Consider the following 225,528-nt stretch of genomic DNA (forward strand, 5'->3'; position numbering starts at 1 on the left):
TTCCAGTTTTTTGAACATATATCCTATAAGCTCAAGCCCATTTATAAGGGTTCTATAAACATCCTCAAACTCTTTGAGACTTTCCTCAAAGTTTTCCCTTATATATTTAGCTCTTTCAAGAATGGGCTTAAATATTTCCATGAGGTTTGGCAGAATTTCTTCTGATTCCTCCACCTTTTCTACTTTTCTAAATATGCTAACATTCTCAGAGATTTTTACTTCCTCACCCTCTGGTCTTCTTTCAAAAAGAACCTCCCCATCAAGCTCTATCCTTACACCTTCAGAGATATTGTTGAGTGCAAGCTCATAGAGGGCTTTTATTCTTTTGAGCCTCTCCAGTTCAGCCCTCAACTCTTCTTCTTCCTTTTCCTTTTTCCAAAACATCCTCTACCCTCCTTTGATAGCGGTCCAGGCTTTCTCTATTTTTTCCTTTAATGTTTCTGGAGTAAAAGGCTTTACCACATAATTATTAGCCCCGGCTTGAATTGCTGCAAGCACATTCTCCTTTTTTGCTTCTGCGGTAACCATTATTACGGGTATCCCCTTAAGCTTATCATCGGACCTTATTTGCTTTAGAGTTTCAAAGCCATCCATCTCCGGCATGTTCCAGTCTAAAAGCACAAAATCATAGTTGCCAGACCTTAGTTTTGAAAGGGCTTCTTTCCCATTTTCAGCTTCCTCTACATTGGTATAACCAAGCTGGTTCAGAATTGTTCTTATTATCTTCCTCATAGTGCTCATGTCATCAACAACGAGAAACTTAGCCTCCTTTGGTGGCATGCTTTACCTCCTAAAGTCCAAGTTCTTCAAGAAGTTTATCCACATCTTCTTGAAATATCCTATCGCCAGTAAGCATCTCTGTTGCTTTACCTACTATCTTCTCCTTTTGTTCGGAGGGCAAAGTTGCCGCCTCTATGGAGGACACGATAATACGAAGGATGGTCTTTTTAAGGTTTTCAAGCACCTCTATAACCCTCTTTATTTGCTGGCTTGCAAGGTCTTGGAAAGACATCAAGGTTATAATCTGAAGGAGTAGTTCAGAGAGCCTTCTTGACCTTTCCTTTATACTTTCAAGCCTTGACCTTATACTGCTTACTGGGTTCAAGCTCAAGAGAAAATCCACATCTTCTTGAACTTTTTCCAATTCTCCTATAAGCTCGTTTATTAAGCTTATTATCTGATGGACACTTTCTTCTGTAAACCTTATTACATCCTCCAAACTACCACTTGCCATAGGAATGGCACTTGAAGTTTCTTCAAGGGGTCTCACGACCTCGTCCAGCTTTGTCTCAAGGCTTTTTACCTCCTCCAACAACTCTCTGACAAGTTGTTTTACATCTTCCATAGCCATCTTTCTCTCCCGTATTATTATACAACTTTCTTTATTCTTTCTTCCCTCGCTATTATATCAATGATCCTAACCCCGAACCTGTCCTCTACGATTACTATTTCACCTTTTGCCACTAACTTTCCGTTTACTTTTATATCCACTGGAGTCTCCACACTTTGTTCAAGCTCTACCACAGAGCCGGGTCCAAGATGAAGCAATTCTCCAAGGGTCAGAGTTGCGGTCCCAACCACCACTTCAACCTCAAGAGGTATGTCCAAAAATCTTTTTAGCTTATCAGATATCTCACCTTCCTTTTCCTCCTTTAGTTCTTGTTGGTAGCCCTTTGACGCTTCTTCCTGCTCTTTTAAAGCCTCCGCCCACATGTCTGCAAGGTTTTCTTGTTTTTCATCCTCCATTTCAATCCTCCTTTTCTAAATGTTTGTATACTTTTATTGCCTTTTTGCTACCGACCTGCCCGAGAAAAGCAAGGGTTTTGGACTTGCCTTGCACTCTAACCTCAAGGGCTTCCCTGAGGAGTTTATTAAGGTTTATGAGGTCACCTTCTTTAAGTTCTAATATTTCCCTAAAGCTCATATTTGTACTTCCGAGGACTACTTCGATCTTTAACGGTATCTTTTGGAAACTTTTTAATATAATAACATCGAGTTCTTTACTTTTAGCATCCGTAGGTCCTTTTAACATATCCTTGTAGGGTGCTATGGAACTTTCTGGTATAGCTAAATATATGTGTCCTTCGTTACCTTCTATAACTAAAGCCAGTTTGAGAAGTATAAACTTTTCCTTAGCACGATACATCGTCAGAAGGGCTGGATTTGTTTCTATTCCAACAGGGTTTATCTTTACATCCATAAGAGTGCTCCACGCTATTTCCAGCTCCTGATAGCATATATTCAAGAATCTCTGGATGAGTTTCATTTCTATGCGAGTGAAATCCCTACCCTCTATCTTGTAAGGCTTGGCACTACCACCAAAAACACTGCTCACTACAATGTATATAAGCTTTGGGTCTATTGCTAAAAGACATGTCCCCCTAAGGGGCTCTATGTTAAAAAGACCTATGGCACATGGGACTGGTAACTTTGCGGTAAATTCTCCAAACCTACTTAGGCTAAGGCTGTCCTTAAATATACTCGGAATTGTAACCACAAGAGAAGTAAGACCCCTTCTCAAGCCATTAATCCATCTTTCAAATATTAGCTCAAGTCCCGGAATCCTACCTGCGGATATATGCTCAAACAGTGAAAGGTCAAGGGGTCTTACCCTTTCCTCTTCTAACTCAGCTTTTTTTTCCTCTTCTTTGCCGAGAGTCTTGAGAAGAAGGTTTATCTCTTCTTGACTTAGAAATTCATCCGCCATGTTTAACCTTTACTCCTTAACCATCCTTTAATTATCTTTGCAACCTTTTCTGGTTCTTCTTTTGCGGTCTTGACTATTGCTTCAACTGCTTCCACTTTTTCCGCCTTTATTCTTATTTCCTCTGCACCCTCTATTACCTCAAGAGGGGGTTGACCCTCCAAGACGGGAAGCGGAGGAACCTCTTTCCTCTTGAGTAGCTTTCTCAATATTAACAAGGATGCCAGAGTTATAGCAAGCACAAGAAGGGCAAGAAGTCCGAGCCTTATGTAATTTTCATAGTCCGGTGCTGGTTTTTCAAAGACTGGCTTTTGGAAGGGTATAGCTTCAACGGTTATCACATCACCCCTCTGTGTATCTATTCCTGCGGAGGCGGAAACAATTCTCCTAATCTTCTCTAAGTCAAGGTCTTTTATGTTAGAATCTACCAGAACTCCCACGCTTAACCTTCTAACCTTTATAAGAGGGTCAACACTGTAAACCTCCTTCTTGCTTACTTCATAGTTGGTTATAGTTTCACTTCTTTCGGTGAGCACCTGACCCGCACCTGCTACAGCACCAGCACCCGGTGGTATGTTTGCTTGAGCTCCGGGAATTCCTGCAATGCCCCCTGTGGTTGTTCTTTCTCTTTTCTTTTGCTGGCTTACTACTGCGGTCATATCTGGGTCGTATATCTCCTCCCTCTGTTCCCTCTTTGTAAAATCAAGGTCCGCAGATACTTTGACCTTAACTGTGCCAAAGCCCAAGGCTTCTTCAAGAGCTTTTTGCACTTCTCTTTCAAGCCTTCTTTCAAACTCTGCCTTGAGCCTTAGCTCCTTATCCTGGACAGTGCTTTCTGCTTCATCTAACATGGCGGTAAGATCACGACCCTTATCGTCCACAACCACCACATTTTTAGGCTTTAGCCTTGGAACACTTGCGGATACGAGGTTTCTTATAGCTTTTACTTGTTCTGGAGTAAGCTCATAGCCTGGTTTTAACTTTACAAAAACGCTTGCGGTAGGCTCTTCCTCTTCTCTTAGAAATATAGACCTTTGTGGCATACCTATGTTTACCCTTACATCCTCAATGCCAGACATTCTTAAGATTGTCCTGGCAAGCTCTCCTTCTACAGCCCTCTTGAAGTTTACCTGATTCTGAAAGTCTGAAACACCCATACCTGTTCTGTCAAAGACCTCATAACCTACTATCCCCTTACTGGGAATGCCCTTCGCTGCCAGTTTCAACCTTATATCCCTTGCTTGTTGTTCTGGAACAAGTATGCTCCTGCCATCCTGCCCCACCTTGTAGTTTATACCTTCCTTATCAAGCTCTACCATAACCGCAGACATATCTTCTTGAGAAAGACCAGAGTAAAGGACTGTATAGTTGGGCTTAGTGGCGAGTGTTATCAATGCTATAAGAGCAACCAATGTGAGAATAGGTATAGCTATGAGGGCTATTTTCTGAGGTGTGCTTAGTGCCAAAAACCTGTCTTTTAGGTTGTTTAAGGTTTCCCTCGCATCTACCATCTTTATACCTGCATTCTATTTAGCTCTTGGAAGGCTTCAAGTAACTTGTTTCTTAGTTGAATAAGGAGGTTAAGGGCTGTTTTAGCCTTCTCAAGCTCCACCACCATCTGATGGAGAGGTATGTCCGCACCCTTAAGGACAGCTTCCTTTATGCTTTCTGCTTTCTGTTGTTCCTTGTTGACCCACTGGACAAATCTGCCAAGCTCTTGCAGAAAATCTCCCTTATTGCTCTTTTGTTGGGTTAGCCTCTGCCCTAAAATACCTTCTATAGCCTTTATCTCCATAGCTCAAGGGTCCTTTGTGCCATTTCTCTTGTTGTTTTGAAGGCGTTTAGGTTTGCCTCATAGCTCCTCATAGCAGATATCATATCCGCCATCTCTTTGACCAGCTCTACGTTGGGCAATCTTATAAAGCCCTCTGCATCCGCCCTTGGGTTTGTAGGGTCAAAGACAAGTTTAAAAGGCTCGTTGGATTCCCTTATCTCCCTGACTCTTACAGGTATATAACCCTTCTGTAGACTTTCCTCTGTTTGCACCGCTTCAAAAACTGGCTCTAACTTTCTGAAGGGTTCACCGTTTGCCTTGTAGGATTCAAAGTTTGCCAAGTTACTGGCTATGGTGTTAAACCTTATTCTTTGAGCTTGCATTCCACTTGCAGACACATCAAAGGTTCTAAAAAGGTCCATCATTGCCTACCCTCCTTTATTATATTGTTTAGCTTCTCAAGACTTCCGGTGGCAAATTTCATATAGACCTCATAGGCTATCCTATTTTGGCTGAGCTTTGCCATTTCTTCCTCAAGACTCACATCGTTAAGGTCATTGCCTATGAGCCGTTTTCTGACTTCAAAAACTTTAAAATCTTCAGAGCCTGCTGGCTTTATGTGTTTTAGACGTGTAACCCTTAAGTTGCTGTCCTCTGCGAGATTAAAGGCAACCTCCTTGGTTCTGTAATTGGGTGTGTCCGCATTGGCAATGTTGCTAAGAATTATCTTATGCCTTTTCCATGCGTAGTTAAGATAAGGCATTATCTTGTCCGCCCCCTTGAAAATATCCATCTTCATCACCCCCATAGAATAATTATAACCCTGCTTATAATATTATCTTTCCCTTGAGCCATTTTTACGACCCATTGTATAGTCTCTTCGTCCCCGGTTAATTCACCAGACTTTGCCAGTTTATAGGCGGTAAGCCAGTAAAGGTCGCTTTCCTCTGCTATCTCCAAATATCTCCTGTAGTAAGACTTTGCCTTCTCATATTGCCCTCTACTATAATAGAAGTCCCCCAACTCTAAGAGAGAAGGCTCTAAGTAGGGTAGAACCCTTTGTGGAAGCTCTTGTTCAACAAGACCTTCAAGGAGTCTTATGTCTTTTCTGTATATACCCCTGATAAAAAGAGCTTCCAACCTATCTTCGCCAGTAAGTCCTTGCAAGTAGGATTCAATCATTCTCAAACCCTCCTCTGACCCTTCAAGGAGCAAGAGCTGACCTAAAAGAAAGCTCCTTAGTGGTTCTTCTAACCTCTCAGGAATGTTTTTAAGCGTAGTGTCTCCAAGATAAACCACAGCCCTTGCGAGCTTTTCATAGCCAAAGAGAAGAGTATAATTGTCTGGGTTTACCTTGTATAGACTTAGCAAAAAGCCCGCATCCTCAACGTAAGGGTTCAATCCGGACATGAGATTTCCCAGCGCGGACACCATAGGTCCAGTTTCTATTCTTATATCTTCAAAGATGATTTCTTTAGGCAAGCTGAGCCTTTTGAGCCTTAAAATGTCTGGGTCTTGTATCCTTTTTTCTTTAAGAGTGTAGTAATAAAGTCCAAGTATTGCAGGGTTGGAGTAAACACTGTTTAAATAGGTCCAAGAGATGTTTTGCAAAATCCTTTTATAATCTCCTAATTCCTTAGCATACTTTTCTAAAAATTCTGGATAAAGCCAGAGTTGCGAGAAAAGTAAGCTCGCCTTTAAGCCTCCAGAGCTTGATATATTCATGACCCTTCTTTTTGCATCCGCATAATTTCCGCTCATAAGATATATAAGAGCAAGATAGTAGTTGACAGAGTCCAAATATTTTCTGTATATATCCTTTCTATCAAGCTGTTCAAAGTAAAATGCCGCAGATCTCCAGTCCTTTTCCATATAGCTACTCACCGCATACCTGTATAGAAATTCAGGGTCATCCTCTAAATATCTATTAAGAGTGCGAGCTTCAGAGAGTTCTCTTAGAGCCTCAGGATACCTGCTTACATTGAAGGCGTAAAAGCCCTTAACAAGATGGTAAAGGTATTTCCCTTCTACAAGAGTTTCTGGGTCTATACTGTCAAGAAGCTGGCTATTTAACCCTTTTGAGAGTGAGTCCGCATAGAGGAACTTTAAAAGGTAATCCTCTCTATTCGTATCTCTGTAGAGGTTAAAAAACACATCCTTTGCCCTGTCGTAAAAGCCAAGAAGAAGGTATGCGTCACCTATGAACTCTCTTTGAAGGAAAAGGTAAGTAGGATTTTTGTAGTAGTAAGGATACATGTTAAGATAGGCTATTGCGGAAAGAACACCTCCCCTTTTACCCGTTCTATAGGACTGCTTTGCGTAGGATATACCTATGTAAAGATAAGAAAGTTCACCGTAGTATCCTGATCTATCCGCAAGAAAAGCTCTGCTAAACACGGCTATTGCATCAGGATAATTTCCCTGTTGATATTCTATATATCCTCTATGAAAGTAGGCTTGAGCGAGCCTTATGTTCTCCCTCTCCATCTCCGTAGAAAAAGAGAGCAAAAATACCATCATAAGCACAAGAATCTTCTTTGCAAGCAGGTCAAGCCTGTAGACTATAGGACCTGTGCCACGCACTTCGGAACTCTTCAAACCTGCCCTCCTCTATGGCTTTTCTTATGTTCTCCATTAGCCTATGGTAAAAGCGAAGGTTGTGAATGGTGTTGAGTATGTAAGCGGATATCTCTTCCACATTAAAGAGATGTCTAAGATAGGCTTTAGTGAAGTTCCTGCAAGTATAACAATCACACTCTGGGTCTGGTGAAGAAAAGTCCTTTTTATATTTTTCGTTGCGTATGTTTATCTTTCCCCTTGAGGTAAAGAGCGTTCCAGTCCTTGCCATGCGTGTGGGTGCCACGCAGTCAAACATGTCTACCCCTCTTGCCACCGCTTCAATTATATCCTCAGGCATACCTACCCCCATAAGATATCTGGGTTTTTCCCATGGAAGGTATTGGCACACAAGCTCGGTCATGTCATACATGATTTCCTTTGGCTCGCCCACAGAAAGCCCGCCGATAGCATAGCCAAAGAGGTCTCTTTCTACAGTTCTAAGAGCAGACTCTACCCTAAGCTCCTCAAAAAAAGCACCCTGCACTATTCCAAAAAGCACCTGGTCTTCCCTCCTCTTAGCCCTTATGCTCCTGTCAAGCCAGTCTATAGTTCTATCAACTGCAGTCTTTGCGTAGGCGTAAGTGGTAGGATACTCCACGCACTCATCAAGAGGCATAATGATGTCAGAGCCAAAGGCTTCTTGAATTTCTATAACCTTTTCTGGAGTAAAGAAGTGAAGGTCTCCCGCAAGGTGGTCTCTAAACTCCACCCCTTCGTCTCTGACCCTTACCCTTGACTTTCCATCTCCCCTTCCTCGTGAAAGAGAAAAGACCTGAAAACCTCCACTATCTGTCAAGATAGGCTTGTCCCAACCTATAAAGGCATGAAGCCCACCTGCTTCCTTTATTATCTCTACACCCGGTCTTAGGTATAGGTGATAAGTATTTCCCAATATAATCTGAGTGCCTATCTCTATAAGGTCTTTGTGGAGCATAGCCTTTACTGTTCCCTGAGTGCCAACAGGCATAAAGACTGGCGTGTGTATTTTACCGTGCGGTGTTATGAGTTCTCCAAGCCTTGCCTTTCCGTCAGATTTTATAACCCTAAAGGAAAACATATCTTTAAGGTTTGAAAAGTAATTTCACAAGCTCAAAAAACACTGGGCTGTATAAGGCTATGGCTATTAGAAATAGGGCTATGAGGACTTTTATATAGGTTTCAAGTTTTGAAAGCCTTGCGTTTACTTCTGCAATTTGACCTTTTACTCCTCCAATCTCACCTCTTAAATCTCCAATCTCACCTCTTAAATCCCCAATCTCACCTCTTAACTCTGCGATTTGACTATCCAATCTGGCAATTTCTTGTCTCAGCTTTGCACCCTCTTCTTTTAAGTCTGCTTTTGTAACCAGTTCCTTAGCAAGCTCTTCTTTTAGCTCTAACTTCCTTTGAAGGCTCAGCTCCTTTATAGCCTCATCCAAAGCCTTTATAAACTCAATGGCTTCTTCTTTTCCTAACTTTTCCTGTAGCTTTATAACAACTTCTGGTGGAAGTGTGCTAACCATAGGGTATATTATAAGCCTTTAGAGTTTAAGGAGTAGCTTAAGGAGCTCAAAAAACACAGGGCTGTATAAGGCTATGGCTATCAGAAATAGGGCTATGAGGACTTTTACATAGGTTTCAAGTTTTGAAAACCTCGCTTTAAGCTCAAGCACCTCTCCCCTTACCTTGACAATTTCTTCCATCAATTTAGCACTTTCTTCCTTCAAGTCAGCCTTTGTAACTAGCTCCTTAGCAAGCTCTTCTTTTAGCTCCAACTTCCTCTGGAGGCTCAGCTCCTTTATAGTCTCATCCAATGCCTTTATAAACTCAATAGCTTCTTCTTTTCCTAACTTTTCCTGTAACTTTATAACAACTTCTGGTGGAAGTGTGCTAACCATAGGGTATATTATAAGCCTTTAGAGTTTAAGGAGTAGCTTAAGGAGCTCAAAAAACACTGGACTGTATAAGGCTATGGCTATCAAAAATAAGGCTACGAGGACTTTTATGTAGGTTTCAAGTTTTGAAAGCCTTGCGTTTACTTCTGCAATTTGTTCTCTTAACTTTGCAGTTTCTTCTCTCAGGTCTGCTTTTGTAACCAGCTCCTTGGCAAGCTCTTCTCTTAGCTCCAACTTTCTTTGGAGGCTTAGCTCCTTTATAGCCTCATCCAATGCCTTTATAAACTCAATGGCTTCTTCTTTTCCTAACTTTTCCTGTAGCTTTATAACAACCTCTGGTGGAAGTGTGCTAACCATAGGGTATATTATATGCTCTTTGCAGACTTTTGCTAAGATTTTATCCTATGAAGCCCATATTAGAGCTATCAAAGACCCACGAGATTAAAAAACTGCTGAGAAGTTTAAGACTACACACAGTTTGCGAAGAGTCGCGATGTCCTAACATAGGAGAGTGTTTTGGCTCTGGCACTGCAACCTTTATGATAATGGGAGATACATGCACGAGAGCTTGTAGCTTCTGCAATCTACAAAGAGGAAAGCCCTTACCCCCTGACCCAGAAGAGCCCTATAAACTACTGCATGCGGTCAAAACCCTTAAGCTAAGCTACGTGGTGTTAACATCTCCCACAAGAGACGACCTATCAGACGGTGGTGCAAGTTATTTTGCAAAGTGCGTAAGAGTCCTGAAGGAAAACATAGTGGGTATAAAGGTAGAAGTGCTTGTGCCAGACTTTAAAGGCGATACTCAAGCCCTTTCAAAAGTGCTATCCTCCGAACCGGACGTGCTTGCACATAATGTGGAGACTGTGCCAAGGCTCTATGACCCTGTAAGGGCTGGGTCTAAGTATGAGAGAAGTCTTTCACTGCTGAGGTTTTCAAAAGAGCTCGCTCCTCATATACTTACGAAGTCCGCACTGGTGCTCGGCTTTGGAGAAAGTCTTGAAGAGATAATCCAAGTTATGAAAGACCTTAGGGCAGTGGGTTGCGACCTTTTAACCATAGGTCAATATTACCAGCCTTCAAAAGAACACCATCCAGTGGTTAAATACTACACAGAGGAGGAGTTCAAAACCCTTGAAGAGCTGGCATACAGTTTAGGTTTTAAAAAAGTGGCAAGCGGACCTAATGTGAGAAGCTCCTACAAAGCTATAGAACTATCTTTGTTCCTCTAAAATCTCCCTCTCTATCTCAAAGTAAAGATAGTAGGCGTTCACTGGATTAACCTCAAAGAATACTGAAAGCTGTGAGTATTCTGGGTTTATCTTAAGCATCTCCTCGTTAGCTTTGTCCCTTACTTCCTCCACACTGTAGCCTCCCTCATATAACTTTTTTACCACTGACCTTATGTCCTTTATATAATTCATCGTCCAGCCTACCTGTTTACTTATATCCTCTTTACCATAGAGCGGTTCACCATGTCCTGGAAGGAGTATTTCTGGAGAAAGCTCCTTTATCTTCTCAAGGCAAAGTAGCCATGTGCGGGAATTACCAGAGCCTAAGAAGGGGACACGTCCTCCAAAAACGAGGTCTCCTGCAAAGAGTATCTTTCTCTTTGGCATCCAAACTACAAGATCTCCATCCGTATGAGCCTTACACCAATGGTGTATTTCAAAGAGCTCATCACCTAATCTTATTACCATACTACTGGATGTAGTTATGTCCGGTCCTATAAGTTCTGTTCCTTTAAGAAGCTCTTCACCTAAGATTTCAAGCCTAGCATTGAACATCCTTTTAGAAGCATCATCCGCAAGATAGCTGTAAGACCATGGATGTGCTATTATTACAGCACCAGCTTCCTTTAGAGCCTTCACTCCGTAGAAGTGGTCTGTGTGATAATGGGTGATAAGAACATATTTTATGGGAAGTCTTGTTTTTGTTCTTATGGTCTCCACAAGCTCCCTTCCAAGTATGTAAGTGCTTAGGGCATCTATAACGAATACGCCATCCTTGGTTACTACGAAGTAGGCGTTAGATATAAAGCCTCTGTTTTGCTTGTTTACCTGCTCGTAAACTCCAAAAACTCCAAAAACATTGGGTGAAAGCTCTCGCAAAGTTTCCTTGACGTGCTTTGGATAGGTATAGGAAAGCAGTGGTAGGGAAAGGATGATTAAGGCGATTAGCTTACTCACCCTTTGCCTCCTTGAGAGCCTGCTTTATGTCTTGGTCTGCCCTGCGGAATATCTCTGCGTTTTCCTTGCTAAGGTGCCTTCCATAGCTTCTAAGCAGGAAGGGTATGTTTATGTAGCCAGTAATAACTTTTCCATCCTTTTCGTATAGATACACTCTACAGGGTGCGAGAGTCCCAAATTGAGGTATATCCTTGAGTATGGCTTCACCGTAGCTAAGATTACATGCAAGGAATATGGAAAACTTCGGACTATCCTCTCTTATATCCATTATGTCTAAGATGTTCATATTCACACCATCAAGGGCTGTTTTGTAGAGGGTCTTAAAGGTGTCAAAGTCAAGATCCTCTACTACATCCTCGTGGACGAGGTCTTCTTTCATGGCAGGGACTTGAGGGATTGCTGGCTTGTTGGTGCTTACAGAAGCAAGGGCTGAATGAAGCCTGCGATATACTTGACTTATCTCCCTTCTTTCAGATAGAGTTAGGTTGTTTCTGTATTGAGTTAAAAAGACCTGATGATTTACCACCGTTGCCCTTACCCTACCTCTTTCTTCGTAAACCGCCACACTACATGGGACTATATTGCTAAGGGCTGGTGCTTTGAGGAGAATGTCTCCCATACCATCAAACTCGCACCCGAAGACAACGTAGTAGTTTCTGAAAGTTTCGTTTCCTCTCGCTCTTATGGCGTCAGAAATGGTAAGAGTTCTCAATACCTTTAGACCTTGAGCCTCCATGCTTTTTCTTACAGACTCTACTCCTGCTTTGAAATCCCTCTCCTTAAGGTTATAGGTAATATACATCACTCTTATAGGGTCCATAGCAAAGGTAAAAAGAGGCAGGAGGAGGAAAAGGAGAAACTTCAGCATCTTCTTACCTCCAGTAGCAGTCTGTATTGTATGGATGGTCAAGCACCTTTACATTGGGTCTTCTGTCTACTTCAATGTTTTTCTTTTTCCTTATGTAGTCTACCACTATGTCCCTTATGTTCTTCTTTTCAGGCTCAACTCCCATTGGAGGTGGTCCTCCGTAGACCGCAACTACGTATTCCTTGTCCATATCTATAGGCTTACCCTTTATCTTTACGTTTCTTATCCTTTCACCTTGCCTTGCGTTTATTTTTAGCTCGTATTCCACACCGTATATCCTTGACATGTCTCCACCTTGCTGATAGAGGGGGTTAGGGTTAAAAACATTGTCCGCCACATCCTCCCACAACACGAGGAGGTCTCTTCCCTTTCTCTTCATAATAAAGACCTCAGGATAGGTCATGCCAAGCACATCGTAAACATGCTCCACAGTTATCTTCTGACCTGGGAGGACAGTAGTTCCCCATCTAAAGCCCGGGGATGTGCCCACATCCAAAGACATAACCGCGTCCACACCATGATAATAGTCCGCAAGAGCTTCGCCTATAAGCCTGTCCCACGTGCTAAAGACAGTATCTCTCTTGTAGAGTATCGTATTAGCTGTGCCTATTACCGTGTTGAACTCCTTTTCATAGGGCTCATACCACTTTTTCACTAAATCCTTTGCACCCCTATCCTCTGGAACCACATCAGAAAGCACTGGTATGAGCTTAAACCTGTATCCTTGAAGTTTTCCATTTCTTACATCTAAGTCCATCCTTCCCACAAACTTCCCATGCGAGCCGGGTGATATAATAAGCGTATCTCCCACTCTGACAGGAGTTGGAGTTATATCGTGAGTATGCCCAGATATGACTATGTCAATACCCTTGACCATCTTCATTAGGGCTATATCAAGAGGAAGACCATCGTGAGAAAGCAGTATAACAAGGTCTACTTTGTGGTTTTCCCTAAGCTCGTTGACATACTTTTGAAGCTCCTCAGGTCTTACGCCAAAGCTCCAACCCTCCGTGTATACTCTTGGGTTTGCAAGGGGAGTAAATGGAAAAGAGCTTCCTATTATACCTACCTTCACTCCATTTTTCTCTACCACATCGTAAGGTGGAAAAACGAGGTCTCCAAAGGGCTCTTCGGTTATGTTGTAGGAGATAAACTTTGCTTTTAGTTTATTTTTGACTATGTCTAAGAACTTTTCTTTGCCTACGGTTACATCCCAGTGAGCGACCATGTAATCAAAGCCCACATAGTTCATCCAATCCACTATTGCCATACCATCAGTTTTGACTGCAATGCCAGAAGTTGCCCAAGTGTCTCCACCGTCAAGCACAAGACATTTATCCTTCCCCCTTTCGTTGACTATGGTCTTTATTACAGTGGCAACCTGAGGTCCACCACCGGTCATACCATACCGTCTTGCCAACCTTATAAAGCTCACACAAGAACCCATGTAGGCTTCTACAGATCCCGGTTTTATGTTGTAAAACTTCAAAAAGTCCATGCCTGCAAGATATCCGGGAGTCCCCCTTAAAGGTTCCGGAGCCAATAGATTCATAGGTTCTGCAAAATACATAGGCTTGAGATGTCCGTGAAAGTCCGATATGAATACGAGGGTAAGGTTGCCATAGGGCTTGAATTCCATAAGTTTTTCAAAGCTCACAGGTTTTCTCGCAAAGGCTTCTGGAGCAAAGGCTAAAGCAGAGAGAGCTAATGCGGAGTATCCAAGAAATTCCCTCCTGTTAAAAGCCATTGCATAACCTCCTTTGGAAAATATTATAGGGGGCATAGCCCCCAAGAAAGTTATTTGTTTACAGGAGATTCTGGATGGAGAAGATAGGCAACTATATTTGCCACATCTTCGGGAGAGAGGCTTCCGTGATAGCCAAACCTCGGCATAGAGGAGCAAGGAAAAGCAGACCAAGAATTATATATTATGTTATAAACCGCCTTTATCTTTTCAACCGTTTCTGGGCTGTTTAGATTTTCCTTTGTTATACCCCACCTTTCACCATACCGGTAAAGATTGGGTCCCATTGTCCCACCAGGAACACCCTTTTCTATAAGGTGGCAAGCATAACAGTTTCCGCCCCTATCGGTGGGTCTGTCAGAGAATCCATAGCTTGCAAACCTTCCACCTCTTGGAGAGTCCACCAGTTTCTTACCTTCTTTCCAATCACCCATATATATTCCCCATTGAGGATACCTTATCTCCGCTTGGCTTAGCTGGATAACCCTTTGTATAGCCTGTGCTGGCATCTGTTCCCTGCTGGGATACTGAGAGCATATTCTCTGAGCTTCGTCTTGCTGTATTTTCCATGTAAACCTTGGGTCTGAAGAAAAACTGGATTTTAAGACCTGCATTACTTCTTCCTGTTTTATCGCTTGTTGTCTTTGTGGTTGACTTTTTCTTTGTTGGGCTTCAACCACAGCACCTGTTAAAAGGGCTGAAATACCTGCAAGGATTAGAACCTTTTTCATCTTTATCACCTCCCTATTCCTGGTGCTTTTATCTCTGTGCCGTTGGCAGAGCCATAGAGATATGTAGAAAGTGCTACTCCAAGGTCAGAGTGGGGTATAAACTCTGGCCATCTCATCTGACGCATACACTCCGAATATCTGTAATGCATAGTCATGGGAAGACCCCACCTAACCAGATATTTCGGAAAGATGGAAACCGCACTGCCTACTTCACCAGGTCTATCCATGCTCCAAAGTTTCGTTGCTCTTATTCTTACCTCTTGTTTACCCGCATGACAGGTCGCACAGTTAAAGTCCCAAGGTCCAAGCCTTGCGTAGTAAATTTGCTTACCTATATCATACATCCTTTTGACGTTTGGGTCTCTGAGGTTTACATTTATTTTCTGCCCATTGGATTCCATGGTGAGATACATAATTATTCCATCGTATTCGCTCACACAGTTACCTGTTTTACCCCAGCATTGACGCACAAAATTGAGAACCTGCTCCTGTGTCATTCCTGCGTGCTGTTGTAGACACCATCCTACTCTTGTTTCAAGGTCCATCACCTTTTTTGCGTCGGGGAAATATCTGGGAAGTTGTGCTGCAGCACCTTTGAAAACACCAGGACCAAGACCAAGGTCGCACTTGTCAAGGTTATACTTCTTTATGGCTTCTTTACCCACCTCATACCATATTTCACCGGGGTTTATACCTTCTGCGAGCATTCTATTGAACTCTTGGACGAGCCTGATTTCCTCTTCTGGAGAAAGTTCTCCTTCAACCTGAGCAAAAGCCTTTGTAGACAAAAGCCCACCGGCGATAGCACCGGCGGTAAACACTGCCAGAAGTGCTTTCTTTCTCATAACATAACCTCCCTTAAGAAACCTTTATCTCCGCAGTTCTCTCCCACTTACCACCCTTATTGTCCTCATAAACTATCTTCACAACACCACTGTCCTCCACCCTTAGAGTAAAAGCCATAAAGGGATTTGCACTCACACCAGCACCCATGTTCACAGTGCTTACAGGCTTATCGTTAAAGAAAAGCTCAAGTTTGGTCAAAGTATAAGCAGGCACTTCCTGTCCTGTCTGTGGGTCTTTCCTTGGTGGTGTCATGGGATGGGTTATAACCATCTGCACCCTTACAACTTCTCCCTTCTTTGCTTCTCTTGGCACACGAAGTATGCCAGTCCCTACTGCCATATTGCACCTCCTGTATAGAATTTTGAGATTAGAAATCTATTGAATTATCCGCATCCGCCAGCGGTAACTTTGACTTCCCTTGTTGCCATTACATAGGAGCCGTCCTTGAGCTTGAGGATAGCCCTCACATTGGAGGTTTCTCCCATCTTTATCCTTGTGGAGAAAAAGACCTGACCGTTCATAGGAGTAAAGGACACATCCGCTATCCAAGGCACAGGGTTTTTGTCAACGAATATCCAGAGCCTTTCTACTCTGTCCACGGGTATGGTGGACTCCACAGTGATTGGTACATTGGCACCAGATTCTGCTATGGTAGGAGCTGTGAGTTTGATGTCTTCCACCTCTTTGATTTGAGACAGCTGAACTCCAAGCCTCTTTTGCACCTCTTCTTCAAGTTTTGTGGCACCAAAGGCTGGCTGAAGTGCTGGGGCAAGGGTTAAACCTACGACTGCAAATGCGGACAGTGCAAAAAATCTTCTCCTGTCCATGGTTTATACCTCCTTAAAGGTTTTTAACATGACCTAATGTTTTGCATCTTACATATCCTCTGGATAGTGTTAAGGATTTCTCCCCTTGGTCTGCTTCCGAAGAGGACACCAAGCACCCTTTCCTGCTTTGGGTCATAAAAGACCAAGGTAGGAACACCAGGAACACCTAACCTTCTTGCCCATCTGCTTCCGTCGTCAGAGGATATGTTGAGGTTTATCACTACGAAATTCTCCAACTTTTTTTGAACATCTTCTTGATTAAGGACAAACTCCTCCATCTGGGCACAATAGGGACAGTAGTTTCCATAGAAGTAGAAGGCAACAGGCTTGTTTTCTCTCTGGGCGTATTCTAAACCTTCTGAGGCTTTGTTAAACCACTTTGCAAAACTTACCGAAAATATCAAAACTGTACCTATTAATACCTTCCACATGTCAAGATAGTAATGTATGAGAGTTAACAATTCTTGGCAATAAGAACTTCTACAGATGAATATAAACGAGGCTTATATTAGATAATGCTTATATAAGAAAAAGGATAAAAGCCTAAAGTAGGCATAAAATATAAATCTTATGGAACGAGTGAGAAACTTCTCCATAATAGCACATGTGGACCATGGCAAGTCCACTCTTGCGGACAGGCTTTTGGAATACACTGGTTCTGTCTCAAGAAGGGAGTTAAAGGAGCAGATGCTTGATACCCTTGAGATTGAGAGAGAAAGAGGCATAACCATAAAACTTCAAGCGGTAAGAATGTTTTATAAGGCAGGGGACGGAGAAACCTATACCTTACATCTTATAGATACCCCTGGGCATGTGGACTTTTCTTACGAGGTTTCAAGAGCTCTCGCTGCTTGTGAGGGAGCTTTGCTTCTTGTTGACGCAACTCAAGGCATAGAAGCCCAAACAGTTGCAAACTTTTGGAAGGCGGTAGAACAGGACCTAACTATAATTCCCGTTATAAACAAGATAGACCTGCCGGCCGCAGACCCAGAAAGGGTAAAAAGGCAGATAGAAGAAATACTTGGACTACCCTCAGAGGATGTTATATTAGCCTCCGCCAAAGAAGGTATCGGTATTGAGGAGATATTGGAGGCTATTGTAAAGAGAATCCCACCACCAAAGGGAAGCCCAAACAAACCTCTAAAGGCATTAATTTTTGACTCCTATTATGACCAGTATCGTGGTGCGGTTGCCTTTGTAAGGGTCTTTGATGGTGAGGTAAGACCAGGCACAAGGATAAGGCTTTTCTCCACTGGTAAAGAGTTTGAAGTCACAGAGGTAGGAGCACAAACTCCAAAGATGACCAAGTTTGAAAAACTCTCCGCTGGCGATGTGGGATATCTTGCTGCGTCTATAAAGGATGTGAGGGATATAAGGGTTGGTGATACTATAACCGATGCTAAAAACCCAACACCTGAACCTGTTCCCGGCTTTAGACCAGCCAAGCCCATGGTCTATGCAGGCATATACCCCTCCGAAGGCTATACTTACGAAGAGCTAAGGGATGCACTTGAGAAGTATGCCATAAACGACGCAGCCATACAGTTTGAGCCAGAGACCTCTCCGGCTCTTGGTTTAGGTTTTAGAGTAGGCTTTTTGGGATTGCTACATATGGAAATAGTGCAAGAACGACTTGAAAGAGAATATGGCGTAAGCATAGTAACCACTGCACCTAGTGTGGTCTATAGGGTAAGGTTTAAAAATGGTCAGGTAAAGGAAATAAGAAACCCCTCAGAGCTTCCAGAAAACTGGGGCATTATCCAAGCCATTGAAGAACCCTTTGTGCTTCTTACTGTAATAACACCCAAAGACTATGTGGGAAACATCATGAACCTCTGTCAAGAAAAGAGGGGCATTCAAAAGAAGTTTATCTACCTTGACCCAAACACTGTAATGCTTGAGTATGAGATGCCTTTGAGCGAAGTGATAATGGATTTTCATGACAAGATAAAGGGTGTTTCAAGGGGCTATGCCTCCTACGACTACGAGTTTCTTGGCTTTAGAGAGGAAGACCTTGTTAGGTTAAACATATTTATAAACAATGACCCAGTGGATGCCTTATCCTTCATAGTCCACAGGGACAAGGCTTATAGAAGAGCGCGTCAACTTGTGGAAAAACTAAAGGAAGTCATCCCCAGACAGCTCTTTGAGGTAAAGGTTCAAGCAGGCATAGGGACTAAGATAATAGCTTCGGAGAGAATACCGCCTCTAAGGGCAAACGTAACTGCAAAATGCTACGGTGGAGATATAACAAGAAAGAAAAAGCTCCTTGAAAAACAGAAGGAAGGCAAGAAGAGACTAAAGCAGTTTGGCAAGGTGGAGCTTCCTCAAGAAGCCTTTCTCACCGTCCTAAAGGTTGATTAAATAGCTCCTTTGCCTTTATGAGTTTTACCACCATCTCGTTAACGGGAAGGGTTATACCCTTTGACCTTCCAAGCTCAAGGAGAGCACCGTTTAGTGCGTCTATCTCCGTTTTTCCCCTTTTCACATCCGCAAGCATAGAAGGGTAATGCTCCGCAGTGGGTGGGATAAGCCTATGATAAAAGTGTATTTTGTATTCTTCCACCCCTTGCCAAAAGGTGGGAATGGCATTGACCCTTATGACCTCAAAGGCTTCTCCCAATATCTTGTCCATAAGCTCTTTTGTGTATATATTGCTTGCAAGATTACCATAGGTGGTTTCAAAAATAGCACCAAGAGGGTTCAAGGCACAGTTATAGAGAATTTTGTCCCATAGGTATTTATAAACTTCCTTTTCGTATCTGGTGGGTATGCCAGCACTGCTAAAGGTATTGGCTAACTCCTTTAAAAAAGCCTCCTCTATTATGCCCTCTGGGTCTCCAAGCACCACATCATCACCGCACACGGTTATTCTAACCCTTCCCCACTCCAAAAGCTCCGCACCAAATATGACCCTTGCAAGTATAACCCTACCCTTGCCAAAAACCTCTATAGCCTTTTCATAGTTGCCATAACCATTTTGTGCTATCATAAAAAGGCTCTTAGTGTCTTTAAGCCTTTCTATATCCTTGAGAGCTTGTATGGTATCGTAGCTTTTAACTGTTAGTATGGTGATATCTGGCTCAAAGTCAAGAGCATCAAGTGTGTCTATGGCTTTCACTTCCTGAGTGAACTCACCCCATATACCCTCTACCCTTATACTTTGGAGTTTCCTTCCCTTCTTTAAAAGCCCTACCGCCTTATAACCTGCCCTGCTTAGAAAGGCAAGGTAAGCACTTCCCAGAGCACCCACACCTACCACTAAGAACTTCATTCCTTTTCCTCTAACTTCACAAGAGGCAAAAGGTCTCTAAGGTCTATGTATCTATCACAGGCATTTACAAGCTCCACAGCGGTAGCCTCGCGCGTCGATACACATATTATTTCCTTTCCAAAGTTTCTTAGCGTCCAAACCAGCTTTTCAAAATCTCCATCTCCAGTGCAGAGTATGGCGGTCTGATAGTTGTCTTTGGTAAGCAAGGCATCTATGGTAAGGTTCACGTCTAAGTCTCCCTTATAAGTTCCATCCTTGAGCTGTTTTATGGGTTTTTTCACCACCGTTATACCGCTAAAGGCAAGCATCTTAACAAAACTTTCTTGCTTTTCGTCTCCTTCTCTGTAGGCAAGATAAAAAAAGGTGTTGTATATATCAAAATCCACCTTAAAGTAGTTTACAAGTTTTATAAGGTCAATGCGTTGATGCAGGATATCCTTCTGGACAAAGTAAAAGTTCGCTCCATCTATAAATATACAAGCCCTTCTTTTCAGTCCTGAATATACCATACCCTTATACCCGCAGAAACGTGAGAATTTCTCTCCCAGAGGGTTTCCACATTTATTATCTTTGGTTTGTTGAGTTTTATCCACTGGTTTACCTGTTCCTCAAGAAGTTGATCCATGCTTTCATCCTTAAAAGGCGTCATTTTACGATGAAAGTCTTTAAAACGAATTTCCATTAGGTAATCTCCTCTTCGTAATAGGATACCACCACCTTAGCAGGTCTTAGCACCCTATCGTGTAGCCAATAACCCTTTCTCTCTACACGCACTACCGTGTTGGGTGGTGCATCCTGAGCATATTCCCTGTCTATAGCCTCCGCAAGATATGGGTCAAACTCCTTGCCCAAAAGGTGCATCTCCTTTATACCATACTTTTCCAATATCTTCAGAAGTTCTTTGTATATAAGCTCAAGGCCCCTTCTTAGCCCTTCTAGGTCTTGTCCTTCATACTGAAAAGCTCTCTCAAAGTTGTCTACCACTTCCAAAAGCTCAAGAGCCAGCTTCTCATACCCGTATTTCTTTGCCTCCTCAAGGTCCCTTCTGTATCTTTCCTTTAAATACTCCATTTCTCTCTGAAGGTCTACATACCTTTGGTTTATAACCCTTGCGGTATTTTCAAGCTTTGAGAGCTTCTCCTCAAGCTCCCTTATCCTTTGGTCTCTTGGGTCTTCCACTGGTTGTGAAGGTTCTTGAGCCTCTTGAGGTTTTTGCCTGTCTTCCATAGAGATTAATTATAGCACACGCTTTGAAAATGAAGGCTAAAGGCTAATGAAGGTTATCTCCAAGTTCGGACTAACTATAACAAGGTTCTTCAGAGGTATTAAAGTCCACCTTTCTTTCGTTAGCTCCTCCGAAGAGACCAAAACAGCCTTTTCTCCTCTCAAGGATTTACTTCTTAATAGCTGTCTTGTCTCCTCTGATAGGTGTTCAAAAAGGTCATAATCAGGGCTATCCCTTTTAAGAAGATAGAGGGAGTAGTATTCTTCCTTGTCCCTATCAGACGCGTCTCTATATGCATACAGTCTATTCCCATCGGATAGTATAAAGTTCAATCCAGTGTAGTTTTCGCAGTTATAAACTATGCTTAAGGCACTCCTTATCCCTTCAAGCGTGTCTCCGTGCCTTTCAATTTCCTGCATTATCAAAAGGAAATACACTTCTGAGTCTGTATTCCCCTCAATTAGCCTAAGGTAGTCTTCACTTAAGTATCCTTTCAGACATTCCCTATTTACGCTTCCGTTGTGTGCAAATATCCAATCTTTGAAAACAAAGGGATGAGCGTTTACCTTGAAATAGTCGCCATAGGTAGCGTATCTAACATGTGAAAGAATAATCCTTGAACGCACCGTTTCTACCACGGAAAAGTCATAATTCCTTATACTTCCTACCTCCTTCAGCCCCTGCTTTATGACCCTTGCCTTACCTTTATTGTAATATCCTATACCCCAACCATGAGGGTTATCTTGTGAAAATTCCCTAAAGGGTTTGTCCGCTAAGTTAAAGGAAAAATCCATATCCACCTCTTTGTTGGCTATAACTCCAAACAGCCTGCACATTTTGTCCTCCAGACAAACAGTTATATAAGCTCAACCGCACCTTTTATCCTATTTATACCCTCCCGTATGGTATCCTCAGAAACGCAGTAGGAAAGCCTTAGATACCCTTCCGCACCAAAGGCAGAGCCTGGGACACCTGCAACGCGACCCTTTTCTATGAGATAATCCGCCAGTTTTAGGTCTGAACCCAGCCTTTGTGAGTAATGCCTAAAGTTTGGAAAAATGTAGAAGGCTCCCTTAGGTTTGACTACGCTTACCTTTGGTATCTCCCTCAATAGACTGTAAGCAAGGTCTCTTCTCTTTTCAAAGGTTTTTCTCATATTTTCCACAAAGGCTTTGGCTTCTGGATTTTTTAAAGCCTCTAAGGCTCCATACTGAGCAAAGGTGGTGGCGTTGGAAATGCTTTGACTGTTTAGGTCCGCTATTACCTTTGCATATTTTTCTGGACAGGCTACATAACCCACACGCCATCCTGTCATAGAATAGCTCTTTGAAAAGGCATTAACGGTAAAGGTTATTTCCCTTATCTCCTTTGAGAGGCTGGCAGGACTTACAAACCTTTCCCCGTCGTAAAGAAAGGCTTCGTAGCATTCATCCGAAACTATAAGTATGTTCTTTTCAAGGCATAGCTCCGCAATCTTTCTTAGTTCTTCTTCTGGAATTACCGCACCAGTAGGGTTAGAGGGTGAGTTAAGTATTAGCATTTTTGTCTTTGGTGTTATGTATTCTCTCAGAAGGTCAGCCTTGAGGACAAAGCCTTCTTCTTCTCTAAGTGGCACTTCTACAACTTTTGCATTACAGAGAAGTATCTGCTCTGGATAGGTTACCCAGTAAGGTGTAGGGAGTAGCACCTCATCACCCTCTTCCAAAAGAGCAAGCATAATAAGAAAAAGTGCCATCTTTGCTCCTGCGGTTATTACTATCTCAGAGGGTTTGTACTCTATACCGTTTTCCTTCAAGAGTTTCTCTGCAAGGGCTTCTCTTAGCTGTGGAATACCCGCAGAGGGTGCATACTTGGTTTTCCCATCCCTTATGGCTCTTATACAGGCTTCTTTTATAAAATCTGGCGTGTCAAAGTCTGGCTCTCCTGCACCAAAACCCACTATGTCTACACCTTGAGCCTTGAGCTGGTTCACCTTAGCTGTAAGGGCAAGCGTAGGTGCTGGCTTTATGTGAGATACTCTCTTTGCAAGCATAGAGTTATTATAACCCGAGTTAACAGCTATAATCCACAAGCCGTTATCTTGGTCAAAAATGAGTAGTAGGTTGTAGCTCTCTATGGATGATGGTATGGATGATTATATTATATATAATAGAATAGCCAGTGAAAGCTATGAAAAAGCTAAGTTCAGGCATAAGCTTTTCTGTATGCCCGCATGATACGGAGAAGGGTATTAAAAGGTGGCAGGAGTTTGCAAAAAGGTTGGAGCTTGCCATTGGTCAGAGGGTAAATTTTGAGGTTCTTAGCGGGCATGAGGAAGAATACAAAAGAATAGAGAAGGGTGAATTTTTTGACCTTTACTATGCGGGACCACTAATCTCTCCAAGGCTCTATGAGCTTGGTTATATTCCTGTGGCTAAGTTCAAGGGGCAAAAAGACAAAATGTTTCTGGTAGAGAGAAAAATCCCTGAGGAAGGGCATATACTGGTTGCTACACCCTTCCTAAGACCCTCTGCCTATTCCTTTTTGGACCTTGACATAGAGAGGGTTAAGGTTGTCCTTGTGAATAATTTCTACGAGGCCTTTAGGGCTCTTAAGGAAGGAAGGGTGCATGCCTGTATCATGTATAACGAGACTTGGGAGGAGATAGAGGAAGAGGAGAAAAAGCTCCTTGTGGTTGTGGAAGAACATGTTTTTGAGACCTCTCACCTGTTTATGGCAAAGCCCGAGGTCTACTCTAAGGTTAGAGATGCATTACTTTCCTTTGAAGAGATTGAACCTGCGGACGAATCGGATGTGTCAAAAGTTTTGAAGCTCTTTAAAGAGTTTGACAAGTTTATGAGGCTTTGGTCAAAGGCAAGCTTTTTCCACGCCATTGATAAGGCAAAGCATGTGGGTGTGCTTCTATACACCAAGAAGATAGAATATGTAAACGATTGTCTTGCGGAGCTTCTGGGCTACTCTAAAGAAGAGCTTGAAGGAATGGATTCTTATACAGCCTTGCAAAAGTTCTTCCCGATAGAATACAGAAAACCGGTAGAAGCGGTTGTTACAAGAAGACTTTCTGGTGAGGATTTCAGTCAGAGCTACGATGAGCTACCCTTACTTAGAAAAGATGGAAGCACTGTATGGACTATAGCTTTCTCTGAAACGGTGCTTTATGAGGGGTCTTATGCGGGTCTGGTCTTTTTTGTTGATATAACGGAGAAAAAGAAGGCAATTAGATTTTACCGTCTACTAATTGACCTTATTGAAAACATTCTGAAGGCACAAACAGAAGAAGAAGCCCTGAGAGAACTCTGTATTCAACTAACAAAGAATATGTCTCTAAAGCTCGTTTGGGTTGGTATTCCAGACTACGAAAAGGAATTGATAGTGCCCGTATATTCTTACGGTCAAGCGGAGGAATACCTGAAGGACCTTACCATATCCACAAGGGAAGACCTGCCTGAAGGTCAAGGGGTAACCGCAAGGGCATACAGGGAAAACAAGATATACATAAACGAAAACACCCTCAAAAACCCTACTATGACTCCTTGGAGAGAGAAACAGCTCAAGTTTGGTATCCTTTCTTCCTGTGCCATACCGATTGTGAAGGACGAAAAGGTGGAGTATGTAATTAACCTCTATGCAGGTGAACCCTATTTCTTCTCCGAAGAGAGTACTGAAGTGCTTTATGAAATAAAAAATGCTGTGGAGTTTATACTCAAAAAGGTCAAACGGGACAGAGAAAGCTATATGATATTTAATGCGGTTGAAAAGGCAAAATCGTGGACTTTGATAACAAATAAGTTAGGTGAAATAATTTATGTAAACGAGGCAGTATGTGAAATATCTGGCTATTCAAAAGAGGAGCTTATCGGGAAAAGTCCAGAATTGTTCAAATCTGGATATCACCCACCCGAATTCTATAGCCAACTTTGGAGCACCATAAGGGCAGGTCAGAACTTCCACTCTATATTCGTAAATAGAGGAAGGCACGGTCAGATTTTCTATCTTGAAAGCTCTATACATCCCATCAAGCTTCCCGATGGTTCTCTTGTGTATATGCAAGTAGGTAGGGATATAACGAGAGAAGTGCATTTATCCTCTGAGATAGAAAGACTAACCTTCTTTGACACACTTACAGGGTTACATAACCTTGATGGCTTAAGGACAAAGGCAGAGGAAGTCCTTAAGAGAAGCAATCTTGTTCTCTTGGCTCTTGTAGATCTTTGCAACTTTTCTATGGTTAACAGGCTTTATGGAGAAATGGTTGGAGACACAGTGCTTATAGAGATAGGCAAAAGACTCTCCAAATATTCAGAAAAGCAGGGGATAATTGCAAGACTTGCCAGTGATGAGTTTGCTGTTTTTTTACCTCTTAAAAGAGAGGAGGATGCCATAGAGATCTTAAAGGAAATGGAGGAAACTCTGGAAAAATCCTTTATCTTGAATGGCATTCCAATAAACCCCTCCTTTAACATAGGTGTCGCATTGTATCCTCACGACGGTTCAAGTTTTGGAGAGCTCCATGAAAAAGCAAGCATAGCACTTTCCAACGCCAAAAGAGCAGGTGAGGGTGAAATAAGGTTTTTTGAGGTGGGGTTTGAAGAGAGGATAAGGTCCAAGAACCTTGCTATAGAGCTTGTTCATAGAGCTGTTGAAGATGACCTATTTGTTTTCTATTATCAACCTTACTGGAATAGTAAGGATATGAAACTTGCAGGTTTTGAAGCCCTTGTAAGGATAAAGGACAAGCATGGAAATGTTTATAGCCCTGCCCTCTTTATTGATTATCTTGAAAACAGTAGGTATCTTAGGAGCTTTGAAGGTATTATGTTAAGGCATGCAAGAAGATTTTATGAAAAGTATAAATACCCACTTTCTATAAATGTATCCGCTCGCAGTTTCAGGGACAAGAGGTTTATAGAAAACCTTATAGATCAGGTAGCATATACGAGCATTACCGTTGAGATAACAGAAAGAATCTTTATGGAAGGTGAAAAGGAGGTTATTGAAAACATAGAAATTTTAAGAGAAGCAGGTATAAAGGTAGCTCTTGATGACTTTGGCACTGGCTACTCATCCCTTTCCTATATTTCTCGCATCCCCGTAAACGTTATCAAGATTGATATATCTTTTGTCAGAGGAATGTTAGAAGATAAAAGAATAAGAGTCGTAGTAGAGAACATCATAAGATTATCTCATGGTCTTGAAATTGAAACCATAGCAGAGGGCGTGGAAACTCAAGAGCAAGTGGATATCCTCCGGGATATGGGTTGCACCTACCTTCAGGGCTATTTCCTTGGAAAACCCATGCCCGAAGAAAACATAATAAAACTGATTTCCGTGGTATGATTTTTAGACCATGCGTATAGCCTTTTTAAGACAAGGAAAGGACCTCGGGATAAACAGACATATTTTGGCTTTTCTTGAGCTTTTTAGAGAAAAGGGTGCACAAGTGCAGGACTTTGACCTAACCGAGGGTAACCTTCAGGAAGTGGTAAACAGGCTATTGGACTTTTCTCCACTCTTCACCCTTGACCTTAACGGTAGCTGTGTGGTCTTTGGAGAAAGGGATGGTGAGAGACTTCCTATTTTTGATGCCTTTGGCTTTGTGCATGTAAGCCTCTTTACAGACGAGCCATTATTTCACTTTCCCACCCTCTTTGACCTAAGGCGAGCAAACAACTTCCTTCCTGTGGTTACAGACCTTAAGTATGCGGACAGCCTGAGGTTTCTCGGACATGAAAGAGGCACCTTCTATATAACTCCCTTCGTAGACCCAGGCCAAATGATAGAACCCTCAGAAGAGAGAGACATAGAAGCAGTCTTCCTTGGACCTGTGGTAGACCCCAACATAATTGCCCAGCAGGTAGCAAAGAACCTGAAAGAGGAATATGTCCCATACTTTTTTGAAGTAGGTGAGTTTCTCTTTAGAAACCCAGAGGCACATATCCTTTATGTTAGCGAATATATACTGTCCATGTTTAACCAGAGCTTTCAAGAGGAGTTTAACAAATGGCGTCAAGAAAACCCTCAGGACTATGTAAGGTTCCTAAACGATATAAGCTTCTACGCAACCGCCAGAAAAAGGTGGTATATCCTTAACTTCCTTGAGGGTATAAACCTCAAAATAGTGGGTCTTTTTGAAGGAGAGCTAAAGGAAGGACACGAGCACGTGCCAATAGAGAGCTGGGACCAGGCACTTGAGATAATTGGAAGGTCTTACACAACCATACTTAGCTACCCTCATGCGGTTCCCACCGGTGTGGGCTTTGCACCCTTAGAGGTCGCCTATATGGGTAGTGCACCCTTTATAGACTTCAGAGCAACCTTGCCAGGCTTTTTTACACCAGATCAGGAAATAATAACCTACCTTCCCCTTGACAGGGCGGATATAGAGGAAAAGGTGGTATATTACTTAGAAAACCCACAGGAAGCCATGGAGATAGGTCAGAGGGCAAGGGAAAGGGTGCTTCAAAACTATACACCACAAGATAGGGCAGAGTTTTTCTATAAGATGTTTGAAGATATACTCTCTCAAGCTCAATCAAGCCAAAACAGCGAAGGTTGATGTTTCCCACCTTTGGAACTTTGGTGAACGCAGGGCTTGTGCTGGTGGGTTCCTCTGTGGGTCTTCTCATTTCTAAAAACCTTCCAGAAAGGTTAAAGACCTCTGTTATGCAGGGCATAGGTCTTTTCACCTTGCTTTTGGGAATAAAGCTCATTTCAGAGAACAAGCCAGAGCTCTTGAAGGTCTTTTTTCTTTTAGTTATTGGCTCTCTAATTGGTAGTTTTCTTAAATTGGAAGAGAGAATTGAGGCTCTAACAAAAACACAGTCAGACCTTGCCAAGGGCTTTGTCTCTGCTTCCTTGCTCTTTACCGTTGGACCCATGACCCTTATGGGTTGTATTCTTGAGGGTGCAAAGGGAGATAGCTCTCTAATACTTTCAAAGGCTTTTATGGACGGATTTTCTTCCATCATTCTTGCCTCTTCTCTTGGCAAAGGAGTAGCCTTCTCTGCCTTGTATGTGCTTATTTTTCAGGGTTCTATAACCCTTCTTGCTTACCTTTACGGCGAGTTTTTAAAAGAGCAATCCATGTCAAATGCACTTTTTATAGGTGGTGGGCTTATGGTGCTTACCGCACTTAAAATCTTTGACCTTTTAAAAAATGTAAAAGTGCTTAATCTTATGCCTGCTCTGGTGCTTTCTTTATTTTTCTAAGTGCTTAGGTATATCACATCTGTCATCTGGTATATCTTCCCCACTATGGCTGGTGAAAGCCTTTCTTCCAGAGCCTTTGCCACTTCGTCCTCGCTTTGCTTAAGCAGAGGGTAGTTTGTGGTTATGAGAGTGCTTTTGAGGAAGTTGTATCTATGGCTTATTATGTGAGATAGGGTTTCTATTCTCCAATCTGAGAGTCTTTCACTTCCTAAGTCATCAAGGGCTAAAAGAGATGCGTTCAAAAGCAGGTTCATGAAACGATGATACTTTTCTGTGTTTGCGTAGTTTTGAAGCCTATAAAAAAGGTCTTTCGTATCAAAAAACACCCCTCTTATTCTCTTCTTTCTGTAAACGGTCTTTAGTATGGCAACTACAAGATGTGTTTTTCCCATCTGCGGAGGACCTATAAGTGTTAGACCCTTTCCCTCTTTTGGTTCAAAGCTATAGGCGTAGTGAATGCAGGTCTCAAGGGCTTGCTTTTGTGAGGCTGATATAGGCACGTAGTTTTCAAACTCTGCGGATACAAACCTTGGAGGTATGTTTAGGTATTTTTGGAGGTTAACCCCCTCATACCTGCAATCACAAAGCTCCAACACGCCTCCCTTATCTATAAAGCCTGTTCCACCACACTTGGGACAACCCATGAGATAAAATATAAGCGATGCCTGTCTTTCTGCTAACAAACGACGACGGCTATTTTTCAGAAGGCATAAAAGCCCTAAGGGAAGAGCTAAGAAGTCTTGGAAGGGTTATAACGGTAGCACCAGACAGAAACCTTAGCGGTGTGGGACACTCTCTCACCTTTACGCGACCTTTGAGGATAAGAAGGGTGGATGAGGATTTTTGGACTGTTATAGGTGGAACGCCTGCGGACTGTGTGCATTTTGGATATTATCTTTTCCTTGATGGCAGAAAGCCAGACCTTGTTTGCTCGGGTATAAACGAAGGTCCAAACCTTGGAGAGGACATAACCTACTCTGGCACTGTTTCTGGTGCTATGGAAGGGAGGATACTGGGAATACCTTCCGTTGCCTTTTCCGCCTTTGGAAGGGAAGAGGTGGACTTTTCCCAGATGGCAAGGATTGCAAAGGAGGTAGTCCTCAAGGTTCTTGAAGTGGGTATGCCAGAGGACACATACCTGAATGTGAACATACCAAACCTGCCTAGGGAAGAGATAAGGGGCTTTATGCTTACCCGTCAGGGCAAAAGGGCATACAAGGAAAGGGTGTTAAAACTTTCAGACCCTTCTGGAAGACCCCTTTACTGGATAACCGCAGAAGAGTTTGGCTGGCATTTGGAAGAGGGCACCGATTACTGGGCGGTTTACAATGGGTATGTTTCTATAACGCCTCTCCAGCTTGACCTTACAAACTATAGAGCTTTAAGACTTCTTGACGCTTTAACTCTATAAAAAATAAAGATAGTGGTAAGTGGAAATAGCCCTTTACTCTCATCTACAACCAAACTTTTCCCTTAACCTTTCTTCCACATAAGGATGCACCAAGCCCTTTAGGCATCCACAGTAGCTCGCTATGTCTCTTACTATGGTAGAGCTTATGTGTATGTAGTCCTGCGATGGCATCATAAAAACCGTTTCTACCTTCGCCAATTTGTAGTTATTCAGTGCAATCTGAAGTTCATACTCAAAATCTGTAAAGAGCCTCACACCACGCACTATAACCTCAAGGTTTTCTTTTTTCATAAAATCCACCAGTAGCCCATCAAAGTCCCGAACTTCCACAGCCTCTATATCCTCTACCATTTTTGAAAACATGTCCACTCTCTCTTCCACGCTAAAGAGGAGGTTCTTCCTCGGGTTTCTTGCAACCGCTACTACAAGACGGTCAAATATTCTCACCGCTCTTTTTACTATGTCTAAATGTCCTAAGTGTGGAGGGTCAAAGGTGCCAGGATAGACTGCTCTTTTCATTCTTCTTTCCTCCATATAGACAGGACAGTATCGCCGTATATTTTTTTCTTTTTTGCAGAAAAACTCAGCTTTTTAGAATGTTCAAGCATGAAAACACCTCCTTCATTTAGACTTTTCAAAGCCAGTTCAATTAGCTTATCGTAGAATTCATAAGCGTATGGTGGATCTGCGAATATTATGTCTGCTCTTATATCAGACCTTTCCAAAAACCTAAGTGCATCCTCAACAACCACCTTACCCTTGGTTTTCTGCCTTATCTTTTCTGCAAACTTTGGGTTCTTTTCCACAAAAATAACCTCCGCACCTCTCTCTTCTGCAAACATGCCCATCTGACCAGTTCCAGCGAAAAGGTCAAGAAACAGCATCCCTTCTATGTCTCCTAACATATTAAACACTGCCTGCTTGACAAGGTTAGAAGTTGGTCTAAGTTTTTGCTTTCCACTTGCTTTTTTCACAAAAAGTATTATAATTTAGCTTTCTGTTTTTAAGGAGGTTTTTGCCATGAGGCAGTTTAAACTGCTACAAAAACTTGATAAGGAGGAGTGCAAATGGTCAAAGCCCTCGGACTGCATATCCTAGCAGACCTGTATGGGGTCCACCCTGACCTTATTGACAGGGTGGAGGATGTGCGTCAGCTCCTTGAGAGCGCAGTTAAGGTAGCAGACCTCACCAAGATATCTTCCCACTACTACCAGTTCCAGCCTCACGGTGCCACTGGTGTGGTGCTTTTGGCGGAGTCTCACATCTCCATCCATACGTGGCCAGAACATGGTCTTGCTACCATTGACGTCTATACCTGCGGAGACCCCACAAAGGCTTACAAGGCAATGGACTACATCATTGCCACCCTTGAGCCTGCAAGGGTTGATAAGCAGGTGCATGAGCGAGGTTTGGTTGGTCAGTCCGAGGCGGACCAATTGCGAAGTATTTTGCTAAAGGTTTAAGAGTCTTTTTATAAGTTTTTGGAGAGAGTCCCTATGGCTCTCTCCCTCATAGGCTAAAAGTTGCGAGACTTGTATACCTTCTTGGCTTAACTCATCCTTGTAATCTTCAGCCCACTCCTTTACCATGTTTTTGTCCACCTCTATGTGGAACTGCAAGCCCACAGCCCTTTGAAAGACAAAGGCCTGATTTTCGTAGTTTTTAGAGGAGTAGAGCCTAAATGCTCCTTGAGGCAGGTCATAGGTATCACCATGCCACTGAAAGACCATAAGGCTTTGTGGAAAGTCCTTGAAATACTCGTGGTCTCCTACCTTATAAACTTCCATCCATCCTATCTCCTTGCCTCTTTCACCCTTATAAACCCTTGCACCAAGCACCTTCGCCAACATCTGAGCACCAAGGCATATGCCCAAGAGAGGTATACCTTCTTTTAGAGCCTTTTCCATGACTTTGTATTCGTAAGACAAAAAGGGATACTTTGACTCTTCGTAAGCACCCATATAACCACCCAGAACCACCACAAGGGAGTAATACTCAAGAGGTCTATTTAGGAGCATACCCTCTGCGGTATCCACATAATCCACATCAAAGCCAAGCCCTTTCAAAATAGGCTCAAGCAAACCAAGATGCTCTATCCTTACATGTCTTATGGCTAAGGCTTTCATACCTTATCCTCCATAGTTAGTTATTGACGAAGGACAGTGCTAAGCCCTTCATAACTTTCTTGTGCAATTAGAATGCCAAACGCTTAGGCTTAGTAAAAGGTATCTGAGCGAGTCTTCTTTGTGTTTACATATTTACAAAAATGTTAACAAATCTACATAATAGTGGAACATGCTATAAGTGTAAAAGTCAAATCCCACAGGGTTTTTAGATATGTCCACTGCTTGGTATTTTTCTTGCATGAGAATGTATTGAAGGAGGTCAAAGTTGAAGGAGCTGATAATCATAGTGAGGCGAGAAAAGGCTCAGGATGTGAAGGCACTTCTTCAGGATATAGGGATTGAGTATGTTTCAAAGCCTGTGCTTGGAAAGGGTAAGGAAGGTGGACTTGGTTATTCAACGAGGAAAGACATCTTCACATCCATGGTTCCAAAAGTTCTAATCATGAGCTGGGTGGAGGATGCCTTGTATAACGACGTAGTTAGCAGGGTCCTCAGGATTGCCCATACGGGTCATTACGGTGATGGAAAAATCTTTGTGATGGGAGGTCTGCCATGAGGCTAATAAAGGCGGTTATAAGACCAGAAAGGCTGTATGAGGTGATAACCGCTCTTGAGGAGAAGGGTTTTAGAGGGTTTACTGTAATGGATGTGGTCGGGAGGGGTAGGGAGGGAGGGTTGAAATTTGGAGAGGCAAGCTACATGGAGCTTGCTAAAACTCTTCTGATGGTGGTGGTTCGTGATGAGGATGTGGAAAGGGTGGTAGAGGTCATAAAAAGGCACGCAAGCCTCGGTATGTTCGGAGATGGAAAAGTATTTATTTGTCCTATTGAAGAGGTGTGGACTATAAGGACTGGTAAAAGGGAGTTGGAGGTGTAGGGATGAGGATAGCATTTTTGGGGCTAACTATTGGTTATGTAAAGTATCTTAAACACAGCCACAAGGCAAACAGTGTCCCCACAAGCACGGGGAAGGTTAGGACAAAGCCTACCTTAGTGTAATACCACCAGCCTATGCGTATACCTTTTTTATCCAAAACATGAAGCCACAGGAGGGTTGCCAAAGAGCCAATGGGTGTGAGCTTGGGTCCTATGTTTGTTCCCACAAGGTTTGCAAGGGCAAGAAACTCAGCCATTTTGGGATCAAGCCCAGCCTCGCCTATTGATATGTTTACTGTCATTACCGTTGGTAAGTTATTCATCAAAGCAGAAAGAAGTGCGGAGGTTATACCCACGCCCATTATGGCAGTCAGATCTCCGTAGCTTAGAAACTTATGGATAAGTCCTGTAAGGCTGTCTGTATATCCTGCTCTTTTTAGAGAATAAACCACCGCATACATACCGATAGAGAAAAAGACAATGTTCCATGGGGCAAAAAGGAAAACCTCTTTTAGGTTAACTACCCTATTTTTCAAAGTGGCAAGAGCCAGCAAAAAGGCACACAAGCCAAGCACGAAAGAGACAGGAATTTTAAGGCTCAAAAGCTCAAGTAATAGAAAAGTAGAACCAAGCAGGGCTATTAGCAGGAAACCAACCTTGAAAACAAGCCTATCCCTTATTGCGTAGTGGGCTGGAGAGCTCAAAAGCACCTCTGGGTCATAGCTCCTTATAAGGTCTTTGCGGTAAAAAACATATAGCACAAGCAAGCTCAAAAGCACAGACACAAGGTTGGGGAAGAACATATAAAGGGCGTATCTCCAAAAGTCTATGCCAAAGTATTGGGCGGTTATTATGTTTGTTAGGTTAGATATCACCAAGGGCAGGCTTGCAGTGTCTGATATAAAGCCAGCTCCCATAATGTAGGGTAGAATGTGCCTTTTGGGTAGGTTGAGGTATTTTATCTTAGAGTAGATTATGGGAGTTAACATAAGGGCAGAGCCGTCGTTGGCAAAAACTGCTGAAATAAATGCACCAAGAAGCATAAGAGAAACAAAGAGATAAATTCCTCTACCCTTGCCTAACTCTATAGCCTTTAGGGCAAACCACTCAAAAAAGCCAGCTTTATCAAGGATTATGGATATAACTATAAGAAACACGAAGGCAAGGGTGGCATCCCACACAAGACCAGCAATGTAGAGAACATCTCCTGGCTCTATTAAACCAAGAGCCAAAGAAAGACCAGCACCCAGCCAAGCGGACCAGCCTATACCAAGACCTTTGGGTCTAAAAAGGACGAGAAGAAGGGTTAAAAGGAAAACCGTTGGTGCAAGAAAGGTTTCCATTTAGTTTTTCTCTTCGTAGGGTCTACAGCCAAGGGTGTTTATAAAGAAAGTTTTTCCATCCCTTGTGGTGCATTTGTAGACCTGATAGGCTGGGCAGTCCTCCGCAGGAGTTATAAGAAGTTTTCCATCCTTTACCTCTATATGACACTTTCCACATACCGCTGGTCTAAGAGAGTCTTTCCCAAGCACTGGCTCGCAGGAAGTTATGTAGCTATTCGTGGAAAAGGCACAGCTTCCCAAGGCTAAAAGAAGGCTTAAAAACCACATAAGGCTATTTTATCAAAAAAAGCCCCCGGAAGGGGGTGAGGCACGAGCCTCAGAACAGGAAGCCTACCTCCAGTCCCAGCCTTGTTTGATTCTTTTTACCTTTGGTGGTGAAGGGATTGTCCGCTTTCACGTAAGAGAGCTCCGCTCTTACCATAAGAGGACCTGCCTTATAAGCAGGAGTAATCGTAAATGTCCAGCCCTTGTTTCCGTCTCCAAGACCTACAAGGTCTGTGTCTCCAGTATCTGAGTTGTCCTTGAAGTATTCTACTCTACCAGAAAGTTTTATAGCTTTTAGTTCATAGGAAAGATGCAAAGCTCCTCCACTTGCCTTTGCCTTTGTGGGCACTACTGCTTTTGAGCTTTTTGGAGCTTCCACATACATAAGGTCTGCACCGAAGGATAGATTTTCAAAGGTGTAGCTCGCCACTATGTTGTATTCCCTTTTATTTGTGGGAAAAGCGGTATCATTTGGTTTGGAGTCCTTGTCTGGAATTAGAAAGTTAAAAGATAGGGAAGCATCCTTTATAGGCGTTATGCCTATACTTCCTTCAAAGGCTACTTTTGGGTCAGTGGTGCTAAGGGTATAAAAGCCGTCGTTAATGCCAGCTTTCACCGTAAAGAGGTCTGTGCTGTAAGCTACCCTCACACCGTTGTTTATCACCGGTTGCATGTTCCATACCAGCCCTCTCTGAATATAGTTATTCAGATAGGTAAAAGCGGACTCATAACCTATTATGGTGGGCAGTTTTCCAGCTTGTAGGGAAAGCCCCTTTATGGGTGCATATTCCACATAGGCAACAGGAAGAGCACTAAAGAGGTCTGTAGTATCTGAGGTCTTTAAAAGCCCAACCCCTACCACAGGTATGGCATAGGCACCACCTATTAGGGTAAAACCGAAGGGTTCAGCAGGCTTTGAGAGGCTTATTATGGCTGAGCCTACATCGTAGCGAGTCTTCTTTGTGTCTGAAGTGTTGTTGCTGTGGAGCATGTAGCCTGTAAGGGCACCCTCTATCTTGAGGGTTCCAAGCAAGTCTGTTTTTAGCTCAAGGGCGTAGGCGGAGCCAAAGGCTCCAAGGACTGAACCTATGAGAGCTAACTTTCTCATGTCTATACCTCCTTATGAGATGTTGTATGCACTTTCTCCGTGCTGGGACCTGTCAAGTCCAGTTATTTCCTCTTCCTCTTTAACCCTTAGCCCAGTTAGAGCCTTTGCAACAAAGAGGATTATGGCGGTCATAACACCACTGTATACCACCGTCACTATCACAGACCATATTTGTGTAATAACCTGCCCGGGGTTTCCATAAAGAAGACCCTTGCCAGCTTCGTTTACGGATGGGTCTGCAAAGACGCCTGTGAGGATAGCTCCTATTATGCCTGCTACACCGTGTATGCCAAACACATCAAGAGCATCGTCATAACCCAGTTTCTCTTTTACCTTAGCCACCATGAAGTAGCATATGGGTCCTGCAGTCAAGCCTATTATGAAGGCACCAAACACATTTACAAAGCCCGCAGCAGGAGTAATAGACACAAGTCCCGCTATCACACCGGAGGCAAGTCCGAGAACTGTAGGTTTTTTCCTATGAAGCCATTCGGTAAACATCCATGCTAAAGCAGCGGTGGCTGTTGCTATGTTGGTGTTTAGCATGGCTACCGCAGCAAGCCCATTGGCACCTACCGCAGAACCCGCATTAAAGCCAAACCATCCGAACCACAAAAGCCCTGCACCAAGCACCACGAGAGGTAGGTTGTTAGGCAGTAAGACCGCATCCCTTCTCCTGCCAAGGATTATGGCTCCCACAAGACCTGCAATGCCAGCATTTATGTGGACTACCGTTCCCCCTGCAAAGTCAAGGGCACCATCCTCTGCCAAAAAGCCTCCGCCCCACACCCAGTGGGCTATTGGAACATAAACCAAGCTCACCCACAGAACCACAAATATCACCCAAGCGGAGAACTTAAGCCTTTCCACCAAAGAACCACTTACTAAGGCTACGGTAATTGCCGCAAAGGTAAGCTGAAACATAACAAAAAGGAGCTCAGGAATGGTGTCCTGAAGACTATCAACACCCACTCCGCTTAAGAATATTTTGCTTGCACTACCTATGATGCCTCCGATGTCTTCTCCAAAGGCGAGGCTATAGCCGTAGGCGAACCAGACCAAGGACGCAAGGCAGTATGCTACAAAGGACATGGCTATGGTGTTTAAGGTGTCTTTTCTCTTCGCCATGCCTCCATAGAAGAGAGCAAGACCCGGCAGGGTCATGAGCATAACAAGGGCAGAAGACACCAAAAGCCACGCGGTGTCTCCAGTGTCTAACTTTGGAGCGTCCTCCTCTGCAAAGGAAAGACTTACCAAAAGCAGTGGTATAATAGTTGTCAGGCGAAGCATTTTATCTCCTCCTTTGCCCCACCCAAAAGGGGCGGGGCGGTTTTTTACTTAGATATCAAAGTAAAGCTCAAACTCCTTAGGATGGGGTATGAACCTTAGCTCATCAATTTCCTTCTTCTTGGAGCTTATCCAGAGCTCTATAAGCTCCTCTGTAAACACCCCACCCTTTAAGAGAAACTCGTAGTCATTTTCAAGAGCCTTGAGGGACTCCTCCAATGAGCCTGGTAGCTGTGGTATGTCTTTTAGCTCCTCTGGTGGCAGGGAGTATATGTCCTTGTCAAAGGGCTCTCCAGGGTGTATGCGGTTTTCTATACCGTCTAATGCTGCCATAAGTATGGCAGAGAAGGCAAGGTAAGGGTTGCAAGTGGGGTCTGGGAAGCGAATTTCTATCCTCTTTGCTTTTGGAGAGGGTGAATAAGTTGGTATCCTTATGGCGGCAGACCTGTTTCTTGCGGAATAGGCAAGCCTTACTGGGGCTTCAAAGCCTGGCACAAGTCTATGGTAGGAGTTAATGGTTGGATTGGTGAAGGCGGTAAGTGCTGGTCCATGCTTGAGAACACCTCCTATAGCATACAGACAGATTTCTGACACTCCTGCGTATCCAGAACCCGCAAAGAGGTTTTGACCCTCCTTCCATATAGAGAAGTGGGTATGCATACCCGAGCCGTTGTCGTTAGGTAAAACCTTCGGCATAAAGGTGGCAAACTTTCCATACTTGTGGGCAACCATACGCACTATATACTTGTAAAGGAATAGTTTGTCCGCCTGATTTACCAAAGAGTCATAACGAATGTCTATCTCTCCTTGACCTGCGGTGGCAACCTCGTGGTGGTGAAGCTCTACCACTATGCCAAGCTGGGACATAAGGGAGACCATTTCGCTCCTTAGCTCGTGTGTTTTATCCAAAGGTGGCACTGGGAAGTATCCCCTCTTGTGTGGTATTTTGTAGCCAGAAGAGGTTATCTCTCTGTTCCACCAGCCCTCCTCTGAGTCTATTCTCCAAAAGGCGTAGTTGGCAGAGGTTCCAAACTCCACAGAGTCAAAGATGAAAAACTCCGCCTCTGGTCCATAGTAAGCGGTATCGCCTATACCTACCTGCTTTAGGTATTGCTCCGCCTTTTGAGCAATATAGCGAGTATCCCTACCATACCTCTCTCTTGTTATAGGGTCATAGATATCGCATATCATCACCAAAGTCTTTGGCTCCATAAAGGGGTCAATAAAGGCGGTAGTAGGGTCTGGGATAGCTATCATATCGGACTCATTGATAGACTGCCATCCCCTTATGGATGAGCCGTCAAAGCCTCTACCTTCCTCAAAGGTATCCAAAGACAGCTCATAGGCTGGGATAGTAAGGTGTTGCCACTGACCAAAGAGGTCAGAAAACCTCAGGTCCACATACTGGACTCCTTCCTGCTCGATGAGGCTTAGCACCTCAGCTGGTGAATACTTGGGCATGTTTAAACCTCCTTTATAAAGTTTTTAAATTGCCTGTTCTCCTCTTTCACCCGTCCTAATCCTCACTACATCCTCAACGGGTATTATGAATATCTTTCCATCTCCCACCCTACCTGTTTGGGCGGTTTTCATGATAGCTTCTATTACCTTTTCCACATCCTCGTCTCTGACCACCACTTCAATCTTTACCTTGGGTAGAAAGTCAATCACATACTCTGTGCCACGGTATATCTCCGTGTGTCCCTTTTGTTGACCAAAGCCACGAACCTCTGTAACTGTCATACCGCCTATGCCTATCTCCACAAGGGCATCCTTGACCTCGTCCAGTTTAAAGGGCTTGATTATGGCTTCCACCTTTTTCATGCTTTAACCTCCTGTGAGTTATTTTTGCAAAAAACATGCCAACCACAAGGAGCTGGCTAAGGGTTAATTTTACTACCTTTTAGAGAGACGAGTTTTGAGAAGTTATGTAAAGTTGTTTACAAAATTGTAAAATTGTTCACTCACCTTTTGCACAGCTTTTCAGCTCTACCGTTGCGTGGGCTATCTCTTCAAAGCGGGATATTATCCTATGGTAATGTTCAAGGTCGTAGTTTTCAGAGGTTTCAATCCCCACTATGCAGGCGTATTTGCCACTATAAATCTTAAGAAGGTGTATGTCATAGACCTTGCTTTTACCACCCTCCTCAAGGGCATTTATTATCTCTTTCACTAAAGGATTTTTGCCTTCCCTGTCAAGGAGTATAGGTGCTGTTTCCTTCATGAGAGACAAAGACCACCTTATTATAAGCACAAAGCCCAACAAACCCATTAGAGGGTCCATAAACCACAAACCAAGATACTTTCCTGCCAGCAAACCACCTATGGCAAGCACGGAGGTAAGAGCATCCGCAAGCACATGCAAATAAGCACCCCTGAGGTTTAGGTCATGATGGTCGTGCTCGTGGTGGTGCTGTCCACCATGAAGTATGTAGGCACTAAGGATATTTACCCCAAGCCCCACAAAAGCCACAAGCAGTGCCTCCTCATACTTGGTTTCTCCACCCCTTATAAACTTTGAGAGGCTCTCTTCCAATATGAGAAAGGAAACAAAGAAAAGCAAAATAGCACTGGTATATGCTCCAAGCACCTCCACCTTCCAAGTGCCAAAGGTAAAACTACCATCCCTTGCCCATCTTTTTGCAAAAAAGTAAGCCATATAGGCTATGGCAAAGGCAAAGGCGTGTGTAGACATATGAATCCCATCCGCAAGGAGAGCAACAGAGTTAAACATATATCCTGCCAATATCTCCAAGAACATGGTAAAAAGCGTGATAAGGAAAACTATCAAAACCCGTCTTTGGGCTCTGTAATGTGGTGTATAAAACTCATGTTGATGCTTGCAAACCATGAGGAAATTATAGAAACTTACTGACTACTGGGCTATGAAACAGCTCATGCAAGAGAGTCATCTATCCACTTAAGGTAGTCCTCATTGCCTGCAACTATAGGCAAGGCAATTATCTCAGGAACCGTATAGGGATGAATAGACTTTACACCCTCAAGCAAGTCTTTAAACTTTTGAGCGGAAGTCTTTACCACAAGAAGGCTTTCCTTATCCCTTTCTATGTTCCCCTTCCACCAGTATATGGAGCTAACCTCTGGAACCACGTTTACGCAAGCACCCAGCTTATTCTCTATTATGTAATTGGCTATTTCTTGAGCCTTGTCCACTGGTGTAGTGATAAAAACCACATAGTAGCCCAGCATAGAGTATATTTTAACCTATGCCAAAGGAGAAAACTCTACCAACTCTTGAGCTTTTCATGGAAGAGCTTTTAAGCCTCTTGCCCTACTTGAGAGAGAGGTATGGAGTGAAAGAGCTTGGAGTTTTTGGCTCATACCTAAGAGGAGAGCAAAGACAAGACAGCGACCTTGACCTCCTTGTGGACTTTGAAAAGGATATTTCTCTTTGGGATGTTATGGAGCTTGAGGAGTTTCTCTCTGAGAGGCTTGGAGTAAGGGTTGACCTCATTATGAAAAGCTCTTTGAGGTTTAGACCTCATACCGCAGAAAAGATTCTAAAAAGCTACGTGCCCGTGATGGAAAACTGGAAGGATATAATAAGGCAAAAGGAGATGCCAAAAAGAGACTACAGGGAATACATAAAAGACATTCTGCAAGAGTGTGAGTTTTTAAGAAAATACACGCAAGGCATAGAATACGAAGACTTTTTGGAAAGCGACCTACTTAGGCATGCGGTGGTGCGTGCCTTGGAAGTAATAGGCGAGGCGGTAAAGAACCTGCCAAATGAGCTTTTGGAAAAGTATCCACAGATAGAGTGGAAAAGGGTAAAGGGCATGAGGGACAGGCTGGCTCACGCATACTTTGGTGTGGACTACGAACTTCTCTGGAGGGTGATAAAAGAAGAGCTTCCGAGCTTATGTAATGTGGTAAAGGATATGTTAGATGAAGAAACTTAGCCAAAGACCAACCCTTGAGCTTTTCATGGAAGAGCTTTTGAGCCTCTTGCCCTACTTGAGAGAGAGGTATGGAGTGAAAGAGCTTGGAGTTTTTGGCTCATACTTGAGAGGAGAGCAAGGACAAGACAGCGACCTTGACCTCCTTGTGGACTTTGAAAAGGATATTTCTCTTTGGGAGGTTATGGAGCTTGAGGAGTTTCTCTCTGAGAGGCTTGGAGTGAGGGTTGACCTCATTATGAAAAGCTCTTTGAGGTTTAGACCTCATACCGCAGAAAAGATTCTAAAAAGCTATGTGCCTGTGGTGGAAAACTGGAAGGATATAATAAGGCAAAAGGAGATGCCAAAAAGAGACTACAGGGACTATCTTAGAGACATACTTGAAATGTGCCAGTATTTAGAAGGCAGGTCAAAAAACCTTAGCTTTGAAGAGTTTTTGGAAAATTTAGAGCTTAGGCTATCCTTTACGAGGGCTTTGGAGATTATAGGCGAGGCGGTAAAGAACCTGCCCAATGAGCTTTTGGAAAAGTATCCACAGATAGAATGGAAAAGGGTAAAAGGCATGAGGGACAGGCTGGCTCACGCATACTTTGGCGTGGACTATGAGCTTCTCTGGAAGGTGGTAAAGGCGGAGCTTCCAAGCCTTTGCAAAGTGGTAAGGGATATGCTCTAATCTAACTTTCCAAGGTATGCCAAGAGGGCGGTTATTGTGGCTGGAGTTATGCCATCTATCCTGCTTGCTTGACCCACCGTCATGGGTCTGAATTTTTTGAGCTTTTCTCTTGCTTCGTGGGTGAGCCCTGGGACCTTGTCATAATCCATATCCTGTGGAAGTGCTATGCCCTCCAGTTTCTTTAGCCTTTCGTTTAGCTTCTGCTCCCTTTCTATATAAGGCTCATACTTTAGCTGAACCTCCACCTCTTCCTTTACGTAGGGATGCTCTGGAACTTCAAAACCAAGAGCTTTTAGGTCATCTATGGTATACTCCGCAGTGAGAAGTTGTGATGGTGTGTAGCTCCTTGTGTCAGAGCCAACCGCCACTGCAACCCTTTGAGACTTGTAAAACTCCACCCAGCTCTCTATTTCTCTCTGTAGTTCCTTTACCATTTTGTATTGCTCCTCTGTGAGGAGACCAAGCTCGTAGCCAAGTTTAGAGAGCCTAAGAATGGCGTTGTCTTGTCGGAGTTGGAGTCTGTATTCAGACCTTGAAGTAAAAAGCCTATAAGGCTCAAGCACGCCCTTCGTTACAAGGTCATCCACCATTATGCCAATATAACTTTCATCCCTTCTTAGGTATATGGGCTCTTTGCCAAAGGCTCTAAGTGCTGCATTTATACCCGCAAGGATACCCTGCCCTGCTGCCTCTTCATAACCAGTAGTTCCGTTTAGGTTTCCTGCATGGAAGAGACCTTTTATCTTTTTGGTTTCAAGGGTAGGATAGAGTTCTGTGGGTGGCACTACGTCGTATTCTATGGCATAGGCAGGTCTTATAAGCTCTACTTTTTCAAGCCCTGGTATGCTCCTATACATCTCCCATTGGACCTCTTCTGGCAAAGAGGTAGAAAGACCGTTGGGATATATCTCCACTGTATCCCAGCCCTCTGGCTCAAGAAAGACCGTGTGCCTATCCTTGTCGGAGAATTTTACCACCTTGTCCTCTATGGAGGGACAATATCTTGGTCCTATACCTTTTATAAGACCTCCATATAGTGCTGTTCTGTGTAGGTTTTTACGGATTATTTCGTGGGTTTTGGGTGTGGTGTAGGTTATCCAGCATAGAGCTTGCTTTTTGCCCTTTTCAAACCAGTAGCTTCCTACTGGCTCTGTCCAAAAGGAAAACTTGGGTGGTGGGTCATCTCCCGGTGCAGGTTCAAGGTTAGAAAAGTCTATGGTTCTCTTGTCAAGCCTTGCGGGAGTGCCTGTCTTAAATCTAAGAAGTGGAAAGCCATGTCTTTTGTAAAAGTCCGTAAGACCCGTAGAAGGAGGTTCCCATGCCCTACCTGCAGGAAAGGTTTTATCTCCTATGTATATAAGACCCTTTAGAAAAGTTCCCGTTGCCACAACCACCGCCTTTACCCTATACTCAAGCCCCAGCTTGGTCTTTACCGCTACCACACGGTCATTTTCTACAATGATGTCCACCACCTCATCTTGCTTTATGTGGAGATTTTCTTGGGTTTCGCAAACCCTCTTCATGTATTCTCTGTATAGCTTTTTGTCCGCCTGAGCCCTCGGAGACCAAACCGCCTTGCCTTTGCGAGTGTTTAGCATCTTAAACTGTATGCCTGTGTGGTCTATAGCCTTTCCCATCTCGCCACCAAGTGCGTCTATCTCTCTAACCACTATTCCCTTTGCTATACCACCTATGGCGGGATTGCAGGACATCTGACCTATAGTGTCCGCATTTAGCACAAAGAGGACAGTCTTTGCTCCCATGCGTGCAGATGCCAGTGCAGCCTCTATGCCTGCATGACCCCCACCTATAACCGCCGCGTCAAACTCATCCACCAGCATAGGATAAAAATATAGTTCTTCTTAAGTAGAAAGGCTTGTATCCTTGAGCTTTTTTACGTTGTCCGTTGCTATGCCATCCACACCCCTTTCAAAAAGCTCCCTTGCCTTTTGTGGGTCGTTTACGGTCCAAGCAACCACCTTTAGCTTTAGTCTGTGAGCAAAATCTACCGCCTTTTGAGTGGCAAGCCCATACTTGGGAAGGGCAAACAGACAACCTAATTTCTTAGCCTCTGGTATCATACCCGGTGGCTTTGAATAGACAAGACCAGTGGTTATTTTCCCCCTTAGCACCTCAAGTGCCTGAGGGTAAAAACTTATTATGGCGGTCCATTCCTCTGCCTTGTATTCTAATACCTTTTTGTAAACCCCTTCCGCATCTTCTGGATGCTTTATCTCTAAAAACAAGCCTACCTTACCTTTTACCAACTCAAAGGCTTCCTCAAGCCTTGCAGGGCGATAACCATTTTTTTGAACCTTTGCCACCTCTTCCCAGCTTGCGTCCCTTATATTTAAGCCTACACCAAAAACTCTAAGCAGGTTATCATCATGGCTAAGCACAAAAACCCCATCCCTCGTTCTTTGTATGTCTACCTCTACCACATGTGCACCAAGCTCAATGGCTTTCTCTATAGACTGTAAGGTGTTTTCCAACTCAAGCTCTGGCACTCCCCTGTGTCCCACAAGAAAGGTTTTTAAAGCCTCAAATACCCCCATGTTAGAATTTTAAAGCATGCATAAAGAACTTGAAGAAATACAGCTCCAGTGTGCTAAAAGGGTGATACAAAGAGATGACTTTGAAAAGATAGAGCTTATCGGAGGGATAGACCTTACCTTTGAAAGCATAAAGGAAAACCCAACCCGTGCTTGGGCATCCCTTGTAGTGATAAGGCTTTCGGACCTAAGGGTAGTTTACCAAAAGGTGGTCCAAGGCGTGGTGGACTTTCCCTACATTCCCACCTTTCTTGCCTTTAGAGAACTTCCTCTAATGCTCAAGCTCTACCAAGAGGCGGAGCTAAAGCCGGATGTGTTTTTCATAGACGGTCAGGGTATAGCTCACCCTCGTGGCTGTGGTATAGCATCCCACTTTGGAGTAGAAACTTCCACAGTAAGCGTTGGCGTTGCCAAAACACGCCTCTTTGGTTATGGAAAAGAACCAAACAGAGAAAGAGGGAGCTATTCTTATCTAACCTACAGAGGAAAGGTAATAGGAGCAATTTTGAGAACAAAGGATAACACAGAACCTGTATATGTCTCAGTAGGACACAGAATAAGCCTAAGAACCGCCATTGACCTCGTCCTTAGGACATCCCTTTACCGAATACCAGAACCCACAAGACTTGCCCACAATCTTCTGCAGAGGGTGAGAAAGGCTAATCTGTGATATAATCTTCTTAGAAGGTTTTAGGGTCTTACAGACCCTTGACATCTTGGCAGTTGAATAGGGTTTTTGCTCTTTGAAGTTAAGGGGGTAGTATTCACTCAAGAGGTTTGAGAAGTCCCTCCTCGTCCACTTCCATTATGGTGGTCTTTTCTTTGAGTTTTTCCAACTCCTTTAACTTTTTGGCTATTAGCTCTCCCATTGAGGTGTTTTTCCTTATGCTTTCTATACGCAGGCTCTCCCAGAGGTCATAGGGTAGAGATATAGTGGTTCTCTTAAACTTTTGCCTTTTCTTCTGCTTGCCTCTCATAGGTTATATTTTAATGCCTTTATGCTTTTATGTTTTAGCATAAAGATGCAGTGATGCTTTGATGTTTTGATGACATATGTCTCAAAGCCTTGTCTCTCAAGGGTTTAAATTTGACAATACTATACTCAACCTTGCAGGACCTGACACTTTTGGCAAACCACCTTCACTTGAGAGGGGTGCCCCCTTGACAAAAGGCTTGATATGTCTTATTATTCTTTATGTGGTGAGTTGAGGTTGCTAATCCACCGTGTGGAGTTGAAACGCGTGTTATAATTTAGTATTGTTGCTAATCCACCGCGTGGGGGTGAAACGTATACAAAACTCTTTAAAAGGAGGTGCAAGATGAAAAAGGCTTTGGCAGTAGGAGCTTTGTTTACCTTGTCAGTTGGCACAGCCAACGCACTGGATTTTAGCATCACTCCAGTTGTGGGCAGTTTTCAGCAAAAGGCAAACTACAGAAAAGACGATGGAGAGGAAGGTAAAGTCAAATACGATGGGACCTTCTATGGATTGAAGATAGGGCTTGGGCACTCCTTTGGTAATGTAAGACTGGAGGGCGACCTATCCGCTTATTATGTGGGCGATGGAAATGTAAAAGTGGAACCTTCTGACTATACCTCATCTAAATACAAGCATGTGGAACTTCAAGGAGAAGGCAGAGTGGGATACAAATATGACCGCTTTGAAGGAAATCTAAAGGGAGTAGCCATAGCAGGATATATCCCTATTGGCTATTCTTTCAGGAAAATGGATGTAGACTACCTTGATGAGAATACTGATGGTTCATACTCTGACGACTACAAATATCTATACACTGGCTTAGGCATGAGGCTTGAATACAAGATGTTATATTTGGATGGCAAAGTTTTGCTTCCCCTGAAAAATAAGGTAAAGCTTGATAAAAGTTATGCTGGGGAAGGTTCAATAGAAAAGGATATGGGTAAAAAGGTAGGATACAATGTATCCGCAGGCATAAAGTGGAAATTACTCACCGCAGGCGTCTTCTATGAAAGAAGAGAACACAAGAGCTTTTATGACCATATAGATAGATACACTGCTTCCAATGGCAAGGAGGAAAGATTAGGACTGCAAGTGGGCTTTGTTTTCTGAACCAATTGAGGGGGAAGGCAGTAGCCTTCTCCTTTCCGTTGCTAATCCACCGTGTGGAGTTGAAACAGGATATATTAGCCTTATTAGGTCTAATGTAGCCTTTTGACTATCCCCTCTTTGGAAACAGAACAGCCTTATCCTTTACAAAATACTCAGACCTCATATAAGGCATTAGCAAACCCTGTGTTGGCTCACAGCTCATTAAGTTCAAGGCTTCTTGCATTTTGTTTGGCATAAAGGGTTCAAGTAGGTTTGCCAAAAGGTGTATGCCATCAGTAAGGGTATACAAGACCCTTCTTAGCTCCACTTCGTCGCTCTTTGCCAAGCTCCAAGGTGCTTTTGAGTCCACATACTTGTTTAAATACCCAGAAAGCCTCAGCACCGCCTCAAGGGAGTTATAGAAGTCTACCCTTTGCATGCACCCTTCGTATTCCTCTATCACCTGCCTTGCAAAGTTCTCATACTCCATATCCTTTCCACCAGAAACCCTCCCACCAAGATACTTTATGTCCATAGCCATTACTCTGCTAAAGAGGTTTCCTATCTCGTTGGCAAGCTCACCGTTTAGCCTGTTTAGGATGGCTTCTCTCCTTATGTCTCCGTCCTCTCCAAAGGGCATATCCCTCAAAAGGAAATACCTTGCCTCATCCAACCCCCACTCCTTTACAAAATCGTAAGGACTTATCACATTTCCCAAAGACTTGGACATCTTTTGACCTTCCACCTTCCACCAGCCATGGGCAAAAACCCTCTTTGGAATTTCCAGTCCTACTGAAAGGAGAAAAGCGGGCCAATAAACTGTATGAAACCTTAGAATATCCTTTCCCACAAGGTGTAGGTCTGCGGGCCAAAGGTGTGGTTTGTCCCTTACCGCAGACACGTAGTTAAACAAGGCATCAAACCACACATATATGGTATGCTCTGGGTCAAAGGGCACTTCTATACCCCACCTTACTCTGCTTCTTGGTCTGGTTATGGAAAGGTCTTTTAGTCCCTGTTTTACAAAAGCTATTACCTCGTTTTTCCTGTAGCTTGGCATAATAAAGTCTGGAGCCTTTTCATACAGGTCAAGGAGCACCTTCTCATACTTGGAAAGCCTAAAGAAGTAAGAAGGCTCTTTTATGTAGTCGCAAGGCTTTAGGTGTATAGGACAAACATGTCCTTCTAAGAGCTCTCCTTCTGACTTGAACTCCTCACAGCCTACACAATACCAGCCTTCGTATTCTCCAAGGTATATATCTCCCCTCTCATAGCTCTTTATGAAAACTTCCTTTACCAGCTCCACGTGGTCTGGGTCTGTAGTCCTTATAAACCGGTCATAGCTTATACCCATAAACTCCCAGAGCTTTTTGAAGTTCTCGGAGTTTTGGTCTGCCAGTTCCTTTGGGCTTATACCCTTTTCCTCTGCGGACTTTTGTATCTTAAGACCATGCTCGTCAGTGCCTGTCAAGAAAAAGACCTCATAACCTCTTTTCCTGTAATACCTTGCCAAAACATCCGCAGATATGGTGGTGTAGGCGTGTCCTATGTGAGGAACGTCGTTTACATAGTATATGGGTGTGGTTATATAAAACTTCATAAGGCTTATATTATAAGGCATGAAAAGGCTTGTTATATTCCTTACCCTCTTTATCTATGGCTGTGCGGTAAAGACTTGGAATGTGGAAGGAGCCTCTGAGCTCTCCAACGGTCTTGTAGTAAAGATAGACACAAAGGCTTGGCGGTTTTCACCTTCTGACCTTGACAGGTATGTTTTACCCATATTTATAAGCCTTGAAAACAAAGGAAAAGAGCCCGTATCTATAAGGAGAGAAGATATATTCCTTGTGGACGACAAGGGTAGACAATACAATCCCATACCACCCGGTGATGTAGCCAATGTCTTAGGGAGAAACTACGGCGTTGGCTTTAGCTTTAGTGTAGGATATTGGAGTTATCCCTTTGGTCTTTGGTGGTCTCCCTACTATGCCTATCCTCCTTCAAGGGACGTATACCCAGACTTGGTAAACAAAGCCCTTGTGTTTGGAGAGCTTCAACCCGGTGCTACTTTAAGCGGTTTTGTATACTTTCAGAAAATACCAGAGGATGCAAAGGAGTTAACTTTAAACATAAAGGGTTATAAGTTCAGGCTAAAGGCAAGCAGGGAGTGAATTATAATCTAATATTCAGCGGGTGTGGCGGAATTGGCAGACGCGCTGGACTCAGGATCCAGTGGGCTTATGCCCGTGAGGGTTCAACTCCCTCCACCCGCACCAAGGAGCCATGAGATTTCTAATATTTGGAGACATAATAGGAAAGCCTGGAAGAAGGGCACTTAGGTATTTTCTCGCAGGCTACAGGGATTTGGTGGACGTGGTGCTCGTTAATGTGGAAAACTCCGCAGGTGGCTTTGGTATAACAAAAAAAGTCTACGAAGAGCTACAAGGCATGGGCGTGGATATTATGACCTCTGGAAACCACATATGGGACAAAAAGGAAGTTTACCAATTTATAGACACCTCTCCCAACCTCCTGCGACCAGCCAACTATCCCGATGGTGTTCCCGGCAGAGGCTATGGTATCTTTGAGAAAAAGGGCATAAGGTTTGCAGTTATAAACCTCATGGGTAGGTCTCTCTTAGACTCAAACCTTGAAAACCCCTTCTTGGTCTTTGACAGGCTTTACCAAGAGGTAAGCAAGGAAACTCCCATAGTGGTCGTGGACTTTCATGCGGAGACCACCTCAGAAAAGTGGGCTTTTGGCATATATGTGGATGGTAGGGCAAGTCTTGTTTATGGCACGCATACCCACGTGCCTACCGCAGACCAGATAATACTTAAAAAGGGAACAGCCTATACTTCCGATGTGGGTATGACAGGATGTTGGTATTCCGCAATAGGCATGAAACCCCAGCAAGCTATAGATAGGTTTACAAAGGGTATTCCCCAAAAGTATGAGGTAGAGGAAAAGGAAGACCTTGTGGTAAATGCCTTGCTCGTAGAAGTGGAAGAAAGCACTGGCAGAGCAAAGTCCATAGAGCGTCTACAGCAATACATCACAAGAGAAGAGCTCCTTGGAGCATAAATTTATACCATGCAAGAAACTAAGAAAAAGCCCAAGATAAGCCTAATATTGGAGAGCTTTACTCAACTTGAGAAAGCCTATGCAGACCTAAAGAAGAACCTATCCCTTCCTGAAGAGGAGTTTGTCTCCAATAAACTGCTCCAAGACAAGGTGAGGGTAGACTTCAATCTGGCTTTTGAAAGTGCTATGAGAGTCTGCAGGCATCTTTCTGCGGTCTATGACATAAAGACCACTTCAAAGGACTGTCTTCAGAAAATAGGTGAGCTTGTTGGTCTCTCTCAGGCACAAGCCTTGGGAGAGCTTACCCAGTTTTACATAAAGCACAGAGACCTAAGGGAAACCCTGCAGTCAGAAGAACTCTACCGCTCCCTTGTTAAGTTTTTGCCCCTTTTTAAGGAATACGCCAAAGCGGTAGTGGAGTTTGTCAAAAGGGAGACCAACAACCCCCTTCTTATAGACTTTGACCTTCTAAACGAAAAGGCAAAATACATAAAGGAGTCTGTGAAAAAGATAGACTTTGTGCTTTCTCAAGGCTTTGAGGAATTTTCAAAGACGCCCATGTATTACGATAGGGTCAAATACTTCTATCAGGTGGCTTACGATAGCCTCTTTGATATATGCAAGCACCTTGCTCCCAAGTTTGGAGTGAGAAAGTTTGGAGATGACTGTCTTTCAAAGTTGGTGGAAGCTGGCGTTATTCCTCAAGAGTATTACATGGATGTTTTCAAGATGACGAACCTAAAAAACAAGCTCATAAGCACGTGGGAAGTGAGCCCACAGGAGCTATATGAGAGGCTTATGGAGATAAAGGACAAGATTGAGCCTGTTATGAGGGAGATATCCAAAAGCCTAAAAAAACTCCTACAAAGTGGTCAAGGATAGATGGCTACTGGGTTATAAAAGGTGTCCCTTTCCACTGGTATCTTGCCTGCGGACCTTATGAGTTTTATGAGCCTTTCCTTTGTATGTCCCACCGCAGAGGTCGTTCCCGCAGAATGGACTATTTTTTCCTCTTGGATGGTCCCGTCAAGGTCATCCGCACCCATATTTAGAGCCACCTGTGCTACCCTCTCACCAAGGGTGACCCAGTATGCCTTTATATGGTCAAAGTTATCCAAAAAGAGCCGTGATATGGCTATGGTTTTCAAATCATCCACAGAGGAAGTTCTTTTCCCTCCTATCCTTGTCCCCTCTGGCCAGTAGGCAAGAGGTATAAAGACCTGAAAGCCTCCCGTTTCATCTTGCAGACTTCTGAGCCTTTCCATGTGTTCTACCCTTTCCTCGTAGGTCTCTAAGTGTCCATACAGCATGGTTGCATTGGTGGGAATTCCCAGCTTATGAGCGGTTCTATGCACCTGCAGATACTCTTCCGCATTAGCCTTGTAGGGTGCTATTATCTTTCTTACCCTCTCGGAGAATATCTCCGCACCGCCCCCGGGTATGGCATCCAACCCCACAGACTTTAGCTCAAGCAGGATATCCTCGTAGCTCCTTCCTGATATCTTACTCATATGGTGTATCTCTATGGCGGTCCACGCCTTTACCACCATATCGGGAAAAGCCCTCTTTATTTCCTTCACAAGGTTTACATAGTGCTCCACCTTCCAATGCGGTGGTATGCCACCTACAATATGCACCTCCCTTCCACCCATTTTGTAGGTCTCTTCCACCTTCCTTAGGACCTCTTCAAGGCTCATCTCATATGCCCTTGGGTCAGACTTTACCACCCCAAAACTGCAGAAATTACATTGATATATGCATATGTTGGTAGGGTTTATCTGTCTGTTGACCACAAAGTAGGCAAAGTGTCCGTTCTTTTTACGGTTTACCCACTCCGCCAACGCACCCACATAGCTAAGGTCTGCCTCATAAAAGAGCCTTATGGCGTCTTCTACAGAAAGCCTTTTGCCCTCAAGAATCTTTTCGCCTATAACCCTCAGGACTTTTATGGCAACTCTGTCTATGAGTAAGTCTAATTGCATATTTTCCTCCACTTAGATTATTGGTATAGGGATACCCTTTTGTTCGGAATATAGCTTAAGCGAAGCTATCAAATCCTCGTAGCTTTCACCATCCTCAGGATAGGTCACTACAGTGTAGTAGCCTTCTTCACCAAGAAAATCCTTAATACCCTCCGCCAAATGAATAGCACCTTCCTTATCTGTACCAGGCAGTAAACAGATTAAGTGAGAACCAGTCTGAGCTATTATGTCCGACTCACGCATGGATTTAGATATGTTCTCAAGGTGCTGTTCTGAGAGATGCTTACTGTATAGCACCATAAGGGAAAAGTTATCCACACTGGGAATACGCTCTTCAAGAGAGAGGTCCCTTTTCAATCTTTTCAACTCACCTATCTTATACCTTATAATTGCCTGAAGATCATCAATACTAAAAAACTGAGCCATATTTATAATTATAAAACCTTTGATGTGTTTTAGCTATCAATATTTTCCACTTAGCATAAGCTCCCTTTTACGCCTTACAAAGTCTCTAATGCCCTGCAGGTCTTTTGCGTTCAAAAGGAGCTCAGGAACAGCCCATCCCCTTCTTGCAAGACCAACTCCTAAGCGTATATAGTGCAGATGCTTTACGGAGTGTGCATCGCTCACTATGGCTATAAACACACCCTCTTGCATACACCTTCTTATATTCTCCGGTGAAAGGTCTGCCCTGTGAGTGTTTAGCTCTAAGGCAGTGCCCGTTTCCTTTGCGGTTTTTATGACCTTTTCCATATCAAGAGGATAGCCTTCCCTCGTTCCATAGGCTTTGCCCGTTGGATGCCCTATTAGGTTTACAAAAGGATTTTCCATAGCCTTGAGTATCCTGTAGGTATTGTCTTGGTTAAACCTTGAGTGAATAGAGGCAACCACAAAGTCAAACTCCTCCAAAAGTCCATCAGGCAAGTCCAAAGACCCATCAGGCAGTATGTCCATCTCACAACCTCTAAGTATATAAAAGCCTCTTGGGTTGTAGTATTGGTTTAGTCTTTCAATTAGCTTAAACTGTTCCCTGTAGCGTGCTGGGTCAAGACCATTGGCTACGCGCGAGGACTGAGAGTGGTCTCCTATTACCATATACTCATAACCAAGCTGGTAGCAGGCTTGTGCCATCTCCTCAAGAGTGTGCAGTCCGTCGCTCCAGTTAGAGTGCATATGAAAGTCCCCTCTTATATCCCTTATGTCTATGAGCCTTGGAAGTCTGCCCTCAAGGGCAAGTTCTATCTCCCCCGTGTTCTCTCTTAGCTCTGGCGGAATCCACTGCATACCTATGAGGTTATAAACCTCTTCTTCTGTGCCACCCCCTATCCACTCCTCCGTGTCCGCACGAAAAACCCCATACTCGCTTATCTTGAGCCCCTTAGCCTTGGCTATATCCCTTATTCTTATGTTGTGCTCCTTTGAGCCCGTAAAGTATTGGAGTGCTGAGCCCCATTGATAAGGCTCTACCGTTCTTAGGTCTACCTGTCTTCCCTCCTCAAGCACAAGGCTGGATTTGGTCTCACCATGAAGAAGCACCTCCTTTACCCCGCCATAGGAAACAAAGTGCTGGTGTATCTTTGACCAGTTTTCCCTCTTTGCAGACACAAGCAGGTCTATGTCTCCAACCGTCTCTTTTCTTCTCCTTAAGCTTCCCGCAAGCTCAATGTTTTCATGGAGCTCCCTTATCGTTTCAAAGTGCTTTAGAAGAGCCTCTCCAAGCTCATAAGCCTGCAGAAGCGTCATCCTCTCCTTGCTCTTTTCCCAAAGCTCAAGCCCTCTGAGGATGTTTTGAACTTTTTTCTCTCCCATGCCCGGCAGAAAGGCAAGCTGACCACTTTTGACCGCCCTTATAAAGTCCTCCTTACTCCTTACCTTTAGCCTATCGTAAGCAAGCCTCAGCGTCTTTATACCCACACCCGGGACTTCCAAAAGCTCAAGCAAGTCCTCTGGGACCTTCTGCCTTAACTCCTCGTAGGCACTTATTCTCCCAGTGCGTAAATATTCCAGTATCTTCTCCATGCTTGACTGTCCTATGCCATGTATCTTAGAGATTTTCCCAGTCTTTACCAGCTCTTCCACGTCTTCTCCAAGTTCAGAAAGCACTTCGGACACCCTTCTGTAAGTGTTTATGCGATAAGGATTGTCTCCAAGAAACTCAAGCATGTCCGCCATTCTTTCAAAAATGCGTGATAGTTCCTTGTTTTTCTCCATAGGTTAAAATTTAGGAATGGACCTCTTATCTTACAGCCTCTTTTGGAAAGGCTTTCTTTCCGCCCTTTTTATAGCCCTTTCCACCTCCATGGTGGGTGTATTCCTTCTCATTAAAAGGCTTTCCATGCTTGGTGCTGGTCTCTCTCATGCCGCCTTTGGTGGTATAGCCCTTGCCATAGTCCTTGACCTTGAGCCCATGACCTTTACAGTGCTCTACACAGTTATTCTTGGTCTTCTTATCCAGTTCCTTGTGGATAAAAAGTCCCTACCTGCGGACACGGTGCTTGCCCTCTTTTTCTCCCTGGGTGTTGCCATGGCAATAGTGATCCTCGGCATTACGGACAACCTTGGCACTAACGTATTTTCATACCTCTTTGGTAGCATACTCACCGCCTCTGAGGTAGACCTTCTCTTGTCCGTGCTAATCTTTCTCCTAACCTCTCTGTTTATTCTCGTAAACTACCGAAAGCTCCTACTTCTTAGCTTTAACGAAGAGCTTGCAAAACTAAGAAGCATAAGAGTTAGTTTTCTCAATTACTCCCTTATTGCCCTCGCCTCTGCCAACGTAGCCCTATCCATAAAGGCTGTGGGACTTGTGCTTTCCGCCAGCTTTATATCCATACCAGCTATGACTTCGCTCTTGGTTTCCTCCTCCTTTCTGCAAAGTATAGTTCTTTCTGTCTCCTTTTCCTTTCTCTCTCTTTCCTCTGGCATAGCCTTCTCTCTGCTTTTTGACCTTCCTCCCAGTGGTGCAGTGGTAGGAAGCATGGCAATAATCTTTCTAATAATGTCCCTTAGCAAGTTTATAAAAAGAAAAGTTTTAGGCTCTCCTTAGCCCTTTCTTTGTCTTCCCTGTATATTCTGCGTGCAAGAGCCATAGCCTCCTTAGAGGAGCCCTTTGGAAGGCCCCTGTTTTCTAACCACCTTAGAAACCCCGCCCTTGCAAGGACGCTGGCAGTTGCCACCGCAAGGTCTTCTTCCCCCTTGTGTATAAAAGAAACTCTACCGTCAAAGGGACTTTTGCTTGAATAAGCATCCACAGAAAACCTACCCTCAGGATACCTTTTGAGAAATTCTTCCAAAAGACCCACATACAGTTCATCGAGGATTCTGTTGAGGTTTTTCTTCCTTTCATAGAGCTCATTTAACTCTTTAGGCTCTACAAGCCTGCATTTATACTCTCCAAAAGACCTAAAGTCGGACGCCTTTTTGAGAACCGCCTCATCACTTAACCTTTTGCAGTCTTTCATATTAAGGCTCAAGACCCTCCTGTAGTACTCTGGCTTTATGACCGCACAGCACAGCACAAGAGGACCAAACACATCCCCCTTCCCCGACTCATCGCACCCTATAAGCACCTCTTCTGGAGTGCCAAGAGAAGAAAGTATCAAATCCTTTACTTCTTTAGCCCTTTTACCCTGAATAAGAAGCGTGCCAGAGGAATAGAGCGTTGCATGGTTAGAACCATCAGTCAAATACCAAACCACACAATCCCTTGGCAAACCCTTAAAACCCAACTCTTCCAAAAGAGCCCTTACCCTGTCCCAATCTTCTTTCTCAAGCCTCAGCGTTAGATTACTCACGACAAAAAACTCTCCCCAAATATCTTCCAATCTTTTTCCATGAGCTTAGTAAATTCTAATAGATATATCCTCTCCTTTACTTCACCAAGGCACGTAGGAGTATCCCTTAGCATGGACAGATAGCTCTACTATGGACATTTATCCATACCTAAGATTTAGGGACTTACTGAGAAGTATTTTTCCCTTTCAATCTACAAAATTAGCCTTACTCCAAAGACACTTATACTGCTCATCAAACGGGTTTTTGCTGTACTCCTCCAAATACTCTATAAGAGCTTCCCTCATGCAGTGTAAATACCAGCGGGACTTAACACGGCTAAGCAGGTTCTTGCTGGCATTCGTATCTGCTTAAGGTGGGAGCATCTCATCCACTGTGTAAAAATAAAGTAAGGAGCTCTTAACATTAAACAGCCAAGCAAAGAAAAAGTAAAACAATACGTAAGGAGTTCAACGAGCCACTCAAAGACCTGATGGCTCAAACCATCGGCAAAATCCTACAGGCAGAATTGTACGAATTCCTTGGCTACGAAGGAACAGCCTAAAGAAGGTCAAATACAAAGACAGGAAGAGAGTAGCCAGTGCATTGAGGTCAATATACATGTCCTCCACGCAACCGTAAGCGAAGGAGAACTTTGAGAGGCTTAAGAGGGAATATCAAGCAGAGTATCCGCAGGTAGTGAAGGACTGGGAAAGAGACCTTGAGGAAATATTGACCTTTTACAAGTATCCTTATGAGATAAGGAGGATGTTGGCGACTACAAACTTTGTGGAGAGTATAAACAGCAAGATAAGGAAGGTGATATATGGCAAGAGGATATTTCCGATGGATGAGGCTTTACTGAAGGTTTGTTATGGGGTAGCTATGGACTTAGAGGAGAAATGGAAGAAGCCTTTGAGGGATTGGGAGAGGATATATGCTCAGCTGATAATTCTTTTTGAGGGTAGGTTATGAGGTATGATAACCCAAGTTGCAAGTTATTATAAAGTTAGATACCTCTCATAAGCATACTTTCCTAAATAAGCTGTCTATGGTGCTTTTCTATCAATTACAACTCAACTCAAAAGTCTCTCTTCCCTCAAAAGCTCCAAAACATCTCCAGAGTTTATTAACTTCTCTATCAAAGCATTTAAATATTCCCTGTTCCTTATGCCCTTCACCTTTACTTCTACACCTTCAGGAACTCTTCCAATCTTGCCCCTTATAAGAGTCAACACTGTATCTTGCAATGCTTTTATGAACCCTTCCTCATGTCCAATCTGTTTACCTTCCTCAAGTCCAAGTCTATACAGAATGTCCTTTTTCAACTTCCTCTTTGGCAGTTTTATATCCTCAGGTCTAACCACTATAGGCATGTGCTTGACCTCCTCTGTGAGCCTTATCCTTAAGTTAGGTCTCAGTTCTGTTAGCGTCAAGGCTTTCAAAAGGTAGTCTTTTCTCTCTTCTTCGTTCATGCTTTCCATCGTCTTTATGAGCTTTTCTATGAGATATACCTCATCCTCTACCTTACACAAACAAGCCAATAGCCTATCCATAGGGTCTGGGCTTTCCAATAGCACTCTGCAGTCTATCTGCCTTATGTCAAGTATTTCATACCTAAAGACTAAGTTCTTAATCTTGAGAGAGGTCTTCATTCTGAGCTTTTTATTTCCTACATACACCACAAGCTGTTTTATGTTGTATGTTTTGTATTTTTCTGCTATGGCGGTATAGTAGCGGAGCATTCTCCAAGGCATGTTTGCATCGTTAAAGGATTGGAACTCCATATGTAGGATGCTTTCATCTTCAAGTTTTGCCAAGAAGTCCACTCTTAGCTCAGTGGATGGCAGAGATGTTGGCAATAGCTCTTTGATAGGGGCTGGAGAGAGGATTTTGCTAAGCCTGTGTGGGACTTCCTCGAAGATGTCTTTGAGAGTTATATCTTTTGAAGACTCAGAAGGATTATATCATCAAACAATTTTCTCCTTGCATTTCTTATGGTGGCTCAAGGTTATTAATCACCCTATAACTTGCAACTTGCGTTATGATAGAGTTTATACAAATTTTGAAACGGCCCTCAAAACCTGTCTGATAAGCGGCATAAATGCCTCTGGAGTAAGGCACAGGGATTGATTGAAAAACAATAAATACTTTCAGTCAATCCCTAAACTTGTGGTATTAGAAACTGTGGACTAATGTCCTTAAAAGAGATATCTGTCCATGCTAAGGGATACTCTACATCCTCTCAGGAGCTTCTATTCCCAGCAATTCAAAAGCAGTCCTTAGAGTTATCTCCACACCCCTAAAGAGGGCAAGTCTCAAGAGCATGAGTTTTCTGTCCTCCACCATTACCCTGTGGTGGTTGTAGTAGTAATGGAAATCCTTTGCAAGCTCAAGGAGCGAATAGGTTATAAGGTGAGGAGACAGTGCCTTGGCTACCGCCTCAAAGGTATCTTTTAGGTATAGACACTTCTTAGTCAGTCTAAGGTCTTCCTCAGAAAGCCCATGCAGGTATTCTCTTAAGTCTTCCTTATCTGGGTCTATGCAATACCTTTCCTTGACCTCTCTAAAGACTCCTCTTATCCTTGCATAAGCATACTGCACATAAAAGACGGGGTTTTCTGTGGTGTTCTTCTTTACAAGGTCTATATCAAAGTCCAAAGGCGTATCGCTGTCCCTTGTGAGAAAAACAAACCTTACCGCATCCTTTCCCACCTCTTCTATTAGCTCCTGCAGGGTAATAAACTCGCCAGTCCTTTTGGACATACGCACCTCTTGACCACCGCTTATGAGCCTTACCATCTGGACAAACTCCACCTTTAACCAATCCTCTGGAACATTAAGAGCTTTTAGAGCACCTATAAGCCTTCTTTCGTATCCGTGATGGTCCGCACCCCAAAGGTTTATAACCTTGTCAAAGCCTCTTTGGAACTTTTGGTAATGATAGGCTATGTCCGAGGCAAAGTAGGTCCAAGAGCCATCGGACTTTCTAACTACCCTATCCTTGTCATCTCCAAAATCTGAGCTTTTGAACCACAAGGCACCATCCTTTTCGTATATGTAGTTCCTCTCCCTTAACTTTTGCATAACCTCTTCCACAAGACCTCTCTCATAAAGGCTTCTCTCGCTAAACCAACTATCAAAGGACACAGACAAAAGCTCAAGGGTCTCTTTAATATCCTCAAGAAGTCTCTTGTGAGCATACTCTTTACAAAGGTCTATAGCCCTTTCCCTTTCAAGGTCTAAAAGTTCCTCTCCGTAAAAAGCCTTTAGGTCTTTGGCAAGCCTTTTTATGTATTTGCCCTTATAGCCTTCCCTTTCAAAGACCTCTCTTAGCTCTGGGTCTTCCTTTCCAAAAAGCTCGTAGTATCTATGCAAGACCGAAAGCCCAAGCATGTAGACCTGATTGCCCGCATCGTTTATGTAATACTCCCTTAGGACCTTGTGTCCGAGCCTTTGGAGAAGTTTTGAGAGCACATCGCCTACTACCGCACCTCTTCCATGTCCCACATGTAAAGGACCAGTAGGGTTGGCACTTACAAACTCCACTTGAATATACATAGGCTTTTCCACAGGCTCAAAGAAGTAGTCCTGCCCCTTTGTGAGAAGCCCTTTGAACTCTCCCCTCACAAACTCCTCGCTGAGCCTTATGTTTACAAAGCCCTTGACCGCCTCTGCAGTCATTAGGTGGTTTGAGAGCTTGCTCGCCAGCTCTTGAGCAATCTCCTGGGGGTTTTTCCTAAGAGACTTGGAGAGCAAAAAGGCTACGTTGGTGGCATAGTCTCCATAGCTTTCTTCCCTTGGTGGCTCAAGGCTAAAAGAGTTTATCTCTATGGAATACAGCTCCTTTATCCTTTCCCTTATAGCCCTTTCAACAAATCCCTTCACACCTTTTATTTTAACACCCTTCTACTTCCACAGATATACTTCACACCCTTTTCGGTTCTTGCCCAGTGCCTTGTGCCTGCCCTTACCTCTAACATATCCCCAGCCTTTAAATGATACACACCCTCCTCAGTCCCTATAGTTATCTCACCCTCCAGCACATATCTTACCTCATCCTCCGGATGCCTATGCCAGTCATAATAAGTCCCCGGCGGGTCATACCACGTGTAGAAACCACCATAGCCCAAAGCCCTGAGCTTATCTTCAATATCTTTCATCTCAAGGCACCTGCTAGTTTATTTCTACGCTCCTCAAGAAATCTTACCATATCCTCCATATTCATCGGCTTGGCAAAGAGATAACCTTGGACAAAATCACATCCCATACCTTGAAGCATTCTAAGTTGAGGCTCAGTCTCTATACCCTCCGCAAGGGTTGCAATTCCAAGGTCTCTTGCAAGTGCTATGGTATTTCTAACTATGGCTCTTATTCTTTTGTTGTTTATCATATTCTTCACAAAGGACATATCTATTTTCAGTATGTCTACTGGTAGTTGCGTAAGTTGAGAAAGGGTGGAATAACCCGTTCCAAAGTCATCCATGGCTATTTTTACACCCCTTTCCCTCCTTAAGGTTTCAAGTAATTCAAGCATTTCACTTCCGAGCTCTAATATTACCCTTTCAGTTATTTCTATAACGAGTGGTAGCTGTGGCATAGCAAGAAGGGTTTTGACAAACTCCGCTTCTTTAAGCGTGCTTGCGGATAGATTTATAGAAAGCTTTAAACCCAGTTTTCCTGCAGATTTTATAGCCTCCCTTATAAGCCAACCTTCAAAACTACGCAGATATCTACTCTTCTCAAGATAGTCTATAAAATATGCAGGCGTGTATACCTTCCCATCCTTGTCCGCTATTCTTACTAAACACTCCGCACCAACAGCCTCAAGTGTATCTGCCTCAAAGTAAGGCTGAAAATATAGGACAAATAGCTCATTCTCTACGGCATTCTTTACCAACTTCATAGCAAAAGTAAAGTCTTGAATCCTTTTCTCAATATTTTCATCTGTGACTACTATTCTACCTTCTCCAAATTCCTTAGCTCTTTTGAGTGAGCTCTTTGCCTTTGAATAAAGCTTGCCGAAACTATCTCCGTCCCTTGGATAAAGGGAAATTCCTGCGTTAATGGATATAGGTATTGGCTCTCCAATGTCCACGTATTTATCCATAAGCCTTAATAACCGCTCCTCCAGTATGTAGACATCTTCCTCCATCCTTATGGGTATAAGCATACCAAACTTGTCCCCATATAGTCTACTGATAAATTTCGCATCTTTAAATTCGCTCTTTAACAATTCTCCGAAAGCCTGCACATACTTGTCTCCTGCGGATATGCCAAAATTCCTGTTTATATTTCCAGTGCCATACAAGTCAAGTATAACAAAGGCAAAGCTTTCCTTTGATGCCTGCTTGAGACCTTCTCCCACCATACTCTCAAAACCCTCTTTGTTTAGAAGACCGGTCATTGGGTCTGTAAAGGCAAGTCTACTTACCTCCTCTGAAAGCTCTATCTCTCGTGTTATATCTTTTCCTATGGAAACGTATCTTGTAATGCGTCCTGGAAGCTCCAAGGGATATATATGCTGTTCTAAATAAAAGGTCTCGCCGTTCTTTTTCCTATTTACAAAAACCGCATGGAATTCCTTGCCTGACTTTATGGTTTTCCATAGCTCTTCATAAAACTCTTTATCGTGAAAGCCAGACTTGAAGATGTTAGTCTTTCTGCCCAATAACTCTTCTCTTGAGTATCCCGATATCCTACTTACCGCCTCATTTACATAAGTTATTACACCCTTTTCATCAGTCACTACGAGCCAGGCACTTGACCGGTCTAAGGCATTTTTTATGATAAAGGCTTTTCTCCAATCGTAAATCCTATTAAGGGCAAACTCAAGGTCATGCCTGAACTCGCGTAGTATGCCCCTCACTTCTCTTTCATCAAAGTAATAGGGTTCTTGAGAATACAGATTTAGCAGATATAGCTTACCCTCTGGTCCCCTTATAGGAATGGAGCAAAAGGAGTAAACTCCAAAGTCCAAAAGCCAGCTATGTTCCTTGTTTTCCCTAACCTCTGGCTCAATGTATATTTCTTCCTTTCCTATAACCTTGTATTTTCCCATAAACCTTTCTTTAAGCTCATCCTCCAAACCGTAGGCTTTATATAGCACAGGGTCTCCTTCCTCTTTTATAAGAGCAATAAATTTAAGGTCCAAGTGCTCCATAAGACTCTTGCACGTCTTATCAAAAAGCTCCTCTTCAAACAGAGATGTGGTTATGGCAATGTTTACTTCTCTCAAGGTCCTGTAGAGGCTTTCAAACTTTTTTCTTTCCGTTATGTCTATAAAAAGCACAAGTCCTCCATAAGACTTTTCCCCATAGGGCACAGTAATGGAGTAGGTATAGGTATGTATGTATTTTCCTCTTTTGTTTAAATAAATAAGCTCGTTATAGTCATGTATAAACTGTTCTCCTTTTATTCTCCTTTGGACAATTTCAAAAACCTTATCCCTGTATGACGGATGAATTATGTGGTTTATAGCCTCCTCTAAGGACATTTTAGTTAACTCTTCTTCTTTGTATTCAAGAGTTTTAAGGGCGTAATCATTTGCAAAGACTATACCTTTTTCAGAGTAAAGTATTGAACCCACGCCACGTGAGTTCTCTAAAATATAAAAGGCTTTTACTTTAGTCCATAGCTTATATATATGGTCAAAGTTCTCGTAAGCTTTGAGGAGTTTTTCAAGTATGTGCTCCGCAGGCTCAAAATCGTCACCTTTGAAGAATTCTTTTAGTCTTTCCTCAACCTCTGGCTTCACCATAAAAATGTGGGAAGATTCAAAGACAAAAGTGTCCATGACCTTTAGATTTTTTCTTCTTTCCTTTTGAACGTTCTCCCATATTTCCTCATACATTATGCAGGCATGGACTTTACCCTCTTCAAGGTATGCCAACGCCCTCTGCCAACTTTCACAAAGCTCCACTTCCACTCTTTCTATATCAAGCTGAAGAAGAATAAGCCCCACTGGTCTGAGAAGGGCTGTAGACACCTTTATTGCCCCCTCTTTTGGTATGTCTCTATAGACGAGAAAATACCTATCCCTCTGCCCTTTGAATTTTGCAATGGGTTTATAACCCCTTCTATATAGTTCTACGGAAGAAAAAGGGTTTGCGTAATATATATCAAAGAACTTACCGCTTTCCATTCTCTCCTTTTCCTCAGAAAAGTCCAAAAGAGGCTCAAAGCTAACCTTTTCACCTACACTTTCGTGGAGTTTGCGAGCAAACTCTTCCCATCTTTTAAATCTTTCCCCTTCCGTATCGTGTGGACATACAGAAAATCTTAACATTAAGGATAATTATAACTCCTCCCATATAGCTTGCACACAAATCCGACCCACTCCCAAAGCTCTCTATTTGGCATTTCCCTTAACTTCCACTCCCAGTTGCCTTCTGGCTTGGCAGGAGTGTTCATCCTTGCCTCTTGTCCGAGCTCAAGTAGGTCTTGCATAGCAATTACGCAATACTTTGCCACAGACATGTAAGCAAGTCTAACAAGTGCATGGCTTATGCTCTCAGGTGTGTATCCAAGATAGTCTAAAACCCTTGCCCTCTGCCACTCGTTTAATTCCTCAAAGAACCATCCTCTTATAGGCATGTTGTCATGGGTGGTGGTGTAGACCACAGAGTTATAGGTGTGGTTATGAGGCAGGTGTTCTGAGTTTTTGTCAAAAAAGGCAAAGGCTAAGACTTTCATTCCCGGCAGTCCAAAGTGGTCTCTTAGGCTATGAACCTCTTGGTCTATTGTGCCAAGGTCTTCTGCTATAAAAGGCATGTGTGGAAACTCTTCTCTTATAGTTTCAAAAAGACTATAGCCTTCTGCTTTTTCCCACCAGCCTCTTTCTGCGGTCTTTTCTCCATAGGGAACTTGATAAAAGGCACAAAAGCCTCTAAAGTGGTCAAGCCTTACAAGGTCAAAAAGCTCAAGGGCATGCCTTATTCTCAAAAGCCACCAGTCAAAACCCCTTTCCTTTAGCCTGTCCCATCTGTATACGGGGTTTCCCCAAAGCTGTCCCGTTTTTGAAAAGTAGTCGGGTGGCACGCCAGCCACCACCTCTGGAAGTCCATCCTCTCTTAGCTTGAATATCTCTCTGTCTGCCCAAACATCCACACTGTCCGGTGCAGGGTATATGGGTAGGTCTCCCACAAGGCTCACACCCTTTGAGTTGGCGTAGGTTCTTAAAGCCTTCCATTGCTTGAAGAAAAGAAACTGGACTACCTTTTCTCTTAGAACCTCCCTTTCTGAAAGCTCTGGCAACTGTTTCCATTCCCACCAAGGCCTTTTAAGTTTTTTCTTTATTAGGTTGAATCTAACATAGTCCTCAAGCCAGTATGCCTGCTCTTGGCAAAAAAGGTAAAACTCTTGGCTCTCCTTGAAGTTTTCCAAAGCCTTTTCCAGCATATGTGCCTTTAGGGCGTAAACCCTCTCGTAGTCTACTCTATCGGAGGGCTCTACCCTTAGGCTCTCAAGGGTCTGTCTGTCTAATAGACCTTCCTCGTATAAAAGTTCTGGGCTTATAAATAGAGGGTTTCCTGCAAAGAGAGAAGAAGAGTAGTAGGGTGAGTTTCCATGCTCCACCTCTGTGGGGCTAAGGGGTAAAACCTGCCAAAGGCTTTGACCAGATTCCGCCAAAAGGTTCACAAACCTGTAGGCAACGGGTCCCAAGTCCCCTATGCCAAAGTCAGAGGGCAAGGAGCTTATGTGGAGCAAAATGCCAGCTTTTCTTTCCACGAAATAACATTTTAAACCCTTGACGATGATAAAAGTCATGTTATATTAAATGTTAACTTCAAGTTAAAACCGCACAGGAGGTGCGAACATGGATGTGCTTGGCTTTCAGCCCATGTGGTATGTGCCTGCCATAGGCAGTGCCACAGTCATCGCCGTTATCGCCACCATTCACGTCATGGCATCCCACACATCAGTGGGTGCTTCCATTTTGCTGGCATACCTTGCCACAAAAGCCTACCGGGAAAACATCCCCCAGCTCTACGACTACATCAAAAAGTATCTGTTGACACTGCTCGTGTTCTCTTACGTCTCTGGTTCTATAAGCGGTCCTGGTATATGGTTCTCCGCCACAGTGGCAAACCCCAGAGGTATATCCGCCCTTATACACAACTTCGTTTGGGTCTGGGCTGCAGAGTGGATATGGTTCGTGGCTGAGGTGACTCTTGTCTACATACTCTTTTATACCCTTGGCAGGATAGACCAAAAGAGCTGGTTAAAGCTCGCGTGGATTTTTGCCATAGGCTCTTGGGCAACCATGTATATCATCGTAGGCATACTCTCTTTTATGCTCTCACCGGGTCATGAAAAGTGGTTTACCACAGGAAACATCCTTGACGCCTTTTATAACAAGAACTACTTCCCACACCTTCTTATGAGAAGTGCCTACATGTTTGCTATAGCGGGCACTATAGGTATAGTTATCGCAAGCCTTATGAGAAAGGATATACCCGAGAAAGTCTACAAGGACATAGTTAGAACCATGTCCTACTGGGGCATAGGTGGTCTTGTCTTTGGAACTATGTTCTTTGGATGGTATTTCTCCACACTACCAGAAAGAAGCCTTGTAATGCTTGCTGGAATAGTGCCAACATGGTATTATGGTCTAATATTCGGCATACTTCTTATCCTCCTCGCACACTTTGTGCTTACTTCCATAAAACCAACCGCTGCAAGAGCTTATATCGCATTACCCATATACGCGCTCATATTCTTCATGGGTGTATATCCAGAAGAGAAGATAAGGGAAACCATCCGCAAGCCCTATGTGGCTGGTGAATTTGTGTGGGTCAACCAAATTATCGCCAGAGATGTGCCAGCCAAGGATATAAAGTCTGAGGTGGACATCATTAACGAAAAGGGCTATCTCCAAGTCAACGCCTTTGTGCCAGAGGGTCTAAAGACCATAACACCCGAAAACAAGATAATGGCAGGAAAGGCAATAGCCATACTCCAATGCTCTGGATGCCACAATGTGACAGGAGCCTCTGGTCTTAGACCCTTTGCTAAGAAATTTGAAGGTATGGACTCAGAGGATATGGTCTATGGTTTCCTCTCCAACTACCTTACTCCTCAAGCTCATCCTCCATACATGCCCTACTTTGTGGGTAAGGACGAGGAGCTACGAGCCCTTTCAGCCTACATAGCGGATATGATCTCAAAGGGTGGTAGAGTCTCTGCCAAGATAGAAGTGCCAAAAGCAACTCTGGAGGCACATAAATAAGGAGGTGTGGACATGAGCATGGTGGCCTATCAAAACCTAACAAGGTGGGTATTGCTTGGCGTATTGGCTCTTATGCTACTTGGCGGCAGGCTTGCCTTCGCAGGGCAGTCCCCTGCGGAGGTCGGAGCCATGCTAAAAGCCATGGCTGACCCTGCGGGTGCTCCCTTCTACCCAGTGGTTATGCAGATACTACAAGTTATCACATGGGCTCTCCACATAGTCTTTGTTTGGACTTCCATTGGTGGACTTTTCTATGCCATATACGGCTTTACAAGAAAAGACCCAAACCACCAAAGGCTCGCAAAAGCTATGCTTGAGCTTTCAAAGGTGTCTGTCTCTTTGGCGATAGTTCTCGGTGTTGCACCTCTTTTGTTCTATCAAGTCATCTATGATTCTCTTTGGTATGCATCCGCTAACCTATCTGCAAGTTGGTATATGATGTTTATAGTCTTTCTGCTTATTGGCTACTATCTTATATGGGGTGCATACTTTACCAAAAACAGACCTCAGCTTGCCACCTTTTTCTCCATAGGTGGTGTTATCTTCCTCCTCGCTGTGGGTTTTCTAATTCACGTGGTTAACTACCAAGCTCTCTATCCAGAAAAATGGGTAGAGTGGTATACCTCTGGTGGAACCACTATGAACCACACTGGTTGGAACATATATGCCTTTAACATCTTCAGATACCTTGCCTTCCTCGTATTTCCATCCATTTCCGTTACTGGCGTCTTTATGATGCTATACGCTTGGTATTTTGGAAAAAGACCAGAGTTTGAAAGGGACTATGTAAACTTCTCTGCAAAACTTGGTGCAAAGCTCGCTCTCATGGGTGGTGCTGGCTGGATAGTCTTCCATGTGCTTTACATATTCTCTGTTCCAGCAGATTGGAACGCGAAGGGTAGCATCTTTGCATGGCTTTCTGTCCTTGGACTACTGCTCTGTGCGGGTGTTATATTCATAGCCCAGAAGAACCCCATTGGCATGGCAATTCCTTCTCTCGTTGCTGGCACGGTGGCAACTCTTCTTATTGCGGTCTTTAGAGAATACCTCAGGGTCTCCTCTACCGCACGTTTTGGATACTCCATATACGAATATAAGGTGAACCTTGAATGGCTTAGCCCAATGCTCTTCGTAGGAACAACTCTGACAGGTCTTATACTCTACGCCTACACTTGGTGGATGGCTTACAGAGCAGGAAGAACACCAAAGGGCGAAGTCTATCAAGCTAACGAGACAGAAGATGCTCTTGGAAACGCCTCTGTCTTTATCGTAACCCTGTGGGCTGTAGTCTTTATTGGCACAGGTCTTATAATCATAGCCAGAAACTACCTATAAAAACCTTTTGCGGGCGCCTGCCCGCCTTTTAATTTAAAATTTACTCTATGAGCCTCTTAAAAACCTACGGTGCACTTCTTTTAATACTTATACTCGTTCCTTCGTTGGGTCTCTTTGTAGAGAGGTTTGTGTTTTATAGGTTAAGAAGATTATCAGAAAAGAGCCCTTGGGGTTGGGATAAGGTTTTAATAGACTCTCTTAGGTATATACCTACCCTTTGGTCTTTTTTGATCGCCCTATATCTGGTTTCAGAAGAGCTAAAACTACCTAAGAGTATAGTCTTAGTAAAGGATAAAGCCCTCTGGGTTCTTTTCATTATTTCCTTCGCACTTTTCCTATCAAGACTGGTAGGTGGCTTTCTTAGACTATACATAAACAGATACAGAGAAGACCTTCCTGCCACTTCCCTTGTGGTGCAAGTTTCTCGTGTTGTTATTCTTGTGGTGGGAGTGCTCATAGCCCTTGATAAGATTGGTATAGCCATAACGCCTATTCTTACCGCACTTGGTGTGGGTGGCTTGGCGGTAGCTCTGGCTCTTAAAGATACCCTTGAGAACCTTTTTGCCGGCTTTCATGTATTGGCAACAAAGCAGATAAAGGTGGGAGACTATGTAAGGCTTGAAAGCGGTGAAGAGGGTTTTGTGCAGGACATAACATGGAGAAACACAATTCTGCGTCAGCCTGCAAACAACCTTATAATAGTGCCCAACTCTAAACTCTCTACTTCCATAATCATAAACTTCCATATGCCTCAGCCAGAGATGAGTATACTAGTCCCTGTTGGTGTTTCTTACGACAGCGATTTAGAAAAGGTAGAAAGGATTACCCTTGAGGTGGCAAGAGAGGTGCAAAAAGAAGTGGAGGGCGGAGTGCCAGACTTTGAGCCAATGATACGTCTTACTGCCTTTGGAGATTTTTCTATAAACTTTAATGTGATACTCAGAGCAAAGGACTTTGGAGGTCAGCACCTTCTGAGGCATGAGTTTATAAAGAGGCTAAAGAAAAGATACGAGCAAGAGGGTATAAAGATACCTTTCCCAGTGAGGGAGGTTTATTTAAACCCTGCTCCCAAAAATTAGCGTCCCCACCCTCACTATGGTAGCACCCTCTTCTATGGCGGTTTCAAAGTCATGGGACATGCCCATGGAAAGATGAGGAAGCCTTACTCCAAACTCCTCTTCAAGCTCATCTCTTAGTTTTCTAAGCGTGGCAAAGTATGGTCTTACCTCCTCGAGGTCTTCCCTATAGGGTGGTATGCACATAAGCCCTAACACTTTTATGTTTTTGTCTTTCAGACAGACTTCAAAAAAGCTCTTTAAGTTCCTTGGCTCAACCCCGCCCTTTGTCTCCTCACCGCCCACGTTTACCTCTATAAGCACCTCTTGAACTTTTCCCATATTCTCCGCCCTTTTGCTAAGCTCCTCAAGTAGGCTATGCCTGTCAAGGGAGTGTATGAGGCTCACCTTGTCTATTATGTATTTGACCTTGTTGCTTTGAAGCCTCCCTATAAAGTGCCAGTCTATAGGAAGGTCTTTTAAGGCTTCCCACTTTTTTAGAAACTCTTGAACCCTGTTTTCACCAAAGACCCTAAGCCCGCATTGGAAAAACTTCCTTAGCCTATCTGCAGAAACTCCCTTAGAAGCTCCCAGTAGAAGCACTTCTTCCCTTTTCCTGCCAGCTCTCTCACATGCTCTTAAAGCCCTCTCTTCTGCGTAAGTTAGCCTTTCGCAGCTCATGGCGTTAACCTAACGCCTACTTCTTGAGCCTCAGCCGGGCTTCAACTCAGGAACGCGTTGTCCTGCAAAAATATCCTCTGGAGCTTGACCAGATATGTATGCAAGGCTTTCGTTGAGCCTTTTTAGGTCTGACTTTACAAAAGAGTTGCTAACAAAGTCTACATAGCCCTTTGGGTTTATAAGATAAATGGTAGGCACCACCTCCACATGGTAGTCCACAGAGGTTTGGTAGTTTGGATAGTCTATAAGCTGTGGGAAGGTAAGCCTGTAGGTTTTTGCAAAATCATGCACCGCATGGTCTGGGTCTTGGGCTATACCCCAGAAGTTAACTTTATGTCCGTACAGTTTGTATAGCCTTTCCACAAAGGGCAGTGTCAATTGGCAAGTTGGACAGGTAACCTTGTAGAAAACCAAAAGCTTATAGCCCTCTCCCTCTGACAGGGAGTGAAAATTTCCTTCCACATCGTAAAGCTCAAAGTCCTTAGCCTTCTCTCCAACCTTTAAAGGCATATTTCACCTCCTGTGTTGCATTTGTATTTGAACTCCTCCGCCTATTTCCACGCTACCTCCACTTTGGCTCACCACTGCAGAACATCCACACAAAAACAGCAAAAACAGGCTAATCCAGAACATTTTTAAGCACCTCATAGGTTTTGCTTGCAGGAAGACCCATTACAGTGTAAAAGTCTCCCTTAATCCTCTCTACAAACCTCGCACCTATACCTTGAATTGCATAGGCACCCGCCTTATCCATAGGCTCTCCCGTTTCTACGTACTCTTCAATATCCTTCAAACTCATAGCTCTAAACTTTACCCATGCGGTATCATGGAAGGTATACCTGCCCTTTGGAGATATAACAGAAACGCCCGTTATAACCCTGTGCCACTTTCCAGAGAGCTTGCGAAGCATTTGTATAGCTTCCTCTTTGTCCTTTGGCTTTCCAAGTATTTCCCTCCCAAGGACCACTACGGTGTCCGCTCCTAAAACGGTGGCAAACTTGTAGTCCTTCCAAACGGTAAAAGCCTTCTTGAAGGCAAGCCTTCTTGCGGTGAGTATGGGTTTGCTATGGTGCTTCTCTTCTATGTAGGAGGGCACAACCAAAAACTTAAAGCCGAGCATACTAAGTATCTGAACCCTTCTTTTTGATTCAGAGGCAAGTATTAGAAGTCTCACATCTATATTTTAAACCTTTTAAGCCAGCTGGTCAAAAGGTCAAGGAAGACATGAAAAACCTCAGAAAGAACCACGCCAAGTGCAAAGTAGAAGACCTCCTCCTTCTCCGCAAGCCTTGAGAGAAGCTCAAGAGGGTCAAAACTAAGAAGCATATCCCCCAGCTCAGGCACAAACTTAGAAGAAATTCCAAGCAAGACAAAGTAGAAAAACATAATCATCAACAAAAGGTATGTGAGCCTGAGAAAAGTCCCAAGAATTGGAATATGAGATGCACCCCTGTGCTTTGAAAGAGCTTGGTAGGGTTTCCATATAAATCTCATTGCCTTCCATCTCTTGGAGGGTTTTGAGCGAGGAAGGTCAAGGTCTGGAGAGAGAAGAAAAGTTCCCAAAAGGTAGCCTCCTACGAAGGGAAGATAGAAATCCTTTGGAACGAAATAAAGACAAGCAGGAAGTGCAAGCAAGTTTACAAAGTCATGGGCTCTTCCCAGTGCCACCTAAGCCTCCATATCTACGAGCATAAGAGTATTTGGTCTTTTCCTATCTAATTGATAGACTATCCTTTTACGTTTTGAGGTAAGGGTATACACCTTCTTGTTTATAGTGTCATCCCAGGAAAGCAAGTTAAAGCGGTTTGCTCTAAGGAGCAGTCTTTCTCCATTACCGCCTACAGGCTTTAGACTCAGAGGTTCTGACAAGAATAGGGGTTCTGGGAAACCTTCACCGTAAGGCTCAAGGTCTCTTATGACCTCATAGAGCTCTCTATTTACACAGTCCAGAGGAAGCTCCATATCTATGTATAGCTTACCCTCCTCTGAGGTAATCTCTGAGAAAAGAAGTCTTGCAAGGTTTTCAAAGTGAGGTATATCTTCTGTCCTTATAGTAAAACCTGCTGCGGTAGAATGTCCGCCCCACTTTATAAAGAGATGGGACAGTTTCTTTAGGACAGAATGCACGTCCATACCCTCTGTTCCTCTAACAGATGCACTTGAATATTCTTTGCCTATGGATATTACCACTGTGGGTTTTGTAAACATGTTTGCAAGCCTTCCTGCCACTATACCTGCAACGCCACCAGCCCACTCCTCAAGTTTCACTATAATGACGCTCTCTTCTTTTTGAAGAATAGCCTGCTCCATAGCCTTCTCCAAGGCTAATTGGCTTAGCTGTCTTCTCTGTTGGTTTAGCTTGTCTATCCTTTCTACGAGCATTTTCGCCTTCTCTTCGTCCTTTTCAAGAAGTAGTTTGAGAGCAACATAGGGTTTGGCAACCCTGCCAGGAGCGTTTAGGCGAGGTGCCAAAGAAAAGGCTATATCCCTTGAGCTTATTTCATCCCTTATGCCCGACCTTTCCATCAAAAGTCTTATACCCGGTGCCTGAAACTCACCCCTTAGGACATGGTTCAAAAGCCTTATGCCGTTGGAGACAATTATCCTATTTACCAAGTTCATAGGCATAACATCCGCAACAGTCCCCATAGAGGCAAGATGAAGATAATGACGCACATCCAAGTCAAGGTCTAAACTTTTCTTAAGAAGTGCGGACATATAAAAGGCAAGCCCGGAGGAGGATATTTCCTTTAGTTCTCTTCCTTCTCCTAGCTTGGGGTTTACTACAAGAGCCCTTGGCATAATCTCGCTTATGTTATGATGGTCAAGCACAATGGTGGGTATGGTTGCATGGCTTAGCTCCTCTACCGCAGTGCTTCCGTTATCCACCGTTATGAGAAGGTCCGCATACCTGCTTAGCTTTATGACAAGTTCCCTTGTAAGCCCATAGCCCCTCTTTCTTGAGGGAAGTAAAGGGACAACCTTTGCACCTGCCTTTTTCAAAAGGTCATAAAGTATGGCAGTGCCCGTTATACCATCCACATCGTAATCCCCAAAGATTACTATCCTACGACCCTTTTTTACATAAGACCCAATGAGTTCAACCGCCTCCTGTATATTTGGAATACCAAAGGGTGGAATCAACCTTTTTAGCTTGCTTTCAAGAGCTTCCTCCCCGAGGCTTCTATTGGCAAGAATCTGAGCCTTCAATATTCCAAGCCTTTGAGATAGAGTGTTTTCTGGCTTTATAATATCACTCAAAAGCACCCATTCCTTTCCAGAAAGACCCTTCATGCCCTTTTGAGTGCCAAAAACTCTTCACACCACTTGGATATGCTACCCGCACCCATAAAGAGGACTACATGCTCTTCAGATATTCTTTCCTCAAGTGCTTCAAAGAGGTTTTCCTTTGTAGGGCAGTATAGGGCATTGGACTTTAATGCCAACTCTTTTGCACTTACACCGTATAGGTTCTCCTCACCAGCAGGATATATATCCGTAACAAGGCATAGGTCTGCTTCTTTGAGGACCTTTGTAAAGTCTTCAAAGAGATAAAAGGTCCTTGAATACCTATGAGGTTGAAAAGCCAGAAGTATTTTCCTTTCAGGATGCATATCCCTAACCGCACTTAAGACAGCCTTTATCTCCGTTGGGTGATGCCCGTAGTCATCGTAGACGGGTGCACCATGAAAGTATCCCTTTAGCTCAAGCCTTCTTTCTGCATTTCTGAAGTTCCCAAGAGCCTTCCTTATATCCTCAAAGCTCAAACCAGCACTATGGCAGACGGAGATGCAGGCAAGGGCATTATAGACATTATGTTTACCCGGCACACCAAGATGCACCTCACCGAGCTTTTGCTCTTCGTGCCAAACCTCAAAGGCATACCTTCCTTCTATGAGCCTAAGCTCTCTTGCGGTATAGTTGGCACCTTCTCTTAGTCCAAAGGTTATTACCCTTCTATGGGTTCTTTCTATAACCCACCTGCAGTTTTCGTCATCTGCGTTAATTACCACAAAGCCATAAAAGGGCACCGCATCCGCAAACCTCAAAAAAGCCTGCTTTATCTCCTCAATATCCCTATAAAAGCCTATGTGTTCCTTGTCTATGTTGGTTATAACCGCCACGGTAGGCAAGAGTTTTAAAAAGCTCCCGTCGCTTTCATCCGCCTCAGAAACTATGAGCTTGTCCTTGCCAAGTTTAGCATTAGAGCCAAAGCTCTGGAGCACACCCCCAATAAGGACAGTAGGGTCATACCCCGCCTCATGAAAGGCATGGGCTATCATGGAAGTGGTCGTGGTCTTGCCATGAGAACCGCACACCGCTATACCTTCTCCAAGCCTAAAGAGCTCCGCAAGCATCTCTCCACGAGGGATAACAGGAATGCCTAAAGACTTGGCTTTTTTTATCTCTGGATTGTCCTCAGAGACCGCAGAGGAGTAAACCACCACTTGAGCCTTCTCTAAGTTTTTTTCTGAATGTCCTATGTAGACCCTTGCACCCTTTTTCCTAAGAAGCTCCGTGTTTTTGTTTTCTCTTATGTCCGAGCCAGAGACCTCATAGCCCATCTCAAGGAGTATCTGGGCTATACCGCTCATGCCTATTCCGCCTATACCCACAAAGTGAAAACTTTTGACCCTTTCTCTAAACATAGGTATATTATATTCTTTTGAGTGTCCGTAGCTCAGCTGGATAGAGCGTGGGTCTCCGGAACCCAAGGTCGGGGGTTCAAGTCCCCCCGGACACGCAAAATTACTTCATAAGATAGTAAAGCATTAGAGGATAGTCCCACCCAAAGCCTTCAAAACCCTCTTCCATGAGCTTTCTTATAAAGCCTCTCCTGTCTTCCATATAAAAGACCCTTGCCTCTGGCACTCCTGCCATCTGCTTTGCCCTGTTTATGGCATCTTGAAGGTTTCCAAGCTCATCCACAAGACCCAGCTCTTTGGCTACTCTTCCTGTGAAAACTCTACCGTCCGCTATTTCTCTAAGTTTTTGCTCGCTTATCTTCTTTGAACGGTATTTCAATATGGCTTGGAGAAACTGCTCGTAAGCGTCCTCTATGGTCTTTTGGAGGTATTCCTTCTCCTCTGGCGTGAGGTCTCTAAAGGGAGACAAGGTGTCTTTAAACTTTCCCGTCTTTATGGCAGTTGTCCTTATGCCGAGTTTTTCAAGTAGGTCCTTTAGCTCCGTATGTTGGACTATTACGCCTATACTTCCTGTTATAGTCCCTGGGTTGGCAAAGATAAGGTCTGAGGGGGTGGAGATATAGTAGCCTCCAGAGGCAGCCACATTTCCCATGGAGACCACAAGGGGTTTTCCAGAGCTTTTAAAGTCCTCAAGGGCTCTGTATATTTCCTGAGAGGCTCCCACCGAACCGCCGGGGCTGTCTACCCTGAGAACGAGGGCTTTGACGCTTTTGTCCTCTTTTGCCTTTTGTATCTTTGAAACTATCCTATCTGGCTCAATTATGGCACCCTTTACCTTTATCACCGCTACCCTGTCGCCTACTGGAAGCCTTGAAAGAAGTGAACCCAAAAAGCCAAGCACCATAACTATTATGCCAAAAAACAAAAGCCTTTTAAGCCACTTTTTCATGCCTTGCCTCCCTATAGAGCCAAAGGGCTAAAGCTATAGAGGTGGCTATCATAAGCAGGGCAACGAGCTGATTCCATGTAAGACCTATGCCACTTATGGGAGGCGTCACCCCTCTGAAAAACTCAAGGAAAAACCTAAGGACGCCATACAGAAGCATATAAAGGGAAAAGACAAAGCCGTCAAAGGGCTTTCTCCTATAGGCGAGGAGAAGAACTAAGAAGATAGCCATCAAACCCATAAACTCCATAAGCTGAGTGGGATAAAGAGGCATATAGGGGGGTGCTACCGCACCGGGAGAGAAGACCACATAAAAGAAGGGAAACTTGTCTGAAAAGTGTATACCCGGAAGCACAGAGCCATCAAGGGGAAAGGGCTTTCCATAACAGCACCCCGCAGAAGTGCATCCGAGCCTTCCAATAGCGTGGGCTATGCTAAGGGCAACCACTGCCATGTCTGCGGTCTTCCAAAAGGGCAGACGATATTTTATTATGCCAATGATCGCACCCACCACTCCGCCTGCAAGACCACCAAAGAAGTTCATACCTCCGTTCCATATGGCAAAGATATCCGTAAGGCTTTGGACATGCTCGGGATGTTCTATCACATAGGAGAGCCTTCCACCGAAAATGCCAAGCAGGAGGGCAAGCAAAAGGGTGTTTTCCACATGGTTTGGGTTTATGCCTTCCTTCTTTGCAAACCTAAGCACCAGCCAGTAGGCGGTAAGGGCACCAAGGGCTACAAGCACCCCGTAGGTGTATATCTTAATTCCAAAAATCTCTATAAGCACGGGATACATGGCTAAAATTTTAAACTATCCACCGTGAGGGTAAGGGTTATACCTTCTGTCTGAACCCTTATGGCTCTGGCAAAGCCTTCCTTTGACCACTCAAGGTAGTTAAGGATAAGTTTCCTATCCCTTCTGGTGTCATAAAACTCTGCCAAGGCAAGCCTTCCGTCCTTGAAAACATACCTTGACTTAAACACTCCATCGTCCCTTTCAAAGGAAACTCCAGAATAGGAACAAGCCATCTTCTCATCGCCCCTTAGCACCGTGCCAAATATCACACCATCTGGACTTACAGGTAGGTCTATACAAGCACCCGCTACGCACAGGTTGTTAAGAGAAATCTCTCCAGTCCTACCCTCACCGCTTATGAGGAACTTACCCTCAGACTTTTGGACCCTTATGGGAATTCTCAAAAGACCATACCTAAGGGAAAGGTCTGCGGTATAGGAGTTGGGGGATTTATACTCCGAGTAGGTCCTTTTGAACTCCTCTCCCTCAGGACAAACAAGGGTAGCACAGGAGGACAAGAGCAGGGAAAGCAAAAGCAGTCTTTTCATGGCTCCCTCCTTACTCTAACCGCATAGTAGTGGGCAAAGAGTCCTTCCGCCTTTGCTATGCTTTCCGCATAGTCCGCCACCCTTTCAAAACCCTCCTTAGAAAGGTATATCACAGAGCTTTTCTTTAGAAAGTGATAGACTCCAAGAGGTGAGAAAAACCTCGCAGTCCCTCCTGTGGGTAGGGTATGGTTTGGTCCAAGCACATAATCTCCCAGAGGCTCTACCGCATACTTGCCAAGAAAAACCGCACCCGCATGCTTTATGTAAGGGAGCAGAGCAAAAGGCTCTTCTGTAAGCACTTCAAGATGCTCTGGTGCTATGTAGTTTGCCACCTCACAGGCTTTGTATAGGTCTTCCACGAGGAATATGGTTCCAAACCTCTCTATGGACTTCTGGGCTATCTCCCTTCTTGGAAAGTCCTCAAGGAGCTTTTCCACCCACTGGGAGACTTCCCTTGCGTATTCTTCGTCGGTGGTTATCATAAAAGCTCCCGCCAGCTCGTCGTGCTCCGCCTGAGAGAGAAGGTCAGAGGCAGTCCACTTGGGGTCTACACTACCGTCCGCTATTATGAGTATCTCAGAGGGTCCCGCTATCATGTCTATGTCCACCACGCCGTAGAGGAGCTTTTTGGCAAGGGCTACGAATATGTTTCCGGGACCTACTATCTTGTCCACCTTGGGGAGGGTTTCCGTTCCAAAGGCAAGCCCTGCAACAGCCTGAGCACCACCAATCTGGTATACCCTGCTTACACCTGCTATAAAGGCGGAGGCAAGGGTATAGGGGTTAGGCTTTGGAGAAACCATAATAACCTCTTCCACACCCGCCACCACCGCAGGCACTGCGTTCATAAGCACGGTAGAAGGATATGCCGCCTTCCCACCAGGCACATATATACCCACCCTCTCAAGGGGTAAGACCCTATTGCCAAGGACAATACCCTCCTCTTCTGTGAAAAAGCTCCTCTCTAACTGCCTTTCGTGAAACCTCCTTATCCTCTCATGAGCTACCTCAAGGGCAGACCTTACATCCTCCTCTATCTCGTTATAAGCCCTCTCAAGCTCCTCGTAAGGGACTTCCATAGTCTCAGAAGTGAGCTCAAGACCATCAAACCTCTTTGTGTATTCTATGATAGCCTTATCACCCTCTTTTTGGACTCTTTGGATTATCTCCTTTACCACATGCTCGTATTCCTCTGTAAGCACCTGCCCTCTGTTTCTTACAAAGTTTAGCCTCTCGTTAAACCTCCAAGCGGAGTTTCTCAAATCCTCTATACGCATAGTATAATAAGCATAACATGAGAGCGGTTATTCTTGAAAACTTTGGTGGAGTGGAGAACCTAAGGCTTGTGGAGGACTTTCCCAAGCCTCAGATAAAAGAGGATGAGGTTCTCATAAGGGTTAAGGCGGTAGCCCTAAACCACCTTGATATATGGGTAAGAACTGGAGCACTTGCCATAAAGCCCGAGCTCCCTCATATACTTGGCTCAGACATAAGCGGGGTGGTGGAAAAGGTGGGAAGTCTTGTAAGGGACATAAAAGAGGGTGATGAGGTGGTGGTGGCACCGGGGCTCTCCTGTGGTGTGTGTTATGAATGCCAGTCTGGTCAGGACAATCACTGCAGGCATTACGACATTATAGGTCTTAGGTCAAAGGGAGGCTACGCCCAGTATATAAGCGTCCCAGCAAGGAATGTGATAAAAAAGCCAAAGAACCTCAGCTTTGAAGAGGCAAGTAGCTATCCTCTCACCTTTTTGACTGTGTGGAACGCTCTGGTTAACAAAGCCCACATAAAGCCTTACCACAGAGTTCTCATATGGGGAGGCTCCTCTGGTGTGGGAGTGGCAGGCATCCAGCTTGCAAAACTCTTTGGAGCTTTTGTTATAGCCACCGTAGGCTCAGAGGAGAAAGCCAAAAGATGCCTTGAGCTTGGTGCGGATATGGTCATAAACCACTACCAAGAGGATGTGGTCAAAAGGGTCAGAGAGCTTTTTAAGGAAGGAGTAGACATAGTGGTAGACCACGTGGGAACGCAAACTTTTTGGAAAAGCGTGGAGTGTCTAAAAAGAGGTGGAAAGTTGGTCTTTTTTGGCACTACCACAGGCTCACAGGCACAGATAGACATAAGATATATCTTTGTGCGTGAAATAGAGCTACTTGGCGTTTATATGGGTCCAAGGGCAGACCTCTTTAAGATAACGGAGCTTTTTGAAAGAGGTCTTTTAAAGCCGGTTGTGGACAAAGTCTTTCCATTGGAAGAGGCTCAGGAGGCTCACAGGTATTTAGAAGAATCAAGGCATTTTGGAAAGGTGGTGTTAAAAGTATGAGGGAGGGTTTCTTTTGCAGGAGGCAAAGCTATTAATCTTAGTCTTTGCCTTCTTAGTTTCGCTTTTCATTAACCTTGGCATAGTCTTGCTCTCTAACAAGGTCAGGACTTTTATAACCGACCACTTGCATATAGGACCCCAAACCTTCCATCAAAAACCCACGCCAAGACTTGGTGGGCTCGCCATATTCCTATCCCTATGCCTTGCACTACCGCTTGTATTTTTCAAGGATAAAAGCCTCTTTCCTCTTTTTGCCCTAATACTCCTTAGCTCCCTGCCTGCCTTTCTTGCAGGCATAATAGAGGACCTAACCAAAAGCCTAAGTCCCCAAAAAAGACTTACCATAATTTTCCTCTCTGGTCTTTCCTTTGTTTTCCTTACTGGCTTTTCCGTCTCAAAGGTAGACATCCCCTACGTGGACTACCTTTTTACCCTGCAGGTCTTCTCCTTGCTCTTTACTGCCATAGCCCTTGCAGGTCTTGTAAATGCCTACAACATAATAGACGGCTTTAATGGACTTGCCAGCATGACCGCAGTGCTAAACCTTTTAGCCATTGCCTACGTAGCTTACAAACACAATGACCTAACTCTCCTGTATGTTTCTCTCCTTATAGTTTCTGCCATAATAGGCTTCTTTGTGCTTAACTATCCTTATGGTCTTATCTTTTTAGGAGACGGTGGTGCCTATATAATTGGTTTTCTTGTTGGTGCTCTTTCTATCTTGCTTGTAGAGAGAAATCCACAAGTATCGCCATGGTTTGCCCTTATGGTTAATAGCTATCCAGTAGTGGAGACGCTTTTTTCTATGTATAGGAGAAAGTTTTTGAAAAAGTTCCCCACAATGATGCCAGACGCACTTCACTTGCATACGCTTGTTTATAGAATATACACAAAAAAGTTTTTCAAAGCAAAAAAATCACTGTTCAGAAACCCTCTTACCTCTACAGTTATGTGGATTATTAACCTAATTGCACTAATTCCCGCAATTGTCTTTCACTCTTCAAGTCCTATGCTTGCCCTATGCTTTGTCTTATATGCTTCTTTCTATGTGTTTTTATACTTTAGACTGCTTCGTAAAAAGATGCCATTATGGTTGAAGGATACTACCTATTAAACTCAGATACTTTTCAATAATTATCTTTTCATCAAATCTTCTTATAGCCAACTCTCTTCCCAAAACTCCCATTCTCTGTCTATCCTCTTCGCTTAAATTTAAAAATCTCTCCATAGAAACTTTTAAACTGCTAATACTCCTCTGTTCCACAAGAAATCCATTCACACCATCCTCACAAACATCCATACATCCAGGACTTGTGGTAGTAATTATAGGTTTTGCCATACTCATGGCTTCAAGTAAACTTCTTGGAATGCCTTCCTTGTAATAAGAAGGAAGAACAACACAGTCCGCCTGACAAATTAATGGTCTCACATCTTTGGAAAAGGGCAAAACTTTTACAAATTCATACTTCTTTATATTGTTTATATCTTCCTCACGCAGGGACTGAGGATTGCCATAGTCTATGCCACCAACAAGCCAAATTTCAAAGTCTTTTCTTTCTTGCCATAAGAGTTTTCCAGCCTCAATAAGTTCAATAATTCCTTTGTCTTTTAGAAATCGTCCTATGAATAGGAATATGGTTTTCCCTTTATTCCTATCATGTTTTTCGCAAATTGCAGGAGAAAAATAGTCAGTATTTACACCAGAACTCTCTATTAGGATTACCTTTTTCGCATTATCCGATATGTGTTTCACTACCCTATAGTCCTCAGAGTTTTGCACTATAATGAACTTATTAAATTTAAATGCTTTTTTGTATAAAACCCTGACTAATTTTTCAAGTAGTCCACCTCTTAAAAACACATAGCCAAGCCCAGTGATTACACTGATAGATGGGATTCCCAAAATTCCAGAAGCAATGGAACTATAAATGTTAGGTTTTATAGTATAGTTTATAACTAAGTCTGGTCTTATCTTGCGGTATAAACTGAGAAACTCAAGAAAAAGTTTGAAGTCCTTTATCGGATTTTTACCCTTTCTGTCAAGATTTTTTAGAGGATAAAAGGAAAATTCTTCTTTAAGATATTCTGTGTAATCATCTACTTGTGCAATGCAAACTACGTCATATCCCAATTCCTTTAATCTTCTCATGAGACCAAGTCTGAAGTTATATAAGGAAAAAGATGTATTAGAGGCTAAAACTATGCTCTTTTTAGCCAAAGTGATAGCCTCCAGATTAGGTATGAATAAGAAAAACCAATCAATGTGCTAATATAGACATACCTTTTTCTAACTATGGGTCCTAAGTTAGGTTCAGTAATAACATGCAAATATATAAACATTAGACATAGTAACAAAATTATGAATATGCTAAATCTGTTCGGTAGATTATAAAAAGCAAACACAAAGCCTATTATACCTATCCAAACCACTACTGTCTCAAAAGGAATAATAGCCCTTGCTACAGTTCCACCTGTTGTTCCGCCTTCCTTAAACCAGAATTCAGGAGTAGGATAAAATAGCCCTACATAAAGTCCTCTTGGAAGATAAAGCAGGAAGTCAGAAGCCTTTTGCGGAATAAAATCCTGTTCTATATTTCCCTTGGCATCTTTGAAATATACATTTAAGAACATATACCTCCAAACTGCTATATTGTAGAGTATTTTATCTATCTTCTCTGGAACAAAAATCTCTTTTTCCCACTTAATTTGTGTTTGTGTTTGTGTTTGTGTTTGTGGTGCTAAAATGCTGGAGACTATAACCACTGCAAAAGCCAAAACAGTAAATCTACTTAGGGCTTGTCTTTCTACCAATAGGTTTTCCTTAAGCAATCTAACAAACTTTAAGGCTAAAAATAACAAAGAAACCACAAAAAGAAAGGAGAATACATATTTAAAGGGCAATATCATATGCTCCCTTGCAAGGTATATAAGAAAAAGACCGAATGCTTGTAAAAACAGAGAATAAAATAAGGTTTTATAACCTTTCTTGTGTATATAGCTTATAGATAAGAAAAAAGCAAGTAATCCAAGAATGTATAGACCATCTCTATGAATTTGTGAAGTCCACATTAGGTTTGATGGGAAAAATACTAAAGGAAGGCTACCAAGTATAGCATACTTTATGCTTATTCCGTAATTAGTAAGAAGTTTAATGAGAAATAAGGCGGATAGAGAGTGCAGAAGTGCGTTATAAAACAGCATAACATATGGCTTATGGATGCCAGTCAAAGCATAAATAAGAGAAGTTATGCCTATCATTATCTGACCTTCTGGCTTTAGACTCCACCTTGACCAACCGTATAAACTTATCTCTTTGGCTAACTTTTTTGATTCTTCATGAAAATATATAGTGTCCGTGCCATTTAGAATACCTTCGCCATAGTGTGCTGATGGAATGAGATAGGGAAGTAATATGGTCTGCACAAAAAGACCTATTAATATAACATACATAAAAACTAAAATCGGAAAAATATACATTAAACGTTTCTCCTCTATAGCCATCTTTCCCTCCAAAGCTGAAATACAAACAGAAACCATAGCTTATTATGGTTAACACCCTTGTTTTCTAAATACCCCCTTAGAAGTTTGTCCACTTCCTCTGAATTAAATATACCTTCCTTTTTAATTCTTTCCTTTGATAGATACTCTAAGTATAAACCCTTGAGTTCTCCCTTAAACCACTCGTATATAGGCACACCAAATCCCATTTTAGGGCGGTCTATTAGTTCCCTTGGCACATACTTGTATAATATTTTTCTCAATATGTATTTACTCATACCATTTTTGTATTTCAGGCTCACTGGTATTCTGGAAGTAAACTCTACTACTTTGTGGTCTAAAAAAGGCTCTCTTCCCTCAAGGGCTACACTCATTGTAGCTCTGTCTACTTTTACCAGTATATCATCAGGTAGATAGGTCTTTAGGTCATAAAGCATCATGTATTTCATAGGTTCTAACATAGTGGATGAGTTTATCCTAAAGGTTTGGCTTTCTATTATGGTTTCTAAGCCAAGACTTTTGAGGTCTTCTGTGAGAAAATACTTGTTTGCAATATCATACTGCTCTTGCGAGGACTTTGCACTTAATACATTCCTTAGTTTTATAAACTTGTCCCTAAAATTAGTCCATTTAGGAAGAACAGGGCTAAACAGCTTATAAAGACTTACCGCTAAGTCTGGATTTATAAGTTTCAAAACTTGACTAAAAAGACCCAGCATAGGTAGTTTTTCCAATCTTTTTATTCTCTCTCCCACTATCCAGTATCTTGTATATCCACAAAACTGCTCATCTCCACCGTCCGCAGATAGGCTAACTTTGACTTGACTTCTTGCCAATTGAGACACAAGGTATGTAGGTATGGCAGAGGAGTCTCCAAAGGGCTCATCGTAAATTTCAGGTAGCTTAGGAATTATCTCAAAAGCCTCCTTTGGCGTGCAATAAAGCTCTGTGTGGTCTGTGCCAAGATATTGGGCTATCTTTTTGGCATATTCCGCTTCGTTGTAGTCTTTTTCATAAAAACCTATGGTAAAGGTCTTTAAAGGCTTGCTCACTTGCCTTTGCAAAAGGGCACAAACAGTTGAACTATCTATGCCACCACTTAGGAAAAGACCCACTGGCACATCAGAGACAAGCCTAAGTTTAAAGCTCTCAATCAAAAGCTCCTCAAGCCTCTGGGCTATTTCCTCTTCAGAAAGGTCAGAAAGCTCCTCTTTACTAAAATGCTCCTCTATATCCCAATACTTTTGCAAGGATACCTCACCTTTGGAGTTTAAAACAAGAAAACTACCCGGCTCTAACTTATAGGTATACTTAAATATGCTGTATGGAGAGGTTATATATCCATACTGAAGAAACAAAGCTAAAGCGGATGGCTCAAGCTCCTTTTGAAACTTGGGATGAAAGTGGAAAGCCTTAAGCTCTGAGGCAAACATAAAAAGCCCATCTTTGTAGTAGTAATAAAGAGGCTTTACACCTATTCTATCTCTACACAAAATTAGCTTTTTGTTCGCCTTATCAAAGATAGCAAAGGCAAACATACCTCTAAACCTGTAAACCGCATCAAAGCCCCACCTATGAAAAGCCTTTAGGATAACCTCTGTGTCGGAGTTAGATACAAAGCTATAACCTTCCCTTTCAAGCTCTTTCCTTATTTCCTGAAAGTTATAGACTTCTCCGTTGTAGGTTATAATCAAGTTTTCAAACTCCATAGGCTGATGCCCAAGAGGAGAAAGGTCTAAGATAGAAAGCCTCCTGTGGCTTAAGGCAAGCCCCAAAGACAAGTCCACATATAGCCCAGCATCATCTGGACCACCATGAGATAGAGAGTCTCTCATCCTTATGGCAGTCTTCTCAAGGTTGTATTGGTCATTGAAGTTAAAATCCCAAAAGCCTGCTATTCTACACATTTTTTGAATACGAATTCATTACAACCGGAATTTGCAGTTCTTAAAATGCTAAAAATTTTATGAAAAAAGGAATTAAACTTATAGTTTTTCTCACATGGAAGTTGAGTTGGTGCTTTTATCAAAGAAAATCCAAGATTTTCAACAAAGTTTTTTATTTCTTCAAAACAAGCGTATTCATAAGGATAGCCTCCTATCCAATCAATAGCGTCATAAAACACATGCATTCCTCTCTCTCTGTATAAATTCAAAGTTTTTCTTCTTAGAGCATATCCTAAAGAGACATATGACCCATATATTAGTCCAAGGATAGGTTGAAGAAGCCTGTGTTGGTTATAAAATTCTTTAATTTTTCCCCAGTAAACGGAACTTCTACTATGATTATATATTGCTATTATCAAAAATCCATCTTTTTTAACTAGTTTACTTACATTACTTATAGCCTTATACATATCTCCTGTGTGGTGTAAAACACCCCATGAATACACTATATCTCCCTTTTCGTATAAACTCTTAACTAAATCATCATCTAATATGTCGCCTACAAAAGCTTTCCACTTTACCTCGCCAGGTATCATATATGAATATTTCTCTCTTAAAATATTCAGTGCTTCCAAACTTTCTTCTTGAATATCAAAACTTATAACTTCCTTACATCCTAATAAGCAGGCAGCAAGCGAAAATAGTCCACTTCCACATCCTACATCTATAAAGACCTTATCCCTATAGAACTCAAAAGCGTTTGTGTTGTTGGGAACATATTTTAAGAGCGAATTCTTAGCCTCCTCTATTACTCTTTCATTTACAACTCTTTTTACATAGTTTTTCCAATTTCTCCCAAACCAAAACATTTTCATATTCTATCACCTCCAAGTATTGTTGCTATTCAACAAAATTGTATTATCCGTGCCCATAAATCTGTTATCTTCTCTATATCAAAATCCCTTGCCCTCTGCAAAGCTTTATTTCCATACTCCTCTATTAACTCCTCCCTCCTTAGCAACTCTTTCAAAGTTTCCACCCACATCCTTTCCACCTCATCCAAAGGCTCGTCAGCCATCTTAAATTTTACCTCAAAGACAGGCATAAGGATGCCATACTCTGCATATTCTGGCTCTTTTGTTTGGTATTCAAAGTCCGTATCTGGTGCTAATATCTCCCTTGGTCCAGACCTACAGTCAGCAGAAACTACCGCAGTCCCACAAGCCATAGCTTCTGCCAAGGCATTTGGAAAACCTTCAAAAAAAGATGGAAAAATAAATAGCTTTGACCTTGCTATAAACTTAAAGGGATTTTTCTGGAAACCGAGGAAATAAACATCAAAACTCTCAGACAATTGGTCTTTGTCCCATACATAGGTCTTTAGCCCTAAGTCCTTTGAAAGACCAGTTAGATATTCCTTTAACTCCCCCTCTCCAAGAATGAGGAGTTTTAGCTCTGGAAATTCCTTTTTTAGTTCCTTGAATATCCTTAACAGATACCACTGACCTTTTTGTTTGGTTAGTCTTCCAGCAGTTATTAAAACTGGATAGTTGAAAATGGTTTCATATTCTCCTAAAGGCTCTCTGGAAAGCTCCTTAATGTCGTCTATAAATATGGGATTGTAAATGACTACTAATTTGTCTTCAGGAACTCTATAAGAGGTTTTAAGCTCTTCAGCTATGCTTTTTGATACGCATATAACCATGTCTGCTTTGGGATAAAGAAGTTTAGATAGAAGGTTATATGGATGATGTCTTTTTCTTCCTGTCAATTGCGACATACGGATGGAAATAAAAGCCCTGTGTTTTGAGTATGGCTTTGCTAATATGTTTACATAGTTAGCTCTCTCTAAGAAAGAGATTACAAGGGAATTTTTTTCTAATCTTTGAGACAAGTTCTTAGCATATAGAGGTATGTAAAAGGTCTTTAGTATTGGGTTTGTTTTGGTTGTATGACTTGAAAGAAAAACTATCTTCTCCTCTGGAATTTCGTATTTTATCTCTCTTTCCAATAGCAAGAGCCTTTTTACTGGCAATATTTTAGAAAGGTTTACCGCTACCCTTTCTGCACCACCACCCGCAAGAGAGTTGAGAAGGAAGTAAATATCCATATCGTATTTATTTTCTCAAAATATTTTTCCATTCTTCAGCTATCTTCTCTATATCAAAATCCCTTGCTCTTTGCAAAGCTTTATGTCTATACATTTCTATTAACTCCTCCCTCCTTAGCAACTCTTTCAAAGTTTCCACCCACATCCTTTCTATCTCATCCAAAGGCTCATCAGCCCTCTTAAATTTTACCTCAAAAACAGGCATAAGAACGCCATACTCCGCATATTCTGGCTCTTTTGTTTGGTATTCAAAGTCCGTATCTGGTGCTAATATCTCCCTTGGTCCAGACCTACAATCAGCAGAAACTACCGCAGTCCCACAAGCCATGGATTCTGCTAAGGCATTTGGAAAACCTTCAAAAAAAGCTGGAAAAACAAATAGCTTTGACCTTGCTATAAACTTAAAGGGATTTTTCTGGAAACCAAGGAAATAAACATCAAAACTCTCAGACAATTGGTCTTTGTCCCATACATAGGTCTTTAGCCCTAAGTCCTTTGAAAGACCAGTTAGATATTCCTTTAACTCCCCCTCTCCAAGAATGAGGAGTTTTAGCTCTGGAAATTCCTTTTTTAGTTCCTTGAATATCCTTAACAGATACCACTGACCTTTTTGTTTGGTTAGTCTTCCAGCAGTTATTAAAACTGGATAGTTGAAAATGGTTTCATATTCTCCTAAAGACTCTCTGGAAAGCTCCTTAATGTCGTCTATAAATATGGGATTGTAAATGACTACTAATTTATCTTCAGATAATCCAAAGTTTTCTATTAGGTCTTTCTTTACTGCTTTTGATGTAGCTATCATGATATCACTTTTGTTATACATATTTTTAAACATAATTTTATAAAAAAACCTTATAATAACTCTTCTTAAACCATTACCTAAAAAAGGATCCTCTGAAAACTGTTGTGAATAATGGGCACGGAAGGATAAAATAACCTTATCTCTGTCTTTTGTTATAACATTCAAAAAATTTGCAGGTTCAAGCAGGCTTAAACATGTTGTGATTTTGTATTTAGATTTAACCCTTTTTAGTCTAAAATACCTTATAGGCAGGTTAATAAATTTTTTAATCAAACTTTGAGATGCAGGTGATTTAATGCATATTATTCTTTCCATAGGCAAGGGAATGGGATAAGCTATGTGCGTATCATCCAATAGAATTAAATAGTCAAAGTTTAGCTTCTTCATCAAGTTAACTGCCACCCTTTCCGCACCACCTGTTCCAATTGATGGAATAAATATAGCTTTAAAGCTTCCCATATTTCACCTCACGCTATTTATTTTATCTCTCATTTTATCTCTTAAAGTATTCTCTTTCCCTACCCCATCTTTCCAAAAGCCCGTCTATATAACCTCTCCATAAATCGTATACTTTTATAAGCCCCTTCCTTTTAATCAATATACCCATAGAGTGTCTAAGCAATTTATAAGTTGCGACTAACAAATATGCAAATTTGTCTCTAGCTATCTTTCTAGCAACATATCCGACTATATTCCTACCATACAAATAAAAACTAAGTCTAGAATGTGTAGCGAGTCTTTTATCTATTTTCTTGATAAAGCATACCGAATTTATATAGATGTTGTTCGTATGTTTAGATGCCAAGTATCCATAATATGTATCATCACCTATAGTAAATAATCTTTTATCTGGATAAGGAATCTTTGCAACAACATTCCTGCTTATAAGCATTCCCTCGAAACATCCAAAATTAACTGTAGTCCATTCTTTATTCTTTAAAAATTCATCACCAAAAAATACTTCAAAACCGGTTTGTTCACATATTTGACCTTCCCATAAAAACCTACTTCCATCTAAGTAAACCTTAGATGGATGGATACACTCAGATATGTCCTTATATCTTAATTGGGTTTCAAGAGCATGTTCCAATGGTTCAACATCATCATCCATCAACCAAAACCAGTCATATCCCTTTTCGTATGCTCTTTTCAGACCTTCATGGAATCCTCCAGCCCCACCTGTATTTTCATGCATTCTCACATAAAACAATTTAACAGCCTCGCCATTAACATGATTCTCCAGTTCATGTTCATGCTCCCATGGTTCAGATATATTTGCAGGAGGTAATTCTCTTATATATCCTTCTTTTAAAAGTAGCTCAGGAGTACCATCTGTAGAAGCATTGTCTATTATATAAATAGCGTCAACAGGTCTTGTCTGCTTTAGTATACCCTTTAAGCATTCAATTAATAACTTTTTGCGGTTATAGGTAACTACTATAGCACAAATTTTCATAATACATTCACCTCACTCTAAAAACCGAACCAGCAATAAATCCTTCTTTAATAGAATCAGCTATGCCTTGAAAATGCCACCTTCCATAACGACCTACTTGGTAAATGCCATACGTTTCAAGGAGTTTTATAGCTTCAGTCTTCCAGTTTGAACCTACCCATGACCATGTATAGGCTACATCTATCCATGTAGGGTCTACTACTTCTACCTCATTTATCCACCCCCAGCTAATTAGCTCCTCTATGATGTCTTTAACAAGTTCATTAAGTTCTTCCTCGCTTGGTTTTTCTCCACCAATGTAGGCTTTTTCAACATATATGCTAACATGTGTATCTAAATCTTGAACAGATTTAGGAACAAATGACTTATCAACATTACTATAAAAACCTACCCTATGGAAACGTGTCTTGCTATATGGTATATATATCCAATGATCCTTAGGACATTTCTCTCCCTTTTTTCCTCCTATATTCACAACCAAGACAGACGTATATGGATCTGATTTAGATTGAAGCTCTGAAGACAAATTAGCAAGTTCTATAACCTTATTGAGTGGTATGGTTGATATGAGTATATCATATCCAACATACGATCCGTCTTCAAAGTATAATGTTTTTTCCTTAGTATCAATCTTGATAACTTTTTTGCCGTAGTTAACATTACATCTTTCAGCCATTCTACGGGCAAGAACATCAAGTCCTTCCTCTGGATAAACAAAAGTCGTATTATACCCTGCGGGTGGCACATCAGAAAATGCACCTTGTATTATATCTTTTAAGTTTATAGGGGTCTTATATGCATCTTGAGGTGCTATACGAGTATACAGACCAGCGGTATACAATTCGTGAAAAGGAAAGAAAAACAATTCACAAAGAGTTTTGCCAAAATTAGCTTCAAGCCACTCCGAGAGTGTAGCAAAATTTTTAGATTTATTCAATGAGTCTATTATTTCATATAATGCCTTTGAGGTTATTTCCTTTCCTAAGTATCTTAAATGATTTTGAATCGGATAGGGAACAAACAAATCTTTATCTGGAAAGTATACAGAAGATCTTCTTTGATAGCTTTTTAAAGAGACAAATTTTCTAATAAACTTCTGTATTAAGCCCTCACTACCAAAGATCCAATGACCGCCTCCTATTTCAAATCTGTAGACTTCACCATCTTCAGGCTTTTCGTGTAGACGATTTCTGCTGTTCGGACGCATATAGTAGGAAGAGCATATTCCACCGGGATAGTCTCCAGCTTCAAAAATAGGAATACCGGAAATAACACCAACAGATAGCCCCGTCATTCCTGCTCCGAGAATATAAATCCTATTTTTCATGGCTTCCTCTTCTTAATAAACTTCACATTGGAAGTATAAAGTACCTCCTTTATTTGGAAAATCCAATATAAATATAGGAAAAGAGAATACTATATCTCTTAACCCTTTTAAACTTCTGAAAAGAACTTTTCTAAATATTGATAGTTCATCATAATTTTTTTTATCAATAACCTCCTTAGAAGCTATTGCTTTTTTTATAACTCTGTTTACTACATTTCCCATAACCATAATCTGTAAAAGAGGCGCTGTCTTCGAGTATGTACGAATAGGATATATATATATTTTTAATCCTAAACTTTCAAATAATTTCTTTAATGCTTTATCAGAAAACCATAAAAAATGGTTGGGAGGATAATCCCAAGTATAAATTTTCCTCAATAAAAAGTTTTCAAAGCTCTCTCTATTTGGCACACTTCCAGCGATATAACCACCAGGCTTTAGCATACTCTTTATTGCCTCTAAAAACTCTACCGGCTTATCCTGATGCTCAAGGACTTCAAAGAAGGTTATCACATCAAACTTAAGACCCTCTTTTTGACAAAAGTCCGCAAACTCCTGAGGAGACATAACAAAAGTATTTTTCAAACCCCATTTTTCCTGACAGACCTTAATTGATTTACTATCAAAATCAATCCCCCAAACCTCAAAGCCAGCCTTTTGTGCTTCCTTTAGAAAAACCCCATCCCCACAGCCTACATCTAAAAGCCTTCCTGATTTGAGAGGAATGTATTTAAAAAACATCCTGTGATTTTCCTCTATCTCCTCTCTTAATCCCATATGGAAGAATTCGTAGGTATCTACTCCTTCCATCTCATAAAATTCTGGAATAATCTTCAAAGGCTCCCACCACTGAAGGTCACAAGTTTCACAGTGATAGAGTTTATACTCTTGGTTGTTGAAGGATGAGCCATAGGTTTCAATATAGGAACTTTCATCCTTTTCACTCTGGCAGACAGGACATCTAAGCATCCTCACCCCCAAGCTCTCTTGTCATAATATCTTAGCATAAAGTAGCCAAGAGTGCAAATAAACATATATGCAAAGAAAGTACCAAGGCATATGCCTGCAATACCTAAATTGAGGACAAAGACAAAGAGATAATTAAAAAGGGCGTTAGCCACTACACCTATTGCACCCACAACTCCCACAGGCAAAAGCTTGCCTCTTATCTGGAATACCCTGTATATTAGGGGCCAGAAGAACATGAAGGGCAAAGAAAGGGCATAAAACCTAAGGGCTGTTGCGGTAAGCTCTATATCCATCTTTGAAAAAGCTCCGTATCCGAAGAAGAGCTTAACCACTATGGGTGAAAATAGGAAAAGAAAGACGGATATGGGTAGGGTCAAAAGAAATAGCTTCTTTATGTAAAAGTCCAACTTCTTAATGGAACCTTGAGACTCAGAAAGGGAAGTTATGGCTATGTTTTCAAACTTTAGAACTCCCCTTGGTGCGGATGCAAGCAAGAGACCGTAGTATAAAGCAGAAACACTTTTCTCTCCAAGAAAAGAGGCAAAGGCTCTGTCAACGAGTATGTAGAGATGAAAAACTCCATAAACTGCAAGGAGCTGTAGGAAATGAGAGAGAAGTCTTTTTGTGGTTTCGTTATAAAAGAGACGAAAATGAATGTATTCTCTTCCTGCGTATAACATATAGATAGCTCCTATGGAGTTTGACAGGGATGCTACTATAGGAAGTATTTTGTAGTCTTTGTAAAATAGAAGCCCGAGAAGGGTAGAAGTAAAAAGGGTAATGGATATTGTAAACTCCCCCACAAAGTAAGCGGTAAACCTTCTTTGACTTCTAAGAACTGCTCCAAAGTGGTGAAAGTAGAAATTAAAGAACAGATAAGGCAGAAGAATAAGATAGGAGACCTCTGTTGCCTGCAGGGCGTTTTCAGAAAAACCTGCTGGGATTTTCAGAACAAAGGGCATCAATAGAAGTGCCAAAAGGGTTATGGCTATGGAGATGGTAAAGGTAAAGGTAAAGAGAAGACCTGCAATTTTCTTGAACTCTTCCTCTGACTTCATTCTTGCCTTTACAAGCTCTGGCACTCCGATGGAGTCAAAGACATCAACGAAGATGAGAAATATGCCTATCAAAGAAAGTGCCATAAAGAAGGCGTCTGTTTGGTAGCTAAAACCAAGAAGGACTGCTATGGCAACAGACCTAAAGTAGCCAAAGCCACGGGCAAGGAGGTTTATAAGGGAAGACTTAACTACCGCCTCTAAGACCCTTTCCTGCCTTTTGGTATTGAAAAGCTCTCTTAAATATCCAACCACTACCACTTTAATGTTATCATAATTCTATGCCTATAGATGAAACCTACAGACAGACCTCGCTTGATAGGTTAAGGGAGCTTTGTGGTGTGTTGAGGGCAAAGGTAGAGGAGTATCTTGAGGGCATGGACCCAGAGGATTTGGAGTTTGGTGTGTCCTTTGAGGTTTCTGAGGATGGGCTTGAGGGCTTGTGGAGGTCTGCGGTGGAGGAGAATAACTACATGGAGGTGGTCTATACAGAGATTATGGAGCATCATGATGGGGCTTATTTGAAGGCGACCTTTAGGAATGCTTTGGAGGACTGCTGGGCGGAGAGGTATGTAAGTGTGAGGAGCTCTGGTAGGGTGGAGGTTTCCTATGCCTTTTTTGTGAGGTTGGAAGGTGTGAGGGTTAGGATAGAGAGGAAGGGTGAAGGGCTCTTTGGGGCTTTTGCAAAGGTTGAATGAGGGTTTTTGTTTCTCTGGGGGAGAGGTCTGCAAGCAACTATGTTTATGAGATTTTCAAGGACTTTGGGGGTGTGGAGTTTATTGGCATAACCGATGAGAGGTTAGAGTCTTTGGGCTTTAAAAGCCTTGCACGCATAGAGGAGCTTTCCGTGGTGGGTATTGTGGAGGCTCTTCCAAAAATTCCAAAGGTCTACAGGCTTTGGAGACAGATAGAGGCTCTTCTTCCTGAGGTGGATGTGCTCCTTTTGTGTGATGCTCCTGCCTTTAATTTGCCACTTCTCAAGAGGGCTAAGGGGAAGGTGAGAAAAATTATCTACTTTATCTCTCCGCAGGTTTGGGCTTGGAAGGAGGGCAGGGCAAGGCTAATATCGGAGCTTGTAGACCATCTTGTTGTGATACTTCCCTTTGAGGTGGACTTTTACAGAAAATACGCAAGGGAAGGCTTTAGGGTGCATTTTGTGGGGCATCCTCTTGTGGATTTGGCAAAGCCAAGCCTAAGCAAAGAGGCTATGAGGAGTTTTCTTGGCTTTGAGGACTATGTGGCTTTGCTTCCGGGAAGTCGTTGGAGTGAGATAAAAAGGCATGTGCCTTATCTGAAGGAGGTGCTAAGATGTCTGAGGGTGGAAAAGCCTATGGTTGTTCCTACCTTTGAGGCTTTTAGGGATTTCTTAGAGAGGGAGTTTGCAGGTTTTCCAATAAGGGTCATAACCAACAGGGACTTGGATAGGGCTTCTTACAACACTATGGCTTATGCGGATTTTACGCTTCTTGCCAGTGGCACTGCGGAGCTTGAGGCAAGCCTTTTGGACTCTCCTCATGTAGTCTTTTATAGGGTAAGTCCTATAACCTATCTTCTTGGAAGGCTTCTTGTTAAGGTAAAAAACATAGCCCTCACAAACCTTATACTCCAGAGGGATGTGGTACCCGAGATGGTTCAGAAAAGTCCAGAGGCTTTGTGTAGGTTTTTCTCGGAGCTAAAGGAGGATTGGAAGGAAAGCCAAAGGCTTGAGTTTAAGAGGCTAAGGCAGGTTCTTGGTGGAGAGGGTGCGGTGCAAAGACTAAGAGAGCTCTTCTTCAAGCTTTTCTATGAGAGCTAAGGTGCTTTTGAAGGGTTCTGGCTCTTGTATTTCAAAGGTGAGCTTTTGTCCTGTTTGGGGATGCTCAAAGGAGAGATGATAGCTAAGGAGCATGTGGCAACCGCCAAGGGTCTGAAGTAGCCTTTTGTCTACGGAGCTTCTCTTAAAGCCATAGGTGGTGTCTCCCAAGATGGGAAAGCCAATGTGAGACAGGTGCACTCTTATTTGGTGTGTCCTGCCTGTGTGTATCTTTACCTTAAGCAGGCTTACGCTTTGACGGGGAAAGGCTCTTAAAAGCCATACTTCGCTCTTGGCTGGCTTGCCCTCCTCTCTTATGGTGAACTTCTTTCTGTCTTCTGTGTGTCTTCCTATGGGTGCTTCTATGAGCTTGTAGCTCCAGTTTGGAATGCCCTTTACTAAGGCTTTGTATAGTTTTTCCACTTTTCTTTCTTTAAACTGCTCTGCGAGGCTTCTGTGTGCCATGTCGGTCTTTGCCACCACCATAAGTCCCATGGTGTTCTTGTCAAGCCGGTGGACTATGCCTGGTCTTTCCACGCCACCTATGGAGGAGAGGCTTTTAGCATGATAAAGAAGTGCGTTCACAAGCGTTCCAGAGGTGTATCCCGGGGATGGGTGCACCACAAGTCCGCAGGGTTTTATAAGCACGAGAATATGCTGGTCTTCGTAGACTATGTCAATGGGGATGTTTTCTGGGAGCACCTCAAGAGGCTCTGGCTCTGGAATAAGCAGGGTTATTTGGCTTGCCCTTTTTAGCCTCTTTGAAGGCTTTCTTATCTCAAGACCATCCACAAGCACATAGCCCTCTTCTATGAGCCTTTGGTGGTAGCTCCTTGAAAAGTCAGGGTAAGCCTGAGAGAGAAACTGGTCAAGCCTAAGACCCTCTTGTTCCTCTGCTACCTCAAAGGTTAGTGTCTCTACTATGGTCCTCTTTGAGCCTAACATGAACCTCTACTTGCCTTGGCTCTTCTTGGAGGTTTAGACTTTTCACATAACCCTCAATGAGATTATAAAGCACCCTTTGAGGAAAGTCCTTTAGTCTCACCTCTTTTCCGTTTACAAGTAGCCTTACTTCCATGCCTCTACCTCCTAAGCTGTAGTCTCTCTAAGGTGCCAGATAGGCTAAAGCTCATGCCACCACCAGAGAGCTGACCGTTTATTTTAGATTTTAATGGGTCTGAGGGGTTGAAAACTATTGGTCTTTCTACCTTTAGAGAGGTTTGGAGTAAAAAGTCCATGGAACTTAAGCCTTTTGGCACTACCTTTGCTTTATGTTTTACATCCTCAAAACTTTATGAGCCTTACTCTTCAGGCTTTTGCAGAGGAGCTCTTCTTTAGGGCTTACCTTATGCAGAGGTTTTCAAACCTTACTGTGTCAGTGCTTTTTACAATTCCTCACATAATCCTGTATGTAGATCTTTGGTCCGTGCTTACCTTTTTTCCTTCTTTGCTTTACGGCTATATATACCAAAGGACTGGTTCTTTGGCTTTTGTGAGCCTTTTGCACCTTGCAAGCAACCTATTGTGGTTTACTTTTCTGGCTAAATTAGTAAGTAAAATATTTCCATGACCGCAGAAGAGAAAGAGCTTGTGCTTTCTTACCTGCCCTTAGTTCAGCAGATAGCCTACCGCATACACAGACACCTACCTGCCTCTGTGGATGTAAGAGACTTAATAGGATATGGGGTTCTGGCTCTTGTGGAGTCTCTGCCAAAGTTAGACAAAAGCAAAAACCCTACCGCTTATCTCAAGCTACGCATAAAGGGTGCTATATACGACTACTTGAGAAGTCTTGATTTTGTTAGTAGAAGCCTCAGGTCAAAGGAGAAGGCTATAAGACAAGCTATTGATAAGCTTAGCATGGAAAAGGGCGGTGAAGTAAGCGATGAGGAGCTGGCGGAATATCTTGGTGAGAGCCCAGAAAGGCTTAGAGAAGACCTTCAGGCAATAAACTTTTCTTATCTTATGAGCCTTGATGAACTTTTTCAAGAGGGTAGGAGCTACGAGGAGCTTTTTGAAAGCACAGAAGAAGGACCAGAAGAGGCAGTAATTAGAAAAGACCTCAGAGAAAAACTGCTTAAGGCTATAGAGACTCTTGACTACAGAGAAAAGTTAGTCTTACAGCTTTTCTATTACGAGGAGCTACCACTAAAAGATGTGGCAGGGCTTTTAGACGTGTCTATGGCAAGGGTTTCTCAAATAAAGGCTAATGCCATAGAAAAGCTCAAGAGGTTTTTAGCTTCTGTTGAATGAGCTCTAAGAGCTTCTCGTAGGTGTATCTAATTTCGTAAGCCATATCAACGAGTTTTTTACTCCTTGTCGCTTCTGCCCTTTTGACTAAAGGAATGATTACCCTCTCAAGCTGGTCTTTGTATTCTATAAGGTCGTAGCTAAGCTCTTCTTCTGTGAGGTCTTCTATGCCTGCCAAGTAGGTTCTGTAAAGCATTTTTGCAGATATTAAAACATGCTCCAACTCCTTTTGCAGGTCTCCTCTGTCAAGTCCAGCCTTTGTAAAGTCTCCCATTAGGGTTCCACCACCACGCAGTGATGTATTTTAAGGTATTTTTCTCTTAAGGCTTGCACCTCTTCAAAACTCACTGACCTTATTTTGTCCACATACTCTGAGTCCATCCTCCAGCCAAAGCCCATTACCTCAAAAAAGCCTAAATACCATGCCTGTCTTGCCCTCGTTTGGCGAGCCAATAGAAAGTCTCCCACTATCTTATTTTTGGCAAGCTCCACATCCTCTGGCGTTATTTCACTATTCTTTATCACTTCCACCAAGTCTCTAAGAGCATCTTCCTTTTTCTCAGGAGAAGTGCCTATATAGGCTATTAGTCTTGGAGAAAAAAGGCGAGTGGGATATGTGGAATAGACCGCATAGGCGTAGCCCCTTTTTTCTCTAAGTTCCTTAAAGAGCTTTGAGGTCATACCATCTCCAAGCACAGCATCCAACACCTTAAAGGCAAAGTATTCTCTTCCCTTAAACTCAGGAGCGTCAAAGGCACAGAGCACCGTAGCTTGAGAGCCCGGTCTTTTCACCCTCTCTAATAGGTCTTCCCTCATAGACACATCCACAGGATTTAGTGGATACTCTCCCTCGGGAATTTCAGAAAAAACCTCTCTAAGCATAGGTAAAACCTGTTCTGTCTTAAAATCTCCCACGAGACTTACCACCACATTTTTAGAAGGCAGTATTTCCTGCCACCTATTTATCACATCTTCCCTGCCTATAGCCTTTACATCTTCCTCAAGACCAAGAGGAAAAACCTCGTAGTTAGAACCCTTGTAGGTAATTCTTCTCAAAGCGTCCACCGCAAGCTCTTGCCCCCTTTCTCTTCTCGCCCTTATAGCCTGTAGCACGTTTCGTCTTTCCCTCTCAAGGTCTTCTTCAGAAAAGAGTGGCTCAAGGAGCATACTCCTTATGACTCTTAGACCCTCCTTTAGACCCTCCACCTTAGTGGAAAAGCCTATCTCCACATAATCATCGCTGGCAGAGGCGTATATGCTACCTCCATAGTCCTCAAAGGTGCTTGCTATCTGGTAAGAGCTATAGGTCTTTGTGCCTTTTGTAAGTAGCAAGGCGGTAAGGTTCGTAAGCCCTCTCCTTTTCTCCCCATGCGTCCCAGACCTTATAAATATCACACCAGAGACTATACCTCTTCCCCTTGTTTCCTTTGTTATCAGCTTTACTCCATTTTCCAAAATGTGTTCCTGCACCCTTGCACCTCCAAAGGAAAGACTAAGCAAAAAAAGCAAAAGTATTATAAACCTCATCTCTCTGGCACCATAATAACTTCACTGTAAGGCTTACTAAGGATGTATTTCTCAAGAACCCTTAACACATCCTCACGACGCACGTTTCTTATGTTGTTGTCAAAGTATTTGTAGTAGTCCAGAAGACCCACAACGGTAAGAGAATAACCAATATAAAAGGCATCCCTTTCTACCCTCTCAAGGGCAAAGGCTTCTGAATTTATGAGCCTCTCCTTTGCCTTTTGAACCTCCTCTTCTGTCAAAGTTTCTTTGAGAGACCTCATAAGCTCAAAGACCCTTGCCTTTACTTTCTCCAACCTATCTTGGTCCAAGGTAGCGTAAATGAAAAATAGGTTATCCCTTGGTCTTCCAAAGTCTCCTGTAGATACGCTGTAAACAAGACCCTTTTCCCTTAACTCCCTATAAAAGAGAGAAGTCCTACCATTTCCCAATATTTGGTCAAGCACTGCAAGGGCGTAGTATTCCTTTGTGCCTATGGCAGGAGCTCTCCAACCTATGAGCCAATAGGTCCTTTCCACCCTTTTGTCCCTTATGGTCTTTGAACGGTTTTCCAACTGCTCTGGTTCTGGCAATATCTCCACCTTTGGCACAGGCTTACCTTCTTCTTTTCCAAAGGTTTCCAACACTTCCTTGTAGACCTCCTCCGGCTCCACATCTCCCACCACCACCACAAACATATTCCTTGGCTGGTAGAAGTTCCTATAAAACTCAAGGAGCATATCTCTTGTAAACTTCTGAATGGTTTCCTCGTAGCCTATAATAGGATGTCTGTATGGAGAGACCTTGTAAAAGACCTTTTCAAACTCTTCCCACAGGACTGTAGTAGGATTGTCCTTTCCACGCCTTAGCTCCTCTATAACAATGGGCTTTTCCTTTTCCACCATATCTTCCAAAAGCAGAGGCTTTTGAGTTAACTGATAGAGCACTTCAAGGGCTTGTTTCCAATAGGGCTTTGCTATAGTTATGTGGTAAAAGGTATAATCCTTTGAAGTGCCGGCGTTAAGGTTTCCACCAAGACTTTCTATAATGTAGTCTATCTGTCCGTATGGATACTTCTCCGAGCCGTTAAAGAGCATATGCTCCAAAAAGTGAGCCATACCCTTTCGCTGATAGTCCTCGTAGGCAGAGCCAACCTTGAACCACACATGCAAGGCTACCGCTTCTGTATCCTCTCTCTTATTTACCACTAACTTTGCACCGTTAGGGAGTTTATAAGTCCTTAGCTCTCCAGCAAAAACCACTGTCGCCATAAAAAACACCTCCAAAAGTAATAAAAATATCCTCATAGATCCTTTCTCAAGTCCCTTGTCATGGCTTCCTCGTATGTGTAGGGACATTCCTCTGGAATATTAAACTCCTCTGGCTCATAACCGTTGTCTTCAAGCCATCTTTCTAAGTTTCTCACCGCATCTATCCATGCCTTGTCTATTTCCTTAGGAAGCTTATTCCTCAGACTTGGATACTTCTTAAACTCCGCCAAGATATCCTTTCTTGCGTTGTTTATGCTTTTTATCCAGCCTCTTCCCGCGGTTTCTCCACCAGCGAGGTTTCTAAAATTATCCCACTTGTAGAGATGTTCCAATATTCTTGCCAGCAGGCTAATACAAGCCTTCAAGTCAGACCGTGCCATATCTTCTATTTCCTCCAAGAGGTTTTCCCAGTCCACAAGGTCGTAGAGTTTTTCCCTCAAAAGCTCAAGGTTAATCTCCGCCCAGAGTGGAAAGTCTTTGTGATAAAGGTCTTTAAGTTCTTCCTTGCTTATAGTCCTCATGGCTTTATCTCCTTCCTTAGGTCTCTTGTCATAGCTTCTTCGTATGTGTAAGGGCAATCTTTCGGTATGTCTTTTATAAGCTCTTCCTTTTTTATATCCCTTAACCAAAGAATTATCCTATCTACCGCATCCTCCCAGGCAAGCTCAATGTATTCTGGTAGCTTTTTACTTAGGCTTGGATGCCTTCTAAACAGACTCCTTATCTCCACTCTTGCATATTCCACGCTTCTTATCCAACTGAGACCTCCTAATTCTTCTCCGCCTTTTGTATATTTTCTTAGATTATCCCACTTATACATGTGCTCCAATATTCTCGCAAGCTGACTTACACAAGCCCATAGGTCAGACCTTGCCATATCCTCTATCTCCTCCAAGAGATTTTCCCAGTCCACAAGGTCGTAGAGTTTTTCTTTTAAAAGCTCGTAGTTTATCTCCGCCCAAAGTGGAAAGTCCTTGTGATAAAGTTCTTTAAGCTCTTCTTTGCTTATAGTCCTCATGGCTTTATCTCCTTTCTTAGGTCTCTTGTCATGGCTTCCTCGTATGTGTAGGGACATTCCTCTGGAATATAGAAGTCTTCTGGATTGTAGTCATTATCTTCAAGCCAGTTTTCAAGCTTCCTCTTTGCAAACTTCCATGCAGTGCTAACTTCGTTAGGTAATTTATTCCTCAAACTTGGATAAACATCAAACATTGTCAATATTTCCCTTCTTGCATTGTTTACACTTTTTATCCAGCCTCTTCCCGCAGTTTCTCCACCGGCGAGGTTTCTAAAATTATCCCACTTGTAGAGATGCTCCAATATCCTTGCCAATTGACTTATGCAAGAATCCAAATGCCTTTGTGCCATATCTTCTATTTCCTCCAAGAGATTTTCCCAATCCACAAGGTCGTAGAGTTTCTCTTTTAAAAGCTCGTAGTTTATCTCCGCCCACAGTGGAAAGTCCTTGTGATAGAGTTCCTTAAGTTCCTCTTTACTTATAGTCCTCATGGCTTTATCTCCTTTCTTAGCTCTCTTGTCATGGCTTCCTCATAAGTGTAGGGACATTCCTCTGGAAAAGAGAAATTCTCAATGTCGTATCCATTCTCCTCAAGCCAGTTTTCAAGGTAGCCAATCGCATCAATCCATGCCTTATCAATCTCTCCAGGAAGTCTATGCTTAAGACTTGGATACTTACGAAACTCTCTATTTATAGCCCTTCTTGCATTCTCTATACTCTTTATCCACCCATACCCTGCGGTTTCTCCACCAGCAAGGTTTCTAAAATTATCCCACTTGTAGAGATGTTCCAGTATCCTTGCCAGCAGGCTAATACAAGTTTTCAAGTCAGACCGCGCCATATCTTCTATTTCCTCCAAGAGGTTTTCCCAGTCCACAAGGTCGTAAGCCTTTTCCCTCAAAAGCTCGTAGTTTATCTCAGCCCACAGTGGAAAGTCCTTGTGATAAAGCTCTTTTAGCTCTTCCTTGCTTATGGTTCTCATGAGTATTAATATATGACCTTGAGCTTTGCGTAGCCCTCCCTTTTTTCCACTTCTATTCTTTGACTAAACTTTTCCGCTATGTCTTCCACGTGGGTTATAACTCCCACAAGCCTGTCTGTGGACTGCCTTATCATATCAAAAAACTCAGAAAGGGAATCTCTTGTTTCCCTATCTAAAGAACCAAAGCCTTCATCTATGAAAAGGCTTTCAAGAGGTGCATTTTGAGAGAGTATGTCCGCCACCGCAAAGGCAAGAGAAAGGCTCGCCAAAAAGGTCTCACCACCGCTTAAACTGGAAACAATCCTATGATATCCTGTGGAGTGGTCGTAGACATGCAGGTCTCCTTCAAGCAGGTCAAAGGTAAAAAGTCCCGAAGTGAATTTAAAAAGGTAATAACTCGCCCTATCAACGATCCTTTTTAGCATAAGCTGGCTCACATACTCTGGAAATTGATTATCTACAAGGTCGCTCCTTAACCTTTCATAAAGGCTTAATTCCATGCGAAGCTCAGAAAGGCTTTTCTCCAAACTTTGCTTTTCAGAGAGGTCTTCTTTTAGCTTTTTTATTTCACTATCCAAACTTCCATGCAACCTCCTGTTTTCCTCAATAGACGCTTCCAATCCCTTTAGGTCCTCTTCCATGCGGAATGTCTCAGGAAGCTCCTTTAAACCTTGGAGCTTTAACTCTAACTCTTTGAGCTTGTTTTCAAGGTTATGCCTTTCTTTGTTATATTCTTCTATTTCCTGCTGAAGGCTCTTTATCTGTTCTTGACTTAGGGCACAGCTTTTGAGGTTTTGTAAACTACCAAATCTCTCCTGGAGAGAGTATATCTCACTTGCCATGCTTTGTTTTTGAGACTGTAGTTGAGAAAGCATCCTCTCTATGTTTTGAATATCTGAGATAAGCCTTGCTTCCTGTTCTCTTAACCTTTGCAGGTAGGAAGAGGTCGTCTCGTAGCTTTCTTGCACCTCCTTTACCCTTCTTTCCAACTCTTGACTTTGTTTTCTTAGCTTGTGTGCTAAGAGCTCAGAGGGACTTTCTCCAGTAGCTTTTATAATCCTATTGCCTAAGTCCATAAGTTTTTCTTCCAAAGACCTCTTCTGCTGGATTAGTCCCTTTAGCCTCTCCTCAAGCTCCGTATACTTCTTTTCCTTTTCCATAAGCTCTTTTTGTATCTCCTCAAACCTCTGCTTAAACTTCCTTTCCCTCTCCTTCAATAACCTAAGCTCCTCATACTCCTTTTCTGCCTTTTTGACCCTTTCAAGCACCACATCCAAAACCTCTCCCAAAGACTTCATCAAAGAGTTCTTCTCTTCTACGAGCCTTTCAAGGATAGAGTTCTTTGAGAGAAACTCCTCTCTTATTTTGCCCTCTTCAAACTTTAAGTTGTCTATAAACTTGGATAGTTCAGAGTGTTTAGTTTTGAGGTTTCTTAAGGTTTGTTCCCTGTCCCTTAGAAGCCTCTTTTTTTCCTCAATTTCTTTTAGAATGCCCTCTACTTGAGAAAGCCTTCCCTGAATATCCTCTGTGGAAAGCCCATATAGTGCCTCTTGCAACTCCTTCTCCTTAGTTTTCAAGATGGAAACCTTGGCTTGATTTTCAAGAAGTTCAGACCTGAGGCTATTTGCGGTCTTTTCTAGTTCCTCTTGCCTTTTGATTAGGCTCGTAATGTCTTCTCCCTGCTCTTTGAGTTCTATATGCTCCACTCTATGACCGCATACAGGACACACATCTCCTTCCGTTAACCTTGACCTTATCTCAAAGGCATACACATCAATCCTTCTTTCCTTTAGCCCTTCCAACTGCTCCTCTATAGAGCTTAGGTTTTTCTCCAATTCTTGCAGTCTTTTCTCGTATATAGCCCTTTCCTCGCTTACCTGTTTGAGTTCCAAAGCCTTACTTAACTGCTCCTTAAGCCTAAAGCCTTCTTGAAGCAGTTCGCTTTCTCTTTCTATAAAAGACCTAAGGTTAGATATATCTCCTTCCGTTTGTCCTATAGCAAGCTCCAACTCCTCCCTTTCTTTCAACGCCTTGTTTAGCTTCTCCTCTTTCCCTTTTAGCTCTTTTTCAAGGATTTCCACCTGTATCTTGACCTGTTCCTCTTCCTTTTCCAATCTCCTTGTGTTTTCCACCTGCTCTTTTATCCTCTGAGACTGAATAAACTCCTGCTCCACTCCCTTTTCCTCAAGTTCTTGTATGGCATATTCTACATCTCTTATCTTCTCATAGCCTCTGTGAGACCTTTCTCTTAGGTCTTTTAGCTCTGTCATATAGAGGTCCTTCTGCTCTTCTGTATGCCTTATATCTCCTTCTATCTTCTCCAAGTCCCTTTTGAAACCCATATACTGTTCAATAAGCTGTAGAGTTTGACTTATTTCAAGTCGTTTATTGTTGTATGATTCAAGTTTTTTAAACTCAACTTCTATACTTTTAAACTCCTGCTCCACAAGTTCTCTTTCCTCATGATACTTTTTCAGGTCAAGCTCCTTTTCCTTTTTCTCTTCTTTTAGCTTTTCTTCCTGTAAGAGAAGGCTCTCATACTGCTCCACCTTTGGAAGGTAGGGAAGTATTTCAAGGACAGTTTCAAGAAGTTGTTTCTTGCGTGCTATGTCCTCCTCTTGAGTTAATAGCCTATCTAAGTCTTCCGATGTTTTTTTGTATTCCTGTAAAAGGCTGTCCCGTTCTTTGCACTTCAAAAGCAGGTTTGTTAGTTTGGATGCTCCTTCTGAAAGCTCCTTATATTCCTTTTTTACATTTTCAAGCTCCTTTTCCCTTTGAAGTATAAGCTCTGGAGTTATATAAGCCAGTTGTTCAAACCTTTGTTGCATAAGCTGGAGCTTGCCAACGAGGAGTTTATACTCTTGTCCCACCAGGTCTTTTAGTGCAAGGATAAGCTCAGAAAAACCAAGTAGGGAATTGAGTATTTCTCTCCTTTCCCTTTGGTTTTGTGGCTTTAAAAACCTGTCAAACTGGTTTTGAGGTAGGAGTATAACCTTTGTAAAGATACTGTAGTCAAGCCTAAGCACATTTTTGAGATAGTCCTCTAACTCTCTTTCTCTGAAAGGCTTAGGTTTACCTTCTTCGTAAAACCTAAACTCCGACAGATTTCTCCTTTTGTCTTCCACATACTCTCTTTCTATTTTGTATCTCCTTCCTCTTACAGAAAACTCTAAAGATACACGCATAAACCTCTGACCCTTTGAGACAAGATATGCATGTGCCCTTTCTCCTCCGTATCTTGGGACTTTTCCATAAAGGGCGTAGCATATGGCATCAATAAGGCTTGTCTTTCCCGCTCCCGTTTTACCCTTTATGGCAAAAAAGTTAAGGGGTGAAAAGTCAATGCTGTGCTTTCCTCTGTATATGGTGAAGTTTTCAAGTTCAAGCCTTATGGGTCTCATGGCTAACCCTGTCTATAAGTTTTTCAATTAAAGCCTTTAAGTCCTGTGAGGATTCTGACTTGTATTTAAACTTATGAAAGTCCTCATATAGGCTAAGCAGGTCTATTTTGCCTGCTTCTGCTCTTGTCTCTTGAGAAGTTCCCAAGGGCTCTATTTCAAGCCTTACAAGCCTGTCGCCAAGGATTTTAAACACCATATCCCTCCTCTGCTGTAAGAAGGGGTCTGACATTTTTACCTCCATAACAACCCTTACCAGCAGGTTTTCCTTAGACAAGGGTTCAAGAGATTTTTGTATATCTTCCCCCTCTTTAAGCCTTATCTCCACAAGCTGTCTTTTAAGGTCAAGCCTTATGGTTTCTACCTTCGCCATACCATCCTCAAGCACCACCAAGTTTACAAACTTATCCATGCCCTTTTCTGAGAAATCTATCTGGTAAGGACTACCAGAATAGTAAACTTTGGGTGTGGTGCCTTCTATTCTCTGATTTCTATGAACGTGCCCTAAGGCTACATATTGAAAGGTATCCGGAATTGTATCCGCTCTTACCGCATAGTAGGGACTTACGCTTGATTGGAGTTCACTTCCTGCCACCTTAGCCCTATCTATCATTAAGTGAGAAACAAGGACTCTGTATCGTGAGTCCTCAACCTCGCACGCAAGGGCTTTCATGTAATTTGCCACCTTCTCCGCATAGCTTCTATGCCTTTCTTCGTCAAAGTTGGTCAAAACCCTCTCATCGGGATAGGGGAGGCAGGCAATCTTTAACTGGTCGTATTGGAATATGACTTCCTTGAGGTTTGTAGAAGGTCTATCAAAAACATGAATGTTTGAGAGTTTTCTTAGGTTCTTGTATATTTTCATAAAGTCGTAGCTGTCGTGATTTCCTGCTATGAGTAATATGTGCAGTCCAATGGAGTTCATCTCTGTGAGGAATTCCATTATGAGTCCTTGAGATTCAAAGTCGGGGTTTCTCTTGTCAAAGATATCACCTGCAACTATAAGAAGGTCTATACTATTTTCTTTACATATGTTTTTTATCTGCTCAAGGGCATAAACAAGGTCTTCGTTTCTGCTCACTTTGTCGTATAGCCTTTTGCCTGCATGAAGGTCTGCCATATGTAGAAATTTCATGATAAAACACCAGCTCCAGATAGTATGGTCTTTAACCTCTCAAACATCGGATTGAAAGGTTCCTCCCTTTCGAGCTTTCTGTATAGGGAGACCATCTCCTCTATTATAAGCTCAACCGCTTCCTCTGGAGTGTCGCACAAGGATATGAAGTTCATATCTTCTTTGCTAATGGTATTATAAGCGACCATGGTGTTTTTCATAAAGTCCAAAAGGGGCTTCCAGTATTCAGCACCAAAGAGTATTATGGGAAACCTTGGGCTCTTGCCTGTTTGTATAAGAGTTAGAGCTTCAAAGAGCTCATCAAGGGTTCCAAAACCACCGGGGAATATAAGATAGGCGGTAGAATACCTCAGAAGCATTACCTTCCTTACAAAAAAGTAGTCAAAGTTTAGAGATATGTTTTGATATGGGTTAGGGACCTGCTCTGTGGGTATTTGAATGTTTAGACCCACAGACAAAGTTCCTGCATCTTTGCCTCCTCTGTTTGCAGCCTCCATTATGCCTGGACCACCACCTGTGACTATATGAAAGCCGAGACTTCCAAGCATAAAGGCTGTTCTGTATGCTTTTTTATAATACGGGTCTGTTTCATCAAGCCTTGAGCTTCCAAAAAAGGTTATAGCAGGACCTATAGAAGATAGGGCATCAAAGCCTTGGACAAACTCACTCATTATTTTTAATACACGCCAAGTATCGCCCTGCCTTATTTTGAGCTCTTCTATAAGACGTATCTCTTCACTGTTCATTTAGGTCTTTTACCATACCCTCTAATTTGAGAAGTTCACCCTCTTGTGGCTTGTTTATGTTCTTGGCATAACGAGGTTCCTTTCGTGCTGTTCTGCTCTTTTTAGAGGCATTCCTGTTGGCATTCTTATTGGAAACCCTTTTGTTCTGTGTATTCTTCTTGACTGCGTTACTTGTTTGCTTAGCCTTTCCCTGCACCACCTGTTTTTTAGTTTGCGTATTTGCAAAAGACAAGTCTATGGGCACGGAAAGGCTAAGGGCTGAAACAATTCCAGTTATAAGTAAAAGTTTTCTCATAGTTCACCTCCTTGTTAAAAACTATAGCCTAAAGAGTCAGGATGTGTCAAGAAGGCTGAGAATATCCTCCAATAGCCCATCTCTGTTTTCTCTGTTTACCTCCAAAAGAACTGCACCCATGAGTCTTCTTATTTCCGCAACAAGAGGATGCACATCCCTTATAGGAATGGTTATCACCATATGCTTTCTCGGGTCATGGATGAGTACTCTTATAAGCTCTCTAAAGGGTTTTGAGAAAAGTTCCATTTTGCCCACTTCGTCCACAAGCACTACTTTGTTTTCCTGAAGAGCCTTTTCAAGGATTGGAAGAGCTACACTTTCAAACCTTTGTACATTCACACCATAAGAGCCTACAAGATGCTTTGAGGTAAAGGTTTTACTGGCAAAAAGAAGCCTCTTACCTTCTGTGGAAACTATTTTAAAGCCTGTGCGTTTTTTTGTCTTTGGGTCTCTAACCTCTTCCGTCCAAAAGCCTATGGTTTTGTCCCCTAAAGCCTTTGCTAAATTCTTTATGAACGTGGTTTTCCCTATACCTGGCTCTCCTGTAAGCACTATTTTCATAGGTCTTGAAGGGCGTAAACCTTTAGTCTACCACCATGCTTTATGTAGCTTTTTATGGCCTCAAGCATGGCGTATCCACCTCTTACAGTGGTTGTGTAAGGTATGCCATACTGAACTGCGGACCTCCTAAGATGGTAGGCGTCGCTCCTCTCCTTTCTGCCTGTGGGTGTGTTTATGATGAGCTGTATTTCTTGGTTTTTTATCATGTCCACCACGTTGGGTCTTCCCTCAGAGACCTTTAGCACATGCTTTACATCCAATCCTCTCTCTTTTAGAAACTTGTATGTCCCTCCAGTGGCATAGACTTCAAAGCCCAGTTCAAGAAAGCCTCTTGCAAGGTTTACCACCTTTGGTTTATCTCTGTCTGCCACGCTAAGGAAAACTCTACCCTCCAAGGGTAACCTGCTACCTGCAGAAAGCTGTGCCTTGTAGTAAGCCAGTCCAAAGTCTTCTGCAATGCCCATAACTTCTCCTGTGCTTTTCATTTCGGGTCCAAGCACTGGGTCTTCTTCTGGAAACCTGTTCCAAGGGAAGACAACCTCTTTGACGGAGTATATCTTCTTGTCTGAAGGCATAAAGTCGCTGGCAAAGTGGGCTTTGCCTCCTTCAAGTCTTTCAAAAACCTCAGGAACAAGTTCTTTTAAACCTTTACCAACGCCTATAAGAGCGGATAGCTTTGCCAAAGGATAGCCTATGGTCTTGCTTACAAAAGGAACAGTCCTTGAAGCCCTTGGGTTAACCTCAAGCACGTAGACCTCGCCATCCTTTACCGCAAACTGAAGGTTCACAAGCCCTTTCACTTTTAGAGCCTTCGCTATGAGCTTAGACTGTCTTTTTATCTCTTCTACCACTTCCTTTGAGAGAGTGTATGGTGGTATGCTTGCCGCGCTATCTCCTGAATGAACACCCGCCTCCTCTATATGCTCCATCACCGCACCTATTAGATAATCCTCACCATCCCCTATGGCGTCCACATCCACTTCTATACTGTCAGAAAGATACTTGTCTATGAGTATGGGTCTTTCAAAGCTTACACTTACCGCCTCTTCAAGGTATTGGATAAGCTCCTCCCTGTCATAAACTATTCTCATAGCCCTACCACCAAGCACATAGGAAGGTCTCACAAGCACAGGAAAGCCAAGCTCTTCCGCTATTCTTATGGCTTCTTCCTTTGTCCTTGCAGTTCCACTTGGTGGCTGTTTTATGCCAAGGTTGTCAACAAGTTTCTTAAAGAGCTCCCTATCCTCCGCCATATCTATGCTTTCTGGAGGAGTTCCCAGTATGTTTACGCCAAGGTTCTTGAGAGGAAGGGAGAGTTTAAGAGGCGTTTGACCACCAAACTGGAGAAAAACTCCATCGGGCTTTTCTCTTCTTATGACCTCAAGCACGTTTTCCAAAACCACTGGCTCAAAGTATAAAGCATTCGCAGTGTCGTAGTCTGTAGAGACAGTTTCTGGGTTGCAGTTAACCATTATGGTCTCTATTCCCTGCTCCTTTAGGGCAAAAACCGCATGGACGCAGGCATAGTCAAACTCTATACCTTGACCTATACGATTTGGTCCACTGCCGAGGATTAGCACTTTCTTCATTAAACTCATTATTTTAACTCAAACCTAAAAGGCATATGCTATAATCCTTACGTGTCTTCAAAAGACATAACCATAAGAGACATCTTTGAAGAAATCCCACAAAGACTAAGCAGAATACTTTCTCCAGCACCCATAAAGGAGCTACTACCCACAAACTTTCCCTCCACAGAGCTGAGAGTGGACTTTTTAGCAAAGCTTGAAGATGAAAGCATATTGCATATAGAGTTCCAGTCTTTCAACGACCCTAACATGCCCTTCAGAATGCTACGCTACTACATTGCCATATTGGAAAGATACCCAGGCAGTCTTATAAAACAGCTCCTTGTGTATGTGGGAAACAGAAAGCTCAGAATGAAGTCAAGGCTAAGGCTTAGAAATCTTACCTTTAGCTATGAAATACTTGACATAAGGCAGATAGACTGCAAGGTGCTTTTGGAAAGTCCAGACCCTATGGATAGGCTTTTGGCTTGTCTGTGCAAGGTAGAGGATGAAGTGTATCTGATAGAAAAGCTCATAAAGACCATGGAAAGCATGAACGAGGAAGAGAGAAAGGACTATCTTTTGAAAATCTTGACACTAACAGAGCTAAGACCTAACTTAAGGATAAGGCTCACAAAGGAGGTAAGGCACATGCCTATAGTGGTTAGACCTGAGGATATAAAACTGCCAAAGAGGAAGTTGAAAAAGGACCTTTTATACAGGCTTGGGCTTGAGGAGGGTAAACAGATTGGTATTGAAGAAGGTAAGCAGATTGGTATCGAGGAAGGTAGAAAAGAAGGTGAGGTTATTGGTATTAAAAAGGGACTTTTGAAATCCGCACAGGAAATGGTTATAGCTATAATTGAGGCTAAACTTGGTTATGTACCAGAAGAGATAGCAAATAGGATAAGGGAAATAAAAGATGTGGAGTTTCTGAGGTCTTTAGCCAAGAAGTTGGTTTCTGCTTCTGAAGATTTCATGCAGGTTTTGGCTATTGAACTGAAAATTTCATAACATAATTCAAAAACTCATAATGATAAGGCTAACAGAGAAGGTCAGGCACATGCCTATGGTGTTAGACCTGAGGATATAAGACTGCCAAAGAGGATATGGTTATAACTCTCGTAGAGGGTAAACTTGGCTATATGCAAGAGGGGTTGGAGAAAAGGGTAAGAGAGATAAAAGATAGAGAGTTTCAATATGCCTTGATTAAAAGGCTTATAGGTTATGAAGATGTCTTAGAAGTGCTTAAAAAAGAGCTAAATTTAACTATTCCTTCTTAGGCTTTAGTTTTTCTCAAGCTAATTGCCTTTTCCTTTAGCTCCGCCAATTTTATAAGCGCTTGCAAGGGTGTTAGGTTTGCTATGTCAAGTTCTATAAGCTCTTCCAAAAGTTGCCTTTCTTCTTCTCTTTGGCTTTCTTCGTAAACTCTTTCCAATACAGGCAGGGTCTTTGAGGCTTCAAGTTCCAATAAAACCTCTTCCGCCCTTTTTATAACCTTCTCTGGTAGTCCCGCCTTTTTTGCCACTCTAACACCAAAGCTCCCCTCCGCCCTACCGGGCTTCAAAAGATACAAGAAATTTATATCTTCCCCCTCTTTGCTTACCGCCATGTGATAGTTTTTTACGCCCCTTTTGTTTATCTCAGTAAGCTCCAAGTAGTGGGTTGCTATAAGGGTTCTCGCCCTTATGTTTTCCAATATATACTCCACTATAGCCTTGCTTATGGCTATGCCATCATAAGTGGATGTGCCCCTTCCTACTTCGTCAAGGACTATTAAACTCCTTTCATCCGCATTGTGGAGTATGCTCGAAACCTCAAGCATCTCATTCATAAAGGTAGAAACTCCCAAAGCCAGAATATCCCCAGAGCCTATGCGTGCATGAATAGAAGATACCAAGCCTATCCTTGCGGACTTGCAAGGAATAAAAGAACCCATATGAGCCAAGAGGGTAAGAATGGCAGTTTGCCTTATGTAGCTGGATTTTCCTGCCATGTTTGGACCAGTTATTATGTATATGAGGCTTTCCTCATCCATATGCGTGTCGTTAGGACAGTAGGTTTTTACATGCTCTTCTATCACAGGATGCCTACCCTCTTGGATATGCAGGACCTTTTCTTCAACTATTTGAGGTCTTACCCATCCCTTCTCTAAGGCTATACTTGAAAGGGACTGAAGATAGTCAAGCCAACCTATAAGCCTTGCGTTATGGGCAAGCTCTTCAAGCCTTTTTATAACCCTCTCCCTCAAAGCTATGAAAAGCTCATACTCAAGATTGTTTATCTTGCTCTGAGCGGAAAGTATTTTCTCTTCAAGCTCTTGCAGATAGTCTGTGGTGAACCTTTCTGCGTTTGAGAGTGTCTGACGCCTACGAAAGTAAGAAGGCACATACTTGAGGTTTGGCTTTGTCACTTCTATGTAATAGCCCATAACACGGTTAAAGCCTATCTTTAGGCTTTGTATTCCAGTTTCCTTTCTTAGCTTAGCTTCGTATTGGTCTATTAGGCTTTGCGCGTTGTCTCTGTAGTATCTAAGCTGGTCCAACTGTGGGTCTACGCCCTCCTTTATAAGACCTCCTTCCTTTACGTGCAAGGGTGGGTCTTCCACGAGGGTCTTTTCTATATCCTCTCTTAGGTCGCTAAGCTCTAACAGTCCTTCGTAAATTTCTCTAAGGGAAGCAGAGTCCATGTCCCTTAAAAGCTCCTTTATTCTCTCCAAGGCTTCAAGAGATCTTCTTACCTGCAGAAGGTCCTTTGGAGTAGAGATACCACCGCTTATCCTACTTACGAGCCTTTCAAGGTCTGGCATATTCCTTAGCTCTTGCCTTAGGGCTTCCAAGAGCTGTCTTTTTTCCATAAGCTCCTGAACTGCGGACTGCACCTTTTGAATGGCACTTTTTTCCCTAAAGGGATGTAGGATATGAAACCTAAGCCTTCTTCTTCCCATACCCGTTAGGGTCCTGTTTATTACTCCAAAAAGAGAATACCTTTCTGAACCCTCATAGGATTCTAAGAGCTCAAGCCCTCTCCGTGTCCTGTAGTCTATGCGAACATAACCCTCTTCTGTGTATGGCTTTGGCTTTTCTACAAAGGGTAAAAAGGACTTTTGTGTGCTTTTGAGGTAAAGGTATAAGCCACCAAAGGGCAAAAGCTCCTCCTCCTTTTCAAAACCAAGCCCTCTGGCACTGTAGAGCTTCATATCCTCAAAAAGCACTTTTAGACCCTCATGAAAGTATTCCTCTTCCACGGTGCTCACAAAGAGGTCAAACTCCTTTAGGTCAAAGGAAAGACCTTGAGGTATCAAAAGCTCTTTTGGAGAAAACTTAAGGATAAACTCCTTTGCATTCACTGGGTCAAAGGAGCCTCCCAAAAACTCACCTGTCGCTGGGTTTAAGTAGGCACAAAGATAGAGGCTTCCCCTTTTCAAGAGGCTGGCAAGCCCGCAGGTTTCCTTCTCAAAGTATGTGCCGGGAGTGATGACCCTTATAACATCCCTCTTTACAAGACCTCTGGATTGACTTGCATCCTCTAACTGCTCACATATGGCTACCTTATAGCCCTTGGAGACTAACTTTGAGATGTAGGAGTTTGCAGAGTGGTAGGGAACTCCACACATGGGAATTCTCTCTTTCCCTTTTCCTGCAGGTCTTGAAGTGAGCACAAGACCGAGCTCCCTTGAACCTATCTCCGCATCCTCGTAGAAGAGCTCATAAAAGTCTCCAAGGCGAAAAAAGAGCAGGCAGTCTCTGTAGAGCTTTTTAAAGTGGTGGTATTGAGAAAGCATAGGAGTTAGGTCTTGATTACTTGGCGTATTCCACATGTCTTGTCTCCCTTATTACCACCACCTTTATCTGTCCGGGAAACTGCATCTCTTCTTCTATTTTCCTTGCTATGTTTTTGGAAAGCATGTAGGCTTCCTCGTCGCTTATCTCCTCTGGGCTCACTATAACTCTTACCTCTCTTCCTGCCTGCACCGCATAGGCGTTTTGCACACCCTTAAAGGACTTGACTATTTCCTCTAACTTTTCAAGTCTCTTGAGATAGGCTTCAAGGCTCTCTCTTCTTGCACCAGGTCTTGCTGCGGAGAGGGCATCCGCAGCACACACAAGGGCAACCTCTGGATATCTTACCGGCTCTTCGTTGTGGTGTGCCTTTATGGCGTTTAGGACTGGGTCTGGCTCTCCATAGCGTTTGCAGAGCTCTATGCCTATGTCCGTGTGAGAACCTCCCAGTTCGTGGGATATGGCTTTACCTATATCGTGCAAAAGTCCAGCCCTCCTTGCCATTTTAGCATCCAGCCCGAGCTCCTCCGCCATCATACCTGCAAGGTAGGCAACTTCCTTTGAGTGTAAAAGCACGTTCTGAGAATAGCTTGTCCTGTAGTAGAGCTTACCTATGTAGTAATAAAGCCCAGGGTTTATGTCGTATAGACCAAGCTCCATGCATGTCTCTTCTCCCATCTTCCTTATCTTCTCATCCATTTCCTTTTTGACCTCTGCTACCACCTCCTCTATCCTGGCGGGGTGTATTCTCCCATCTTCTATAAGCCTTTCCAAGGCATCCTTTGCGAGCTCTCTCCTCATGGGGTCAAAGGAAGATATGGTTACAATATCAGGCGTATCGTCAATTATAAGGTCTACGCCTGTGAGAAGCTCAAAGGTTCTTATGTTTCTCCCCTCTCTTCCTATTATTCTTCCTTTAAATTCGTTGCTGGGAAGTTCCACTGTGGTGGTGGTGTAGTTTATGGCTATCTCAGAAGAGAGCCTCTGGACTGCTGTGGTTATTATCTTCTTTGCTTCAAACTCTGCCCTTTCCCTTGCCTCCTCCTCTATACGCTTTGCCACTCTTATGGCTTCTATCTTTGCCTCCTCTTCCACTCTCCTGAGGAGCTCCGCTCTTGCCTCCTCAAGGGACATACTGGCTATTCTCTGGAGTTCAAGAATCTCCCTATGTCTGAGAGCTTCTATCTCCTTTTTTCTCTCGTCAATCTCCCTAATTTTGAGCTGTAAGTCCCTCTGGGCTTGGTCTACTTGCTTTTCCATCTCCCTTACTTCCTTTTCTCTCCTGTATAGCTCTTCCTCTCGCCTTTCAAGAGCTTGAACCCTTCTCTCTAAGTTTGCCTCGCGGTGTTGTAGAGCTTGCTCTAATTTCTGGATTTCCTGCTTTCTTTCCGCGAGGTATTCTTCCATCTCCTTGCTTTTTTTGTCAAGGTCTTGTCTTATCTTCTCCGTCTCTTCCTTGAGCGTTAACCTTAGTCTGTCCGCTTCCTCTTGGGCAAGTCTGACTATTTTCTCAGCCTCCCTTTCTGAATTTAGCCTGACCTCCCTTGCTTCCTCCTGAGCCTTTCTTATTATCTCCTGGGCTTCCTCCTTTGCCTTTGAAACTATTAGCTCTGCTTCTTTCTTCTTCTCTTCAATATCTACCGCTGTCTCAAAAACAGGTGGCTTGCTTGAACCCTTTCTTGAAAGTATAAAACCCAAAGCTCCTCCAACAGCTAAAGCCAAAAAGACAGTAATAACAAGCACTTCCACACTCATCTTTCCTTACCTCCTTGATAGATTTTTTCTTCCGTGACCACAAGGTCAACAGGCATATCCCAGTCATCCCTTGGCACCTCCTCCAAGACCTGAAACTCATAGCACACTCCCACCTTTAGCCCTCCCAGCCTTTCAAAGAGCCTATCGTAGTATCCCTTCCCATAGCCTATGCGGTATCCCTCCTTGTCAAAGGCTATTCCGGGGATGAGCGAAAGCTCTACTTCCTCTGGTCTTACCTCCTCACCTTTAGAAGGTTCAAGTATACAAAAGGCACCGGGGCTAAGGCTTGCATTATCCTCAACCCTTATGAGCTTTAGGTATTTCTCCTCTACCTTTGGAAGCAGAAGACTTTTACCCCTTTGCAAAGTCCAAGAGAAAAGTGGTGTAATGTTAGGTTCTCCCCTGTGAGGGCAGAACATAAGAAGGTTTTTTGCATCCCACAAGGGCTTGAGGGATAAGAGGTTTTTTATTATACCCTCCGATAGCTTTTCTCTTTCTTCCTCTGTGAGGGCTTCTCTCTTTTGTATGATTAATCTTCTTATATCATCCTTCGTAAGAACCTTCATCTTCCGCCTCCTTTTCAGGAGGGGAAGGCAAGAAATACCCGCCCATGCCGTGGAAGAAGGAGCCTTCGGTGGGCCCCAGGAAAATTAGGTGGGTGCCCTCCCAGAAAGCCTCTCTGACTCCTCCGGAGACCGGGCTCCCTATTGCCTCACCATGTGGACCCCAATATAAACTCCTTCACCACGCACAGGGCAGGCTCTATCTTAGCTTTGCTCCAAAATTCTCTTCCAGCTCGGCCACTATCTCTTCCATAAGTTTGTTAACCTGCTGGTCAGAAAGTGTTCCTTCTTTGCTTCTAAAGGTCAGCCTAAAGCTAATACTCTTCTTGCCTTCCCCAAGTTTTGGGTCTGTATATAAACTAAATACCTTCATATCTTCCACCAGCTCTTTTTTCCTGATATGGGATATTAATTTATCCACACTCACCTCTTTGTCCATAAGGAGGGTGAGGTCTCTTATCACAGGCGGATACTGGGTTATAGGTTTGTAGCTCTTGTGTCTTTCTTTAAGATGGCTGAGCCTTAACTCACCCACGATAACCTTGTGTCTTATACCGAGCCTATCCTGAAGTGTAGGGCTCAAAAGACCAAAGTATCCTATTTCCTCTTCTCCTAAGTAAAAGGCTCTTTGCACCTTTGGATGTAGGAAGGGCACATTGGATGCCTCTGACTTGAAGTCTTCTGTATAGTTTCTCAAAATATCCTGAAGGATAGCCAGTCCATAATAGGGTGAATACTCCTCTTCTGGAAAGAGCCTACTATAGCCAGTCATGAGAAAGCCAAGCCTTAGCTCCTCTTCCTGAAGAAAGACCTTACCTATCTCAAAGACAGCCATGCTGTAGTTGTAGTTTCTTATGTTTTCAAGACACACTCTCAGAAGAGAAGGCAAGAGGGAAGTCCTCATATACCTTTGGCTTTTGTTCAATGGGTTTATAACTTCTATCTGTGGGAAGGGTAAGGACAAAAGCCTGTATAGCTCCGCATCTTCAAAGGAAAAGGTTATCACTTCAGAAAAGCCCTTGCTAACCATAAGGCTTCTGATCTTGTCTGTAATGTTCTCCACCTGCGATGGCTTGGCTGGAATTTTTAAGGTAGATGGGCTCACCCGTGCATAACCTTCCACTCTAAGAAGCTCCTCTATAAGGTCTACATCACCCTGCATATCAAAGCTACGGTGAGGTGGAACAAGAGCTTCCACTCCACACCTCATAAGCTTATGGGGGATCTCAAGAGCACTCAGGGTTTGTGAAATCTTCTGTCTGTCAAAGTCCTTGCCTGAATACCTTCTGTATTTTTCAAGGCTCAAGAAGACCCTCTTTGGCTCATAGGGTTCTGAATAGGCATCCCCAAGTGCGGTAAGCGTGCCACCTGCGAGCTCAAGAATAAGCCTTATGGCGAGGTTTTGTGCAGTCCTAACTCCTTCTATGTCCACGCTCCTTTCAAACCTGTAAGAGCTGTCTGTTTGAAGGGCAAGATGTTTTGCGGACTTTCTTATCCTATAGGGTTCAAAGTATGCGGACTCAAGGAGTATGCTTTCTGTGTTTTCCTTTACAGAACTATCCAATCCACCTACTATGCCAGCTATGGCGAGGGGTTTGCTCGCATCTGCTATAAGTAGGTTAACAGCACTTAGGCTTTTCTGGCTTCCCATAAGGGTAGTAATAGTCTCTCCTTCTTTTGCATATCTGACAACTATGGGTAGGTTTAGCTCCTTTAGGTCAAAGGCATGCAGGGGCTGTCCCTCCAGAAGCATCACATAGTTGGTTATGTCCACTATGTTGTTTATGGTCTTTACACCACACTGCCAAAGTCTTTTCCTTAGCCACAGAGGAGACCCTTTTACTTTTACGCCTTCTATAATAGCACCTCTGTATCTTTTGCAGTCCCTTGACTCAAGCCTTATTTCTAACTTTCCGAATTCCTCAAACTCTGGGTATTCTCTTGGCTTCTTTTTCACTCCCAACAAAGCAGATATCTCCCTTGCAAGACCCTTGACGGAAAGTAAGTCTCCTCTGTTTGGTGTAGGCTCTATTTCCAATATAAACTCTCCAAAGCCAAGAAGGTCATAGGCGGATGTGCCAGGCTTTAGGTACTCTTCAAGAACAAGGACACCCTCAGATTGGTCTTCAAGACCCAGCTCCCTTGCGGACAACAGCATACCTTGAGAAGCTACTCCCTCAAAATCCCTTTGGGTTATACACATGCTTCCCACCTTGGCGTTGGGAAGGGCAAGAAGCACTCCCTTTCCTACCTGTAAATTGGCATCTGCGGACACCACCTGAAGGTATAGACTCTCACCAGCCTGAACTCTGTAAATATATAACCTTCTCGTAGGATGAGGCTTTTTCTCTACCACCTTGGCAAAGACAACACCCTCAAGGTCAAAGTCCCACCTGCTTATAGAAGTCTCAACGCTCTTCAGGGTTAACTCTTCCGCAACTCTACTGGGGTCAAGACCTTCTACTTGTATAAACTCCGAAAGCCACGAGAAGGGAACTTTCATGGAAATATTTTAAACAATATCTCTATAGGGTGCAGTGGTGAGATACTTTTCTCCGCCATCAGGGAATATTACAACTATAACTCCTTCTTCAAGCTCCTTTGCAAGCTCAAGCCCTGCATAGAGTGCAGCACCGCATGATTGTCCCGCAAGTATGCCCTCTTCTCTGGCAAGCCTTTTTGTCATCTCATAAGCTGGCTCAGTTTCCACGAATATGGTTCTGTCCAGAAAAGTCTCGTCAAAGATGCCAGGCTTTATGGAGCTCTCTATGTGCTTTAGACCCTCTATTCCATGAAAGGGATAGGCAGGCTGGACGCCAATTATTTGAATGTCTGGGTTATAGACCTTTAGCCTTCTTCCCGTGCCCATTATAGTTCCACCAGTGCCTATACCTGCAACAAGATGGGTTATCCTGCCACCCGTTTGGTTCCATATCTCTATGCCCGTAGAATAAAAGTGTGCTTTCCAGTTGGCTGGGTTGTTATACTGGTCAAGGTAGAGGTATTTCTCTGGCTCTTTGCTAACCTTCTCTCTCACGAATAGTATGGCACCATCCGTGCCCTCAAGGGGGTCAGTAAGGTATACCTTTGCACCATAAGCCCTTATTATCCTTTTCCTCTCCTCGCTCACATTGGCAGGCATGGCAAGCTCCACAGGAACTCCAAGACAGGCACTCACCATGGCAAGTGCTATGCCCGTGTTTCCAGAAGTGGCATCTATAACTACCTTACCCTCCCTGAGAAGTCCTCTTTCTATGGCATCCAAAAACATACTAAGTGCTGGTCTGTCCTTTACAGAACCACCTGGATTGAAACTCTCCAACTTGGCGTATATCTCCACCTTTGGAGAGACCTCCGGTGGAATAATCTTTCTAAGCCTCACAAGAGGCGTGTTGCCCACAAGGTTAAGTATAGAGTTTCTTATCTTCCTATAAGGCTCGTCGTGCTGACCAAGGACCCACACAGAAAGATTATAAGCCATTTAACTTTTTTCCTCACCCTTATGTTATAATACAAAATGATGTTAAGTAATTACCCTAAAATTCAAAAAGTATTTTCTCAGCGTGATGTTAAGCATGGTCTTTCACTTTTTTCTGAAGAAGAATTAAACCATGTTGAAAAATTAATAACCGAAATAGATGGAAAGTTTTTCATTAAGTGTCAAATTAAAGATAAATACAAACTTGCTAAACCAGAAGAGATAGTAAGACAGCTATTTATTTACAAACTAATTTCAGAGTATGGCTATTCTAAAAACCGTATTGATGTTGAAAAAGTTGTCTATTTTGGTTCAAGGGATTCTGGATTTGTTGATATTGTAGTAATGCACGAAGATGGAGAACATCCTTTTATACTTTTTGAAGTTAAAAGACCAAACAGAAGAGACGGTTTAGAACAATTAAAAAGCTATTGTAACGCTGAAGGTGCACCTATTGGCGTTTGGTCTAATGGGAATGAAATAATTCGGCTTCATAGAGAAGAACCTAATATTTTCACTTCCATCCCTCGTATACCAAGAGCATCAGAAACATTAAGAGACGTTCTTGCAGAACGATGGAATATTCAATGGTTAGAGAAAAATGATGAATTGAAGAAAGGAAAAACAACTTTAAAAAAGATTCTTTTAGATTTAGAGGAGTTAGTTTTAGGGAATGCTGGTGTTGATGTATTTGAAGAAATTTTCAAACTTATATATGCAAAACTTTATGATGAATGGAAAGGCACGATTGATCCTAACTATAAATTGGAGTTTTTCGTTGGTGGACGGAGTCCAAGAGATGTAAAAAGGGCAATTGAAAACCTATTTGATGGTGCTAAAAGACAGTGGCGTGGAGTATTTGAACCAACGGATAGAATTGAGTTAAGAGATGAGCATCTTAAAGTTTGTGTTTCATTTCTTGAAAAGGTGAAATTATTCAACTCTAATCTTCAGATAATTGATGAAGCATTTGAATATTTAGTTCCACAAGTATCAAAGAAGAAGGAAGGTCAGTTTTTCACGCCAAGACCTGTAGTTGATATGATAGTGAAAATGCTCAATCCAAAATATGATGAAACGATGATTGACCCTGCTTGTGGCTCTTGTGGCTTCACACTCCATGCTATATTATGGATTGCTGGTGGAAAACTTACCGCTAATGGTTTGCCAGAAAAAGCTAAAGATTTTGCACAAAATAGAGCATTTGGGATAGATTTTTCAAAAAAGGCTGTGAAAATTGCAAAAGCAATAAATCTAATCGCTGGAGATGGCAAATCAAATGTTTATAAAGCTAATTCATTGGCTCCTTTTACTTGGGATGATGAAGTTAAATCAGGTTTAAGATCAATGCTTTTAAGATTTTCTGATGATACAGAAAAGGATAGGGAAAATCAGGAAAAATTTTTATATTTCGATTTTGATGTTTTGATGACAAATCCACCGTTTGCTGGGACAGTAAAAGAACGAGAAATACTAAAACTCTATAAATTAGCAGAAAAAGGTGGTAGGTTCGTAAATAAAATAGGCAGACACATTCTATTTTTGGAAAGATGTTTACAATTTTTAAAACCTGGTGGGAGAATGGCAATAATTCTACCACAGGGCATATTTAATAATGCAAGTGCTGAATATATTCGTAGGTTCATCATGGAAGAGGCAAGGATTTTAGCAGTTATTGGCCTACATGAAAATACTTTTAAACCGCATACTGGAACGAAAACAAGTGCTTTATTTTTGCAAAAATATACTGATGAGGAGAAAGAAAGAATTAGACAAATTAAGGTTAAATATGAAAGCGAATTCGAAGAATACTTCAAAAACTTAGAAAATACTTATGGTAACTGTAATTGGGACACTTCCATAGACGAGGAGAACTTACCAGACGAAGTTAAAGCATTTTTAGAAAGCTACTTTGGAGAAGCGGAAAAAATAGAAGAAATTGAAGAAGAAGTTGAAACTATACAACTTGAAGAAAATGAACCTGAAGAAAATGAGAGTGAAAGCAGAGCTTCATTAAAAGAGTTAGTAGCAGAATTCAGAGAGATTATAGATATTTTGGAGGAAAAAAAAGTAGAGCTTGAAAAAATAAACAATGAACTAAAAATGGAAAGATACAAAAAGATAAGAAAAGTATATACTAGACGGAAAAAAGATATACAGAAGGAGATAAGAATATTGAATAAAAAAGCGAGTGATCTTCATCGTAAGATTTCTGAAAAAACGTTCGGTGGACAGATTTGGTTAGTTTTGAATGACGAAAAAATTAAGAAAGAGTTTAAAAATTTTTGGCTTGATGGAAAAGTAATGAAGGATATAGATTATCCAATTTTCATGGCTGTGAATAAAAAACCCGTTAAAGATAACAGTGGAGAATACAAATACAAAAGAAATCCTGATGGCTTCTTCGTATTAGATGAATATGGACATCCAGTAATTGATCATGACTTAGATGAAATAGCGGAAGCATTTATAAAATTCGCAAAAGAACAGGGTTTTAACTTTTGGATGGAGTAATATAATGGCTGTGGTAAGCGTTGTAAAATTGTCAGAGCTTGAAGGAGCTAAAAGATTAGATGCGGAGTATTACCAGCCAGAGTATTTAGAAGTTGAAAGGTTGATTACGAGAAGTAGTTTTGCACATCTTGGAGATTTGATCACAGAAATAATTCATCCCAAAGAAATCAAAAGAGAATATGAGGAAGAAAAAAAGGATTACTTGTTTCTACTTGCTCAAAACGTTAGACCTTTAATGTTCGATTTATCAGAGAAAAAGTATATTAGTGAAGAAACTGCAGAATTATTATCAAGAAACTTATTAGAATACGGAGATATTCTCTTTATTAGGACTGGTGCAGTTGGTGTTGTTACAGCATACAATGGATATCCTGAGAAGGTATATGCATCTGCACATATACTTATAGGAAAACCTAATTTCACTGTTTCTCCTTTTTATCTCGCTGTTTTCCTCAATACAAAATTTGGTAAATCACTAATAATTAGAGGAACTTACGGAGCAGTACAACCAGAAATCTCGCCAGAATATCTAAAAAAAATTCCAATTCCTTTATTGAATAACGAAGTTGTAAGTGAAGTTGAAAATTTGTTTTTAAAAGCACAAAACCTGCTTAAGGAAAGCGAAATTATATACTCCCAAGCAGAATCAATACTTCTATCCGAATTGGGCTTGCAAGGCTTTGAACCAGAGGACAAGATTTTTTATGAAGTTAACTTATCTACAGTAAACACATCTCATAGAATTGATGCGGAATATTTTAATCCGAAATATGATGTAATTATTGAAAAGATAAGAAATTATAAACATGGCTATGGGAAATTATTAAATTTTGCAGAGTATATTAAACCAAATTTTGAACCCAGAACATACTCCCAAAAAATTTTCCCTTATATTGAATTAGCAGACATAAACAGATCAATAGGCTTAATTCAAAGCTCTACTATAATTAAGGGAGAGGAAGCCCCAAATAGAGCCAGAAGAATCCTAAAAAAGAATGATATAATTATATCCCGTGTTGAAGGATCTCTAGAAAAAGTAGCTCTTGTAGATGAAGAATTTGAGAATTCTCTTGCCTCTACTGGTTTCTTTCAATTCAGATCCAAAAATATATTACCGGAAGTTTTACTTGTTCTTTCAAAGAGTCCTATAATTCAAAGTCAATTAAAAAAAGAGTGTGCAGGAACAATTTTAACTGCTGTTCCACAAAAATCAATTGTAGGACTTATAATTCCAATTTTACCGGAAGAAATCCAATGGGCAATTACTAAATTTGTTACACAATCTCATGAAACAAGAAAAAAAGCCGAAAAACTTTTGGAAAAAGCTAAAAAGATTGTAGAAGATGCAATTGAATAAATTTTGAAAGAAACTAAATAAAAGCGTTAAAGTATTTCAAGCCAAGTTTTCTCCTTACAAAAGTATTTAAAACTTTTTGTCTTTTCTTTCCTTTAGGCAAACTTTTTCTTAGCTTCTCCAACTCATCAAGTAACACTTTCAAGTTATAAGGCACATTTTTTTCAATCATTTCTTTGATACCAGAAGCCAAAGCGGGAACTTTACTAGAAGTAGATACTCTTATAATAAGCTCACCCCTTACCACAAGAGCTGGAAATAAGAAGGTGCAAAAATCTGGACTGTCCACCGAGTTGCAGTGTATTCCCATTTTCACGCAGAAGCCATATATTTTTTTTCTGAAGCCTCAGGTCGTCCACAGCCACTATAACCATAAAAGCGTCCCTTAAGTCCTTAAGCCTTACCCTTCTTTTCAAAAGCTCTATTTTTCCTTCCTCTGCAAGACTCTGAATGTAGCGTGTGATTTTGGGTGCTATAACCCTTATCCTTGGCTCAAAGAGTAGGAGCTTTTCCACCTTCCTGCTTGCCACCTTTCCACCACCAACCACCACAACCCTCTTACCCTTAAGGTTCATAAAAAGAGGAAAGTATGGCATATCAAACCTCCAAGAGCTCTAAAGCCTTCAAAATATCCGGAATATCCCCGTCCTCCACAGTTCTCATGTCTAAAAGCACCATGTCATCCCTTATCCGTGCTATGATTGGTGGGTCTGAGTTTCTAAGCTTCTTCTCCAATTCCACTGGACTTAAGCTTTTATGCCTAAGACCAAGGCAGTAGGTCTCTAAACTCAGCTCAGGCATTGCACCACCACCGCAACGAGAAATATCCCTAAGCAACCTTACCTCAAGCCCTACCATCGACCTAAGCCTTCTTGATAACCTGAGGGCTCTCTTTCTTATCTCCTCTGGTTTCTGCAAAAGCATGCGAAGGGTGGGTATTTTCTCATAATCTCTCTGCATATAAAGCCTCAAGGTCATCTCAAGTCCCGCAAGGGTCAGTTTGTCAATTCTCAAAGCTCTACTCATGGGATTTTTCCTTATCCTTTCAATAAATTCCCTTTTGCCAACTATAATGCCCGCCTGTGGTCCCCCAAGGAGCTTATCACCACTACCGGATACTACATGAATACCACTTTTTATGCACTCCTCAAAACTTGGTTCTTCTGTATTTATACCAAAGCTTCTCAGGTTTACAAGACTTCCACTTCCCATATCGTAGTAGAGAGGCAAACCTAAGGACAAAAGCTCCTCTGCCTTTACCTCTTCCACAAAGCCCTCCATGTAGAAATTGCTCCTGTGAACCTTCATAAGAAGTGCGGTTTCTGAACTTATAGCCCTCTCGTAGTCAGAAAGCCTTGTCCTGTTAGTGGTTCCCACCTCCACGAGTTTTGCACCAGAAGCCCTCATTATGTCTGGGATGCGAAAGCTCCCACCAATCTCCACAAGCTCACCCCTTGAGACTACCACTTCCTTGCCAAAGGCTAAGGTATTCAAAACAAGATAGACCGCACCTGCGTTATTGTTAACCACATGAACCGCCTCCGCACCCGTGAGGACCCTCAAAAGCTCTTCCACGTGGCTCAGCCTTGAGCCTCTTCTACCCTTAGAGAGGTCGTATTCAAGGTTGGAGTAGTGAACTGCAATCTCCTTTATAAAGTCTGCAACCTCCTCAGAAAGCACTGACCTGCCGAGGTTTGTGTTTATGACCACACCCGTAGCGTTTATTACTCTCCTTAGGTTTGTAGTGGTTAGCTCTCTTATTCTTTTCTCTATAAGCTCTCTGAGGTCCTCAAGGCTTTGTCTTCTGCCTTCCTTTATCTCTTCTCTTACCTTTTGTAAAACCTCCCTTATTGCCCTCTTTGCTATCTCTTGTGGATAGTCCCTAAAGTCTTCAAGGAGCTTTGAGACCTGGGGGATATGTCTAAAAAGGCTCATCTCAAAAAAACTCTCCTTTCTCCTTCTCTTTTGGTTATGCCAAGCCTATCCATGTGCTCCAAAAGAGGTATGAGATACTTCCTTGTGAGCCCCAAGGCTTCCTTTGCCTGTTGAAGGGTGAATTCCTTTCCTAAGGTTCTTAGTTTTTTCACATAATCTTCAAACATCTGCCTTGATACATAAAGATAGTCCCCAAGGCTGTAAACTTGTCCCCTCCTCACTGCAAGAGAAATATATTCCTTATAAGCCTGTAGGTCCTTCTCCTCTCTTATGCCCTCTGAAAGCAAGCCCATAAGCATAATGTATCCCTCCAAATCCTCAAGTTTTGCCCTTTTCGTATCCAAGAGGTAACCCTCAACCACTTTTAAATCAACACTTTTTTCAAGTATAAGACCGAGGATATCCTGAGAAACCCTGAGCTTAGAAAGAACCTCAGAGAGAGGTATAGAACCTCCCTTCATAGAAAGAAGAGTTTTCAGCTTTTCAGAAATGCTTTTTAAGATTTCAGGATGGTAGAACCTTTCTCCGACTCTTAAGTCTTTGGGTGGTTGAACCGCAAAGCCATAAAAGGAAAAAAGCTCGCCAAGACTAAGCCCTCTCACACCTCTTTCAAGAAGTAGATACTCCTCTGGATTTTCCAAGAGAAGGCTCAAGTTCTCTCTTATAAACCTCTTTGAGCTTCTCACAGGTAGAGGGTGAAGCACTTGGTATGACCCCAAATGTCTTCCAGAAGAGTTTAATAAAGGTCCTCTATCGCCTCTGACCGCTGGCACAGGTTCTGAAAGTCTGAGCAAGTAAAGGTCTTCATGTATGTGCTTATGTAAGAAGGAAACTTCACGCATCCCAAGGAAGAGGTATGCAACCCCCTTAGGCATTTGCCCCTCAACCCTTACGATTAACCTATTGGAGGGCTTTATGCCCCTTACGAGAAAATACCCCCTTTCCACTTCCTTTGGGTCAAGGTCTGGAATGTTTAAGGCAAGTCTTTCTCCAGCCCTTCCCTCCTTCACAAAAACTCCGTGGTTTTGCATCTTCCTTACCTTACAAGGCTTGCCAATAGGCTCAAGAGTAATGGTATCTCCTTCAGAAACGCTTCCAGAGACACAACTGCCCCTCACTACCGTCCCGTAGCCTTTTACGCTGAAGGCGGAATCCACAAAAAACCTAAAAAGGTGTTTATCCCTATCCCTTAGATGTTTGCTTGCATACTCTCCTATGCCAGTCCTTAGGTCTTCAAGACCTTCACCTTTCAAGGCAGAAACAGGAAACACTCCAAAGGCATCAACACTCTCGGAAGAGAGCATCTGAAAGGCTTCTTCCCTTGCAAGGTCAAGGGTATCTAAGTCCACCCTATCCGCCTTCGTAAGGGCAAGGATGACCTCTTGTATACCAAAGCTCTTTGCAAGCCTTATATGTTCCACGGTTTGTGGCATTACGCCCTCTCCTGCATCCACTACAAGCAAGAGCCCCCATACAGGAGCAAGCCCGCATATGGCGTTTTTTATAAACCTTTCATGCCCTGGCAGGTCTATTATCTCAACTCTTAGGTTTTTACTTGGAAAATCCAAAAAGGCAAAGCCTATGTCTATGCTCATTCCCCTTTTCTTTTCCTCTGGCAGTCTATCCGTGTCTATGGAAGTAAGAGTTTTTACAAGAAAGGTCTTTCCGTGGTCTACATGTCCCGCTATACCCAAAGGAAAGTATCTCATGTCTTTAGCTTTACAAGAAGCTCCTTAAAGAACATGTAGATGTCTTCTTGCAAAATCCTGTCTCTTAGCATTTTTGCGGTCTCCTCCTCATAAACATGCACAAGCCTATTTCTTATGTATATAAGCTCGCTCAAAAGTTCCTCTTCTAAATATGAGACCACACCCTCCTTCAAGAGCTCAGAAAAGCAGGATTTTGGAGAATAACACTCAATGCCTCTCACCCTCAAGAACTCCTTGACCGTCTTCCACAGAGCTTCGTATAAATACTCAAAGCGTTTTACCACTATCTCCGTATAGAACTCTTCTCTGAAAAAGCTCATGAGATTTTGACTTCTGACTTCCTCAAACCTTCTAAACGCCTTCTCAAAAGCCCCATAAGCCCTTCTGAACTTTTCCAAAAGAGACCCTCCTCAACTATTTTACTTAGAAAATCGTAGGAATCTACACGCCAAAGGTCTACAAGGTCTACATCTCTCAAGATTGGTAGCTCCTCAATTTCGGAAAGAAGTCTTGAGTATTCAGTGAAACTTAAAGGTTCAGAGCAAAACAAAGCCACGTCAATATCAGAAGCCCTGCCAAAGTTCCCCCTTACCGCTGAACCAAAAAATATTACAAGGCAGTCTTTTCTTAAGGCTCTTTCTATGATCCTGCCAATTAGCTCAAAGTATCTTTCCGCCTCCACAGAGAAATTCTAATCCTCTCCGTAAGCCATCGCTAAAACTTCAATGGGATGGTAAACCCTTTTGCCGGTCATAAGCTCTATGTGATTGCCAGAAAGAGGACAGTCAGACACATAAAGGTCTGCGTTAGAGCTTTTCATATCCTCAAAGAGTTTTGAACCCACCTTTATGGACATATCAAAGGTTTCCTTCCGCACTCCAAAGGTCCCATCGTGCCCCGAACACCTTTCTATTATTTGAACCTTTGTGTTGGGTATTAGCCTCATAAGTGCCACAGCCCTGTAGCCCACATTGAGAGACTTAAGATGGCAGGGAATGTGATAAGCTATGCTTCCAATAGAGACTTTGAAGTCCCTGTTGAACCTCTTTTCTTGATGGAGTTTGAAAAGATATTCATGAACGTCGTAGACCCTCTCTGAGACCGCCTTTACATCTGGGTCGTCAGGCAGAAGTAAAGGATACTCATACTTTATCTGAAGGGCACATGTAGGCACTGGCACTACTATGTCAAAGCCTGCGTCCACATAGTGCTTTAGCCTCTGGACATTAAACCTTGCCCTCTCTGTAGCTGAGTCTATATCTCCAATATCAAAGAAAGGTATACCACAGCACTGTTGTTCTGGAAGCTCCACATATATATCGTTCTTCTCAAAAACCTTAAGAAGAGCTTTGCCTCTCTCAAGGTAGTTGTAGTTAAGAAGGCAGGTGTAAAACAGGGCAACTTTTCCATTTTGACCTTTGACTGGCTTTCTGTTTTTCTTAAACCAGCTCGTAAAGGTCTCAGAGTTTATGGGTGGTAGTTTTGCTCTTCTGTCCACACCCATAACTCCTTCCATGATAACTCTAAAGGTTGGGACGGTGTTTAGCTTATTGACTATGGGAGCAAAAGGCACAGAGAGCTTGCCTACAAGGTCTGTATTTAGCATCAGCTTATCGGTGAGCTTTGCTCCCTTGTTTTTGAACTTCCAAACCTTATATCTAAGAGAAAGATGAGGAAAGTCTATCCTCCATTCGTGGGGTGGCGTATAAGGACATTTAAAGTAGCACTGTTTACAGTGAAAGCACAGCTCTAAGGGAAGGGCAAGCTCCTCCTTAGAGAGCTTTTCAAGGTCATCTTCATTTCTGTCTACTGCATCAAAAAGTGCTGGAAAAGAAGGACAATAGGTGACACACATTCTACAGTCTTTACATTTAGAATAGACTCTCTTTGCCTCTTCCCATAAAGCCTGTTCGTTGAGAAAATTGGGATCCTTTATGTTAAACTCAAAATCCTTTACTCCACCAAGGGCAAGCTCTTGCATGTTAAACTCCTTCTATTTTTAACTTAGGTGGGGGCGAACGCCCCCTGAGTTTTTTAGATTATCCTTTGAGAGACTCTAAAGCCTTTTGGAACCTTCCTGCGTGGGACTTTTCTGCCCTTGCAAGGGTCTCAAACCACTCCGCTATATCGTCAAAGCCCTCTTCTCTCGCCACTCTTGCAAAGCCAGGATACATCTCTGTGTATTCGTAGGTCTCTCCAGCTATGGCCGCCTCAAGGTTCTGCTCCATGGTCCCTATGGGCATGTCAGTGGCAGGGTCTCCACCGCCATACTTTTCCATGAACTCAATGTGTCCAAAGGCGTGTCCTGTTTCACCTTCTGCAGTTTCTCTGAAGACGTTGGCTATGTCTGGGTAGCCCTCTATATCTGCCTTTCTGGCAAAGTAGAGATACCTTCTGTTTGCCTGGGATTCCCCAGCAAAGGCATGCTTGAGGTTCTCAAGGGTCTTTGTGCCTTGCAGGCTCTTGCTCATGGTTAGTACCTCCTATTGGTTTTTGGTTATATGTATTATATGCAAACTTTTTTCATTTGTCAAGGGGTATTTAATAGCCTATATAAGTATCCACTGGTAGGTGCTTAAGCATATGTTATAGCTACAATTTTTCCCTCTGTGAATATAATTATTCACTAATGGCTAAACGCATAAGATACGAAGACAGAAACCCGGAGCCACTCATGTCTCCCGCTGAGAGGGTAAAGACTTTTAGAGAATACGCCTTTGGCTATTCGGTAAGCCTTGCCCTCGACGAAGCACAAAGATGCCTCTTTTGCAAAGATGCAGACCAAAGGTGTATAAAGGGCTGTCCTATAAACGTTGACATACCAGGCTTTATAAGGAAGATAACGGAAGGAGACCTTATAGGTGCATATAAAAAGGTAATAGAAACAGACCCCTTCCCTTCCATATGTGGAAGGATATGCCCTCAGGAAAGACAATGCGAAGGCTCATGCATACTCTACTACGATACGGTTCGTGGGAGGAAAAACAAAGGGCTACCTGTAAGCATAGGTGCTTTGGAGAAGTTTGTGGGAGATTTTATAAGAATATCGGGGCTTGAGGTTGAAGTTGAAAGGTCAGAACCGACGGGCTATAAGGTAGCAGTGGTAGGTGCGGGTCCTGCAGGTCTTGCCTGTGCCTATGACCTTGCAAGATGGGGACATGAGGTTCATGTTTTTGAAGCCTTACCAGAAGCTGGTGGTGTGATGGCGTATGGCATACCTCATGCAAGGCTCCCAAGAGACCTTCTCCATTGGGAGATAAAAAGGCTTGAGAAACTCGGAGTAAAGTTCTTTTTTGGCTACGTGGTGGGAAGAACGATAAAGCTTGCGGAACTTTTAGAAAAATACCATGCAGTTTTTCTTGGTGTGGGTGCGGGCAGAGGCTCTCTGGGAATAAGAGGAGACCACCTAAATGGTGTATATTCTGCCATAGAGGTTTTAACAAGGGTAGGATTAGATAGAGCTGACCTATTCCCTCAAAGTGGAACACCGGTAAATCTTGGGAAAAGAACCGCCATAATAGGTGGTGGCTTTACCGCAGTGGACTGTGCTATAACCGCTCTTAGGCTTGGTGTGGAAACCCATGTGGTCTACAGGAGAACGCGGGAGACCTCATCCGCTCGCCAAGAGGAGTGGGACCACATATCAGAGGAGGGTGCCATAATACACTGGCTCACTCAACCTATAGAGATAATAGGGGATGATAGAGGTAATGTGGTAGGTCTCAAATGCATAAAGATGACCTTGGGTGAGCCAGATGAAAGTGGAAGACCCAAGCCTGTGCCGGTAGAAGGCTCAGAACACATCATAGAATGCGATTCTGTAATATTTGCTATAGGTCAAAAGGCTAATCCAATAGCTTACGAAGACATGCCAGGTCTTGAACTTACAAAATGGGGAACCATTAAAGTGGATGAGAATTTTAGAACCTCTATAAAAGGTCTTTTTGCAGGGGGTGATGCGGTAAATGGAGGAGACACAGTAGTCAGAGCCCTCTCAGAAGGCAGAAAGTCCGCACAAGCAATCCATAAATATCTCATAGAGGAGGTAGAACTATGAAAAGGGTAGCCATTGCAATAGGAGCAGTGCTCCTCGCCTTTTTTGTCCTTAGGTCTTGTGGGGAAAACCCAGAGAAGTCCGCAAGAAACACAGTAAAGGACTTTATTGAAAACATAAGGGATGGAGAAGGCAGAGAAGCGGTAAAGCTCCTTTATCCACCCTTCAGGGATGCCCTTGTGCAGGATGTAAAACTGCCTCTTCAGCTTACAGAGATGAAGCCTTCAGAGGTGCTTGCCTGTATTTTATCTTCTATGGGAGAGAACATAAAAAGGGTCAGAGTGCTTGATACAAGCAGGATAGATGACAAGCATGCGGAGGTCATAGTAAAGGTCGTGGACAAAGAGGGTGTGGAGAAGATTTTCACCTTTATAGTGATAAAGGACGAAAAGAAATGGAGGATAGCCAGCATATCTGGAATTAGATGAAGATACTTATATGGCAAAGTGCTTACTTGGGGGACGTGGTGCTTACCACTCCCCTTATAATGACTCTTAAAAGGCACTTTCCATCATCGCAGGTTGCCTTTGCAGGCAGGAGCTTTATAAGGGAGCTTTTAAAAGGTTTGGATGTGGAACTTATAACCTTTGACAAGGGCTTTTGGGAGAGTTTTGAGGTCATTGAAAAGCTAAGAGAATACCACATTGCTATAAGCCCACATATATCCGCAAGGAGTGCCCTCATACTCTTTATGGCTGGTGTGCCAACAAGGATTGGCTTTGACAGGTCTGAGTTAAAGTGGCTCTACACACACACCGTAAAACACAGATGGGGTATTCACGAAGTGGACAGAAACCTCGAACTTTTAAAGCCTCTGGGAATAAGAGAATTTGAAAGAATGCCATACCTTTTCGTATCAGAAGAAGAGGAAAAAAGGGCAAAGGATAAGTTTAGACTTCCTGAGAGCTTTGCAGTGCTCTCTCCTTTTTCCAACTTTAGGCTAAAGGAGTGGAATATTGACAGATGGTTGGAGCTTTCCAAAAGGCTAAGTATAACGCCTGTCATAGTAGGAGCGGACACTCAAAGAGCAAATATTTTTGATAAGGTAGAGGGGATAAACCTCATAGGTAAGACCTCTCTGAGAGAGCTTATGGCAGTTATAAGCCTGTCAAAAGTGGTAATTTCCTGCGATTCTGCACCAGTGCACATAGCCAACGCCCTCGGAGTTCCCGCCCTTAGTGTATACACAGCCACATCGCCAGACTATGGCTTTTATCCTTTAATAGGTGATTATGTTAAACCTGAGCTTTATTGTTCTCCTTGTTCACCGAACCCTAAGGTATGTAGGACAGGGACTCAAGCATGCTTAAGTATGGTGGGCGTGGGTGATGTCCTCAAAGGACTTGAGAGACTTCTTTCTTGATGGTTTATGACAGACTGGGCTATGCCAAGAAGTATTAAGGATGCAAAAAGGTTAGATGAACCATAACTTACAAGAGGTAAAGCTATTCCCTTTGGTGGTATGAGGTTTGAAACCATGGCAAGATTCCAAAGAAAAGATATAGCGAAGTTCATAGCTGTCCCAAAAAGCAAAAGTTTTTCCATATGTCCCTTAGACATTAAAGCATACCATAGCAGTCTTCCTACTAATATAGCGTATAGAATTATTATGACAAAAACGCCAACAAAGCCCATTTCTTCCCCCACAACCGCTATCACATAGTCCGTGTCAGAAGCTGGCAAAGGTCCAAGTTTTTGAAGCCCCTGACCTATACCCACACCCATAATCCCTCCTCTGGCAAGGGCATACAGAGACTGTATTATCTGATATCCACTATCCTCTGGGTCAACAAAAGGGTCTCTCCACGCAGAAAGCCTTTCCGCCACATAGCCCTTTGAGGTAAGTATGTAGTAAATAAAGAAAAAAAATACAGCAAGTATAAGAAGATAAGCCTTTTTGGGAACACCACCCACATAGACCATAAGGGCTGTCATAAGAAGTATAAAGACCGCTCCGCCCTTGTCAGGCTGTGTAAGAAGTAAAAGAGCAGTAATAATGGGAAAAAGCAAAGCCCAGAAAAGATGTTTCCACTGTCTTAGGTTTCCTTTACGAACTATGTAATAAGACAGGAATATAAGGAGGGCAATTTTAGCAAACTCAAGAGGCTGTATACTGCCACCGAAAAGCCACCTATCAACAGCTTTACCAGTTATTAGCTTCTTTATAAAAACCGCCAAAAGACTAAGGATGGCTATTAGAGCAAACAAATAGGGAATAGCTCCACCCATGTATTTTCTGTAGTCGTACTTGGCGATAATACTCGCCAGCAGAAATCCGATGAGGAAAACCAACATCTGAATGAGTGGCTTCTTGTATATACTCAACTTCTGATAGGAATCTATCAAATACGGAACCACATTCACGCTTATTATTACAGCTTCGCCCATTAAAAAGAGGGAAATGACGCTAATTAATATCCACCCATCCCAGTTTCTTAGCACGATAAAAAGTATACCAAAGGGTGAAAAAGATGTATAATATATACTGATATCCGGGGTAGCTCAACCGGCAGAGCAGGCGGCTGTTAACCGTCAGGTTGGGGGTTCGAGTCCCTCCCCCGGAGCCAATAAAAACATGGTAGAGATAAAAGGAGTGACCCTTCCTGTTGTGCTGGTAGAAATAAAAGAAGGTGGAAATATAAGTTCCCTCATAGAAGAGATAGAGCAGAAACTTTCTTCAAAACTTTTTGAAGGTAGCTATGTGCTAATAGATGGAAAGGGTCTGCTTAAGAAGGGAGAAATTGAAAAAATAGAAAAAGCCCTCACAGAGAGAAATATAAAAAGCGTAAAGAAGCTCAGTTTTTCAGGTCTGGGAGACACAAAAAGAGAAAGGCTAATGGTAGTTCAGAGGCATCTTAGGTCTGGTCAGAGGGTAGAACACAACGGAGATATTTTGGTGCTTGGAGATGTGAATAAGGACGCACAGGTAGTGGCAACGGGGAACATAATAGTTATGGGTAAGCTAAGAGGTATTGCGGTAGCAGGAGCTTTGGGTGATGAAAGTGCAGTGGTGGTTGCTCTGGAAATGGAGCCACAGCAGATAAGAATAGGCAAAAGGGTAGCCATACTGAACGAAGAGGAGAGAAAATCCCCAGGCTATCCCGAGATTGCAAAAGTTGAAGATGGTAATATAATACTTGAGAGGGTATAGATGAGCATAGTCTTTGTTGTTACATCTGGAAAGGGAGGCGTAGGTAAAACCACCATAACAGCCAACCTTAGCGTTGCTCTGGCAAGTTTTGGAAAAAAAGTTCTTGCGGTGGATGCGGATATAGGACTAAGAAACCTTGATATGATACTGGGGCTTGAGAACAGAATAGTCTACGATGTGCTTGATGTGCTTGAAGGCAGGGTGGATTTTCATAAGGCTCTCGTAAAGGATAAAAGGGGGCTAAGCCTGTGGCTACTTCCCGCAAATCAAACAAGAAATAAGGATGCTATAGACAGAGATAGATGGGTTGACCTCATAAACAGAGTGAAAGAGTCTGGGGAATACGATTACATTTTCATAGACTCTCCTGCAGGCATAGAACAAGGTTTTCAGATAGCTTCCTTGCCAGCAGATAAAGCACTTGTAGTGGTAAATCCTGAAGTTTCTTCTATAAGGGATGCGGACAGGATAATTGGACTGTTAGAAAACATGGGCAAGAAAGACTACTACCTCGTAATAAACAGGATAAAGTGGGAAAGTGTGAAAAAGGGCGAGATGCTTTCAGTGGAAGACATAGTGGATATACTAAAAGCCCAACCCATAGGCATAGTGCCAGAAGAACCAAAGCTCGTAGACTTTACTAACAGAGGTGAACCTATAGTTCTTTCACAGCAATACAACGCATCAAAAGCTATCATAGATATGGCAAAAAGGATTGAAGGTGAGGATGTTCCTATGGTCCGCTATGGAGAGAAAAAGGGGCTCCTTGAAAAGCTCTTAGGGAGATAGGTATGATATGGGACCTTCTTTTCAACAGAGGTAAGAGCAAAGATGAGGCAAAGAAAAGACTTACCCTTGTTTTATCCTATGAAAGAAAAGGTCTTCCACCTAACTTCGTTGATAGACTTAGGGATGACCTTATATCAGTGTTTTCCAAATATCCGCAATTTGAGGTCAAAAAGATAGAAGTAGATATAAGAAAAGACAAAGACGATTTTGATGAGCTTTGGATTAGCATACCCTTTAAGCAATGAGGTTGCCAGTTTTACTCCTCGACCTTGACGGAGTTTTGGTAAAGGATAAGGCTTTGAACCCCTTTGAAGACACTGTAGGTTTTTTGCAAAGTATAAGAACCTTAGGTATACCCTTTAGGGTGGTTTCCAACAACTCTACAAGACCGCCAGATAAACTATTAGAGGAATTAGGAAAGAAAGGTGTAGAGCTTAAAAAGGAGGAATTTATTTCACCCTTGTCAATACTTGGAGACTACCTTAGAGCTCAAGGTATAAAGAGGGTCTTCTTTATAGGCATGCCTGTGGTAGAGGAATACATAAGAACTCTCGGCTTTGAGGTAGCTCAGGACTATATGGTGGATACGGTGGTGATAGGTCAAGATAGAAACCTTGACTTCAACAAGCTAAAAATTGCCACCTCTGCGGTTTTTCTAAAAGGTGCCAAGCTAATTCCTATAAATTTAAGTAGAATCGTAAAGGACGATGATGGGCTTTACTTTCCGGGGGCTGGGTCTATAGCTATGGCTATAGCTCATGCTTGTAAATATGACAAAGCCCTGCCTAATCTTGGCAAACCCTCTGAAGAGTTTATAAGATACGCTCTTGAAGGTTTGAGAGGTAGTGAGGTTTATTTAGTAAGCGACGATATATATACAGACCTTGTGGGTGCAAAGGAGCTTGGTATAAAAACAGTTTTTATGACCACAGGTAAATACAAAAAAGAAGAACTATCGAAGGCTAACTTTACCCCAGACTTGGTTTTTGATAGCCTCTCAGAACTACTGGATTATCTTTATAAAGCTGTTTCTTCTTAACCTTTCGAGAAGTTCCTGTCTTCTTGTCTCCATTTTCCTTAGCAGAATCTCTTCTCTAAGTTCCTCTATGCTTTTGCCTTCGGTTATTTCCTCCTGGGATAGGACCTTGGCTATATACACATAGTCTTTATCTTCCGCAAAAACTATTTCTCCTGGGCTTGCCTTCCAAACTTCTTTGTCCAAAAATTCCACCAAATCTCCTCTCGCAACCCTTAGTTTTTCTAAACTTGCTCCCATTTCCTTAGCTATGGCATCAAGTCCTTTTTCTGGGCTAAATATTATTTTTAATTTCCCTTCATCCCTTCTATCTATTACAAGAAGTTCTATGTTTCTAACCACTCTTATATTACCACTTTTGAGCTTTTCCAACTCAAGCTCCACGTCGGAAACTCTAACTTCTCTTTCAAGAAAGGCAATAAGGCCCTGTGTAGCCAAAATTTCTCTCTCTAAGAATCTTCTAAGGTCCTGAAGGGTAAGACCCTCTTTTGCAAGCTCTTGAGCTATCCCATCAAGGGTCATCCTGTTTACCCTTGCGATGTTTACTAAGGCTTGCTCTATTAGTTCAGGTGGCACCTGCATGCCTCTTCCTATGAGGAACTGGTATAGTAGCATATCCTCTATGAGTTTATCGATAACGTCTTTCCTGTTGGTTGTAGCATAGTAGAGCATACCCATCTTAATGTCGCTCTCAAGTATAGGTTCTGAGTTTACAGAAGCCACCACCTTGTCTACAAGAACCGCAGAAAAGCTCAAAGTTGTCCAAAGTAGAACTCCACCGAGTATCTTTTTGAAACCTCCTGAAACCATCTTTGGAAAACCTCCTGTCTTTTTTCCCTAAGGAGCTTTTCTCTTACTATGGGCTTTGCCTCCTCAAGGGGCATTATACCACTTCCTCTTCTGTTCGCTATTCTAAAAATGACATAACTTCCACCCACCTCTATAGGTCTTGTGGTCTTACCTACTTCGTAGGGATACAGCTGGCGTCTTACTATCTCTGGTAATGTCTGGATAGAATACCACATGGGCTGACCTACTCTTACTTCTACACTTCTAACAGGTTGTCCTCTTGAAAGACTATAATATACCTCGTTAGCGGTATCAAGACTGCTTGTTGTATACCTTTCCAAAAGAACCTGTGCGGGAAGTTTAAAATCTCTTAGGTTAAGGTAATAGTAGGCGGTTATCTGTCCATCCTTAACATCAAGGTCTCTTGCTATCCTGTTTATTATTTTCTGGCTTAGTATCTCCGTGGTTATAAGCTCTTTCGCCACATCACTTAGACGCTTACTACCTATATGCCTTTCCACATACTCCTCAAATTCCTGCGGGCTAACGGATATACCCATCCTTTTGGCTTCCATCTGTATTATTTTGCTTCTAACATACTCCACAAGAAACTCTTGAAGGTCTCTTTGTGTAGATCTTGCTATGGGTAAATGTAGTATTTCTCTCCAGTATGCATTGAAGGCTTGTTGGACCTCTGCGGAGGTTATTTGCTCCCTATCTATGCGTGCTACCACTTTGGCAGAGGCGATGTTAAGTATAAGGAGGATGAGAATCAATAGCTTCATGGGTATATTATAGCAGTATGCAGGCGGTTATAACTTTGGTTGTGCTAATTTCCTTTAGCCTATTAGGGCTTTATGCAAAGGAGCTCTTCTTACAACTAAAGCCAGCTATTCCCTATCTTCTCGCACTTATCATGCTAAGCATGGGTTTAACACTAAGAGGTGAGGAGTTCTACGAGGTGTTTAGAAAGCCGCTTGGAATAATATACGCTGGACTTTTACAGTTTACCATAATGCCTTTGCTGGGTTATGGTATAGCTCTTATGTTGAAAGTCAACGAATATATAATGTATGGTTCTGTTTTGGTCGGTTCTGCTCCCGGTGGCACCGCTTCTAATGTAATAACCTACCTCTCGGGTGGAAACCTTGCCTATTCTGTGAGCATGACAACCTTTTCTACTCTCATCTCTCCCATAATGACACCCCTTCTCACCTATACGCTTATAGGTAAGAGGGTTGACCTGCCATTAGCTTCTATGGTCTTAGACCTTCTCTTAATAGTCCTATTACCAGTTTTGGTAGGCATCCTTATAAGAAGGGTTTTTCCAAGGATTAGGCATCTTGAGACCCTACTACCATACCTTGCGGTCTTTTTTATAGGGGTTATAATCGCCACTGTTCTTGCCCTAAACTCAGAGAGGCTCAAGGAACTTTCCATGCAGGTTTTTATACTTGTTCTCCTTCACAACCTTTTGGGTTTTCTTCTTGGATACATTTTTGCAAAAATTGTAGGCTTTGACAGAACCTATGCCAAAACCCTTTCCATAGAGGTGGGAATGCAAAACTCTGGTTTGGCTACAGTCCTTGCCCTTAGATATTTTCCTCCAGAGTCTGCCCTTCCTGGTGCCCTCTTTAGCCTCATGCAAAACCTCAACGGACTAATTTTGTCTATCATATTCAGAAGGCTATGAAAAGGTTTTTGCCTCTCTTGCTTTTTATTTCTTCCTGTTCTGTGGTGGTGCAGGATAGGTCTACAGGAGCGGATGGTGAGTTAAGGGTTAACTGCCCTGAGGTATTGCGGACTGAAGGCTTTTACTGCACAGGAGATAGAGCATACAGCAATTTGGTTCAAAGTGGAAGCAGAGTAAGGGTAGTTAACACAGCCACTGGCAAAAGCATAACTATAGCGGTTTTCAGAAGAGAAGACATAAGAGGTATATGTGTTCCTGAGAGGTTCAGAAATATTCTTGGAAATGAACCCTTTCCAGCAAGGCTTGAAATTCAAAGATGTGGAGTGGATGACAGAAGAACATGCCCTGCAAGGATAAGAGGTCTTGCCAGTTATTACGCAGAACCTTACCATGGTAGAGAAACTCCCTATGGAATTAGGTATGACATGCATGGCTACTACTCCGCAAGCCCAGACTTGCCCTTGGGAAGCCTCCTTAAGGTAAAAAACCTCAAGAACGGTAGAGAGGTGGTCGTAAAGGTCATAGACAGAGGTCCACTAAAGCCCGGAAGAGTCCTTGACCTTTCTTATTCCGCCGCAAGGGATTTAGATATGCTCAGAGACGGAGTTGTAGAAGTTCAAGCCCTTGTGCTAAGATGTGGAGATTGAAGAGAAACGTCCTTTCCTTTTAGCCTCTTTCACTTCTTGCCCCTTCAGGCAGTGATAATAAACCTCAAGGCTTGCTAAGAATTTTGCTCGTGCTAATCTTACTCATATCCGCCTATAAGGTCTGGAGGCACTAACTTCTTGACAATTTTTTGTCATTAATATACAATATACTGTCAATGAACAGGGTCAAAGAACTGCGTCAAAGTCTTGGCTTGTCTCAGGAGGAGCTATCCAAGATAACAAACATTCCAAGGACTACCATAAGTGCCATAGAGTCTGGTAAGGCTACACCTTCTGTAGACTATGCTCTAAGGCTTGCCAAGGCTTTAAGATGCACTGTAGAGGAGCTTTTTGGAGAGGAAGAGTTTGTTCCCTTTTTGGGCTTTAAGGAAGGGCTTTTTGTTAGCTATCAAGTAGGTGAGAGGAGAGTTCTCTTTCCAATAAACCTGTCAGAGGCGGAAGACTGCCCAGAGGGCTATTTCAAAGAGGGCAAAGTGGAGTGGTTCAACAGACAAACTCTACCCACATACACCTTTGCGGGTTGCGACCCTTCCTTTAAACTCCTCTCAAAAGCCCTCAGAGAAGAGGGAATAAGGCTTTTAGTTATAAACCTTCCAAGTATGAAGGCTCTTGAGCTTCTCAAAGATGGTTTTGTTCATATGGCGGGGGTCCACATGGGAAGTTTTGAAGAGAACATAAGGCTGGCAAGAAGTTTTCTTGGCAAGAGATATAAGTCTGTAAAGCTCTTCTCTTGGGAAGAAGGTATAGCGGTTAGAGAAAAGTATTCTCTTCAGGAGCTAAAGGGCAAACTTTGGCTTGCAAGAGAGGAAGGAAGCGGTGCAAGGAAGGTCTTTGAAGAGTTAAGAAAGGACATGGCAATAGAGAACTTCAGAGTTGTCTCTGGAGGTCATGAAAAGATAGCCTTTAGCCTAATGGAAGGCTTTGGTGATGCGGGAATTACCACAAAAGCCTATGCCCTTGAGTATGGACTTAGTTTCTTGGGTGTAAAGTGGGAAGACTATTGCCTTTGCTATAGAGAGGATTTAGAAGAGGACAGAAACTTTCTTAGAGTTGTTGACTTTCTCAAAAGCAAAAGGCATACACGCTTACTTTCTTACCTACCGGGTTATGAAAAAAAATCCCTTGAGGAGGTTTTACTATGAGGACACTGCTTTTCTTACTTCTTGGGCTTTTTAGCCTTGCCCATGCGGAGCTCATAAGGGTCTTTGCAGCCTCAGACCTGCAGTTTGCCCTAAGGGAAATTGCAAGCCTTTACATGAAAAAGTATCCAGAGGACAAGGTGGAGCTTGTACTTGGCTCCTCTGGAAAGGGTTACGCACAGGTCAGAGCTGGTGCACCCTTTCACATCTACTTTTCTGCCAATATGAAGTATGTGGAAGAGCTCTACAAAGAAGGACATATAATAACGAAGCCAAAACCCTACGCCATTGGTAGGATAGTGGTTTGGACCAGAAAGGACTCTCCTCTTGACCCCTCTAAGTTTCCAGAAGTGCTACTTGACCCAAAAGTCAGAAGGATAGCCATAGCCAACTGGGAGCACGCACCCTACGGACAGGCAGCAAAGGAAGCTCTTGAGGCTTACGGTGTATTTGATAGGGTAAGGAACAAGTTTGTGCTTGGAGAAAACATATCTCAAACCGCCAGCTTTGTATACTCAGGCGCGGCGGACATTGGTATAATAGCACTTTCTTTGGCACTGGCTCCCGAACTGCAGGCAAAAGGTAAATACTGGCTAATTCCAGAAGATAAGCACGAAAGGCTTGAACAGGGCTACGGCATTACAAAAGAGGGAGGCAAGGTTAAAAACGCAAGGAGATTCTACGACTTTATAGGCTCTCCAGAGGCAAGAAGAATATTCGTCAAATACGGCTTTGTCCTACCAGGTGAAGAGAGATGATGGCGGATATAAACCCAGTTCCCATATGGCTTACGGTAAAACTTTCCATATGGACCACCATATTACTACTTATAATAGGCGTTCCACTCTCCTACTACCTTGCTTACACAAAAAGCAAGCTGGGGCTTGTTATAGAAGCTCTGGCTACCCTTCCTCTTGTCCTGCCACCAACAGTTTTGGGCTTTTACCTTCTTCTGCTTTTGAGTAAAAACGGCATTATAGGCTCTGTATGGTATAGGCTGTTTGACTACCAGCTTGTATTCCACTTTGAGGGTATAGTTATAGCCTCGGTCATATATAGCCTGCCTATGATGGTGCATCCACTTACCTCTGGTTTTAGAAGCGTGCCAAGAAATATCATAGAAGCCAGCTGGACTCTTGGAAAGTCAAAGATTGAAACCCTCTTTAGAGTGATACTTCCCAACATGAAGGCTTCTGTGCTTACTGGCATAGTGTTATCCTTTGCCCACACCATAGGAGAGTTTGGCGTGGTTTTGATGGTAGGTGGAAACATAGAGGGACAAACCCGTGTGGTATCCATAGCCATATACGATGCGGTGGAAGCCATAGACTACAAGACCGCACACGTTTATGCAGGTCTTCTTTTCGTAGCTTCCTTTATAAGCCTTGCCATGCTCTATGCCATTAACAGGAGGTGGAGCCTGTGATAAGAGCAAGGGTAAAAAAGCTCCTGCATGGCTTTGATGGAGATTTTTGGCTTGACGTAGAGCTTGAAGTAAAAGGCACGGAATTTCTCGTTATTCTTGGACAGTCTGGTAGTGGAAAGACAACCCTTTTGAGATGTATAGCAGGGCTTGAAACACCAGAAGAGGGTTATATAGAAGTAGATGGAGAGGTTTGGTTTGACTCAAAGAGAAGGATAAACCTGCCACCTCAAAGGAGGAACGTGGGTTTTGTCTTTCAGGACTATGCCCTTTTTCCCAACATGACGGTGCTTGAAAATGTTATGTATGGAATGAGAAAAAAGGACAAAGACAGAGCCATAGAACTTCTCAGGATGGCTGGCTTGGAGGGTCTAAAGGACAAAAAACCTGACAAACTCTCGGGAGGGCAAAAACAAAGGGTAGCCCTTTTGAGAGCCCTTGCAAAAGAGCCAAAGGTTTTACTGCTTGATGAACCTCTTTCTGCCCTTGACCCAGACCTAAGGCTTGAACTTCAAAAAGAGCTAAGGAACTTCCAAAAAAATGCCTCAATACCCGCTTTAATGGTTAGCCATGACAAGGAAGAAGCCCTAAGACTTGCGGACAGGGTAATAAGAATACACAAAGGAAAGATAGTGGAAGAGGGTGAGCCTCAAAGGATATTGGCGGATGCTCAGGCAACTCTTGTAAGCAAAAGGGAAAACCACAGAGAGGTCATACTTACCCTTAAACTTGAGGGTAAACTTGTGGAGATGAGAATAGACAAGGAAAGCCTTTAACAAAATCTTAACAAAAGGTCACTAAAATACTATAATTAATGGAGGGTCATGATGAAACTTTTTCAGGAGCTTGAGGAGACGAAGAACCTTGTTTTAAAGATGGCAGGTCTTGTCAAGGAGGCTGTGGACAAGGCAATAGAGTCTTTAAACAAGCAAAGCGTGGAGCTTGCGGAAGAGGTCATAAAGGGAGATGACCAGATTGACCAGATGGAGGTGGAGATAGAGAGAAGGTGTATAAGGATGATAGCCCTATATCAGCCAGAGGCGGTAGACCTGAGGCTTATAATGGGTATTTATAAGGTAGTCTCTGACCTTGAAAGGATTGGGGACGAGGCGGAAAACATAGCGGAAAGGTCTATACTTTTGGCACAAGAGCCACCATTAAAACCCTATGTAAATCTAACCCTTATGGCTGCAAATGTGAAAAGCATGATAGAGGATGCGGTGCTTTCCTTTTTCCAAAGGGATATAAGCCTTGCCAAAAAGGTCATAGAAAGGGACGATATGGTAGATGAGCTATACCATCAAGTGCAAAGAGAACTTATCACCTACATGCTTGAAGACCCAAGAAACATAAAGAGGTCTATGCACCTTTCCTTTATAGCAAGGCACTTTGAAAGGATGGCGGACCACGCAGAAAACATAGCGGAGATGACCATATACTGGTCTGAGGGAGAAATGGTAAAACACCAGCACATTAAGGAGAAGGAAATGCATTGAAGCTTTACCTTGCCTTTTTCCTTTTTCTCTCTGTCTTTGTCCTCATAAACATAGCCTTTTTAGACAACCTTAGGCAAATATGGGGTATAAGCTATCCACTTGTCCTCTTGGTTATAAATCTTGACCTGCTTATCCTCTTTGTGGTCTTTGTTATATTTTTTAGAAAGTTTATAAAAACCTACCTTACTGGCAGGAGTGGTCCATTAAGGCGTAAGCTCTCCACAAGCCTTTTGCTCTACATTATAGCGCCTCTTATATTCCTTAACATAGCAACCGCCATAATACTTTTGCAATCCACCAAGTCCTTTGTGAGCGGACAGTTAAAGGAGGTGGCAAGAAGGTCAGAAGATTTAAAACTTCTTATAGAGGAAGGGGAGAAGAAAAAAATAGAGGACTATAGGAAAATTGCAGAACTTTTAAAGGAAAAGGGTGTGGAGCTTCAGGTGTTTGAAGCTTTGGAGGGTGTTAGGGTTATCAAAAATCCAAACTGCAAGGAAAGCCTTGAGGAAGAAATGGCTGTGTTGTGTATTGATGGCTACAGTGTAGTTATAAGAAGAGGCTCAGAAGTTAACTCCTTAGTCAATTACATATACCAGACCGCAGGTGAGTTAAGGAATATGGTAAAGGCAAGGGACATAATAGGTGGCATATACATATACTTTATAGTGCTTGCGGGTTTCGTTTCCTTTCTTTCTGCGGTATGGTTTGGCAATCTCGTTGCAAGATACATTAGCCTACCTCTTGAAAGGCTTTCACAAAAGGCTGGAGAGTTAGCAAAGGGGAACTTTGAAGTTCATGTGGAAGTGCCTCAAACGGGAGACGAGGTGCAAGAGCTTGCAAGCAGTTTTCTGAGGATGAAAGAGGAGTTAAAGGCGTTATACCAAAGGCTAAACAGGGAAAAGGAAATTCTTTTGACCCTCTTTGATGCTCTACCGGTGGGTATAGTGTTTATATCAAAGGATGGGGAAAGGTTTTATAACAAAACCTACGAGGAGCTTGCAAAGAAAAGCAACGTAAGACAAAGCTTTATTGAGCTTGAGCTTGGAAAGGTCGTGGTTTACGAAGACCTTGAGGCGGTTATTCTTGCGGAACGCTTTAAGACTTGGCAGATGGCGGTAAAGAGGATAGCCCATGAGATAAAAAACCCTCTCACTCCCATAAGTCTAAACCTTGAAAGACTTATAAGGTCTCTGCAAAGGGGTCAGTGTGATATGGAGCGTGTGGCACAGATGGCTGAGCTTATGCTCCAAGAGATTCAAAGGGTCAAAAAGACCATTGACCAGTTTAGAAGCCTTTCTGTGGATACAGAGCCTCAATTTAAGGATGTGGACTTGGGAGATTTGCTCAGGCAGGTCTCAAGGCTCTATGAGGGTCTTTCCATAGAGGTATATGGCTCTTTGAAGGTGGCAGGTGACGAGAGGCTATTAAGGGACATGTTCTTCAATCTTTTTAATAACAGCCTTGAGTGGGGTGCAAAGAGGGTGTGGGTTGAGTTAAAAGAGAACATGATAATCTACAAAGACGATGGGGTGGGTATAGAGGAAGGAAAAGAAGAGCTTATTTTTATGCCATACCATTCTGAAAACCCACAGGGTATGGGTCTTGGTCTTGCTATAGTAAGGCACATAGCAGAGCTTCACGGTTGGAGTGTCAAGGCTCTTCCCAGCAAGGATGGCTTTTATATGCTTGTGGAACTGAGTCCAAGAAAGGGTAGTATCTGAAGAACTCTTATAAGGTGGTTTTCCCATATGACCTCTAACTCCTCTTTTACCGCCTTCTCTTGGTCTTCTGGGCTTAGGCTTTTAAAGCTTTCAGACTTTACACCTCTTTCGTGTAAAAGGAGAGGGACAAAGACCTTACCCATGGCATAGAAGACAAAGGCAAGCTCTATATCTGAAAGTTGTGGAAAGCCATTGAAGGTCTTGTAGGTCTTTATTCCCGCCCAGTTGGTCCAATAACGCACCTCTGGGTCTTCCACCCTCTTTTCGTAGCCTCCCACATACATGGAGATGAGAGCCTTTAGAAGTCTTTCTTCCCTTTGAGGATACAGGCTGGAAATTTCTTGTGCCAATTTGTCCACATCCCTTGAGCTTATAAGCTCGTAGTCTTTTAGAAACCGCTCCTTCCAGTTTTCATACCTTATAAACTCCTGATGGGGGACTCTCAACCTGTTTCCTCCGACCTTTCATACTCAGGACACTCAAGGCTTGAGGGGTCTACTTGAGGTAGGACCTCCCTTGTATCTGTATGATAGCCACAGACAAAGCACTCAATGGAGACCGCATATCCCACATGCATATGACCTATGTCCCATCCGCAGAGAGGGCATTCACCTTCTCCAGCCTTAAGAAGCTCCATAAGCCTGTTTCCGTTTTTTAAGCTACTTTGCACCTTTTTTACCCTATCTATAGCTTTTTGCACCTCATCGCTGTTCCACTCCGAGCCACACTCAAGGCAACGGTATTCCGCATAACTACCTTCCTTTATAAGCCTTATCACCTTGGTAGAACCGCATCGGTCATCTATGCAAACCTCTCCTATGAGCTTTCTTCCCAGCTTGTCCAATATGCTTCTAAAGTCTTCCTGTGTCAGCTTCATAGGCACATCGTAAGCCTTGTAGCCACAGCATTGGCATTCCGCCTCCACTCTTGGATAGGGCTCCTCATATTCACAGACCCTAAGTGCTATCCTTTTGCAATAGGGACATAGCTCAAGATGGGTTATACAGACCATGTATCTCCTCCTTTTTATAACATGTTATACTTCTTCATAAGCTCCGCAAGTTCTTTGTCCTTATCTTCAAAGGGTCTTATCATAGTCCTTCTATCCCATATGGCAAAGCCTATAGTTACCGCAGTTATAGTGGCAAAAGTGCCCGCAAGTATAGCCATAAAGGTTATAACCATATCAATTCTCTTATCTACCTGCTCTATCCTCTTGTCTATCTGCTCAAACCTTTTTTCAATTTGTTGAAAACCCACTTCCACTTTAGTCTCAAGTTTTTCCATCCTTATGTAGGTGCTTCTTAGCATTTCACGGTCTTCTTGTGTGAAGGCATCAGCGTGAGTAATAGAAGCTACCAGCAAAAGCAAAAGGAAAAGCAAACTCATATTAATCCTCCAATATATAATCTATAACCTTTTGCAAGTCCTTTAGACCTTCCACCCTCAAACCTTCAACATCAAGCTCTCCAAGCACAACCTTTTTTACACCCTTTAAAGACTTCCATCCTTCCAAAAGAACCACATCAAAGTTTGAGAAGTATTCTTCTACCACCTTTAAAGGGTTATCTTCTCTCCTTTCCCATAGAGTTAGTCTATCTGGAGACAAAAGCCCTACTTTGTCCGCCACTTTGAAAACCCTGTTTGTGTCGCTTCCTTCCTTATCGGTTATGCCATGAGCTTTTGGGTCATGCTTGAGGTATCCAACCTTTAAACCCTTTGCCTTAAGCTGGGGTATGAGTGCTTCTATAAGCGTGGTTTTTCCCGAGTTATGGTATCCTACTATGCTCACTATCTTTGGCACGGGCGAGCTCCTTTATGCTTTCCATTATATCTTCCGCTACCCTTCTGTAGCCTTTAAGATTGTCCTCATCATAATAGACCTTGCTCTTGCCAATAAAAACCCTTATGGGATGTCCTGGCTTTGGAAACTTGGCACCTCTTGGAAAAACCTTGTCTGTCCCTTCTATGTATACAGGGAGCACTGGTCTTTGGCTTTTTATTGCCAGTAAGCCTACGCCGAGCTTGGGTCTTAGAAACTCCCCTGGGTCTGCCCTTGTTCCCTCAGGAAATATGCCAACTTTACATCCAAAGTGCATAAGCTCTAAGGCAAGCTCAAGCACCTCCAAGTCTCCAGAGCCTCTCTTGACTGGTAATGCACCCATATGGGGGAGCAGTTTTCCAAGGATAGGCACTTTAAAAAGCTCTTCCTTAGCAAGAAATCTCAAAGGCTCTGGAAAAACGCTGTTTAGCACTGGAGGGTCAAGGTGGCTTCTGTGATTGCTTACCACTATGCAAGGCTCCTTTGGAATATTCTCAAGCCCGTAGGCTTCTATGCGAAAGAGACTTCTAAAAGCCCTCTTAACAGAGGGACAAAAAGGAGCAAGGAAAATTTTTGAAAACCTGCTTACAGGACAAGCACTGGACATTTCAAACTCCTTATAAGATGAAGGGAAACACTGCCTATTCTTTCTCTCATACCCTTGCCTCTTCTTCCCACAACTACCAAGTCATACCGAGATGAGTTTATAAACTTAACCATCTCCCTGTATGGGTCTCCCTCCAGAAATATCAGGTTCATGTCCCTTTCGCCAAACATGTCTGTAAACATATGCCTTGCCTCTTCTTTCTTATCCTCAAGACGCTTTTCGTAATCGCTAATAACCAGCTTATCCTTTAACCTGCTTATGTTGATAGAATAGACCAAGTCAAAATCAAAGGGTATAAACTCCCTTAACTTAAGGGCAAATTCTACTTGCCTTATAGACCTATCGGAAAAGTCTATTGGAAGGCACACTTTCCTTACGCTTGTATTAGCTCCATCTTTATAAACCCACAACCCCAAACCATCAGTTCCAGATATTATCCATTCTGGCACAGACTTGCGAAATAGCTGTTTCTTGTATTTTACGAATATCAGGTCATAGTTTTCCTGAAGGTGCTCAAGGGTGGCATTATTAGAGCTTGGTAGAGTGTAAAACTCGTAGTCTTCAAATAGCTCCTCTATGTGTTTTCTTATGGCTTTTTCCCTTTCTTCGGAAGGCTTTGAAAAGAAGTTCACAAGGTCTCCAAGAAGGTTTTCCTCCTCTACAAAAAGGAAGTTAGGCTTTATGTTAAGCCTGGAAAGCAAACTCTTTACATATCTAAGATACTCGTAGTCCTCTTCCCATATATGGACTGCAACTCTTCCAAACATTATTCCTTGTTCCTTATTTTTTCAGTCAACATGTTCAGAAATTGCTCCAGCGTCATAGAGCCGAGATTGCCTTCCTTCTTACTTCGCACAGAAAGACTTCTGCTCTCTACCTCCTTATCTCCTACCACCACCACGTAGGGAATTTTCTGAAGCTCCGCATCCCTTATGCGTGCGTTTAGCCTTTCATCTCTTAGGTCAAGCTCTACCCTTATGCCCTTATTCTTCAAATATGCTTCCACTTCTCTTGCATAGTCTCCATGCTTTTCTGGAGATATGGGTATGACCTTTACCTGCACAGGAGAAAGCCAAAGTGGCAAAAGTCCCGCGTAATGCTCAAGTAAAACGCCCACAAACCTCTCTATTGAACCAAATATTGCCCTGTGGACCATATATGGTCTGTGCCTTTTGTTATCTGGACCCACATACTCCATGTCAAAACGCTCTGGAAGGTTGAAGTCAAACTGTATGGTGGAGCATTGCCAAAGCCTGCCTATGGCATCCTTTATTTTCACGTCTATCTTTGGTCCATAAAAAGCACCGCCACCTTCGTCTATCTCGTAGGGTAGTCCTATCTTCTCCACAGCCTTTTTGAGAGCTCCCTCCGCAAGCTCCCATTGCTCCTGAGAGCCTATGGCATCTGAAGGTTTTGTGGATATATAGACTTTAAAGTCTTCAAAACCAAAAGACCTTAGCATCTCAACCGCAAACTCAAGGGTTTCCTGTATTACTTCCTCCACCTGCTCTGGAGTGCATATTATGTGAGCATCATCCTGCGTAAAACCTCTAACCCTCATAAGCCCATGAAGGACGCCTGACATTTCGTATCTGTAGACTGTGCCAAGCTCTGCCAGTTTAAGAGGCAGTTCTTTGTAGCTGCGCACTTTGCTTTTGTAGACCGCTATATGAAAAGGGCAGTTCATAGGCTTTACAAAATACTCTTCCTGCTCTATCTCCATAGGAGAGAACATGTTAGGTCTGTAGTAGTCCAAATGCCCGCTTGTCTGCCAGAGCTTTGCATTTCCCACATGTGGAGTGTATACGAGTTGATATCCTCTCTTTATATGCTCTTCCTTCCAGTAGTCCTCAAGAGTCTTTCTCAAGATTGCACCCTTGGGAAGCCATATAACAAGTCCTGCACCCACCTCGTCCTCTATAAGGAATAGCTCAAGCTCTCTACCGAGTTTTCTGTGGTCTCTCCTTTTTGCCTCTTCGTAAAACCTTAGCCTTTCTTCAAGCTCCTTTCTATCCCAGAAGGCTATACCGTATATCCTTTGGAGCATAGGCTTTGAAGAGTCTCCCATCCAGTAAGCACCCGCCACATGGGTTAGCTTAAACTCTCCCACCATACCTGTGGAAGGCACATGTGGACCTCTACAGAGGTCTGTAAAACCATCCTGACCGTAGATGGATATGGTATCTTGTGGGTCTATCCTTGCTATTATGTCCAGCTTGTAGTTTTCTTTCATATCGGAAAAGAGCTTTATGGCTTCTTCCCTTGAAAGCTCCTTCCTAAAGAGGGGGTAGTTTCTTGAGATTATCTCTCTCATCTTCTCTTCTATCTTTGGAAGGTCTTCTGAGCTTATGGTATGTCCTTCCACCTCCACATCGTAGTAAAAGCCCTCCTCCGTGGTAGGACCCACACCAAGATGAACCTTCTCATAGCCATATAGCTCTTTTAGAGCCTGTGCCATTATATGAGAAAGGGTATGCCTCATTATCTCAAGGCTCTCTGGGTCTTGTCTATGGATAGGAACTATTTCCATATTCTCTCTTATGGGAGTAAGAAGGTCTATTAACTTTGAGCCAGACTTTCCACCTATGGCATCCTCTATGCCAAGGGCTTTAAAGATCTCTCCAAGGGTAGTGCCTTTTTCCACCTGTATCTCTTTGCCATTGACTTTTAACTTTACCATTTCCATAGGGTTAAATTATATTCCCCTCAAAGCCCCAGTGCGGTCTTTACCATGTTGAGCCTATCTTTGAGCTTGTCCTTTTCCTTCTCTTCTGAAAAGTAAGATAGCACCTCATAATCATCTACATCCACCTTGCCCTTTTCCCTTATCCTCTGTGCGACGAAGTCCGCCACTGCAAGGAGCTTTTTACACCTGTTGGTTGCTTTGAACTTTATGTCCTCTACCCTTTCTGGGCTACCCTTTATGAAAAACCTAACAGAATGACAGCCTAGGCTACACTTTCCAATCTCTCTATATCCTTCTGGCACTTCCTCCACAAAGTTTTTTAGCCCTTCCTTTATATAGTCCACCACCCTCATATCAGTATTATAAACCGGGAGAGTGAGGGAATCGAACCCTCCAGGGACCCCTAACAGGACCCCTCACGGGATTTGAAGTCCCGGGACCGCACCAGCATGCCAAACTCTCCCTACTTCTTTGGCAGACATTCTATCTTTTCCCTAACAATTACACCTCTTACTATATCCACTATCTCTTCCGCTCTTTTTAATCTCTTCAGCTCCTCTGGACGGTCAGACTTTATTTTAACAACCCAGCTCTCGTAAGGTCTACTTACTATGAGGGAAGGCTCCCTCTCTAACATCTTGTTAGACTCTACTATCCTTCCACTTAGGGGGCTTGGAAAGGTGGAGACCCTTTTTCCAAACTCAACTACCGCAAGGTTTGAATCAAACTCCACCACCGTATTAACAGGCTTTATCCTTATGGCATAAAGTGGATAAATGAGAGAGGAAAGCACCTGCATGAAACCCACAGAGTAAACCCCTGAGCCTTCATCCTTTACCCATTGGAAAAGCATTCTATCTTCATCTACCCTGTATAGCCTGTCCGCCTTTATGATGCAACCTTGAACCTCAATATCCATAACCCTTACCTTGCCTAAGATAGGTATAGAAAGCAGAAAACTAAGGAGAATTCTCCTGCTTATCATAAACCAAAGATATTCCTCTCAAACCTTATAAAACCTCTTTCCTTCGCCCATAGGTCAAGGACAAGTGTGGCTATATCATCCACCACTGGCACCGCAAGACCATCAAGTCGCATATCCACAATTTTAATGTAATGACCGCACTTATGACAATACTGTATCTGAACAGCTCTGTTTTCCTCGTTGTAGTAGTAATCGATAGAATTATCTTCTTCGTTTCCACAGTTTACACACCTGTTTCTGTTGTATAGCCAATCAGTTCCACATAAAACGCAAAGGAGAAACCTACCACCTTCCACATCTTCCTTGTCCGCTATGTAGGATATGTGAGGTCTAAAGCCACAGACGGGACATTTTGTCTTAAACCAGTTCTCCTTATCAATATCCATACTCTCCGCCATACGCTCGTAAAAGGGACCAAGGAAGGTAAGAAATAAAAACCTGTCTACGTCCTCTGCCTTCTTCTCCTTTAGAAACCTATCTATCATACCACCCACTCTATCCCTCTCCATCTGCCTTAATTCCCTTGCCCTTTCAGAGATTTGAATTGTTCCCTTTTCTCTGCATAATTCAAGTAGTTTGTAAAACCATTTCATACCCTTTCGCCAGTTGGGTTCTTTGCCTTCAAGAGCTTCGTATACCTCTCTCTGGTATTCAAGAATATGTGAGTAAAAATCAAGAAGTTCAGAAGCCTCTGGATATTTTGATTTTAAAACCCTTAACCTCTCAAGGGCGTATTCTTTCTCTCTCAGTTTAAATATGTTCATTTTATAACCTCACAAGCTATTTTTAAAAAGACAGGAGGCATAAGCCTCCCAGTCCTGCCAGCAAAAGCCCTTTCATATTATTGCCTCCTCATAATTTGTCTGAACCACTTTGGATGATGGTGCATAGCCCAGAGTGCGGAAACCTTGCCTGTTATGATGCCAGAAAGTGAACCGGGAACACCCACAGTGCCCATGTAAACATGCACTATAAAGCCTGCACCCACCAGTATAAAGGCAAGACTATGAAGGAGTATGGAAAGCCTTACTATTTTTGCAGAAAAGCTCTCGGGAAACCACATAACTATGCCCGTTATAAGAAACAGAGCACCACCTAAGAAGACCATCCAGCCGAAGATCTTCTGACCTGCGTTATACTTGCCTACCTCAGGAAGTTTTTCTTCTTCTCCCTTTATGTAATGCTTTACATTGGAAAGCCACCTAATGTCATCGCTGTCAAGAACAAAGTCCTTTGCCCATCTTAGAAACATAAGGAAAACACCAACAGCAAACACTACACCCGCCCACTTGTGAAGCCATGCGGAGAACTCTTTTCCTCCAAGAAGAGGAAGTAGCCAGGCAAACTTTGGAGAATACATGCCAAGCCCTGAGAGGAAAAGATATACAAAAGGTATGGCTGTAAGCCAGTGCACAAACCTGTCAAAGGCTGAAAACCTTTCCACCTCAATCTCTTCAAGGTTCTTAACTTCTTCCATGATCATTCCTCCTTCTTATGCTTCTTGCCTACCCTTATGGGTCCAAAGAGTATAAGCTGTAAGAAAGCACCAAGGAGCGTTCCCCAAAGCACTACTGAGCCTATAAGTTTTAATGGACCCTTCCAAAGGCTTATCAAAGGTGATATGCTTGCCTCTTTTGGAAGCCCATACATTTCGGGTTTATCCCCGTGAGGCAGAAGGTAGATGTATCCAGTTCCACCTACACCTGGTGGGTCGTATATGGATGCCTTTTCAAAACCTCTCTTCTTAAGACCTTCAAGGAGCTTGTTAGCCCTTATAAGCATCTCTTCCTTTGTTCCAAAGTGCAAGGCGTTTGTGGGACAGGTTTTTACACACATGGGCTCAAGACCAGCGGAAACCCTATCTATGCAGAAGTTACACTTCCATGGTTTGTTGTTTGCGTCGTACCTTGGCACATCAAAGGGACAGCCAGATAGACAGAACTTACAACCTATACACTTAGAGTGGTCAAAGTCCACAACGCCGTTTGCATACTGAACTATAGCACCGGGAGATGGGCACGCCTTAAGACAGCCGGGGTCCGCACAGTGCATGCACTGATACTTGGTTATCGCCCAAACAAGCCCATTTGGAGTTTCCTCCTCTTGAAAACGCATATACATAAAGAGGTTAGGAGCAAGACCAGGACCAGACTGATAACCAAAGAATGCCTGCTGTCCCACGTTGAGAGGTGGCTTTAGGTCATGCCACTGAGAGCACCCTGCTTCACAGGCTTTGCAACCTATACAGCTGGATATATCTACAAGTATTGCAAGCTGGTCTGCTTGCTTTATACTTTGGTCAGGGGATTTGGAGGCGGAGACCCGCCTCAACCCCAATCCTACCGTTCCTTCTGTGGTTACTGTAGCCATCTTTTCACCTCCTTATGCTTTTACCTTTTCAACCCTGCAAAGGAAACCCTTGAACTCTGGAGTTTGAGAGTTAGGGTCCCACACAAAGGGTGTTATCATGTTGGCGAGGGCACCTTTAACTACACCCTCATTACCCCAGTGTATAGGGATACCTACCGTATATACCTTTTTACCATTTATCGTGAGAGGCTTTATCCTCTTAGTGGGAAGGACATAACCCTCCGCAGAACCTCTTGCGGTAACAACCCTTACCTTGTCACCCTCTTTTACACCCAACTCCTTTGCAAGCTCCTCTGGTATCTCAATAAACATGTTGGGCACAAGCACAGATGTGCCATAGATATGTTTTGTCCAATAGTGGAAATGTTCAACTACCCTATAGGTGGTCGCCACATATGGAAATTCATCTGGTTTTCCAAGCAGGTCAAGGTCTGACTTGTATATCTTAACCACTGGGTTGTGAGGTGTCTTTGGATGTAGGATGTTCTCTACGGGAGACTCAAAGGGTTCGTAGTGTTCTGGGAAGGGTCCATCCACAAGAGGTGCACAGAATAGCCTACCTCTTCCTTCTGGAAGCATTATGAAGGGTCCATAATCAGGTGTTAAGTCTGGCCTTATATCTGGCACGTCGTAGCCAACCCATCTGCCTTCTGCCTCGTTCCACCATAGATATTTCTTCTTTTCGCTCCAAGGCTTACCGCTTGGGTCTGCGGACGCCCTGTTGTAGAGTATCCTTCTGTTGGCTGGCCAGCTATAGCCGTAGCCCGGATAGACTCCCAAACCTGATGGGTCGGAGAGGTCTGTAGACTTCGCCCTGTTGCCCGATTGAGGGAAAACACCAGAGTATAGCCACATGCCACAGGCTGTTGTCCCATCATCCCTTAGCACACCAAAACCGGGTAGCCTTTCACCCTTTTTAACCACCACATTACCCTTGTCATCTGTAAGGTCCGCAAGGGCGTAGCCGTTCATTTCTCTCAGGACCTCTTCAGCAGTTGGATAGTAGGGGTTTTGGAAGTTCCATGTAAGGTTGAGTATGGGGTCTGGGAACTTACCACCCTCCTTCTTGTAAAGGTTTTTGAGCCTCATCCACAACTGACCCGCTATCCACAGCTCATCCTTTGCCTCGCCTGGTGGGTCTACCGCTTTATACTTCCACTTTATAACCCTTCCACTGTTTGTGAATGAACCTTCCTTCTCCGCAAAGAGTGTAGAAGGCAGCAGAAATACTTCAGTTTGTATCTTTGATGGGTCATCCACATACTTCCAAAAGCCCGCCATCTCCGTTTCAAAGACATCAATAACCACCATCCACTTTAGCTTTCCAAGTCCTTCCGCTATCTTCTTGACGTTTGGATTGCTTGCAAGTATGTTCATACCCACGGAAACAAAGCCTTCCATCTTACCCCTATACATCCTGTCCAGTATCTCGTCCATAGATATAACCTTTTCCAACTTAGGAAGATAGTGGTAGGCAAATTCGTTCTCTGGAGTTGCAGCATTCCCGAACCATGCTTTAAGAAGGCTTACATAAAATTTGCCGTAGTTAGACCAAAAGTTCATAGAAGTGTCTATAGCCTTAGGAGTGTTTGCCTGTATATGGTCTTTGAGAGATTGCTGGTCTGCCCTCGGGGGTCTAAGGTAGCCCGGCAAAAACCTTCCTTCTCCTGCAAGGTCAGTCATGCCTTGAACGTTTGCATGACCTCTAAGTGCATTTATTGCACCACCCGGCACTCCTATATTTCCGAGTAGCAGTTGAAGTATAGCCATAGAGCCTATGAGCTGTGTTCCTGTGGAATGATGTGTCCATCCAAGAGCATAGAGGTGTGTCATAGCCTTATCTGGAGCGGATGTTTCCGATATGAGTTTTGCCACCTCAAGGAACTTATCTTTTGGAATGCCTGTCAGCTTTTCCACTACTTCTGGCGTATACCTTGAGTAGAACTCCTTCATAAGCTGGAATACACATCTTGGATGTTGAAGTGTCATGTCCTTCTTTGCCATACCCTTCTCGTCAAGTTCGTATCCCCAGAGGGACTGGTCGTATTTTCTCTTTTCTGGGTCGTAGCCAGAGAATAGACCTGTTTGTGGGTCAAAGCTGTAAGTATCCTTTACGATATATGCAGCGTTTGTAAAGTGCTTTATATACTCCTCGTTGTATTTCCCGTTCTGAAGCACATAGTTTATAAGACCACCCATAAAGGCTATATCTGAGCCAGCTCTTATCTGCAGGAAGATATCAGAGACAGCAGCGGTTCTGTTGAACCTTGGGTCTACACAGATTATCTTAGCTCCCCTTTCTTGACGGGCTTTTATCGCCCACTTAAAACCGCAGGGATGGTTCTCCGCAGGGTTTCCTCCCATAACGAGTATTAGGTCTGCGTTCTTTATGTCATTCCATCCATTGGTCATCGCACCTCTTCCATATCTTGGGGCCAAACTGGCCACCGTTGGTGCGTGTCATATTCGCGCCTGGGTCTCTCGTGCAACAAGTCCGAGGGCAACCCCCATCTTTACCCACAGATAGCCCTCTTCGTTGGCTATGGTGCTACCCTCAACCCAAGCTATGCTTTCACATCTGTTAACAGTTCTACCTTGCTCATCCTGTTCTATAAAAGTCCTATCCCTCGTATCCTTTATCAACCTTGCAATCTTATCAAGAGCCTCTTCCCAGCTTATTTCCTGCCATTCCTTTGCACCAGCGGGTCTATACATAGGTTTTTTGAGCCTTTTAGGTGCGTTTATAAAGTCTTTAAGGGTTGCACCCTTTGGACAAAGGGTTCCTCTATTGACAGGGTCATCTGGATTGCCCTCCACATGTATGACCCTTGGCTTTACGTTCATAGAACCATCGGTAAGGCTGTAGATTATTACACCACAAGAAACAGAGCAATAGGGACATATGCTTTTCACAGCCTTTGCGTTGGAAATTTTAAGGTCTCTAACCCTCGCCATGGCAGGCTTTAGGTCAAAACCAAGCCCACCAGTGAGGGTAGCACCTGCAGAAACGCCCGCAACTTTTAGAAAACTTCGCCTTGTTAGCTCCATTTTTACACCTCCTTTGATAACCTCACGATAAAATGTAGGGCTAAAAGGAATAAATATCCATTCAAATTTTCAAAGAATATCTTCTAACATTTCAAAATAAGAATTTTCTTATGCTGGTAATTTTCTGTGGCTCGCTTATAATTAAAGTAAAAAGGAGGAAGAAATGAACTTTGATTTCTCACAGCTTAGTATTCCCTTGCGTAAGGCACTCAAGGACTTGGGTTTTGAAAAACCCACTCCAATTCAGAAGGAAGCCATACCCTTAGCCCTTAAGGGCTACGACATAATGGGTCAGGCTGCAACAGGAACAGGAAAAACCGCCGCCTTTGGTATACCTATCATTGAAGGAAGCGAAAAGGAAGAAGGGACAACCGCCCTTATAATGACACCTACAAGAGAGCTTGCTATTCAGGTAAAAGAGCAGTTATACCAGCTTTCAAAGTATAAAGGGCTAAAGGTCTTTAGCTTCTACGGTGGGACACCAGTCCAGAAGGACCTTGAGCTTCTATGGAAGATAACACCAAACATCATAGTAGGGACGCCAGGGAGGATAAAGGACCTTAGCATGAGGGGTCTTTTTAACTTTGAGAGCCTAAAATACTTCGTCTTAGATGAGGCGGATAGAATGCTTGATATGGGCTTTATAGAAGACATTGAGTGGATAATAACTCAGCTTCCAAAGGAAAGACAGACCTTTCTCTTTTCTGCTACCATACCAAGAGAGGTAGAAGAGCTTGCCAAGAAACACCTAAAAAAGGACTACAAGTTTGTTAAGGTTATAACAGAAGAACTAAAGCCAAAGATAGAGGAAAGGCTCATAAAGCTGAGTTCCTCTGGACAAAAGATGTCTGAGCTTGAGAAGATACTGAGGGAACATGTCCTTGAAAAGGTTATAGTCTTTGTAAAGACAAAAAAGGATGCAAAGGATATAACGCAAGAGCTGAAAAGAAAGGGCTTTAATGTGGTCTCCCTTCATGGAGATATGACACAAAGGCAGAGAGAAAACGCTCTAAGGCTTTTCAGAGATGGCAAGGTTAAGATAGTAGTGGCTACAGATGTAGCCTCAAGAGGGCTTGACATAAAGGGTGTGAGCCTTGTGATAAACTACCATATCCCAGAAGACCCAGAGGTATACATACACCGCATAGGTAGGACTGGAAGGATAGGCACTTATGGAAAAGCCTACAGCCTTATCACACCTGAAGATAGCAAAGCCCTTTGGAGGATAAAGAAGTTGAAAGAGAGCTACGTTCAAGCATAGGATGGAATTAAGGGATAGAGCTTTAAAGATAAAACTGCTTTTACTTGACGTGGACGGTGTTCTCACAGACGGAAGGCTCTACTACACCTCAAGGGGTGAGGAGATAAAGGTCTTCAATGTTAGGGACGGACTTGGCATAAAGCTGGCTCAAAGGGCTGGCATAAGGATAGGTGTAATATCTGGAAGAAACAGCGAGGCACTTATAAACAGGCTAAAGGAACTAAAAGTGGATGAGGTGCATTTAGGCTATAACCAGAAACTCCCAGTGCTTGAGGATATAATAAATAGGCTTTCTCTTAGCTTGGAAGAGATTGCCTTTCTTGGTGATGACTATGTGGACCTTCCAATTCTGAGAAGGGTGGGCTTTCCTATGGCGGTTTTGGATGCACCAGAAGAGATAAAAAAACATGCTCTGTATATAACGAAATCAAGGGGTGGGCATGGAGCAGTAAGGGATGCCATAGAGTTTATCTTAAAGCTAAGAGGACAGTGGGAAGAGGTAATAAGCCAATACTATGCTTAGGAGTTTAGTCTTTAGTTTACTGATAATATTTCTTGCTTTCACTGTTAGGATGTATATAGACAGCTTTGCAACAGATAGTGGACAAGAAGAGATGGTAAACCTCCTTGAGGGCGTAACAATAAAAGCCTATAGTAGGACTGGTATTGAGTGGACTATAAGGGGTAAGAGCCTTGAGGTGGTTGGCAAGGACGTTAAGCTCTACGAGGCGGAGCTCTTTTCAACGGAGGCTAACATAAAGGCTGTTCAGGCTTATATAGACAGGTCTACAGGAGAAGGAATGCTCACAGAAGGGGTGGAGGTTAAGTCTGAAGACATTACCGCAAAGACACAAAGCGCATACATAAACCTAAATGAGGGTAAAATATGGGGAGAAGGGAACGTCCAAATATTGCAGGGAGAAAATCTCATAAGGGGTAAGGGCTTTGAGATAACCCTAAAGCCTCTAAAAGTTATAATTAATAGAGCGAGGACGGACATAAGATGAGAAAGGTTGTAATTCTTTTGTTCTTAATACCTACGCTTATGTTTGCACAGCCCATAGTAGGCGAAGCGGACAATCTCACCTATGAGAAGGATAAGGTGGTGTATTCAGGAAATGTGAGAATCACAAGAGGGGACATGCTGCTTACTGCAAACAGAGTAGTTATAAACTTGGACGAAAACAGAAGGGCAAGGCTCATAGAAGCGGAGGGAAATGCAAGATATACGGAGGGAAACAGAAGAGCCTCTGCTAACAAAATGGTCTACGACATGCAGAACGAGGTTATAACCCTTATAGGAAAAGCAAGAGTGGAGGAAGGACAGAATTTCCTTGAAGCGGACGAGATAGTTTACTACAGAAAAGAAGATAGGGCGGTTGCGGTCAGTAAAAATTCACGGGTAAGAACCTTCTATGTGGAGGAAAAGGATGAAAAAAACAGACCTAATAGAAAGCCTTAGGAAGGAGTTTAATATAAAAAACAGGGCGGACGCTAAGCTCTTTGTGGACAGTTTTTTTGAAGAGATAGTTAACCTTGTTCTTGAAAAGGGTAGGCTTGAGCTCAGAGGCTTTGGCGTTTTTAAGATAAGGAGGCTGAGCGGAAGGTTTATAAAGAACCCCAAGACTGGCATAGAGATGTATGTGGAAGAAAGGTATAGCATAGGCTTTAAACCCTCAAGTCTTTTCAATAAAGAGCATGATAAGGTTTGATGTTTTAATAGTTGGAGGAGGTCCAGCAGGCTCTTCTTGTGCCTATAGGCTTGCAAAGGCTGGTAAAAGGGTTTTGGTGGTTGACATAAAAAGAAGTATAGGAAAGCCTGTGCAATGTGCGGAGTTTGTCCCTATTCAGCTATACCATCAGTTTAAGGAGTTCTTTCCAGAAGAAGCTATAGCTCAGAGGGTAAAGAATATGGTTCATTTTACACCTTGGGGAGAGGTGGTAAGTATGTGGTCGGAGGGCTTTGTATTAAACAGAGAGGTCTTTGACGCTCAGATAGCCAAGCTGGCACAGGAGCAGGGTGCGGTATATATGCTTAGAACACAATTTTTGGGCTTTGAAGATGGTTTTGCATGGCTTGAAGAGATTGACACGAGAGAAAAGTTTCCAGTAAAGGCGGACTTTGTAGTGGGTGCGGACGGACCAAGGTCAAAGGTGGCAAGGCTCACTGGTGAAAAAACCCAGACATTTCTCACCACTGCACAAAGCACATTGGAGCTGACAAAGGAGCTTGAAGACCTTCTTATATACTTTAGAGACTACATACCTGGAGGATACGGCTGGGTCTTTCCAAAGGGAAGGCTCGCCAACGTGGGAGTGGGGGTTGACCCAGATTATGGAGTTAATGTGATGGAAAGTCTCAAAAGGTTCGTAGAAGAGGTTGTTGCAGAGGGTGTAGTAGAGAAGCAAGTAATAAAAAGAACGGGCGGATGGATACCTGCGGATGGGCTACTGCCTTTGGTAAGAAAGAGGGTTCTGCTTGTGGGGGATGCGGGTGGCTTTTGTCATCCCATAACTGGCGGTGGAATAGCCAACGCGGTCATATCGGGGGATATGGCAGGTAAAGCATTATGTGAGGATTCTCCAGAAGAGTTTGAAGAGGAAGCTCAAGAGGTCTTTGGGAGCACCCTCTGGAGGGCATCAGAAAAGAGGAAAAAACACATGAAAAGATGGGACAACCTAAAGGAAATAATCCCAAAAACATGGATAGCCTTTGAAGAATATTGGCGTATAATTTAAGTTAGGAGGTGGTTAAATGGACTTTTTAGGAAGAGACCAATCACCACTTACTTTTGAAGAATGGGAGCAATTAGAAAGTGCGGTTATTGATGTGGCTAAAAAGACCCTTGTATGCAGAAGGTTTATGCCAATTATAGGACCTATAGGTGTCGGGCATCAGGTAATAGCCTACGATGTTTACCTTGGGGTAGAACCGGGAGTATGTGAGGTGAAACCAGGAGAAGAGAGCGAAGCCTGCGAGCCTGTGAGAACAGGAAGAAGAAAATACATAACCCTTCCCACCATATTCAAGCCTTTCTCCATAACTTGGAGAGACATTGAATACTTCAGACAATTTAACTTGCCAATTGATACCTCTCAGGCATCTGCTGCAGCCTTTGCCACTGCAGTGGCGGAAGATACCCTCATAATTCACGGCAATCCAAAAATGGAAATAGAGGGTTTTCTTACCGTGGAAGGAAGGCAGAGCATGTCCATGAGCGATTGGGATGTGCTTGGCAACGCCTTTAACGATGCAGCTCTGGGTATATCAAAGCTCTCGGAGAAGGGATTTTATGGACCATACTATCTTCTACTGAACCCAAGGGACTACTTTAAGCTCAATAGGGTCTATCACAACACGGGACTTCTTGAGATTGAGCAGATTAAAAAGCTGGTTTCTGATGTATACCACACACCTATAGTCCCAGAAGGAAAGGCTATTCTCCTGTCCACAGGACCACAAAATATGGACCTTGTCCTTGGGCTTGACTTTAGCCTTGCCTATGTGGAATCTACCAACATGGTGCACCACTTTAGAGTTATGGAAATAGTCGCACCACGCATAAAGAGACCTGGTGCCATAATGGTAATAGGCGAAAAGTGAAAGAGCGTTGGAAGGTAATAGAGAAGCTCCTTTCTGATGAGTATGACATAGAGGTTCAGGCAAGCTACGAGGGTTGGGGAGCTGGCTATGACCCTAAGTTTCTACCTCTCACCGAAATGTGGGCAAAGGGGGAAATAGAGGATGTGCCAGAACCAGTAAAGCGACCCTCTGGCATTGCCTTCTATCTTCAGGAAGTCTCTAACAAACCAGAAGAGGAAGCCATAAATATCATAAGGCATGAGATAGAGTATCTTTTTAGCACTGACCTCTACCTTTGGAGGATTGGTCAAAGGGAATTCTATAAATTTGGCTTTACGCCTACGTCCTTTTTAGTGCTTTATGCGGTTTTGGAGTCTATAAAAACAGACGAAAGGCTTATAAAAAGCCATCCAGATAGCTTGCAAACTGTAAAAAAGCATTACAAAAACATATTTAATAACTTAGAAACCTACTATCCACACCACCTTTTTGCTATTTCTCTTCTGGAAAACTGGCTTGGTGAAGGGAACTATCAAAAAGATACACAGAAATTCCTCCAAGAGTATCTAAATGCAAAAAGCAGGGATGCCTATGACATAATTATGGAGGACCTCTTTGGAAGATACATGAGTCATATAGAAAAGGCACAAGACATAAACTATGTTGACCTGCTTTTGGAAGAGGCAAGAGGAAAGACCAGAGTTGATGCCCACAGAGGCAGGATAATGACAGACCTTCTAAAGAAACTACCAGAACATCTTCAAGAGATAATAGTGCAAAACAAGGACAAAAGGGCGGTTGATATATCAGAAGCGGACAGAAAAGAAATACTCAAAAGTCTAAAGGCAGTCCCAGACTGGATGCGAGACTACCTAAAGCAGATGTCTTACATAAACTTGATAGAGAGGGATGTGGAGTTTATAAGACACTTTTTGCCAAAAACCCTTGAGGTTGATATAGAACACAGAGGCTTTTTGAGCTTTATTATAAAGGGATGGGAAGAGCAGTCTTCTTCCTCTTCTCAGTCTGGCTTTGGAAGAAGCAAAAGGGAAAAAACAGAAGAGGACAGACTGTATGAGAAGGCTTACGGTCTTGGAAAGGAAGACTTTATGGTTTACAAAAGAATGCTCTCTGATATTTTGCCACACATAGACGCTTTAAAGAGAAAACTGGTCAAACTCATGCCACAAGAAGAAGAAGGTTGGACCGGAAAGCACTTCTATGGTAGAAGGATTGATACTAAAAGCCTAAGCGTGGAAGCTCCTCTTGGAAGAGGAAAAATATACATGAGAAGGCATATACCAGTAAGAAAAGAGTTAGCCTTCAAGCTCCTCATAGATATTTCCACTTCTATGAAAAGAGAGGACAAAATACAAAACGCCATAAAGGCTCTTTTGCTTTTTTCAGAGGTTATAGAAAGCCTTAAAATGTCCTTTTCCATAGATGTGTTTTCAGACAGGGTTTTTAGACTAAAGGCGTTTTCAGAGGACTACAAAAGTGTAAAGTGGAAGATAGTAGAGCTTTTTAACCTGCTGGGCGGTGGGACAAACCTTGAAAAAGCCCTTATATATTCTTATGAAGACCTTCAGACCTTCTGCTTGAAAAATCACATTAGGGGATGTATTGTAGTTTTTTCTGATGGAGAGCCCACAAGAGGTCTAAAAGGTCAAGAGCTAAAAAGCCTTATAGCACAGATAAAGGCAAGAATACCAATCATAGGCATAGGAGTTGGCACAGAAAGAAATTACACAGACTATTACTTTGAGAAAAGTGCTATAAGGATAAGGAGCATAAGCGAGCTTCCTACTGCCTTTACAAGGATAATAGAAAATCAGGCAAGGAGGCTTCTATCCTTTCAATAGCCACCTTTATACCCTCTTCTGGCTTTTCTATCACAAAAAGGTAATCAGTAGCCCTTTCATGCTTTAATGCCTCTTGCAAAAACTCACGAGCCTGTGTGTCTTGACCAAGAGCAAAGTTAAGCAATGCCAAAAGCAGATATTTCTCTTGGCAGTCCTTTGCAAGCATTAGCCACTTGGTTGCCTCAAGATATTTAAACTCTACCACATACCTTATGCCTATATAGAGAGGTTCACGAAAGGCTATAAAGTCCTCTTTGCTAAGTTTTTTACCTTCCTTGCTGTAGACCACTACTCTAAACCTGACTCTCATCACACGAACCCATCATACAAAATGCGAAGGTAAAGTTTAGATTAACTACTATGAAAGTTTACAACAAGGAAGATTTATCATACAAGAATATAGTGGTGCTTGAAGATGGCAAGCCTCCCGAAAAGATTGAAGTTACAGAGGATATTATAAAAATCTACTCCTCAAGAAAGGTCTTTGAAATACCCGCAAAATCCCTGAGAGGAAAAGCTATTCTTGATAGGCTAAACTATCAGGGCGAGCTTACACAAGAGATATATATTTAGTAGACTAATACCTTAGCAAGGAGGCTTGCATGGACAGAGTGGAGAGCTTTCTTTTTGAAGTTTCAGAAAAGGCTATAGCCTACGAGCCCATAGATAAGGAAACCGCACTAAAACTTTTGCAAATACCAGACCAATACATTGCTCTTATGGTCTATCTGGCACAAAAGGTAAAAAATCACTTTCATCCACCAGACAAAGTAGAGTTCTGCTCCATAATAAACGCAAAAAGTGGTGCCTGTTCAGAAGATTGCAAGTTCTGTGCCCAGTCCAAGTTTTACAAAACGCCCATAAACATATACAACCTTGTGCCTAAGGAGGAAATCTTAGAGGGTGCCTATAGAGGTGTGGAGTTTGGTGCAAATAGATATTGCGTTGTTCTTAGTGGTAGGTCTGCAACGAAAGAAGAAGTAGAAAAAATATGTGAAGGCATAGAAGAGATAAATAAGGAGGAGCTACCCATAAATGTCTGTGTCTCTGCTGGAACTCTTGATGAGGAATCCCTCAAGAAGTTAAAATCCGCAGGAGTTAGAAGAGTAAACCATAACCTTGAGGCATCGGAGAACTTTTTCCCTAAGATAGTAAGCACACACACGTGGAGAGAGAGGTATGAGACCATAAAAAGGATTAAGTCCGTGGGGCTTTCCACTTGTTGTGGTGGAATTTTTGGCATGGGAGAGTCCGACGAAGATAGAGTTGACCTTGCACTTACATACAGAGAGTTGGAGGTGGATTCTATACCGCTTAACTTCCTTATGCCTATAGAAGGAACGCCTATGGAAACTGCTCCGGGCGTAAGCCCCCTTGAAGCTCTCAAAATAATAGCCATGTTTAGGTTTACAAACCCAAAAGCGGAGCTAAGGCTCTGCGGAGGAAGAGAGCAAAACTTGAGAGACTTTCACGGTATGGCAGTTCTTATGACTAACGCCATGATGGTGGGTGGCTATCTCACAAGAGCAGGAAGGGACATAAAGAAGGATTATCAGCTTCTTAAGGACTTAAGATACGAAAGGCTCCTTCAGATAGAGGTGCCTAATGGAAACATCTCGTAGCGTCCCTTTTCACCTCGTATGTTTAGAAACCCGCTGAGATAAGCGGTAGGCTTTTTCCGTCTATTTAACAAGTCAAGCGGGTTCTCACTGACGGGCTTGGATGTGAAATTCCTATTCTTCTTCTTATATATTTTCTTTTATTTCTATCTAATATTAATAATAATAATAGACCCCTGCAAATTTCACACCCCCTTAGGGAAAACCTTGAGAATCAAGCACTTGCGGAAAAAGAATTTCACACCCCCTTTCAAATGCTTGATATTCCTTGATTTTACGATTATAGCAAACCCTTGAGAATCAAGCACTTCAGAGGAATTTCACAATTTCACAGGTCCGCATTCTAAGTATGGACTTTTCCGTAATTTTTCTGTTTTTGTTTATGTTAGAAAATGTTGGAAAAAGCCATATTTAGAAACATCCCCTAAAGAATTTCACAGGGTGTGAAATTTTCCTGTGAAAAACCGAAAAACCTGTGAAATTCGTCTCTAAAAACACACGGAAAAAGCCATATTTAGAAATATGATTTGTATCAGATATGAAATTCCACCTTAGGGTGTGAAATTCCCTGTGAAATTCGGGCTAAAAAAGTTATGGAAAAAGCCATACTTAGAAACAGGGTGTGAAATTCTTTTATGATTTATATCATAGAGTAGGTGCTTTTTCGTTTATCCTATACTGTAGGGCTTCCGCTATGTGATGACTGGCTATTTTTTCCTCTCCTTCAAGGTCTGCTATGGTTCTTGCCATCTTCAGTGTCTTCATATAACCTCTGCCAGTGAGGTTTAGCCTATCCATGGCACTTTGAAGTAGAGATTTAGCTTCTTGGGTCATCTCGCAGTATTTCTTAACTTGGTCGTTTGTCATGCGTGAATTGTATTTAGTAGGGCTATTCTTAAAACGCTCCCTTTGAATTTCAACAGCTTTCACAACCCTTTGTCTAATCTGTGCTGAGCTTTCGCCTGAGGACATCTTTAGCAGGTCTTCTTTTTCTACTGGATATACCCAAACCTTTAGGTCTATCCTATCCATTATGGGACCAGATATCCTTGACTGGTAGGCTTTTAACTGCATGGGAGTGCATACGCAGGCTTTGTATGGATTTCCGTAGTTGCCACAGGCACAGGGGTTCATGGCTACCACTAACAGAAACTCCGCAGGAAAGGTTATCCTGCCTCCAACCCTTGACACGGTGACCTTTCCATCTTCCAAGGGCTGTCTTAGAGACTCTATAGCCTTTCTGCTGAATTCTGGAAACTCATCAAGGAAAAGCACTCCTCTGTGTGCTAAGGATATTTCACCGGGTTGTGGCACTGTGCCACCACCTACAAGAGCAGAATCTGAGGCGTTTGTTAGAGGGTTTCTAAAGGGTCTTTTTGTTATAAGAGGTTTGTCCTCGCTCAAGAGACCTGCAACGCTGTATATACGCGTTATCTCCACCGATTCTTCAAAGCTCAAGGGTGGCATAATGGTAATGAGCCTTTTGGCAAGCATGCTTTTGCCAGCACCGGGCGGACCCACTAAAAGGACGGGATGAAAGCCTGCTGCGGATATTTCCATAGCCCTTTTTGCCTGATGCTGACCATAAACCTCGCTAAAGTCCACATCAAAGGAAAGGTTTTGTTCAAAGACCTCCTCTAAGTTCACCTCCACTGGCTTTTTGGAAAGACTCCCACTGAAAAAATCCAACACATCCCTTAGGCTCTCAAAACCATAAACTTCTACATCTTTGACAAGACCGGCCTCCTTTGCGTTTCCTTCTGGAACAATAAACCTTTTGTAGCCAAGACCTCTTAGAGAGAGGACTATTGGTAGGACACCCTTAACTGGGTTTATCTTACCATCAAGAGACAGCTCACCAAGAACCACATAGTCTTCGGGAAAATCTATGCCTGTTGAGAGCTTAAGGATACCCAAGGCTATAGGTAGGTCATAGTGCGTTCCCTGTTTTTTGAGGTGTGAGGGTGAGAGGTTTACGGTTATCCTTTTTACAGGTAGTTGAAAGCCAATGTTTTTGAGGGCAGACCTTACCCTCTCCCTTGCTTCGTTTATGGCTTTGTCTCCAAGACCTACAATAGAAAACTGAGGCAAGCCGTTAGCAATATCTACCTCTACATCTACTTCAAAACCCTCTATTCCCAGAACCCCACCGCTTTTTACACGACAGAACATTTCCCCTCCATCATGTTAAACCATCAATTTATAATTTTAGCATGCCACTAAGGAAAATAATAAGACTTAAGGAGTTTGTAAAAGATTCAAGGGTAAGGGAATTAAAAGAGGTAAATATGCAAATTGAGGCACTAAAAGAAGAAGTAAGGCTTTTAGACCTTAAGGCAGAAAGCATAAATGAGGAGCTAAAGGTTTCCTTTTCTCATAGTCTTCTTATCCGATACAAAGCCATCATGGCAAAAAAGAAAGAGCTAACAGAAAGAATTCGTCAATTGGAGCTTTTGAAGGTAGAAAAAAGGGAGAGGTTAAAAGAAGCATACAGAGACCTGAAGGCTCTTGAGATATTAAGGATAAACAAAGAAAGGGAAAACATTAGAAAGAACCTAAATATTGAATTTCAGAGGATGGGTTTTATACATCTCATAAGGCGGAGGCAGAAAAATGCTTAGGAGTTTAATCCTTCTGCTTATGGTTTTTAGTATTTCACTCCCTCAATCTGCTCTTCAGAAAAAACTTAGAGAAGACAGAGAGAGGAAGGCAAAAGAGGAGATAAGCTCCATCTCAAAAGACCTTGAAGAGAAGCTGAAAAGGATAGAAGAGGAGCGTAGAAAACTTGAAGAACTTAGAAAGACGCCAACACCAAGAGAGGAGCAAAGACCTGAAGTCCAAAAACTTGTGGATATATTCAATAAAGCATCTCCCGACGAAGCAGGTGCTATTATGAACAACCTTGAACCAAGCCTCGCTGCGGAGATTTTACTAAATCTAAGGGAAAGACAAGCGGCCGCCATATTGGAAGCTATGGACCCTCAGAAGGCGGCGGAAGTTTCAAGGATTGTGCTGGAGAGAAGAGGAAAAAGATGAGCTTATGAGACTATAAGAAATTGTTAAAAGTGCCTTCGTAGGAAGGCTTATAATAACTCTTTGGAGGTGTAAGGATGGACAGGTTGGTTTTAGAGAGGCTCACAGAACAAAAGGAAAGCCCAGAATACCTTCAGATAAGCATGGCTGCAGCTATGACCCTTGGTATAGTGCCCGGTCAGTTTTATAGAAATACAAGGCTAAGCTGTATAAACACACTTCTTACGTATCCTTCTGGTTGTCATGCCACCTGTGCCTACTGTGGTCTTCAAAAGGCGAGGGAGATGGAATACTCAAAGAAGAACTTTATAAGGGTTGAGTGGCCTACGGTAAAGCTCGACGATATTATAGAAAGGGCAAAAAGGGTAGGACACGTGGAAAGGCTCTGCATAGCCCAGATAACCCATCCAAGAGCTATAAGGGATACAAAGTATGTGCTTAAAAAAGTGCTTTCTGAGCTGGGAGACCAGATTTTTGTCTCTTTGCTTATAAACGCAACGGGGACAACCTACGAGGACATGGAAGATTACAAAAAACTTGGTGCGGACACGGTTACCATTGCTATAGACTGCGGGACTCCAGAGGTCTTTGAAAAACTTCGTGGAAGACCAATGAACAGCCCTCACAGATGGGAAACCTTTTGGAAGGTCCTTGAATGGGCGGGTGATGTTATGGGAGATGGATACGCAGGATGCCATCTTGTGGTGGGTCTTGGTGAAACAGAGCAGGAGATGATAGAAACCATACAGAAAGTGAGAGACCTTGGAGCAAGGACGCACCTCTTTTCCTTCTGGCCAGAGGAAGGGTCTATGATGGAAAAGGAGAAACCCTGCCCTGCACCTCAATACAGAAGAGTGCAGTTTGCCAGATATCTCATAGACAATCAAATAGCTCGCTACGAAGATATGAAGTTTAACGAAAAGGGTCAGGTGATAGACTTTGGCATAGACAAGGACACCTTTGAGGAGCTCTTTTGGAGCGGAAGACCCTTTATGACCTCAGGTTGCAGAGGCAAGACCACAGAGGTTGCTTGCAACAGACCCTTTGGAGACAGCTCTGTGAGCGACATAAAGAGCTATCCCTTCAAACCAAACAGGTCAGACCTTCAGAGAATAAGAAAACAGCTCTTTGACTATGAGATGACCACCAACTATCCAGATGTGCTAAACCCAAGCGTTTTTAGGTATCAATGAATTGGAGTGAGCTTATTTTTGATATGGGGTATGCGGGTTTTGCAGGCTTTGTGGTGGGCTTTGCAATAAAGAGAGTTCTTAACTTCTTTCTCCTCCTGCTTGGTCTTTATATTTTGTCTCTCATGTGGCTTGCCAGCAAGGGTATAATCACAGTTGAATGGGAGCAGTTATTTGCATTGTTTAAGGGTATGTTTGAAGGCTTTACTGCCTTTGTGCATGGACTTATAAGAAAGTTGGCTTTCGCTGGCAGTTTTGCAGTGGGCTTTGCCATAGGGCTAAAAACTTGAGCGAGAGAGAGCTTCTAAGGGAAGTTAAAAGCCTATGGGACGAAGGCGATTTTTACTCCGCTCACGAAGTGCTTGAGGATATATGGAGACTTTTCCCAAAGGAAGATAAGTTTTCACGAAACTGCTACCAAGGGCTAATAAGGCTTGCCATCGCTTACAACCATTATATATGTGGAAGAAGAGACAGCTGTATAAGGGTTCTAAAGATGGTTTACCACCAGCTTCAACCTTGTAGAGATAAATTTAGGGGCATAGACATAGCATATCTCCTTGAGTATGTAATCAAACACTTACAAATTTTAGAGGCTGGTGGTGATGTGCATGACTTTCCCATATTTCCAAGCTCAGGAGATCTCTAAGTTTATTCCCATCTCCTTTAGTTTTTCCCTTAGTTTTACGATGTTTGTTCCCACCCTTATTCTTGGGTCTGCGTGGAGTATGGTTCTATAACCGTTTATCCTTAGTTCAAGGGTAAGTTCTTTGCCCTCTGGGTCTTCACATTCTCTTATAAGCTCTCTTAGTTTTAGGAGTGCCTCTTCTTGTAGCTCTCTGAGAAAGACCAGCCTTATTTTCATGTCTTCGCTCCTTAGGAATTCCTCTGGCGTGTATACTTCTCTCAGGAGAAGTTTTATCTCTTCTGTTTCTTGGTCTATATCCAAATCAAACTTACCCACTATTACCTTGTCCTCTTTTATCTTCTCACTATTCTGTGAATAAGTTTCTGGAAAGACAAAGACCTGTGCTATGCCCGTCTTGTCTACGAGGTTAAACAAGGCAACTTGGTTGCCCTTTTGGGTCTTTTTTGTCTTAAGGTCTGTTATAACACCCGCAAAGGTGTATGTTCCTCCCTCTGTCTCTTCAAGGACTTCAAGGTTAGATACCTTGCTCTTGAGGAGATTTTCATAGGGGTCAAGGGGGTGAGAGGATACATAAAAGCCAAGCACTTCCTTTTCATACTTAGAGTAGTCCTCTTCTCTTTTCTCTTCCCTTGTGGCAAAAAGACCCTTACCAAGCAGTGCAGAGCTTCCCTCCAGCCTTTGGAGTAGTTCTCCTCTCTTTTCTCCAAAGGAGTCAAAAGCTCCCGCCTTTATGAGTGCTTCAAGGGTCTTTTTGTTTACCTTCTTGCTATCCACCGTTCTTACAAAGTCTCCAAGAGAAGTCCACGCTCTTTTTCTGCTTTCTACTATTAGGCTTGCGGTGTCCTCGCCCACACCCTTTATCCTCGCAAGACCAAACCTTATGGTCTTTTCACCTTCTATCACAAAGTCTACACCGCTCTTGTTTATATCTGGTGGCAATATCCTAAAGCCTTCGTTTTTTGCATCCTTTAGGAGATTTATAAACTTCTTGTCGTTCTTTTCTGTAGACAGCTTTACGCAGAAAAACTCCTCTGGATAGTGTGCCTTCAGAAAGGCAGTCCAGTAAGAGAGATATCCATAAGCCACAGAGTGAGATTTATTAAAGGAATAGCTGGCAAACTTCTCTATGTCTTCCCATAGCTGAGTTATCTTTCCTTCATCGTATCCTCTTTCCACTGCACCCTTTATGAACTTTTCCTTCATCTGAGCCATTAGGTCTGCCTTTTTCTTACCTATGGCTTTTCTTAGTGTATCCGCTTCACCTGGTGTAAATCCTGCGAGTATCTGCGATGCTTTCATTATCTGCTCTTGATATACCCATACGCCATAGGTTTCTTTTAGGACTGGTTCAAGCTCTGGGAAGGGATATTCCACTTTTTCCTTTCCATGCTTTCTGTTTATATAACTATCCACAAGACCGCTTTTTAGAGGTCCAGGTCTGTAAAGAGCAAGCACCGCCACTATGTCATCAAAGCTGTCTGGGGCAAGCCTTTTGAGTAGGTTCTTCATGCCACTGCTTTCTAACTGAAAGACTCCCGTAGTGTTTCCTTCTCTCAAAAGCTCAAAGACCGCTGGGTCATCAAGGGGTAGGCTTAGGTAGTTTATATCCACACCGTGCCTTTCTTTGATGAGCTCCCTTACCCTCTGAAGTTCTGTGAGGGTCTTAAGACCCAAAAAGTCCATCTTTATAAGACCTATCTCCTCCAACTTTACCATATCAAACTGGGTTGCAATAGCACCCTCTTTGTCATAGTAAAGGGGCAGGAGCTCCTCAAGGGGCTTGGGTGCTATCACCACACCCGCTGCATGCAAAGAAGTATGCCTTGTAAGACCCTCAAGCCTAAGGGCTATCTCCACAAGGCTTTTTAGTTCTGGGTTCTCTTCGCAGAGCTTTCTGAATTTTCCTGCGTTTTCTTCTATATCTGTTCTGTGCCTTCCGTATTTGTTCAAAAGCTCCTCTATGGGAGTTAAAAACATCTCCTCCAAAGAGAGCCATGTGCCTTGCACATCACCCTGTGGTATAAGTTTGGCTAAGGTGTCTGCGGTCTGATAGGGTATGCCAAGGGCGCGAGCGGTGTCCCTAAGGGTTTGTTTTGCCTTCATTACGTTATAGGTGATTATCTGTGCCACGTTTTCAGAGCCATATTTGTTTTTCACATACTCTATGACCCTGTCCCTGTTTTCCATGCAAAAGTCCACGTCAATATCTGGCATAGAGACCCTCTCGGGGTTTAGAAACCTCTCGAACAAAAGCCCGTGCCTTATGGGGTCTACGTCCGTTATACCTAAGGCAAAGGCAAGGAGAGAACCTGCCGCAGAGCCTCTGCCAGGACCCACAGGGACACCTTTAGACTTTGCCCAGTTTATAAAGTCCTGGACTATAAGGAAATATCCTTCAAAGCCCATACGAGAAACCACATTAAGCTCAAACTCAAGCCTATCCCAGTATTCTTTACTATCCCTTGCCAGACCCTGTGAAATTCTCTGTCTTAGACCCTTTATGGCAAGCTCTTTGAGAAAATCTCCAAGAGACACTCCCTCTGTGGGAAAATGTGGCATAAGGTATGAACCACCTTCCAAAAGTTGAAAGCTATCTGCTGTCTTTTCTGCCACCTCAAGGGTGTTTAAAAGTGCGGTCTCCCACCCTTCAAACCTTCCACGAAACTTTTCCCAAACTTCTTCAGGACTGGCAAAATGAAGCCCATCGTTGGCACATTTAAAACCATTACCCTGTTGAATCTCTGTAAGGGTCTTTTTCATCTGTATCGCCATAAGCACCTGATGGGCAAGCCTGTCTTCTGGCATAAGGTAGTGTGAGTCATTAGTGGCAATTAGCTTTACTCCAAGCCTTTTGGCTATTTCTATAAGGTTTTTGTTGGCAGTTTCCTGCTCTGGCAAAGAGTTAGATTGAAGCTCAAGGTATAGGTCCTCGCCAAAGAGGTCAAGGAACTTTTTGACCCACTCTTGAGCCTTTTCTCTTTCGCCAATGCTTGCGTAGTATGTGGGAACTCCCTTCAGACATGCGGTTATGGCTATTAGCCCTTCGTGATGCTGACTGAGAAGCTCATAGTCTATTCTCGGCTTGTAATAAAAGCCTTCCTTATAAGAGAGGGTAGAGAGCCTCATAAGGTTTTTAAGACCCTTGTCATCCTTTGCGATAAGTATAAGGTGGTGGTTGTAGCGGTCTGTTATGTTATCCTCCGAACCCTTACCCTTTCTGTCAAAGCGAGAGCCGGTGGTAAAGTAGGCTTCCATACCTATCAGAGGCTTTATGCCTACAGACTTCATGCTTTTGTAAAAGTCCAAAATGCCAAAGAGGTTTCCATGGTCTGTTATGGCAATCGCCCTATATCCCAGTTCCTTTGCCCTCTTTGCCAAGTCCTTTATCTTTATAGCACCATCCAAAAGAGAATACTGTGTATGAAGATGTAAATGGACGAAGTCTCTCATGACCACCTATAGGTTATAAAGCTATATGCCTTTTATTGCAAGCCTTTAAAACCTTGAACTATAAAAGCAAGCCCATACTAGCACCAAACCTCAAGAAACTCTGAACTTTTTTTAGCCAGTGGGCACTTTGTATTTTTCCTGCGTCAAGAGGTCTATACCCACCTCAAGGTTTTCCACCCACTCTATAAAACGGTTTACCATGTCTTTACCTTTGAATATAGCCCCGTGCTGTGGCACTATCATCTCAATGTCAAGCTGACGCACCATGTTTGCCCAGAAACGCAGAATCTTGTTGCTCGTCATGTATCTCCTGTGGAAGCCTTCCATATACTTTATATGCTTGTCAAAGTCCTCCACCACAAAGTAGTCCTGCCCAAGGGATGCTCCCAAGTCTCCGGAGAAAAGTATCTTTGAGCAGGGGTCGTAAACTTGAAAATTGCCCTCTGAGTGTAGGAAGTGTGCAGGTATGATGTAGAGCTTACAATCTCCACCGAGAGTTAACACCGTTCCACCATCGTCTATAGGAAATACTCTATCTTCAAGTTGAGAGTCCAACCCAAAGTGTGGTAAGAACCTCATCCAGAGTTTGGAAATGTAAGCGACCGCCTTTGTAGTCATAAGCCAGCCGTTTATAGAGGCAACTATGTCTGGGTCTTGGTGAGAGAGGAATATATACTTTATCTGGTTGGGTGGTATATAAAGAGATAGGTCTGACAATAGCTTTGAAAAAACCTTATGACCTCCAGGGTCAAGGAGCATGCCTTCACCCTTATGGATGATAAGCACTTGGTTTGCCTGCACTGCAGAAGCAGGGGTCAGCTCTTCAAAGAAGACCACCTTGTGGTCTGGAGTGTTGAATATAACATTTTTCATATCACACCTCCAACATGATAAAGGTCATAATTTAAATATAGCACGCAAGTAATGAGATTTAAAGTGTTTTAATTTTAATCCACCTCAAGGTATCCAAAGCCTTGACCTGTCCTTAGACCAAGCCCATATTGGTAGACAAACCTCAATATTTCCGGATTGCTCGTTTTTATGCTAAACCTTCCAAGAAAAGCCCTTATATGCCCTCCGTAGTGCTTTATGAATTCTTCCTTGAAATATTTAAAGCTAAAAGAAAACTCTCCTATCTCTGGCTCGTAGCCCTTTATGACCCTAAAGCGTCTGAGTATGTTCTCAAGAAGAGCATCCTCAAAGCCTTCTTCCATAGGAATTGGATATCTTACCCTCTGGCTGTCTTGTGAAAATCCTGGCTTTTCCACTACTACAGGAGACAGGCTTTTAAAACTGCCCTTTGACCAATCTCCTTCCCTTTCTAACTTAATCTCCTTTATAACAAACTCCGCATCTCCTACCTTGTGGGTTTTACCCTTCAGAGAAGATAACCCATTGTAGAGCCTTAGCCCATACACTGGGTCTCCTGTGGAGATGCGTAGGTTTATAAACTTTACACCGCTTATGGTTTCTTCCTCAAAGACCACATCCTTTCCAAGGTATACCGCAAAGGTGTAGGGTCTTACTGGATTTTCAAGAAACTCCCTAACTCCAAAAACCCTCTTCATCAGGGATATGAGCCTGCGTCTGTAGTCTATGGGTATTTGCTCTCCCCTTTGACTTTCCATTTTTACTAAAAAACGCATAGAGAAAATTTTAAACTGTCAGAAACTGCAAAAAGTGTCTGTTAATATAAGTAAGTAGAACAACTAAGGGAGGTCAAAAATGGCTGGATTAACCCTTACGGTAATAACCCACAGGGCAAGCTCTATCAACTACGGAGAGAGTATAGGTAACGTGTCTGTGCTTAAGAAGGCTACTCTTGCAGATAACACATAGCTAACCTATGCATCTGACAAAGCCCGAAAGTATGGGATAAGAAGGCATGAAAAGGTTTGGGTGGAAGCTTTTGGATGAGAAGCTAAAGGAGTATATTGCAAAACACTCCTCTAAGGATACTCTTGATGAGGATAAATTTGACGAGGACCTGATAAAAGACTAAGAGGAGTCTGACCTTTTTGGCGGACTTTTTACAAAGCCTAAGGATAAAGTTAGTAGGAATAATCCGCTGAGTTCGTTGGATGCTGATGCGGTAATAAGTGTAGTCAAGTTAAGTTACGCTTTTTCCATAAGTCCCTTTAAATCTGATATGGATTTTATAGATATCTAAAACACCTCTATGGAAAAATTGAAAGGGAGCTTGCTATAGTAAACTCCGAACAGCACACCTCACATTACATTTACATCCTTACCTTAGACCTTACAATATTGCACTCAACCTTGCAGGACCTGGCACTTCTGGCAAACCACCTTCACTTGGGAGGGGTGCCCATTTGACAAAAGGCTTGATATGTCTTATTATTCTTTATGTGGCAAGTTGAGGTTGCTAATCCACCGTGTGAAGTTGAAACCCTAGATTGAAAATATAGAGCTTAGGCTATAATTTATTAGCCATGTTCCAGTTTACGGAAGAGCAGATAAAGAGGTATGCAAGGCATATTATCCTGCCGGAGGTTGGTGGCAAGGGGCAGGAAAAACTTCTCAAGTCAAAGGTGCTTGTTGTAGGTGCTGGTGGGCTTGGTTCTCCTGCCATATACTACCTTGCTGCTGCTGGTGTAGGCACGATTGGCATAGTGGACTTTGACGTGGTGGACTATTCTAATCTTCAAAGACAGATACTCCACAACACAGAAAGGGTAGGCGTTCCTAAGGTAGAGTCCGCACGCATGACGGTGGAAAAGCTAAACCCAGACGTGAAGGTAATAACCTACAACACTATGATAAATAAGTCCAACATTATGGATATCATAAAGGACTACGATGTGGTGCTTGATGGGACTGATAACTTCCCTACGAGGTTTCTCATTAACGATGCTTGCTACTTTCTTGGAAAGCCTCTTGTTTCCGCGGCAATGTTGAGGTTTGAGGGTCAGATATCTGTTTTTGACTACAGAGACAAGGAAAACTCGCCCTGCTATAGATGTTTGTATCCAGAACCACCACCACCGGGGCTTGTGCCTTCTTGCCAAGAGGCAGGAATATTGGGGTCCATAGGTGGTATAATGGGCTGTATTCAGGCAACAGAAGCTATAAAGGTTCTCTTAGGTATAGGTGAACCTTTGGTGGGTAAGCTTCTCATAATGGATGCTTTGTCTATGGACTTTAGAAAGGTAAAGCTCCGCAAGGACCCCGGCTGTCCTCTGTGCGGAAAAGAGCCGAAGATAACCGAGCTTGTAGAATACGAACAAGTTTGCGAGGCGAGGTTTTAGTCAGAAAAGCTGACTTTTTGGCGTTAAGTATTGTATATGAGAGACTTGACCATTCTTGAGGGTTTTGTCTTTGAGGGGGCTTTTAAGATAGGATTTCTACAAAGGGTAGCACCTGATTATCTCAAAGGTTTTAAAAGAATTTTCTTTGACCTTTTGAAAACCGAAGGGTTAAAGGAAGAGCTTATAGAGGAGCTTCAAAAGCCTATAGAGGAGTGGGGCAATATTGGCACAACTATAACACCTGAAAGTGCGGAGAGGGTATATACACTTACCACTTACTTGCTTGGATATTATGGTGGTCTTTTGTATGCGGAAGATGGCAAAAACATACATCTTGAGAAGTTTGAAATGGGTGAAGAGTCCTCAGAGATTGTTTGGAAAAACGCAGACCTTGTCTACACAAAAGGTAAGACTTTATACATAGTGGACTTTAAGCTCTCTGGACTTCTCTCCTGGCTAAAGGAAGTCTTTGATAGGGGAAGAAGTGAAGACTTTAGAGACTTGCCAAGACTTCCGGTGGTTAACCCCGGAGTGCCAGTTAACATTTCCTTGGGAGAGTTGGACTTTTCTAAGTTTGTTAAAAACTTCCTATCTCTTAAACAAACGCTTATGGACCTAAAAGATGTCTTTGTGGAAATAAAGGGCTTTTCTCAGTTGATTTGTTATGCGGTGGACTATCTTACGGAAAAGGGAAATCAGGGACTAAGGGAGCTATGCCTTGAGCTGTTGTATCCTGCTGCGGAGTCCTATAGGATAAGGTTTGTGCTTTCTAAAGATGTATCTGAGCTTTCCAAATATAGTGAGGAAGTAAAGGAGATATACAAGAGTTTAAAAAGCAAGGAATGGGCTTATAGTGAGATTGACGAAACTGTAGAAAAGAGGGCAGGAAAGAGAAGAAGGTTAGAAGAGAAACTAAAGGAAGAAATACAAGGGTATCTACAAGAGATAAAGCAAAGAGAGAATAGCCCTGTTGTTGTAAACACAAATCCTATACAAGAAGCAAGGAGAGATGTTAAGGAAAAATTGGAAAAATTCCTCTCCTCTCAAGGAGACTGCAAAGCTATTGCACTACTTCATTCCGCAGGTAGTGGAAAAACTTCTACTTTGAGAAACCTCATACTTAACTCTCAAGGAAAACACATTGTGCTATACATGGCAACGAGGGTAAGCCTTGTAGAAAAGGAAAAGTATAGTGTGGAAAACAGCGGAAAACCTGTAAAGGTTATATACGAAAGAAAAAAAGCACAAGAAGGTAAATTTGTAAGACATATAGGTGAGGGCTTTACGGATGTGGAAGATAGAGAGGGTATAATCAGGAGAATTGTGGACAGGGTCTTGGAGGCAGTAAGAGAAAACCATTCACAGATATGGGGCTTTGCAACTATACAGGCTATTGTGGAAACACCCAATAAGAATACCGCAAAGTACCTTGACAAACTCTTAAGGTCAGGCATACATACCAAAAATTACCACATCCATATTATTCTTGACGAGTTTTTGGGCTACAGAAACGGTCTTGATGCGGTGCATAGAATGTTTGAATTTCTTTCAAAGGTGAAGAAAATGGGAGGGAAGGCTTATTTGTATCTTTTTGATGCCAATGGATACTCTCCAGAGCTTTTGGAAAGGCTTATGCATGAGTTTAAGTCTTATGGGGTTGTCCCAGATTCTCTTATCCTTTGTGATTATAAACCCTCTTTGCAAGTTCAATATGATGGGATTCCCTTTGAGATATATGCTAAGCACGGATACCCTGCAAAGGGTCTATACATACACAAGAAGTTTATACTTGACGTAGAACAAAGGGAACAAGAAGAGCTAATAGAACTTATAGGGGACCACGTTATCCAAAACCTGCAAAAGGAAAGCACTGCCTTCTTGTATGTGCAAGACAAGGAGATGATAGCAAAACTTTCTAACTACTTTAACACCAGAGGTGTTTCTAACCTCTACATAACCGCAAGTTCCAGAAAAAGTCAAAAGGATATAAACGAGGGAAGCCAGGATGTTATTATGGGCACTTCTGCAGTTTCAAGGGGTCTTGATTTTAGCAGACCGCACAAACCTGTGGAAAAAATCTTTATAGTCATAACAGACTGGGGTATTGAACAAAACCTTGTTGAAGTTATACAAGCTATTTCAAGGGCAAGGGGTGATGAAATCACAGAACAAAAACCCAGGCATATTCATCTTATTCATGTAATTCAAAAGGAAAATCCATACACTGTTGAAAAGATAACCCAGCTTGTGGAATATCAGGACAAAGACTTGGTAAGTCTTTTTTACAGAAGAGAACAGTTAAAACAGAAACTATTGCTTGATTCGGTGGTCCAAAGGATTATAGAGGACTTTCTTAGAACTCCAGAAAGGTATGTTATAGTGCCTATTCCTGCACAGCATATCACTATTTATAAACCGCATCGCTTTTCTGAGCTTGAAAATATAATAAAGTTTCTTGAAGATGTCTACATGATGGAATCAAAAGACCAGGAGGTATCAAAGTATATACGTTTGCTGGCAAAAGAGATTCTATCCGGCATGTTTATGTATACAAATGATGTGCCAAGAAAACTTGAAAACGTGGAATATTATCATCCATACATACTTATAAGAGGCAGATTGCATATGGGCTTTGATAATGAAAAGAGAAAGAAGGCAAAGTTTTATTTAGAAAAGGTCAAATCTAAACTTATGGAGCATAACGAAGAAAGAACAAGAGAAATAGAAGAATTTCTAAACGTTATTGCACCTAAGGAGGTATACGAGACCATCTTTCTTATACCAGTTTACTCTTGGGTCTTTACACAGTATGTTTTGGGCGAACCAAAGGACGAGTATCTTAGGTTTAATATCTCAAGCAGGGTGGGCAGAGGTGGTGCGGTGGTGCTTGGTGCAAGCATGGACATAACCACAAGCTGTAAGAACATCCAAGGGCAAAAGGAATATGCAGTTATTCCTCTTGGAGAGGATTATCCTTACAGAGAGGTTTTAAGTGGACGCTTTGCCAAGTTTCCTATAGAATTTATTTACAAGCTTCTTGTGGAGGGGTAATCTATGGAAAAGGAGTTGCCTGCAAGACAGTGGGATGATAGGATGGATGCCTTTTCTAAGGGTGAGCCTTTTAGCAGAAACTTTGTTTGTGCTGGACTTTTCCACAATAGAAACTCACAATACTTAGACAATATGGCAAAGATAGCAAAGAAGTTTATAGATAAGCAGAGTGTGGATGCAGAACTCAAGAAGTTTTTAGAAAATCTAAACTACATGGTCTCTGGAAATGCCATATATAGTAGGCAGGCGGTCAATAGATGGGTAAGCCTATTTAAGGTTATGAAGTCAGAGCAAAAGGTAGGTTTTTATAGGAAGGATGAAAATGAAAGGTTTAATGTTGCAGAGCTGGACTTGGGAAACCCCTCTGATATTCAACACTATGCGGGTATTATCTTTTTGAGGATAAGAGGGCACGAAGACGAAGAGCTTTCTGAGGAGCTAAAGTATGACCTAAGGCAGGAACTTTTAGAAGACCTGCTTGAGGTAGCAGAAGACCAATGGGTAAGAGAGTATCTTGAAAGGGTCAAGGAAATCTTAGAGGACATTAAGCTTGGAGTGTATGGTTCACACTATCGCTTTCCCTTCTCTACTTTAGCTTACTACCTTTTCCCTGTAAACTTTGACCGTTTTGAGAACGTTATACTCGTTTCAAGCGTTAGTATGTATAGCAGGAGACCAGATACCAAGCAAAATCTCTGGCAGGAGCTACAAAAAGCCAAAGACTTTGAAGACTTAAAAGGACACTTGGAGAGCACAGGTAAGAGCCTGAAGGACTTGGAGGAGCTTTTAGACCAAGCTTTTAAAGAGGAGAATCTCACCAAGCTTCGCAAGGAGTGGCTAAGGTTTATTAAAAAGGTGCTAAGTGGAGGAATAAAAAATAAAAAACTTGTGGGTGCTTTCCTTAAGAAAAGGGATACAGGCAAGAAAACTTCCGTAAGCTACGGTTATTACCAAGTGCCAGCAAGGAACTTGGAGCTTTTTATACTTTACGAGGATGGAATAGACAACAGGCAGATAGAAGCCTTAAAGAACAGATTGGCTAAATTTAGATATGCTGGAGATGTGAAGATTAGTGTGAAGGATGTGAGACCTATACACAAACTTTTTGGAGGAAAGGAGTATTTTGAGATTTTAAAGGGTTTGGAAAACAACTCAAGAGAGCTAAAACACGAGGAATCTTTGAAACTTCTCCATGCCCTTATGTATTTTACCGCAAGATTGAACGGATTTTTGAGACTTAGTTTGGAGCAAAAGGAAAATGTCTCAGGAGCACTTTTGCTTTTGAATACAGACCTTGAAAGGGACCAGAGGTATGACTTTTGGGATAGTATAAGTTCTCTGTATGATTACTATGGCTTGCCCTTCCAGACTGCAACAAAACGTTTTCTTTCCACGATTAAAAGCGATGCGGTGATTAAAAATATGCTTATAAGCCTCTATAAGGACTCCAAGATACTACACTTTAACTTTGATGGCTTTAAACTTCCAGAAGAAGTTGTAGTCTACGTTATACTTGAAAAGCCATCGCCACGCTTCTTCTATGAGAAAGGTGAAATGTCCTTAGTTTCTGCAAGTAGACACTACATGTATGAGGTTTACACTATTGAAACAAAAGGTAATACCGCAAGCATCGGGCTTGAGGATAAGTTCTTTGTGATGTGTGATTATTTTGGAGAAGATGTGGATAGATTGAGGGAATACATAAGGCAGAGGATGGAAGACAAAAGGAACAGGTTCTGTTTTATTAGTGCGTTAAAGGACGGATATGCAAAGGTCCTCTATGAGGATATGTGTAGCTACAGTGATTTTGAAAGAAAAGCCCTTTTCGTGAGATACAAGGAACTAAAGACCGCATATGTTTCTCAAAAGGCGGACAATGACTGTCTTGTTATATACACCCAACAGTTTAATGAACTTGCAAAGAGCTTGGGTATTAGGCTTGAAGAAGACGCAGCAGCCATAGCCATAAAACCTGCAAGACCTTCAAAGGAATTTGAAGACATACATCATCCTGCCCTGCAGGTCTTTTATACAGAGAAGATAGGATGGTCTTCTGATGAGGTTTACTCTCAACAGCACAATCTTTTCCTCTTCACCCTTATAGCCCTTTCCATGTATGAGAGTGAAGCCTTTCAAGTGGCTTATAGCAAACTAAGCCTATACTCAAAGGAAAGGAATGTTTACTTGACTATAAATCGTCAAGCCAATGATGGAGTTAAAAGTTCCTACGTGTTTCCTCTAAGAACTATCTTGTATGAACTGGTAGAGTTTTTCAGACATCTCCCTGGTGATAAGGAAGTGAGTTAAAATATATATTCCTATGGAGCTTATAGGCATAGAGGACTTTCTCAAATTAGACATAAGGCTTGCGAAGGTGCTTTCTGCAGAAAGGGTAGAGGGTTCAGAAAAACTTTTAAAGTTGAGGGTTTCTCTTGGAGAAGAGGAAAGAACCCTTATGGCTGGTATAGCAAAGCACTATAGCCCAGAGGAGTTGGTGGGTAAAAAGGTGCTAATGCTGGCAAACCTAAAGCCAAGAAAAATATTCGGCGTGGAGTCTCAAGGTATGGTGCTGGCACTTTCTGACGGAGAAAACCTATCTGTGATTGTTCCAGATAGAGATATAAAAGAGGGTGCAAAGGCAAGTTAAGGCATGAGGTTTATAGAGCCTATAAAAGGACTTGAGCTTGAGTTTGCTATTATACCTGCTGAAAGGATAGTTATACCCTCTATTCAGCGTGAGCTTTCGGATATGCATATAAAGAGGCTGATGGAGTCTATGGAAAAGGTGGGTTTTGTAGAGCCTATATCAGTAGTTCCTACAGAGGATGGCTATTATGAGGTTATAAACGGACAACATAGGGTTGAGGCTGGTAGACAGCTTGGCATGAAGGAGTTCCCAGCCATAATACTGCCACCTTCTGCAAAAGACTACATAATAGCCTTAAACATAGAGAAAGTCCCTTCCTTAAAGGACAAAGCCCATCAGGCTTATGAGATATTTATGTCCTATCTCCAAAGGGACGCAAACCTTCCCGAATACCGTTTGGAAAAGTTCATAGAGGATGCTTATCTAATTACTGTAGGCTTTGTAGTAGACAAATACGGAGACAAGAAATTCCCCGGCTACGCCTTTGAAAAAGTTCTCAAGAAGGTGGATGCCTTTCTGGAAAAGCCTTTGAGTGAAGCGGAAAAGGAAAGGGAAGAAAGAGCTAAGGTTCTCCTCAATGCAAAAGAGGTTCTAAACAAAAGATACGAAGAGCTTGGACTAAGAAACGCACTCCAAAAGGAAGCCATAGTATCAAAAGCCTTTCAGAGTGTTTATGGAAAGTATGTGAAAATGCTAAGCGACGACTTTTATCAGGTTTTTGACAAACTTATTCCTGCTATAGAAAGCGTTAGCTTTGAAGAGGGAGAGCTTGAAGAATTTTAGTTTGGTGGAGGCGGCGGGAATCGAACCCGCGTCCGAGAACCTTCAGAACCCAGAGCCTCTACAGGCTTAGCCAGCGTTTTACTTCTGACCTCTTAGGCGTCCACTGGCAAACTCCCAAGAGGCGAGCAGGGAAGTTTTTCGGTGTGAGCCAGCCCTGCACCAGCTCGCACCTACACCCCTGTCTCTAAGCCCTGTCAACCACCCAGAGGCACAGCGGTTGCAGAGCCACTGCCTTTAGTTAGGCAGCGAGAGCGAGTTCCCTTTCGGGAAGTGTTTTTAGTGGCTCTTTAGGTTGCCACCCTGCCTGCAACCCTGTCCTACAGTCCTCGTCGAACCCATTCGCCCCCTAAGGGAACTCTATAAAATATAAATACACATGCCAAAGCTGTCAAGACTAAAGGGTATAAGGAGAAGGCTCAAGCTGAAAAAGAAAAGGGAAAAGCAGTTGATAGAAATATATCAAAGTAGGCTAATAGAATCCCTCAAGGAGCTGAGAATACCTCTTCTCCTAATACATTTTTCCCTAAGTATAGGCACGTTGGGATATATGCTACTCTCTGATGGCAACTTTATAGACTCCATATATATGACTGTTATAACCATAGGAACCATAGGCTTTGGAGAAATAGCCAAAGGGACAGACACTCCAGCAGGCAGAATATTCACCACCTTTCTTGCCCTAATGGGTATAGGCGTATTTACTACATCGGTAACGGTAATTGTCAGACTTTTTCTTGTAGGCGATGTGCTAAACCTAATAAAATACATAAAGATGCTCACAGATATTGAAAAGTTAAAAGACCACGCCATAGTGTGTGGATACAATAAAACCTCTGCATGGCTTGCGGAGGCTCTGCGTAAAAGGAAAATTGATTTTGTGGTAATAGATGCAAGGGAGGAAGCCCTAAAGTATTTACAGCTACACAACATAAGGTATTTCATAACAGAGGAGCCTTTTAAAAAGACCGCCCTTAACTCTGCAGGAATACATAGGGCAAAGTATCTTATTGCCAATATGGAGGATGAGGCAAAAAACATAGCGGTTATTGCCACTGCAAGACTTCTTGTGCCTGATAAGAATAAGCTATTTATATATTCTACCGCACCCACTGACGGCACAGCCCAGAAGTTGGAAGAGCTTGGTGCCAACAAGGTTATAGTTCCAGACAAGCTAATAGCCAACAGGATATTCTCATATATGCTACACGAGGCGGGAGGCTATGTTTCTGACCTCTTTGATAGGATAGCTTATGGTGAGGAGGCGGATCTTGAGATAGTGGAATTACTTGTCCAAAGTGGTAGCTCTCTTGTGGGTAAGAGACTTAAAGAGATAGACCTAAGGAGAGTATACGGCGTTACTGTTGTGGGTATAAGGAGGTTTGATGGAAGCCTGGAGCTTACAGTGTCAGGAGACACGCAGATAGAAGAAGGGGACACGCTTTTATTGCTTGGTAAGCCTTCAAACATAAAAAAGGCTATGGATTTCTACAAGGAGGTTTTAATATGAGGTTTAAAAAGATAATGACAGACTTTTTCCTGCTTATGGCTCTTACTACGAACATTAGCTTTATATTTAATCCTAATCCCTACGAGCTGGTAATAACAGTTATAGCAAACCTAACTGCCACCATACTGAAGCTCGGCGAGGGTAAGATATTGGCAACTGAGATGACCGCAGCGAGCCTTGTGGCAGACCTTCACCTCATACCTGCGGCCTTTATATACTTCTTGGGAAATATCCCAGAGGCGGTCAGCCTTGCTATTGGTGCCCTTGCAGCAAACATCATATCCATACTCCTCTCCATCATAGAAGCCATCTTTAGCTATCTGTCAGAGGAGTAGGCTATCCATCAGCCTTAGCTTTTCTCCTTCTATAGCCTGTCCAAGCTCTTTACCTTCAAGCCCTTTAAACCTTTCAACATCTACCTTTACATGGCGAAGTTTTTCCAGATACAGCTTTACCTTGTCTCTTTGATAGACCATAAGAATTAGAAGAAAGGCTGTGGGCTTGCCCTTAAGGGTTAGGTAGACTTCTGAGTTTTTCTCTGCGGTTTTTAGGGTCTGTATGACCTTGTGTAGGCTATCCTTTAATAGCTTGTAGCTTTCTCTTACCCAAGAGGGTGCGCTAATGTCTCTTAGGATAGGCTCTCCTGTTTCCTCTTTGAGGTTCTTTATAAGCAGTAGAAAATATACCCAGCCATAATCTATTTTCTCTTGAGGAAACTCTATTTTATGCCAGCTTATTATCTCCCTTAGCCTTTCTAAGCTCGTTTCTATTTCTGGCTTGAACTCAAAGCCTTCTATTACCTGCTCAAGAACCCTATACCTTTTGTAAAGCCTGAGAACCTCCAAGAGTTTTTCTTCTCTGAGAGCGAGTCTGAGCTCGTTTAGTATCCTTCCCTTCGGAGCTTTTTTTATTAGACCCATCTCCACCGCACTCTTAAGGAGCTTTTCTGTGCCCTTGGATAGTTTAAAGTCAAACCTACCTGCAAATCTCAAAGCTCTGAGGATTCTCACTGGGTCTTCTACAAAGCTCATAGGATGCAAAACTCTTATTATCCTGTCCTTGAGGTCTCTAAGTCCTCCAAAATAGTCTATTAGCGTGCCGAAGTCTTCTGGGTTTATAGAGAGAGCCATGGCGTTTATGGTAAAGTCTCTACGAAGCAGGTCTTCCCTTAGGGTAGCCCATTCCACCACTGGGTAAGACCCAGGATGAGGGTAGGTTTCCCTTCTTGTGGTGGCAAACTCTAACTTGTAACCTTCTACTTTCATGTGTGCGGTTCCAAACTCAGGAAAAGTGTGACAATCCACATTCCACTCTTTTGCCAGCCTTTGTGCCAACCTTACCGCATCGCCCTCCACCACAAGGTCAAGGTCCCATATGCTTTTTTTCATAAGCAAGTCCCTTACCACACCTCCCACAAGATAAACTTTATAGTCAAGCTCCTGTGCCATATTTCCTATTTTCTCTAACATAGGCTTTAATTCTTCTGGCACGGAGAGCCTTCTCTCGTAGGCTTTTGTTTGCTCTATATGTTTTCTGTAGGCATGAAGCAGGTCAAATCTTGTTATTACACCCACCACCCTTCCTTCCGAAAGGACTGGTATGAGCTTTTCTCCGTGTTTTGAAAGGATATTCTCCGCATCCCATACAAAGTTTTCTGAAAGGAGTGTATGAAACTCTTCCACCATAAAGTCTCTAACCTTTCCACTCAAGCCGTGCTTTTGAGCTCTAAGAAGGCTCTTCTTGTATACAACTCCCACAAGCCTGCCCTCGTCATTTACCACCGGCGCACCCGCAAAGTTCCTTTGAGTTAGCTCAAGAAGTGCAAGGCTTATATCCATATCCTCATGAAGAACAAAGGGTGGATAGCTCATTATATCTCTCACCCTTAGTGGAACTCTCTCCCCCCTCAGTAGAGCCTCCAATACAGCCTTGAGCCTTTCTCCAGAAACTCCTTCAAACTTCCCCGCACTTGCAAATTCATGCCCACCACCACCCAGCCTTTTGAGCACCTCAGACACATCAAACTCACCCTTCAGAGAGCGTCCAAAAAGGTAAGTTTTGCTACCTGCCTCAACTATAACGAAAAAGGCACAAGACTCCCTTATATCCCTAAGCTCGTATACAAGGCTCAGAATCTCTGGCTCGTATTCTTCCATTCTTAGAACCACAAGGCTTACCCTTTTGCCTTCCACAAACAGGTTCTCAAGGCTAATTAAATGCTTTGAAAGAAGGTCTATATGTTCCTTGCTTATGCCACCACTTAGAAAGTTTCTAAGAAGTTTAAGGTTTAAGCCTTTTTGCAAGAGCCACTCTATCGCCCTTGCATCTCTGTGCGTAGTTCCCTCGTAAGTAAGCATGCCCGTGTCTTCGTATATACCAAGAGCCAATATGGTGGCGGACTCGCTGTCTATGTCCTTTCCCTTTTCCATAAGCTCCTCTACAATAAGGGTTGTGCAACTTCCCACCGCATCCACTTTTCCCTCAAAGCCTTTGGGTGCAGAGGGATGGTGGTCAAATATGTATATCTTGCCTATTTTTTCACCGAACCTTCGCAGGTATTCCTCATAGTTATGGCTGTCTACAAGCACAAGCTCAAAGCTCCCGGGCAGGTCTTCCAAAACTCTAAACCTTTCTTTGAAGTGGCTAAGCACCTCGCTGGCTCTCTTGGAAAGGTAAGAGGGTTTGAGAAGGAAAGCATCCTTGTAGAGAAGCATAACACCGTAGGCAGAGGAGAGGGCATCTAAGTCTGCTCCTTCCTGAAGAACAATTATTTTAGTCATGGGTTTAAAATTATATTGTGGAGAAGATAATAATGACTTTTGCTGGACTTTTTTTGGGCTTTGCCTTTGTGGAATTCACCTACAGACTTGCAAGCCTTAGACTAATGCCCGTTTATATGCTTAGTCTTCCTCTTAAGCTCTTTATGTTTGCTCTCGTCCTTTTTGCCTGCTATACTTTTAAGGATGCATACCATTTCCTTTTATGTTTTATTGGCTTTATCCTTGGCTTTTTTCTTTCATTAATTTTTAGAGGGTATACAAGAAATGGAAGACCTGAAAGTGCTTGAGCCTCTCTTTAGGAATACTCTTTTTCAGTTTTTCCTCTGGATGGCATTAATTCAGCTTCTTGCTCAGGTGTTTCTAGATAGGCGTATAGCCTTTTGGGTTTCCTCCATAAGCACTACCCTTTTGTGGCTTAAGGTTTTTGACCCCATAACTCCCATAAAGGCTTGGCTGACTATCCTTCTAATATTTTCCCTATACCTTCTTCCTAAGGTCTTTTTCCATTTCAACCTATTTCTATATCTAAAAGGGAAAAAAAGATGTCCCGACTGCTACAGTGAGGTTCACTGGAGAGCTAAAAAGTGTCCCTTCTGTGGTTATGTCTTCAAGGGTGTGGAAATACCAGGCGGGGAGGAATAAATTATAGATAACTCTATCCACAAGGGGGCAAGGTATGGCAATGGTTGACCTGTACAGAACTTTGAAAAAACAAGTCTTTAAGGTTTTTATGGAAGAAAGGGAAAAGAGAAGGACAGCCTTGAGGCTTAGGTTCGAAGTTCAGAAAAAGTCCTTTGACAAAAAAGGAAACCTGCATTAAAATATTTAGCCTGTAGGGGCGGTAGCTCAGTTGGGAGAGCGCCTGCTTGGCGTGTAGGAGGTCGGGGGTTCAAGTCCCCTCCGCTCCACCAATCTCTTTTATATTCCCATATCCTGAGCCTGCTCTTCTGTTAAGTGTCTATCCTCCTTAGACTCCCTCTGCAGAGATTCACACCTATCAAGAAGTTCCTTCAGCCTTATAGGTGCTTCAGTAAGTGGCAGAGATGAGTCATATATTTCCGCTTTTACTCTACACTCCTTCATGGCTTCGTAGAGCATCCTGAGACCCTTTTCCGCTTCTGGTCCGTTTCTACGCACCACCCATATCCAGTCTGGATTGAGTTTTCCCTCTTTGTAGAGGTCTCTTATGGCGTTTGCCACGCCTTCACCCAGAGTTACATCTATCCTTGTATTGTTGGCGGTTCCACCACAGACCAATACTCCCCTTATACCGGGCTTGGAGAGTATTATCCTTGTTATCTTATACATCTTCTCCGCAGGAGGGTTTCCTCCTATGTCGGTAAAGTTGGCAGGCTTTAGACCCATGGCATAGGTGGTTTCTATGGTAACTGTTGAACCTCCACCTCCAAAGGTCATCATGGCAATATCCCCGTCCACTTCCACATAGGAGCCAGCCTTTCCTCTGTGGTCATCTCTGTCTATGAGAGAGGCTTCTATCTCCCTTTCTGTGGGTGGTCTCTTCATAGCGGTTCTCACTCCGTATATCTTAGCGGGTGGGACGCTGGCATCGTCGTCAATGGTTACTACCGCATCAAGGGCGAGGACTCTCTGTTTGCCACCCACATTGCATATGGCAAGGGGGTTTATCTCCAAAAGCCTTGCCTCCGCTTCCCAGAAGGCTCTCCACATGTTGGCTATAACTTCAGAAAGCTCTCTCAAAACTCCCATGTATTCCTGAGGAAAGCCAAGCTCAAGGAGATAGTTTCTAACCATATGGGGATATAGCCCCTTCATTGGGTCAATGACCCAGCTTTTAACCTTTTCTGGTGGGACCTCCTCTATGTCCATACCTCCCTCAAGGCTGAGGGTAAGCACCGGTGCCCTAACCTCTGTAGAATAGGTAATAGAGGCATAGAGCTCCTTTAGTATGTTAGCCTTTTCGCTCACAAGCAGACCCACGGGCATCTCACCGTAAACTGGGTAGTTAAGAAGGGCGTTAAAGGTTTCTACCGCTTCTTCAGGGTTTTTGCAAAGTTTTACCGCTCCAGCCTTACCCCTTTTGCCTACGAGCACTTGAGACTTTATTACGCACTCACCCAGCTGGCTCATGAAGTTTACAATATCATCGCTCAGGTGGTCTCCGAACATATACTTTGGAGTAGGGACTCCGTATTTTTTAAAAAGTTTGTCGTAGGCTTCATATTCATAAAGGTTCATAGGCTTCCTCCTTTCTTGGAAATTGGTATGATTAAAATTATACCATTCTGGTAGTTAACAGAAGCCACAAATAGAGTTAATATATTAATGTGCGTAAAGTCCTTTTTATCTTTTTGGGTTTCTTGGGTGTGTTCCTCTTAATGTCCTTAGCCTTTATACTAATCTTGTCTGCCAATCTTCCTCCAGTGGAAGCCTTAAGGGACTGGAAGCCTCCGGTGGCTACAGTGGTCTATGACGCAAAGGATAGACCCTTTGGTGATGTGGCGGTGCAAAGAAGATACTATGTAAGTCTCAAGGATATACCACCTCATGTTAGGCATGCTTTCATATCCGCAGAGGATAAGAACTTCTACAAGCACCCTGGGGTCGACCCTGTAGCCATACTTAGAGCTACCCTTACTAACATAAAGCATAAAGAAATTCGTCAAGGTGCATCCACTATAACCCAACAGGTGGCAAGAAACCTCTTTCTAACACCAGACAGAAGCCTAAAGAGAAAAATAAGAGAAGCTCTTTTGGCACTTAGGATTGAAAGACGTTTTACAAAAGACCAGATATTAGAGATGTATCTAAATTACATATACCTTGGTCAAGGAGCCTACGGCGTGGAAGCGGCCTCAAGGATATACTTTGGGAAATCTGTAAAGGAGCTCACTATTGATGAAGCTGCAATCTTGGCAGGTCTTCCAAAGGCACCTACACGCTATAATCCCTTTAGAAATCCAGACAGGGTAAGAGAGAGAAGAGATTACGTGCTTCGTCGCATGTATGAAGATGGATATATCACTGAAGAGGAATACAGAAGGCTTATAGAAAAGCCTATAAAAGTTAAGTTAGAGAACAGATATTACGGGATGGATTATTTCCTTGATTATGTAAAGGACTATCTTGCGGACAAGTATGGTGAGGTTATCTTAGCCGGAGGATACAAGGTATACACCACCGTGGATAGGGACCTTCAGGAGCATGCAAAGGACGTGTTGAAGCGAGGTATTATGAGAGTTGCCAGGGCAAACCAAATACCCTTTTTACCAGAGGACCCGTATGAAACTGCAAAGAAGTATGAGGAACAAAAGGTTGAACTAAAACCCGGTAAGGTATACATAGGTAAGGTGCTTTCTGTAAAGGGACAAAAACTTAAGTTGGAGCTGAGGGAATACCAATTTGAGCTTGAAAGAAGGAGCCTGCCTGTTGAGAAGGGAGACTTTGTGCTTGTAAGACTCTATCAGGACAGAAGGAGCAGGGAGATAAAAGCGGAAGTGCTTCCAGACCTACAGGGTGCTCTTGTAAGTCTTGATGTGAAAACGGGTGCCATAAGGGCTATGGTGGGTGGATATTCCTACTTAAGAAGCCCCTACAACAGAGCTGTTTACGCAAAGCGTCAGCCTGGGTCCGCTATAAAGCCTGTAATATACCTTGCAGCTCTCATGAAGGGTTATACGCAAGCCAGTTTAATAGATGCTACTCCAAGGAGTTTTTATGATCCATCTACAGGCAGGAATTGGACTCCTGATAACTATGATGGTGCGGAGTATGGGCAGATTACTCTAAGAACCGCCTTGGCAAAAAGTGTGAACACTGCTACGGTAAACCTTCTTGCGGACATAGGCTTTGACCTGCCTATAGAATTGGGAAGACTTCTTGGTATTGACCTAAAACCCTACTATTCTATGGCTCTTGGCAGTATAGAGGTTACTCCTCTACAGCTAACATCCGCCTTTCAAACCTTCGCAAACCTTGGGGTAAGATGTGAGCCATACTTTATAAGAAAGATAGTAGCACCCGATGGCTCTGTTATTGAAGAAAACTCTCCAAGGTGTGAGCAAGTTCTTCCTCCACAGGAGACAAGAGTTCTCGTGGACATGCTAAGAGCTGTAGTGCTTGAGGGGACTGCGGTGTCCGCAAGCTCTTTGCAAAGGGTAGTGGCGGGCAAAACTGGAACTACAAACGATTACATGGACGCATGGTTTGTAGGCTTTTCACCTGACATAGTGGCTGGCGTATGGGTAGGCTTTGACATAAGGAGGAGCATGGGCAGAGGAATGGCAGGCTCAAGGGTTGCACTTCCCATATGGATAGACTTTATGTCTGTTGCTGGCTATATGTATCCTAACAATGATTTTCCCATACCACATGGTGTAGTGTTAGTGGACTGTCCAAAGCCTATGCTTTTTGTGGAGGGAACCGAGGGCGTATGTGGAGGTGAAAATCAAACAGAGTCTCAGGAGCAATGGAACGAGCTTGAGGGTATTGTAGACCCTAAACATATAAGGAAAGAGCCAAAGGTTGAGGAAATTCCATAATGAGAGAAATCTTGCTTGAAAGCACCTTCGTGAGTATAGATGTGGAAGCTACAGGGTTTGACCCTTCAAAGTCTGAGATAATTGAAATTGCCTGTGTTAGAGTTGAGGGTGGAGTTATAACAGAAAGGTTTTCAAGCCTTGTATATCCGGGATACCCCTTGCCTCAGAGAATAACAGACCTCACAGGCATAACCAACGCCATGCTTGTGGGAAAGCCAAAAATGGAGGAAGTTCTTCCAAAGTTTCTCAAGTTTGTAGGTGATAGTGTTATAGTCGCCCATAGGGTGGAGAAGGATATCGCCTTTGTAGACAAGTATTACAAACAGCTATATGGCAAAAGGTTTAGACACCCTCACATATGCACTCTCAACCTTGCCAAAAACATACTTCCGGACCTTAGGAAGTATTCTCTGAAGGACCTCGCGGACTACTTTGGGATAGAATACAAACGCATCCACAGAGCTATGGATGATGCCCAGATTACTGCCCTTGTATTCCTTGAGCTCCTAAAGCTCCTATGGTACAGGCTTGGCATAGGAGATTACTTAGGAATAAAGAAACTCTCAAAGGGGTAGAAGGTTTCTTATTTTCTCAACAAGTCCACTTCTTACCTCTACTCCATCATCCTTTAGCTCTTTGGCAAGCTTTTCAAGAAGCCCCCTTAATGCACCGTTCACATCTTTGGGAACTTCTATGCGAAAGGTTATTATCAGGTTTCCCGCCGCATTGCTCGTTGGAAATCCGTAGCCCGGTAAAGTCTTGGTTGACCCGCACTCTGTTCCCGGCTGGATAAATACTTCTATTTCTCTCCCATCAAGCCACCCTATCTTTGTAGTTCCGCCGAGCACCGCCATAGGAAAGGATATGAACTTTTCCATATAGAGGTCTTTGCCTATTTTCTTAAAAACTTCATGTGGCTTTATGCTTATTCTCAAATACAGGTCTCCCGGCTCTCCACCCCTTTCTCCTGTATGACCGAAGCCTGAAACCTTCAAAACCTCACCCTCGTCCGTCCCGGGTGGAATGCTTACCCTTACCTTGCTTCTTTTTGCAACCCTACCCCTTCCACCACAGGTGGGACATAGGTTCTTTATTATGTAGCCCCTTCCTTTACAAACAGAGCAAGGTCTTGGGAAGTTAAATATGCCACTAACCCTTCTACCAGTTCCTTCGCAGGCATTACAGCTCACCTTTTCCATCTGACCCCTATATCCCTTGCCTTCACAATCGGGACAATCTACCCAACGGTCGTATTCTATTTCCCTTTCGCATCCGAGGGCGGATTCTTCAAGACTTAGCTCTAACTTTAACCTTATGTCCTGTCCCCTTTTGGGTTTTGGTGCTCTTCTCATACCCTGCCATATGCTTTCAAGGAAGTCTTGAATGTATTCCATGAAGTCCCTGTATTTCTTCTCATCTCCGCTCTGAAGTATACGGTCGTATTCCTCTCTTTTTTGCTCGTCAGAAAGTATATGGTAGGCTTCGTTTATTTCTCTAAAACGTTCACTTGCCTGTGGGTCGGGGTTTACGTCAGGATGCCACTCTTTGGCGAGCCTCCTGTAGGCTCTCTTTATCTCCTCTTTGCTGGCGTTTCTTGATACACCTAAGGTCTGGTAATAGTCTTTTATAGGCATTGGGGATATAATATAAGCTCTTTTTTGTTAAAATTAAAGGTATGTTGGTGATTATCCTAACAGTGTTTCTTATCTCCACCTTAGGCTATGCTAAGGACCTTTTGATGGCTTCCTCCTATCCTATATACTATCCCTTGAAGTATTTGGCGGGCGACAGGTTTGAGGTGGATGTGCTTATAAGGTCTCAGGCAGACCCTCATCACTACGAGCTAAAGCCCGATGACATCAGAAGGCTCCAGAGGGCAAGGGCTTTTCTGTATTTAGGTTTAGAGAGGTGGGAAAGGAGAGTAGCCAATACAGTGGGAAAGGGCAGAGCTTACCCACTCGCACAGGGTTTAACGCTTATAAGGTCAGGAAAGGGCTACGACCCACACCTTTGGCTCTCTCCCAAGGCATACATGGGAGTGGTGGAAAACATACAAAAGGTTTTGTCTCAATTAGACCCAGCTGGTTCTGAACAATACAAGAGGAGAGCAAGTGAGTATATGGAAAGGCTAAGGGCTTTGGATAAGGAATACAGGGAAGTGCTTTCCACGTGTAAGACAAGAACCTTGGTGATTACCCACCTCTCTACCGCATACTTGGGAAGGGACTATGGACTTGAAACGGTGGGTTTAAGGGGCGTGCATGCAGAAGAAGAACCAAAGCCCTCAGAGATAAGGCGTATGGTAGAGAGAGCGAGGAAAGCTAAGGTGGGTGTTGTTTTTGCAGAGTTGGGGCACGACGAGAAGCTTGCAAAAAGAATAGCACAAGAGGTGGGTGCAAGGGTCTTACCCTTTAACTCATCTCTCTTTCCGGAAGAGAGAAATGACGACTACTTTTCTATTATGAGAAGAAACCTAGAGAGGCTTTCAGAGGGGCTTGAGTGCCAGAGAAAGTAGTAGAGGTCAAAAACCTGCACTTTAGCTACAGGGAGGATGAGCCTCTTATTGAAAACTTGAGCTTTTATGTGGAAAAGGGGGAGTTTTTTGGAGTTCTTGGACCAAACGGTGCAGGAAAGAGCACGCTCTTAAGAATTTTACTTGGCTTTACAAAGCCTCAAGGGGGAGAGGTAAGGCTCTTTGGTGAGAGCTTAGATAACTTCAATCAGTGGGGTAGGATAGGCTACGTGCCTCAAAGGTTTTCTGTAGAAAAATCCTTTGCAGGTAATGTGGGGGAGCTTCTAAGAGCGGTCGCACCCAAAGAAAGGGTAGGTTGGGTTATAGCCTTTTTACACCTTGAAAACCTGCTAAATAGACCCTTCGTGAAGCTCTCTGGTGGAGAACAGCAAAAGGTTTTGCTCGCTCTTGCTCTTACCACAAACCCAGACCTTTTGGTCCTTGATGAGCCCATGACTGGTCTTGACATACACGCTCAAGAACATATAGAGCATATCCTAAAGGAGGTAGCAAAGGATAGAACAGTGATAGTGGTGTCTCATGACGTGGGCTTTGTGCTTAGGAACGCAAAAAGGATTCTGTGTATTGGTATGCCCTTCTGCAGGGTCATAAAGCCTGAGGAGTTTCAAGACCTTGTAAGAGAACTCTACAGATTGCATCCTTAACGAAGACCTATGGGACAGGTGGTAGCCCTAATCTATGGAGGTCAAGCAACTCCTGAAGTAAACTACAACCTTACAAAAGCTACCCTTCGCAGGCTTGCGGATGCGGACTACAAGGGTGCTATCTTTTTCCACCTTAGAATATGGGTTCCAAAGATGGTAGAAAGGGCAGTACAAGAAGACCCAGTTATAGCTAAATATTTGGCTGAAAAGGAAAACCTCTATACGGTGACCGCAGACCTTCAAAACAAGGTAATAAGGCTATGGCAGGTTTACGTAAAGGATGGAAAGCAGTCAACGGTAAAAGAACTTGGAACCATACCTATGAACCCTGCTTGGGAAGACCTTCTGCGTAGGTCTCTATAAACCTTCTGCGGGCGAAAGCCCGCCTTCTTACTTTATAATAAAGTTTTATGTTACAATTCCTCGTTCTTTTTGTGTCTTTGCTCCTTGCCTGTCAACCTTTGCCAAAGGAAGTGCCTCTTGAAAAGTATAGAAATCAGTTTATAGAGGGTGAGGTTGTTCTTGATGAGGCTCTCAAGGACAAAGTTCCAAAGGGAAACACCTTTCTTATAATATCTGTTAGAGACCTTGAAAATCCCATGCCTTTGGCAGTCTTGAGGGTGAAAAACCCAAAGCTACCCTACAAGTTCAAGATAACAGGCAAGCACAAGCTAAGCCACGATAGAATCATGGAAGGACTGGTTATAATAACTGCCAGATTGAGTGCTTCTGAAGGGGCGGAGGCTCAAAAGGGAGACCTCATTGGCTTTGCTAACGCACAGGTTGGAACGAGGGGTGTGATAATAAAAATAAACTCAGAGGTGGAATGATGGACAGGTTCGTGAAGGCTTTTGTGGAGAGAGGCAAGGCAATTGCGGTGCTTCCAGCCTTGAGCCTTTTTATAAGTGCGGTTTTTCTTGGCTTTTATGGTGTTTATCTTTCCTTTGAAACCCTCTACAAGGTCTTTACAGACCCAGAGTATTTGGATACCGCCATACTTTCCACTAAGTTTATAGCGGTTATGGACATACACTTACTTTCGGTGATACTCTACATCTTTGCGGTAGGTCTTTATGAGCTCTTTGTAGGAAAGTTAAACGTTCCAGATTGGTTAAAGATTGAAAGCATAGACCAGCTCAAGGCTAAGCTGGCAAGCGTAATAATCCTCATACTTGCCATAACCTTTACAAAAAACGTGGTAAAGTGGAAAGAGCCTCTTGAAACCCTTCTCTTTGGTATAGCTATTGCCATAGTGGTTGGCGTGCTTATCTTTTATTACAGGGTAAAAGAAGAGCATTGATGGAAAAGGGTTTGGACTTCAGGGAGCTTACCATAGTCAATGAAGTTGCCAAGATACTCAGTAAGGGTTTTGAGTTTACAAAAAGTCTTGAGGAGGTTCTAAAGGTTCTCTACTCCTACTGGGATGTAAGACACAGCTATGTGGCACTCTACAGTCCTGAGATAAAGGCTCTAAAGATAGTCAAAGCCTTTGGGTTAACAGAGGAGGAGGCGGAAAGGGGTATCTTTAGAAAGGGTGAGGGTATAGTGGGAAAGGTCTACAAAGACGGCGTGCCTGTCTTTTTGTCAGATACAAAGATAAACGCCTACCTAAACAAAACTGGTCTCAGGGAGAGGCTTGAGCCCGGTGAGAGTTTTGTGGCAGTGCCTGTTAGGGTGGGTGGTGAGATAATCGGCGTGCTTGCGGTCTTTAAGGACTTTGGAGAGGAGAGCGTAGAAAGGGGTGTGGAGCTTTTGCTCATAATGGGGACTATGATAGGCATGCTCTACAAACTGGACGAGAGGATAAGCCAGGAAAGACAAGAGTGGGAGGAGGAAAAGAGACTTCTTACAAAGGCTTTAAGCGAAAGATACAGTGTAGAGGGTATAGTTGGCAAAAGCCCAGTGGTGAGGAACCTTCTTGACCTTATAGAAAGGATTGCACAGACCGACGTGAACGTGCTTATAACCGGCGAGAGTGGGACGGGTAAAAGCCTTGTAGCTAAGGCTATACACTTTATGAGTAAGCGTAAGGAAAAGCCCTTTATAACCATAAACTGCAGTGCCATACCTGAGACACTGCTTGAAGCGGAGCTTTTTGGATACGAAAAGGGTTCATTTACTGGTGCATACACTTCAAAGAAGGGAAAGTTTGAGCTTGCAAGCGGTGGAACCGTTTTCCTTGATGAGATAGGGGACATGCCTCTTTCTATTCAGCCCAAGATACTCAGAGTAATACAAGACAAGGAAATAGAAAGGCTTGGCAGTGAAAAAACCATAAGGGTGGACGTGCGTATTATCTCCGCTACAAATAAGAACCTCTCTGAGCTTGTCTCTCAAGGACAGTTTAGGGAAGACCTATACTACAGGCTAAACGTACTTCCAATTCATATTCCGCCTCTAAGAGAAAGAAAGGAGGATATACCCATACTGGTAGACCACTTTCTGGAGGTTTTCAATCAAAGATATGGCAAAAGGGTCAGGCTTGACCCAAGGGTCATTGAAGTTTTTATGGATTATCCTTGGCCTGGTAACGTAAGGGAGCTGGAAAACACTATAGAACGGCTCGTGATACTCAGAGATGGTTTGATAAGAGAAGTGGACTTACCACCCTACTTTTTTGCAAGGCTTTATGACACAGGTCCCAGAAATATGCCACAGGTTATACAAAGCACGGAAAGGGATGAGATAATAAAAGCTCTTGAAAAGACAGGTTATGTGAAATCCAGAGCGGCAAGGCTTTTGGGATATACCCTGCGTCAGCTTGACTATAGGATAAAAAAGTATCAGATTGAGATAAAGAGGTATTAGAGGTGAAAGTCAGAATAAAGAGGCATCCTAAAGGTGTTGAGGAGTTTGAAGTTGAGGTTTCTCAGAAGATAACCCTCCTTGAGCTTTTGTATAAAGTTAAAGAGGAACTTGACCCTACCCTCGCTTTTAGGAGTATGTGTAGGGCGGGTATATGTGGCACCTGCGCGGTAAAGCTCAATGGAAAGCCAGTCCTTGCATGCTCCACATGGGTTTCTGGAGAGGACATACTTGTTGAACCCATTGACCGTTTCTCCGTAATAAAAGACTTGGTAGTCGAAAATGAGAGTATGGAAAAGAAACTAAAAGTTGCTAAGATATGGCTAAGGGTTGGCAAAGAAGGTATAAGTTTGCACGAAGAGGTGAACCGTAAAACCTCAAGGAGTTGGGATTGTATACTCTGCGGTGTATGTGATAGTGTATGTCCTGTGCTATCAGAAAGTGAGCTTTTTGGTGGTCCTCTGAGCCTCACAAGGTTATACAAATACCTTCATGACCCAAGAAATATGGACTACGAAGCTACTTTGAAAACTTTGCAAAACCTAAAGCCAGAGCTTTGCACCCACTGTATGAACTGCTCTTATGCCTGTCCCAAAAGGCTTATGCCAGAGGGTCTAATAAGAGAGGAAGAAAACCTACTTGTGGAAAAGGGTCTGCTCCAAAGGCAGGTGGGTGGCTTTGACTTTTTGAGTTTTTGATATGCTTTCCGATTGGGAAATGTTTAATGTAGGAGGTTTTTTATGAAAAACTTCTTGAACCTTGAACTTTCTGAGCTTGGTGTAGGCACGTATCTTGGAGAGCTTGACCAGAGGACCTCTCAGGGATACAAAGAGGTTATAAAGACTGCCCTTCAGAGTGGTATAAATGTGGTGGATACCGCCATAGTCTACAGATACATGAAAAGCGAAAGGGACATAGGAGAAGTGCTAAGAGAAGTTCCAAGAGATAAGGTAATTGTGTCCACAAAGGGTGGCTATGTGCCTTACGATGTGGACTCAGGGATTGACCCAAAGGACTACTTTTACGAGAACTTTGTAAACACAGGAATAATAAAGTTGGAGGAAATGACACCTCAGGGGCATTACCTGTCTGCCAAGTTCATTGAGTGGTGTCTTAACAAAAGCCTTGAAAACATGAACACAGACTACGTGGATATTTATTTTCTCCACAACCCAGAGGAACAGCTTAACTTCTTTGACAGAAAGACCTTTAATACAAAGATAAGGGAGTGTTTTGAGTATCTTGAGTCTGAGGTAAAGAGGGGTAGAGTAAGGTATTATGGGCTTGCCACATGGGGAAGCTTTAGGGTTTCTCCTGCAAGCATGCAGTATCTAAACCTTTCTGAGCTCCTAAGCTTCGCGGAAGAAGTGGCAGGTCAAGAGCACCACTTTAGGTTTATTCAACTACCTTATAACCTCGGAATGCCAGAAGCCTACACTTTGAAAAACCAAGAGGTAAAGGGTCAGAGGCTCTCCACCCTTGAAGCCTGCGAAAGGCTTGGTGTATACACTTACATAAGTGCCAGCATATATCAAGGCAGGGTTATAGGAAGAGTTCCAGAGGAGCTAAAGCAAAGGCTCAAGGTTGAAAAGGACGTGCATGCGAGCCTTCAGTTTGTCCTTAGCACTCCCGGTGTTGGCACTGCCCTTGTGGGTATGAGCAAGTTGGAGCACTTGGAGGAAAACCTTCAGATATTAAGCGTGCCAAGGCTAAGTGAGAGGGAGTTTTTAAGCCTTTTTAAATAGCATCAAACTATCCAAGATTTAGGCTCACTGCTTTCGGAGGTTTAGCCTGTAAGCATTTCCTGATTTGAGGGTGCTCCAACTTAGGAGTTATGATTTAGATACAGTTTGAGGGGCAATAAAAAACCCTGCGTGCATAAGCGGTAAGCATGAGCCATGAGGAACTTTTTACTTTTTGTGGAAAACAGAGACAGGTTTGCGGTGGGGCTTTTTAGACAGTTCAAGATTGAGGAAACACCCAGCAGGGTCCTTATAATCACGCCTACCCTTGAGCAGAAAAGGTGGGTGCTTGAATACATAAGGGCAAGGCTCTATGACTACGGAAAGGAAATATTGGTAAAATCTCAGGAAGAGGGTAAAAGGCAGGAAGAGGAGCTCACAAAGGACGGTCTTTTGTCCTCTTTTAGCTTTGATAACTTTGTGGTGGGAAAGTCCAACCAGCTCGCATACAAGGTGTGTCTTGAGGTTTCTAAAAATCCGGGTGTATATAGCCCTCTCTTTATATACGGCGGTGTGGGTCTTGGCAAAACTCACCTTTTACATGCGGTAGGTAATAGGTCAAAATCCTTAGGTTATAAGGCTATATATAGACAGGCATTGGAGTTTTCTGAGGAGATGATAAAAAGCCTCAAGAACGGGAAAATAGAGGATTTTAGGAAGACCTATTCCAACGTGGATATATTGCTTTTGGATGATGTGCAGTTTCTCTCTAGCAAGGAGAGAACACAGATAGAACTATTTAGAGTATTTGAAGTCCTGCAATCTAAAGAAAAGCAGATAGTGTTTGTAAGCGATAGGCATCCAAAGGATATAAGAGATGTATCTGAGAGGCTTTTGAGTAGGTTTGCAAGCGGTCTCATCTTAGAAATAGGGCTTGATGCAGAAACAAAACTATCTATAATAAGGCATAAGCTACTACTTTTTGGACTTCCTACAGACAAAAGGTATATAGACTACGTTATGGAAAATACCGGCTACAGCGTAAGGGAGATAGAGGGCTTTATAAAAACCTTAAAGTTTACTGGCATACGGGAAGAAGACTCTACAAAAACAGCCTGCAAGGAAGAAGACTTAGTAAGACATGTGGCTAAATACTTCAGCCTTAGACCTGAAGACCTAAAGAGGGAAACAAAGGAAAGAAAGGTTCTAAAGGCAAGGCAGACCGCCATGTATCTTTGCAGAACTCTTCTGCATATGTCCTATTCAGAAATAGCAAGACTTTTTGGAAAACCAGACCACACCTCTGCTCTATACTCCATAAAAAAGGTAGAGGAGAAAAAACAGCAAGACAGGAAGTTTGCCTACATGCTTGAGATGTTGGAAAAGAGCGTCAAAAAACATCTGGGCTTAAATTAAAAGATAGCTATGCTTGTGAGGTTAAGCCTTGAAAACTTCTTCTTTATAAAAGGTGAGGAGCTATACTTTGACAGAGGGCTCACTGTTATAACTGGGGAGACTGGGACTGGAAAGTCCCTTACGGTTTCTTCTTTGCTTTTTCTAATGGGTAGAGAAGGTGAATATCCAGAGGGAACTTGTGTAGAAGCGGAGCTTGACCTTGGGGAGGAGCAGGTTGTCTTAAGAAGGGAGATAGTCAAAGGCAGGAGTAAGTATTATCTGAACGGGAGGGGTAGCACAAGAAGGGTGGTGGAAGAAGTTTTGAGTTCTAACATACTTCTTCAGGGTCAAAATGACAGGACGAAAATCTTAAGGGTGGACTTTCAGAGGGAAGTCTACGACCGCTTTGTGGGTTGTGTGGAACTAAGAAGAGCTGTAGAAGGAGCTTACGAGGAGGTCTTGGAGCTTGAAGAGAAACTAAAAAGCATAAACCAAAGGAAAATTGAAAGAGAGGTGAGAAAAAGGCTCATATCTGAAGAAATAAAACAAATAGAAGAGGTAGGGCTAAAGCCAGAGGAGTATGAGTTTGTGAAAAAAAGGATTGAGGAGATAAACTTAGCAGAGAGGGTAAACAACATTGTATTTCAGGGGCTATCTAACCTTGAGAGGTCTATGGAGGGTCTGAGGGAATTGAAAAGGGCACTGAGGGAACTATTGAATATTGGAGTTTTGCAGGACAAAACCCAATCTTTTCAGCTTCTTGAGGATTACCTCGTAGACCTTGAAAGAGAGCTAAAGTCAAAGGTAATATCTTATAGCCAAGAGGAGCTTGACCAACTTAACGAAAAGGTATACAAGGTCCAAAGGCTTGAGAGGAAATACAGAAAGGACTACAGGGACATATACGGGTATATGCTAATGCTGAGAGAGGAGCTTGACAAACTTCAGGAAGAGGAAAACACGGAGCTCTTAGAAAGGGGATTAAACTTAAAAAGGGATGAGCTTTACAGACTATATGAGGAGCTTAGTAAGAAGAGGCTCTTGGCAAGGGAAGAGTTTGAGAAAAAGGTAATGGAATACCTGAAAAGTATGGGGCTTGAGGGTGCGAGCTTTAGGGTCTCCTTTGAGAGAAAGGAGGGAAGGTATGGCAGGGAACAGGTGAGGTTTTTGTTCTCTTCTTATGGAAAGGAGGAAAGGGACATATCTGAGGTGGCATCTGGTGGTGAAATATCAAGGCTTTCTCTTGCTCTCTTCATGCTCTCTCCACCTGCTCAGACCTACGTGTTGGACGAGGTGGACACTGGCATAAGCGGTATAACTTCCATAAAACTTGCCAAGCTCCTCAAGGAGCTTTCAAAGAAAACCCAGCTCATAGTCATAACCCACTCGCCTGCCATAGCCAGTGCATCAGACAAGCACTTTACTACCAAAAGGGAAGCCATGGGAGATATTCCTCTTATTAGGGTAGTAGAGCTTTCTGAGGAAGAAAAAATTGAAGAAATAGCCAGGCTTATGGGGGCGGTAAACAGCAAAACAGTGGAAGGGGCAAGAGAGCTTATAAAGGAGGTCTGCGGTGTTTGAGGAATTGCAGGAGCTAAAGGGCAAAATAAAGCCTTACGTGGACAAGAGGCTATCTGAATTCAAGGAGCTTGGAAGGACTGGAAAAACTACCTTTGACTTTAGACCCTTTGCCAACTACTCTTATGAGGCGGACATATTCTCTGAGCTCTGCTTTTGTCTTCTTACTGCCAACTCCTCAGCTCTTATGGGTATAAAACTACAGAGCCTCATAGGGATAGAAGGCTTTATAAGTATGAGCCTTGAGGAGCTTGAAAAGACCATATCTTCTGTAGGACATCGTTTTGCCCGTCAGAGGGCGGAAAGAATAGTGAAGGCAAGGGAAAAGTTTGAAAGGATTAGGGAGCTCCTTTCCGGCTCAAAGGAAGGGAAGGTTATAAGAGACCTGCTAAGCGATACCTGTTCCAAATACAAGGTGGAAGGGTTTGGCATAAAGGAGGCTTCTCACTTTCTGAGGAACATAGGCTTTGAAGATGTGGCAATAGTGGACAGACACATTTTTAGATATCTTAAAGAAAAGGCTCTCCTACCAGACTATAAAACCATTACAAGACGCATATACCTTGAGGCAGAAAGAAGGCTTGAGGAAATATGCCAAAGGCTTGGAATGTCTCAAGGAGAGCTTGACTTGTATATTTTTTACCACAAGACGGGGAAGGTGTTAAAATAGCGTTATAAAAGGAGGTGAAGCCATGGTTTTGGAACTTACAGAAGACCTAAAAACTGGTGTGGAGGAGATGGACAAGGACCACCAAATGCTCGTGGACTACCTTAACGAGGTTTACACACTCCTAAAAGAGGGCAAAAAAGAACAAGCTATTAGGATTTTTAAAGAGGAGCTACTCCATTATGTGAACTGGCATCTTACAAGGGAGGAAAAATTTATGGAGGCTATCGGATATCCAGAGTTTGAAAGACATAAGAAGGCTCACGATATGTTTAAAAAAGTCATACTTGACCTACTACCAAAGGTAGGGAGCGGAGATGTGGAGGCTTTTAGAGAATCCTTAGCCCTTTCCTGGGGATGGCTCGCAGGACATATAGGAAAGGTAGACAAAAAATACGGAGAGTATGCAAGGGAGAAGGGTTTGATATAATATATTATGTCAGTCCCCGTAGCTCAGAAGGACAGAGCGCGAGATTCCTAATCTCGAGGTCGGAGGTTCGAATCCTCCCGGGGACGCATTTGCCATGATAGAGATAAGTGTAGTCCAGGGAAGTCTCCTTGAGGTTCAGGCGGATGCCATAGTAAACCCTGCCAACTCTCTTGGTCTTATGGGTGGCGGTGTGGCTGGAGTGATAAAAAGGTTTGGTGGTGAGGAGATAGAGAAGGAGGCAGTTTCAAAAGCTCCTATACCTGTAGGTTCTGCGGTCTTGACCTCTGCAGGAAAACTGCCTTTTAAGGGCGTAATACACGCGCCTACTATGGAAGAACCTGCTATGGAAACCACAGAGGAAAAGGTAAGAAGAGCGGTAAGGGCGGTTTTGGAGCTTGCGGATAGGATGGGTTTTGAAAGCATTGCCATGCCTGGTATGGGAACGGGTGTGGGAAGACTTCCAAAGGATGTGTCCGCAAGAGCCATGATTGAGGAAATAAGGAATTTTCAACCAAAGAACCTCAAAAAGGTCGTACTTGTAGACCTTGATACGCAGATGGTAGAAGAGTGGAAAGGGCTTCTGTGAATGCGTCTTATTCTTTCTGGTGGGTGGTTGGGTGAAGAAGGTTTTTTTAAAGCCAAGGTAAGGGATTTAAAGGTCTATAATTCTCTCAAGGATTTCAAAAACTTAAACTATGGCTTTGCCTTGTTTTCTTATTCTTTAAGCTCTGAAATCTTAGGCTTACAGATAAAAAGTGGAAATTTTCCACCTATTGTATGTCTTGAGATTGAAGGGTTTGAGAGGTTTTCTTATGAGCAGAAGGAAATAAGACTTGAGAGGGTTTCCTCCTCCTTTACTGCAAAGGACTACATAGATGCGGTTAAAGAGGTCAAAAGGCTCATATCAAAAGGCGTAGTATATCAGCTAAACCTTACCTGTAGGTTTGATTTTTTGCTTTATGAAGACCCTCTTGACCTTTTTGTAAGATACTATATGCGTCAGCCAGTGCCATACGCCTTTTTCCTTGACCTTGAGGGCTTTTATGTTATAAGTGGCTCTATGGAGCTTTTTCTAAAGAAGGAGGGAGACCTTATACTAAGCAAACCTATAAAAGGGACTGCAAAAAACAAAGAAGACCTTTTAAAAAGCGAAAAGGACAAGGCGGAAAACCTCATGATAACGGACATGGTAAGGAATGACTTATCAAGAATAGCTCTGTCTGGAAGTGTAGAAGTGACAGAACTTTTTAAGATAGAAGAATACAAAACGCTTTTTCAGATGCATTCCACAGTGAGGGCAAGAACAGAAAAAAGCCTGCAGGAGATACTCAAAGAGACCTTTCCACCCGCTTCCGTGGTAGGTGCTCCCAAAAGAAAGGCAGTAGAAGTCATAGACCAGCTTGAGCCTCACAGCAGAGACTACTACTGCGGAGCGGGGGGGCTTATAAAAGGCGGGGATTTTCTCCTAAGTGTGCTAATTAGAACTGCCACAGGCTCAGGTAGAAGGGTTTCCTACTTTGCGGGTGCAGGCATAGTTTGGGATTCCTCTCCAGAAAGAGAATGGCAAGAAGTGATCTTAAAAACGCAAGCCTTTGACCCTGTGTATTAAAATTCATAAATGCCTTCAAAAGACATAGCCCTCAAAGACATCTTTGAAGAAATCCCACACAGGCTTAGCAAGATACTTGCACCAGCACCAATAAAGGAACTGCTACCCACCAACTTCCCTTCCACAGAGTTAAGAGTGGACTTCTTGGCAAGGCTTGAGGATGAAAGCGTATTGCATATAGAATTCCAGTCCTTCAACGACCCTAACATACCCTTCAGAATGCTACGCTATTACCTTGCCATATGGGAAAGATATCCAAACAGTCCCATAAAACAGCTCCTTGTTTATGTGGGAAACAGAAAGCTAAGGATGAAATCAAAGCTAAGGCTTAGAAACCTTACCTTTAGCTATGAGATGCTTGACATAAGGCAGATAGACTGCAGAGTGCTTTTGGAAAGCCCAGACCCTATGGATAGGCTATTGGCATGTTTGTGTGGGGTAGAGGACGAGTTATATCTGATAGAGAAACTCATAAAGACCATGGAAGGCATGAACGAAGAAGAGAGAAAAGACTACCTTTTGAAAGCCTTGACGCTGACAGAACTAAGACCTAACTTAAGGATAAGGCTCACGGAGGAGGTCAAGCACATGCCTATAGTGGTTAGACCTGAGGATGTAAGATTGCCAAAGAGGAAGTTGAGAAAGGATATTCTTTATAGGCTTGGATTGGAAGAGGGTAAGCAGATTGGAGAGTTAGAGTTTGCACAAAATATGGTTATAACTCTCGTAGAGAGCAGGCTTGGCTATGTACCAGAGGGTTTGGCAGAAAGGGTAAGAGAGATAAAAGACAAAGAGTTTTTACATACCTTGATTAAAAAGCTAATAAGCTCTGAGGATATTTTGGGAGTTCTGAAAAGAGAATTAAGTGTTTGATATTCTCCTCTTTCTGAAAAACTCCTTCAACAAACTCCTCGCTTCCTCTATAGGTAGATATTCCCACTTTACTCTGTGGTTAAAATATGGCTCGTCAAGGAGGTTAAACCTACTCATAACCGCACCATACTTTTCATCAACTGCAAGAAACACAACTCTTTCTACCCTTGCCAACACCATGGCATAGGCACACATGGGACATGGCTCAAGGCTTACATAGACCTCACAGCCATAGAGGTATTTCTCACCGAGTTTTTGCATAGCTTCTCTAAGGGCGAGCATCTCTGCATGTGCGGTAGGGTCTTTTAACTCCTCTACTCTGTTGTGAGCCTTGCCTATTACCACGCCATCCTTTACCACCACACAGCCCACAGGCACTTCAGACCTTTCAAAGCCTTCCTTTGCAAGCTCAAGGCATACTTGCACAAACTCCTGCATCGTATTAAATTTAAACCATGCTTACAGTGGCCCTTGCCTTGTGCCAAGTTTTACTCTTTGAGCAACCCGGTTGTGCATCCTGTAAAGCCAGCTACAGGGAGCTTAGCAAGTATCCAAACCTAAAAGTAGAGGTTTACGATATAACCAAGGATAGGGAACTGGCTAAAGCATATGGAATTGTAGGCTCTCCAACGGTTATATTCTTGAAAAATGGGCAGGAAATAGGCAGAGTTTTTGGATATATACCATCCATGATAAAATCTCTGGCGGAGAAGTGTTCCTAAATGTATTAGAAACTAATCACTGAAACAATAGAAAGCTCTTGACAAATATAGAAGGTTAGTTTATGTTTTTTGTCATGAAACTTTCACAATGCGTTAAAAAAATAGGTATAAGCTATAAGAGAACTCGGAGGCTTTTCAAAGGGGGTATAATATCCAATGCCTACAAATAAACCAATAGCAGTCGGAGAATATCCTCAATATGCTAACAGAGGAAAACAAAATAAACTCCTTACACTCCTCAAAGAATACAGAAAAACCGCATACAAAATAGCAAAGAATCAATGGTCTATCTTTTTTGCAGAAGCCAAGTTTGACAGATACGCCAATATAAAGCACATCCAAAGCAAACTATCTGAGAGATACAAACAAACACGCCTATGGCAAGTAGTATCCCTGCTTGAAAGCTGGACTTCTAACCTCGCAAATAGATTTAGGCAAATAGTCATTAATTCAACTCTACCACAAGAAAGAAAAAGGGCTTTGCTGTATCTGAATAGTTTCAAAGGATGGTTTTTGAGAACACCACCAAAGGAATGGATAACTCAGAAAGATATGAAACTTGCAAGGAAGATATTCAAGCACATATACCACCAATGGAGAAAGCCATCCTTTAAACATATAGCAATGCATTTAGACCAGAAGGTTGCAGTGCTTGAGAAAAACACACATAGCAAAAGTTTTGATTACTGGCTAAAGGTCTCAACCCTTGAAAAGAGAAAGCCAGTTTATATTCCTCTCAAAGCAAACAAATACATAGAAAACCTTGAGGGAGAATTTATAAACTTCTATCAGTTAATAGAAGAGGACGGAAAGGTGAAAGTAAAACTTGTCAAGGAGATAGAAGATAAAAAAGACAGATACATTCCAGCGGTAGAGGAGATAGGGATAGACATAGGGCTAAGACCTTTGATAGCAACCAGCGAAGGAGACCTGATAGGGAGGAACTTCTTTGAGTTTTTGAAAAGCTATGATAGTAAGATAACCAAGAGGATGGCAGAACTACAAAGGAAAGGACTAAAGCCATCAAAGGACAAGAAATACAGAGAAATCCTCCGAAGGTTTAGAGAGTTTTTGAGGAGTGAGATAAACAGGTATATAAACAGGTTGATAGAGGTGTATAGACCAAAGAAGATAGTAGTGGAGAAGTTAGACTTCAGAAGTCCAGAGTTATCAAAGAGGATGAACAGGCTAATTCAGAACTTTGGCAAGAGGTATATAAAGGAAAAGCTAAGGAGGTTGCAAGAGGTATATGGCATACAGGTGGTGGAGATAAATCCCGCTTACACATCGCAGGAATGCAATAGTTGTGGATACATAGACAGAAGGAACAGGAAGGACACAGAGGAGTTTGAGTGCAAACTTTGTGGTAAAAGAGCAAATGCACAGGTAAACTCAGCTAAGAACATACTCAAGAGAGCGTCTCTCTTGGGTTTAAGACCTACTACTGCGAAAAAGAAAGTCCTTGAGGTGCTGATAAAAAGGCACCTTGAGAGACTAAAAGGCTGTAATAGTGCTGCCTTGGAAGTCCTAAGGGCTAATCCATACTACAGGGACTTCCTAAACCCCTGCGGTGGTAGGAATAAATTTCTATGAAAGGGGGGAACTATTACCTTCTCAAAACAGAGCCTTCTGAGTATTCCTACGATGACCTTCTCAGGGATGGAATAACCCGATGGGATGGCGTTAAGAACCCTCTTGCACAGAAATATATAAGTCTTATGAAAGTGGGAGACACATGCTTTATATACCATACGGGCAACATAAAGGCGGTAGTGGGACTTGCAAAGGTAATTTCTAAGCCCTATAAGGATGATAATAATCTCTGGGTTGTGGATTTAGAGCCCGCGGGTCTTTTGAAAAAGCCTGTAAGTCTCAAGGTTTTAAGGACTGAACCACTTTTTAAAGATTCTCTTCTCCTAAGGATGCCAAGGTTATCTGTTGTGCCATTAAACAAAGAACAATCAGAAAGGATTATGGAGCTTTCAGAGGCTTTCAATTAGACTTCCCGCTTGCACTATTTGACTGTTTGGCACCACAAGGTCTGCACCAAGCTCTTTGGCTTTTTTCATTAGTTCTACGTTTTTATGCCCACAGTAGGCTATAACCTTTGCACCCAAAGCTTTTAGCTCAGCAACCTTTTCCACAGGAAACTGCTCAAGGCTTATGAGAACCATATCCTCACCTTCGTAGTTGATGCCAACCCTTACCTCATGACCACCGAGGGATGACCTTATCCTACTAAGAAGTATTAGGTTCTTTTCCATGAGAAGGATTTTCATGCCTTAGCTCCTCCAAAGATTTTAGAAAGCTATTTTTAAACTCTTCTTTAAACTTGTGAGACCAAAAGGCTACCTTTAGGGTATTACCTTCAAGCCTTGCCCATACTTTCCGATGGACTGTGTAAAAGGCAAGAATCATTCCACCCACAACCAGTATAGACCCAAGCCATATTATGGGTGTGCCAGGCTGGCGCGAAACCTGAAGACCACTAAAGAACTGAGGCTCAAAGTCCACAAGGAAAAAGACATAGGGAAACTCCGCAAGCTGTGGTATCACAGATTGGGCAAAAACTGTAAGCTCTGGCGAGTAGACCACAGGCACATCGTAAGCCTTCCCGTCCATAAGAACCTTTATCACAAGGGCAGGCTTGAGCTCACCTTCAAAGCCTTTTTGCTCGTCTTCTATGTTTAGAGTAGACCTATCTATTGCCAAGAGCATATTTTTAAACTCGGATACTTTGCCAGCTTTTAGTTCCACTTCTCCAACAAAAGCCTTCTGCGGGTCTTGTGGTGCGAGCTTTTTGTCAAAAATGGCAATCTTAGCCCTGCCTGCATCTCCTGTTAGCCCGTAGGTTGCTTGAAATATTCTATATGTGCCAAAGTCAAAAGGGGAGTTTACAGCGGTCATACCTTCCGAAACTGCCTTTCCATCCTGAATTATCCTTATATCGCTCTCAAAGCTCGCTATGGCATCTTTGAAAGGTGTTTCTTTAGTTTTTCCCTTTCTCTGAAACTCTTCTTCGTAGCTAACTATTCTAAACTCTTCCAACTCTATCTGAAAAGGTAGCTTTATAGCTTTTTCTTTGGCAGGTATGAATAGGGTATCACTCCTTGAGCCCTCGGGAATTATAACTGTTCCCCTTATGCCCCATATGGCATCTATTAGTCCACCCGCCATTATAACAAGGAGACCTATGTGAACCACATAAACACCAAGACGAGCATACCTTCCCTTTTCTCCATAAAAGTAGGTCTTTCCACCCTCCTCTTCCATAAAAACCCTAAATCCGAGCTTTCCCAAAAAGCGTGCTACCTTTTCCTTTGAAGGGTTTACCTCTATGGATATGGCTTTTAGGTGTCTTTCCATGTTTTCATCCAACCTTTGAAACCTTTCCTTTGTAAAGGTCTGGACCCATACTCTTGGAAGTCTTTTGTAGGAGCAGGCTATGAGGTTTATGGCAAGGAGCACTATTAGTCCGATGTAATACCATGACCGGAAAACATCCGTTATCCAAAGTCTCCAAAGCCAATAACCTACATCCGCACCAAACCTGTCAAGGTAAAACTCTATAGGTTGGTTTTGCTGAACGTAAGTGGAGCCAAGCATAGAGAAAATGGCAAGAACTACCATTATAAAAATGGCGAGCCTAAGGTCTGCAAGAAAGTCAAAGAGAAAAGTCCAAAGGCTTTTTTTCTTCGCGTATTCTTCTTTTAGGAAACTGTAGACGCTCAAGGCGTATGAGAAAAGGGCAAAGGTGAAAAGGGCGGACGTGCCACCAAGAAGGGCAAAGTAAAGAGTGCCTCTCTCCTCAAGATGAAAGAGTCCAACTATAACAATGGCGGTAAAGAGGAGAAAGGAAGCCACCAAGAAGGCGTAGCCTCTATAAGCGTTTTTTACCTCAACCATGACAGATAAAAATATAAGGTGTATAATTACAAAATGCTAATCTTTGAGCTCTCTTCAAAGGGAAGAAGGGGCTATCGCCTGCCAGAGTTGGACGTAGAAGAGGTTAACCTCAAAGAGCATCTTGGTGAATACTTCCGAGAAGACCTTAAATTTCCAGAGGTCTCCGAGCTTGATGTGGTAAGGCATTATACAAGGCTTTCTCAACTTAACTATGCCATAGATACCACCATGGTTCCTCTTGGCTCTTGCACTATGAAGTATAACCCAAGAATAAACGAAGAGCTTGCAAGACTTGAAGGTTTTTTGAACCTGCACCCTATGACGCCAGAGGACTATGCTCAGGGAACTTTAAAGTTTATGTATGAACTAAAGGAGTTTCTCAAAGAGATAGGTGGCTTTAGAGAGGTTTCTCTGCAACCCGCAGCTGGAGCTCATGGAGAGCTTCTGGGTCTTTTAATGATACTTGCCTATCACAGAGATAGGGGAAATTTCCACAAGAAAAAAGTCCTTGTTCCAGACACCTCTCACGGCACAAACCCTGCAACCGCTTCCTTGTGTGGCTTTGAGGTAATAACGGTAAGGAGCAACAGAGACGGAGAGCTTGATTGGGAAGACTTTCAGAAAAAGCTAAGCGATGAGACCGCATGCCTTATGATAACGAACCCTAACACTTTGGGTATATTTGAGAAAAGGATAAGGGATATAGCGGACGCCCTTCATGAAAGGGATGCCCTCTTGTATATGGACGGTGCTAACATGAACGCCCTTGTGGGGATTGCAAGACCAGGGGAGTGGGGTGTGGATGTGATGCATTTTAATCTTCATAAGACTTTTTCCACACCTCATGGTGGCGGTGGCCCGGGTGGTGGTGCGGTAGGCGTTTCAGAAAGGCTCGTAGACTATATTCCTGTCCCTCATGTGGTCTTTGAGGATGGTAAATACAAACTTGACTGGGATAGACCCAAAAGCGTGGGTAAGCTCCTTGCCTTTTATGGACATGTAGGTGTCTTTGTAAGGGCTTTGGCTTATATACTCTCTTACGGCTCGCAGATAGACTTGGTTTCAAAATACGCTATCCTCAACGCCAGATATTTGAGAACGCTTCTTAAAGACCTCCTACTTGACCCCTATGAGCATGTCCCTTGCATGCATGAGTTTGTCTTGTCCGCTCAAAACCTCTTAAAGTGGGATGTAAAGGCTATGGATGTGGCTAAGGCTCTATTGGATAGAGGCTTTTATGCACCCACCGTATACTTTCCACTTACGGTAAGGGAAGCTCTTATGATAGAACCCACAGAAACGGAAAGTCCTCGGACCCTTGAAAGATTTGCTAAAGCCTTAGAGGAGATAGTAAAGACCGCACAAGAAAACCCCGAGCATCTCAAGTCCTCTCCTCACAAAACGCCAGTGAGAAGAATAAAAGAAGCGGAGGCAAACAGAAAGCCAATTCTTAGAGCCTCATTGGCATAACCACGCAGAGGTATGGATCACTTTCTTTGTCATCGGACTCAATAACCACTGCACTATCTGGGTCCACTATCTTTATCCATACCCTATCCACATCAAAACTGTCAAGGGCTTCAATAAGGTATTTGCCGTTAAAACCTACCTCTATAGGCTCACCGGTATAATCCACATCCACCTCATCCCTTCCCTCTCCATACTCTGGGTCTGATATTTCAAGAAGGGCAACGTGGTCGGAAAAGCTAATCTTTACAGGAAAGGCGGAAGACTCAGCTATGGCGGAAAGTCTCTTTAGACTCTCAAGAAGGGCGGATTTGTTAACAACCACTTCGTGGTTGAAGTGTTTGGGTATGACTATCATATAGTCTGGGTATTCACCTTCCAAAAGCCTTACTGACAGGCTCCAGTCCTCTCCTGTAAAATGGGCAAAGGACTCATCCTTACCACATTGCACAGACCCGATGTAATCTTTCATAAGACCTTGAATGACCTTTAGGCTCTTCCTTGGTATGAGAAGCTCCATAGGGAAAGGAGAATTCCTCCAAAAGAGGGCAAGCCTGTGTCCGTCTGAACCCACAAAGTGAGTCTTCCCATCCACCTCGTGAACATAAAGACCTTGCAGTGCATAACGAGTGTCATCTTTTGATATAGCGTATTCCACTTTGTCTATTGCCTTGATAAGGTCTACCGAAGGAAGCTCTGTGGAGGTTTCTGGTTGAGGAAATTCTGGAAAGTCCTCTGGGTCAAGGGTCGTAAGCCTAAAGGTGCTCCTGCCACCTCCTACAGTTAGCTTGTCTTCCTTTAGCTCAAGGTAAACGGTAGCAACGGACATACTCTTTATCACGTTGGTGAGCTTATCTGCGTTAACTGCTGTTTTACCCTCATCTTCTATCTCTGCGGATATACGCAAGGACAAGAAGTTTTCAAGGTCTGTTGCCTTTAGAGTAAGAAACTCATCCTCTGCGATTAGAAGGAAGTTGTTCAATATGGGTAGAGCGGACTTCTTCTCTGTGGCGTTCTTTGCCTTCTGAAGGGCAGACAAAAATTCTCCCTTGTCTATTCTTAGTTTCATGGTATATATTATAACCCAAACTGTGATGAAGAAATATCCATCCTATCTCAACTTAAGCGAGGAGGAGTGGCTCGCTCGCATAAACAGGGCTCTTGATATGCTCTCTAATTGCCGAGTGTGCCCTCATATATGTGGTGTAAACAGGTTGAGGGACGAAAGGGGGTATTGCAAAACTGGTAGATACGCAATTGTAGCGGACTACTTTCCTCACAGAGGCGAAGAAAAACCCATAAGAGGCAAAAGGGGTTCTGGAACGGTGTTTTTTTCCTATTGCAATATGAGGTGTGTTTACTGTCAAAACTACACCACAAGCCACTTGGGAGAAGGTGAGGAACTAAAACCAGAAGAACTTGCGGAGGTCTTTTTAAAGCTTCAGAGACTTGGCTGTCACAACATAAACCTTGTGAGCCCATCCCACGTGGTGCCTCAGATACTTCAAGCTCTGTATATTGCGGTAAAGGGTGGTCTAATAATTCCTATAGTGTATAACACTTCCTCTTACGACAGCCTTGAAAGCCTTAGGCTTCTTGACGGTATTGTAGACATATATTTGGCGGACTTCAAGTATGGAGATGACCTCGCTGGCAAGAAATACTCAAAGGTAAAGGACTATCACAAGGTAACCCTTCAGGCGATAAGAGAAATGTATAGGCAGGTAGGAGACCTTAAAGTAGACCAAGAAGGCATAGCCATAAGGGGTCTTTTAGTGAGGCATCTCGTCCTGCCCCAAGATGTAGCCAAAACAAAAACTGTGATGGATGAGCTAAGGTCCATCTCACCTCGCATGGCGGTTAATGTAATGGACCAATACATGCCATACTATCAAGCCCACAAGTATCCTGAACTTTCAAGAAGGATAAGCAAAGAGGAATTTAGGAAAGCCCTTGAGCATGCTAAGAGCTTGACGCTTATATTAGACTGAATAAGTTTTTCTAAAAACCCATGGTAAGGCAAAGAGAACCTATAGTTGCCATAGCAACTCCTTTTGGTGAAAGTGCAATTGGAGCCATAAGGCTTTCTGGTCTTGGTGTGTGGGAAAGGATAAAAGAGCTATTTATCCTCAAAGGAAATTTAAAGCCAAGGTATGCACATTTTGTGAAATTAAAGGACAAAGATGGTAGCGTGCTTGATGAGGGAATTTTAATCTTTTACCCATCTCCAAGAAGCTATACAGGTGAGGATATGGTGGAGCTTTTCCTGCATGGAAACCCTCTCATCTTAAAAAAAGCCCTTGAGCTTTTCCTTTCAAAGGGTATAAGGTTGGCAGAGCCTGGAGAATTTACCAAGAGAGCCTTTTTAAACGGAAAGTTGGACCTTCTGCAGGCGGAGGCGGTAGGAGACCTTATTGGTGCTAAGTCCGAGCTGAGTTTAAAGTCCGCCCAAAGACAACTCCAAGGAGAACTCTCTTCTCTTATAAGTTCCCTTAGAAACAGACTTCTTGAGCTTCTTGCCTATGTGGAGGCGGATATAGAGTTTTCGGAAGAGGATATTCCCACTCTAAGCAAGGAGCAAGTAATAAGCCTTCTTAAGGAAATTCTCAAGGACATAGATAAACTTCTCTCAACGGTAAAGACTGGAGAGTTTCTCAGAAGGGGCATAAACCTTGCCATAGTGGGGAAGCCAAACGTAGGTAAATCCTCTCTCTTTAATGCCTTGCTTGGCAAAGAAAGGGCCATAGTTACAGATATTCCCGGGACTACAAGAGACTTTTTGCAAGAAATTCTAACTCTTAAGGGTATACCAGTAAACCTTATAGACACCGCAGGCATAAGATATACCCAAGACCCAGTGGAGAAGATAGGAGTAGAAAGAAGTCTCCAAAAGCTCAAAAGTGCGGACATGGTCCTCTTTGTGGTGGACGTTAGCAGTTCTCTTGAGGAAGAAGACCTTAACATATACTCCATGGTCAAAGACCTTGAGCATATTGTGGTGGCTAACAAGATAGACAAGGGTGTTGTGGAAGAGGTGCTTAGGTCTTTCCCTGAGGCTGTGGGGGTAAGTGCTTTAACTGGCTATGGATTGGAAGAGCTAAAAGACGCCATTTTGCAAAGACTTGGTCTTCATGTAAGTAATAGCTTGCAGGTATACATAACTGTGAGACATGAAAACCTCTTGAAAAAATCCTCAGAGGTGTTAAAATCTTTAATATACAAACTGGAGAGAGAAGAACTGTTTCCAGAGATACTCATGCTTGATTTGAAGGAAGCACTTAACTATTTGGAAGAAATTCTTGGGGTTGTAAGCACGGAGGATATTTTAGGTAGCATATTTGCAAGGTTCTGCATAGGAAAATAAAGGAGGTTTTGGAGCATGGAACAAGTTCAAGAGAAAAAGGTTTATACACTTGAAGAGCTTAAGAAGCTATCTCTGCAGGAGCTACAAAAAATAGGCAGAGAGCTTGAGCTTTCAAGGGTAACGGGGTTGAGGAAGGAGGAGCTTATAGAGAAAATACTCACTGTGCAGGCAAAAGAGGAGGGATTAAACTTTGTAAAGGGTGTATTAGAGATCCTGCCTGAGAGCTATGGCTTTATAAGAAGCTCCGAGAACAATTACATGCCCAACTACACTGATGTCTATGTGGCACCCTCCCAGATAAAAAGGTTTGGACTGAGAACTGGTGATACCATAGTAGGCTTTGCAAGACCGCCACAGGAGAAGGAAAAATACCAAGCTCTTATAAAGATTGAATCCGTTAATGGATTACCACCAGACCCAGATATTCTTAAGGCAAGACCCAACTTTGAAAAACTCACTCCCTACCACCCAACAGAAAGGTTTAACTTAGAAACATCCCCCACAGAACTATCTACAAGGGTTATAAGCCTCATAGCACCCATAGGAAAGGGGCAGAGAGGTATGATAGTGGCACCACCAAAGGCAGGAAAGACAGTGCTTCTACAGAAAATAGCAAAAGCCCTTATACAGAATCATCCTGAGGTGCATCTGATAATCCTGCTTATAGACGAAAGACCAGAAGAGGTCACAGAAATGAGGAGGATAGTGGGAGAGGGTGCGGAGGTGGTTGCCTCTACCTTTGATGAGCCACCAGAAAGACACATGCAAGTGGCGGAGCTGGTTGTGGAAAAGGCAAAGAGGCTCGTGGAGCTAAAGCAGGATGTGGTAATACTCTTGGACTCTATGACCCGTTTTGGAAGGGCAGCCAATGCAGTTACACCTCCCACGGGTAGAGTTTTGACTGGTGGTATAGAAGCTACCGCACTTCAAAGACCTAAAAAGTTCTTTGGTGCTGCACGGAACATAGAAGAGGGTGGCTCTCTAACAATAATAGCAACCGCTCTCATAGAAACTGGTTCAAAGATGGACGATGTTATATACGAAGAGTTTAAAGGCACAGGAAATATGGAAATACACTTAGACAGAAGGCTAATGGAAAGGAGGATATTCCCAGCCATAAACATAGAAAAGTCTGGCACGAGAAAGGAGGAGCTTTTACTTGAGGATTGGGAGCTTCAGAGGATATGGGTCTTAAGGAAATTCTTAGCCACTATGGACGCCATAGAGGCTATGGAGTTTCTTCTTGATAAACTCAAGAAGTTCAAAACCAACAAAGATTTCTTAAAGGCTATGCACTCGTGATAAGCTTGCTTGAATACCAAAAAAACCTCGGAAAGGGGCAGATAAAGGCAGTAAACCTCATACACGGCGAGGAGGAATACCTCATAAAGAGCTTCCTTGACAAGCTAAGGGAAATGATGCCTGTGAGGATTTTGTGGAGTGATGAGCTAAGTCTTGAGGATTTTATCGGTTTTGTAGGCACAGCTGGTATGTTTGCAAAAACAGAGGCTCTATTTATCTACATGGCTGAAGAGTTCTTTAAGGGTATAAAAAACCACAAGAACCTAATTAGCTACTTGGAAAGGTTAAAGGACAAAAAGGTCTTTTTTTACGTGAGTTATAAGTTGAGTGATAAGGACCTTCAAAAGGAGCCTTTTTTGAGTTTGTCAAGGTTAGGTGATGTTATATATGCAGGCAAGCTGGATAAAAGAAAAGTGAGGGAGCTTGTAAAAAACAAACTTCAAAGGGAAGGTATAAGTATAGAAGATTCTGCCCTTGACTATCTTTTAGAAGCAAGTTCTTACCAGCTTCAAATCCTAAGAGCTGAAACAGATAAGCTAATACTCTATGGAAAAAGGAACATAACCCTTGAAGATATCAAGTCTGTGGTAATTGCGGAGCTTGACCTTAGCCTTTTTGACCTGTCTGATGGTTTGTTTCTCAAGGACTACGAGAAAGCTCTAAATTCTATCAACTCTGTTTTAATGGCTGGCATACACCCACTGCAGGTTTTAACTTTTCTTGTAAACTATACTCTAAAACTATACACCGCTAAGACCTTAGTGCAAAGGGGTTGGGAGGTAGAAAAAGCTCTCTCCGAGGTGGGTATAAAACACAAGTTTCAGGTTTTTAACTTTAAAAAATACCTTACAGCTAACTCCCTTGAAAACCTTAGCCTACTAATAAGAAAACTCTACCTTTTGGACATAAGCGTAAAGGTTTACTACTCTGACCCAGCACAAGCTCTAAAGAGATTTGTGATAGAATACATGCTACATGAGGAAGGCACATATAACCAGACAGACACGGGAAACCACAATAGAGCTGACACTGAATCTTGACGGTGTTGGAAACTACAAGGTGGAGACACCCGTAGGTTTTCTAAGCCACATGGTAGAGACCCTTGCAAGACATGGAAGGTTTGATATTGAGCTTTACGCAGAAGGAGATGTGCATGTCTCTTATCATCATACCGTGGAAGACGTGGGTATAGTGCTGGGTATGGCTTTTTTACAGGCTCTTGGAGACAAAAAGGGTATAAATCGCTACGGACATGCTATAGTGCCTATGGACGAAGCTCTTGTTCTTGCAAGCATAGACCTCTCTGGCAGACCCTTATTCTTTTACGAGGACTTAAACCTAAGGGGTAAGATAACAGACTTTGACTTTGAGCTAATATGGGAGTTTTTTAAGGGCTTTGCCTTAGAGAGCAAAAGCACCCTTCACGTTAAGGTTCTTTCTGGCAAAGTTCTTCACCATATAGCGGAAGCGTGCTTTAAAGCCTTAGCCCTTAGCCTCAGACAAGCGGTAAGTATAAGTGGCAACCTTATCCCCTCAACAAAGGAAAGCCTATAGCTATTCATACACAATGAAGCCGTAAAGGTTTAAAGCACGAAGTCTTTCAAGTTCTTTAATGGTTTCCTCCCTGCTCTCAAACTTTCCATAAAGAACTTTAAACACCCCTGCACTTTCCACAACCACCACATCCTTTAGGTTTAACTCCCTTTCTAACCTGTCCTTCCAAGCTTTTGCTGAATTGGCTGAAGAGAATGCACCAACCTGTATTCTATAGAATCTACCCGTTTGCTGAGTAGGTTCCGTAATTTTGGACTTTGTCTGAGTATCCCTATTGGCTTCAGGCGCCCCCACTGGCACTTGCTGTTGTAGAGGTTGGGCTTGCTGAGCTGATTGAGGATGTGGTCTTTCTTGAAATCTTGGTGCATTCTGTAAATTTTGTTCAGCAATAAGAACAAGGCTCAAAAGCTCGTATGCCTGAGACTTTAGCTGACCAGAAACTTGCCTGTCTTCAATAACCCTTCTTATGTAGTCTTTTGCGGAAGTGTAATTACCAAGTTTGTATTCCGCCTTAGCTATACTCAAGTATATGGAAGGGTTAACTATGCCATTACTTATTAGACGCTGATAAACATCCCTTGCAGTCCTATAGTCTCCCTCTTCCTCGTAAAACTGTGCAAGCTCAAACTGGGCATCAAGAAACATAGGGTTGTAAGCAACCGCTCTACGGAGGTTAGCAAGATAGTCCTCTCGCCTATCCATAGCCTGATAGACCTTTGCTAAGGAGTAAAAAGCCATGTGCTTTTGAGGAAATGCTTCGTCTTCAATAACTTCTCTAAGAACCCTTATAGCCCTCTCATAGTCCTTCTGTCTATAGTAGAGCACTCCTAAGTTGAGCTTTGCTTCTGTATATGTTTTATCCACTTGAAGGGCTCTAAGAAAGGCATTCTCTGACTTTTGGTATTCTTGCACCTCCATATAGGCGAGCCCAAGGGCATTCCAAACCTTTGGCTCGTTGGGTGCAAGCTGTGAAGCTCTAAAGAAGTTGGCTATAGCCTCTGAGTAGTTTTTAGCTATGTAAGAGGACATGCCAAGGTCATAAAGATATTGCCACTGGGATTTAGAAACATCTTCTTGCTTTGGAGCACAGGAAAAGATAAAGAGTAAAATTAAGAATGTGAATTTTCTCATTGCTTAACTATAGCACCTCCAAAGACTCCTCTCAGTTTCCTTAGCTCGCTGTTTATATCATCAGTCCTTACCAAAACCCTAACCTTGTAAAAGTTATCCTCCTCAACTATGTTGACCCTATAACCCATTTTTCTTGCTCTTTCCGCAGTTTTCTTTGCACCCTCTTCATTCGCAAAGGCTCCTATTTGAACTGTATAGGTTTTTAAGGTTGCTTTTGCAGCCTCTTTACTTTCTCTAACTTCCTGAGGTTTTTCCTTACCCTTTTCTTCTTTTGCTTTTTGAGAGGGTTCTATCCTCTTTTCCTCCCTTATCTTTTGAGCTATCACATCTTGCTCTTTGGTTTTTGGAGCTTCCTTTGTTTCTTGCTTCCCTTCCTGTTTCTTAACTTCTGCTTTAGGTTCTAACTCTGCAGATGCAGGAGTTTGTTGAGCCTGTGGAGCTTCTTCTCTTTGTGGTGAGGGCTGAACCACAAGGGGCGGTGGCTGAACCTGTTCTTCTTTGGTCTTTAGCCACTCATTCAAACCGAGATAAAAAAACACAAGGGCAACAAGTACTCCAAGAAGTATCACAAGCCTTTCTCTTTTCACAGCTACCCTCCTTTATGATATTATTATAACCCTACAAACCATCTTAAGGTTATTTTTAGACCCTCTTCAAGGGGTATTTGAGGAAACCAACCCAGCAGTTTATTTGCTCTACTTATGTCTGGACATCTTCTAGGTGGGTCATCTTCTCTTGCTGGGAGAAACTCAATCTTTGATGAAGATCCAGAAAGCTCAATAACCCTTTCGGCAAGTTCTAATATAGATACCTCCTCAGGATTTCCCAGGTTTACCACCGTGCCAGCAAGACCTTCTCTAACAGATAGTCTAAAAAGTCCTTCTACAAGGTCATCTATGTAGCAAAAGCTCCTCGTCTGCAAGCCATCTCCATATATGGGTAATGGCTCACCTCTGAGGGCTCTTTCTATAAAGGTGGGTATTACTCTTCCATCATTTCTCCTCATGCGTGGACCGTAGGTGTTAAATATCCTTGCAATTCTCACATCAAGTCCATGTTCTCTGTGATAAGCCATACACAACGCTTCAGAAAACCTCTTAGCCTCATCGTAAACGCTTCTTGGACCCACTGGGTTTACATAGCCCCAGTAGTCTTCTGGTTGAGGATGGACCTGTGCAGAGCCATAGACTTCAGAAGAAGAGGCAAAGACATACCTTGAACCCTTTAGCTTGGCAAAACCCAAAGTGTTGAGAGTGCCAAGGGAGTCTACCTTCATGGTATGTATGGGATGGTTCATATAGTCCACAGGAGACGCAGGACAGGCTAAATGGACTACGAGGTCTACCGGACTTTCCACGTATATGTAGTTAACCACGTTGTAGTGTATAAAGCGAAAGTTTTTCTTTTCAAAAAGGTGGGCTATGTTGTCAGGACTACCTGTAAGGAAGTTGTCCATGCCTATAACATAGAAACCTTCCTTTAAAAACCTCTCCGCAAGATGCGAACCTATAAAGCCTGCCACACCGGTTATCAAAACCCTCATCTTCCCACAGGATAGTATTCAAAACCTAAAGCCCTTACCTCTGATGGTTCGTATACATTTCTGCCATCCACTATAATGGGTAAAGCCATAAGGCTTTTTACCCTTTTTAAGTCCGCTTTTTTAAACTCTTCCCATTCTGTAAGTATAAGCAGGGCTTCCGCATTTTCTACCGCACTGTAGGGGTCTTTTGCATAGCTTATGCCCTTACCTTCCGGAAAGAGGAGTTTGAAGTTCTCCATAGCCTTGGGGTCATAAAGGGAAAGTTTTGCACCCTCCCTTAGTAGCATATCCACTATCTTTATGGATGGTGCTTCTCTTATGTCATCCGTATTGGGTTTAAAGGCAAGCCCCCAAACCGCCAGCTTTTTGTCTTTGACGCTCCAGAAAATACTTTTTACCTTTTCCACAAACCTTATGGGTCTTTCTTGGTTTATCCTGTCTACCTCTTTCAAAAGTCCAAAGTCAAGCCCGTAGTCTTGGGCTATCCTTATAAAAGCCTTCACATCCTTTGGAAAGCAAGAGCCTCCGTATCCTATACCTGCATTGAGAAACTCCCTTCCTATGCGTTTGTCATAGCCCATACCATCCGCAACCAGCTTTATATCCGCACCGGTCTTCTCACAAAGGTCTGCGACCATGTTCATAAAGGATATCTTCATGGCGAGGAAAGAATTGCTTGCATGTTTTATGAGCTCTGCGGTAGCTGGGTCTGTAAAGATTATGGGACAGTTAAAGTCTTTATAGAGATCCTCAAATATCTTCTTTGCCCTTTCGCTTTCCACTCCCACCACTATCCTATCAGGTTTTAGAAAATCCTCTATGGCGGAGCCTTCTCTAAGGAACTCAGGGTTTGACGCCACATCATAGGGTATATCTGGACTTTTTATGTATCTTTGCACTGTCTTTTTTATAAGCTGGTGTGTGTTTACTGGAACGGTGGACTTTTCTATGAGGAGCTTATAAGAGGTCATGAGCTTCGCGGTTTCTCTTGCAACCTCTTCCACCTGTGAAAGGTCCGCAGAGCCATCAGGTCTTTGTGGCGTCCCCACACAGATAAATATCACATCAGAAAACTCAAGCCCTTCTTTTAGGTCTGTGGTAAAGGACAACCTACCAGCCCTTAGAGATTCCTGCATAAGCTCCTCAAGCCCCGGCTCATAGATGGGAGACTTACCAGCCTTCAGGAGCTCCACCTTTTGAGGAATTTTCTCCACCACCATAACCTCATGCCCAAGGTGTGCAAAGCACACGCCCGTTGTAAGCCCTACGTATCCTCCTCCAACTACAGTTAGTTTCATGGCTTATATTTTAAACCATTGAAGTTTAGTCCAATGCGGAGAGTTGCGGATAAATGTCCTTAAAAGAGATGATCCTCAATACTGAAATGATACTCTTCTACCTTGGATTAAGCTACAAGGGAGTGTGGAGAGGGTTAAAGGTTGTCTGGAGGAAGGTAGTTTAGTCTTGAGATTATTTTTTCTTCTTGCTCATTTAGTTTTATATTTCTTAGTTCGTAAAGGAATCTTACAAATTCTTGCTCCGAAAGCACCCTATCCTTGCTTGCAAATTTAGACTGCTTAAGACTTTCTTCCGCATAAGAATTAATAGGTTTAACCTTAAAAGCCCAAGGGTTATCCCAGTAATAAACCACAAAAAATGGAATTTTTGAGTTGTCCGCAAGTATAGAAATAGCCTTTATACTTTGCTGACTAAGATTTCGCAAGCTACCGGTATATCTTTTATAGTCTATTAGGGCGACTGGAATACCTGTATTGTATTCTATCATTATAAAATCAATATCAATAGCAGGACAATTGAAACCCCACTCTCTATGCCTTCTGCTTAGCTTTTCATCCCTCCAACCAGTTCTCTCTTCTCGCGTTTTACTGTAATCCCTCATGAACTTATGCATACTATTCCCTCCTCTATGAGCTCCTTTATTCTTGCTTCAGTAGTCTTTATACATTTCTCATCCACGTCCATTCCTATAAAGGAACAACCATGCAGAAGAGCGGATATGGCGGAGGCACCACCTCCTACGAAAGGGTCTAACACCACCTGTCCAGGGAAAACAAATTTATCCATGAGTAGATAAAAGCCCTCCACAGATTGCCCCCAGTGATGATACCTTTTATCGTTGTTGTTTACACTGGTTTTTACAACATCTCCAAAGCTTATATACTTATATTCCTTGCTTTTTGTAAATATAAGCAAAGGCTTCCAAAAGCTATTGCATCGGACTTTCCAAATGTAAGGTGATTGTCCACCGGGTGTTAAATACGCCATCGTCCACTGATAGTATAGCTTTTTAGAAAGTAGAGAAATGACCTCTGGTAGATAACTTTGACCCGTCATAACAATACATAGACCCTTTTCTTTTAGAGCATAGGCGGAAAGCTCTCCAAGAATTTCGTATAGATAGAGATATTTCTTTGAGTATGGAGGGTCTGTGATTACAAAATCTACAGATTCTGGCTCTATATACTTTTTGTAATTCTTAACATCATCGGGTATTAACCTATAAAATACAGGAACTTTTTCTCTTTTTAGCTTCATTCTCAGCTTTCGCCTCTCCCTTTTATCTTTTATTAATTCACACTGCTTCTGATAAAACTCTGCTATGTTCATAGCTCTTTGATTTACCTTATGTATTTAATTATACTCATATCCTTTTGGTCTGCTATTATTCTCATAAGAGCCTCGTAGGCAATCCTGTAGCGAGTATAGTCCATTATACTCTGAGACAGCTCTGCATCCTCAAAGTCAGATTTTTGTTTGTTCAGGTTATCCCTAAGATTTTCTTGCACTGGCTGGAGGTTTTTAACCTGAGATAGCACACTACCCACTTGAGACCTTCTATAAGAAACCCTATCAAAGGCTCTTTGCAAAAGCATAAGGTCAGAATCGTCGGGATAAAGTGAGGAGCTTAGCTTGTCCCCGACCCTTTTGACCGCCTGTAGCACATTGGGAGAATAAAAGTCCGCAGTTCCCGAATCAAAGTCTCCACCACTTGTATCGGAGACAGAAATTTCCTTGCTTATGTCCACTGGCATGAGCATAAGAGAGTATGTTCCATCTGGATTTTGGCTAACCTTTGCCTGAAGAAGGTTTGAGTAGTTAGAGTTTATAAACTGCACAAGGTCGTTAAGGGTCTGGGTTGTAGTGTAATTTATGTTAATAGCTGTTGTCCCTACACTTACGTTTAGAGTGCCAGAGGTATTAAAGTTTATCTCAGGGTTTGAAAAGGTAGCCCTTGATATAGCCACATTCAGACCAAAAGTCTCTCCTCCGTTTAAAAAGGCGTCTACCTTGTAGTTATCCGAAAGCCAAACCTTAAAACCTTCCGTGCTTGCCACATAATCGAGAGTATTTTCATCAAAGGGCTTTTGAGTAAGGCTTGCACCTCCGAAGATGTAGTTCCCTCCCAGTTGGTCATTGACCCTATCAAGAAGAGCCCTAAGGCTTGAGGAGAAAAGTTCACCTATTGCTATAAGCTGGTCTGACTGAAGAACCTGATTCTTTGCCTGTATGGTCTTGGCATAAAGTAGGTTCAGACTGTCCGTAATCTTTCCAAGGTTAAAGTCCGCGTAGCTCAAAGCTGTGTCTGCAAAAAGTCTGTTCTTTGAATATTGAGAAAGCTGAGAGATATCCTTTTTAAGCTCAAGTATATTGTATGTAGTTGATGGATCATCGGATATATTTCTATACTTCCTGCCCGTGGATATTTCCAAAGATTTTTCTGCGAGCTGTCTCCTTATTCTTGCATCTTGTTCCTGAAAAAGAGAAAAAAGCAAATTATCTGGCACTTTCATAGCTTTTCACCTCATACCATATTTAGCGTAGCTCTTAGCATCTCATCCATGGCATTTATGGTTCTTGCCAATGCTTCGTAGCTTCTTTGTATCTTCATAAGCTCAATAAATTCATTATCCACAGAAACGCCTTGCATTTCCTGAAGCCTTGTGTTTAGAGAGTTAAGAAGGGCATTTTCTATATCGTACTTAGTTCTTAAGTCTCTTTGTCTTGATGCCACACTATCCACAATCTGATTGTAAATAGACTTTGAGCTTTCCCACCAGCTTCTTGAAAAATCCATAAACTCATCCACCTTTTCGTAGTCAAGGTTTTGTATGTAGTTGTTTATGTTTGAATTTAGAGCCATATCTCCAATACCTGTTCCAGTAAAAAGAGGTTCAGACCTGTGTATTAAGTTGTTACTATCCTCTATTGTGTAAGATGGGTCATTGGCAGTTATACGCATAGTGTAAGTGCCATCTGGGTTTTGAATAAGGCTTGCGGAAAAGCTACTGCTAAGTGCTGGGTCTGTGTTTATAGTGTTTATGATATCGTTTAGGCTATCTGTAGATGAATAGCTAAGAACCAAAGGACCACCAGGGAAGTTAAAGGTTATACTTCCAGAAAAGCCAAGACCTGCATTTGGATCGCTAAGGTTTCTTAGCCAAAACCAGCTGTTTCCCGCTTGACTGTTAAGAGGCAGTTTTACCTCGCTTATTAGCCTTTTAGAGAACTCTTCCAGCCTGTTTATATAGCCCAAAAGGTCTTGCTGAAAGTCCAAAAGCCCTCTTACTCTTCCACCACTTATGAGACCACTTATGTCTACTTCTGAGCCATCCTTTGACTTCCAAAGAACCCGCCTATTGCCAGCGTCGTATTTAAGCTCCCAGTTGTAGCGGTCTTCTACGAGCACAAAGCCGTGGCTGGTTTCTACTCTGACCCTGCCTATATCATCCTCTTGGACTTGTATATTTATAAGCTCTGATAGCTCTCTAAGGTAGCTGTCCCTTTGGTCAAACAAGTTTTTGTAGTCCCTGCCCCTCGCATAAGTCTGGGCATAGCCGGTGAGTATTTCTTGGTTTATCTGAGCGAGCTTCTTTGACAGGGTATTTATCTTGTTTATGTATTGTCTCATATCGTAGTCTGTGCTGGCAAGAGACCTTTCCATGTCCCTTCTTCTATCCTTTAGATAAGAAATAAGGCTTTGTGCGGAATTTAATAGCTCACTCCTCGCTCCTTCGTTGGTGGGCTCTTTCATAAGGTTCTGATAGACGGTAAAGAAGCGGTTTACATATTCGCTACCACCGAGCCCCTGAGTAAACTCCTGAAAAAGGTTTTCCACTTGAGAGTTTCCCTTTATGGTGGTATCAAGAGCAGAAACCAGAGAGAGCTTTTGATTTCTCAAAGACATGTAGTAGAAATTCTGACTTCTTATTATGTCTTCCAGCCTTATACCCACAGGAGCAAAGCTCTTTACCACGGGGTCTTCTTGGGCATAGTCTGGATTGTTAGCGTTAAGTATGTTTCTGTTTCTTATGTCCGCAGACTTCCTAAAAAGCTCAAGTCCCTGAGCTACTATCCCAAAGGTAGCACCAAACATATAAACCTCCCTCTTAATAGTATCGTAAAATAGGATCTAAAATTTAGCAACTTTTTCCTCTTAATATCGTGGCACATATACTCCTTCCCTTATCTTTATAAGGTGATGCTTTCTTCCCGTGTCTTCAAGAAGAGTTTCTTCAGAGGTCATCTCCTCCCTTAACTCTTCCGCAAGCTCAATGGCATCCTGTGGAGCTTCTTCACAGACCTCAAGGTTAAAGTCCTTGGAGAACTCCTTAAGGAGAGCTTCCGTGACTTCCTTTAGGTTAAAAATCCTGCACAACTCTCTTTCTAACCACGATATGTTTTCCCAGAGGCTTTGTCTCACCTTCTCCCTCGCATACTTGTTTGGAAGATTAAAAAGCTCCGCCATAAGGTCTGGGTCAAACCTAAGGAGTATGTTTCCCACAAAGACAAAAAACTTTCCTACATCTCCAGCACCCTGACCGCTTATCTTTCTTTGAGATGAATTTACTACGAGGTCGTTTATGGGCTTGTATTCCACCTCAAGCCCAAGCCTTGCGTAAGCCCTTATAACAGGTTGTGAAAGTTTTCTGTAGGCATCTTCTACCTTGAAGGGAACAACCTCTTTGGGAAGTATGAGTTGATAAAAAACCTGACCTGGTGATAACAAAACCGCACCGCCACCCGTCTGCCTTCTTATGAGACCTATACCCAAATCCTTGCATTTTTTAAGGTCAATAAGTTCATAGGCTCTGTCAAAGTAGCCAAGACTTACGTAGGTATCCTCTGGTTCACAGAGTATGAGACCCTCATAGCCCAGCTGTGCCATAGCGTGGAAAAGCGTAGTAGACAGCATGCGAGGAAGTTTGCCAAGAAGGTAAGCCTTCATGGTATAATTTTAACGCCATGATAAAGGTAGAAATAGTTACACCTCAAGGGCTTCATTTTTCAAGGGAGGTCAACTCTGTAAACATACCCACTGCAGAGGGCGAAATAGGTGTTCTTGAAAAACACATGTATCTTATGACCATGTTAAAACCTGGACTTGTCTACTTTGATGGAAAGCAAGAAAATGGTATAGCGGTAACTTATGGCTTTGTGGATGTAACACCCGAGAAGGTCATCATACTTACGGAGGAAGCCTATAACATAGGAGAAATTGACCCCGGCAAAGAGAAGGAGCTCTTTGACCAAGCGATGAAAAAGTTGGCAACTGCTCAGACCATGGAGGAAATAGAAGAGTTGGAAAAAATCAAGGAAAGGGCAAGAACTCTCCTTGAGCTTGTAGAGAGGTTTGGAAGGGTCTAAGGAGTTTGAATTTTTTAGGGGAAAAGTAAGGTTTAAACAGCCAAAGGCACACAAATTGTCAATAGTAGAAATACTCTTTGTGGCAAATCTCAAAGGAATAAGGAGAAGCTCAAAAGTCCTTGACCTTGGTGCAGGCTTTGGCACTCTTTCCATACTAATTTCCCTCAAATACTCTTGCAAAGTTTGGGCTATGGAAAGGAACCCTATTATGCTCCAGCTTCTCAGAGAAAACATAAAGCTCAACAAACTTGAGGATAAAATCCATGTTCTTGACCTTGATCTCAGACACATACAGGACTACCTAAAGGCTCAGAGTTTTGATGTGGTTGTTGCCAATCCACCCTTTTATAAGGGTAGTCTTTCAACCAACGAGTATCATCACGAGACGGATACAAGTCTTGAAGATTTCATAAAAACAGCGAGTTTTTTGCTTAAAGATGGTAGACATTTTAACCTTTTGGTAGCCTCGAATCGCCTTACAGAGGCTATTATATTTATGAAAAAATATAGATTAGAAATAGAGTCATTAAGGTTTTTCTATCCAAAGCTATATAAGAATGCAAAAATAGTGTGTATACACGCACTAAAGAATCTAAGACCCTTGCCTGTCGTTGAAAAACCTCTAATAATTAACGAAGAGAGTGGTGAATACACGCAGGAAGTCAAAAGTCTTCTTGAGAGTTTTCTATGATATAATTGATAAGATTTAGGAGGCTGTGCATGAGGCTACCTGAGAAACTTGTAGAGAGGATAGCGGATAGGATAATAAAAGAGCTCTATGAAAATGAAGGAATAATAGAACCAGAGGAGCCTTACACCTTTAAGAAAAAGATAATAGCCATATTTAAAGAAGCGGAAGAGCAAGAGAGAATGCTTGACGAAAAAACTAAGGAAATACTCAAGGAAAAGCTCGAGCTTCTTGAAGAAACAAGCCTTGATTATAGGACTGCATATAAAACGGTTAGGAGTAAGCTTGCAGAGGAGATGAACATACACACATCAAGAAGGGAGAGGATGAATCAAATAGCACATAGAATAAAGGACATGATAATGGAAGACCCAGAGGTGGAAATATACGAAGAGCCAAGTGTAATAAGGAATAGGATAAGGGAGATTCTCATGGAGGCGGTTAGAGAAGAGGAAGAGATAGACAAAGAAGTAAGAGAGAGAATAAGGTCTTACTCAAAGAGGATAGTGGAAGGCACCCCCGAGTGGAACCATCTCTACAGAAGAATATACGAAGATGCGCTAAGAAGAAGAGGTCTACTCTAAGGCAGGTAGGCTATAGGGTTTTGCCTTATTCCGTACTTTAGAACCTCATAATGGAGATGTGGTCCAAAAGCTCTACCAG

At 42.7% G+C, this 225,528-nt stretch carries 238 protein-coding genes, 6 tRNA genes, 1 other RNA gene and 1 pseudogene (2 of these 246 only partly in view); 105 read left to right on the forward strand and 141 right to left on the reverse strand.

Annotated features, from left to right (window positions below; genetic code table 11):
* The 14 genes in view from IAE16_RS07385 to IAE16_RS07450 are tightly spaced (at most 18 nt apart) and all read right to left on the reverse strand, a layout consistent with a single transcriptional unit that may run on beyond the window.
* A protein-coding gene (locus IAE16_RS07385) for a methyl-accepting chemotaxis protein (RefSeq protein ID WP_323700154.1) crosses the window boundary here: on the reverse strand, positions 1-384 show its start. It extends 528 nt beyond the left edge of the window; 384 of the gene's 912 nt are visible here — the first part of the coding sequence; the start codon lies at positions 382-384; its stop codon lies beyond the left edge, outside the window.
* 3 nt (positions 385-387) lie between these two features.
* Complete coding sequence (locus IAE16_RS07390) at positions 388-780, reverse strand: chemotaxis response regulator CheY (protein WP_323700155.1); 393 nt, start codon at positions 778-780, stop codon at positions 388-390.
* 10 nt (positions 781-790) lie between these two features.
* Positions 791-1,351, reverse strand: a complete 561-nt coding sequence (locus IAE16_RS07395) for a protein phosphatase CheZ (RefSeq protein ID WP_323700156.1) — start codon at positions 1,349-1,351, stop codon at positions 791-793.
* A gap of 17 nt (positions 1,352-1,368) precedes the next feature.
* The gene (gene fliN / locus IAE16_RS07400; RefSeq protein ID WP_323700157.1) at positions 1,369-1,746 is read right to left on the reverse strand and encodes a flagellar motor switch protein FliN; all 378 of its coding nucleotides are present in this window, start codon (positions 1,744-1,746) and stop codon (positions 1,369-1,371) included.
* A 1-nt stretch (position 1,747) separates the two neighbouring features.
* Positions 1,748-2,707: a flagellar motor switch protein FliM gene (locus tag IAE16_RS07405; RefSeq protein WP_323700158.1), complete on the reverse strand. Its 960-nt coding sequence runs from the start codon at positions 2,705-2,707 to the stop codon at positions 1,748-1,750.
* A 2-nt stretch (positions 2,708-2,709) separates the two neighbouring features.
* Positions 2,710-4,215, reverse strand: a complete 1,506-nt coding sequence (gene fliF, locus IAE16_RS07410; RefSeq protein WP_323700159.1) for a flagellar basal-body MS-ring/collar protein FliF — start codon at positions 4,213-4,215, stop codon at positions 2,710-2,712.
* Between the two features lie 2 nt (positions 4,216-4,217).
* Entirely contained in the window at positions 4,218-4,499 is a 282-nt protein-coding gene (gene fliE, locus IAE16_RS07415; RefSeq protein ID WP_323700160.1) for a flagellar hook-basal body complex protein FliE, read from the reverse strand.
* Positions 4,490-4,903 (reverse strand): flagellar basal body rod protein FlgC, encoded by a 414-nt coding sequence (flgC, locus tag IAE16_RS07420; RefSeq protein ID WP_323700161.1) that lies wholly within the window; start codon positions 4,901-4,903, stop codon positions 4,490-4,492. The genes fliE and flgC overlap by 10 nt, the downstream gene beginning before the upstream one ends.
* Positions 4,900-5,271, reverse strand: a complete 372-nt coding sequence (gene flgB, locus IAE16_RS07425) for a flagellar basal body rod protein FlgB (RefSeq protein ID WP_323700162.1) — start codon at positions 5,269-5,271, stop codon at positions 4,900-4,902. Before flgB ends, flgC begins: the two co-directional genes overlap by 4 nt.
* 5 nt (positions 5,272-5,276) lie before the next feature.
* On the reverse strand, positions 5,277-7,076 hold the full coding sequence (locus IAE16_RS07430; protein WP_323700164.1) for a tetratricopeptide repeat protein: 1,800 nt from the start codon (positions 7,074-7,076) through the stop codon (positions 5,277-5,279).
* A complete protein-coding gene (gene tgt, locus IAE16_RS07435; RefSeq protein ID WP_323700165.1) occupies positions 7,027-8,154 on the reverse strand; it encodes a tRNA guanosine(34) transglycosylase Tgt in 1,128 nt (375 codons plus the stop codon). The genes IAE16_RS07430 and tgt overlap by 50 nt, the downstream gene beginning before the upstream one ends.
* A 4-nt stretch (positions 8,155-8,158) precedes the next feature.
* Entirely contained in the window at positions 8,159-8,599 is a 441-nt protein-coding gene (locus tag IAE16_RS07440; RefSeq protein WP_323700166.1) for a hypothetical protein, read from the reverse strand.
* An 18-nt stretch (positions 8,600-8,617) separates the two neighbouring features.
* Entirely contained in the window at positions 8,618-8,974 is a 357-nt protein-coding gene (locus tag IAE16_RS07445) for a hypothetical protein (RefSeq protein WP_323700167.1), read from the reverse strand.
* A gap of 18 nt (positions 8,975-8,992) precedes the next feature.
* Positions 8,993-9,328, reverse strand: coding sequence for a hypothetical protein (locus IAE16_RS07450; RefSeq protein WP_323700168.1), 336 nt, complete (start codon positions 9,326-9,328; stop codon positions 8,993-8,995).
* A gap of 47 nt (positions 9,329-9,375) precedes the next feature.
* On the opposite strand from IAE16_RS07450, the gene lipA reads away from it, so the two are divergent.
* Positions 9,376-10,203, forward strand: coding sequence for a lipoyl synthase (gene lipA / locus IAE16_RS07455; protein WP_323700169.1), 828 nt, complete (start codon positions 9,376-9,378; stop codon positions 10,201-10,203).
* Here the strand turns inward: lipA and IAE16_RS07460 are convergent.
* From IAE16_RS07460 to IAE16_RS07495, 8 genes are read right to left on the reverse strand one after another with little or no spacing between them, the layout of a single operon-like run.
* Positions 10,186-11,160 carry an MBL fold metallo-hydrolase gene (locus IAE16_RS07460; RefSeq protein WP_323700170.1) on the reverse strand — a complete coding sequence of 325 codons (975 nt, stop codon included), beginning with the start codon at positions 11,158-11,160 and terminating at the stop codon, positions 10,186-10,188. The genes lipA and IAE16_RS07460 overlap by 18 nt on opposite strands.
* Positions 11,153-12,028 (reverse strand): DUF302 domain-containing protein, encoded by an 876-nt coding sequence (locus IAE16_RS07465; protein ID WP_323700171.1) that lies wholly within the window; start codon positions 12,026-12,028, stop codon positions 11,153-11,155. Before IAE16_RS07465 ends, IAE16_RS07460 begins: the two co-directional genes overlap by 8 nt.
* A 4-nt stretch (positions 12,029-12,032) precedes the next feature.
* Positions 12,033-13,775, reverse strand: coding sequence for a thiosulfohydrolase SoxB (gene soxB, locus IAE16_RS07470; RefSeq protein ID WP_323700172.1), 1,743 nt, complete (start codon positions 13,773-13,775; stop codon positions 12,033-12,035).
* A 50-nt stretch (positions 13,776-13,825) separates the two neighbouring features.
* The gene (gene soxX, locus IAE16_RS07475) at positions 13,826-14,503 is read right to left on the reverse strand and encodes a sulfur oxidation c-type cytochrome SoxX (protein ID WP_323700173.1); all 678 of its coding nucleotides are present in this window, start codon (positions 14,501-14,503) and stop codon (positions 13,826-13,828) included.
* A gap of 5 nt (positions 14,504-14,508) precedes the next feature.
* Positions 14,509-15,348, reverse strand: a complete 840-nt coding sequence (soxA, locus tag IAE16_RS07480; RefSeq protein ID WP_323700174.1) for a sulfur oxidation c-type cytochrome SoxA — start codon at positions 15,346-15,348, stop codon at positions 14,509-14,511.
* 13 nt (positions 15,349-15,361) lie between these two features.
* Positions 15,362-15,688, reverse strand: coding sequence for a thiosulfate oxidation carrier complex protein SoxZ (gene soxZ, locus IAE16_RS07485; protein ID WP_323700175.1), 327 nt, complete (start codon positions 15,686-15,688; stop codon positions 15,362-15,364).
* Between the two features lie 44 nt (positions 15,689-15,732).
* Positions 15,733-16,176, reverse strand: coding sequence for a thiosulfate oxidation carrier protein SoxY (gene soxY, locus IAE16_RS07490; protein WP_323699703.1), 444 nt, complete (start codon positions 16,174-16,176; stop codon positions 15,733-15,735).
* A 23-nt stretch (positions 16,177-16,199) separates the two neighbouring features.
* On the reverse strand, positions 16,200-16,580 hold the full coding sequence (locus IAE16_RS07495) for a thioredoxin family protein (RefSeq protein ID WP_323700176.1): 381 nt from the start codon (positions 16,578-16,580) through the stop codon (positions 16,200-16,202).
* A 166-nt stretch (positions 16,581-16,746) separates the two neighbouring features.
* Between IAE16_RS07495 and lepA the strand changes: the two genes are divergently transcribed.
* The gene (lepA, locus tag IAE16_RS07500) at positions 16,747-18,540 is read left to right on the forward strand and encodes a translation elongation factor 4 (protein ID WP_323700177.1); all 1,794 of its coding nucleotides are present in this window, start codon (positions 16,747-16,749) and stop codon (positions 18,538-18,540) included.
* Here lepA and IAE16_RS07505 read toward each other — a convergent pair.
* From IAE16_RS07505 to IAE16_RS07530, 6 genes are read right to left on the reverse strand one after another with little or no spacing between them, the layout of a single operon-like run.
* Positions 18,518-19,450, reverse strand: coding sequence for a ketopantoate reductase family protein (locus IAE16_RS07505; RefSeq protein ID WP_323700178.1), 933 nt, complete (start codon positions 19,448-19,450; stop codon positions 18,518-18,520). The two genes, lepA and IAE16_RS07505, sit on opposite strands and share 23 nt — an antisense overlap.
* Positions 19,447-19,959 carry a LabA-like NYN domain-containing protein gene (locus IAE16_RS07510; RefSeq protein ID WP_323700179.1) on the reverse strand — a complete coding sequence of 171 codons (513 nt, stop codon included), beginning with the start codon at positions 19,957-19,959 and terminating at the stop codon, positions 19,447-19,449. The genes IAE16_RS07505 and IAE16_RS07510 overlap by 4 nt, the downstream gene beginning before the upstream one ends.
* Positions 19,941-20,132 carry a hypothetical protein gene (locus tag IAE16_RS07515; RefSeq protein ID WP_323700180.1) on the reverse strand — a complete coding sequence of 64 codons (192 nt, stop codon included), beginning with the start codon at positions 20,130-20,132 and terminating at the stop codon, positions 19,941-19,943. The genes IAE16_RS07510 and IAE16_RS07515 overlap by 19 nt, the downstream gene beginning before the upstream one ends.
* Positions 20,132-20,677: a nucleotide exchange factor GrpE gene (locus IAE16_RS07520; RefSeq protein ID WP_323700181.1), complete on the reverse strand. Its 546-nt coding sequence runs from the start codon at positions 20,675-20,677 to the stop codon at positions 20,132-20,134. The genes IAE16_RS07515 and IAE16_RS07520 overlap by 1 nt, the downstream gene beginning before the upstream one ends.
* A gap of 36 nt (positions 20,678-20,713) precedes the next feature.
* Positions 20,714-21,511, reverse strand: coding sequence for a class II glutamine amidotransferase (locus IAE16_RS07525; protein WP_323700183.1), 798 nt, complete (start codon positions 21,509-21,511; stop codon positions 20,714-20,716).
* A gap of 20 nt (positions 21,512-21,531) precedes the next feature.
* Positions 21,532-22,707 carry a pyridoxal phosphate-dependent aminotransferase gene (locus tag IAE16_RS07530; protein ID WP_323700184.1) on the reverse strand — a complete coding sequence of 392 codons (1,176 nt, stop codon included), beginning with the start codon at positions 22,705-22,707 and terminating at the stop codon, positions 21,532-21,534.
* Between the two features lie 137 nt (positions 22,708-22,844).
* Here IAE16_RS07530 and IAE16_RS07535 point away from each other — a divergent pair, with 137 nt between their 5' ends.
* The 3 genes from IAE16_RS07535 to IAE16_RS07545 are packed head-to-tail and all read left to right on the forward strand — an operon-like array spanning position 22,845 to position 27,884.
* Positions 22,845-26,012, forward strand: a complete 3,168-nt coding sequence (locus IAE16_RS07535; RefSeq protein ID WP_323700185.1) for an EAL domain-containing protein — start codon at positions 22,845-22,847, stop codon at positions 26,010-26,012.
* Between the two features lie 10 nt (positions 26,013-26,022).
* Positions 26,023-27,231 carry a glycosyltransferase gene (locus IAE16_RS07540; protein ID WP_323700186.1) on the forward strand — a complete coding sequence of 403 codons (1,209 nt, stop codon included), beginning with the start codon at positions 26,023-26,025 and terminating at the stop codon, positions 27,229-27,231.
* A complete protein-coding gene (locus IAE16_RS07545) occupies positions 27,231-27,884 on the forward strand; it encodes a DUF554 domain-containing protein (protein WP_323700188.1) in 654 nt (217 codons plus the stop codon). Before IAE16_RS07540 ends, IAE16_RS07545 begins: the two co-directional genes overlap by 1 nt.
* Here the strand turns inward: IAE16_RS07545 and IAE16_RS07550 are convergent.
* On the reverse strand, positions 27,881-28,528 hold the full coding sequence (locus tag IAE16_RS07550) for an ATP-binding protein (RefSeq protein WP_323700190.1): 648 nt from the start codon (positions 28,526-28,528) through the stop codon (positions 27,881-27,883). The genes IAE16_RS07545 and IAE16_RS07550 overlap by 4 nt on opposite strands.
* A gap of 17 nt (positions 28,529-28,545) precedes the next feature.
* Here IAE16_RS07550 and surE point away from each other — a divergent pair, with 17 nt between their 5' ends.
* Complete coding sequence (gene surE, locus IAE16_RS07555) at positions 28,546-29,295, forward strand: 5'/3'-nucleotidase SurE (protein ID WP_323700191.1); 750 nt, start codon at positions 28,546-28,548, stop codon at positions 29,293-29,295.
* Between the two features lie 39 nt (positions 29,296-29,334).
* On the opposite strand, the gene coaD is transcribed toward surE, so the two are convergent.
* Together coaD and IAE16_RS07565 are read right to left on the reverse strand one after the other, a co-directional pair.
* Positions 29,335-29,814 carry a pantetheine-phosphate adenylyltransferase gene (coaD, locus tag IAE16_RS07560; RefSeq protein ID WP_323700192.1) on the reverse strand — a complete coding sequence of 160 codons (480 nt, stop codon included), beginning with the start codon at positions 29,812-29,814 and terminating at the stop codon, positions 29,335-29,337.
* Positions 29,811-30,269, reverse strand: coding sequence for an RsmD family RNA methyltransferase (locus IAE16_RS07565; RefSeq protein ID WP_323700193.1), 459 nt, complete (start codon positions 30,267-30,269; stop codon positions 29,811-29,813). The genes coaD and IAE16_RS07565 overlap by 4 nt, the downstream gene beginning before the upstream one ends.
* A 93-nt stretch (positions 30,270-30,362) precedes the next feature.
* Here IAE16_RS07565 and speD point away from each other — a divergent pair, with 93 nt between their 5' ends.
* Positions 30,363-30,758 (forward strand): adenosylmethionine decarboxylase, encoded by a 396-nt coding sequence (gene speD, locus IAE16_RS07570; protein ID WP_323700194.1) that lies wholly within the window; start codon positions 30,363-30,365, stop codon positions 30,756-30,758.
* Here speD and IAE16_RS07575 read toward each other — a convergent pair.
* Positions 30,747-31,421: a type 1 glutamine amidotransferase gene (locus IAE16_RS07575; protein ID WP_323700195.1), complete on the reverse strand. Its 675-nt coding sequence runs from the start codon at positions 31,419-31,421 to the stop codon at positions 30,747-30,749. The genes speD and IAE16_RS07575 overlap by 12 nt on opposite strands.
* Before the next feature lie 265 nt (positions 31,422-31,686).
* Between IAE16_RS07575 and IAE16_RS07580 the strand changes: the two genes are divergently transcribed.
* A complete protein-coding gene (locus tag IAE16_RS07580) occupies positions 31,687-31,977 on the forward strand; it encodes a P-II family nitrogen regulator (protein WP_323700196.1) in 291 nt (96 codons plus the stop codon).
* Positions 31,974-32,297, forward strand: a complete 324-nt coding sequence (locus IAE16_RS07585) for a P-II family nitrogen regulator (protein ID WP_323700197.1) — start codon at positions 31,974-31,976, stop codon at positions 32,295-32,297. Before IAE16_RS07580 ends, IAE16_RS07585 begins: the two co-directional genes overlap by 4 nt.
* A gap of 34 nt (positions 32,298-32,331) precedes the next feature.
* On the opposite strand, the gene IAE16_RS07590 is transcribed toward IAE16_RS07585, so the two are convergent.
* From IAE16_RS07590 to cutA, 8 genes are all read right to left on the reverse strand, one after another.
* On the reverse strand, positions 32,332-33,639 hold the full coding sequence (locus IAE16_RS07590; protein WP_323700198.1) for an arsenic transporter: 1,308 nt from the start codon (positions 33,637-33,639) through the stop codon (positions 32,332-32,334).
* Positions 33,640-33,906 (reverse strand): hypothetical protein, encoded by a 267-nt coding sequence (locus tag IAE16_RS07595; RefSeq protein WP_323700199.1) that lies wholly within the window; start codon positions 33,904-33,906, stop codon positions 33,640-33,642.
* A gap of 49 nt (positions 33,907-33,955) precedes the next feature.
* Positions 33,956-35,011 (reverse strand): porin, encoded by a 1,056-nt coding sequence (locus tag IAE16_RS07600; RefSeq protein WP_323700201.1) that lies wholly within the window; start codon positions 35,009-35,011, stop codon positions 33,956-33,958.
* A gap of 12 nt (positions 35,012-35,023) precedes the next feature.
* The gene (locus IAE16_RS07605) at positions 35,024-36,301 is read right to left on the reverse strand and encodes an ammonium transporter (protein WP_323700202.1); all 1,278 of its coding nucleotides are present in this window, start codon (positions 36,299-36,301) and stop codon (positions 35,024-35,026) included.
* A gap of 48 nt (positions 36,302-36,349) precedes the next feature.
* Positions 36,350-37,759, reverse strand: a complete 1,410-nt coding sequence (gene glnA / locus IAE16_RS07610) for a type I glutamate--ammonia ligase (protein WP_323700204.1) — start codon at positions 37,757-37,759, stop codon at positions 36,350-36,352.
* Between the two features lie 24 nt (positions 37,760-37,783).
* Positions 37,784-38,122, reverse strand: a complete 339-nt coding sequence (glnB, locus tag IAE16_RS07615; RefSeq protein ID WP_323700205.1) for a nitrogen regulator P-II GlnB — start codon at positions 38,120-38,122, stop codon at positions 37,784-37,786.
* 136 nt (positions 38,123-38,258) lie between these two features.
* On the reverse strand, positions 38,259-39,149 hold the full coding sequence (locus IAE16_RS07620; RefSeq protein ID WP_323700207.1) for a cation diffusion facilitator family transporter: 891 nt from the start codon (positions 39,147-39,149) through the stop codon (positions 38,259-38,261).
* A gap of 44 nt (positions 39,150-39,193) precedes the next feature.
* A complete protein-coding gene (gene cutA / locus IAE16_RS07625) occupies positions 39,194-39,508 on the reverse strand; it encodes a divalent-cation tolerance protein CutA (RefSeq protein ID WP_323700208.1) in 315 nt (104 codons plus the stop codon).
* 17 nt (positions 39,509-39,525) lie between these two features.
* Between cutA and IAE16_RS07630 the strand changes: the two genes are divergently transcribed.
* Together IAE16_RS07630 and IAE16_RS07635 are read left to right on the forward strand one after the other, a co-directional pair.
* Positions 39,526-40,221, forward strand: coding sequence for a HepT-like ribonuclease domain-containing protein (locus IAE16_RS07630; RefSeq protein ID WP_323700209.1), 696 nt, complete (start codon positions 39,526-39,528; stop codon positions 40,219-40,221).
* Complete coding sequence (locus IAE16_RS07635; protein WP_323700210.1) at positions 40,208-40,891, forward strand: HepT-like ribonuclease domain-containing protein; 684 nt, start codon at positions 40,208-40,210, stop codon at positions 40,889-40,891. Before IAE16_RS07630 ends, IAE16_RS07635 begins: the two co-directional genes overlap by 14 nt.
* Here the strand turns inward: IAE16_RS07635 and mnmG are convergent.
* Both mnmG and IAE16_RS07645 read right to left on the reverse strand, forming a co-directional pair.
* The gene (gene mnmG, locus IAE16_RS07640; RefSeq protein ID WP_323700211.1) at positions 40,888-42,732 is read right to left on the reverse strand and encodes a tRNA uridine-5-carboxymethylaminomethyl(34) synthesis enzyme MnmG; all 1,845 of its coding nucleotides are present in this window, start codon (positions 42,730-42,732) and stop codon (positions 40,888-40,890) included. The genes IAE16_RS07635 and mnmG overlap by 4 nt on opposite strands.
* A gap of 21 nt (positions 42,733-42,753) precedes the next feature.
* Positions 42,754-43,446 (reverse strand): glycerophosphodiester phosphodiesterase, encoded by a 693-nt coding sequence (locus IAE16_RS07645; RefSeq protein ID WP_323700212.1) that lies wholly within the window; start codon positions 43,444-43,446, stop codon positions 42,754-42,756.
* A 16-nt stretch (positions 43,447-43,462) separates the two neighbouring features.
* On the opposite strand from IAE16_RS07645, the gene IAE16_RS07650 reads away from it, so the two are divergent.
* Positions 43,463-44,113, forward strand: a complete 651-nt coding sequence (locus IAE16_RS07650; protein WP_323700213.1) for an endonuclease V — start codon at positions 43,463-43,465, stop codon at positions 44,111-44,113.
* Positions 44,114-44,207: 94 nt separating this feature from the next.
* On the opposite strand, the gene IAE16_RS07655 is transcribed toward IAE16_RS07650, so the two are convergent.
* On the reverse strand, positions 44,208-44,420 hold the full coding sequence (locus IAE16_RS07655) for a chromosome segregation protein SMC (protein WP_323700214.1): 213 nt from the start codon (positions 44,418-44,420) through the stop codon (positions 44,208-44,210).
* A gap of 342 nt (positions 44,421-44,762) precedes the next feature.
* Here IAE16_RS07655 and IAE16_RS07660 point away from each other — a divergent pair, with 342 nt between their 5' ends.
* Positions 44,763-45,530, forward strand: coding sequence for a hypothetical protein (locus IAE16_RS07660; protein WP_323700215.1), 768 nt, complete (start codon positions 44,763-44,765; stop codon positions 45,528-45,530).
* A 106-nt stretch (positions 45,531-45,636) separates the two neighbouring features.
* On the opposite strand, the gene metG (IAE16_RS07665) is transcribed toward IAE16_RS07660, so the two are convergent.
* Positions 45,637-47,109 (reverse strand): methionine--tRNA ligase, encoded by a 1,473-nt coding sequence (gene metG / locus IAE16_RS07665; RefSeq protein ID WP_438617130.1) that lies wholly within the window; start codon positions 47,107-47,109, stop codon positions 45,637-45,639.
* Between the two features lie 19 nt (positions 47,110-47,128).
* Between metG (IAE16_RS07665) and IAE16_RS07670 the strand changes: the two genes are divergently transcribed.
* The 4 genes from IAE16_RS07670 (at position 47,129) to IAE16_RS07685 (ending at position 49,475) form a co-directional block, all read left to right on the forward strand.
* Positions 47,129-47,680: a DUF4352 domain-containing protein gene (locus tag IAE16_RS07670; protein ID WP_323700217.1), complete on the forward strand. Its 552-nt coding sequence runs from the start codon at positions 47,129-47,131 to the stop codon at positions 47,678-47,680.
* A gap of 18 nt (positions 47,681-47,698) precedes the next feature.
* Positions 47,699-47,785, forward strand: a tRNA-Leu gene (locus tag IAE16_RS07675).
* 7 nt (positions 47,786-47,792) lie between these two features.
* A complete protein-coding gene (locus IAE16_RS07680; RefSeq protein ID WP_323700219.1) occupies positions 47,793-48,593 on the forward strand; it encodes a TIGR00282 family metallophosphoesterase in 801 nt (266 codons plus the stop codon).
* A gap of 9 nt (positions 48,594-48,602) precedes the next feature.
* Positions 48,603-49,475, forward strand: coding sequence for a HepT-like ribonuclease domain-containing protein (locus tag IAE16_RS07685; RefSeq protein WP_323700220.1), 873 nt, complete (start codon positions 48,603-48,605; stop codon positions 49,473-49,475).
* Here IAE16_RS07685 and mqnE read toward each other — a convergent pair.
* The 3 genes from mqnE to polX are packed head-to-tail and all read right to left on the reverse strand — an operon-like array spanning position 49,466 to position 52,786.
* Positions 49,466-50,575, reverse strand: a complete 1,110-nt coding sequence (gene mqnE, locus IAE16_RS07690) for an aminofutalosine synthase MqnE (protein ID WP_323700221.1) — start codon at positions 50,573-50,575, stop codon at positions 49,466-49,468. The genes IAE16_RS07685 and mqnE overlap by 10 nt on opposite strands.
* Before the next feature lie 12 nt (positions 50,576-50,587).
* Positions 50,588-51,001 (reverse strand): hypothetical protein, encoded by a 414-nt coding sequence (locus IAE16_RS07695; RefSeq protein ID WP_323700222.1) that lies wholly within the window; start codon positions 50,999-51,001, stop codon positions 50,588-50,590.
* A 36-nt stretch (positions 51,002-51,037) separates the two neighbouring features.
* Entirely contained in the window at positions 51,038-52,786 is a 1,749-nt protein-coding gene (polX, locus tag IAE16_RS07700) for a DNA polymerase/3'-5' exonuclease PolX (protein WP_323700223.1), read from the reverse strand.
* A 16-nt stretch (positions 52,787-52,802) separates the two neighbouring features.
* Between polX and IAE16_RS07705 the strand changes: the two genes are divergently transcribed.
* Positions 52,803-53,621, forward strand: a complete 819-nt coding sequence (locus tag IAE16_RS07705; protein WP_323700224.1) for a metal ABC transporter permease — start codon at positions 52,803-52,805, stop codon at positions 53,619-53,621.
* Here IAE16_RS07705 and IAE16_RS07710 read toward each other — a convergent pair.
* Positions 53,590-54,369 (reverse strand): ribonuclease H family protein, encoded by a 780-nt coding sequence (locus IAE16_RS07710; RefSeq protein ID WP_323700225.1) that lies wholly within the window; start codon positions 54,367-54,369, stop codon positions 53,590-53,592. The genes IAE16_RS07705 and IAE16_RS07710 overlap by 32 nt on opposite strands.
* A 631-nt stretch (positions 54,370-55,000) precedes the next feature.
* Between IAE16_RS07710 and IAE16_RS07715 the strand changes: the two are divergent.
* A pseudogene (locus IAE16_RS07715) lies at positions 55,001-55,321 on the forward strand (transposase); the annotation flags it as partial.
* 101 nt (positions 55,322-55,422) lie between these two features.
* On the opposite strand, the gene IAE16_RS07720 reads toward IAE16_RS07715, so the two are convergent.
* The 5 genes from IAE16_RS07720 to malQ all read right to left on the reverse strand — a co-directional run bounded on the left by IAE16_RS07720 (position 55,423) and on the right by malQ (position 63,076).
* The gene (locus IAE16_RS07720) at positions 55,423-56,208 is read right to left on the reverse strand and encodes an RpnC/YadD family protein (RefSeq protein ID WP_323700226.1); all 786 of its coding nucleotides are present in this window, start codon (positions 56,206-56,208) and stop codon (positions 55,423-55,425) included.
* 373 nt (positions 56,209-56,581) lie between these two features.
* Complete coding sequence (gene argS / locus IAE16_RS07725; protein ID WP_323700227.1) at positions 56,582-58,234, reverse strand: arginine--tRNA ligase; 1,653 nt, start codon at positions 58,232-58,234, stop codon at positions 56,582-56,584.
* Positions 58,235-58,239: 5 nt separating this feature from the next.
* On the reverse strand, positions 58,240-58,509 hold the full coding sequence (locus IAE16_RS07730; protein ID WP_323700228.1) for a cupin domain-containing protein: 270 nt from the start codon (positions 58,507-58,509) through the stop codon (positions 58,240-58,242).
* Positions 58,506-61,634 (reverse strand): EAL domain-containing protein, encoded by a 3,129-nt coding sequence (locus IAE16_RS07735; protein WP_323700229.1) that lies wholly within the window; start codon positions 61,632-61,634, stop codon positions 58,506-58,508. Before IAE16_RS07735 ends, IAE16_RS07730 begins: the two co-directional genes overlap by 4 nt.
* On the reverse strand, positions 61,634-63,076 hold the full coding sequence (gene malQ / locus IAE16_RS07740; protein WP_323700230.1) for a 4-alpha-glucanotransferase: 1,443 nt from the start codon (positions 63,074-63,076) through the stop codon (positions 61,634-61,636). Before malQ ends, IAE16_RS07735 begins: the two co-directional genes overlap by 1 nt.
* An 88-nt stretch (positions 63,077-63,164) precedes the next feature.
* Between malQ and IAE16_RS07745 the strand changes: the two genes are divergently transcribed.
* The 3 genes from IAE16_RS07745 to IAE16_RS07755 are packed head-to-tail and all read left to right on the forward strand — an operon-like array spanning position 63,165 to position 66,991.
* A complete protein-coding gene (locus IAE16_RS07745; RefSeq protein ID WP_323700231.1) occupies positions 63,165-64,577 on the forward strand; it encodes a cytochrome C in 1,413 nt (470 codons plus the stop codon).
* Positions 64,578-64,589: 12 nt separating this feature from the next.
* Positions 64,590-65,912, forward strand: coding sequence for a hypothetical protein (locus IAE16_RS07750; protein WP_323700232.1), 1,323 nt, complete (start codon positions 64,590-64,592; stop codon positions 65,910-65,912).
* A 47-nt stretch (positions 65,913-65,959) separates the two neighbouring features.
* Positions 65,960-66,991 (forward strand): mechanosensitive ion channel family protein, encoded by a 1,032-nt coding sequence (locus tag IAE16_RS07755; RefSeq protein WP_323700233.1) that lies wholly within the window; start codon positions 65,960-65,962, stop codon positions 66,989-66,991.
* Here the strand turns inward: IAE16_RS07755 and IAE16_RS07760 are convergent.
* The 6 genes from IAE16_RS07760 to murC all read right to left on the reverse strand — a co-directional run bounded on the left by IAE16_RS07760 (position 66,968) and on the right by murC (position 72,297).
* Positions 66,968-67,648, reverse strand: coding sequence for a YggS family pyridoxal phosphate-dependent enzyme (locus IAE16_RS07760; RefSeq protein WP_323700234.1), 681 nt, complete (start codon positions 67,646-67,648; stop codon positions 66,968-66,970). The two genes, IAE16_RS07755 and IAE16_RS07760, sit on opposite strands and share 24 nt — an antisense overlap.
* 30 nt (positions 67,649-67,678) lie before the next feature.
* A complete protein-coding gene (locus IAE16_RS07765; protein ID WP_323700235.1) occupies positions 67,679-68,158 on the reverse strand; it encodes a peroxiredoxin family protein in 480 nt (159 codons plus the stop codon).
* A gap of 109 nt (positions 68,159-68,267) precedes the next feature.
* A complete protein-coding gene (locus IAE16_RS07770; RefSeq protein ID WP_323700236.1) occupies positions 68,268-68,822 on the reverse strand; it encodes a Maf family protein in 555 nt (184 codons plus the stop codon).
* Positions 68,823-68,824: 2 nt separating this feature from the next.
* Positions 68,825-69,316 carry a metal-binding protein gene (locus IAE16_RS07775; RefSeq protein ID WP_323700237.1) on the reverse strand — a complete coding sequence of 164 codons (492 nt, stop codon included), beginning with the start codon at positions 69,314-69,316 and terminating at the stop codon, positions 68,825-68,827.
* Positions 69,317-70,942: a single-stranded-DNA-specific exonuclease RecJ gene (gene recJ / locus IAE16_RS07780; RefSeq protein ID WP_323700238.1), complete on the reverse strand. Its 1,626-nt coding sequence runs from the start codon at positions 70,940-70,942 to the stop codon at positions 69,317-69,319.
* Entirely contained in the window at positions 70,939-72,297 is a 1,359-nt protein-coding gene (gene murC / locus IAE16_RS07785) for a UDP-N-acetylmuramate--L-alanine ligase (protein WP_323700239.1), read from the reverse strand. The genes recJ and murC overlap by 4 nt, the downstream gene beginning before the upstream one ends.
* A gap of 21 nt (positions 72,298-72,318) precedes the next feature.
* On the opposite strand from murC, the gene IAE16_RS07790 reads away from it, so the two are divergent.
* Positions 72,319-72,392 (forward strand) — tRNA-Arg (locus IAE16_RS07790).
* Between the two features lie 5 nt (positions 72,393-72,397).
* Here the strand turns inward: IAE16_RS07790 and sppA are convergent.
* From sppA to hisD, 4 genes are read right to left on the reverse strand one after another with little or no spacing between them, the layout of a single operon-like run.
* A complete protein-coding gene (sppA, locus tag IAE16_RS07795) occupies positions 72,398-73,243 on the reverse strand; it encodes a signal peptide peptidase SppA (protein ID WP_323700240.1) in 846 nt (281 codons plus the stop codon).
* Entirely contained in the window at positions 73,227-74,039 is an 813-nt protein-coding gene (gene lgt, locus IAE16_RS07800) for a prolipoprotein diacylglyceryl transferase (protein WP_323700241.1), read from the reverse strand. The genes sppA and lgt overlap by 17 nt, the downstream gene beginning before the upstream one ends.
* Positions 74,040-74,041: 2 nt before the next feature.
* Complete coding sequence (locus tag IAE16_RS07805) at positions 74,042-74,587, reverse strand: hypothetical protein (protein WP_323700242.1); 546 nt, start codon at positions 74,585-74,587, stop codon at positions 74,042-74,044.
* Positions 74,584-75,864: a histidinol dehydrogenase gene (hisD, locus tag IAE16_RS07810; RefSeq protein WP_323700243.1), complete on the reverse strand. Its 1,281-nt coding sequence runs from the start codon at positions 75,862-75,864 to the stop codon at positions 74,584-74,586. Before hisD ends, IAE16_RS07805 begins: the two co-directional genes overlap by 4 nt.
* A 17-nt stretch (positions 75,865-75,881) precedes the next feature.
* On the opposite strand from hisD, the gene IAE16_RS07815 reads away from it, so the two are divergent.
* Both IAE16_RS07815 and IAE16_RS07820 read left to right on the forward strand, forming a co-directional pair.
* Positions 75,882-76,910, forward strand: a complete 1,029-nt coding sequence (locus tag IAE16_RS07815; protein WP_323700244.1) for a zinc-binding dehydrogenase — start codon at positions 75,882-75,884, stop codon at positions 76,908-76,910.
* A 13-nt stretch (positions 76,911-76,923) separates the two neighbouring features.
* Complete coding sequence (locus IAE16_RS07820) at positions 76,924-78,024, forward strand: MraY family glycosyltransferase (protein ID WP_323700245.1); 1,101 nt, start codon at positions 76,924-76,926, stop codon at positions 78,022-78,024.
* Here IAE16_RS07820 and IAE16_RS07825 read toward each other — a convergent pair.
* Genes IAE16_RS07825 through murJ form a run of 10 tightly spaced genes read right to left on the reverse strand, consistent with a single transcriptional unit; the run spans position 77,998 to position 90,274 of the window.
* Positions 77,998-79,128 carry a glycosyltransferase family 4 protein gene (locus IAE16_RS07825; RefSeq protein ID WP_323700246.1) on the reverse strand — a complete coding sequence of 377 codons (1,131 nt, stop codon included), beginning with the start codon at positions 79,126-79,128 and terminating at the stop codon, positions 77,998-78,000. The genes IAE16_RS07820 and IAE16_RS07825 overlap by 27 nt on opposite strands.
* Entirely contained in the window at positions 79,110-80,411 is a 1,302-nt protein-coding gene (locus IAE16_RS07830) for a hypothetical protein (protein ID WP_323700248.1), read from the reverse strand. Before IAE16_RS07830 ends, IAE16_RS07825 begins: the two co-directional genes overlap by 19 nt.
* A complete protein-coding gene (gene asnB / locus IAE16_RS07835; RefSeq protein ID WP_323700249.1) occupies positions 80,402-82,315 on the reverse strand; it encodes an asparagine synthase (glutamine-hydrolyzing) in 1,914 nt (637 codons plus the stop codon). Before asnB ends, IAE16_RS07830 begins: the two co-directional genes overlap by 10 nt.
* Entirely contained in the window at positions 82,303-83,169 is an 867-nt protein-coding gene (locus tag IAE16_RS07840) for a class I SAM-dependent methyltransferase (RefSeq protein ID WP_323700250.1), read from the reverse strand. The genes asnB and IAE16_RS07840 overlap by 13 nt, the downstream gene beginning before the upstream one ends.
* Positions 83,170-83,198: 29 nt before the next feature.
* Positions 83,199-84,404, reverse strand: a complete 1,206-nt coding sequence (locus IAE16_RS07845) for a glycosyltransferase (RefSeq protein ID WP_323700252.1) — start codon at positions 84,402-84,404, stop codon at positions 83,199-83,201.
* A 7-nt stretch (positions 84,405-84,411) separates the two neighbouring features.
* Complete coding sequence (locus tag IAE16_RS07850; RefSeq protein ID WP_323700254.1) at positions 84,412-85,665, reverse strand: glycosyltransferase; 1,254 nt, start codon at positions 85,663-85,665, stop codon at positions 84,412-84,414.
* Between the two features lie 34 nt (positions 85,666-85,699).
* Positions 85,700-86,662, reverse strand: a complete 963-nt coding sequence (locus tag IAE16_RS07855) for a glycosyltransferase family 2 protein (protein ID WP_323700256.1) — start codon at positions 86,660-86,662, stop codon at positions 85,700-85,702.
* Between the two features lie 7 nt (positions 86,663-86,669).
* Positions 86,670-87,989, reverse strand: coding sequence for a protoporphyrinogen/coproporphyrinogen oxidase (locus IAE16_RS07860; protein ID WP_323700257.1), 1,320 nt, complete (start codon positions 87,987-87,989; stop codon positions 86,670-86,672).
* A gap of 12 nt (positions 87,990-88,001) precedes the next feature.
* Entirely contained in the window at positions 88,002-88,958 is a 957-nt protein-coding gene (locus IAE16_RS07865) for a class I SAM-dependent methyltransferase (protein ID WP_323700258.1), read from the reverse strand.
* A gap of 2 nt (positions 88,959-88,960) precedes the next feature.
* On the reverse strand, positions 88,961-90,274 hold the full coding sequence (murJ, locus tag IAE16_RS07870; RefSeq protein WP_323700259.1) for a murein biosynthesis integral membrane protein MurJ: 1,314 nt from the start codon (positions 90,272-90,274) through the stop codon (positions 88,961-88,963).
* A 20-nt stretch (positions 90,275-90,294) separates the two neighbouring features.
* On the opposite strand from murJ, the gene IAE16_RS07875 reads away from it, so the two are divergent.
* On the forward strand, positions 90,295-90,711 hold the full coding sequence (locus IAE16_RS07875) for a hypothetical protein (protein ID WP_323700260.1): 417 nt from the start codon (positions 90,295-90,297) through the stop codon (positions 90,709-90,711).
* A complete protein-coding gene (gene lpxB, locus IAE16_RS07880) occupies positions 90,708-91,808 on the forward strand; it encodes a lipid-A-disaccharide synthase (protein WP_323700261.1) in 1,101 nt (366 codons plus the stop codon). Before IAE16_RS07875 ends, lpxB begins: the two co-directional genes overlap by 4 nt.
* On the opposite strand, the gene IAE16_RS07885 is transcribed toward lpxB, so the two are convergent.
* From IAE16_RS07885 to IAE16_RS07895, 3 genes are read right to left on the reverse strand one after another with little or no spacing between them, the layout of a single operon-like run.
* Positions 91,770-92,750: an RluA family pseudouridine synthase gene (locus IAE16_RS07885; protein ID WP_323700263.1), complete on the reverse strand. Its 981-nt coding sequence runs from the start codon at positions 92,748-92,750 to the stop codon at positions 91,770-91,772. The genes lpxB and IAE16_RS07885 overlap by 39 nt on opposite strands.
* Positions 92,707-92,883: a hypothetical protein gene (locus IAE16_RS07890; RefSeq protein ID WP_323700264.1), complete on the reverse strand. Its 177-nt coding sequence runs from the start codon at positions 92,881-92,883 to the stop codon at positions 92,707-92,709. Before IAE16_RS07890 ends, IAE16_RS07885 begins: the two co-directional genes overlap by 44 nt.
* 4 nt (positions 92,884-92,887) lie before the next feature.
* The gene (locus IAE16_RS07895) at positions 92,888-93,043 is read right to left on the reverse strand and encodes a hypothetical protein (RefSeq protein WP_173833935.1); all 156 of its coding nucleotides are present in this window, start codon (positions 93,041-93,043) and stop codon (positions 92,888-92,890) included.
* A 26-nt stretch (positions 93,044-93,069) separates the two neighbouring features.
* On the opposite strand from IAE16_RS07895, the gene IAE16_RS07900 reads away from it, so the two are divergent.
* Both IAE16_RS07900 and IAE16_RS07905 read left to right on the forward strand, forming a co-directional pair.
* The gene (locus IAE16_RS07900) at positions 93,070-93,375 is read left to right on the forward strand and encodes a CPBP family glutamic-type intramembrane protease (RefSeq protein ID WP_323700266.1); all 306 of its coding nucleotides are present in this window, start codon (positions 93,070-93,072) and stop codon (positions 93,373-93,375) included.
* The gene (locus IAE16_RS07905) at positions 93,372-94,058 is read left to right on the forward strand and encodes a sigma-70 family RNA polymerase sigma factor (RefSeq protein ID WP_323700267.1); all 687 of its coding nucleotides are present in this window, start codon (positions 93,372-93,374) and stop codon (positions 94,056-94,058) included. The genes IAE16_RS07900 and IAE16_RS07905 overlap by 4 nt, the downstream gene beginning before the upstream one ends.
* On the opposite strand, the gene IAE16_RS07910 is transcribed toward IAE16_RS07905, so the two are convergent.
* From IAE16_RS07910 to carB, 13 genes are read right to left on the reverse strand one after another with little or no spacing between them, the layout of a single operon-like run.
* Positions 94,030-94,329, reverse strand: coding sequence for a hypothetical protein (locus IAE16_RS07910; protein ID WP_323700268.1), 300 nt, complete (start codon positions 94,327-94,329; stop codon positions 94,030-94,032). The genes IAE16_RS07905 and IAE16_RS07910 overlap by 29 nt on opposite strands.
* Positions 94,329-95,582 carry a M16 family metallopeptidase gene (locus IAE16_RS07915; RefSeq protein ID WP_323700270.1) on the reverse strand — a complete coding sequence of 418 codons (1,254 nt, stop codon included), beginning with the start codon at positions 95,580-95,582 and terminating at the stop codon, positions 94,329-94,331. Before IAE16_RS07915 ends, IAE16_RS07910 begins: the two co-directional genes overlap by 1 nt.
* Complete coding sequence (locus IAE16_RS07920; protein WP_323700271.1) at positions 95,579-96,832, reverse strand: M16 family metallopeptidase; 1,254 nt, start codon at positions 96,830-96,832, stop codon at positions 95,579-95,581. The genes IAE16_RS07915 and IAE16_RS07920 overlap by 4 nt, the downstream gene beginning before the upstream one ends.
* 32 nt (positions 96,833-96,864) lie before the next feature.
* Positions 96,865-97,353, reverse strand: a complete 489-nt coding sequence (locus tag IAE16_RS07925) for a DUF29 domain-containing protein (RefSeq protein WP_323700273.1) — start codon at positions 97,351-97,353, stop codon at positions 96,865-96,867.
* Positions 97,350-97,850, reverse strand: coding sequence for a DUF29 domain-containing protein (locus tag IAE16_RS07930; protein ID WP_323700274.1), 501 nt, complete (start codon positions 97,848-97,850; stop codon positions 97,350-97,352). Before IAE16_RS07930 ends, IAE16_RS07925 begins: the two co-directional genes overlap by 4 nt.
* Positions 97,847-98,341, reverse strand: a complete 495-nt coding sequence (locus IAE16_RS07935) for a DUF29 domain-containing protein (RefSeq protein WP_323700276.1) — start codon at positions 98,339-98,341, stop codon at positions 97,847-97,849. Before IAE16_RS07935 ends, IAE16_RS07930 begins: the two co-directional genes overlap by 4 nt.
* The gene (locus IAE16_RS07940; RefSeq protein WP_323700277.1) at positions 98,338-98,832 is read right to left on the reverse strand and encodes a DUF29 domain-containing protein; all 495 of its coding nucleotides are present in this window, start codon (positions 98,830-98,832) and stop codon (positions 98,338-98,340) included. The genes IAE16_RS07935 and IAE16_RS07940 overlap by 4 nt, the downstream gene beginning before the upstream one ends.
* A gap of 5 nt (positions 98,833-98,837) precedes the next feature.
* On the reverse strand, positions 98,838-102,233 hold the full coding sequence (locus IAE16_RS07945; protein WP_323700278.1) for an SbcC/MukB-like Walker B domain-containing protein: 3,396 nt from the start codon (positions 102,231-102,233) through the stop codon (positions 98,838-98,840).
* Positions 102,214-103,365 carry a metallophosphoesterase family protein gene (locus IAE16_RS07950; protein ID WP_323700280.1) on the reverse strand — a complete coding sequence of 384 codons (1,152 nt, stop codon included), beginning with the start codon at positions 103,363-103,365 and terminating at the stop codon, positions 102,214-102,216. The genes IAE16_RS07945 and IAE16_RS07950 overlap by 20 nt, the downstream gene beginning before the upstream one ends.
* Positions 103,362-104,111 (reverse strand): LOG family protein, encoded by a 750-nt coding sequence (locus IAE16_RS07955; protein ID WP_323700281.1) that lies wholly within the window; start codon positions 104,109-104,111, stop codon positions 103,362-103,364. The genes IAE16_RS07950 and IAE16_RS07955 overlap by 4 nt, the downstream gene beginning before the upstream one ends.
* Positions 104,101-104,406 (reverse strand): hypothetical protein, encoded by a 306-nt coding sequence (locus IAE16_RS07960; protein WP_323700282.1) that lies wholly within the window; start codon positions 104,404-104,406, stop codon positions 104,101-104,103. The genes IAE16_RS07955 and IAE16_RS07960 overlap by 11 nt, the downstream gene beginning before the upstream one ends.
* Positions 104,407-104,442: 36 nt before the next feature.
* Positions 104,443-104,967 carry an NTPase gene (locus IAE16_RS07965; protein WP_323700283.1) on the reverse strand — a complete coding sequence of 175 codons (525 nt, stop codon included), beginning with the start codon at positions 104,965-104,967 and terminating at the stop codon, positions 104,443-104,445.
* Positions 104,964-106,556, reverse strand: a complete 1,593-nt coding sequence (gene carB / locus IAE16_RS07970; protein WP_323700284.1) for a carbamoyl-phosphate synthase large subunit — start codon at positions 106,554-106,556, stop codon at positions 104,964-104,966. Before carB ends, IAE16_RS07965 begins: the two co-directional genes overlap by 4 nt.
* 51 nt (positions 106,557-106,607) lie before the next feature.
* Between carB and IAE16_RS07975 the strand changes: the two genes are divergently transcribed.
* A complete protein-coding gene (locus IAE16_RS07975) occupies positions 106,608-107,549 on the forward strand; it encodes an RpnC/YadD family protein (protein ID WP_323700286.1) in 942 nt (313 codons plus the stop codon).
* A 95-nt stretch (positions 107,550-107,644) separates the two neighbouring features.
* Positions 107,645-107,818 carry a hypothetical protein gene (locus IAE16_RS07980; RefSeq protein WP_323700287.1) on the forward strand — a complete coding sequence of 58 codons (174 nt, stop codon included), beginning with the start codon at positions 107,645-107,647 and terminating at the stop codon, positions 107,816-107,818.
* Here IAE16_RS07980 and mutS read toward each other — a convergent pair.
* The 5 genes from mutS to cysM form a co-directional block, all read right to left on the reverse strand.
* Positions 107,815-110,355 (reverse strand): DNA mismatch repair protein MutS, encoded by a 2,541-nt coding sequence (gene mutS / locus IAE16_RS07985; RefSeq protein WP_323700288.1) that lies wholly within the window; start codon positions 110,353-110,355, stop codon positions 107,815-107,817. The genes IAE16_RS07980 and mutS overlap by 4 nt on opposite strands.
* Positions 110,336-112,072 carry a ribonuclease Y gene (gene rny, locus IAE16_RS07990; protein WP_323700289.1) on the reverse strand — a complete coding sequence of 579 codons (1,737 nt, stop codon included), beginning with the start codon at positions 112,070-112,072 and terminating at the stop codon, positions 110,336-110,338. Before rny ends, mutS begins: the two co-directional genes overlap by 20 nt.
* Positions 112,069-112,638: a 5-formyltetrahydrofolate cyclo-ligase gene (locus tag IAE16_RS07995; protein ID WP_323700290.1), complete on the reverse strand. Its 570-nt coding sequence runs from the start codon at positions 112,636-112,638 to the stop codon at positions 112,069-112,071. The genes rny and IAE16_RS07995 overlap by 4 nt, the downstream gene beginning before the upstream one ends.
* A 196-nt stretch (positions 112,639-112,834) precedes the next feature.
* Positions 112,835-115,138, reverse strand: a complete 2,304-nt coding sequence (gene pheT / locus IAE16_RS08000) for a phenylalanine--tRNA ligase subunit beta (protein WP_323700291.1) — start codon at positions 115,136-115,138, stop codon at positions 112,835-112,837.
* A gap of 9 nt (positions 115,139-115,147) precedes the next feature.
* Positions 115,148-116,098: a cysteine synthase B gene (cysM, locus tag IAE16_RS08005; protein WP_323701643.1), complete on the reverse strand. Its 951-nt coding sequence runs from the start codon at positions 116,096-116,098 to the stop codon at positions 115,148-115,150.
* 54 nt (positions 116,099-116,152) lie between these two features.
* Between cysM and IAE16_RS08010 the strand changes: the two genes are divergently transcribed.
* Together IAE16_RS08010 and IAE16_RS08015 are read left to right on the forward strand one after the other, a co-directional pair.
* Entirely contained in the window at positions 116,153-118,627 is a 2,475-nt protein-coding gene (locus IAE16_RS08010) for an N-6 DNA methylase (RefSeq protein ID WP_323700292.1), read from the forward strand.
* 4 nt (positions 118,628-118,631) lie between these two features.
* Positions 118,632-119,984, forward strand: a complete 1,353-nt coding sequence (locus IAE16_RS08015) for a restriction endonuclease subunit S domain-containing protein (protein WP_323700293.1) — start codon at positions 118,632-118,634, stop codon at positions 119,982-119,984.
* A gap of 230 nt (positions 119,985-120,214) precedes the next feature.
* On the opposite strand, the gene IAE16_RS08020 is transcribed toward IAE16_RS08015, so the two are convergent.
* Genes IAE16_RS08020 through IAE16_RS08050 form a run of 7 tightly spaced genes read right to left on the reverse strand, consistent with a single transcriptional unit; the run spans position 120,215 to position 126,096 of the window.
* Complete coding sequence (locus IAE16_RS08020) at positions 120,215-120,577, reverse strand: NAD(P)-dependent oxidoreductase (protein WP_323700294.1); 363 nt, start codon at positions 120,575-120,577, stop codon at positions 120,215-120,217.
* Between the two features lies 1 nt (position 120,578).
* On the reverse strand, positions 120,579-121,916 hold the full coding sequence (selA, locus tag IAE16_RS08025; protein WP_323700295.1) for an L-seryl-tRNA(Sec) selenium transferase: 1,338 nt from the start codon (positions 121,914-121,916) through the stop codon (positions 120,579-120,581).
* Positions 121,913-123,625: a selenocysteine-specific translation elongation factor gene (selB, locus tag IAE16_RS08030; protein ID WP_323700296.1), complete on the reverse strand. Its 1,713-nt coding sequence runs from the start codon at positions 123,623-123,625 to the stop codon at positions 121,913-121,915. Before selB ends, selA begins: the two co-directional genes overlap by 4 nt.
* Positions 123,622-124,023: a nucleotidyltransferase substrate binding protein gene (locus IAE16_RS08035; RefSeq protein WP_323700297.1), complete on the reverse strand. Its 402-nt coding sequence runs from the start codon at positions 124,021-124,023 to the stop codon at positions 123,622-123,624. The genes selB and IAE16_RS08035 overlap by 4 nt, the downstream gene beginning before the upstream one ends.
* On the reverse strand, positions 123,942-124,307 hold the full coding sequence (locus tag IAE16_RS08040; protein WP_323700298.1) for a nucleotidyltransferase domain-containing protein: 366 nt from the start codon (positions 124,305-124,307) through the stop codon (positions 123,942-123,944). Before IAE16_RS08040 ends, IAE16_RS08035 begins: the two co-directional genes overlap by 82 nt.
* 9 nt (positions 124,308-124,316) lie before the next feature.
* A complete protein-coding gene (locus IAE16_RS08045; protein WP_323700299.1) occupies positions 124,317-125,606 on the reverse strand; it encodes an anaerobic glycerol-3-phosphate dehydrogenase subunit C in 1,290 nt (429 codons plus the stop codon).
* Positions 125,607-125,664: 58 nt separating this feature from the next.
* Complete coding sequence (locus IAE16_RS08050; protein ID WP_323700300.1) at positions 125,665-126,096, reverse strand: rubrerythrin family protein; 432 nt, start codon at positions 126,094-126,096, stop codon at positions 125,665-125,667.
* Positions 126,097-126,254: 158 nt separating this feature from the next.
* On the opposite strand from IAE16_RS08050, the gene gltA reads away from it, so the two are divergent.
* From gltA to IAE16_RS08065, 3 genes are read left to right on the forward strand one after another with little or no spacing between them, the layout of a single operon-like run.
* Positions 126,255-127,682, forward strand: coding sequence for an NADPH-dependent glutamate synthase (gltA, locus tag IAE16_RS08055; RefSeq protein WP_323700301.1), 1,428 nt, complete (start codon positions 126,255-126,257; stop codon positions 127,680-127,682).
* Entirely contained in the window at positions 127,679-128,107 is a 429-nt protein-coding gene (locus IAE16_RS08060; RefSeq protein WP_323700302.1) for a DUF4878 domain-containing protein, read from the forward strand. Before gltA ends, IAE16_RS08060 begins: the two co-directional genes overlap by 4 nt.
* Complete coding sequence (locus tag IAE16_RS08065; RefSeq protein WP_323700303.1) at positions 128,104-129,042, forward strand: glycosyltransferase family 9 protein; 939 nt, start codon at positions 128,104-128,106, stop codon at positions 129,040-129,042. Before IAE16_RS08060 ends, IAE16_RS08065 begins: the two co-directional genes overlap by 4 nt.
* Here IAE16_RS08065 and IAE16_RS08070 read toward each other — a convergent pair.
* Positions 128,976-130,043 (reverse strand): FtsW/RodA/SpoVE family cell cycle protein, encoded by a 1,068-nt coding sequence (locus IAE16_RS08070; protein WP_323700304.1) that lies wholly within the window; start codon positions 130,041-130,043, stop codon positions 128,976-128,978. The two genes, IAE16_RS08065 and IAE16_RS08070, sit on opposite strands and share 67 nt — an antisense overlap.
* Before the next feature lie 127 nt (positions 130,044-130,170).
* On the opposite strand from IAE16_RS08070, the gene IAE16_RS08075 reads away from it, so the two are divergent.
* From IAE16_RS08075 to IAE16_RS08095, 5 genes are all read left to right on the forward strand, one after another.
* A tRNA-Asn gene (locus IAE16_RS08075) sits at positions 130,171-130,246 on the forward strand.
* A gap of 8 nt (positions 130,247-130,254) precedes the next feature.
* The gene (minC, locus tag IAE16_RS08080; RefSeq protein WP_323700305.1) at positions 130,255-130,830 is read left to right on the forward strand and encodes a septum site-determining protein MinC; all 576 of its coding nucleotides are present in this window, start codon (positions 130,255-130,257) and stop codon (positions 130,828-130,830) included.
* Complete coding sequence (gene minD / locus IAE16_RS08085; protein WP_323700306.1) at positions 130,831-131,619, forward strand: septum site-determining protein MinD; 789 nt, start codon at positions 130,831-130,833, stop codon at positions 131,617-131,619. It abuts the gene before it with no gap.
* 2 nt (positions 131,620-131,621) lie between these two features.
* On the forward strand, positions 131,622-131,864 hold the full coding sequence (minE, locus tag IAE16_RS08090; RefSeq protein WP_323700308.1) for a cell division topological specificity factor MinE: 243 nt from the start codon (positions 131,622-131,624) through the stop codon (positions 131,862-131,864).
* A complete protein-coding gene (locus IAE16_RS08095; protein ID WP_323700309.1) occupies positions 131,861-132,658 on the forward strand; it encodes an HAD-IIA family hydrolase in 798 nt (265 codons plus the stop codon). Before minE ends, IAE16_RS08095 begins: the two co-directional genes overlap by 4 nt.
* On the opposite strand, the gene IAE16_RS08100 is transcribed toward IAE16_RS08095, so the two are convergent.
* Both IAE16_RS08100 and IAE16_RS08105 read right to left on the reverse strand, forming a co-directional pair.
* Positions 132,623-133,465 carry a SurA N-terminal domain-containing protein gene (locus IAE16_RS08100; protein ID WP_323700310.1) on the reverse strand — a complete coding sequence of 281 codons (843 nt, stop codon included), beginning with the start codon at positions 133,463-133,465 and terminating at the stop codon, positions 132,623-132,625. The two genes, IAE16_RS08095 and IAE16_RS08100, sit on opposite strands and share 36 nt — an antisense overlap.
* Positions 133,408-134,229: a peptidylprolyl isomerase gene (locus IAE16_RS08105; protein ID WP_323700311.1), complete on the reverse strand. Its 822-nt coding sequence runs from the start codon at positions 134,227-134,229 to the stop codon at positions 133,408-133,410. Before IAE16_RS08105 ends, IAE16_RS08100 begins: the two co-directional genes overlap by 58 nt.
* Positions 134,230-134,246: 17 nt before the next feature.
* Here IAE16_RS08105 and IAE16_RS08110 point away from each other — a divergent pair, with 17 nt between their 5' ends.
* The 8 genes from IAE16_RS08110 (at position 134,247) to IAE16_RS08145 (ending at position 141,584) form a co-directional block, all read left to right on the forward strand.
* Entirely contained in the window at positions 134,247-135,137 is an 891-nt protein-coding gene (locus IAE16_RS08110) for a bile acid:sodium symporter family protein (protein WP_323700312.1), read from the forward strand.
* Positions 135,134-135,784, forward strand: a complete 651-nt coding sequence (locus IAE16_RS08115) for a septal ring lytic transglycosylase RlpA family protein (RefSeq protein WP_323700313.1) — start codon at positions 135,134-135,136, stop codon at positions 135,782-135,784. The genes IAE16_RS08110 and IAE16_RS08115 overlap by 4 nt, the downstream gene beginning before the upstream one ends.
* Before the next feature lie 176 nt (positions 135,785-135,960).
* Positions 135,961-136,947: an XRE family transcriptional regulator gene (locus tag IAE16_RS08120; protein WP_323700314.1), complete on the forward strand. Its 987-nt coding sequence runs from the start codon at positions 135,961-135,963 to the stop codon at positions 136,945-136,947.
* On the forward strand, positions 136,944-137,702 hold the full coding sequence (gene modA, locus IAE16_RS08125) for a molybdate ABC transporter substrate-binding protein (RefSeq protein WP_323700315.1): 759 nt from the start codon (positions 136,944-136,946) through the stop codon (positions 137,700-137,702). Before IAE16_RS08120 ends, modA begins: the two co-directional genes overlap by 4 nt.
* Positions 137,699-138,370, forward strand: coding sequence for a molybdate ABC transporter permease subunit (gene modB / locus IAE16_RS08130; protein WP_497812700.1), 672 nt, complete (start codon positions 137,699-137,701; stop codon positions 138,368-138,370). Before modA ends, modB begins: the two co-directional genes overlap by 4 nt.
* Positions 138,367-139,143, forward strand: a complete 777-nt coding sequence (locus tag IAE16_RS08135) for an ABC transporter ATP-binding protein (RefSeq protein ID WP_323700316.1) — start codon at positions 138,367-138,369, stop codon at positions 139,141-139,143. The genes modB and IAE16_RS08135 overlap by 4 nt, the downstream gene beginning before the upstream one ends.
* 51 nt (positions 139,144-139,194) lie before the next feature.
* Positions 139,195-139,863, forward strand: coding sequence for a phosphate signaling complex protein PhoU (gene phoU / locus IAE16_RS08140; protein ID WP_323700317.1), 669 nt, complete (start codon positions 139,195-139,197; stop codon positions 139,861-139,863).
* A complete protein-coding gene (locus IAE16_RS08145; RefSeq protein WP_323700319.1) occupies positions 139,860-141,584 on the forward strand; it encodes a sensor histidine kinase in 1,725 nt (574 codons plus the stop codon). Before phoU ends, IAE16_RS08145 begins: the two co-directional genes overlap by 4 nt.
* Here IAE16_RS08145 and IAE16_RS08150 read toward each other — a convergent pair.
* The 14 genes from IAE16_RS08150 to fdnG all read right to left on the reverse strand — a co-directional run bounded on the left by IAE16_RS08150 (position 141,542) and on the right by fdnG (position 153,102).
* Positions 141,542-142,030 carry a hypothetical protein gene (locus tag IAE16_RS08150; RefSeq protein ID WP_323700321.1) on the reverse strand — a complete coding sequence of 163 codons (489 nt, stop codon included), beginning with the start codon at positions 142,028-142,030 and terminating at the stop codon, positions 141,542-141,544. The genes IAE16_RS08145 and IAE16_RS08150 overlap by 43 nt on opposite strands.
* Positions 142,027-142,596, reverse strand: a complete 570-nt coding sequence (locus IAE16_RS08155; RefSeq protein ID WP_323700322.1) for a hypothetical protein — start codon at positions 142,594-142,596, stop codon at positions 142,027-142,029. The genes IAE16_RS08150 and IAE16_RS08155 overlap by 4 nt, the downstream gene beginning before the upstream one ends.
* 14 nt (positions 142,597-142,610) lie before the next feature.
* A complete protein-coding gene (locus IAE16_RS08160) occupies positions 142,611-142,973 on the reverse strand; it encodes a hypothetical protein (protein WP_323700323.1) in 363 nt (120 codons plus the stop codon).
* Position 142,974: 1 nt separating this feature from the next.
* Positions 142,975-143,388, reverse strand: a complete 414-nt coding sequence (mobB, locus tag IAE16_RS08165) for a molybdopterin-guanine dinucleotide biosynthesis protein B (RefSeq protein ID WP_323700324.1) — start codon at positions 143,386-143,388, stop codon at positions 142,975-142,977.
* On the reverse strand, positions 143,354-144,013 hold the full coding sequence (locus tag IAE16_RS08170; RefSeq protein WP_323700325.1) for a lysophospholipid acyltransferase family protein: 660 nt from the start codon (positions 144,011-144,013) through the stop codon (positions 143,354-143,356). Before IAE16_RS08170 ends, mobB begins: the two co-directional genes overlap by 35 nt.
* On the reverse strand, positions 143,992-144,780 hold the full coding sequence (locus IAE16_RS08175) for a universal stress protein (protein WP_323700326.1): 789 nt from the start codon (positions 144,778-144,780) through the stop codon (positions 143,992-143,994). The genes IAE16_RS08170 and IAE16_RS08175 overlap by 22 nt, the downstream gene beginning before the upstream one ends.
* A complete protein-coding gene (thrS, locus tag IAE16_RS08180) occupies positions 144,780-146,693 on the reverse strand; it encodes a threonine--tRNA ligase (protein WP_323701645.1) in 1,914 nt (637 codons plus the stop codon). The genes IAE16_RS08175 and thrS overlap by 1 nt, the downstream gene beginning before the upstream one ends.
* Before the next feature lie 26 nt (positions 146,694-146,719).
* Positions 146,720-147,052: a nicotinate phosphoribosyltransferase gene (locus tag IAE16_RS08185; protein WP_323700327.1), complete on the reverse strand. Its 333-nt coding sequence runs from the start codon at positions 147,050-147,052 to the stop codon at positions 146,720-146,722.
* A 15-nt stretch (positions 147,053-147,067) separates the two neighbouring features.
* A tRNA-Sec gene (locus tag IAE16_RS08190) sits at positions 147,068-147,163 on the reverse strand.
* Positions 147,163-147,684, reverse strand: coding sequence for a biotin/lipoyl attachment domain-containing protein (locus IAE16_RS08195; protein ID WP_323700328.1), 522 nt, complete (start codon positions 147,682-147,684; stop codon positions 147,163-147,165). The genes IAE16_RS08190 and IAE16_RS08195 overlap by 1 nt, the downstream gene beginning before the upstream one ends.
* Positions 147,681-148,448 (reverse strand): formate dehydrogenase accessory protein FdhE, encoded by a 768-nt coding sequence (locus tag IAE16_RS08200; protein ID WP_323700329.1) that lies wholly within the window; start codon positions 148,446-148,448, stop codon positions 147,681-147,683. Before IAE16_RS08200 ends, IAE16_RS08195 begins: the two co-directional genes overlap by 4 nt.
* 77 nt (positions 148,449-148,525) lie before the next feature.
* Entirely contained in the window at positions 148,526-149,161 is a 636-nt protein-coding gene (locus tag IAE16_RS08205; RefSeq protein ID WP_323700330.1) for a formate dehydrogenase subunit gamma, read from the reverse strand.
* A 2-nt stretch (positions 149,162-149,163) separates the two neighbouring features.
* Positions 149,164-150,054: a formate dehydrogenase subunit beta gene (gene fdxH / locus IAE16_RS08210; protein WP_323700331.1), complete on the reverse strand. Its 891-nt coding sequence runs from the start codon at positions 150,052-150,054 to the stop codon at positions 149,164-149,166.
* 12 nt (positions 150,055-150,066) lie between these two features.
* Positions 150,067-153,102 (reverse strand): formate dehydrogenase-N subunit alpha, encoded by a 3,036-nt coding sequence (fdnG, locus tag IAE16_RS08215; RefSeq protein WP_323700333.1) that lies wholly within the window; start codon positions 153,100-153,102, stop codon positions 150,067-150,069.
* Positions 153,103-153,265: 163 nt separating this feature from the next.
* Here fdnG and IAE16_RS08220 point away from each other — a divergent pair, with 163 nt between their 5' ends.
* From IAE16_RS08220 to IAE16_RS08255, 8 genes are read left to right on the forward strand one after another with little or no spacing between them, the layout of a single operon-like run.
* Entirely contained in the window at positions 153,266-154,363 is a 1,098-nt protein-coding gene (locus IAE16_RS08220; RefSeq protein WP_323700334.1) for a DEAD/DEAH box helicase, read from the forward strand.
* 1 nt (position 154,364) lies between these two features.
* The gene (locus IAE16_RS08225; RefSeq protein ID WP_323700335.1) at positions 154,365-154,886 is read left to right on the forward strand and encodes a KdsC family phosphatase; all 522 of its coding nucleotides are present in this window, start codon (positions 154,365-154,367) and stop codon (positions 154,884-154,886) included.
* Positions 154,879-155,370, forward strand: a complete 492-nt coding sequence (gene lptC / locus IAE16_RS08230; RefSeq protein ID WP_323700336.1) for an LPS export ABC transporter periplasmic protein LptC — start codon at positions 154,879-154,881, stop codon at positions 155,368-155,370. Before IAE16_RS08225 ends, lptC begins: the two co-directional genes overlap by 8 nt.
* A complete protein-coding gene (gene lptA / locus IAE16_RS08235; RefSeq protein WP_323700338.1) occupies positions 155,367-155,825 on the forward strand; it encodes a lipopolysaccharide transport periplasmic protein LptA in 459 nt (152 codons plus the stop codon). Before lptC ends, lptA begins: the two co-directional genes overlap by 4 nt.
* The gene (locus IAE16_RS08240) at positions 155,794-156,075 is read left to right on the forward strand and encodes an HU family DNA-binding protein (RefSeq protein ID WP_323700340.1); all 282 of its coding nucleotides are present in this window, start codon (positions 155,794-155,796) and stop codon (positions 156,073-156,075) included. The genes lptA and IAE16_RS08240 overlap by 32 nt, the downstream gene beginning before the upstream one ends.
* Complete coding sequence (locus IAE16_RS08245; protein WP_323700341.1) at positions 156,062-157,102, forward strand: geranylgeranyl reductase family protein; 1,041 nt, start codon at positions 156,062-156,064, stop codon at positions 157,100-157,102. The genes IAE16_RS08240 and IAE16_RS08245 overlap by 14 nt, the downstream gene beginning before the upstream one ends.
* 16 nt (positions 157,103-157,118) lie before the next feature.
* Positions 157,119-157,967 (forward strand): family 1 encapsulin nanocompartment shell protein, encoded by an 849-nt coding sequence (locus tag IAE16_RS08250; RefSeq protein WP_323700342.1) that lies wholly within the window; start codon positions 157,119-157,121, stop codon positions 157,965-157,967.
* A complete protein-coding gene (locus IAE16_RS08255; RefSeq protein WP_323700343.1) occupies positions 157,964-159,808 on the forward strand; it encodes a vWA domain-containing protein in 1,845 nt (614 codons plus the stop codon). Before IAE16_RS08250 ends, IAE16_RS08255 begins: the two co-directional genes overlap by 4 nt.
* On the opposite strand, the gene IAE16_RS08260 is transcribed toward IAE16_RS08255, so the two are convergent.
* Entirely contained in the window at positions 159,759-160,118 is a 360-nt protein-coding gene (locus tag IAE16_RS08260) for a hypothetical protein (protein WP_323700344.1), read from the reverse strand. The genes IAE16_RS08255 and IAE16_RS08260 overlap by 50 nt on opposite strands.
* A gap of 50 nt (positions 160,119-160,168) precedes the next feature.
* On the opposite strand from IAE16_RS08260, the gene IAE16_RS08265 reads away from it, so the two are divergent.
* Complete coding sequence (locus IAE16_RS08265) at positions 160,169-160,381, forward strand: pantothenate kinase (protein ID WP_173833868.1); 213 nt, start codon at positions 160,169-160,171, stop codon at positions 160,379-160,381.
* Between the two features lie 29 nt (positions 160,382-160,410).
* A complete protein-coding gene (gene bioB, locus IAE16_RS08270) occupies positions 160,411-161,430 on the forward strand; it encodes a biotin synthase BioB (RefSeq protein ID WP_323700345.1) in 1,020 nt (339 codons plus the stop codon).
* A gap of 642 nt (positions 161,431-162,072) precedes the next feature.
* On the opposite strand, the gene IAE16_RS08275 is transcribed toward bioB, so the two are convergent.
* Complete coding sequence (locus IAE16_RS08275) at positions 162,073-163,599, reverse strand: YifB family Mg chelatase-like AAA ATPase (protein ID WP_323700346.1); 1,527 nt, start codon at positions 163,597-163,599, stop codon at positions 162,073-162,075.
* A gap of 41 nt (positions 163,600-163,640) precedes the next feature.
* On the opposite strand from IAE16_RS08275, the gene IAE16_RS08280 reads away from it, so the two are divergent.
* The 5 genes from IAE16_RS08280 to IAE16_RS08300 all read left to right on the forward strand — a co-directional run bounded on the left by IAE16_RS08280 (position 163,641) and on the right by IAE16_RS08300 (position 166,299).
* Entirely contained in the window at positions 163,641-164,048 is a 408-nt protein-coding gene (locus IAE16_RS08280; protein WP_323700347.1) for a hypothetical protein, read from the forward strand.
* Positions 164,041-164,463 carry a MotE family protein gene (locus IAE16_RS08285; protein ID WP_323700348.1) on the forward strand — a complete coding sequence of 141 codons (423 nt, stop codon included), beginning with the start codon at positions 164,041-164,043 and terminating at the stop codon, positions 164,461-164,463. Before IAE16_RS08280 ends, IAE16_RS08285 begins: the two co-directional genes overlap by 8 nt.
* Before the next feature lie 74 nt (positions 164,464-164,537).
* On the forward strand, positions 164,538-165,653 hold the full coding sequence (locus IAE16_RS08290; protein WP_323700349.1) for a radical SAM protein: 1,116 nt from the start codon (positions 164,538-164,540) through the stop codon (positions 165,651-165,653).
* Positions 165,650-165,940 (forward strand): FUN14 domain-containing protein, encoded by a 291-nt coding sequence (locus IAE16_RS08295; RefSeq protein WP_323700350.1) that lies wholly within the window; start codon positions 165,650-165,652, stop codon positions 165,938-165,940. The genes IAE16_RS08290 and IAE16_RS08295 overlap by 4 nt, the downstream gene beginning before the upstream one ends.
* Positions 165,937-166,299, forward strand: a complete 363-nt coding sequence (locus IAE16_RS08300; protein ID WP_323700351.1) for a DUF309 domain-containing protein — start codon at positions 165,937-165,939, stop codon at positions 166,297-166,299. The genes IAE16_RS08295 and IAE16_RS08300 overlap by 4 nt, the downstream gene beginning before the upstream one ends.
* Here IAE16_RS08300 and dnaE read toward each other — a convergent pair.
* The 3 genes from dnaE to cas6 form a co-directional block, all read right to left on the reverse strand.
* The gene (dnaE, locus tag IAE16_RS08305; protein WP_323700353.1) at positions 166,285-169,749 is read right to left on the reverse strand and encodes a DNA polymerase III subunit alpha; all 3,465 of its coding nucleotides are present in this window, start codon (positions 169,747-169,749) and stop codon (positions 166,285-166,287) included. The two genes, IAE16_RS08300 and dnaE, sit on opposite strands and share 15 nt — an antisense overlap.
* Before the next feature lie 111 nt (positions 169,750-169,860).
* The gene (locus IAE16_RS08310) at positions 169,861-170,622 is read right to left on the reverse strand and encodes an oxygen-binding di-iron domain-containing protein (protein WP_323700354.1); all 762 of its coding nucleotides are present in this window, start codon (positions 170,620-170,622) and stop codon (positions 169,861-169,863) included.
* Positions 170,623-170,696: 74 nt separating this feature from the next.
* Positions 170,697-171,395 (reverse strand): CRISPR-associated endoribonuclease Cas6, encoded by a 699-nt coding sequence (gene cas6 / locus IAE16_RS08315; RefSeq protein WP_323700355.1) that lies wholly within the window; start codon positions 171,393-171,395, stop codon positions 170,697-170,699.
* Between the two features lie 807 nt (positions 171,396-172,202).
* Between cas6 and moeB the strand changes: the two genes are divergently transcribed.
* Genes moeB through IAE16_RS08340 form a run of 5 tightly spaced genes read left to right on the forward strand, consistent with a single transcriptional unit; the run spans position 172,203 to position 179,499 of the window.
* Positions 172,203-173,018, forward strand: coding sequence for a molybdopterin-synthase adenylyltransferase MoeB (gene moeB / locus IAE16_RS08320; protein ID WP_323700356.1), 816 nt, complete (start codon positions 172,203-172,205; stop codon positions 173,016-173,018).
* 36 nt (positions 173,019-173,054) lie between these two features.
* Positions 173,055-176,069 carry a helicase gene (locus IAE16_RS08325; RefSeq protein WP_323700357.1) on the forward strand — a complete coding sequence of 1,005 codons (3,015 nt, stop codon included), beginning with the start codon at positions 173,055-173,057 and terminating at the stop codon, positions 176,067-176,069.
* 3 nt (positions 176,070-176,072) lie between these two features.
* The gene (locus IAE16_RS08330) at positions 176,073-178,376 is read left to right on the forward strand and encodes a hypothetical protein (RefSeq protein ID WP_323700358.1); all 2,304 of its coding nucleotides are present in this window, start codon (positions 176,073-176,075) and stop codon (positions 178,374-178,376) included.
* Between the two features lie 13 nt (positions 178,377-178,389).
* Positions 178,390-178,716, forward strand: coding sequence for a methionine--tRNA ligase subunit beta (gene metG / locus IAE16_RS08335; RefSeq protein ID WP_323700359.1), 327 nt, complete (start codon positions 178,390-178,392; stop codon positions 178,714-178,716).
* 3 nt (positions 178,717-178,719) lie between these two features.
* Positions 178,720-179,499, forward strand: a complete 780-nt coding sequence (locus IAE16_RS08340; protein WP_323700360.1) for a ParB/RepB/Spo0J family partition protein — start codon at positions 178,720-178,722, stop codon at positions 179,497-179,499.
* A gap of 2 nt (positions 179,500-179,501) precedes the next feature.
* Here the strand turns inward: IAE16_RS08340 and ssrA are convergent.
* Positions 179,502-179,846: a transfer-messenger RNA gene (ssrA, locus tag IAE16_RS08345) on the reverse strand.
* Between the two features lie 29 nt (positions 179,847-179,875).
* Here ssrA and IAE16_RS08350 point away from each other — a divergent pair.
* Both IAE16_RS08350 and IAE16_RS08355 read left to right on the forward strand, forming a co-directional pair.
* Positions 179,876-181,006, forward strand: coding sequence for a potassium channel family protein (locus IAE16_RS08350; RefSeq protein ID WP_323700361.1), 1,131 nt, complete (start codon positions 179,876-179,878; stop codon positions 181,004-181,006).
* A complete protein-coding gene (locus IAE16_RS08355; protein WP_323700364.1) occupies positions 181,003-181,341 on the forward strand; it encodes a DUF6394 family protein in 339 nt (112 codons plus the stop codon). The genes IAE16_RS08350 and IAE16_RS08355 overlap by 4 nt, the downstream gene beginning before the upstream one ends.
* On the opposite strand, the gene IAE16_RS08360 is transcribed toward IAE16_RS08355, so the two are convergent.
* On the reverse strand, positions 181,330-183,786 hold the full coding sequence (locus tag IAE16_RS08360) for a CBS domain-containing protein (protein ID WP_323700365.1): 2,457 nt from the start codon (positions 183,784-183,786) through the stop codon (positions 181,330-181,332). The genes IAE16_RS08355 and IAE16_RS08360 overlap by 12 nt on opposite strands.
* 17 nt (positions 183,787-183,803) lie before the next feature.
* Between IAE16_RS08360 and IAE16_RS08365 the strand changes: the two genes are divergently transcribed.
* From IAE16_RS08365 to IAE16_RS08380, 4 genes are all read left to right on the forward strand, one after another.
* Positions 183,804-184,073 (forward strand): hypothetical protein, encoded by a 270-nt coding sequence (locus IAE16_RS08365; RefSeq protein ID WP_323700367.1) that lies wholly within the window; start codon positions 183,804-183,806, stop codon positions 184,071-184,073.
* Positions 184,051-184,428, forward strand: a complete 378-nt coding sequence (locus IAE16_RS08370) for a hypothetical protein (RefSeq protein WP_323700368.1) — start codon at positions 184,051-184,053, stop codon at positions 184,426-184,428. Before IAE16_RS08365 ends, IAE16_RS08370 begins: the two co-directional genes overlap by 23 nt.
* Before the next feature lie 34 nt (positions 184,429-184,462).
* Positions 184,463-184,606: a hypothetical protein gene (locus IAE16_RS08375; RefSeq protein ID WP_323700369.1), complete on the forward strand. Its 144-nt coding sequence runs from the start codon at positions 184,463-184,465 to the stop codon at positions 184,604-184,606.
* 15 nt (positions 184,607-184,621) lie between these two features.
* Positions 184,622-184,697, forward strand: a tRNA-Ala gene (locus IAE16_RS08380).
* Positions 184,698-184,704: 7 nt separating this feature from the next.
* On the opposite strand, the gene IAE16_RS08385 is transcribed toward IAE16_RS08380, so the two are convergent.
* Complete coding sequence (locus tag IAE16_RS08385) at positions 184,705-186,003, reverse strand: ATP-grasp domain-containing protein (RefSeq protein ID WP_323700370.1); 1,299 nt, start codon at positions 186,001-186,003, stop codon at positions 184,705-184,707.
* A gap of 140 nt (positions 186,004-186,143) precedes the next feature.
* Between IAE16_RS08385 and IAE16_RS08390 the strand changes: the two genes are divergently transcribed.
* Both IAE16_RS08390 and IAE16_RS08395 read left to right on the forward strand, forming a co-directional pair.
* On the forward strand, positions 186,144-188,306 hold the full coding sequence (locus IAE16_RS08390) for a penicillin-binding protein 1A (RefSeq protein WP_323700371.1): 2,163 nt from the start codon (positions 186,144-186,146) through the stop codon (positions 188,304-188,306).
* Complete coding sequence (locus IAE16_RS08395) at positions 188,306-188,881, forward strand: 3'-5' exonuclease (RefSeq protein ID WP_323700372.1); 576 nt, start codon at positions 188,306-188,308, stop codon at positions 188,879-188,881. The genes IAE16_RS08390 and IAE16_RS08395 overlap by 1 nt, the downstream gene beginning before the upstream one ends.
* Here IAE16_RS08395 and IAE16_RS08400 read toward each other — a convergent pair.
* Positions 188,870-189,940: a J domain-containing protein gene (locus tag IAE16_RS08400; protein WP_323700373.1), complete on the reverse strand. Its 1,071-nt coding sequence runs from the start codon at positions 189,938-189,940 to the stop codon at positions 188,870-188,872. The genes IAE16_RS08395 and IAE16_RS08400 overlap by 12 nt on opposite strands.
* Positions 189,941-189,981: 41 nt before the next feature.
* Here IAE16_RS08400 and IAE16_RS08405 point away from each other — a divergent pair, with 41 nt between their 5' ends.
* The 16 genes from IAE16_RS08405 (at position 189,982) to IAE16_RS08480 (ending at position 202,522) form a co-directional block, all read left to right on the forward strand.
* Positions 189,982-190,821 (forward strand): metal ABC transporter substrate-binding protein, encoded by an 840-nt coding sequence (locus IAE16_RS08405; protein WP_323700375.1) that lies wholly within the window; start codon positions 189,982-189,984, stop codon positions 190,819-190,821.
* Positions 190,806-191,483: a metal ABC transporter ATP-binding protein gene (locus tag IAE16_RS08410; protein WP_323700376.1), complete on the forward strand. Its 678-nt coding sequence runs from the start codon at positions 190,806-190,808 to the stop codon at positions 191,481-191,483. Before IAE16_RS08405 ends, IAE16_RS08410 begins: the two co-directional genes overlap by 16 nt.
* Before the next feature lie 9 nt (positions 191,484-191,492).
* On the forward strand, positions 191,493-191,846 hold the full coding sequence (locus IAE16_RS08415; protein WP_323700377.1) for a hypothetical protein: 354 nt from the start codon (positions 191,493-191,495) through the stop codon (positions 191,844-191,846).
* Between the two features lie 47 nt (positions 191,847-191,893).
* Positions 191,894-192,313, forward strand: coding sequence for a c-type cytochrome biogenesis protein CcmI/CycH (locus IAE16_RS08420; RefSeq protein ID WP_323700378.1), 420 nt, complete (start codon positions 191,894-191,896; stop codon positions 192,311-192,313).
* Entirely contained in the window at positions 192,313-192,783 is a 471-nt protein-coding gene (locus IAE16_RS08425) for a YqhA family protein (RefSeq protein ID WP_323700379.1), read from the forward strand. Before IAE16_RS08420 ends, IAE16_RS08425 begins: the two co-directional genes overlap by 1 nt.
* Entirely contained in the window at positions 192,783-194,291 is a 1,509-nt protein-coding gene (locus IAE16_RS08430) for a sigma-54 interaction domain-containing protein (RefSeq protein ID WP_323700380.1), read from the forward strand. Before IAE16_RS08425 ends, IAE16_RS08430 begins: the two co-directional genes overlap by 1 nt.
* 2 nt (positions 194,292-194,293) lie before the next feature.
* The gene (locus IAE16_RS08435; protein ID WP_323700382.1) at positions 194,294-194,986 is read left to right on the forward strand and encodes a succinate dehydrogenase/fumarate reductase iron-sulfur subunit; all 693 of its coding nucleotides are present in this window, start codon (positions 194,294-194,296) and stop codon (positions 194,984-194,986) included.
* Between the two features lie 42 nt (positions 194,987-195,028).
* Positions 195,029-196,033: an aldo/keto reductase gene (locus IAE16_RS08440; protein ID WP_323700383.1), complete on the forward strand. Its 1,005-nt coding sequence runs from the start codon at positions 195,029-195,031 to the stop codon at positions 196,031-196,033.
* A 153-nt stretch (positions 196,034-196,186) separates the two neighbouring features.
* The gene (locus IAE16_RS08445) at positions 196,187-197,386 is read left to right on the forward strand and encodes a DnaA ATPase domain-containing protein (RefSeq protein ID WP_323700384.1); all 1,200 of its coding nucleotides are present in this window, start codon (positions 196,187-196,189) and stop codon (positions 197,384-197,386) included.
* Between the two features lie 9 nt (positions 197,387-197,395).
* The gene (locus IAE16_RS08450; protein ID WP_323700385.1) at positions 197,396-198,946 is read left to right on the forward strand and encodes an AAA family ATPase; all 1,551 of its coding nucleotides are present in this window, start codon (positions 197,396-197,398) and stop codon (positions 198,944-198,946) included.
* Positions 198,939-199,613 (forward strand): N-glycosylase/DNA lyase, encoded by a 675-nt coding sequence (locus tag IAE16_RS08455; protein WP_323700386.1) that lies wholly within the window; start codon positions 198,939-198,941, stop codon positions 199,611-199,613. The genes IAE16_RS08450 and IAE16_RS08455 overlap by 8 nt, the downstream gene beginning before the upstream one ends.
* A gap of 22 nt (positions 199,614-199,635) precedes the next feature.
* Positions 199,636-200,040 carry a bacteriohemerythrin gene (locus IAE16_RS08460; RefSeq protein ID WP_323700387.1) on the forward strand — a complete coding sequence of 135 codons (405 nt, stop codon included), beginning with the start codon at positions 199,636-199,638 and terminating at the stop codon, positions 200,038-200,040.
* Between the two features lie 12 nt (positions 200,041-200,052).
* Positions 200,053-200,126, forward strand: a tRNA-Arg gene (locus IAE16_RS08465).
* A gap of 8 nt (positions 200,127-200,134) precedes the next feature.
* Complete coding sequence (locus tag IAE16_RS08470) at positions 200,135-200,626, forward strand: ADP-ribose-binding protein (RefSeq protein ID WP_323700388.1); 492 nt, start codon at positions 200,135-200,137, stop codon at positions 200,624-200,626.
* The gene (locus tag IAE16_RS08475; RefSeq protein WP_323700389.1) at positions 200,627-201,649 is read left to right on the forward strand and encodes a chorismate-binding protein; all 1,023 of its coding nucleotides are present in this window, start codon (positions 200,627-200,629) and stop codon (positions 201,647-201,649) included.
* 9 nt (positions 201,650-201,658) lie between these two features.
* A complete protein-coding gene (locus tag IAE16_RS08480) occupies positions 201,659-202,522 on the forward strand; it encodes an RpnC/YadD family protein (RefSeq protein ID WP_323700390.1) in 864 nt (287 codons plus the stop codon).
* Here the strand turns inward: IAE16_RS08480 and IAE16_RS08485 are convergent.
* Positions 202,511-202,960, reverse strand: a complete 450-nt coding sequence (locus IAE16_RS08485; protein WP_323700391.1) for a nucleoside deaminase — start codon at positions 202,958-202,960, stop codon at positions 202,511-202,513. The genes IAE16_RS08480 and IAE16_RS08485 overlap by 12 nt on opposite strands.
* A 17-nt stretch (positions 202,961-202,977) precedes the next feature.
* Here IAE16_RS08485 and IAE16_RS08490 point away from each other — a divergent pair, with 17 nt between their 5' ends.
* The 3 genes from IAE16_RS08490 to IAE16_RS08500 all read left to right on the forward strand — a co-directional run bounded on the left by IAE16_RS08490 (position 202,978) and on the right by IAE16_RS08500 (position 205,244).
* Positions 202,978-203,244: a thioredoxin family protein gene (locus IAE16_RS08490; protein WP_323700392.1), complete on the forward strand. Its 267-nt coding sequence runs from the start codon at positions 202,978-202,980 to the stop codon at positions 203,242-203,244.
* A 156-nt stretch (positions 203,245-203,400) separates the two neighbouring features.
* Positions 203,401-204,837 (forward strand): RNA-guided endonuclease TnpB family protein, encoded by a 1,437-nt coding sequence (locus IAE16_RS08495; protein ID WP_323700393.1) that lies wholly within the window; start codon positions 203,401-203,403, stop codon positions 204,835-204,837.
* On the forward strand, positions 204,834-205,244 hold the full coding sequence (locus IAE16_RS08500; RefSeq protein ID WP_323700394.1) for an EVE domain-containing protein: 411 nt from the start codon (positions 204,834-204,836) through the stop codon (positions 205,242-205,244). Before IAE16_RS08495 ends, IAE16_RS08500 begins: the two co-directional genes overlap by 4 nt.
* Here the strand turns inward: IAE16_RS08500 and IAE16_RS08505 are convergent.
* Positions 205,227-205,523, reverse strand: coding sequence for a hypothetical protein (locus IAE16_RS08505; RefSeq protein ID WP_323700395.1), 297 nt, complete (start codon positions 205,521-205,523; stop codon positions 205,227-205,229). The genes IAE16_RS08500 and IAE16_RS08505 overlap by 18 nt on opposite strands.
* Entirely contained in the window at positions 205,483-207,150 is a 1,668-nt protein-coding gene (gene resB, locus IAE16_RS08510) for a cytochrome c biogenesis protein ResB (RefSeq protein WP_323700396.1), read from the reverse strand. The genes IAE16_RS08505 and resB overlap by 41 nt, the downstream gene beginning before the upstream one ends.
* A 33-nt stretch (positions 207,151-207,183) precedes the next feature.
* Between resB and gcvPB the strand changes: the two genes are divergently transcribed.
* A complete protein-coding gene (gene gcvPB, locus IAE16_RS08515; RefSeq protein ID WP_323700397.1) occupies positions 207,184-208,620 on the forward strand; it encodes an aminomethyl-transferring glycine dehydrogenase subunit GcvPB in 1,437 nt (478 codons plus the stop codon).
* Here the strand turns inward: gcvPB and dnaN are convergent.
* On the reverse strand, positions 208,601-209,686 hold the full coding sequence (dnaN, locus tag IAE16_RS08520; protein WP_323700398.1) for a DNA polymerase III subunit beta: 1,086 nt from the start codon (positions 209,684-209,686) through the stop codon (positions 208,601-208,603). The two genes, gcvPB and dnaN, sit on opposite strands and share 20 nt — an antisense overlap.
* Here dnaN and IAE16_RS08525 point away from each other — a divergent pair.
* From IAE16_RS08525 to hisB, 5 genes are read left to right on the forward strand one after another with little or no spacing between them, the layout of a single operon-like run.
* Positions 209,685-210,608, forward strand: coding sequence for a radical SAM protein (locus IAE16_RS08525; RefSeq protein ID WP_323700399.1), 924 nt, complete (start codon positions 209,685-209,687; stop codon positions 210,606-210,608). The genes dnaN and IAE16_RS08525 overlap by 2 nt on opposite strands.
* A 20-nt stretch (positions 210,609-210,628) precedes the next feature.
* Positions 210,629-211,981 carry a tRNA uridine-5-carboxymethylaminomethyl(34) synthesis GTPase MnmE gene (gene mnmE, locus IAE16_RS08530; protein ID WP_323700400.1) on the forward strand — a complete coding sequence of 451 codons (1,353 nt, stop codon included), beginning with the start codon at positions 210,629-210,631 and terminating at the stop codon, positions 211,979-211,981.
* Positions 211,982-211,996: 15 nt separating this feature from the next.
* Positions 211,997-213,283 (forward strand): transcription termination factor Rho, encoded by a 1,287-nt coding sequence (rho, locus tag IAE16_RS08535; protein ID WP_323700401.1) that lies wholly within the window; start codon positions 211,997-211,999, stop codon positions 213,281-213,283.
* Positions 213,280-214,323, forward strand: a complete 1,044-nt coding sequence (holA, locus tag IAE16_RS08540) for a DNA polymerase III subunit delta (protein ID WP_323700403.1) — start codon at positions 213,280-213,282, stop codon at positions 214,321-214,323. The genes rho and holA overlap by 4 nt, the downstream gene beginning before the upstream one ends.
* On the forward strand, positions 214,259-214,837 hold the full coding sequence (gene hisB / locus IAE16_RS08545; protein ID WP_323700405.1) for an imidazoleglycerol-phosphate dehydratase HisB: 579 nt from the start codon (positions 214,259-214,261) through the stop codon (positions 214,835-214,837). Before holA ends, hisB begins: the two co-directional genes overlap by 65 nt.
* On the opposite strand, the gene IAE16_RS08550 is transcribed toward hisB, so the two are convergent.
* The 9 genes from IAE16_RS08550 to IAE16_RS08590 form a co-directional block, all read right to left on the reverse strand.
* Positions 214,838-215,968, reverse strand: a complete 1,131-nt coding sequence (locus IAE16_RS08550; protein ID WP_323700406.1) for an SPOR domain-containing protein — start codon at positions 215,966-215,968, stop codon at positions 214,838-214,840.
* Positions 215,965-216,555: an SPOR domain-containing protein gene (locus IAE16_RS08555; RefSeq protein WP_323700408.1), complete on the reverse strand. Its 591-nt coding sequence runs from the start codon at positions 216,553-216,555 to the stop codon at positions 215,965-215,967. Before IAE16_RS08555 ends, IAE16_RS08550 begins: the two co-directional genes overlap by 4 nt.
* 23 nt (positions 216,556-216,578) lie before the next feature.
* Positions 216,579-217,511 (reverse strand): UDP-glucuronic acid decarboxylase family protein, encoded by a 933-nt coding sequence (locus IAE16_RS08560; RefSeq protein ID WP_323700410.1) that lies wholly within the window; start codon positions 217,509-217,511, stop codon positions 216,579-216,581.
* Positions 217,508-218,809 carry a UDP-glucose dehydrogenase family protein gene (locus IAE16_RS08565; RefSeq protein ID WP_323700411.1) on the reverse strand — a complete coding sequence of 434 codons (1,302 nt, stop codon included), beginning with the start codon at positions 218,807-218,809 and terminating at the stop codon, positions 217,508-217,510. The genes IAE16_RS08560 and IAE16_RS08565 overlap by 4 nt, the downstream gene beginning before the upstream one ends.
* Positions 218,810-218,943: 134 nt before the next feature.
* Entirely contained in the window at positions 218,944-219,423 is a 480-nt protein-coding gene (locus IAE16_RS08570; protein WP_323700412.1) for a hypothetical protein, read from the reverse strand.
* Positions 219,408-220,139, reverse strand: coding sequence for a hypothetical protein (locus IAE16_RS08575; protein ID WP_323700414.1), 732 nt, complete (start codon positions 220,137-220,139; stop codon positions 219,408-219,410). Before IAE16_RS08575 ends, IAE16_RS08570 begins: the two co-directional genes overlap by 16 nt.
* 11 nt (positions 220,140-220,150) lie before the next feature.
* Entirely contained in the window at positions 220,151-221,323 is a 1,173-nt protein-coding gene (gene flgL, locus IAE16_RS08580) for a flagellar hook-associated protein FlgL (RefSeq protein ID WP_323700415.1), read from the reverse strand.
* 11 nt (positions 221,324-221,334) lie between these two features.
* Positions 221,335-222,906, reverse strand: coding sequence for a flagellar hook-associated protein FlgK (gene flgK / locus IAE16_RS08585; RefSeq protein ID WP_323700416.1), 1,572 nt, complete (start codon positions 222,904-222,906; stop codon positions 221,335-221,337).
* A gap of 60 nt (positions 222,907-222,966) precedes the next feature.
* Entirely contained in the window at positions 222,967-223,758 is a 792-nt protein-coding gene (locus IAE16_RS08590; RefSeq protein WP_323700417.1) for a lipoate--protein ligase family protein, read from the reverse strand.
* Positions 223,759-223,775: 17 nt separating this feature from the next.
* Between IAE16_RS08590 and atpC the strand changes: the two genes are divergently transcribed.
* Genes atpC through IAE16_RS08605 form a run of 3 tightly spaced genes read left to right on the forward strand, consistent with a single transcriptional unit; the run spans position 223,776 to position 225,449 of the window.
* A complete protein-coding gene (gene atpC / locus IAE16_RS08595) occupies positions 223,776-224,177 on the forward strand; it encodes an ATP synthase F1 subunit epsilon (protein ID WP_323700418.1) in 402 nt (133 codons plus the stop codon).
* Positions 224,164-224,868, forward strand: coding sequence for a tRNA1(Val) (adenine(37)-N6)-methyltransferase (locus tag IAE16_RS08600; RefSeq protein ID WP_323700419.1), 705 nt, complete (start codon positions 224,164-224,166; stop codon positions 224,866-224,868). Before atpC ends, IAE16_RS08600 begins: the two co-directional genes overlap by 14 nt.
* A gap of 29 nt (positions 224,869-224,897) precedes the next feature.
* Positions 224,898-225,449: a DUF507 family protein gene (locus IAE16_RS08605; protein WP_323700420.1), complete on the forward strand. Its 552-nt coding sequence runs from the start codon at positions 224,898-224,900 to the stop codon at positions 225,447-225,449.
* On the opposite strand, the gene IAE16_RS08610 is transcribed toward IAE16_RS08605, so the two are convergent.
* Positions 225,446-225,528, reverse strand: partial view of a M23 family metallopeptidase gene (locus IAE16_RS08610; RefSeq protein ID WP_323700421.1) — the final stretch only. Its footprint extends 520 nt past the window's final position; the window shows 83 of its 603 coding nt (coding positions 521-603); the start codon falls outside the window, past its right edge — the gene reads right to left on this strand; it ends in the stop codon at positions 225,446-225,448. The genes IAE16_RS08605 and IAE16_RS08610 overlap by 4 nt on opposite strands.

The organism is Hydrogenobacter sp. T-2, from assembly GCF_033971325.1.
Lineage (GTDB): Bacteria > Aquificota > Aquificia > Aquificales > Aquificaceae > Pampinifervens > Pampinifervens diazotrophicum.

Bases quoted from the DNA above. Each gene is read 5' to 3' on its own strand.
- flgB (WP_323700162.1), bottom strand. From the start codon at position 5,271: ATGGATATTTTCAAGGGGGCGGACAAGATAATGCCTTATCTTAACTAC.
- IAE16_RS08120 (WP_323700314.1), top strand. From the start codon at position 135,961: ATGAACAGGGTCAAAGAACTGCGTCAAAGTCTTGGCTTGTCTCAGGAG.
- glnB (WP_323700205.1), bottom strand. From the start codon at position 38,122: ATGAAAAAGGTGGAAGCCATAATCAAGCCCTTTAAACTGGACGAGGTC.
- lpxB (WP_323700261.1), top strand. From the start codon at position 90,708: ATGAGGGTTTTTGTTTCTCTGGGGGAGAGGTCTGCAAGCAACTATGTT.
- IAE16_RS08060 (WP_323700302.1), top strand. From the start codon at position 127,679: ATGAAAAGGGTAGCCATTGCAATAGGAGCAGTGCTCCTCGCCTTTTTT.
- IAE16_RS08450 (WP_323700385.1), top strand. From the start codon at position 197,396: ATGCTTGTGAGGTTAAGCCTTGAAAACTTCTTCTTTATAAAAGGTGAG.
- IAE16_RS08360 (WP_323700365.1), bottom strand. From the start codon at position 183,786: ATGACTAAAATAATTGTTCTTCAGGAAGGAGCAGACTTAGATGCCCTC.
- IAE16_RS08370 (WP_323700368.1), top strand. From the start codon at position 184,051: ATGGAAGACCTGAAAGTGCTTGAGCCTCTCTTTAGGAATACTCTTTTT.
- IAE16_RS07760 (WP_323700234.1), bottom strand. From the start codon at position 67,648: ATGAGCTGCGAAAGGCTAACTTACGCAGAAGAGAGGGCTTTAAGAGCA.
- IAE16_RS07530 (WP_323700184.1), bottom strand. From the start codon at position 22,707: ATGCTTGCAAAGAGAGTATCTCACATAAAGCCAGCACCTACGCTTGCC.
- mnmG (WP_323700211.1), bottom strand. From the start codon at position 42,732: ATGCTGGTGGATGAGTTTGACGCGGCGGTTATAGGTGGGGGTCATGCA.
- IAE16_RS07660 (WP_323700215.1), top strand. From the start codon at position 44,763: ATGAAAAAGGCTTTGGCAGTAGGAGCTTTGTTTACCTTGTCAGTTGGC.
- IAE16_RS08160 (WP_323700323.1), bottom strand. From the start codon at position 142,973: ATGAGTTTGCTTTTCCTTTTGCTTTTGCTGGTAGCTTCTATTACTCAC.
- IAE16_RS08200 (WP_323700329.1), bottom strand. From the start codon at position 148,448: ATGAACATATTTAAACTGAGAGAGAAAGAATACGCCCTTGAGAGGTTA.
- IAE16_RS07540 (WP_323700186.1), top strand. From the start codon at position 26,023: ATGCGTATAGCCTTTTTAAGACAAGGAAAGGACCTCGGGATAAACAGA.
- atpC (WP_323700418.1), top strand. From the start codon at position 223,776: ATGATAAAGGTAGAAATAGTTACACCTCAAGGGCTTCATTTTTCAAGG.
- IAE16_RS08110 (WP_323700312.1), top strand. From the start codon at position 134,247: ATGCAGGCGGTTATAACTTTGGTTGTGCTAATTTCCTTTAGCCTATTA.
- IAE16_RS07845 (WP_323700252.1), bottom strand. From the start codon at position 84,404: ATGGATATTTACTTCCTTCTCAACTCTCTTGCGGGTGGTGGTGCAGAA.
- IAE16_RS07890 (WP_323700264.1), bottom strand. From the start codon at position 92,883: ATGGAAGTAAGGCTACTTGTAAACGGAAAAGAGGTGAGACTAAAGGAC.
- IAE16_RS08470 (WP_323700388.1), top strand. From the start codon at position 200,135: ATGATAGAGATAAGTGTAGTCCAGGGAAGTCTCCTTGAGGTTCAGGCG.
- IAE16_RS07855 (WP_323700256.1), bottom strand. From the start codon at position 86,662: ATGAAAATTTGTGCTATAGTAGTTACCTATAACCGCAAAAAGTTATTA.
- IAE16_RS07910 (WP_323700268.1), bottom strand. From the start codon at position 94,329: ATGGGAGACTTTACAAAGGCTGGACTTGACAGAGGAGACCTGCAAAAG.
- hisD (WP_323700243.1), bottom strand. From the start codon at position 75,864: ATGCGTATAGAGGATTTGAGAAACTCCGCTTGGAGGTTTAACGAGAGG.
- IAE16_RS08385 (WP_323700370.1), bottom strand. From the start codon at position 186,003: ATGAACCTTTATGAATATGAAGCCTACGACAAACTTTTTAAAAAATAC.
- fdxH (WP_323700331.1), bottom strand. From the start codon at position 150,054: ATGGCTACAGTAACCACAGAAGGAACGGTAGGATTGGGGTTGAGGCGG.
- phoU (WP_323700317.1), top strand. From the start codon at position 139,195: ATGAAACTTTTTCAGGAGCTTGAGGAGACGAAGAACCTTGTTTTAAAG.
- IAE16_RS08195 (WP_323700328.1), bottom strand. From the start codon at position 147,684: ATGATAAGCAGGAGAATTCTCCTTAGTTTTCTGCTTTCTATACCTATC.
- IAE16_RS07650 (WP_323700213.1), top strand. From the start codon at position 43,463: ATGCATAAAGAACTTGAAGAAATACAGCTCCAGTGTGCTAAAAGGGTG.
- IAE16_RS08355 (WP_323700364.1), top strand. From the start codon at position 181,003: ATGAGGTTTAAAAAGATAATGACAGACTTTTTCCTGCTTATGGCTCTT.
- IAE16_RS08350 (WP_323700361.1), top strand. From the start codon at position 179,876: ATGCCAAAGCTGTCAAGACTAAAGGGTATAAGGAGAAGGCTCAAGCTG.
- IAE16_RS07930 (WP_323700274.1), bottom strand. From the start codon at position 97,850: ATGAGGACTATAAGCAAAGAAGAGCTTAAAGAACTTTATCACAAGGAC.
- IAE16_RS07980 (WP_323700287.1), top strand. From the start codon at position 107,645: ATGGTTATAACTCTCGTAGAGGGTAAACTTGGCTATATGCAAGAGGGG.
- minE (WP_323700308.1), top strand. From the start codon at position 131,622: ATGATATGGGACCTTCTTTTCAACAGAGGTAAGAGCAAAGATGAGGCA.
- IAE16_RS07395 (WP_323700156.1), bottom strand. From the start codon at position 1,351: ATGGCTATGGAAGATGTAAAACAACTTGTCAGAGAGTTGTTGGAGGAG.
- minD (WP_323700306.1), top strand. From the start codon at position 130,831: ATGAGCATAGTCTTTGTTGTTACATCTGGAAAGGGAGGCGTAGGTAAA.
- rny (WP_323700289.1), bottom strand. From the start codon at position 112,072: ATGAGTGTGGAAGTGCTTGTTATTACTGTCTTTTTGGCTTTAGCTGTT.
- IAE16_RS07525 (WP_323700183.1), bottom strand. From the start codon at position 21,511: ATGTGCAGGCTGTTTGGAGTTATAGCCAACAAAGAGGTGGATATGGAT.
- tgt (WP_323700165.1), bottom strand. From the start codon at position 8,154: ATGTTTTCCTTTAGGGTTATAAAATCTGACGGAAAGGCAAGGCTTGGA.
- coaD (WP_323700192.1), bottom strand. From the start codon at position 29,814: ATGAAAAGAGCAGTCTATCCTGGCACCTTTGACCCTCCACACTTAGGA.
- IAE16_RS07960 (WP_323700282.1), bottom strand. From the start codon at position 104,406: ATGAGAAAACTTTTACTTATAACTGGAATTGTTTCAGCCCTTAGCCTT.
- IAE16_RS08310 (WP_323700354.1), bottom strand. From the start codon at position 170,622: ATGAAAAATGTTATATTCAACACTCCAGACCACAAGGTGGTCTTCTTT.
- IAE16_RS08560 (WP_323700410.1), bottom strand. From the start codon at position 217,511: ATGAGGGTTTTGATAACCGGTGTGGCAGGCTTTATAGGTTCGCATCTT.
- flgL (WP_323700415.1), bottom strand. From the start codon at position 221,323: ATGAAAGTGCCAGATAATTTGCTTTTTTCTCTTTTTCAGGAACAAGAT.
- IAE16_RS08575 (WP_323700414.1), bottom strand. From the start codon at position 220,139: ATGAACATAGCAGAGTTTTATCAGAAGCAGTGTGAATTAATAAAAGAT.
- IAE16_RS07520 (WP_323700181.1), bottom strand. From the start codon at position 20,677: ATGGAAGACAGGCAAAAACCTCAAGAGGCTCAAGAACCTTCACAACCA.
- modB (WP_497812700.1), top strand. From the start codon at position 137,699: ATGATGGCGGATATAAACCCAGTTCCCATATGGCTTACGGTAAAACTT.
- IAE16_RS07630 (WP_323700209.1), top strand. From the start codon at position 39,526: ATGCCAAAGGAGAAAACTCTACCAACTCTTGAGCTTTTCATGGAAGAG.
- IAE16_RS07645 (WP_323700212.1), bottom strand. From the start codon at position 43,446: ATGGGGGTATTTGAGGCTTTAAAAACCTTTCTTGTGGGACACAGGGGA.
- surE (WP_323700191.1), top strand. From the start codon at position 28,546: ATGCCTGTCTTTCTGCTAACAAACGACGACGGCTATTTTTCAGAAGGC.
- IAE16_RS07505 (WP_323700178.1), bottom strand. From the start codon at position 19,450: ATGAAGTTCTTAGTGGTAGGTGTGGGTGCTCTGGGAAGTGCTTACCTT.
- pheT (WP_323700291.1), bottom strand. From the start codon at position 115,138: ATGAAAGTTCCCTTCTCGTGGCTTTCGGAGTTTATACAAGTAGAAGGT.
- IAE16_RS07765 (WP_323700235.1), bottom strand. From the start codon at position 68,158: ATGCCTTTAAAGGTTGGAGAGAAGGCTAAGGACTTTGAGCTTTACGAT.
- IAE16_RS08100 (WP_323700310.1), bottom strand. From the start codon at position 133,465: ATGGTTTCAGGAGGTTTCAAAAAGATACTCGGTGGAGTTCTACTTTGG.
- IAE16_RS08275 (WP_323700346.1), bottom strand. From the start codon at position 163,599: ATGTTCTGTCGTGTAAAAAGCGGTGGGGTTCTGGGAATAGAGGGTTTT.
- IAE16_RS07685 (WP_323700220.1), top strand. From the start codon at position 48,603: ATGCAAGAAACTAAGAAAAAGCCCAAGATAAGCCTAATATTGGAGAGC.
- IAE16_RS07995 (WP_323700290.1), bottom strand. From the start codon at position 112,638: ATGAAGGTTCTTACGAAGGATGATATAAGAAGATTAATCATACAAAAG.
- thrS (WP_323701645.1), bottom strand. From the start codon at position 146,693: ATGGTAAAGTTAAAAGTCAATGGCAAAGAGATACAGGTGGAAAAAGGC.
- IAE16_RS08290 (WP_323700349.1), top strand. From the start codon at position 164,538: ATGGACAGGTTGGTTTTAGAGAGGCTCACAGAACAAAAGGAAAGCCCA.
- IAE16_RS07440 (WP_323700166.1), bottom strand. From the start codon at position 8,599: ATGGTTAGCACACTTCCACCAGAAGTTGTTATAAAGCTACAGGAAAAG.
- IAE16_RS08425 (WP_323700379.1), top strand. From the start codon at position 192,313: ATGGACAGGTTCGTGAAGGCTTTTGTGGAGAGAGGCAAGGCAATTGCG.
- mqnE (WP_323700221.1), bottom strand. From the start codon at position 50,575: ATGCAATTAGACTTACTCATAGACAGAGTTGCCATAAAAGTCCTGAGG.
- rho (WP_323700401.1), top strand. From the start codon at position 211,997: ATGGAACAAGTTCAAGAGAAAAAGGTTTATACACTTGAAGAGCTTAAG.
- fliF (WP_323700159.1), bottom strand. From the start codon at position 4,215: ATGGTAGATGCGAGGGAAACCTTAAACAACCTAAAAGACAGGTTTTTG.
- lptC (WP_323700336.1), top strand. From the start codon at position 154,879: ATGCTTAGGAGTTTAGTCTTTAGTTTACTGATAATATTTCTTGCTTTC.
- IAE16_RS08240 (WP_323700340.1), top strand. From the start codon at position 155,794: ATGAAAAAAACAGACCTAATAGAAAGCCTTAGGAAGGAGTTTAATATA.
- IAE16_RS08265 (WP_173833868.1), top strand. From the start codon at position 160,169: ATGAAAGTTTACAACAAGGAAGATTTATCATACAAGAATATAGTGGTG.
- IAE16_RS08570 (WP_323700412.1), bottom strand. From the start codon at position 219,423: ATGCATAAGTTCATGAGGGATTACAGTAAAACGCGAGAAGAGAGAACT.
- murC (WP_323700239.1), bottom strand. From the start codon at position 72,297: ATGTTTAGAGAAAGGGTCAAAAGTTTTCACTTTGTGGGTATAGGCGGA.
- fliE (WP_323700160.1), bottom strand. From the start codon at position 4,499: ATGGAGATAAAGGCTATAGAAGGTATTTTAGGGCAGAGGCTAACCCAA.
- IAE16_RS07925 (WP_323700273.1), bottom strand. From the start codon at position 97,353: ATGAGGACTATAAGCAAGGAAGAACTTAAAGACCTTTATCACAAAGAC.
- IAE16_RS08245 (WP_323700341.1), top strand. From the start codon at position 156,062: ATGATAAGGTTTGATGTTTTAATAGTTGGAGGAGGTCCAGCAGGCTCT.
- asnB (WP_323700249.1), bottom strand. From the start codon at position 82,315: ATGTGTAGAATAGCAGGCTTTTGGGATTTTAACTTCAATGACCAATAC.
- IAE16_RS07450 (WP_323700168.1), bottom strand. From the start codon at position 9,328: ATGGTTAGCACACTTCCACCAGAGGTTGTTATAAAGCTACAGGAAAAG.
- cas6 (WP_323700355.1), bottom strand. From the start codon at position 171,395: ATGCGTTTTTTAGTAAAAATGGAAAGTCAAAGGGGAGAGCAAATACCC.
- IAE16_RS08325 (WP_323700357.1), top strand. From the start codon at position 173,055: ATGAGAGACTTGACCATTCTTGAGGGTTTTGTCTTTGAGGGGGCTTTT.
- IAE16_RS08480 (WP_323700390.1), top strand. From the start codon at position 201,659: ATGCCTTCAAAAGACATAGCCCTCAAAGACATCTTTGAAGAAATCCCA.
- mnmE (WP_323700400.1), top strand. From the start codon at position 210,629: ATGGTAAGGCAAAGAGAACCTATAGTTGCCATAGCAACTCCTTTTGGT.
- IAE16_RS07635 (WP_323700210.1), top strand. From the start codon at position 40,208: ATGAAGAAACTTAGCCAAAGACCAACCCTTGAGCTTTTCATGGAAGAG.
- IAE16_RS07655 (WP_323700214.1), bottom strand. From the start codon at position 44,420: ATGAGAGGCAAGCAGAAGAAAAGGCAAAAGTTTAAGAGAACCACTATA.
- polX (WP_323700223.1), bottom strand. From the start codon at position 52,786: ATGGAGAAAAACAAGGAACTATCACGCATTTTTGAAAGAATGGCGGAC.
- IAE16_RS08285 (WP_323700348.1), top strand. From the start codon at position 164,041: ATGCTTAGGAGTTTAATCCTTCTGCTTATGGTTTTTAGTATTTCACTC.
- IAE16_RS08390 (WP_323700371.1), top strand. From the start codon at position 186,144: ATGTCCTTAGCCTTTATACTAATCTTGTCTGCCAATCTTCCTCCAGTG.
- IAE16_RS08250 (WP_323700342.1), top strand. From the start codon at position 157,119: ATGGACTTTTTAGGAAGAGACCAATCACCACTTACTTTTGAAGAATGG.
- dnaE (WP_323700353.1), bottom strand. From the start codon at position 169,749: ATGAGAGACTTCGTCCATTTACATCTTCATACACAGTATTCTCTTTTG.
- IAE16_RS08405 (WP_323700375.1), top strand. From the start codon at position 189,982: ATGTTGGTGATTATCCTAACAGTGTTTCTTATCTCCACCTTAGGCTAT.
- IAE16_RS07515 (WP_323700180.1), bottom strand. From the start codon at position 20,132: ATGGAAATTCGTTTTAAAGACTTTCATCGTAAAATGACGCCTTTTAAG.
- IAE16_RS08175 (WP_323700326.1), bottom strand. From the start codon at position 144,780: ATGTTTGGAAGAGTTGCAGTCCATATATGGGAAGAGGACTACGAGTAT.
- IAE16_RS07860 (WP_323700257.1), bottom strand. From the start codon at position 87,989: ATGAAAAATAGGATTTATATTCTCGGAGCAGGAATGACGGGGCTATCT.
- IAE16_RS07510 (WP_323700179.1), bottom strand. From the start codon at position 19,959: ATGGTATATTCAGGACTGAAAAGAAGGGCTTGTATATTTATAGATGGA.
- IAE16_RS08485 (WP_323700391.1), bottom strand. From the start codon at position 202,960: ATGCAGGAGTTTGTGCAAGTATGCCTTGAGCTTGCAAAGGAAGGCTTT.
- IAE16_RS07895 (WP_173833935.1), bottom strand. From the start codon at position 93,043: ATGGACTTTTTACTCCAAACCTCTCTAAAGGTAGAAAGACCAATAGTT.
- flgC (WP_323700161.1), bottom strand. From the start codon at position 4,903: ATGATGGACCTTTTTAGAACCTTTGATGTGTCTGCAAGTGGAATGCAA.
- IAE16_RS07735 (WP_323700229.1), bottom strand. From the start codon at position 61,634: ATGTTAAGATTTTCTGTATGTCCACACGATACGGAAGGGGAAAGATTT.
- soxX (WP_323700173.1), bottom strand. From the start codon at position 14,503: ATGAAAAAGGTTCTAATCCTTGCAGGTATTTCAGCCCTTTTAACAGGT.
- soxA (WP_323700174.1), bottom strand. From the start codon at position 15,348: ATGAGAAAGAAAGCACTTCTGGCAGTGTTTACCGCCGGTGCTATCGCC.
- IAE16_RS08170 (WP_323700325.1), bottom strand. From the start codon at position 144,013: ATGTCCAGTGCTTGTCCTGTAAGCAGGTTTTCAAAAATTTTCCTTGCT.
- minC (WP_323700305.1), top strand. From the start codon at position 130,255: ATGGTAGAGATAAAAGGAGTGACCCTTCCTGTTGTGCTGGTAGAAATA.
- IAE16_RS07535 (WP_323700185.1), top strand. From the start codon at position 22,845: ATGAAAAAGCTAAGTTCAGGCATAAGCTTTTCTGTATGCCCGCATGAT.
- IAE16_RS08475 (WP_323700389.1), top strand. From the start codon at position 200,627: ATGCGTCTTATTCTTTCTGGTGGGTGGTTGGGTGAAGAAGGTTTTTTT.
- IAE16_RS07605 (WP_323700202.1), bottom strand. From the start codon at position 36,301: ATGCTTCGCCTGACAACTATTATACCACTGCTTTTGGTAAGTCTTTCC.
- IAE16_RS08565 (WP_323700411.1), bottom strand. From the start codon at position 218,809: ATGAAACTAACTGTAGTTGGAGGAGGATACGTAGGGCTTACAACGGGC.
- hisB (WP_323700405.1), top strand. From the start codon at position 214,259: ATGAGGAAGGCACATATAACCAGACAGACACGGGAAACCACAATAGAG.
- soxZ (WP_323700175.1), bottom strand. From the start codon at position 15,688: ATGGCAGTAGGGACTGGCATACTTCGTGTGCCAAGAGAAGCAAAGAAG.
- IAE16_RS07405 (WP_323700158.1), bottom strand. From the start codon at position 2,707: ATGGCGGATGAATTTCTAAGTCAAGAAGAGATAAACCTTCTTCTCAAG.
- IAE16_RS07905 (WP_323700267.1), top strand. From the start codon at position 93,372: ATGACCGCAGAAGAGAAAGAGCTTGTGCTTTCTTACCTGCCCTTAGTT.
- IAE16_RS08065 (WP_323700303.1), top strand. From the start codon at position 128,104: ATGAAGATACTTATATGGCAAAGTGCTTACTTGGGGGACGTGGTGCTT.
- IAE16_RS08220 (WP_323700334.1), top strand. From the start codon at position 153,266: ATGAACTTTGATTTCTCACAGCTTAGTATTCCCTTGCGTAAGGCACTC.
- IAE16_RS08015 (WP_323700293.1), top strand. From the start codon at position 118,632: ATGGCTGTGGTAAGCGTTGTAAAATTGTCAGAGCTTGAAGGAGCTAAA.
- mutS (WP_323700288.1), bottom strand. From the start codon at position 110,355: ATGTGGAATACGCCAAGTAATCAAGACCTAACTCCTATGCTTTCTCAA.
- IAE16_RS07745 (WP_323700231.1), top strand. From the start codon at position 63,165: ATGGATGTGCTTGGCTTTCAGCCCATGTGGTATGTGCCTGCCATAGGC.
- IAE16_RS08395 (WP_323700372.1), top strand. From the start codon at position 188,306: ATGAGAGAAATCTTGCTTGAAAGCACCTTCGTGAGTATAGATGTGGAA.
- lepA (WP_323700177.1), top strand. From the start codon at position 16,747: ATGGAACGAGTGAGAAACTTCTCCATAATAGCACATGTGGACCATGGC.
- IAE16_RS07945 (WP_323700278.1), bottom strand. From the start codon at position 102,233: ATGAGACCCATAAGGCTTGAACTTGAAAACTTCACCATATACAGAGGA.
- glnA (WP_323700204.1), bottom strand. From the start codon at position 37,759: ATGCCCAAGTATTCACCAGCTGAGGTGCTAAGCCTCATCGAGCAGGAA.
- IAE16_RS07595 (WP_323700199.1), bottom strand. From the start codon at position 33,906: ATGTGGTTTTTAAGCCTTCTTTTAGCCTTGGGAAGCTGTGCCTTTTCC.
- IAE16_RS07830 (WP_323700248.1), bottom strand. From the start codon at position 80,411: ATGGCTATAGAGGAGAAACGTTTAATGTATATTTTTCCGATTTTAGTT.
- IAE16_RS07965 (WP_323700283.1), bottom strand. From the start codon at position 104,967: ATGAAAATAGTGCTTACAGGAGAGCCAGGTATAGGGAAAACCACGTTC.
- IAE16_RS08375 (WP_323700369.1), top strand. From the start codon at position 184,463: ATGGCAATGGTTGACCTGTACAGAACTTTGAAAAAACAAGTCTTTAAG.
- IAE16_RS08155 (WP_323700322.1), bottom strand. From the start codon at position 142,596: ATGGTCTGTATAACCCATCTTGAGCTATGTCCCTATTGCAAAAGGATA.
- carB (WP_323700284.1), bottom strand. From the start codon at position 106,556: ATGAAGAAAGTGCTAATCCTCGGCAGTGGACCAAATCGTATAGGTCAA.
- IAE16_RS08415 (WP_323700377.1), top strand. From the start codon at position 191,493: ATGGGACAGGTGGTAGCCCTAATCTATGGAGGTCAAGCAACTCCTGAA.
- IAE16_RS08500 (WP_323700394.1), top strand. From the start codon at position 204,834: ATGAAAGGGGGGAACTATTACCTTCTCAAAACAGAGCCTTCTGAGTAT.
- metG (WP_438617130.1), bottom strand. From the start codon at position 47,109: ATGAAGTTTTATATAACCACACCCATATACTATGTAAACGACGTTCCT.
- IAE16_RS07670 (WP_323700217.1), top strand. From the start codon at position 47,129: ATGAAAAGGCTTGTTATATTCCTTACCCTCTTTATCTATGGCTGTGCG.
- sppA (WP_323700240.1), bottom strand. From the start codon at position 73,243: ATGAAAAAGTGGCTTAAAAGGCTTTTGTTTTTTGGCATAATAGTTATG.
- IAE16_RS08010 (WP_323700292.1), top strand. From the start codon at position 116,153: ATGATGTTAAGTAATTACCCTAAAATTCAAAAAGTATTTTCTCAGCGT.
- IAE16_RS07695 (WP_323700222.1), bottom strand. From the start codon at position 51,001: ATGGCTCAGTTTTTTAGTATTGATGATCTTCAGGCAATTATAAGGTAT.
- IAE16_RS07575 (WP_323700195.1), bottom strand. From the start codon at position 31,421: ATGAAAGCCTTAGCCATAAGACATGTAAGGATAGAGCATCTTGGTTTG.
- IAE16_RS08550 (WP_323700406.1), bottom strand. From the start codon at position 215,968: ATGAGAAAATTCACATTCTTAATTTTACTCTTTATCTTTTCCTGTGCT.
- IAE16_RS08445 (WP_323700384.1), top strand. From the start codon at position 196,187: ATGAGGAACTTTTTACTTTTTGTGGAAAACAGAGACAGGTTTGCGGTG.
- IAE16_RS08115 (WP_323700313.1), top strand. From the start codon at position 135,134: ATGAAAAGGTTTTTGCCTCTCTTGCTTTTTATTTCTTCCTGTTCTGTG.
- IAE16_RS08460 (WP_323700387.1), top strand. From the start codon at position 199,636: ATGGTTTTGGAACTTACAGAAGACCTAAAAACTGGTGTGGAGGAGATG.
- lipA (WP_323700169.1), top strand. From the start codon at position 9,376: ATGAAGCCCATATTAGAGCTATCAAAGACCCACGAGATTAAAAAACTG.
- IAE16_RS07940 (WP_323700277.1), bottom strand. From the start codon at position 98,832: ATGAGAACCATAAGCAAGGAAGAGCTAAAAGAGCTTTATCACAAGGAC.
- IAE16_RS07445 (WP_323700167.1), bottom strand. From the start codon at position 8,974: ATGGTTAGCACACTTCCACCAGAAGTTGTTATAAAGTTACAGGAAAAG.
- lptA (WP_323700338.1), top strand. From the start codon at position 155,367: ATGAGAAAGGTTGTAATTCTTTTGTTCTTAATACCTACGCTTATGTTT.
- IAE16_RS07545 (WP_323700188.1), top strand. From the start codon at position 27,231: ATGTTTCCCACCTTTGGAACTTTGGTGAACGCAGGGCTTGTGCTGGTG.
- IAE16_RS07805 (WP_323700242.1), bottom strand. From the start codon at position 74,587: ATGAAAAGACTGCTTTTGCTTTCCCTGCTCTTGTCCTCCTGTGCTACC.
- IAE16_RS07390 (WP_323700155.1), bottom strand. From the start codon at position 780: ATGCCACCAAAGGAGGCTAAGTTTCTCGTTGTTGATGACATGAGCACT.
- IAE16_RS08330 (WP_323700358.1), top strand. From the start codon at position 176,073: ATGGAAAAGGAGTTGCCTGCAAGACAGTGGGATGATAGGATGGATGCC.
- gcvPB (WP_323700397.1), top strand. From the start codon at position 207,184: ATGCTAATCTTTGAGCTCTCTTCAAAGGGAAGAAGGGGCTATCGCCTG.
- IAE16_RS07590 (WP_323700198.1), bottom strand. From the start codon at position 33,639: ATGGAAACCTTTCTTGCACCAACGGTTTTCCTTTTAACCCTTCTTCTC.
- IAE16_RS08420 (WP_323700378.1), top strand. From the start codon at position 191,894: ATGTTACAATTCCTCGTTCTTTTTGTGTCTTTGCTCCTTGCCTGTCAA.
- IAE16_RS07620 (WP_323700207.1), bottom strand. From the start codon at position 39,149: ATGGTTTGCAAGCATCAACATGAGTTTTATACACCACATTACAGAGCC.
- recJ (WP_323700238.1), bottom strand. From the start codon at position 70,942: ATGAAGGGTCTTTCTGGAAAGGAATGGGTGCTTTTGAGTGATATTATA.
- IAE16_RS07750 (WP_323700232.1), top strand. From the start codon at position 64,590: ATGAGCATGGTGGCCTATCAAAACCTAACAAGGTGGGTATTGCTTGGC.
- IAE16_RS07920 (WP_323700271.1), bottom strand. From the start codon at position 96,832: ATGGCGACAGTGGTTTTTGCTGGAGAGCTAAGGACTTATAAACTCCCT.
- IAE16_RS08430 (WP_323700380.1), top strand. From the start codon at position 192,783: ATGGAAAAGGGTTTGGACTTCAGGGAGCTTACCATAGTCAATGAAGTT.
- selB (WP_323700296.1), bottom strand. From the start codon at position 123,625: ATGAGATACTTTCCTTTGGGTATAGCGGGACATGTAGACCACGGAAAG.
- IAE16_RS08340 (WP_323700360.1), top strand. From the start codon at position 178,720: ATGAGGTTTATAGAGCCTATAAAAGGACTTGAGCTTGAGTTTGCTATT.
- IAE16_RS07600 (WP_323700201.1), bottom strand. From the start codon at position 35,011: ATGAGAAAGTTAGCTCTCATAGGTTCAGTCCTTGGAGCCTTTGGCTCC.
- IAE16_RS07915 (WP_323700270.1), bottom strand. From the start codon at position 95,582: ATGAGGTTTATAATACTTTTGCTTTTTTTGCTTAGTCTTTCCTTTGGA.
- IAE16_RS07815 (WP_323700244.1), top strand. From the start codon at position 75,882: ATGAGAGCGGTTATTCTTGAAAACTTTGGTGGAGTGGAGAACCTAAGG.
- flgK (WP_323700416.1), bottom strand. From the start codon at position 222,906: ATGTTTGGTGCTACCTTTGGGATAGTAGCTCAGGGACTTGAGCTTTTT.
- IAE16_RS08225 (WP_323700335.1), top strand. From the start codon at position 154,365: ATGGAATTAAGGGATAGAGCTTTAAAGATAAAACTGCTTTTACTTGAC.
- IAE16_RS08605 (WP_323700420.1), top strand. From the start codon at position 224,898: ATGAGGCTACCTGAGAAACTTGTAGAGAGGATAGCGGATAGGATAATA.
- IAE16_RS07865 (WP_323700258.1), bottom strand. From the start codon at position 88,958: ATGCTTAGATGTCCTGTCTGCCAGAGTGAAAAGGATGAAAGTTCCTAT.
- IAE16_RS07875 (WP_323700260.1), top strand. From the start codon at position 90,295: ATGCCTATAGATGAAACCTACAGACAGACCTCGCTTGATAGGTTAAGG.
- IAE16_RS07840 (WP_323700250.1), bottom strand. From the start codon at position 83,169: ATGAAAATGTTTTGGTTTGGGAGAAATTGGAAAAACTATGTAAAAAGA.
- fliN (WP_323700157.1), bottom strand. From the start codon at position 1,746: ATGGAGGATGAAAAACAAGAAAACCTTGCAGACATGTGGGCGGAGGCT.
- modA (WP_323700315.1), top strand. From the start codon at position 136,944: ATGAGGACACTGCTTTTCTTACTTCTTGGGCTTTTTAGCCTTGCCCAT.
- resB (WP_323700396.1), bottom strand. From the start codon at position 207,150: ATGGTTGAGGTAAAAAACGCTTATAGAGGCTACGCCTTCTTGGTGGCT.
- IAE16_RS08260 (WP_323700344.1), bottom strand. From the start codon at position 160,118: ATGAGAGTCAGGTTTAGAGTAGTGGTCTACAGCAAGGAAGGTAAAAAA.
- IAE16_RS08525 (WP_323700399.1), top strand. From the start codon at position 209,685: ATGGTATATATTATAACCCAAACTGTGATGAAGAAATATCCATCCTAT.
- IAE16_RS08495 (WP_323700393.1), top strand. From the start codon at position 203,401: ATGCCTACAAATAAACCAATAGCAGTCGGAGAATATCCTCAATATGCT.
- metG (WP_323700359.1), top strand. From the start codon at position 178,390: ATGGAGCTTATAGGCATAGAGGACTTTCTCAAATTAGACATAAGGCTT.
- IAE16_RS08505 (WP_323700395.1), bottom strand. From the start codon at position 205,523: ATGAAAATCCTTCTCATGGAAAAGAACCTAATACTTCTTAGTAGGATA.
- IAE16_RS08105 (WP_323700311.1), bottom strand. From the start codon at position 134,229: ATGAAGCTATTGATTCTCATCCTCCTTATACTTAACATCGCCTCTGCC.
- IAE16_RS07680 (WP_323700219.1), top strand. From the start codon at position 47,793: ATGAGATTTCTAATATTTGGAGACATAATAGGAAAGCCTGGAAGAAGG.
- IAE16_RS08400 (WP_323700373.1), bottom strand. From the start codon at position 189,940: ATGCCTATAAAAGACTATTACCAGACCTTAGGTGTATCAAGAAACGCC.
- IAE16_RS08045 (WP_323700299.1), bottom strand. From the start codon at position 125,606: ATGCAAGAGCTTGCCCTTGGTGGAGTAAAGGATTTTGAGTTTAACATA.
- IAE16_RS08295 (WP_323700350.1), top strand. From the start codon at position 165,650: ATGAATTGGAGTGAGCTTATTTTTGATATGGGGTATGCGGGTTTTGCA.
- IAE16_RS08280 (WP_323700347.1), top strand. From the start codon at position 163,641: ATGCCACTAAGGAAAATAATAAGACTTAAGGAGTTTGTAAAAGATTCA.
- soxY (WP_323699703.1), bottom strand. From the start codon at position 16,176: ATGGACAGGAGAAGATTTTTTGCACTGTCCGCATTTGCAGTCGTAGGT.
- IAE16_RS08095 (WP_323700309.1), top strand. From the start codon at position 131,861: ATGAGGTTGCCAGTTTTACTCCTCGACCTTGACGGAGTTTTGGTAAAG.
- bioB (WP_323700345.1), top strand. From the start codon at position 160,411: ATGGACAGAGTGGAGAGCTTTCTTTTTGAAGTTTCAGAAAAGGCTATA.
- IAE16_RS07730 (WP_323700228.1), bottom strand. From the start codon at position 58,509: ATGAAAGATATTGAAGATAAGCTCAGGGCTTTGGGCTATGGTGGTTTC.
- IAE16_RS08020 (WP_323700294.1), bottom strand. From the start codon at position 120,577: ATGCCATACTTTCCTCTTTTTATGAACCTTAAGGGTAAGAGGGTTGTG.
- lgt (WP_323700241.1), bottom strand. From the start codon at position 74,039: ATGTATCCCGTGCTTATAGAGATTTTTGGAATTAAGATATACACCTAC.
- IAE16_RS07755 (WP_323700233.1), top strand. From the start codon at position 65,960: ATGAGCCTCTTAAAAACCTACGGTGCACTTCTTTTAATACTTATACTC.
- IAE16_RS07550 (WP_323700190.1), bottom strand. From the start codon at position 28,528: ATGGGTTGTCCCAAGTGTGGTGGAACAGGCTTTATAGATAAGGGAGGC.
- IAE16_RS08490 (WP_323700392.1), top strand. From the start codon at position 202,978: ATGCTTACAGTGGCCCTTGCCTTGTGCCAAGTTTTACTCTTTGAGCAA.
- IAE16_RS08050 (WP_323700300.1), bottom strand. From the start codon at position 126,096: ATGAGCAAGAGCCTGCAAGGCACAAAGACCCTTGAGAACCTCAAGCAT.
- IAE16_RS07465 (WP_323700171.1), bottom strand. From the start codon at position 12,028: ATGCTGAAGTTTCTCCTTTTCCTCCTCCTGCCTCTTTTTACCTTTGCT.
- IAE16_RS07850 (WP_323700254.1), bottom strand. From the start codon at position 85,665: ATGGGAAGCTTTAAAGCTATATTTATTCCATCAATTGGAACAGGTGGT.
- IAE16_RS07585 (WP_323700197.1), top strand. From the start codon at position 31,974: ATGAGGCTAATAAAGGCGGTTATAAGACCAGAAAGGCTGTATGAGGTG.
- dnaN (WP_323700398.1), bottom strand. From the start codon at position 209,686: ATGAAACTAAGAATAGACAAGGGAGAATTTTTGTCTGCCCTTCAGAAG.
- selA (WP_323700295.1), bottom strand. From the start codon at position 121,916: ATGAGCCTTTTTAGACATATCCCCCAGGTCTCAAAGCTCCTTGAAGAC.
- IAE16_RS08440 (WP_323700383.1), top strand. From the start codon at position 195,029: ATGAAAAACTTCTTGAACCTTGAACTTTCTGAGCTTGGTGTAGGCACG.
- moeB (WP_323700356.1), top strand. From the start codon at position 172,203: ATGTTCCAGTTTACGGAAGAGCAGATAAAGAGGTATGCAAGGCATATT.
- IAE16_RS07705 (WP_323700224.1), top strand. From the start codon at position 52,803: ATGGACCTCTTATCTTACAGCCTCTTTTGGAAAGGCTTTCTTTCCGCC.
- IAE16_RS08590 (WP_323700417.1), bottom strand. From the start codon at position 223,758: ATGAAGGCTTACCTTCTTGGCAAACTTCCTCGCATGCTGTCTACTACG.
- IAE16_RS07950 (WP_323700280.1), bottom strand. From the start codon at position 103,365: ATGAAATTTCTACATATGGCAGACCTTCATGCAGGCAAAAGGCTATAC.
- cutA (WP_323700208.1), bottom strand. From the start codon at position 39,508: ATGCTGGGCTACTATGTGGTTTTTATCACTACACCAGTGGACAAGGCT.
- IAE16_RS07955 (WP_323700281.1), bottom strand. From the start codon at position 104,111: ATGAACAGTGAAGAGATACGTCTTATAGAAGAGCTCAAAATAAGGCAG.
- IAE16_RS07885 (WP_323700263.1), bottom strand. From the start codon at position 92,750: ATGTTAGGCTCAAAGAGGACCATAGTAGAGACACTAACCTTTGAGGTA.
- IAE16_RS08185 (WP_323700327.1), bottom strand. From the start codon at position 147,052: ATGAGGGTGGTGGACTATATAAAGGAAGGGCTAAAAAACTTTGTGGAG.
- speD (WP_323700194.1), top strand. From the start codon at position 30,363: ATGGTCAAAGCCCTCGGACTGCATATCCTAGCAGACCTGTATGGGGTC.
- soxB (WP_323700172.1), bottom strand. From the start codon at position 13,775: ATGGCTTTTAACAGGAGGGAATTTCTTGGATACTCCGCATTAGCTCTC.
- IAE16_RS08205 (WP_323700330.1), bottom strand. From the start codon at position 149,161: ATGGAAGAAGTTAAGAACCTTGAAGAGATTGAGGTGGAAAGGTTTTCA.
- gltA (WP_323700301.1), top strand. From the start codon at position 126,255: ATGGCTAAACGCATAAGATACGAAGACAGAAACCCGGAGCCACTCATG.
- IAE16_RS07935 (WP_323700276.1), bottom strand. From the start codon at position 98,341: ATGAGGACTATAAGTAAAGAGGAACTTAAGGAACTCTATCACAAGGAC.